This window comes from Endoryza foliicola, assembly GCF_050589245.1.
In the GTDB taxonomy this organism is placed as follows: Bacteria; Bacteroidota; Bacteroidia; order Chitinophagales; family Chitinophagaceae; genus Endoryza; species Endoryza foliicola.
This window is the reverse complement of record NZ_JBOBEW010000002.1, coordinates 1-230,686: the sequence shown is the minus strand read 5'-3', so window position 1 is coordinate 230,686 and position 230,686 is coordinate 1. Positions and strand designations below refer to the sequence as shown.

180 protein-coding genes and 3 tRNA genes (1 of these 183 cut by a window edge) are annotated in these 230,686 nt (G+C 40.0%); 109 read left to right on the top strand and 74 right to left on the bottom strand.

What is annotated here, in order from left to right; genetic code table 11:
* The 15 genes from ACQ2HE_RS04955 to ACQ2HE_RS04885 form a co-directional block, all read left to right on the top strand.
* On the top strand, positions 1 to 57 hold the 3' end of the coding sequence (locus tag ACQ2HE_RS04955) for a SpoIIAA family protein (protein WP_430897794.1). Its footprint begins 336 nt before the window's first position; 57 of the gene's 393 nt are visible here — the last part of the coding sequence; its start codon lies beyond the left edge, outside the window; the stop codon is at positions 55 to 57.
* Between the two features lie 287 nt (positions 58 to 344).
* Positions 345 to 2,552 carry a bifunctional SulP family inorganic anion transporter/carbonic anhydrase gene (locus ACQ2HE_RS04950; protein ID WP_430897796.1) on the top strand — a complete coding sequence of 736 codons (2,208 nt, stop codon included), beginning with the start codon at positions 345 to 347 and terminating at the stop codon, positions 2,550 to 2,552.
* A 10-nt stretch (positions 2,553 to 2,562) separates the two neighbouring features.
* On the top strand, positions 2,563 to 3,030 hold the full coding sequence (locus tag ACQ2HE_RS04945; protein ID WP_430897798.1) for an MgtC/SapB family protein: 468 nt from the start codon (positions 2,563 to 2,565) through the stop codon (positions 3,028 to 3,030).
* A 29-nt stretch (positions 3,031 to 3,059) separates the two neighbouring features.
* Positions 3,060 to 3,959 (top strand): cation diffusion facilitator family transporter, encoded by a 900-nt coding sequence (locus tag ACQ2HE_RS04940; RefSeq protein ID WP_430897800.1) that lies wholly within the window; start codon positions 3,060 to 3,062, stop codon positions 3,957 to 3,959.
* A 65-nt stretch (positions 3,960 to 4,024) separates the two neighbouring features.
* On the top strand, positions 4,025 to 4,261 hold the full coding sequence (locus ACQ2HE_RS04935; protein ID WP_430897802.1) for a hypothetical protein: 237 nt from the start codon (positions 4,025 to 4,027) through the stop codon (positions 4,259 to 4,261).
* 313 nt (positions 4,262 to 4,574) lie between these two features.
* Complete coding sequence (locus ACQ2HE_RS04930) at positions 4,575 to 5,189, top strand: class I SAM-dependent methyltransferase (protein ID WP_430897804.1); 615 nt, start codon at positions 4,575 to 4,577, stop codon at positions 5,187 to 5,189.
* Positions 5,190 to 5,192: 3 nt separating this feature from the next.
* The gene (locus ACQ2HE_RS04925; protein WP_430897806.1) at positions 5,193 to 5,810 is read left to right on the top strand and encodes a hypothetical protein; all 618 of its coding nucleotides are present in this window, start codon (positions 5,193 to 5,195) and stop codon (positions 5,808 to 5,810) included.
* Between the two features lie 10 nt (positions 5,811 to 5,820).
* The gene (locus ACQ2HE_RS04920; RefSeq protein ID WP_430897808.1) at positions 5,821 to 7,821 is read left to right on the top strand and encodes a heavy metal translocating P-type ATPase; all 2,001 of its coding nucleotides are present in this window, start codon (positions 5,821 to 5,823) and stop codon (positions 7,819 to 7,821) included.
* 20 nt (positions 7,822 to 7,841) lie between these two features.
* Positions 7,842 to 8,426 carry an HD domain-containing protein gene (locus tag ACQ2HE_RS04915; protein WP_430897810.1) on the top strand — a complete coding sequence of 195 codons (585 nt, stop codon included), beginning with the start codon at positions 7,842 to 7,844 and terminating at the stop codon, positions 8,424 to 8,426.
* A 434-nt stretch (positions 8,427 to 8,860) separates the two neighbouring features.
* Entirely contained in the window at positions 8,861 to 9,232 is a 372-nt protein-coding gene (locus tag ACQ2HE_RS04910; protein WP_430897812.1) for a hypothetical protein, read from the top strand.
* A gap of 76 nt (positions 9,233 to 9,308) precedes the next feature.
* Positions 9,309 to 9,695, top strand: coding sequence for a DUF302 domain-containing protein (locus ACQ2HE_RS04905; RefSeq protein ID WP_430897814.1), 387 nt, complete (start codon positions 9,309 to 9,311; stop codon positions 9,693 to 9,695).
* Between the two features lie 13 nt (positions 9,696 to 9,708).
* On the top strand, positions 9,709 to 9,936 hold the full coding sequence (locus ACQ2HE_RS04900) for a hypothetical protein (RefSeq protein WP_430897816.1): 228 nt from the start codon (positions 9,709 to 9,711) through the stop codon (positions 9,934 to 9,936).
* 515 nt (positions 9,937 to 10,451) lie between these two features.
* Positions 10,452 to 10,817, top strand: a complete 366-nt coding sequence (locus ACQ2HE_RS04895; RefSeq protein WP_430897818.1) for a hypothetical protein — start codon at positions 10,452 to 10,454, stop codon at positions 10,815 to 10,817.
* A gap of 65 nt (positions 10,818 to 10,882) precedes the next feature.
* Entirely contained in the window at positions 10,883 to 11,386 is a 504-nt protein-coding gene (locus ACQ2HE_RS04890; RefSeq protein WP_430897820.1) for a TlpA family protein disulfide reductase, read from the top strand.
* A gap of 2 nt (positions 11,387 to 11,388) precedes the next feature.
* On the top strand, positions 11,389 to 13,617 hold the full coding sequence (locus ACQ2HE_RS04885; protein ID WP_430897821.1) for a TonB-dependent receptor: 2,229 nt from the start codon (positions 11,389 to 11,391) through the stop codon (positions 13,615 to 13,617).
* A 40-nt stretch (positions 13,618 to 13,657) separates the two neighbouring features.
* Here ACQ2HE_RS04885 and ACQ2HE_RS04880 read toward each other — a convergent pair whose 3' ends face one another.
* Positions 13,658 to 14,317 (bottom strand): metal-dependent transcriptional regulator, encoded by a 660-nt coding sequence (locus ACQ2HE_RS04880; RefSeq protein ID WP_026769517.1) that lies wholly within the window; start codon positions 14,315 to 14,317, stop codon positions 13,658 to 13,660.
* A 153-nt stretch (positions 14,318 to 14,470) separates the two neighbouring features.
* Between ACQ2HE_RS04880 and ACQ2HE_RS04875 the strand changes: the two genes are divergently transcribed.
* From ACQ2HE_RS04875 to ACQ2HE_RS04850, 6 genes are all read left to right on the top strand, one after another.
* Positions 14,471 to 15,625 (top strand): di-heme oxidoredictase family protein, encoded by a 1,155-nt coding sequence (locus ACQ2HE_RS04875; RefSeq protein WP_430902423.1) that lies wholly within the window; start codon positions 14,471 to 14,473, stop codon positions 15,623 to 15,625.
* A gap of 5 nt (positions 15,626 to 15,630) precedes the next feature.
* Positions 15,631 to 16,077: a QcrA and Rieske domain-containing protein gene (locus ACQ2HE_RS04870; RefSeq protein WP_051416582.1), complete on the top strand. Its 447-nt coding sequence runs from the start codon at positions 15,631 to 15,633 to the stop codon at positions 16,075 to 16,077.
* Positions 16,074 to 17,300, top strand: coding sequence for a hypothetical protein (locus tag ACQ2HE_RS04865; RefSeq protein ID WP_051416583.1), 1,227 nt, complete (start codon positions 16,074 to 16,076; stop codon positions 17,298 to 17,300). Before ACQ2HE_RS04870 ends, ACQ2HE_RS04865 begins: the two co-directional genes overlap by 4 nt.
* A 61-nt stretch (positions 17,301 to 17,361) precedes the next feature.
* Entirely contained in the window at positions 17,362 to 17,739 is a 378-nt protein-coding gene (locus ACQ2HE_RS04860; RefSeq protein ID WP_026769520.1) for an ArsR/SmtB family transcription factor, read from the top strand.
* Complete coding sequence (gene merTP, locus ACQ2HE_RS04855) at positions 17,736 to 18,422, top strand: mercuric transport protein MerTP (protein WP_430897822.1); 687 nt, start codon at positions 17,736 to 17,738, stop codon at positions 18,420 to 18,422. Before ACQ2HE_RS04860 ends, merTP begins: the two co-directional genes overlap by 4 nt.
* 5 nt (positions 18,423 to 18,427) lie before the next feature.
* The gene (locus tag ACQ2HE_RS04850) at positions 18,428 to 18,643 is read left to right on the top strand and encodes a GDCCVxC domain-containing (seleno)protein (RefSeq protein WP_084220406.1); all 216 of its coding nucleotides are present in this window, start codon (positions 18,428 to 18,430) and stop codon (positions 18,641 to 18,643) included.
* Positions 18,644 to 18,665: 22 nt separating this feature from the next.
* Here ACQ2HE_RS04850 and ACQ2HE_RS04845 read toward each other — a convergent pair whose 3' ends face one another.
* Together ACQ2HE_RS04845 and ACQ2HE_RS04840 are read right to left on the bottom strand one after the other, a co-directional pair.
* A complete protein-coding gene (locus ACQ2HE_RS04845) occupies positions 18,666 to 19,100 on the bottom strand; it encodes a hypothetical protein (protein WP_430897824.1) in 435 nt (144 codons plus the stop codon).
* Positions 19,101 to 19,152: 52 nt separating this feature from the next.
* Entirely contained in the window at positions 19,153 to 20,850 is a 1,698-nt protein-coding gene (locus tag ACQ2HE_RS04840) for a GmrSD restriction endonuclease domain-containing protein (protein ID WP_430897825.1), read from the bottom strand.
* A 244-nt stretch (positions 20,851 to 21,094) separates the two neighbouring features.
* On the opposite strand from ACQ2HE_RS04840, the gene ACQ2HE_RS04835 reads away from it, so the two are divergent.
* The 11 genes from ACQ2HE_RS04835 (at position 21,095) to ACQ2HE_RS04785 (ending at position 34,107) form a co-directional block, all read left to right on the top strand.
* Entirely contained in the window at positions 21,095 to 21,598 is a 504-nt protein-coding gene (locus tag ACQ2HE_RS04835) for a gamma-glutamylcyclotransferase family protein (RefSeq protein ID WP_430897826.1), read from the top strand.
* A 571-nt stretch (positions 21,599 to 22,169) separates the two neighbouring features.
* Entirely contained in the window at positions 22,170 to 22,568 is a 399-nt protein-coding gene (locus ACQ2HE_RS04830; protein ID WP_430897828.1) for a single-stranded DNA-binding protein, read from the top strand.
* 64 nt (positions 22,569 to 22,632) lie between these two features.
* Positions 22,633 to 23,667, top strand: a complete 1,035-nt coding sequence (locus ACQ2HE_RS04825) for a DUF932 domain-containing protein (RefSeq protein WP_430897830.1) — start codon at positions 22,633 to 22,635, stop codon at positions 23,665 to 23,667.
* A 145-nt stretch (positions 23,668 to 23,812) separates the two neighbouring features.
* Positions 23,813 to 24,376, top strand: coding sequence for a Crp/Fnr family transcriptional regulator (locus ACQ2HE_RS04820; RefSeq protein WP_430897832.1), 564 nt, complete (start codon positions 23,813 to 23,815; stop codon positions 24,374 to 24,376).
* Between the two features lie 65 nt (positions 24,377 to 24,441).
* The gene (locus tag ACQ2HE_RS04815) at positions 24,442 to 25,548 is read left to right on the top strand and encodes an MBL fold metallo-hydrolase (RefSeq protein ID WP_430897834.1); all 1,107 of its coding nucleotides are present in this window, start codon (positions 24,442 to 24,444) and stop codon (positions 25,546 to 25,548) included.
* Positions 25,548 to 26,798 carry an MFS transporter gene (locus tag ACQ2HE_RS04810; RefSeq protein WP_430897836.1) on the top strand — a complete coding sequence of 417 codons (1,251 nt, stop codon included), beginning with the start codon at positions 25,548 to 25,550 and terminating at the stop codon, positions 26,796 to 26,798. The genes ACQ2HE_RS04815 and ACQ2HE_RS04810 overlap by 1 nt, the downstream gene beginning before the upstream one ends.
* 203 nt (positions 26,799 to 27,001) lie before the next feature.
* A complete protein-coding gene (locus ACQ2HE_RS04805) occupies positions 27,002 to 27,475 on the top strand; it encodes a JAB domain-containing protein (RefSeq protein WP_430897838.1) in 474 nt (157 codons plus the stop codon).
* Positions 27,476 to 27,530: 55 nt separating this feature from the next.
* Positions 27,531 to 28,994 carry a DUF3375 domain-containing protein gene (locus ACQ2HE_RS04800; protein WP_430897840.1) on the top strand — a complete coding sequence of 488 codons (1,464 nt, stop codon included), beginning with the start codon at positions 27,531 to 27,533 and terminating at the stop codon, positions 28,992 to 28,994.
* A gap of 1 nt (position 28,995) precedes the next feature.
* A complete protein-coding gene (locus ACQ2HE_RS04795; protein WP_430897842.1) occupies positions 28,996 to 29,592 on the top strand; it encodes a DUF4194 domain-containing protein in 597 nt (198 codons plus the stop codon).
* Positions 29,570 to 32,968 carry an ATP-binding protein gene (locus ACQ2HE_RS04790; protein WP_430897844.1) on the top strand — a complete coding sequence of 1,133 codons (3,399 nt, stop codon included), beginning with the start codon at positions 29,570 to 29,572 and terminating at the stop codon, positions 32,966 to 32,968. Before ACQ2HE_RS04795 ends, ACQ2HE_RS04790 begins: the two co-directional genes overlap by 23 nt.
* Positions 32,965 to 34,107, top strand: coding sequence for a Wadjet anti-phage system protein JetD domain-containing protein (locus tag ACQ2HE_RS04785; RefSeq protein WP_430897846.1), 1,143 nt, complete (start codon positions 32,965 to 32,967; stop codon positions 34,105 to 34,107). Before ACQ2HE_RS04790 ends, ACQ2HE_RS04785 begins: the two co-directional genes overlap by 4 nt.
* A gap of 7 nt (positions 34,108 to 34,114) precedes the next feature.
* On the opposite strand, the gene ACQ2HE_RS04780 is transcribed toward ACQ2HE_RS04785, so the two are convergent.
* Positions 34,115 to 34,384, bottom strand: a complete 270-nt coding sequence (locus tag ACQ2HE_RS04780) for a hypothetical protein (protein WP_430897848.1) — start codon at positions 34,382 to 34,384, stop codon at positions 34,115 to 34,117.
* A 268-nt stretch (positions 34,385 to 34,652) separates the two neighbouring features.
* On the opposite strand from ACQ2HE_RS04780, the gene ACQ2HE_RS04775 reads away from it, so the two are divergent.
* Genes ACQ2HE_RS04775 through ACQ2HE_RS04760 form a run of 4 tightly spaced genes read left to right on the top strand, consistent with a single transcriptional unit; the run spans position 34,653 to position 40,106 of the window.
* Positions 34,653 to 35,048, top strand: coding sequence for a plasmid mobilization protein (locus ACQ2HE_RS04775; RefSeq protein ID WP_430897850.1), 396 nt, complete (start codon positions 34,653 to 34,655; stop codon positions 35,046 to 35,048).
* Entirely contained in the window at positions 35,033 to 36,313 is a 1,281-nt protein-coding gene (locus tag ACQ2HE_RS04770; protein WP_430897852.1) for a relaxase/mobilization nuclease domain-containing protein, read from the top strand. The genes ACQ2HE_RS04775 and ACQ2HE_RS04770 overlap by 16 nt, the downstream gene beginning before the upstream one ends.
* A gap of 16 nt (positions 36,314 to 36,329) precedes the next feature.
* A complete protein-coding gene (mobC, locus tag ACQ2HE_RS04765) occupies positions 36,330 to 38,288 on the top strand; it encodes a conjugal transfer protein MobC (RefSeq protein ID WP_430897854.1) in 1,959 nt (652 codons plus the stop codon).
* Positions 38,289 to 38,336: 48 nt separating this feature from the next.
* Positions 38,337 to 40,106: a hypothetical protein gene (locus tag ACQ2HE_RS04760; protein ID WP_430897856.1), complete on the top strand. Its 1,770-nt coding sequence runs from the start codon at positions 38,337 to 38,339 to the stop codon at positions 40,104 to 40,106.
* Positions 40,107 to 40,146: 40 nt separating this feature from the next.
* Here ACQ2HE_RS04760 and ACQ2HE_RS04755 read toward each other — a convergent pair whose 3' ends face one another.
* A complete protein-coding gene (locus ACQ2HE_RS04755) occupies positions 40,147 to 41,238 on the bottom strand; it encodes a PDDEXK nuclease domain-containing protein (protein WP_430897858.1) in 1,092 nt (363 codons plus the stop codon).
* 97 nt (positions 41,239 to 41,335) lie between these two features.
* Positions 41,336 to 41,830: a hypothetical protein gene (locus ACQ2HE_RS04750; protein WP_430897860.1), complete on the bottom strand. Its 495-nt coding sequence runs from the start codon at positions 41,828 to 41,830 to the stop codon at positions 41,336 to 41,338.
* Positions 41,831 to 42,158: 328 nt separating this feature from the next.
* On the opposite strand from ACQ2HE_RS04750, the gene ACQ2HE_RS04745 reads away from it, so the two are divergent.
* Complete coding sequence (locus tag ACQ2HE_RS04745; RefSeq protein ID WP_430897861.1) at positions 42,159 to 42,557, top strand: DoxX family protein; 399 nt, start codon at positions 42,159 to 42,161, stop codon at positions 42,555 to 42,557.
* Here ACQ2HE_RS04745 and holA read toward each other — a convergent pair.
* Positions 42,541 to 43,539 carry a DNA polymerase III subunit delta gene (gene holA, locus ACQ2HE_RS04740; RefSeq protein ID WP_430897863.1) on the bottom strand — a complete coding sequence of 333 codons (999 nt, stop codon included), beginning with the start codon at positions 43,537 to 43,539 and terminating at the stop codon, positions 42,541 to 42,543. The genes ACQ2HE_RS04745 and holA overlap by 17 nt on opposite strands.
* Positions 43,540 to 43,739: 200 nt before the next feature.
* Here holA and ACQ2HE_RS04735 point away from each other — a divergent pair, with 200 nt between their 5' ends.
* Positions 43,740 to 44,717, top strand: coding sequence for a hypothetical protein (locus ACQ2HE_RS04735; protein WP_430897865.1), 978 nt, complete (start codon positions 43,740 to 43,742; stop codon positions 44,715 to 44,717).
* A 110-nt stretch (positions 44,718 to 44,827) separates the two neighbouring features.
* Here ACQ2HE_RS04735 and ACQ2HE_RS04730 read toward each other — a convergent pair whose 3' ends face one another.
* Positions 44,828 to 48,298 (bottom strand): hypothetical protein, encoded by a 3,471-nt coding sequence (locus ACQ2HE_RS04730; protein ID WP_430897867.1) that lies wholly within the window; start codon positions 48,296 to 48,298, stop codon positions 44,828 to 44,830.
* A 313-nt stretch (positions 48,299 to 48,611) separates the two neighbouring features.
* Here ACQ2HE_RS04730 and ACQ2HE_RS04725 point away from each other — a divergent pair, with 313 nt between their 5' ends.
* Complete coding sequence (locus ACQ2HE_RS04725; protein WP_430897869.1) at positions 48,612 to 49,277, top strand: hypothetical protein; 666 nt, start codon at positions 48,612 to 48,614, stop codon at positions 49,275 to 49,277.
* Here the strand turns inward: ACQ2HE_RS04725 and ACQ2HE_RS04720 are convergent.
* Both ACQ2HE_RS04720 and ACQ2HE_RS04715 read right to left on the bottom strand, forming a co-directional pair.
* Positions 49,272 to 50,888 (bottom strand): ABC-F family ATP-binding cassette domain-containing protein, encoded by a 1,617-nt coding sequence (locus tag ACQ2HE_RS04720; RefSeq protein WP_430897871.1) that lies wholly within the window; start codon positions 50,886 to 50,888, stop codon positions 49,272 to 49,274. The genes ACQ2HE_RS04725 and ACQ2HE_RS04720 overlap by 6 nt on opposite strands.
* 93 nt (positions 50,889 to 50,981) lie before the next feature.
* Positions 50,982 to 53,072, bottom strand: coding sequence for a S9 family peptidase (locus ACQ2HE_RS04715; protein WP_430897873.1), 2,091 nt, complete (start codon positions 53,070 to 53,072; stop codon positions 50,982 to 50,984).
* 203 nt (positions 53,073 to 53,275) lie between these two features.
* Here ACQ2HE_RS04715 and ACQ2HE_RS04710 point away from each other — a divergent pair, with 203 nt between their 5' ends.
* Positions 53,276 to 53,896 carry a hypothetical protein gene (locus ACQ2HE_RS04710; RefSeq protein ID WP_430897875.1) on the top strand — a complete coding sequence of 207 codons (621 nt, stop codon included), beginning with the start codon at positions 53,276 to 53,278 and terminating at the stop codon, positions 53,894 to 53,896.
* Positions 53,897 to 53,965: 69 nt separating this feature from the next.
* Here ACQ2HE_RS04710 and ACQ2HE_RS04705 read toward each other — a convergent pair whose 3' ends face one another.
* The 3 genes from ACQ2HE_RS04705 to ACQ2HE_RS04695 all read right to left on the bottom strand — a co-directional run bounded on the left by ACQ2HE_RS04705 (position 53,966) and on the right by ACQ2HE_RS04695 (position 57,662).
* On the bottom strand, positions 53,966 to 54,727 hold the full coding sequence (locus ACQ2HE_RS04705) for a succinate dehydrogenase/fumarate reductase iron-sulfur subunit (RefSeq protein WP_430897877.1): 762 nt from the start codon (positions 54,725 to 54,727) through the stop codon (positions 53,966 to 53,968).
* A 148-nt stretch (positions 54,728 to 54,875) separates the two neighbouring features.
* Positions 54,876 to 56,852 carry a fumarate reductase/succinate dehydrogenase flavoprotein subunit gene (locus ACQ2HE_RS04700; RefSeq protein WP_430897879.1) on the bottom strand — a complete coding sequence of 659 codons (1,977 nt, stop codon included), beginning with the start codon at positions 56,850 to 56,852 and terminating at the stop codon, positions 54,876 to 54,878.
* A gap of 123 nt (positions 56,853 to 56,975) precedes the next feature.
* Positions 56,976 to 57,662: a succinate dehydrogenase cytochrome b subunit gene (locus ACQ2HE_RS04695; RefSeq protein ID WP_430897881.1), complete on the bottom strand. Its 687-nt coding sequence runs from the start codon at positions 57,660 to 57,662 to the stop codon at positions 56,976 to 56,978.
* A gap of 272 nt (positions 57,663 to 57,934) precedes the next feature.
* Between ACQ2HE_RS04695 and accD the strand changes: the two genes are divergently transcribed.
* The 5 genes from accD to ACQ2HE_RS04670 all read left to right on the top strand — a co-directional run bounded on the left by accD (position 57,935) and on the right by ACQ2HE_RS04670 (position 61,207).
* Complete coding sequence (accD, locus tag ACQ2HE_RS04690; RefSeq protein ID WP_430897883.1) at positions 57,935 to 58,846, top strand: acetyl-CoA carboxylase, carboxyltransferase subunit beta; 912 nt, start codon at positions 57,935 to 57,937, stop codon at positions 58,844 to 58,846.
* Positions 58,846 to 59,241: a hypothetical protein gene (locus ACQ2HE_RS04685; RefSeq protein WP_430897885.1), complete on the top strand. Its 396-nt coding sequence runs from the start codon at positions 58,846 to 58,848 to the stop codon at positions 59,239 to 59,241. Before accD ends, ACQ2HE_RS04685 begins: the two co-directional genes overlap by 1 nt.
* A complete protein-coding gene (locus tag ACQ2HE_RS04680) occupies positions 59,238 to 59,582 on the top strand; it encodes a hypothetical protein (protein ID WP_430897887.1) in 345 nt (114 codons plus the stop codon). The genes ACQ2HE_RS04685 and ACQ2HE_RS04680 overlap by 4 nt, the downstream gene beginning before the upstream one ends.
* A 17-nt stretch (positions 59,583 to 59,599) precedes the next feature.
* On the top strand, positions 59,600 to 60,034 hold the full coding sequence (smpB, locus tag ACQ2HE_RS04675) for an SsrA-binding protein SmpB (protein WP_430897889.1): 435 nt from the start codon (positions 59,600 to 59,602) through the stop codon (positions 60,032 to 60,034).
* 192 nt (positions 60,035 to 60,226) lie between these two features.
* Complete coding sequence (locus ACQ2HE_RS04670; protein WP_430897891.1) at positions 60,227 to 61,207, top strand: hypothetical protein; 981 nt, start codon at positions 60,227 to 60,229, stop codon at positions 61,205 to 61,207.
* Position 61,208: 1 nt separating this feature from the next.
* Here the strand turns inward: ACQ2HE_RS04670 and ACQ2HE_RS04665 are convergent, their stop codons facing one another.
* The 3 genes from ACQ2HE_RS04665 to ACQ2HE_RS04655 are packed head-to-tail and all read right to left on the bottom strand — an operon-like array spanning position 61,209 to position 66,505.
* Positions 61,209 to 63,722 carry a DNA gyrase/topoisomerase IV subunit A gene (locus tag ACQ2HE_RS04665; RefSeq protein WP_430897893.1) on the bottom strand — a complete coding sequence of 838 codons (2,514 nt, stop codon included), beginning with the start codon at positions 63,720 to 63,722 and terminating at the stop codon, positions 61,209 to 61,211.
* A 27-nt stretch (positions 63,723 to 63,749) separates the two neighbouring features.
* Positions 63,750 to 64,586, bottom strand: coding sequence for a DUF1835 domain-containing protein (locus ACQ2HE_RS04660; protein WP_430897894.1), 837 nt, complete (start codon positions 64,584 to 64,586; stop codon positions 63,750 to 63,752).
* Between the two features lie 26 nt (positions 64,587 to 64,612).
* Positions 64,613 to 66,505, bottom strand: a complete 1,893-nt coding sequence (locus tag ACQ2HE_RS04655; RefSeq protein WP_430897896.1) for a DNA topoisomerase IV subunit B — start codon at positions 66,503 to 66,505, stop codon at positions 64,613 to 64,615.
* 611 nt (positions 66,506 to 67,116) lie between these two features.
* Here ACQ2HE_RS04655 and ACQ2HE_RS04650 point away from each other — a divergent pair.
* The 5 genes from ACQ2HE_RS04650 to ACQ2HE_RS04630 all read left to right on the top strand — a co-directional run bounded on the left by ACQ2HE_RS04650 (position 67,117) and on the right by ACQ2HE_RS04630 (position 75,113).
* Positions 67,117 to 68,502 carry a T9SS type A sorting domain-containing protein gene (locus tag ACQ2HE_RS04650; protein ID WP_430897898.1) on the top strand — a complete coding sequence of 462 codons (1,386 nt, stop codon included), beginning with the start codon at positions 67,117 to 67,119 and terminating at the stop codon, positions 68,500 to 68,502.
* A 315-nt stretch (positions 68,503 to 68,817) separates the two neighbouring features.
* Positions 68,818 to 70,212 (top strand): T9SS type A sorting domain-containing protein, encoded by a 1,395-nt coding sequence (locus ACQ2HE_RS04645; protein ID WP_430897900.1) that lies wholly within the window; start codon positions 68,818 to 68,820, stop codon positions 70,210 to 70,212.
* A gap of 311 nt (positions 70,213 to 70,523) precedes the next feature.
* Positions 70,524 to 71,900 carry a T9SS type A sorting domain-containing protein gene (locus ACQ2HE_RS04640; protein WP_430897902.1) on the top strand — a complete coding sequence of 459 codons (1,377 nt, stop codon included), beginning with the start codon at positions 70,524 to 70,526 and terminating at the stop codon, positions 71,898 to 71,900.
* A gap of 350 nt (positions 71,901 to 72,250) precedes the next feature.
* Positions 72,251 to 73,642 carry a T9SS type A sorting domain-containing protein gene (locus tag ACQ2HE_RS04635; RefSeq protein WP_430897904.1) on the top strand — a complete coding sequence of 464 codons (1,392 nt, stop codon included), beginning with the start codon at positions 72,251 to 72,253 and terminating at the stop codon, positions 73,640 to 73,642.
* A gap of 52 nt (positions 73,643 to 73,694) precedes the next feature.
* Entirely contained in the window at positions 73,695 to 75,113 is a 1,419-nt protein-coding gene (locus ACQ2HE_RS04630; protein WP_430897906.1) for an ATP-binding cassette domain-containing protein, read from the top strand.
* A gap of 32 nt (positions 75,114 to 75,145) precedes the next feature.
* Here the strand turns inward: ACQ2HE_RS04630 and ACQ2HE_RS04625 are convergent.
* Positions 75,146 to 75,231 (bottom strand) — tRNA-Phe (locus ACQ2HE_RS04625).
* Positions 75,232 to 75,434: 203 nt separating this feature from the next.
* Positions 75,435 to 75,509: transfer RNA gene (locus ACQ2HE_RS04620), tRNA-Val, on the bottom strand.
* Positions 75,510 to 75,693: 184 nt separating this feature from the next.
* On the opposite strand from ACQ2HE_RS04620, the gene ACQ2HE_RS04615 reads away from it, so the two are divergent.
* Positions 75,694 to 76,002 carry an ATP-dependent Clp protease adaptor ClpS gene (locus ACQ2HE_RS04615; protein WP_430897908.1) on the top strand — a complete coding sequence of 103 codons (309 nt, stop codon included), beginning with the start codon at positions 75,694 to 75,696 and terminating at the stop codon, positions 76,000 to 76,002.
* An 8-nt stretch (positions 76,003 to 76,010) separates the two neighbouring features.
* Positions 76,011 to 76,667 (top strand): leucyl/phenylalanyl-tRNA--protein transferase, encoded by a 657-nt coding sequence (aat, locus tag ACQ2HE_RS04610; protein ID WP_430897910.1) that lies wholly within the window; start codon positions 76,011 to 76,013, stop codon positions 76,665 to 76,667.
* Here the strand turns inward: aat and ACQ2HE_RS04605 are convergent.
* Genes ACQ2HE_RS04605 through ACQ2HE_RS04595 form a run of 3 tightly spaced genes read right to left on the bottom strand, consistent with a single transcriptional unit; the run spans position 76,654 to position 79,311 of the window.
* Positions 76,654 to 77,385, bottom strand: a complete 732-nt coding sequence (locus ACQ2HE_RS04605) for an esterase family protein (RefSeq protein ID WP_430897912.1) — start codon at positions 77,383 to 77,385, stop codon at positions 76,654 to 76,656. The genes aat and ACQ2HE_RS04605 overlap by 14 nt on opposite strands.
* 40 nt (positions 77,386 to 77,425) lie before the next feature.
* The gene (locus tag ACQ2HE_RS04600) at positions 77,426 to 77,935 is read right to left on the bottom strand and encodes a hypothetical protein (protein ID WP_430897914.1); all 510 of its coding nucleotides are present in this window, start codon (positions 77,933 to 77,935) and stop codon (positions 77,426 to 77,428) included.
* Positions 77,932 to 79,311, bottom strand: coding sequence for an exonuclease domain-containing protein (locus tag ACQ2HE_RS04595; RefSeq protein ID WP_430897916.1), 1,380 nt, complete (start codon positions 79,309 to 79,311; stop codon positions 77,932 to 77,934). The genes ACQ2HE_RS04600 and ACQ2HE_RS04595 overlap by 4 nt, the downstream gene beginning before the upstream one ends.
* Before the next feature lie 816 nt (positions 79,312 to 80,127).
* On the opposite strand from ACQ2HE_RS04595, the gene ACQ2HE_RS04590 reads away from it, so the two are divergent.
* Complete coding sequence (locus tag ACQ2HE_RS04590) at positions 80,128 to 82,752, top strand: valine--tRNA ligase (RefSeq protein WP_430897918.1); 2,625 nt, start codon at positions 80,128 to 80,130, stop codon at positions 82,750 to 82,752.
* Between the two features lie 67 nt (positions 82,753 to 82,819).
* Here ACQ2HE_RS04590 and ACQ2HE_RS04585 read toward each other — a convergent pair whose 3' ends face one another.
* Both ACQ2HE_RS04585 and ACQ2HE_RS04580 read right to left on the bottom strand, forming a co-directional pair.
* Positions 82,820 to 85,630: a hypothetical protein gene (locus ACQ2HE_RS04585; RefSeq protein WP_430897920.1), complete on the bottom strand. Its 2,811-nt coding sequence runs from the start codon at positions 85,628 to 85,630 to the stop codon at positions 82,820 to 82,822.
* 5 nt (positions 85,631 to 85,635) lie between these two features.
* A complete protein-coding gene (locus tag ACQ2HE_RS04580) occupies positions 85,636 to 85,941 on the bottom strand; it encodes a hypothetical protein (protein ID WP_430897922.1) in 306 nt (101 codons plus the stop codon).
* Positions 85,942 to 86,072: 131 nt separating this feature from the next.
* Between ACQ2HE_RS04580 and ahcY the strand changes: the two genes are divergently transcribed.
* Entirely contained in the window at positions 86,073 to 87,398 is a 1,326-nt protein-coding gene (gene ahcY, locus ACQ2HE_RS04575; protein ID WP_430897924.1) for an adenosylhomocysteinase, read from the top strand.
* 56 nt (positions 87,399 to 87,454) lie between these two features.
* Here ahcY and ACQ2HE_RS04570 read toward each other — a convergent pair whose 3' ends face one another.
* Positions 87,455 to 90,370, bottom strand: a complete 2,916-nt coding sequence (locus ACQ2HE_RS04570; RefSeq protein ID WP_430897926.1) for an FAD-binding and (Fe-S)-binding domain-containing protein — start codon at positions 90,368 to 90,370, stop codon at positions 87,455 to 87,457.
* Between the two features lie 201 nt (positions 90,371 to 90,571).
* On the opposite strand from ACQ2HE_RS04570, the gene ACQ2HE_RS04565 reads away from it, so the two are divergent.
* The gene (locus ACQ2HE_RS04565) at positions 90,572 to 91,210 is read left to right on the top strand and encodes a hypothetical protein (RefSeq protein WP_430897928.1); all 639 of its coding nucleotides are present in this window, start codon (positions 90,572 to 90,574) and stop codon (positions 91,208 to 91,210) included.
* A gap of 89 nt (positions 91,211 to 91,299) precedes the next feature.
* Here ACQ2HE_RS04565 and ACQ2HE_RS04560 read toward each other — a convergent pair whose 3' ends face one another.
* Positions 91,300 to 92,208 carry a sugar phosphate isomerase/epimerase family protein gene (locus tag ACQ2HE_RS04560; RefSeq protein WP_430897930.1) on the bottom strand — a complete coding sequence of 303 codons (909 nt, stop codon included), beginning with the start codon at positions 92,206 to 92,208 and terminating at the stop codon, positions 91,300 to 91,302.
* Positions 92,209 to 92,498: 290 nt separating this feature from the next.
* On the opposite strand from ACQ2HE_RS04560, the gene ACQ2HE_RS04555 reads away from it, so the two are divergent.
* The gene (locus ACQ2HE_RS04555; RefSeq protein ID WP_430897932.1) at positions 92,499 to 93,698 is read left to right on the top strand and encodes a DUF2130 domain-containing protein; all 1,200 of its coding nucleotides are present in this window, start codon (positions 92,499 to 92,501) and stop codon (positions 93,696 to 93,698) included.
* Positions 93,699 to 93,700: 2 nt separating this feature from the next.
* On the opposite strand, the gene ACQ2HE_RS04550 is transcribed toward ACQ2HE_RS04555, so the two are convergent.
* Positions 93,701 to 94,345, bottom strand: coding sequence for a 4'-phosphopantetheinyl transferase family protein (locus ACQ2HE_RS04550; protein WP_430897934.1), 645 nt, complete (start codon positions 94,343 to 94,345; stop codon positions 93,701 to 93,703).
* A 63-nt stretch (positions 94,346 to 94,408) separates the two neighbouring features.
* On the opposite strand from ACQ2HE_RS04550, the gene dcd reads away from it, so the two are divergent.
* The gene (gene dcd, locus ACQ2HE_RS04545; RefSeq protein WP_430897936.1) at positions 94,409 to 94,945 is read left to right on the top strand and encodes a dCTP deaminase; all 537 of its coding nucleotides are present in this window, start codon (positions 94,409 to 94,411) and stop codon (positions 94,943 to 94,945) included.
* On the opposite strand, the gene ACQ2HE_RS04540 is transcribed toward dcd, so the two are convergent.
* On the bottom strand, positions 94,942 to 96,012 hold the full coding sequence (locus ACQ2HE_RS04540) for a DUF3810 domain-containing protein (protein WP_430897938.1): 1,071 nt from the start codon (positions 96,010 to 96,012) through the stop codon (positions 94,942 to 94,944). The two genes, dcd and ACQ2HE_RS04540, sit on opposite strands and share 4 nt — an antisense overlap.
* A gap of 55 nt (positions 96,013 to 96,067) precedes the next feature.
* On the opposite strand from ACQ2HE_RS04540, the gene ACQ2HE_RS04535 reads away from it, so the two are divergent.
* From ACQ2HE_RS04535 to rnhA, 5 genes are all read left to right on the top strand, one after another.
* Positions 96,068 to 97,693: an acyl-CoA carboxylase subunit beta gene (locus tag ACQ2HE_RS04535; protein ID WP_430897940.1), complete on the top strand. Its 1,626-nt coding sequence runs from the start codon at positions 96,068 to 96,070 to the stop codon at positions 97,691 to 97,693.
* 123 nt (positions 97,694 to 97,816) lie between these two features.
* The gene (locus ACQ2HE_RS04530) at positions 97,817 to 98,623 is read left to right on the top strand and encodes a choice-of-anchor J domain-containing protein (RefSeq protein ID WP_430897942.1); all 807 of its coding nucleotides are present in this window, start codon (positions 97,817 to 97,819) and stop codon (positions 98,621 to 98,623) included.
* A gap of 28 nt (positions 98,624 to 98,651) precedes the next feature.
* Positions 98,652 to 99,362 (top strand): choice-of-anchor J domain-containing protein, encoded by a 711-nt coding sequence (locus ACQ2HE_RS04525; protein ID WP_430897944.1) that lies wholly within the window; start codon positions 98,652 to 98,654, stop codon positions 99,360 to 99,362.
* Between the two features lie 62 nt (positions 99,363 to 99,424).
* Complete coding sequence (locus tag ACQ2HE_RS04520; protein ID WP_430897946.1) at positions 99,425 to 100,147, top strand: YiiX/YebB-like N1pC/P60 family cysteine hydrolase; 723 nt, start codon at positions 99,425 to 99,427, stop codon at positions 100,145 to 100,147.
* Positions 100,148 to 100,154: 7 nt separating this feature from the next.
* Entirely contained in the window at positions 100,155 to 100,628 is a 474-nt protein-coding gene (gene rnhA / locus ACQ2HE_RS04515; protein ID WP_430897948.1) for a ribonuclease HI, read from the top strand.
* A 79-nt stretch (positions 100,629 to 100,707) separates the two neighbouring features.
* On the opposite strand, the gene ACQ2HE_RS04510 is transcribed toward rnhA, so the two are convergent.
* Together ACQ2HE_RS04510 and manA are read right to left on the bottom strand one after the other, a co-directional pair.
* On the bottom strand, positions 100,708 to 101,268 hold the full coding sequence (locus ACQ2HE_RS04510) for a DUF6580 family putative transport protein (protein WP_430897950.1): 561 nt from the start codon (positions 101,266 to 101,268) through the stop codon (positions 100,708 to 100,710).
* Positions 101,269 to 101,333: 65 nt separating this feature from the next.
* Positions 101,334 to 102,554: a mannose-6-phosphate isomerase, class I gene (gene manA / locus ACQ2HE_RS04505; RefSeq protein ID WP_430897952.1), complete on the bottom strand. Its 1,221-nt coding sequence runs from the start codon at positions 102,552 to 102,554 to the stop codon at positions 101,334 to 101,336.
* A 55-nt stretch (positions 102,555 to 102,609) separates the two neighbouring features.
* Between manA and ACQ2HE_RS04500 the strand changes: the two genes are divergently transcribed.
* Positions 102,610 to 102,969 carry a YraN family protein gene (locus ACQ2HE_RS04500; protein ID WP_430897953.1) on the top strand — a complete coding sequence of 120 codons (360 nt, stop codon included), beginning with the start codon at positions 102,610 to 102,612 and terminating at the stop codon, positions 102,967 to 102,969.
* Here the strand turns inward: ACQ2HE_RS04500 and ACQ2HE_RS04495 are convergent.
* On the bottom strand, positions 102,957 to 103,466 hold the full coding sequence (locus ACQ2HE_RS04495) for a YkgJ family cysteine cluster protein (protein ID WP_430897954.1): 510 nt from the start codon (positions 103,464 to 103,466) through the stop codon (positions 102,957 to 102,959). The genes ACQ2HE_RS04500 and ACQ2HE_RS04495 overlap by 13 nt on opposite strands.
* An 84-nt stretch (positions 103,467 to 103,550) precedes the next feature.
* Here ACQ2HE_RS04495 and xerD point away from each other — a divergent pair, with 84 nt between their 5' ends.
* Together xerD and ACQ2HE_RS04485 are read left to right on the top strand one after the other, a co-directional pair.
* Positions 103,551 to 104,453: a site-specific tyrosine recombinase XerD gene (gene xerD / locus ACQ2HE_RS04490; protein WP_430897956.1), complete on the top strand. Its 903-nt coding sequence runs from the start codon at positions 103,551 to 103,553 to the stop codon at positions 104,451 to 104,453.
* A 101-nt stretch (positions 104,454 to 104,554) separates the two neighbouring features.
* Positions 104,555 to 108,775, top strand: coding sequence for a two-component regulator propeller domain-containing protein (locus ACQ2HE_RS04485; protein ID WP_430897958.1), 4,221 nt, complete (start codon positions 104,555 to 104,557; stop codon positions 108,773 to 108,775).
* Here the strand turns inward: ACQ2HE_RS04485 and ACQ2HE_RS04480 are convergent.
* From ACQ2HE_RS04480 to ACQ2HE_RS04470, 3 genes are all read right to left on the bottom strand, one after another.
* Entirely contained in the window at positions 108,772 to 109,488 is a 717-nt protein-coding gene (locus tag ACQ2HE_RS04480) for a creatininase family protein (protein ID WP_430897960.1), read from the bottom strand. The genes ACQ2HE_RS04485 and ACQ2HE_RS04480 overlap by 4 nt on opposite strands.
* A gap of 65 nt (positions 109,489 to 109,553) precedes the next feature.
* On the bottom strand, positions 109,554 to 110,579 hold the full coding sequence (locus tag ACQ2HE_RS04475) for a carboxypeptidase-like regulatory domain-containing protein (protein WP_430897962.1): 1,026 nt from the start codon (positions 110,577 to 110,579) through the stop codon (positions 109,554 to 109,556).
* Between the two features lie 23 nt (positions 110,580 to 110,602).
* Complete coding sequence (locus tag ACQ2HE_RS04470) at positions 110,603 to 112,495, bottom strand: vWA domain-containing protein (RefSeq protein ID WP_430897964.1); 1,893 nt, start codon at positions 112,493 to 112,495, stop codon at positions 110,603 to 110,605.
* Positions 112,496 to 112,583: 88 nt separating this feature from the next.
* On the opposite strand from ACQ2HE_RS04470, the gene ACQ2HE_RS04465 reads away from it, so the two are divergent.
* The 3 genes from ACQ2HE_RS04465 (at position 112,584) to ACQ2HE_RS04455 (ending at position 115,324) form a co-directional block, all read left to right on the top strand.
* Positions 112,584 to 113,186, top strand: a complete 603-nt coding sequence (locus ACQ2HE_RS04465; RefSeq protein ID WP_430897966.1) for an RNA polymerase sigma factor — start codon at positions 112,584 to 112,586, stop codon at positions 113,184 to 113,186.
* Entirely contained in the window at positions 113,179 to 114,411 is a 1,233-nt protein-coding gene (locus tag ACQ2HE_RS04460; protein WP_430897968.1) for an energy transducer TonB, read from the top strand. Before ACQ2HE_RS04465 ends, ACQ2HE_RS04460 begins: the two co-directional genes overlap by 8 nt.
* A gap of 70 nt (positions 114,412 to 114,481) precedes the next feature.
* On the top strand, positions 114,482 to 115,324 hold the full coding sequence (locus ACQ2HE_RS04455; RefSeq protein ID WP_430897970.1) for a DUF2911 domain-containing protein: 843 nt from the start codon (positions 114,482 to 114,484) through the stop codon (positions 115,322 to 115,324).
* Positions 115,325 to 115,369: 45 nt separating this feature from the next.
* Here the strand turns inward: ACQ2HE_RS04455 and ACQ2HE_RS04450 are convergent, their stop codons facing one another.
* The 4 genes from ACQ2HE_RS04450 to ACQ2HE_RS04435 all read right to left on the bottom strand — a co-directional run bounded on the left by ACQ2HE_RS04450 (position 115,370) and on the right by ACQ2HE_RS04435 (position 122,455).
* Positions 115,370 to 117,091 (bottom strand): sodium:solute symporter family protein, encoded by a 1,722-nt coding sequence (locus tag ACQ2HE_RS04450; protein ID WP_430897972.1) that lies wholly within the window; start codon positions 117,089 to 117,091, stop codon positions 115,370 to 115,372.
* Positions 117,092 to 117,196: 105 nt separating this feature from the next.
* Entirely contained in the window at positions 117,197 to 117,367 is a 171-nt protein-coding gene (locus tag ACQ2HE_RS04445; RefSeq protein ID WP_430897974.1) for a hypothetical protein, read from the bottom strand.
* Positions 117,368 to 117,369: 2 nt separating this feature from the next.
* Positions 117,370 to 119,862 (bottom strand): PIG-L family deacetylase, encoded by a 2,493-nt coding sequence (locus tag ACQ2HE_RS04440; protein WP_430897976.1) that lies wholly within the window; start codon positions 119,860 to 119,862, stop codon positions 117,370 to 117,372.
* 91 nt (positions 119,863 to 119,953) lie between these two features.
* Complete coding sequence (locus tag ACQ2HE_RS04435) at positions 119,954 to 122,455, bottom strand: M14 family metallopeptidase (RefSeq protein ID WP_430902422.1); 2,502 nt, start codon at positions 122,453 to 122,455, stop codon at positions 119,954 to 119,956.
* A gap of 106 nt (positions 122,456 to 122,561) precedes the next feature.
* Here ACQ2HE_RS04435 and ACQ2HE_RS04430 point away from each other — a divergent pair, with 106 nt between their 5' ends.
* Complete coding sequence (locus ACQ2HE_RS04430) at positions 122,562 to 123,365, top strand: MBL fold metallo-hydrolase (RefSeq protein ID WP_430897980.1); 804 nt, start codon at positions 122,562 to 122,564, stop codon at positions 123,363 to 123,365.
* Between the two features lie 6 nt (positions 123,366 to 123,371).
* On the opposite strand, the gene ACQ2HE_RS04425 is transcribed toward ACQ2HE_RS04430, so the two are convergent.
* Positions 123,372 to 127,163, bottom strand: a complete 3,792-nt coding sequence (locus tag ACQ2HE_RS04425) for a TonB-dependent receptor domain-containing protein (RefSeq protein WP_430897982.1) — start codon at positions 127,161 to 127,163, stop codon at positions 123,372 to 123,374.
* A 178-nt stretch (positions 127,164 to 127,341) separates the two neighbouring features.
* On the opposite strand from ACQ2HE_RS04425, the gene ggt reads away from it, so the two are divergent.
* Positions 127,342 to 129,057: a gamma-glutamyltransferase gene (gene ggt, locus ACQ2HE_RS04420; RefSeq protein WP_430897984.1), complete on the top strand. Its 1,716-nt coding sequence runs from the start codon at positions 127,342 to 127,344 to the stop codon at positions 129,055 to 129,057.
* Between the two features lie 52 nt (positions 129,058 to 129,109).
* On the opposite strand, the gene ACQ2HE_RS04415 is transcribed toward ggt, so the two are convergent.
* Positions 129,110 to 129,700: a porin family protein gene (locus ACQ2HE_RS04415; protein WP_430897986.1), complete on the bottom strand. Its 591-nt coding sequence runs from the start codon at positions 129,698 to 129,700 to the stop codon at positions 129,110 to 129,112.
* 128 nt (positions 129,701 to 129,828) lie between these two features.
* Between ACQ2HE_RS04415 and ACQ2HE_RS04410 the strand changes: the two genes are divergently transcribed.
* Together ACQ2HE_RS04410 and ACQ2HE_RS04405 are read left to right on the top strand one after the other, a co-directional pair.
* Positions 129,829 to 130,386, top strand: coding sequence for a DUF1572 family protein (locus tag ACQ2HE_RS04410; RefSeq protein ID WP_430897988.1), 558 nt, complete (start codon positions 129,829 to 129,831; stop codon positions 130,384 to 130,386).
* 152 nt (positions 130,387 to 130,538) lie between these two features.
* Positions 130,539 to 135,347: a translocation/assembly module TamB domain-containing protein gene (locus ACQ2HE_RS04405; protein ID WP_430897990.1), complete on the top strand. Its 4,809-nt coding sequence runs from the start codon at positions 130,539 to 130,541 to the stop codon at positions 135,345 to 135,347.
* Here the strand turns inward: ACQ2HE_RS04405 and ACQ2HE_RS04400 are convergent.
* The gene (locus ACQ2HE_RS04400; protein ID WP_430897992.1) at positions 135,344 to 136,537 is read right to left on the bottom strand and encodes a bifunctional 3,4-dihydroxy-2-butanone-4-phosphate synthase/GTP cyclohydrolase II; all 1,194 of its coding nucleotides are present in this window, start codon (positions 136,535 to 136,537) and stop codon (positions 135,344 to 135,346) included. The genes ACQ2HE_RS04405 and ACQ2HE_RS04400 overlap by 4 nt on opposite strands.
* 167 nt (positions 136,538 to 136,704) lie before the next feature.
* On the opposite strand from ACQ2HE_RS04400, the gene ACQ2HE_RS04395 reads away from it, so the two are divergent.
* Positions 136,705 to 139,977 (top strand): TonB-dependent receptor, encoded by a 3,273-nt coding sequence (locus tag ACQ2HE_RS04395; protein WP_430897993.1) that lies wholly within the window; start codon positions 136,705 to 136,707, stop codon positions 139,975 to 139,977.
* Positions 139,978 to 140,250: 273 nt separating this feature from the next.
* Complete coding sequence (locus tag ACQ2HE_RS04390) at positions 140,251 to 143,508, top strand: TonB-dependent receptor (RefSeq protein ID WP_430897995.1); 3,258 nt, start codon at positions 140,251 to 140,253, stop codon at positions 143,506 to 143,508.
* A gap of 902 nt (positions 143,509 to 144,410) precedes the next feature.
* On the opposite strand, the gene ACQ2HE_RS04385 is transcribed toward ACQ2HE_RS04390, so the two are convergent.
* The gene (locus ACQ2HE_RS04385) at positions 144,411 to 145,247 is read right to left on the bottom strand and encodes an alpha/beta hydrolase (protein ID WP_430897997.1); all 837 of its coding nucleotides are present in this window, start codon (positions 145,245 to 145,247) and stop codon (positions 144,411 to 144,413) included.
* A 106-nt stretch (positions 145,248 to 145,353) separates the two neighbouring features.
* Here ACQ2HE_RS04385 and ACQ2HE_RS04380 point away from each other — a divergent pair, with 106 nt between their 5' ends.
* Positions 145,354 to 146,307 carry an ATP-grasp domain-containing protein gene (locus ACQ2HE_RS04380; protein ID WP_430897999.1) on the top strand — a complete coding sequence of 318 codons (954 nt, stop codon included), beginning with the start codon at positions 145,354 to 145,356 and terminating at the stop codon, positions 146,305 to 146,307.
* Positions 146,308 to 146,357: 50 nt separating this feature from the next.
* The gene (locus ACQ2HE_RS04375) at positions 146,358 to 147,473 is read left to right on the top strand and encodes a carboxylate-amine ligase (protein WP_430898001.1); all 1,116 of its coding nucleotides are present in this window, start codon (positions 146,358 to 146,360) and stop codon (positions 147,471 to 147,473) included.
* A 53-nt stretch (positions 147,474 to 147,526) separates the two neighbouring features.
* Here ACQ2HE_RS04375 and ACQ2HE_RS04370 read toward each other — a convergent pair whose 3' ends face one another.
* The 4 genes from ACQ2HE_RS04370 to pafA all read right to left on the bottom strand — a co-directional run bounded on the left by ACQ2HE_RS04370 (position 147,527) and on the right by pafA (position 154,738).
* On the bottom strand, positions 147,527 to 148,849 hold the full coding sequence (locus tag ACQ2HE_RS04370) for an aspartate kinase (RefSeq protein WP_430902421.1): 1,323 nt from the start codon (positions 148,847 to 148,849) through the stop codon (positions 147,527 to 147,529).
* Between the two features lie 132 nt (positions 148,850 to 148,981).
* Positions 148,982 to 150,061 (bottom strand): Ldh family oxidoreductase, encoded by a 1,080-nt coding sequence (locus ACQ2HE_RS04365; RefSeq protein WP_430898005.1) that lies wholly within the window; start codon positions 150,059 to 150,061, stop codon positions 148,982 to 148,984.
* Between the two features lie 84 nt (positions 150,062 to 150,145).
* Entirely contained in the window at positions 150,146 to 152,995 is a 2,850-nt protein-coding gene (locus tag ACQ2HE_RS04360; RefSeq protein WP_430898006.1) for a M16 family metallopeptidase, read from the bottom strand.
* A gap of 108 nt (positions 152,996 to 153,103) precedes the next feature.
* Positions 153,104 to 154,738 (bottom strand): alkaline phosphatase PafA, encoded by a 1,635-nt coding sequence (gene pafA / locus ACQ2HE_RS04355; RefSeq protein WP_430898008.1) that lies wholly within the window; start codon positions 154,736 to 154,738, stop codon positions 153,104 to 153,106.
* 207 nt (positions 154,739 to 154,945) lie between these two features.
* Here pafA and ACQ2HE_RS04350 point away from each other — a divergent pair, with 207 nt between their 5' ends.
* Positions 154,946 to 156,205 (top strand): aminotransferase class I/II-fold pyridoxal phosphate-dependent enzyme, encoded by a 1,260-nt coding sequence (locus ACQ2HE_RS04350; protein WP_430898010.1) that lies wholly within the window; start codon positions 154,946 to 154,948, stop codon positions 156,203 to 156,205.
* Positions 156,206 to 156,678: 473 nt separating this feature from the next.
* Here the strand turns inward: ACQ2HE_RS04350 and ACQ2HE_RS04345 are convergent, their stop codons facing one another.
* The gene (locus tag ACQ2HE_RS04345) at positions 156,679 to 157,212 is read right to left on the bottom strand and encodes a thioredoxin family protein (RefSeq protein WP_430898012.1); all 534 of its coding nucleotides are present in this window, start codon (positions 157,210 to 157,212) and stop codon (positions 156,679 to 156,681) included.
* A gap of 38 nt (positions 157,213 to 157,250) precedes the next feature.
* Between ACQ2HE_RS04345 and ACQ2HE_RS04340 the strand changes: the two genes are divergently transcribed.
* Positions 157,251 to 157,808 carry a UbiX family flavin prenyltransferase gene (locus ACQ2HE_RS04340; protein WP_430898014.1) on the top strand — a complete coding sequence of 186 codons (558 nt, stop codon included), beginning with the start codon at positions 157,251 to 157,253 and terminating at the stop codon, positions 157,806 to 157,808.
* On the opposite strand, the gene lolA1 is transcribed toward ACQ2HE_RS04340, so the two are convergent.
* Together lolA1 and ACQ2HE_RS04330 are read right to left on the bottom strand one after the other, a co-directional pair.
* Positions 157,805 to 158,467: an outer membrane lipoprotein periplasmic chaperone LolA1 gene (gene lolA1, locus ACQ2HE_RS04335; protein WP_430898016.1), complete on the bottom strand. Its 663-nt coding sequence runs from the start codon at positions 158,465 to 158,467 to the stop codon at positions 157,805 to 157,807. The genes ACQ2HE_RS04340 and lolA1 overlap by 4 nt on opposite strands.
* Before the next feature lie 104 nt (positions 158,468 to 158,571).
* Positions 158,572 to 161,166, bottom strand: a complete 2,595-nt coding sequence (locus ACQ2HE_RS04330; protein WP_430898018.1) for a DNA translocase FtsK — start codon at positions 161,164 to 161,166, stop codon at positions 158,572 to 158,574.
* A 114-nt stretch (positions 161,167 to 161,280) separates the two neighbouring features.
* Between ACQ2HE_RS04330 and ACQ2HE_RS04325 the strand changes: the two genes are divergently transcribed.
* Positions 161,281 to 163,239: a sensor histidine kinase gene (locus ACQ2HE_RS04325; protein WP_430898020.1), complete on the top strand. Its 1,959-nt coding sequence runs from the start codon at positions 161,281 to 161,283 to the stop codon at positions 163,237 to 163,239.
* Here ACQ2HE_RS04325 and ACQ2HE_RS04320 read toward each other — a convergent pair.
* Genes ACQ2HE_RS04320 through ACQ2HE_RS04310 form a run of 3 tightly spaced genes read right to left on the bottom strand, consistent with a single transcriptional unit; the run spans position 163,236 to position 165,311 of the window.
* Complete coding sequence (locus ACQ2HE_RS04320; RefSeq protein WP_430898022.1) at positions 163,236 to 163,622, bottom strand: DUF423 domain-containing protein; 387 nt, start codon at positions 163,620 to 163,622, stop codon at positions 163,236 to 163,238. The two genes, ACQ2HE_RS04325 and ACQ2HE_RS04320, sit on opposite strands and share 4 nt — an antisense overlap.
* Positions 163,615 to 164,121, bottom strand: a complete 507-nt coding sequence (locus tag ACQ2HE_RS04315; protein WP_430898024.1) for a shikimate kinase — start codon at positions 164,119 to 164,121, stop codon at positions 163,615 to 163,617. Before ACQ2HE_RS04315 ends, ACQ2HE_RS04320 begins: the two co-directional genes overlap by 8 nt.
* Before the next feature lie 11 nt (positions 164,122 to 164,132).
* Positions 164,133 to 165,311 carry an acyl-CoA dehydrogenase family protein gene (locus ACQ2HE_RS04310; RefSeq protein WP_430898026.1) on the bottom strand — a complete coding sequence of 393 codons (1,179 nt, stop codon included), beginning with the start codon at positions 165,309 to 165,311 and terminating at the stop codon, positions 164,133 to 164,135.
* 177 nt (positions 165,312 to 165,488) lie between these two features.
* Here ACQ2HE_RS04310 and ACQ2HE_RS04305 point away from each other — a divergent pair, with 177 nt between their 5' ends.
* From ACQ2HE_RS04305 to ACQ2HE_RS04295, 3 genes are read left to right on the top strand one after another with little or no spacing between them, the layout of a single operon-like run.
* Complete coding sequence (locus ACQ2HE_RS04305; RefSeq protein WP_430898028.1) at positions 165,489 to 166,046, top strand: RNA polymerase sigma factor; 558 nt, start codon at positions 165,489 to 165,491, stop codon at positions 166,044 to 166,046.
* Entirely contained in the window at positions 166,043 to 166,630 is a 588-nt protein-coding gene (locus tag ACQ2HE_RS04300) for a hypothetical protein (protein ID WP_430898030.1), read from the top strand. The genes ACQ2HE_RS04305 and ACQ2HE_RS04300 overlap by 4 nt, the downstream gene beginning before the upstream one ends.
* Positions 166,605 to 167,588, top strand: coding sequence for a hypothetical protein (locus ACQ2HE_RS04295; protein WP_430898032.1), 984 nt, complete (start codon positions 166,605 to 166,607; stop codon positions 167,586 to 167,588). Before ACQ2HE_RS04300 ends, ACQ2HE_RS04295 begins: the two co-directional genes overlap by 26 nt.
* A 279-nt stretch (positions 167,589 to 167,867) precedes the next feature.
* Here the strand turns inward: ACQ2HE_RS04295 and ACQ2HE_RS04290 are convergent, their stop codons facing one another.
* Genes ACQ2HE_RS04290 through ACQ2HE_RS04260 form a run of 7 tightly spaced genes read right to left on the bottom strand, consistent with a single transcriptional unit; the run spans position 167,868 to position 176,183 of the window.
* Positions 167,868 to 170,363: a S9 family peptidase gene (locus ACQ2HE_RS04290; RefSeq protein ID WP_430898034.1), complete on the bottom strand. Its 2,496-nt coding sequence runs from the start codon at positions 170,361 to 170,363 to the stop codon at positions 167,868 to 167,870.
* A 24-nt stretch (positions 170,364 to 170,387) separates the two neighbouring features.
* A complete protein-coding gene (locus tag ACQ2HE_RS04285; RefSeq protein WP_430898036.1) occupies positions 170,388 to 171,455 on the bottom strand; it encodes an outer membrane beta-barrel protein in 1,068 nt (355 codons plus the stop codon).
* A gap of 37 nt (positions 171,456 to 171,492) precedes the next feature.
* The gene (gene pyrF / locus ACQ2HE_RS04280; RefSeq protein ID WP_430898038.1) at positions 171,493 to 172,299 is read right to left on the bottom strand and encodes an orotidine-5'-phosphate decarboxylase; all 807 of its coding nucleotides are present in this window, start codon (positions 172,297 to 172,299) and stop codon (positions 171,493 to 171,495) included.
* A 38-nt stretch (positions 172,300 to 172,337) separates the two neighbouring features.
* The gene (kynU, locus tag ACQ2HE_RS04275; protein ID WP_430898040.1) at positions 172,338 to 173,609 is read right to left on the bottom strand and encodes a kynureninase; all 1,272 of its coding nucleotides are present in this window, start codon (positions 173,607 to 173,609) and stop codon (positions 172,338 to 172,340) included.
* 10 nt (positions 173,610 to 173,619) lie between these two features.
* On the bottom strand, positions 173,620 to 174,399 hold the full coding sequence (locus ACQ2HE_RS04270) for an SDR family oxidoreductase (protein WP_430898042.1): 780 nt from the start codon (positions 174,397 to 174,399) through the stop codon (positions 173,620 to 173,622).
* A 57-nt stretch (positions 174,400 to 174,456) separates the two neighbouring features.
* Positions 174,457 to 175,077 carry an FMN-binding negative transcriptional regulator gene (locus ACQ2HE_RS04265; RefSeq protein WP_430898044.1) on the bottom strand — a complete coding sequence of 207 codons (621 nt, stop codon included), beginning with the start codon at positions 175,075 to 175,077 and terminating at the stop codon, positions 174,457 to 174,459.
* Between the two features lie 5 nt (positions 175,078 to 175,082).
* Positions 175,083 to 176,183, bottom strand: a complete 1,101-nt coding sequence (locus ACQ2HE_RS04260) for an Mrp/NBP35 family ATP-binding protein (RefSeq protein ID WP_430898046.1) — start codon at positions 176,181 to 176,183, stop codon at positions 175,083 to 175,085.
* Positions 176,184 to 176,287: 104 nt separating this feature from the next.
* Between ACQ2HE_RS04260 and ACQ2HE_RS04255 the strand changes: the two genes are divergently transcribed.
* The 3 genes from ACQ2HE_RS04255 (at position 176,288) to ACQ2HE_RS04245 (ending at position 179,681) form a co-directional block, all read left to right on the top strand.
* The gene (locus ACQ2HE_RS04255; RefSeq protein WP_430898048.1) at positions 176,288 to 176,935 is read left to right on the top strand and encodes a carboxypeptidase-like regulatory domain-containing protein; all 648 of its coding nucleotides are present in this window, start codon (positions 176,288 to 176,290) and stop codon (positions 176,933 to 176,935) included.
* Between the two features lie 101 nt (positions 176,936 to 177,036).
* Positions 177,037 to 177,957 (top strand): ribonuclease Z, encoded by a 921-nt coding sequence (locus tag ACQ2HE_RS04250; protein WP_430898050.1) that lies wholly within the window; start codon positions 177,037 to 177,039, stop codon positions 177,955 to 177,957.
* 122 nt (positions 177,958 to 178,079) lie between these two features.
* A complete protein-coding gene (locus tag ACQ2HE_RS04245) occupies positions 178,080 to 179,681 on the top strand; it encodes a DUF4394 domain-containing protein (RefSeq protein WP_430898052.1) in 1,602 nt (533 codons plus the stop codon).
* 51 nt (positions 179,682 to 179,732) lie between these two features.
* On the opposite strand, the gene ACQ2HE_RS04240 is transcribed toward ACQ2HE_RS04245, so the two are convergent.
* The 5 genes from ACQ2HE_RS04240 to ACQ2HE_RS04220 all read right to left on the bottom strand — a co-directional run bounded on the left by ACQ2HE_RS04240 (position 179,733) and on the right by ACQ2HE_RS04220 (position 186,061).
* Positions 179,733 to 180,740, bottom strand: coding sequence for a zinc-binding alcohol dehydrogenase family protein (locus tag ACQ2HE_RS04240; protein ID WP_430898054.1), 1,008 nt, complete (start codon positions 180,738 to 180,740; stop codon positions 179,733 to 179,735).
* 86 nt (positions 180,741 to 180,826) lie between these two features.
* Entirely contained in the window at positions 180,827 to 181,396 is a 570-nt protein-coding gene (locus ACQ2HE_RS04235; RefSeq protein WP_430898056.1) for a DUF4136 domain-containing protein, read from the bottom strand.
* A gap of 111 nt (positions 181,397 to 181,507) precedes the next feature.
* Positions 181,508 to 182,086, bottom strand: coding sequence for a hypothetical protein (locus tag ACQ2HE_RS04230; RefSeq protein WP_430898058.1), 579 nt, complete (start codon positions 182,084 to 182,086; stop codon positions 181,508 to 181,510).
* Positions 182,087 to 182,221: 135 nt separating this feature from the next.
* A complete protein-coding gene (locus tag ACQ2HE_RS04225; protein WP_430898060.1) occupies positions 182,222 to 185,608 on the bottom strand; it encodes a trifunctional glycoside hydrolase family 18/polysaccharide deacetylase/glycosyltransferase family 2 protein in 3,387 nt (1,128 codons plus the stop codon).
* A gap of 111 nt (positions 185,609 to 185,719) precedes the next feature.
* Positions 185,720 to 186,061, bottom strand: coding sequence for a LytR/AlgR family response regulator transcription factor (locus ACQ2HE_RS04220; protein ID WP_430898062.1), 342 nt, complete (start codon positions 186,059 to 186,061; stop codon positions 185,720 to 185,722).
* Between the two features lie 308 nt (positions 186,062 to 186,369).
* Between ACQ2HE_RS04220 and ACQ2HE_RS04215 the strand changes: the two genes are divergently transcribed.
* On the top strand, positions 186,370 to 187,005 hold the full coding sequence (locus ACQ2HE_RS04215) for a hypothetical protein (protein WP_430898064.1): 636 nt from the start codon (positions 186,370 to 186,372) through the stop codon (positions 187,003 to 187,005).
* A gap of 53 nt (positions 187,006 to 187,058) precedes the next feature.
* Here the strand turns inward: ACQ2HE_RS04215 and dapA are convergent, their stop codons facing one another.
* Together dapA and ACQ2HE_RS04205 are read right to left on the bottom strand one after the other, a co-directional pair.
* Positions 187,059 to 187,937, bottom strand: a complete 879-nt coding sequence (gene dapA, locus ACQ2HE_RS04210; RefSeq protein ID WP_430898066.1) for a 4-hydroxy-tetrahydrodipicolinate synthase — start codon at positions 187,935 to 187,937, stop codon at positions 187,059 to 187,061.
* Between the two features lie 21 nt (positions 187,938 to 187,958).
* Positions 187,959 to 188,939: an acetyl-CoA carboxylase carboxyltransferase subunit alpha gene (locus ACQ2HE_RS04205; protein ID WP_430898068.1), complete on the bottom strand. Its 981-nt coding sequence runs from the start codon at positions 188,937 to 188,939 to the stop codon at positions 187,959 to 187,961.
* A 148-nt stretch (positions 188,940 to 189,087) separates the two neighbouring features.
* Between ACQ2HE_RS04205 and ACQ2HE_RS04200 the strand changes: the two genes are divergently transcribed.
* The 3 genes from ACQ2HE_RS04200 (at position 189,088) to ACQ2HE_RS04190 (ending at position 191,243) form a co-directional block, all read left to right on the top strand.
* A tRNA-Asp gene (locus ACQ2HE_RS04200) sits at positions 189,088 to 189,161 on the top strand.
* A 748-nt stretch (positions 189,162 to 189,909) separates the two neighbouring features.
* Positions 189,910 to 191,001, top strand: coding sequence for a Fic family protein (locus ACQ2HE_RS04195; RefSeq protein WP_430901819.1), 1,092 nt, complete (start codon positions 189,910 to 189,912; stop codon positions 190,999 to 191,001).
* Between the two features lie 65 nt (positions 191,002 to 191,066).
* Entirely contained in the window at positions 191,067 to 191,243 is a 177-nt protein-coding gene (locus ACQ2HE_RS04190; protein WP_430901817.1) for a hypothetical protein, read from the top strand.
* Positions 191,244 to 191,260: 17 nt separating this feature from the next.
* On the opposite strand, the gene ACQ2HE_RS04185 is transcribed toward ACQ2HE_RS04190, so the two are convergent.
* The 5 genes from ACQ2HE_RS04185 to ACQ2HE_RS04165 all read right to left on the bottom strand — a co-directional run bounded on the left by ACQ2HE_RS04185 (position 191,261) and on the right by ACQ2HE_RS04165 (position 198,107).
* Positions 191,261 to 192,634 carry an APC family permease gene (locus tag ACQ2HE_RS04185; RefSeq protein ID WP_430901815.1) on the bottom strand — a complete coding sequence of 458 codons (1,374 nt, stop codon included), beginning with the start codon at positions 192,632 to 192,634 and terminating at the stop codon, positions 191,261 to 191,263.
* A 3-nt stretch (positions 192,635 to 192,637) separates the two neighbouring features.
* The gene (locus tag ACQ2HE_RS04180) at positions 192,638 to 193,702 is read right to left on the bottom strand and encodes a mandelate racemase/muconate lactonizing enzyme family protein (protein WP_430901813.1); all 1,065 of its coding nucleotides are present in this window, start codon (positions 193,700 to 193,702) and stop codon (positions 192,638 to 192,640) included.
* Between the two features lie 2 nt (positions 193,703 to 193,704).
* Positions 193,705 to 194,763 (bottom strand): N-acetyltransferase DgcN family protein, encoded by a 1,059-nt coding sequence (locus ACQ2HE_RS04175; RefSeq protein WP_430901811.1) that lies wholly within the window; start codon positions 194,761 to 194,763, stop codon positions 193,705 to 193,707.
* A 3-nt stretch (positions 194,764 to 194,766) separates the two neighbouring features.
* On the bottom strand, positions 194,767 to 196,278 hold the full coding sequence (locus tag ACQ2HE_RS04170) for an N-acyl-D-amino-acid deacylase family protein (RefSeq protein ID WP_430901809.1): 1,512 nt from the start codon (positions 196,276 to 196,278) through the stop codon (positions 194,767 to 194,769).
* A 131-nt stretch (positions 196,279 to 196,409) separates the two neighbouring features.
* Positions 196,410 to 198,107, bottom strand: a complete 1,698-nt coding sequence (locus tag ACQ2HE_RS04165) for a glycoside hydrolase family 43 protein (RefSeq protein ID WP_430901807.1) — start codon at positions 198,105 to 198,107, stop codon at positions 196,410 to 196,412.
* A 146-nt stretch (positions 198,108 to 198,253) separates the two neighbouring features.
* Between ACQ2HE_RS04165 and ACQ2HE_RS04160 the strand changes: the two genes are divergently transcribed.
* The 13 genes from ACQ2HE_RS04160 to ACQ2HE_RS04100 all read left to right on the top strand — a co-directional run bounded on the left by ACQ2HE_RS04160 (position 198,254) and on the right by ACQ2HE_RS04100 (position 218,245).
* Positions 198,254 to 198,838, top strand: a complete 585-nt coding sequence (locus ACQ2HE_RS04160; protein WP_430901805.1) for an RNA polymerase sigma factor — start codon at positions 198,254 to 198,256, stop codon at positions 198,836 to 198,838.
* A 53-nt stretch (positions 198,839 to 198,891) separates the two neighbouring features.
* Positions 198,892 to 200,064, top strand: coding sequence for a FecR family protein (locus ACQ2HE_RS04155; protein WP_430901803.1), 1,173 nt, complete (start codon positions 198,892 to 198,894; stop codon positions 200,062 to 200,064).
* A gap of 222 nt (positions 200,065 to 200,286) precedes the next feature.
* Positions 200,287 to 203,568 carry a TonB-dependent receptor gene (locus ACQ2HE_RS04150; protein ID WP_430901801.1) on the top strand — a complete coding sequence of 1,094 codons (3,282 nt, stop codon included), beginning with the start codon at positions 200,287 to 200,289 and terminating at the stop codon, positions 203,566 to 203,568.
* Between the two features lie 18 nt (positions 203,569 to 203,586).
* Positions 203,587 to 205,134 carry a RagB/SusD family nutrient uptake outer membrane protein gene (locus tag ACQ2HE_RS04145; RefSeq protein ID WP_430901799.1) on the top strand — a complete coding sequence of 516 codons (1,548 nt, stop codon included), beginning with the start codon at positions 203,587 to 203,589 and terminating at the stop codon, positions 205,132 to 205,134.
* A 22-nt stretch (positions 205,135 to 205,156) separates the two neighbouring features.
* Positions 205,157 to 206,047, top strand: coding sequence for a LamG-like jellyroll fold domain-containing protein (locus tag ACQ2HE_RS04140; RefSeq protein ID WP_430901797.1), 891 nt, complete (start codon positions 205,157 to 205,159; stop codon positions 206,045 to 206,047).
* Between the two features lie 50 nt (positions 206,048 to 206,097).
* On the top strand, positions 206,098 to 206,901 hold the full coding sequence (locus ACQ2HE_RS04135) for a glycerophosphodiester phosphodiesterase (protein WP_430901790.1): 804 nt from the start codon (positions 206,098 to 206,100) through the stop codon (positions 206,899 to 206,901).
* A 628-nt stretch (positions 206,902 to 207,529) separates the two neighbouring features.
* Entirely contained in the window at positions 207,530 to 208,807 is a 1,278-nt protein-coding gene (locus ACQ2HE_RS04130; protein WP_430901788.1) for a chloride channel protein, read from the top strand.
* Between the two features lie 726 nt (positions 208,808 to 209,533).
* The gene (locus ACQ2HE_RS04125) at positions 209,534 to 210,418 is read left to right on the top strand and encodes a murein L,D-transpeptidase catalytic domain family protein (RefSeq protein ID WP_430901786.1); all 885 of its coding nucleotides are present in this window, start codon (positions 209,534 to 209,536) and stop codon (positions 210,416 to 210,418) included.
* 87 nt (positions 210,419 to 210,505) lie between these two features.
* On the top strand, positions 210,506 to 211,486 hold the full coding sequence (locus ACQ2HE_RS04120) for a Gfo/Idh/MocA family protein (protein WP_430901784.1): 981 nt from the start codon (positions 210,506 to 210,508) through the stop codon (positions 211,484 to 211,486).
* Positions 211,487 to 211,493: 7 nt separating this feature from the next.
* Positions 211,494 to 212,909 (top strand): sugar transferase, encoded by a 1,416-nt coding sequence (locus ACQ2HE_RS04115; RefSeq protein WP_430901782.1) that lies wholly within the window; start codon positions 211,494 to 211,496, stop codon positions 212,907 to 212,909.
* A 26-nt stretch (positions 212,910 to 212,935) separates the two neighbouring features.
* Positions 212,936 to 214,504 (top strand): M1 family metallopeptidase, encoded by a 1,569-nt coding sequence (locus ACQ2HE_RS04110; protein WP_430901780.1) that lies wholly within the window; start codon positions 212,936 to 212,938, stop codon positions 214,502 to 214,504.
* Positions 214,504 to 217,317: a M1 family metallopeptidase gene (locus ACQ2HE_RS04105; RefSeq protein ID WP_430901778.1), complete on the top strand. Its 2,814-nt coding sequence runs from the start codon at positions 214,504 to 214,506 to the stop codon at positions 217,315 to 217,317. Before ACQ2HE_RS04110 ends, ACQ2HE_RS04105 begins: the two co-directional genes overlap by 1 nt.
* A 4-nt stretch (positions 217,318 to 217,321) precedes the next feature.
* Positions 217,322 to 218,245 carry a hypothetical protein gene (locus tag ACQ2HE_RS04100; RefSeq protein WP_430901776.1) on the top strand — a complete coding sequence of 308 codons (924 nt, stop codon included), beginning with the start codon at positions 217,322 to 217,324 and terminating at the stop codon, positions 218,243 to 218,245.
* Between the two features lie 371 nt (positions 218,246 to 218,616).
* Here ACQ2HE_RS04100 and ACQ2HE_RS04095 read toward each other — a convergent pair whose 3' ends face one another.
* Positions 218,617 to 219,294: a 2-C-methyl-D-erythritol 4-phosphate cytidylyltransferase gene (locus ACQ2HE_RS04095; protein ID WP_430901774.1), complete on the bottom strand. Its 678-nt coding sequence runs from the start codon at positions 219,292 to 219,294 to the stop codon at positions 218,617 to 218,619.
* A 52-nt stretch (positions 219,295 to 219,346) separates the two neighbouring features.
* On the bottom strand, positions 219,347 to 219,739 hold the full coding sequence (locus ACQ2HE_RS04090; protein ID WP_430901772.1) for an STAS domain-containing protein: 393 nt from the start codon (positions 219,737 to 219,739) through the stop codon (positions 219,347 to 219,349).
* A 98-nt stretch (positions 219,740 to 219,837) separates the two neighbouring features.
* On the opposite strand from ACQ2HE_RS04090, the gene ACQ2HE_RS04085 reads away from it, so the two are divergent.
* From ACQ2HE_RS04085 to ACQ2HE_RS04055, 7 genes are all read left to right on the top strand, one after another.
* Entirely contained in the window at positions 219,838 to 222,363 is a 2,526-nt protein-coding gene (locus tag ACQ2HE_RS04085; RefSeq protein WP_430901770.1) for an ATP-dependent Clp protease ATP-binding subunit, read from the top strand.
* A gap of 691 nt (positions 222,364 to 223,054) precedes the next feature.
* The gene (gene cmk / locus ACQ2HE_RS04080) at positions 223,055 to 223,744 is read left to right on the top strand and encodes a (d)CMP kinase (protein WP_430901768.1); all 690 of its coding nucleotides are present in this window, start codon (positions 223,055 to 223,057) and stop codon (positions 223,742 to 223,744) included.
* Between the two features lie 805 nt (positions 223,745 to 224,549).
* The gene (locus ACQ2HE_RS04075; RefSeq protein WP_430901766.1) at positions 224,550 to 225,041 is read left to right on the top strand and encodes a hypothetical protein; all 492 of its coding nucleotides are present in this window, start codon (positions 224,550 to 224,552) and stop codon (positions 225,039 to 225,041) included.
* 255 nt (positions 225,042 to 225,296) lie between these two features.
* Positions 225,297 to 226,010: a MotA/TolQ/ExbB proton channel family protein gene (locus ACQ2HE_RS04070; RefSeq protein WP_430901764.1), complete on the top strand. Its 714-nt coding sequence runs from the start codon at positions 225,297 to 225,299 to the stop codon at positions 226,008 to 226,010.
* Positions 226,011 to 226,027: 17 nt separating this feature from the next.
* Positions 226,028 to 226,429 carry an ExbD/TolR family protein gene (locus ACQ2HE_RS04065; protein WP_430901762.1) on the top strand — a complete coding sequence of 134 codons (402 nt, stop codon included), beginning with the start codon at positions 226,028 to 226,030 and terminating at the stop codon, positions 226,427 to 226,429.
* A gap of 562 nt (positions 226,430 to 226,991) precedes the next feature.
* Positions 226,992 to 228,029 (top strand): RHS repeat-associated core domain-containing protein, encoded by a 1,038-nt coding sequence (locus ACQ2HE_RS04060; RefSeq protein WP_430901754.1) that lies wholly within the window; start codon positions 226,992 to 226,994, stop codon positions 228,027 to 228,029.
* 12 nt (positions 228,030 to 228,041) lie between these two features.
* Positions 228,042 to 228,494 (top strand): hypothetical protein, encoded by a 453-nt coding sequence (locus ACQ2HE_RS04055; protein WP_430901756.1) that lies wholly within the window; start codon positions 228,042 to 228,044, stop codon positions 228,492 to 228,494.
* Positions 228,495 to 229,168: 674 nt separating this feature from the next.
* On the opposite strand, the gene ACQ2HE_RS04050 is transcribed toward ACQ2HE_RS04055, so the two are convergent.
* Positions 229,169 to 229,603 carry an SMI1/KNR4 family protein gene (locus tag ACQ2HE_RS04050; RefSeq protein WP_430901758.1) on the bottom strand — a complete coding sequence of 145 codons (435 nt, stop codon included), beginning with the start codon at positions 229,601 to 229,603 and terminating at the stop codon, positions 229,169 to 229,171.
* Positions 229,604 to 229,606: 3 nt separating this feature from the next.
* Positions 229,607 to 230,656, bottom strand: a complete 1,050-nt coding sequence (locus tag ACQ2HE_RS04045; RefSeq protein ID WP_430901760.1) for a deaminase domain-containing protein — start codon at positions 230,654 to 230,656, stop codon at positions 229,607 to 229,609.
* Positions 230,657 to 230,686 lie beyond the last annotated feature (30 nt).

The window sequence follows — 230,686 nt, the reverse complement described above, 5'->3', positions numbered from 1 at the left end:
TTGGCCGAAAAAGAACAGGCTATGGAATGGATTATAAATCAGGATGAGGTTGTCTGAAATTATAGGAATTGATAATTCTCATGCCGTTAATAGAATTTATAAATGTTGAATGGATTTATTCAACAAATAAATTGAGAGAGTTATGCAAACCTGAATTATCAGAACGCAATTTTCTTCTCTCATTTTAATTGCATTAATAAGCATTTCGATGTTTATGCTTTTAAGAAAGAAGATTAAGGTAACGCTGCCAGTGGTTCTGGCAGCGTCTCTTAACCAGTTTTAATTAATCTGGTAAAATACTCAGATTAGGTTGTTAATTATAAAATTATTAAACGCATTTTACGATGGTCATTTCAACTTCAAAATTAAAATATGACTTCCCTGCCGGGTTAGTAGTATTTCTGGTGGCACTCCCTTTATGTTTGGGAATAGCATTGGCTTCAGGGGCACCTTTACTATCAGGAATTATTTCCGGCATCATTGGTGGTATAGTGGTAGGTCTTTTAAGTGGGTCGCATACCAGTGTGAGCGGCCCGGCCGCCGGGCTTGCTGCCGTGGTACTGGCTTCTATTACAAAGCTGGGTAGTTTTGAATTGTTTTCGGCTGCACTCATAGTTGCAGGCATATTACAATTGGGAAGTGGTCTTTTAAAAGCCGGGTTTATAGCCAACTATGTTCCCTCGAATGTAATAAAAGGATTGTTAGCAGCCATTGGAATATTACTTATCTTAAAACAAATACCGCAGGCCTTTGGTTATGATAGTAGTCACCAGGATGATTTTGCCTTTGTACAGGCAAATGGGGAAAATACTTTTTCGCATTTGTTCAATACTTTCTTTCATGTTACACCAGGCGTTGTAATTATTAGTTTGGTTTCCATACTTGTGTTAATTTTTTGGAATAAGACACCGCTTCATAAAATTAAATTTTTTCCTGCTTCACTTTTTGTAGTGTTACTGGGTATTGGTTTAAACGAGGCGTTCCGTGTATTTATTCCGGTATTATATCTGCAACCCGTACACCTTGTAAATATTCCTGCAACCAGTTTTTCTGACCTCTCCTCTTTTTTAAAATTTCCTTCGTTGAGTGCCTTTGGAAATTTCACTGTCTGGTTAACGGCACTCACTATTGCCATTGTAGCCTCGCTGGAAACACTGTTAAACCTGGAAGCCGTTGAAAATATAGACCCACATAAACGGCAATCATCTCCTAACCGGGAACTGGTGGCCCAGGGTGTTGGCAATATGATTGCCGGAGTTGTTGGCGGTATTCCGGTAACTTCTGTTATTGTTCGCAGTTCGGTTAACATTAATGCAGGTGCACAATCTAAACTGTCTGCCATTATTCATGGCATATTTTTATTGCTGGCTATTTTGTTCTTAAGCCCTTTTATCAATTTAATACCCTTTGCTTCACTGGCTGCTATATTGATTGTTACAGGTTATAAGCTTGCCAAAATATCCATCTTTAAAGAAATGTATGCAAAAGGATGGAATCAGTTGATTCCATTTGTGGTTACAATTACAGCAATCATATTTACTGACTTGCTTATCGGCATATTAATTGGTTTAGCCTTCAGTTTATTCTATCTCTTAAAAAGCAATTACAAAAATCCATTTACTATCGAAAAAGAACAGCTATATACTGGAGAAACCATACGGATAGAATTACCCAACCAGGTATCCTTTTTAAACAAGGCAAGTATAAAGGATACGCTTTGGTCTGTTCCTGAAAATACAAATGTGATTATTGATGCCAGCTATGCCGATTATATTGATAATGATATTCTGGAAATATTTGTTGATTTCAAAAATGTAATTGCGCCTGAAAAGAACATCAGACTTAATATCATAGGCGTTAAAGAAAAATACCAGCTATCAGACCATGTTCAATTTGTAAATGTACTTAACCGGCACGACCAGGAAAGGCTGACACCACAGCAGATTGTTGAGCTATTAAAAAAGGGAAACGAGCGGTTCAGGCAAGGCAAGTGGACCGAAAAATATTTTCGTCACCAGGTAAATGCTACTTCATCGGGGCAGTTTCCAATGGCTGTTATTGTAAGTTGTATAGATTCCAGAACATCATCCGAAATTCTATTTGATTCCAATCTTGGCGATATAATCTCCATTCGCATTGCGGGCAATATTATTAATAAAGAAATTATTGGAAGTATAGAACTGGCCGTGAAAAAAATGGGGGTAAAACTGATTGTTGTGAAGGGGCATTCCAACTGCGGTGCTGTGGGAGCAGCGATACATTCGGTAACTGGCGGTAATATAGATTCAATTACACAAAAAATAAAACCCGCCGTTGATAAAGCCTGTTTACTGAATGTTCAACTGGCCTTGGAAAACGGAAAGGCTTTTGCTGAAAAAGTGACGCATTTGAATATAGAGAACTCAATCGCCACTATTCTTGACAATAGTGATTATATAAGAGAACAAAAAAGTAAAGGAGATATAGGTCTTGTATCAGCATACTATGATACTGCCTCAGGCGAAGTTTTTTTTACTGAGATGACTAGTATAAATGAAAAAATAAATAATTAAATAGTTACTGATGGATATAAAAATTGAATTAATTATTGTTGCCAAACTCATTGCCTCATTCTTGCTGGGTGCTTTTATCGGTTTTGACAGAGAAAAGCATGGCCGTGATGCCGGTATAAGAACTTATGCCGCCGTTTGTATCGGTGCTACATTATTTACTGCAGTCGCAGCTCATCTTGTTAGCGATGTTGCTGCGGCATCAAGAGTGATAGCTAATATTGTTACAGGTGTGGGTTTTCTTGGGGCTGGTATTATTTATCGCAACAGCAGTGCCGGTACATCACATGGTTTAACAACAGCAGCCACTGTTTGGTGTACTGCCGCAGTTGGTGTAGCAGTAGGTCTCAACATGTTTATTATCGCCATTGTTGGGGCAATTGCTTTGTATTTTTTGCTATCGTTGCATCATCAGCACTGGTATGTAAAATGGAAAAATAAAATGATAAATAAGCACAACGAAAAAGATAGTACCGATTAATTATTTACTAAAATGTTTCTATAAATTTTATGTCATCTTTAAACTTAACTTCAGCCGGTGCCAAACACAACAAATCGTTGAAAATTGTATTTGGTATCACTGCTTCTTACCTGATTGTAGAAGTAATCGTTGGTTTTATTTCTAACAGCCTTGCTTTACTTTCAGATGCTGCCCACATGCTTACCGACGTTGGCGGGCAAGCCCTGGCTTTATTTGCTATCTGGATGGCATCCAAGCCACGGAATAACCGTAAAACCTATGGTTATTACAGAACCGAAATCTTTTCAGCATTAATTAATGCTTTGGTGCTGATATTTATTTCCGGATATATTTTATATGAAGCATGGCAACGGTTTAAAGAACCACCTGCTGTGGCAGGCGTACCTATGCTGATAGTTGCCGTTTGTGGGTTAATTATCAACCTAATTGCAATGAAAATATTAAAGGCTGGTTCCGAAGAAAGCATCAACATAAAAGGTGCATTTTTGGAAGTAGTAAGTGATATGCTGAGTTCAGTAGCAGTTATCATAGCCGGGATTATTATTCTTGCCACCGGCTGGCTGTATATTGACCCCATCATGAGTGCATTGATTGGTTTATTTATTTTACCAAGAACCTATAACCTTTTAAAAGAGTCGGTGGATATACTGCTGGAGGGAGTTCCGAAAGATGTTGACTATGCGGCAGTAGAAAAATTCATTTCCGAAAAACCAGGTGTGCTGTCAGTTCATGATTTGCATATCTGGACACTGACATCGGGGATTAATGCATTAAGTGGTCACATAATAATGAGTGCAGAAACAAATCTTTTAGTCATAAGCGAGGTAACAGCATCCATTAAAAATGAATTATCAACAACATTTAAAATAACGCATACAACCATTGAAGTCCATATAGATAAGGAAGGCTATGTCGCAAATATTATTTAGGCAACTTATAAGTCGGAAACATAAAAGAGCAAAACATAACTCGTTAAAACAGTAAAACTGTAATTATGGACGGATTGAAATTGGATAAATGGCAGAAATCTTTCGAAGCAGAAGTTAAAAGTTTGCAGGTAGAGTATGATGCATTTCTTTTACCTGTAAATTTTGAGGATACCTACCAATTAAGAATTGATGAAACAAACCAGACACTTTCTTTATGGGTAGATACAGAAAATCTTCCAAAAGAAATTGAAGACAGGTTATCTGAATTGTTATTAAAATCGGAGCCGGAAGATTCTGTATAAGTGGTTTTGTGGCTGCTATTTAAAAAGCAGTTTTTTTTATTAAAGGAGATATAGTAGAATTAGCTAAAAAGGGCGAAGATAAAACTCAGCAGTAGCAATTAAATATTAACAAAATTAAGCGCAGAAGCTATGTATTTATACATTCATAAAACACATAAAAATGAACAGACTCAATTGCTGGAAGTGCATAGTGATGCTTGCATCCGTTTTAGGAATGGTTTCAGCGTTTACTGCATAGTAATAAATAAACAATCATTTTGAAAGGTTGCAGATAGAAATATCTGTAACCTTTTTATTTTTAAAACAAACCGTGATGGAAAGCAGAAAGCAACATTGGGAAACAATATTCACCTCTAAAACACCAAATGAAGTAAGCTGGTTTCGGGAATATCCAAAAACTTCCATAGAGTTTATGGAGTTATTCAATTTGCCTTTAACTGCAAACATCATTGACGTTGGCGGTGGAGATAGTAAGTTAGCAGATGCACTTTTATACAAGGGCTATAAAAATATTTGGGTGTTGGATATTTCAGCAGCAGCATTAGAAAGGGCAAAAAACCGGTTGGGCGAAAAAGCTGGTTTGGTGCATTGGATTGTTTCTGATATAACTGAATTTGAACCACCAGTGCAGTTTGATTTTTGGCACGACAGGGCAGCCTTTCATTTTCTTACAAGCGATGAGGCTATCAGTAAATATGTAGCTATTGCTGAAGCAGGTATTCGTAACAAAGGGTATTTAGTGTTAGGTACATTTTCAGAAAACGGACCCGAAAAATGCAGTGGCTTACAAGTTCAACAATACAACGAGGCATCTATGAGTGCAAGATTTGAGATAGCATTTGACAGGATTAAGTGTATTACAGAAGACCATACGACACCTTTTAATACGGTTCAGAATTTTCTTTTTTGCAGCTTTCAAAAGAAGTAACAAATGTACAGCATCATAACAGGCACCATATTATTAGGCATTACTCATGCTCTTATTCCAAACCACTGGTTGCCATTAGTGGCTATTGCCAGGTCGGAAAAATGGGAGAAATATGAATTGATGCTGGTAGCTTCTATTACAGCATCGGCTCATGTGCTGGGCACTGTTATTCTTGGCTTTGCATTGGGAATGATTGGTTCAAAACTGGCGCATCAATATGAAGGATATGTGCATGTAATTGCACCGGTGCTATTGATAATATTCGGATTAATCTATTTTACTGTAAACCTGCCGCACCATCATCATGCTGCCAATAAGGATGTACAGCAATATAAAAAATCGAAAACCAAATGGGTGATGATTTTTGCAGCCACCATGTTTTTATCTCCCTGCCTGGAAGTGGAAAGCCTTTTTTTGGCAGCAGGCGCCTATGGGTGGGATGATATTTTACTGCTGGCTTTGGCGTATGCAGCCATCAGCATCACAGGAATTATCACTCTTGTAATGGTTGCATTTAAAGGAGTGCAGATGATGAACTCACAATTTATTGAGCACAACGAAAAACGTATTACCGGTATGGTATTAATTATAGTAGGCATTGTTACATTTTTTTTACACTAAATAAAGTTTTATGGCACATAAACATGATGAAACAAAAATTGCAGAGCAGGAAGCCTGTTGCAATCTGGATGAAAAATTAAACGATGCAAAAGTGGTATCCATGCATAGTGATGACGACGGGCATAATCATGGTGAAGAGGAAGGCCCGGGAATAAAGCCCTGGTTACCAGCAATAGCCAGTTTTACACTTTTGATGCTGGGCATTGCTATGGATAACTGGATAAAACCAACTCCATCCTGGTTTTCAGGTTGGGCTCGGCTTGCATGGTATATTGTTGCTTATGTTCCTGTTGGTTTACCTGTGGTGATTAAAGGAATAAAAACAGCTATTAAAGGAGATGTATTTACCGAGTTTTTCCTGATGAGTGTGGCTACTATTGGTGCTTTTTATATTGGCCAATATCCGGAAGGTGTAGCGGTAATGCTTTTCTACGCAGTGGGAGAATTATTTCAGGATGCTGCTGTTAACCGTGCTAAGAGAAGCATTAAAGCATTGCTGGATGTAAGACCGGACAGTGCTGAGGTGTTGAGAAATGGCATTTACGTAAATCTACCACCTGAAAATGTAAAGGTTGGTGAAACCATTCAGATAAAAGTTGGTGAAAGAGTGCCGCTGGATGGAGAAATGTTAAGTGACGGAAGTTCATTCAATACATCAGCATTAACCGGAGAAAGTAAACCTTCTACTTTCTCCAAAGGGGAAACAGTACTGGCCGGAATGATTAACCAGGAAAAAGTAGTGGAGCTAAAAGTGATAAAACTTTTTAATGATTCTTCGCTTGCAAGAATATTGACACTTGTACAAGATGCAACCACAAGAAAAGCAAAAACAGAGCAATTCATCAGGAAGTTTGCAAGAATATACACTCCTATTGTTGTGTTTCTTGCAATTGGCATAACAATAATACCATATTTTATTGTTGATAATTATGTTTTCAACACATGGCTCTACCGGGCTTTAATTTTTCTTGTTATCAGTTGCCCTTGTGCATTGGTGATTTCTATTCCATTGGGCTATTTCGGAGGTATTGGTGCCGCATCCCGGGCTGGTATTCTATTCAAAGGCTCTAACTACCTTGATTTAATGACCAAAATAAACCAGGTAGTAATGGATAAAACCGGAACACTTACCAAAGCTGTTTTTAAAGTGCAGGAAGTGGAGAGTTATGACATTCCACAGGACGAATGGTTGCCACTTGCTGCCGCACTGGAAGCAAAATCCACCCATCCTGTTGCCAAAGCTGTTGTGGAGTATGCAAATAAGAGCTTTAGTAAAATACAGGTAGATGCACTGGAAGAAATTAGTGGCCACGGGTTAAAAGGAGAAGTGAATGGAAAGGAAGTGCTGGCTGGTAATGCGAAGTTAATGGATATGATGAAAGTGCCGGTGAATGACGGATTAAGAACGATAGTGGATACAATTGTAATAGTGGCAATTGACAGAAAGCTGGCAGGCTACCTGACTATTGCCGACGAAATAAAAGAGGATAGTAAACAAGCAGTAGATGCGTTGCACAAACTGAATGTAAAAACAACGATGCTGAGCGGAGACAAACAAGCCGTTGTAGATAAAGTTGCAAAGTATTTGGGCATTGACAAAGCCTATGGCGACCTGCTGCCCGAAAATAAAGTACAAAAAGTAGAAGCCCTTAAACAGGATAAGGTGAATGTAGTGGCTTTTGTAGGTGATGGTATTAATGACGCACCTGTACTTGCCTTGAGTGATGTAGGGATTGCAATGGGAGGTTTAGGAAGCGATGCTGCTATTGAAACAGCCGATGTGATTATACAAACTGACCATCCATCCAAAATTGCTACTGCAATACAAATTGGTAAAGCAACCACAAAAATTGTCTGGCAAAATATCGGGTTGGCTTTTGGGGTAAAATTAATTGTATTGATTCTTGGCGCCAGTGGCCTGGCTACTATGTGGGAAGCTGTATTTGCAGATGTGGGTGTGGCGATGCTGGCAATACTAAATGCAGTAAGGATTCAACGTATGAAGTTTTAGCAATTCGAAAATATAATCGAATGGACGCCATTGTCAAACAAGTTTCGCAATATGTGGAGAGATTGTTCCGGGATTATTTTAACCCCAGGCTTTTGTATCACAACGTTGAGCATACCAGAAATATAGTAAGGCGTGCAGATGAAATATGCAAGTACTATCACCTTTCTGCTAAAGATTACCAGATAGTAACGATTGCAGCATGGTTTCATGACGTTGGACATCTTATATCGGGGTCTTATGAACACGAAAGAAAAAGTGTTTCTTCAATGAAGCTATTCTTGATATGTTCAAATATGAGCGAAACGACAATAAATGAAATCGCCGATTGTATTATGAGCACAAAGTTGCCGTCGAACCCTGAAAATTTACTACAGATGATTCTTTGTGATGCAGATACATATCATTTAGGTACGGAGGAGTTTTGGCAATCAGATATTGCAATAAAAAGAGAAGTCGAAATGATGATGGGAGGCACCATTGATGGATGGGACAAGAAAACACTTTTTTTCTTACGGTCGCATCAATTCTTTACCGGCTACTGCAAAGACCTTCTAACAAAGGGGAGACTGGATAACATCATGCTTCTTTCGGAAAAGATTACTTAACAAGTAAGTTCTGTACTGTTTTCTAAAATCGTTCAGAGCTTCGTTTTAGATAAGTTAAAAAGACTGGTTATTAGTAAGGCGGGAATATTGTTAGGCAAAATATCATATTGGCAATTGTGGTTGAGGATATAGTGCTGACCTTGGGGTTGGCCATTTTAAATGCGGTAAGAATTCAAAAAATGAAATTTTAAAACTCTCATATGCACAGTAAACAGTTAAAATTATTTTTTACAGTATTGCTTCTGATAATTTCGTTTACTCTTTTTTCTCAAAAAGAAAGGGTCAGGGGAATTTACAGAACCAGTGAAGACTTCGTAAAAGGAAATCTTTCTTTTGACAATAATTGCAACAATCAGAATTTAAGAATCAGGCTGAATGATTTTTTTTCAAAGAAGTATATTACAGTTAAGAAAGGCGATAGTAGGTTAAAATATTTGAAGAAAGATATTTTCGGATATAGAAATTGCAAGAATGATTTTTTTCGTTTTAAAGGGAAGACTGAACTTTTGTTACTAAATGCGGGGGAACAAATTCTTATCTATAAACATATTGTTTCAAAACCGCCTACGGGCAGAACTAATGTGACGAATTATTATTTCAGTTTGGGTAATAATTCCTCGGTTCAAACGCTTACAATCAAAAATTTGAAGAATGCTTTCCCGTCTAACTTAATCTTCAAAAACTTTATTGATGCGAATTTTACATACAACACCGACTTAGCTGCATTTGACGAAGCAAATAAAATATATAAGATTAACATGTTGTTAAAGGAAAGCCGAGGTGAACTATTCCACGATGAAGAGTAAATAAACAGGGAACCGAACGCTGCTGGAAATTTACCCTATAAATGTGATTTCTTAATTATCATTAAAAACAAATTATATGAACTATTATTTTACAAAAACTGTAGCAGGGAACTTTCAGGATATTATTGAAAGAGTAACCGAACCATTAAAAGCCGAGGGGTTTGGCGTGCTTACTGAAATAGATATAAAAGCAACATTAAAAAAGAAACTGGATGCAGACTTTTATAATTATAAAATTCTTGGTGCTTGCAATCCAACTTTTGCATACAAAGCGTTACAAGCTGAGGATAAAATAGGAACGATGTTACCATGCAATGTGATTGTTCAGGAAAAAGAGTCTGGGAAAATCGAAGTTTCTGCTGTTGACCCTGCCGCTTCCATGCAGGCAATAGAAAACCCCGGTTTGAAAGACATTGCTGAACAGGTACGGGAAAAACTGAAACGGGTTATTGATTTTATTTAATAACTTTTTTACAATGAAAAAGCTTAATGAATTAATGCAGGAAATAATCCTGTTGACGACAAAAATGGAAACCGACTATCCGGAATTATACCGCTACCTTGACGAAACCCCATTAGTAATTTGTGATACTGAAGAAAAGGCAATATGCCTGGCAGATATGGAGAAATATCTTGAATCCCTAAAAGAACAGCTTGAACATCACATATCAACACATACAAGCCGGTCTAACATGCCATCCTAATCAATATTAATCAATAGCCTGGGGAAGACAGGATTGTATTCAATTTCGTGGAAAATTCCAGGAATTTATTACCTTGCATTCCGGATATGAAAATTATTGCATCAATAATGGCTTTTGTGGTTTTGTTCCTTTCAGTGGAACCGGCTTTTGCATTGTTGAAGAAAAAGCAATCAAATGAATGTTGCAGTGGAGGTTGCCACAAAACGGGTAATGAACAGAAACAGGAACCATCTGGCGACAATAATTCCCAAAACAATAATTGCAACCCTTTTCAATCATGTGCAAGCAATATTTGCAGCTTCACAGTAACTTCTTCTTTTTTCAGTATCAAGGAGCCTCACTTTTATTCAAATAACTTTACTCACTTTTCCGAAAACTTCCGCTCACAATTTGCTCCTGATTTCTGGCAACCGCCTAAGATAGCTTAATGAATTTTCTTATCTGGTATTAGATTTTTTGCTTTGATATATTTTATTAAAGCAATTCACTATTCATTAATGCTAAAAATAATTTCAATGAAATCAAAATATTTCAGTGTATCGGTATTGCTGTTGGCAATGTCGTTCACAGTGGCACAGGTTAGCTGTGCACAAACACCTAATCCACAATCAAAAACTTCAAATCCTAACGATACAACTGTTATTGTAAAAGTATCAGGCATTACCTGCGCTGGCGATTTAAAAATGATTGCATCTAATGTAGAAAAAATGAGTGGCGTAAGTAGTTGTAAACAGTTGGGCAAAATGTCAACTTCCACAAGCTTTGAGGTAAAGTATGATACCGCAAAATTGTCTTATGCCGAAGTGGTAAAAGCTATTGAAGGCACGGCAAGTTGCGACCACCCCGACCAGCGGCCATATAAAGTAAAGACAAAAAACTAAAGCAATTAACAAATACTATTGGCACAAGTGTATAAATACTTGTGCCAATATCTAAACTCAATCAAATGAAAAAATTATTCATTTGCTTGTGCTTGTTAATGTTTTACTCATTTACCTATGCACAAGCCGATACACTGCCACATGTACTTATAAAAAAAATTAGTGGTACTAAACTGTATGCTTCGGAATTAACAAACAAAAACAAACCAGTTTTAATAGCTTTCTGGGCTACCTGGTGTAAATTCTGTTTGGCAGAGCTTTCGGCAATTTCATCTCAGTATCAATTGTGGAAAGATTCAACCGGTATAAAACTGGTTGCTATTTCTACAGATGAAGGAATAACTGAAGAATACATTAAAGACTTTACAGAACGCCGCAATTGGCCTTTTGAAATCTATTGGGATTATAAAAAATCTGTCAAAAAATCACTTGGCATAGAAGAAATACCGCACCTGTTATTAGTTGACAGCAGTGGTAGAATCATTTGGCAGAAAGTCGGATTTAACCCCGGTGATGAAACAATCATTTTCACAAAGCTTAAAGAGCTTTTACCTACTAAAAAAAATTAAAAATGAAACTACTGTATATAATAATTGTAATAATACTTGCGATGCCTGGCATCTCAGCTGCACAATCACTCAAAGGAAAAGTTGTATCTGTAAATAATATTCCACTTGCAGGTGCAAGTGTACATTGGTTGGGTTTGCCTCAAGGAGCTATTACCGACAGCCTTGGAATATTTGAATTGCAATTTTCAAAAGGCTCAAGTAAAAAACTGGTCGTTAGTTATGTAGGTTACCGGTCTGACACTATTGCAATCAACAATGAAGAAGCAGTGGAAATCAGGCTTGCGGAGGGTAAGCAATTAGGTGAAGTTATAGTAACTGGAAAACGACCCGGGATTTATATTTCAGAAATCAGCCCCATAAAAACCGAAGTAATAACAAAAGTGGAATTAAAAAAAGCCGCCTGCTGCGATTTGGCCGGTTGTTTTGAAACACAGGCGTCAGTTCAGCCACAAACTACCAATGTAATTACCAACTCTAAAGAATTACGAATACTTGGTTTATCCGGTGTTTACAACCAGGTGCTGATTGACGGGATGCCGATGATACAGGGACTTTCCTATACTTATGGCATCAGTAGCATACCGGGTACACTGGTTGACAATATTTATATTTCTAAAGGAGCAAACTCAGTGATACAAGGTTTTGAAAGCATAAGCGGTCAAATAAACGTAGAAACAAAAGAGCCTGATAACACCGATAAGCTTCTGTTGAATTTGTATGCAAATAGTTTTTTGGAAAAACATCTGAATGCCAACTATTTATTTAAATATAAGAAATGGAGTAGTCTTGCAGCATTTCATACTGTGCAACCTGCCAACAGGATTGACAGGGATAATGATAAGTTTATGGACCTCCCCTTGCTTACCAGGTATGTGATTTCAAACAAATGGAAATACGGAAATGACAGAGATTGGGGTTGGAGTTCCAGAATTGGTATCCGTTATTTGAATGAACAAAGAATTGGCGGGCAAACTAATTTTAATATCAATACAGATAAAGGCACTACAAATGCTTACGGCCAGATTGCAAATATTCAGCAACCTGAGTTATGGACAAAAACCAGTTATCGTTTCAATGATAAACATAAAATAACATTCATTGGATCATCATTTTATCAAAATCAGCACTCGTTTTTTGGTACTACAAAATACGCAGCCAGTCAAACAAATATTTATGCTAACCTGCAGTATGAATTATTGTACAAAGAAAAACACATACTAAGAACAGGTATAAGTTACAGGCATCTTTCTCTGAATGAGGATATTTCTTTTACAGCAAATCCATTAAACAGAACCTTTGCAGGGAGATATCAAAGAATAGAAAATATCCCTGGCATTTTTGCAGAAAACATATTTAACTGGAAGGGTGATAAGTTGGTTTGGATTACCGGCATCCGTGCAGATTTTCATAATCAGTTCGGCACTTATATTACCCCAAGAACTTTGCTTAAATATGAAACAAAAGAAGGTTCAACCTTCAGGGCATCCGTAGGTACCGGATGGAGAACCGTAAATCTGTTTAGTGAAAACATCGGCTTGCTGGTTAGCTCAAGAGATATAGTTTTTACAGAACAATTACGACCGGAAAGAGCCTTAAATTTTGGTGCAAATTTTACTCAGAAGTTTGATGGTAAAAATATTGAAGGATATATCAGCATTGATTATTACCGAACCCAATTTCAAAATCAGATTTTTCCTGATTATGATGCCAACCCATCTAAAGCAATCATTTCTAATTTTACTGGTAAATCAATTTCTGATGGTCTCCAGGTTGAAGCGTATTCAAAGTTTTTCAGTCGTTTTGAAGCCAAAGCTGCTTATGTGTATTTAGATGTATATCGTAAAGTAAATGGAAAAAAAATTAATCTTCCGTTTAATCCTGCACATAAAATTCTCTCAACCCTTTCTTATAAACCATTAACAAATAAATGGCATTTAGATGTAAACATACATTGGTATGGTGTACAGCAATTGCCCAATACATCAGCTAATCCAGCGGAGTATCAACGGCCCCAAAAATCAAAATCGTTTACACTTGTTAATGCACAGTTCACCAAAACATGGAAGCAGTTTGAAATATATGCAGGCTGTGAAAACATTTTTGATTTCCGGCAGCAACAGCCAATCATAAGCTGGCAATATCCTTTCAGTGCTTATTTTGATATATCGTCAGTTTGGGGACCAACAAGAGGTAGAGAGATTTATATAGGTGCAAGATTTAGTATAAAATAAGAGTTCAATTTTACTCACTGGAATTGATATGTAAAAGTGTTTAGGCAATGTTCACCAATATACTATTGGCAACTTTGTAACTTATAACAATTTCTTTTTCAGGTTTTATCTGGAGAGTATAGGTCTGGTCAAATTCTTCAATGGCTTTTACTTTTACAGTGTTACCCAACGAGATGCCTGCTTTATCCAGGTAATTCAAAAATGCTGGTGTATGGTCTGTAACACCAGTAAACGTACCCTTCTCCTCAATTTTAAGAGTAGATAGCAAGACAGCTTTCGATTTAGGAAGAACCCCATTGGCATCTGGTATTGGGTCACCATGGGGGTCGGCTTTGGGGAAGCCCAGGAACTTATCTAATTTGTTAGTTAGGTCTTCGCTGTGTATATGCTCTAATTGTTCGGCAAGGTCATGCACTTCATCCCATTTATACCCCAATTTGTCAACGAGGAACACTTCCCAAAGCCGATGGTTACGAATAATGCCCACAGCTACTTGTTTACCTTTCTCTGTTAGTTTAAAGCCTTTTGATTTTTGATAGGTTACCAGTTTCTTTCCGGCCATCCTTTTAAGCATATCAGTTACAGATGGGGCATGCACCCCCATTACCTGGGCAAGAGAGGAAGTAGCTACTACTTCACCGTTGGTTTCCTGCAATTTATAAATGGCTTTTAGATAGTTTTCTTCTGTAAATGAATGCACGGGTGTAAAATATTTATATGAAGATAATGAAACAAGTATAAAAATATAATTAGATTAGTCTAATTATTGTATTAAATTCGCCTAATTATTTGCCTTTGCCTGCGTAGAATTATGAATAAACTTAAAGTTATATCAGCATTAATTTTAGTAATTATGGGTATTGTTGCCTGCCAAAAACTGTTGCCCAAAGCCCCGACTGATAATGAGCTATTAGATGGCCCTGTTGAAGGGCTCAGCTATGAGGAGAACAGAAGGTTCCTGGCGGGTGATGTGGCCTTTAATGACGAAGTATTCACTTCTCAGAAGGGTTTAGGCTCCATCTTCGTGGCTACCAGTTGCGGTAGTTGCCATGCTGGTGATGGTAAGGGGCATCCTTTTACTACTCTTACGAGGTTTGGGCAGACTGACAGTACAGGTAACCAATTCCTGCATTTGGGTGGCCCGCAATTACAAAACAGAGCATTGCCCGGTTATACACCGGAACAAATACCTGCAGGTGCCACGTTTTCAAAGTTTACACCGCCTGCCAACACCGGTTTAGGGTTTCTTGAATTGGTCTCCGATGCAAATATATTGTCAATAGCTGACCCCAATGATACAAATGGAGATGGTATTAGCGGTGTGCCGAATTATGAGTACCTGCCTTCTTTTATAACCCCGTTTTCGAATGCTATTCCAAGAAATAGTAAATACATTCACCGCTTTGGCAAAAAAGCGGCGGCTTATAATCTGTTGCACCAAACAGTAAATGCCTACAACCAGGACATTGGCATTACTTCAACATTTCAACCAAAAGATGTTTACTCTGGATTGAATATAGACCCCGAAGTTTCTGATGTAACGGTGCATAATGTTGTCTTCTACCTGCAAACATTGAAAGCTCCCATTCAAAGAAATCAAAATGATGCAACCGTTGTTCAGGGCAAAAATGTTTTCATGCAAGCCGGTTGCGAAAGCTGCCATAAGCAAACATTACAAACCGGTTTCTCAAACATAGCTCCATTATCCAACAAAACATTTCATCCTTATACCGATTTGCTATTGCATGATATGGGGCCGGGCTTAGATGATGGCTATACAGAAGGCAGCGCTACAAAATCTGAATGGAGAACGCCGCCACTATGGGGTTTGGGTTTATCTCCCAACTCACAAGGCGGCCAGTATTTTTTACTGCACGATGGAAGGGCAAAAAGCATTGAAGAAGCAATACTCTTACATGGCGGCGAAGCCACAACAAGTAAAAATAAATTCAGCCTGCTTTCGTCAGCCGACAAACAAGCCTTGCTTAAATTTTTAGAATCACTGTAAATACAATGGACAGAAAAGATTTTATAAAAAGCTGTGGCTTTGCCTGCTTAGGCGGTGCAGCTATTACTACCTTGTTGCAAAGCTGTAGTGCTGCAAAAATAATAGGTGGCAAAATTGCTGGCGATGATTTAATTGTACCACTAACCGACTTTGAAACAAAAGCAGGCAATGAAAAGCATTATAAAAAATATGTGGTAGTACAGAATGATATTCTGCAATACCCTATCTGCGTCTATCGTATCAATGAAAATGAATACACCGCCCTCTGGATGCAATGCACACACCAGGGTGCAGAGTTGCAGGTGTTTGGCGATAAACTACAGTGCCCGGCACACGGCAGTGAGTTTACCAACAGTGGCACAGTACAAGGCGGGCCGGCAGATAGAAAACTAAGGACATTTCCTGTAACCATTGAAGCCAATAAATTAAAAATTTCATTGAAAGCGATATGATAAAATTTTTCTCCTTCATAACAGCTTTACTTTTTTCTTTGTGTGCCGCTGCACAGATAGACCCAGCTTTATTAAAGCGAATCCCCAAAGATACTATAAAGCCAACCTTGAATATGGATGCTGTTTATAACCGCCCCTTTGTGACTGTTGGTAAACTGCCGGTATCAGTAGGCGGCTATATGGAAGCCAACTGGCAACAACTGGCAACAGATGGTATTTCAGAAGGCCACCAGTTTCAATTTAGGCGAATGACCTTATTTGTTTCATCAACAATCGGCAAGCGGTTAAAATTTTTAAGCGAAATAGAATTTGAAGACGGCGCAAAAGAAATATCAATAGAGTTTGCAGCATTAGATATTGAACTGCACCCATTGATAAACTTGCGGGGCGGTATAATACTAAACCCCATTGGGGCATTTAATCAAAATCATGATGGCCCCAAGTGGGAATTTACTGACCGGCCAATAGCCGCTACACAAATGTTGCCCGCCACCTGGAGCAACGCAGGCTTTGGCGTATATGGCAAGCATTATAACAAAGACTGGATGTTTGGTTATGAAGCCTATCTGTCCGGTAACTTTGACAATACCATCATTGATAATGCAGAAAACAAAACCTTTTTGCCAGCCGCTAAAAATAATAAAGAAAGGTTTGAAGAAATGAATAGCGGCTTGCCATTACTAACAACAAAGGTTGCTGTAAGAAATAATAAAATTGGTGAACTGGGTATATCATATATGGGTGGAGTGTATAATAAATTTCAGGATGATGGATTGCAATTAGATGATAAACGCAGAGTGGATGTTTTTGCAATTGATTTTAATACCACATTATCTAAACTAAACACTTTTATTACTGCTGAGTGGGCATGGATAAAAGTAAATGTGCCATCTACCTTTACACAACAGTACGGCAACAAGCAACAAGGGGGTTTTGTAGATATTGTGCAGCCATTGATAAAGAAAAAAATGCCGGGCTGGCCAAATGCTACGCTTAACCTTGCCTGTCGTTTTGAATATGTGGATTGGAACAAAGGAACATTTACCAGCACCGGCGGCAATATTGCAGATGATTTGTGGAGCATCCTGCCTGCCATAAGTTTTCGTCCCACTGCACAAACGGTTTTACGATTTAATTACCGTCACCAAAGCCAGAGAGATTTACTCGGCAACCCACCGGCAAAAACGGGGGGATTTAGTTTTGGGATTTCAACTTACTTTTAAATTTGAGCTTTCTTTTTATTTAAGCATTTGCTTAAATAGTTATTTCCACTATCTTTGCCTTATGAAAAACAATACTTGCATCAGACTATTTGCAGACCAGGAGCAAATAATGAATTGTAAAAGCAAGTTGAGGATTGCACAAAAGTCTTTTGCAAGCCTGTCTAATATATTGGCTTTAGCTGGTAATGAAGTAAGGCTGAAGATTATCTATTTGCTCGAAGAAGAAAAAGAATTATGTCCATGCGACCTTGCAGATATTCTGGGCATGAGTATTCCAGCAGTATCACAACATCTAAGAAAATTGAAGGATGGAAGTATTGTTGAAACCTGGAAAGAAGGGCAAACAATTTATTATTCTCTTTCACAGGAAAATCTAAAGATTTTAAAGCCGTTCTTCAAACATATTAATATAGAAACTCAAAAACTGGAAACAGTATGATAAGTATAAAATCATCAGGCACATTTACCGGCGCAGGTGTTCTTTCCGCTATCGCAGCTTCGCTTTGTTGTATCGCCCCTGTTATTGCATTGCTTGCCGGTGGCAGCAGTATTGCCGCTAGCTTTTCATGGATAGAACCAGCAAGACCTTATTTGATAGGATTATCAGTTGCCGTATTAGCCTTTGCATGGTATCTTAAACTAAAAACTGCTAAAGTAAATGATATAGATTGTAATTGCGAAACAACTAAGAAGATTTCATTCTTTCAATCCAAAACTTTTTTGGGAATAGTAACTGTATTCGCTATACTAATAATGACTTTCCCGCTGTATGCAAAACTGTTTTATCCAAAACCAAAAGTACAATCAGCATTTGCTGTAGTTGATAATAAACAACAGGTAAAGTTCACTATACAAGGCATGACCTGCGAGGCATGTGAGGTACATGTAAATAATGAACTGTCTAAAGTAAATGGAGTATTAGCTTATAAAACTTCTTATGCCACCCGGAGCAGTTTAGTCACTTTTGATAAATCAAAAGTTAGTGAAAAGATAATAGAAGTAGCAATTTATAAAACAGGATACAAAGTAAAAAGCTATGAACTGATAAATAGTAGCATTTTTTCTGAAACAGGAATCAATAATACTTGCAGTGATTCGTCATCTTGCTGCGACAAAAAATAAATTTAATGGAGAAATCAACTATACTACAGTCAACAATTACTTGTCCGCAATGCGGCTTTCAAAAAGAAGAAATAATGCCAACAGATGCTTGCCAATACTTTTACAAGTGTACAAACTGCGAAACTGTACTAAAGCCAAAGCAGGGTGATTGTTGTGTATTTTGTAGCTATGGCACTGTTGCTTGCCCACCTATACAAATGAATAAATCTTGTTGTTCATAGTCTTGTTAAAATAGTTTCTTACTTATTTTAAAATTTCGGCCTTAATCATAATAGCAGAACTTTCAAATTCTAAACTCAAAAGTTTCAGAGGAATTTTATCCGGACAATACTTAGTTGTTTCAATTAAGTAAATAACTCTAAGGTTGGTAAGCGGCTTCAGCCATATCAAATATTCCCGAAGATGCTCAGCAATTTGCTTAACTGTTGTATTGGGCTTCTCTTTTATTACCAGTATTAATACACCATTCTTTTCATTGGTTAAATACTTTGATGCTTTCAGCATTGCACCTAAATATCCTTTTCGGCTAGTGCCTGTATCACATTCCATAATGATGTACTCATTCCCCTTTTGCAGAACAGTGTCGGGCTTATATCCTTTAGTGAGCTGCCCACCTGAATTGAGAATTGCATAACCTTCGGCACTGTGCGAAAGATTCTTAAATAATTTGTCTTTCATTGCATCGCTATAAAAAGTAAATTTTATGCATTTTAAAAGTCAATTCTAAAAGCTATTTCAAGTGTGTCAAAATGGAATTCAAAATCAGGTTTGCTCTTGCCTCAGCAAAGTCTTCAAATTTATCTTCCGTCCATAGCGTTTCATCAGCAGGAATTAAATGCCGTTTTACAAAGGCAGCTTTATCATTTACATGATTATTAATCCAATCCCCGAACGGACTTGCATTTTTTAATCCCCGGTTAGTGCTGAAATCTATCAGTTGAAAGTTTTTGATGCTGTTGATTTTTGATGATTCAACTTTTAATGACTCTAATATTGATTTAGGCATGATGTGGTCAATATCATTTATCCTGATAGTCTGTCCCCTGTCGTACATAAGATAATAAACAAATGAATTTTCTAATTCATCGAGATTATATATAGTATATGTTCTCGTAAATGTTATTGGGTGGTCAGTATAAACCTGAAACAATTCATCGGTGGGAAAATCTTTGTTTTTATAGTGCTGCATCTTATCCAATAGTTTACGGATGCCAGTTTTGTAGGGTATCCAGCCTGCACCTTTACTTTTGAAAACTCCGTTTATAAGTGAATGATAAATCCACCTTTCCATTTTGGGATGCTCCGTGTTTTTAGCATCAAAATTTGCAAAGAATTTTTCCAATTCCACAACGCTTATCTGCTTATGAAAAAGGTGATAGGCGATGAAAAACAGTGGGATAAAGGAACGGTTGGCGTCTTTATAATAATAATACAGTTTGGAATTAATAAGAAAATCTTTAAGGCATTTCAGTGTAATTTTTATTCTTTCCCTGTTCTTAATCGCAAACTGTGCATCCGCTGCTTCAATTGCAGCCATCTCTTTTTTGTGATTGTCCTGCAACAAAAATATTAACTTGATAAGATTGTCCTGTGTTAATCCTATTTCTTCATAACTCTTTAATGTTTCTTCCAGAAAGCCTTCCATTTCCCATTCAAAACCTTTGAGTACTGATGCTACTAAATCAAAAGAAGAAAGCTTTGTGCCGCCATCGTTCAACCTTCGGAATAACTCAACGATTCTTTGTTTATTGGTTATTTTATCAAAAGATTTATTCACTGATACTTTTGAAATACCAAGACAATCTGCTGTCAAGGTATTCTTGTAAAACGCTTTTATGTTTTTTTCAACATGTTTTGTTTGAATAGTATCCTGTATATTTTGTGTCTTTATTATTTCTTCAGCAACCTGGTCTTCATCGTTGGTGTCTTTTAATCTTTTTAGCAAGGAACTGGCAAGATACCAGTTATGTTCAGGTATTGTTCTGTCTTCATTTCCCTTTGATTGTTTCGGAAGTCTACTTTCTTCCTTTTCAAACTTAAATTCAAATTCAGTATTATAATCACTGAACAAGTCAAAATATAACACTTTGCCATTAAAACTCCCTTTTAGCCCTATATAAAAGGATTGCAATCGCTGTTGCCCGTCAATAACGAAATCTTGTAATTGGGTTAGAGTATCTACTTGTCTTGAATTTATGATACCACCATCTTTTGTAAATGTCCTGTAATTAAAAAGCGGTTTACTTCCCTTTTCTTCCTCAATCACCATAATGCCGCCAAAAGAGTCACCTTTCAATAGTGTATCAAACAGCAGTTCCATTTTTTCCTCATCCCAAACCAGTCTTCGCTGAATAACGGGGAGAACAAATTTTTCCTCTTCTATTTCGTTGATTACGTCTGATATTTTATATGATTTCCAGATTGCCATAAACAGTTAGTTATTGAATTGCTAATTTAGACTGATTTTCTTAATTATCACGGAGACCCGGCACAGTCCTTCTGTCTTTTCAAACATTCTCCTTTATTATGACAGATGACAGAACCACTGTGCCGGTCAATGAAATTGGGAATTGAGCTTGGCTATTGGCAGATACAACTAAACTGTCCTGCCAAGCACAATTCCAGGTAGTCAAAGAAGCAATATAATTTTGCAATTTAAATCTGAATACTACATGTTGATTTTTGCTTACGGCTCAAATATGAATTTAAACAGGCTTATAAAAAGGGTTCCTTCATCAGTAAAGATTACCAACGCATTTCTTCCGGGATACAGATTAGTTTGTAACAAAGTAAGCAAGGATGGTTCTGCAAAAGCGAATATTATAAAGACTGATAATCTTGCTGAATTGGTTTGGGGAGTGTTGTTCTCTATTAATATTAATGAAAAATCTTTCCTCGATAAAGCAGAAGGTTTAGGCATGGGTTATAATGAAGACAAGTTGACTTTTTTTGATGATGCCGATAATTCTTACAGGGCGCAGGTTTACATTGCCGATAGTAAAGCAATAGACACTAATTTGTTTCCTTATGATTGGTACAAAGAGTTTATAGTGTCCGGTGCCATCCTAAATAAATTACCTGCTGAATATATTTCCCAAATACAATCTATTAGCTCCGTTCGTGACCATGATGAAGAAAGGCGAACTGAAAACTATGCTATTCTTTCAGGCAAGTAGTATTTTGTTGTTACCAGCTTTAAAACGTTGTGCATCTTCTGTTGCGACGCTCCGTTCAACTTTTTGTTCTTCTATCATCAATAGACCCGGCGCAATCCCTTCACCGTTTATTCTATCGTTACCCCTTCGTCATAACGAAACGGCGAAACCATTGCGCCGGATAAGGATAATTGGGAATTGAGATTGGCTTTTCTTCCAGATGCACAAAAACTATCCTGCCAAACACAATTCCAGATATTTAAGTATTCCAGATACTTTAAAGAATGCTTTTCTCATCTCTCAAATAAGAATCTGCAAATATTATTAAGCCGTTTTGTAAGAAAATGGGTAAAAGCGAAAGCGAAGTTATGCGGCTGCTGTAATGATTTATCAAAGAGCAAAAAGACTACGGCATAAACAAATATATCCCACACTACTTAAGATTTTATTTATTCCGTTTCCTTTTTGCTTCCCTGCAGCCGCCTTACTGTAATGCTTTCTTTTTTTCCATTTTTTCTTTTACAAAACATTTTTTTTCATCATCAGAACACAATTAAATAATCATTTTTTTAAACATTTAAAATTTCATGTTATGGAAATCATCGGACGAGTAACAGCAGACGCTACCGTTAGCGAAACAAAAGCAGGGAAAAAAGTAGTGAACTTTTCTATTGCTATTAATGACACTTACAAAACAAAAGGCAGTACCGAGGTACAAAAAATTGTAACCTATGTTAATTGTGCTTACTGGATTAATCCCGGCATAGCACCGTATTTAACCAAAGGCTCATTAGTTGAGTGCAATGGCCGTGTTGGTGCAAACGCCTGGACAAACAAAGAAGGCGAAGTAAAAGCCAGCCTTACTTTCCATGTAAACAGTATCAAGCTGCATGGCAAACCAAATGGCGGGAGTAATACACCTGCACCAGTTGTACCAATGAACACTGCACCAGCAGCCCTTTCAGAAGTAGCAGAAGACTTACCATTTTAATCAATTGGCATCCCGTCGAAAGGCGGGATGCTTTTCATTTTTTATCAAACAAAAATTTACAATTATGGCACACAATATCAATTTTAATGAGCAAACAGGTAAACACAGTTTCTTTTCTGTAAAAGAAAAAGCATGGCACGGTTTAGGGCAGATAGTGCAGGACTATCCCAACAGCGCAGCAGCATTGCAATTTGCAGGGCTTGATTTTGAAGTTTGCAAAAGACCAAATATTCATAGACTGGACAATGGCAATGAGATTATATCTACCAGTTCATTCTACACTTACCGCCCTGATACCAACGCCATATTAGGCGACCGTTTAGGAAAAGATTATGAAGTGGTACAAAATGCAGATGCCTTTAGTTTCTTTGATGCGATTGTAGAGGGTGATGGCATTCAATACGAAACCGCCGGAGCATTGGGCAAGGGTGAAAAGATTTTTATTACTGCTAAATTGCCGGGTTATATCAAAGTAGGTAATGATGATATGATTGAAAAATATTTGTTCCTTACTACTTCGCATGATGGGTTTGGTAGTATCATGGCGGCATTTACTCCTATAAGAATTGTTTGCAACAACACCCTTAATGCTGCTTTAAAAAACTGTAGCAATGCTATTAAAATACGCCATACTGCTAATGTAAAAGAACGGTTGGAAGAAGCCTATAAAGTAATGGGCATATCCAATCAGCTTTCTGTACAATTAGAAGGGATTTTTAATCAATGGGCAAAAGTTCGTATTACAGATAAAGAAGTGCAGAAATTGATACAGCTTGCAATGGTTCCAAACAAAGAAGTATTGCAGAATATTGAAAAAGGAGAACTGGATGAATTGAGTACCTGCTTTAAAAACATGTGTGATGATGTGTATGAATACAACATGACCAGCCCATCGCAACAATATGAAACCACAAAGGGTACAGTGTTTGGCACATACAATGCCATTACCGGCTATTTTCAAAACGTAAGGAATTATAAGGATGATGAAGCCAAAATGAAATCATTATTGTATGGTGGTACAGCACAATTAAGAACACAAAAAGCCTTTCAGCTTTGTGAGAGTTTTGTAAAGTGTGAGTTCGCAGGTAACTGGAGTTAAGTAAAATTTAAGGGGCATTGTAAGATGCCCCTTAAACTTGTAAAAAAGCTGCCCCGCAACATTGTGATAGAGTTTATAAAATGGCGGTGCAGCTTGGTTTTTTTGTTGAATTATACTAAAGTATATTTACGGGGCTAAATAGTGTATGCAAAAACTTTTTCAATATTTCCACAAATTCAATCCTCTTACCAAGGATGCGTTAAATGCTATTGCTGAAATAAGCGATATTATAGAAATTAAAAGAAATAAAGACCTTCAATCAATCGGCCAGACCTGCAAAACAATTTACTTTATCAATAAAGGAGTGGCAAGAATTTATTATTTCAAAGACGGGATAGATATAACAGAAAGTTTCTCTTTTGAAAATAATATCATAGCAAGGGTAGAAAGTCTATTTACAGGCAAACCAAGCCGCAAAGCAATTCAAATATTAGAGGATGCCGAGGTAGTGGCCATTAATGCCAACCAGCTATTTAAACTTTATGATACTTACCCGGAAATTGAAAGGCTGTTTCGTAAAATATTTGAAGCTGCTTATGTAGAAACGGTAAACCGTATTGAAGGGATGCAGTTTCACTCCGCAGAAGAAAGATACAATGCTTTATTGAATGAAGCTCCTAACGTTTTAATGAAAGTTCCGCTAAAGTATGTTGCCTCTTATTTAGGAATCACACAAGTAAGCCTCAGCCGTATCCGGGGGCATCGCTGATTATTTATCTTATGTTAAAAGAATAGCCGTTTATTGCTTTCACCTTTGTGCAATAAATAACACAAATGGCAGAAGCAAAAACAATTGATACAAATACGCTTTGTACCTGGTTAGAAACCGGACAGCCCGTTTCCATACTTGACATTCGGCCATTAGCAGAACGGATGGAATGGTATATACCCGGCAGCATACATATTAATGCCTACGACAAACTAAAGAAAAACGACACCGAAGCATTGAATGGGTTGCATCTTGACAAAGCCATTCCGGTTGTTACTTTTTGTGCAGGCGGCAGAATGAGTTTGGTAGCTGCCAAATTATTGCAGGCACAGGGCTACAATGTTTTTTCTTTAGATGCAGGTATGAAAGGATGGAGCCTTGCATGGAATACGGCTGAACTTGCTTTTGACAAGTTTAAAATAATTCAATTCAGACGCACAGGTAAAGGCTGTTTGTCTTACATGATAATTTCAAAGAATGAAGCAATGGTAATTGATGCTTCATTAAATATAGAAGCCTATGAAAAATATTTATTGTCAGAGAAAGCTGTATTAAAATATTTGGCAGAAACACATATTCATGCCGACCATCTTTCCCGTTCAAAGCAACTGGCTGAATTACATAATGCCCCGTTTTATCTTCCAATACCGAATAAAGCAGCCTTTAAGCATACTGCATTAAAAGATGGTGACAAAATACAACTGGGTAAAATAATTATTGAAATTATCAGTACACCTGGCCACACAGCAGAAAGCACCAGCTACTTAATTGGTAACAAAATATTGCTAACAGGCGATACGCTTTTTATAAATGGCGTTGGCAGGCCAGACCTGAAGGCGAATAATGAAGAAGCAATTCACAAATCAAAACTGCTTTACAACACTTTACAAAAGCTATTAACATTGGATGAAAATATAACTGTGCTGCCAGCACATACAAGTCAGCCTGTAGATTTTGATAACAAACCCATTCAAACAACAATCGGAAGCATCAGGCAAAATGTTGCCATACTTCAACTAAACGAAGAAGAGTTTATCAAAACAATTCAACAGCGTATTCCGCCAACACCTGCCAACTACTTAGCGATAGTTGAAAAAAATATCAAAGGTGATTTCAGCGACATAAACCCTGTTGATTTAGAAGCAGGTGCAAACAGGTGTGCAATTTCGTAATGCAGCAGAAAACAAACATACAATTAGGGCTAAAAGAAAACTGGAAACAATTTTGGTTATTGGTATTCATCAATGCCTTAGTGGGTGGCATGATAGGTTTGGAAAGAACATTGTTACCTGAAATAGCAGAAAAAGAATTTCATCTTACATCTACCTCAATTATTTTATCCTTCATAATTGTATTTGGTTTATTCAAAGCATTCACCAATTACTTTACTGGTGCATTGGCTAACAGGTTTGGCAGAAAGAAGTTATTGTTAGCTGGTTGGTTAACCGGTATTCCTGTTCCTTTTATTCTGATGTTTGCTGATAATTGGAATTGGATAATAGTTGCCAATATTCTCTTAGGAATCAATCAGGGTTTAACATGGAGCAGCACAGTAGTAATGAAAATTGATTTGGTGGGAGAAAAGGAAAGAGGCTTTGCAATGGGTTTAAATGAATTTGCAGGATATGGAATGTTGGGCTTGGTAGCATTTGTTACCAGCAATATTGCAGCCAATTATGGATTAAGACCCTATCCGTTTATAATAGGAATTGTATTTGTTATTGCAGGCACATTATTATCCTGGCTTTTTGTAAAAGACACCAGCGGCCATGTAAAAAAGGAAGCAGAACAAAGCAACAGTGTTCCACTTTTAAAAAATGTATTTGCAGAAACATCATGGCTCAATAAAAATTTAGGCTCCGTAACACAGGCCGGTTTAGTTAACAACCTGAACGATGCCATGATTTGGGGAATAATGCCGGTGCTACTGGCACAGAGAGGATTCGGCATTGAACAAATAGGAATAATAACTGCGGTTTACCCGGCAGTGTGGGGATTGGGGCAGTTAGTAACCGGGAAATTAGCAGACATTTATTGCAAAAGAGATTTATTGTTTTGGGGAATGTTATTGCAAGGCATTGCAATTATACTAATTGTATTTTCAAGCAACATTATTCATTACATTACTATCTCAGTTATTTTGGGAATTGGAACAGCCATTGTTTATCCAACGTTTCTTTCTGCTATTGCAGAAGATACCAACCCACAACAACGAGCAAAGAGTTTAGGTGTTTTTAGATTTTGGAGAGATTTAGGGTATGTGATTGGTGCATTACTTACAGGAATATTCACAGATTATTTCAGTATTGAATTTTCAATAGCATTCATAGGCATCCTTACTTTACTTTCCTCTATTATTATTATCTACCGGATGTATTGCAAAAAGGAAGCAAAAAGTCTCTTAGGGAATCCTACTTCCTGATTCCATAATAATCATAATTTTTTCTTCATTAATTCTCCCACAAAGTCCGCCTTTGGTCTCCGGGGCGGCAATGAAACTCCGGCATAAAGAAAACTGCTCCATCATTGCCACAGATACTATTTATTCCGTTGCTTCATTGCCTTGGTCGCCAAAAGGCAGGTGCGGTTCCATAATTAATTTTTAAATCTTTAAAATGAAATGTTATGGAACAGTTAGCAATGAATTTTCCGGAATGGACAAGAGTAGCTGAAGTAGAATTGGTTTATAAAACAACCGTAAAGCCATCTCAACGGCCAAAGATAAACAGCGTTAAAGATTGCTATGAGTTGCTGAAAGAATTATGGAATGAAAACACCATCGAGATGCAGGAAGAATTTAAAGTGATGTTACTCAACAGAGGCAACAAAGTAATTGGAGTTTATGAAGCATCATCAGGTGGTTTAACAGGCACAGTAGCAGACCCAAGATTGATTCTGGCTGCTGCTATTAAATCTTTGGCTGTATCAATCATTCTTTCTCACAATCATCCTTCAGGTAATTTAAAACCAAGCCGGGCTGATGAAGAATTAACTCAAAAGATAAAAATTGCTGCTTCTTACCACGATATAAGAGTGATAGACCACATCATTATCACCAGCGAAGGATATTACAGTTTTGCAAATGAGGGGCTTTTGTAGCCCCTTTAAATCATTATGCTTCATTTCTTTAGCTTAAATATCTTATTTTAGAGGTATGACCTTTGAGGAAATACTTGTACAGTTTAAAACAGCAAAACCGCTATTGCTGATGAGGGCAAAAAATGCCCCGTTCATTATTTCCTTTTTTCACAAGGTTTTTGCAGATGCCAATATTACCACCATCACAAATAGTGAATTACGGAGCAAACTGGAAGGCTATATGGAAGAGCTTTCTTATGAAGAAAAAGACGAAGAATTGGAGGCCGGGACTCTATTTGACGATTTTTCTGTACGGGCAGCCCAATACATTGATAAGTGGAGTAATAGTGGCTTTCTTAGTAAGTATCCAAACGATGATGGTGAAGACTTACATGAATTGACTCCCGATACAAGAAAAGTATTAAAATGGTTGGGGGATTTAGAAAAGAGAAGTCATGTAGGAACCAACAGCCGCTTTAAAGACATTTTCTTCAAACTTCAGAAAATGATTGAACAAACCAACGAAGATGCAGAAGCAAGAGTTGAAGAACTGCAAAAGAAAAAATGGGAAATAGAAAATGAAATAAACCTGCTGAAATCCGGAAAGAAGCCATCTGTATTTGACGAGACAGAGATTAAAGAACAGTTCTACGACTTAAATAAAATGGCAAGGGAATTACTGTCAGACTTTAGCGAAGTAGAACAAAACTTTGAACAAATTCGTAAAGACATACAACGAAAATACAATGAAAAAGATGTAGCTAAGGGTACATTACTGGTATTTGCCCTTGATGCTCTTGACGAGATAGAACAAAAGCCACAAGGCAAAAGTTTCAAAGCCTTTTGGGAGTTTTTAATGGATGAAAGAAGGCAGCAGGAATTTACACAACTTACAGAAAGGCTGTATCAATTATTGAATGAACAAGGTATTGACTATAATAACGACAGGTTTTTAAAACACCTGAAACGTTACCTGCATGTATCAGGAAGAAAAGTAATTGACTCCAACCGGAAACTGAGTGAAAAAATAAGCAGGGTGCTTTCTGAGAAAAATCTTTTAGAAAGAAGAAGGGCTATGGAGCTTATTGCCGATATACGACAAATGGCATATACACTTATTGAAATGAAAATTAAGGAAGATGATTTTATAGTTATTGAAGATGAGCCATACATTAATCTTTTTGACAGATGGGAACCCGGAGATGAAAAGGATGATGTTTCAGGCATACTGTTTCCGGATGGTACGAATGAGGAAGGCGAAGCCGACTTTAAACTTCTTTTTGACCAGTTTACCATTGACAAAAAGAAATTGCAGCAACGTATTGACAGGATGCTTGAAAACAAAACCCAAGTTACGCTTAAGGAAATTGTTGATGAGTATGGAGTTGAAAATGGGTTAAGCGAAATAGTCGGTTATTTTTCAATAGCCACTTCGGGTTCACATCACTTGATTATTGAAGAAGCAAAAGAGCCGATATTAATAGGCGAAAGAAAAGTAAATGTGCCGATGGTAATATATACAAGGCCACAAATAAATTAATATGGAAACAAAAATTTCAAGAGCCCCATTTGCAGCGGTAATCATTAAGCTGTTACAGGGGCCTGTATATGCAGACGATAAAAATATCTGGCGGGAATTACAAGCCTGGTCATCTGCCATACAGGAGTATTTTGGCAAAATAGGTATGACCCTTGAAATTGCCGAGCAGGATGGCTTTGCAAGGATTATACAACCGGAAGCCGGTGAAAGCGATGAAACTCCTTTGCCCCGGTTAATGAGAAAGCAATCCCTTACTTATGAAGCCACCCTGCTGGCAGTCATTCTCCGGGAAGGGTTGGAAGAATTTGACATCAAAAGTGATGGCACTAAATTCTACCTCACACAAAAAGAAATTAAAGAGCGGATAGAATTGTTTTATAAAGAGCAGCCCAACAAAAGTAAATTATGGAAAGACCTGTCAAGGCCAATTACCAGTTTACTCAATATTGGAATTTTGAAATTAAACCGTGAGGATGCCGCCAATAAGGATAACAACCAATATGAAATCAAAAGGATTATCAAGGCATTTATAAGTAATGATAAATTGGAGGAAATAAAGAATAAGTTAAGCAACTATGTCAACTCTGTTCAGCAATAATCAGTCAGACAATGGCTACCGGTTAAGATACCTGGAAGTATTTAACTGGGGCACATTTAATGGCAAAGTGTATAAACTGCAGCCTGATGGTCGTACATCCCTGCTTACCGGGGCAAACGGCAGTGGCAAAACAACATTGATAGATGCCCTGCTCACCTTACTTGTACCAACTCATAAGCGTTTTTATAATCAGTCATCCGGTGCCGAATCAAAAAAGGAAAGGGACGAAAACTCCTATTTCTGGGGTTATCATGGAAAAATATTTTCTGAAGCAAATCAAAAAGCAGATACTGAACAACTACGTACCAAAGCAGATAATCCTTATTCGGTTTTGCTTGCCTGCTTTCAAAACTCCGGTACACAACATACCATTTCATTGGTACAAGTACGATGGTTTGGTAATGGCGGGTTGCAAAAGATATTTATAGTTTCCCCTTATCCACTTACTATCACAGAACACTTTGGCAAAGACCATTTTGATTTTAAAGGTGATTGGAAGAAGAAATTAGTAAAGCAATATGCCAAAACAGAAATTTATAACAGCTTTAAAGAATATGCAGCAAGGTTTAGTGAACTGTTTGGATTAAGAGACAAAGCATTGTCACTTTTTAGCCAAACGGTAGGCATTAAAGTACTGGGTGATTTAACAAATTTTATTCGCCAGGAAATGCTGGAAGAAGCTGAGGCCGAAGAGCAGTTTAAAAGCCTGCATACTCATTACAGCGATTTATTGATTAGTCATAAAGCCATTCAGAAAGATGAAAAGCAGCTTGAATTACTGGCTCCTGTAATTCAAAACAAACAGAAGTTGGATGATTTACGAATTAAAAAACAAAAGCTGGATTTTGTAGAAGAACAAATGCCTTTCTTTCTTGGCAAAATAGAATATGAGTTATTGGAGAAAGATGTTGACAGGTTGGAACTGGATATTGAAATAGCACAAAAAGATAAAGAATTGATTTCAGCTTCAGTTGATACACTTGATAAAGAAAAAGAACAGTTGATTACGCAAAGGGCAGCATTGAATATTGACAGCCAAATTTCTCTACTAAATAAAGATATTGATACAGAGACAGACAAAAGAAATAGAAAAAGTGCAGAAAGTAGCCGTTACACTGGTTATTGCGAACAGTTAAAATTGGATACTCAAATTGATGAGTCGGTCTTTAGGGTTAATTATGGAAAAATTCAGGAACTAAATACATCTGTTCCGGCGGAAATAGAAAAACTTTCAGAAAAGAAAGTACGATTGAATATTGAACAAGAAAGTAAAGAGATTAAAATAGAAAATTTGCAGCAACAGATTACTTCGCTGTTGGCAAGAAAAAACCGCATACCAGACGACCTGATTAATGCAAGAAAACGACTTATAGACATACTCAAAACCACTGAAGAGGAGCTTCCATTTGTAGGTGAATTAATTAAAGTAAAAACAACAGAACAGCTTTGGGAAGATTCAATTGAAAAATTATTGCACAATTTCTCCATGCAACTGTTAGTTCCTGAAAAATTCAGCAAAGCAGCAAACCAATTCATTTATAATAATGATATGCAGACAAAACTTGTATATCAAAAAATGGAACGAAGACCATCTAATAGTATTGTTCGCTGGCCAGCAGATGATGATGCCCTGGTAAATAAATTGGAACTAAAAGAATCAGCGCATACCAAATGGCTTGAAACTACCCTGCTTGACAGGTTTAATTATTACTGTACAAATGATTTGGAAGTTTTTTATGGTTCGCCAAAAGCCATTACTTCTAATGGGCTGATGAGAAACATAAACCGGCACGAAAAAGATGACCGGCCCGGACGATGGAATAAATCAAAATACAGGCTTGGTTGGGATAATAAAGCAACCATCCAATATCTTCAGCAACAGAAGTACAATGAAGAAAAGTTACATACTAAACTGTCTGACGAAATCAAAGAACTAACACCACTTATTGCTGCTTTGCAGGCAAAGCGTCAAACCATTTCCAGCCTCATACTTATAAAAAACTATGATGAAATAAACTGGGCACAACATGCCGAAAAGATTAATGATTTAAACAAGCAGGTTCAGGATTTAAAAAAATCATCTGATGCGTATGAGCTAATTATAAATCAACTTAAAGAAGTAGAAACGAACTTAAAGCAGGCAAATGATAAAAGGGATAGCCTTATTACTAAACTGAGCAAACTTGACGATGAGTTTAATAAAAAGAATTTACGTAAACTCAGCCTGAACTTTGAAGACTTGCAGGATGCAGGAGAAAAGGAAATTCTCTTCTTTCTTACTGAAGAAGAAATTTCGTCTTCGGACATTAAAACGCTGGCTCAGTTTGAAAACTTGATGACACAGGCTGCTATCAAATTAAAAGCAAGGCAGAAATCAGCCGGGGCTACAGTGAATAAGCTTGAACTGGAGACTACTTCTTTAATTGCTGCATTTAAAAATCCCGGAGAGAAAATTACTAATGAATTTGCTAACTGGAGTGGTGATGTAATGAACATCAGCGGCGACCTTACCGGGCTTGCTGACCTGGAAGAATTATATAAAACAATACAGACCCAAAGATTGGTTGAGCACAAGCGAAGATTTAGAGATTATATGGATAAAAGTATGCTGGATGCATTAACCAGTTACCGGGCATGGCTCAATAATGAATTAAGTAAAATTGAAGACATGATTGAGGAACTGAATGTGCCATTGAAAAAAATAACATTTAACCGCAATCCTGATACTTATTTGCAATTGGAGTGCAGGCAGCTAAGGGGAGAAAATGAAATAAATATATTCAGAGGTCAATTGAACGCAGCCATCCCGAACACACTTGATTTTGCTACTCAGAAAGACGAAAATTACCGGCTTGAAGTATTCAACAAAATAAAAGAATTAATCACAGAATTGCAGACTGAGGAAACATGGCGGCGAAAAGTAACAGATGTTAGAAACTGGCTTTTATTCAGTGCCAGGGAATATTCGGCGGTGGATAATAAGGTAGGTCAATATCATGATAATACCGCCAGCTATTCTGGAGGGCAAAAAGCACAGTTTACCTACGCAATTTTAGGAGCAGCTATTGCACACCAGTTTGGTATTTTTCAACAAGGTAAACAACATAAGAGCCTTCGGTTTATTACGGTAGATGAAGCTTTTAGCAAATTAGACCCTGAAAAAAGCCAGTTCCTGATGGAATTTTGTGCCCAGCTAAATCTTCAAATATTAGTAGTTACTCCTCTGGATAAAATTAATATTGCAGAACCCTACATCAATGCTGTTCATTTTGTAGAAATAAAAAACAAGAAAAATTCTGTGTTATATAACCTTACAATGGAGCAGTATTATGAAAAGAAAGAAAGCTTTAAACAATTAGCTGAAGTTAAAGAATGATTACGCCAAAAGAACTATTTCAAAAGTCAGATAAACAGTTTTTTAAAATTGTAAAAGCCATCCAGAATGGTGAAGAAGTATTTCCAGTATCAATTCCAGCCAATAAAAGTATTTCCGGCACCAATTTCAGTGAGTTGAAAGCTGCCATTGTTCCGTTATACCAGCAATCAAAAGAAGTTAAAGGCAAAGGATATTCCGTAGAATGGACACTGAAAACAATTGACGGTACAAAACAAAAACTGCCAGCTAAAATCTATTTTGATACAATAGATGATTATCTTTTTTATACCAACAGGATAGCCGATTATTCTGATATTGAAAAAGCGTTTCAATTACTGACAGAATCATTTCCGGGATTAACGCAATGGGCAAAAGATAATAGCCCTTTCTTGCTACATCAGGCTAACAATATGCTGGATTTAATAAAAGTCTGTAAATATTTTTATCAGAATAATCCACCGCATAATTTGTATCTAAGAGAACTTCCTATTGAAGTACACTCAAAATTTATTGAGGACAACACTGCAGCTTTGAAGAAGCTATTGGACAATATTCTACCGCAGGATTGGATAAACAAAAGTGAAACAGATTTTTCAGGACGCTACTTGGTAAAAAGGCCCAATGTATATGCACAAATAAGGCTATTAGATGATAGTTTGAAGCATATAATAGGGTTTGATGAATTGGCATTAACGATTGACGATTCTGCTTTGCTAAACTGGCAACCTGAAAAAGTATTTATTATTGAAAACAAAGCCTGCTTTCTGTCTTTTCCTAAAGTAAAAAATGCAGTGGCAATTTTTGGTGAAGGCTTTAAAAGCCGTGTAAGTAAACATATTCCCTGGCTAACCAATACACAACTTTATTGCTGGTTCGACCTCGATGCTGCAGGATTTGAAATGCTGAATATTATCCGCCAGTATTACCCTTCATCCATCAGTTTACTGATGGATGAAAAAGCATATCATCATTTTAGCCAGTTTTCAGTGACTTCCACATATAGAAAGCTATTGTTAGACAAACTAAATGCTGATGAATTAAAACTGTACAATTTTTTGCAAACAAATAATAAAAGATTGGAACAGGAAAGAATAACGAACAGCTATATTTTGGAAACACTTCGTTTAATAAGCCAGTAAACAAGAATTATTGGTTGTCAATTTTTAACTTTAAAGCAAGTAAAATATTCTTAGCAATCCCTGTATTTGCTTCAGGCAAATCATACCAATTACCATACTTCGTCTTATATAATTTGTAGTTTACACCAGCGGTATCTGTAATAGAATGCTCATCTAAAACAGCTACCGAAGTACCTAAAATATTTTTTATTTCTACCTGTTTTATGGTGTAGGTAAAGCGGTTGTTATCGCTTAAAATAATCTCCTTACTTTCTTCAGTTCTTACATCCATTTCCATGTAGTAAAAATAACCATTCTTAAGTAAATAAAACTTTATGGATTGCTTGACTAAAAATCAACCAAGCAACTAGCAATATTGGTACAGATTTTACACTTGTTTTACTGTGAATTTGCAACAGTATAAAATATTTTCACCGGATAGATTTTGTAAAGGTATAATGTGCCAGGTCTTGCACATGGCAAGATGTACAAACGTTATACGTTTGGGGCATCTTGCCCTTCACTCCGGAGTCGTTTCGGGGTATTGAAACAGAAAACTTAAAACCATGAAGAAGTTAGAAAGTGAAGTGAGAAAGAAAATGGTAGTGGTGAGGATGAATGAAAGGGAGATAAATCAGCTTACAAAGCTTCAACAAAAAACTACCGAAAAAGATACCAGTGCTTACCTGCGGAAAGTGGCATTACAAAAACCTGTTACCGTTAAGTACAGAAATGAAAGTGCCGATGATTTTTTGTTGGATATGTTGCACCTGAAAAAAGAACTGAATGCTATTGGCAACAACTTTAACCAGGCCGTACACAAACTGCATATCCTGGATAAGATACCGGAGTTTAGGGTTTGGGTGCAGCAGTATGATGGATTGCAAAAAGTATTAATCAGCAAAGTGGAAGAAATAAAATTACGAATGAATCAACTTTATGAGCAATGGTTGCAAAAATAACAACACCAAAAAGTATTGAAGCTGCACTTAACTACAACGAAAAGAAAGTGCAGAAGGGAAATGCTGTTTGTCTTCATGCCGCCAATTATCTGAAAGATGCAAAGGAGATGAATTTTTATCAAAAGCTTTCTGGTTTTGAGAGACTAAACAGTTTGAATGAAAGGGCGACTACCAAAACCCTGCATGTTTCATTAAACTTTGGCCCATCAGAAAAACTTACTGAAAACAAGCTGTTACAAATTGCATCCGACTACATGCAAAAGATTGGATTTGCCAATCAACCATACTTAGTTTACAAACATGAAGATGCAGGGCATCCGCATATTCACATTGTAAGTACTACCATCAAACAAGATGGCAGCAGAATTAACACCCACAACATCGGCAGAAATCAATCTGAAAAAGCAAGAAAAGAAAGAAAAGAAATTGAGCAAACGTATGGGTTGATAAAAGCAGAAAGACAACAGCAATTAGCGAAGTCTGCAATCAAAGCAGTTGATATTGAGAAAGCCATCTATGGGAAGTCGGAAACCAAAAGAAGTATATCCAATGTGGTGAGTGCAGTTTTCAGTCAGTACAAGTTTACTTCTCTGCCTGAATTTAATGCTGCATTGAAACAGTTTAATGTAATTGCCGACAGAGGCAAAGAAGAAGGCAGGATTTACAAAAATCGTGGATTGGTTTATCGGATATTGGATGCTAATGGAAATAAAGCAGGTGTTCCAATCAAAGCAAGTTCTATTGGTTGCAAACCAATACTTAGTAACCTGGAGAAGAAATTTACAGATAATGAAACAGCAAAAGAATCACTAAAGCCATTTGTAAAAATCAAACTGGATGACTGCCTTTCACAATCGCCTGCAACCATGAAAGAACTGATGGAGCATTTGAAGCAGAAAAATATTTACACCCTGCTTCGCCAAAATGCTGAAGGCAGGTTGTACGGAATAACATTTGTTGACAACCAAAACAAAGTTGTTTTTAATGGAAGCGATTTAGGTAAGGGTTACAGTGCTGCTGCGTTGCAAAGCAGATTGACGGCAGGCACTGAAAAATCGCAGAAACAAGATGAAACAAAAGGCGGCGGTTCCGGTGGTTCCATCCAAAAAGAAATGGTTCAGCAAAAACAACAGGACAAAACAATTCCACTCACAGCGAAAACAGAAAGTCCGTTAGATGTGCTGCTATCCACCAAAGAGCAATACGACAACACACCTAACAGCTTGCTTAAAAAGAAACGAAAAAAAAAGAAACGAAATTTGTAAAAAATAAAACGATGTTATGTCACACACAGGAGAGAATGAACAGGGACTGCGGAAGATAGTTGACCTGACAAGATTTGCCAGCATCTTTATATTGTTGCTACATTTTTATTATTACTGCTATGTGGCGTTTGAGCAGTGGGAAATTACAAGCACCATCACTGACAGGCTGATGAAAAATATTTCCAACACAGGTTTATTTCAAAATCAGCTTACATCAAAGTTTATGGCGTTGGGGCTGCTGATAATTTCTTTGTTTGGTGCACAGGGTAAAAAGGATGAAAAGATAAACTGGAAAAGTATTGCAGCATATTTGGTGATTGGTTTGCTACTATATTTTTCAAGCCAACTATTTTTCAAATTGCAATACGATGTGCAAATAGTGGCCATAGTTTACATGATTGCCACCGGCATTGGCTTTTTATTGATATTGGCAGGCGGCAATTTACTTAGTCGCTTAATCAAATTAAATTTAGGTGATGATGTATTTAATTCACTAAACGAAACCTTTCCACAGGAAGAACGATTAATCAGCAATGAATACTCCATCAATCTGCCTGCCCGTTACAATCTGAAAAGCAGGGTAAGAAAAAGCTGGATAAATATTATTAACCCTTTCAGAGGTTTGTTAGTTATTGGCAGTCCAGGTGCCGGTAAAAGCTGGTTTGTAATTCAGCATGTCATTAAGCAGCATATTGAAAAAGGCTTTGCCTTGTTTGTATATGATTTTAAATACGATGATTTGAGCAGGATTGTTTACAACTGGCTGCAGCAAAACAAACATAATTATTCGGTAAAGCCGTCTTTCTATGTAATTAACTTTGATAACCTTTCTGTATCACACAGATGCAATCCACTTGACCCAAACAGCATGAATGACATTACGGATGCCACAGAAAGTGCCAGAACAATTCTGTTGGGACTGAACAGAGAATGGATAAACAAGCAGGGAGATTTCTTTGTGGAATCACCCATCAATTTTGTTACGGCTGTTATTTGGTTTTTAAGAAAATATGAAGACGGAAAATATTGCACCCTGCCGCATGTAATAGAATTGATGCAGGCAGAGTATGATGAATTGTTTCCGGTATTGAACACACAACCGGAAATTGAGGTGCTGGTGAATCCGTTTATCACTGCTTACCAAAACGATGCTATGGAACAATTGGAGGGTCAGGTAGCTTCTGCTAAAATTGGTATGGCAAGGCTTGCTGCTCCGCAATTGTACTGGGTACTATCCGGCAATGATTTTACATTAGACATCAACAATCCAAAGCATCCGAAAATAGTTTGTGTGGGTAACAACCCGGAGAAGCAACAGATTTATGGAGCTGTGTTATCGCTATATGTTTCCCGGCTGGTGAGGCAGGTAAACAAAAAAGGTATGCAAAAATGCAGTCTGGTATTTGATGAGTTCCCAACTATTTACTTCAACAATATTGACAGCCTGATTGCCACAGCAAGAAGTAATAAGGTTGCTACCACATTAGCCATGCAGGATTTTAGTCAGCTCAAAAAAGATTATGGCCGGGAACAGGCAGATGTAATTGTAAACATCACCGGCAACATCATCAGCGGCCAGGTAATGGGTGAAACTTCTAAACTGCTATCTGAAAGGTTCGGAAAAATAATGCAGGACAGGCAGAGTGTTTCCATCAACCGCATGGATACATCCATTAGTCATTCCAAGCAATTAGACAGTGCCATACCAGCGTCTAAAATTGCAGCCCTTTCTTCCGGTGAGTTTGTAGGTATGGTTGCCGATGACCCATTAGAAAAAATAAAACTCAAAATGTTTCACTCCGAAATTATCAACGACCATGATAAACTAAATGCAGAAGTGAGTAACTACCTGGATATTCCTGCTGTATCCAATGTTACTCAGCAACAGGTGCTGGATAATTACTACCAGGTGAAGATGGATATTAAGCGGTTGATTGGGGAGGAAGTTGGGAGGTTGAAGGCGGAGCAGACTTAGCGTTGTCAGGAGTTATCTTTGCAACCTCAATTCTCCAAAATAAGTTTCATGGCAAAACGAAAAACTATTAATATTCATAAATACAAATTAACAAAGAATCCTATCAGGGCTATGCGGCAAACTGTTTTAGATTTTCTCGGCGACAGGGTTTTTGAGTGTCAATCGATTCAGGGTTTTGCATACGAAAGTTTAATGTGTTTTTACCCAATAAACAGGAACCTGAAAAATGAGATACCTTCTATAGAGAAAGCCTGCAGGCAAATATTTACACTTTTCCCAATCCGAAAAGCAAAAATGTATAGCTTAAATAATGATGGCATCTCTACTGAAATAATTTCAACCAAAAAAGAGCCAACACCTGTGCAACAATTCTTACAAACATACCTTCAATTTGAAACCTCACCCGGCATTACCTTAAAGTATCTTGAAGAACTGGTAAAAAAAGATATGGGTGAACTAAATGCGTTAATTAAAAAATATGAAGCTGAAGAATTTATTAAAGACCATCTTGTTAAAAACAGATTTCCAAAAGGTCATGAAGAAAGAATTTTATACGATTACTATTACAGGTGCATCCGTGAACAAAAAGTAATTACTGAATATTTCCTTGGTGGAATTAAAAAGAGAGTAATAGCAAAAGCCAATTATTGGGGTGGCTCTGCTTTAAAACAAGTATTCCTATGGACGGAAACCTACAGAGACAGACCTTACCACTACGCTACTTATCTTTCGGCTGCTTACTTCGATTGCAATAAAATTGACTTGATTGCCAATAAGGTTTCAAACTATCCAGTTGATGAATCAAACAGGCTTCAAAAAATGTATGAAAGCAATACAGCGGCTTTTTACAGAAAGCTATTTAAAAGAGAGAAGCCAGCACAAATCTGGCAGGAGCTAAAATATTACATTTCCCATTTGCCTCTTAAAAACGACAGGATGCCAATTTTTGAAGAACTTGAAAAACTGTTCAAGCGAAAATACTGGATTGGTTTTTATGCACTTGCTCTTACCCAAATTGAAGGTATTTTTTCGGAGATATATAACATACTTAATCCAAATGCCGAACAAAACAAGAAGGCTCTACCAGATAAAGTTGAATATGCAAGGGCATTCCATGATATGAGCCATTACTATTTTGATTACTATCAATATCATGTTCCCCGGCTGCGGAATAAATTTATGCACTATGGGTTTGATAAAGACTTCAAGTTTAAATCTTTTGACCTGTTGTTTGACTTGCGCCATTTGCTAAAGATGTTCATGGAATTGAATAACCCTTTTGTAAAAATCAAGCAAATTCATATTAAAAGAAAATTTGAAGATTTTATTAATTATTCTGACTTCGCCAATTATTTTGTACTCCTTAATGGTCTCACAAAAAAACAAAAAGAGGAGATTAAAGTGGAGATAGAAAATTTTGAAAAAGATTTTCTCATTGAATACTGTAATGCAGAATATGTTTGCCTTGAAGTGATGCAGGACTTGCCTGGAATAGCAAATTCCTTTTTAGAGGAAGCGGACAAAAATTTGAAAAGTAATTGTAAGCTATTTAATTTTCATGAACGGAATTTCAAATTATTAGAGGCCTCAATCAGTAATGATGTGGAGCTGGCTGAACTTATTGCTGATTGTTTTTTGCATAAGCGAAATGAGTGTGATGCCTTAGAATCATTTTACGGCTTTTTAAGTAATTTCAAAAAATATCTTCCTTCTATAGATAAAGAGTATTCAAAGATATTAAGTACTACAGCGGGAAGCTATAACATATTACTTTCAAATATTCACAAATTGAAATTGTTGATAGCAACGCCTGAATAATAATTGGAGTGTAGTGGTAATAACGATGTTCGTAGTTAACTCATTCTAACAATTTCCCCAGTTCATCAGTATCAGGCAATATCCCTTTCATTTGCACCGGCGTTTGTTTACTGGTTTTGTAAGTAGCCACACCCATCGCTTTATCAAAGCTCTTAATGGCAAACTCAACCACGGTGTTATTTTTCTCTTTGCAAAGCACAATACCAATGCTGCTGTTTTCCTGCTGCAGTTTTATTTTTTCATCCAGCACATTCAGGTAAAAATTAAGTTGCCCTGCATCCGCTGGCTTAAATTTTCCTTTCTTCAGTTCAAAAGCAACTAGGCATTGCAGGTGCCGGTTAAAAAAGAGTAGGTCAATAAAAAACTCATCGCCATCCACTTCAAGCCGGTATTGGTTGCCAATAAAGCAAAAGCCTTTGCCCATTTGCAAAATAAAATTGCGAATGTTTAAAACCACCTGCTGCTCAATATGGCGTTCATCGTCCAGTTCATCACCGGCAATAAAATCCAGCAGATATTCATCTTTAAAAACTTTCAATGCAGATGGTTTTAGAGATTGAGCCAAAGTGCTATCAAAATTATTAGGTAATTTTCCCTGCTTTTTAAACAGGTCGGCATCAATCTGGTGTTCCATAATGGTAACCGACCAGCAATGAGCAGCGGCATTTTCAAGGTAAAAGAACCGCTCCTCAACCACTTTACAGCGATTTAGCAACAGAATGTGGTGGGTAAAACTGATACCGTAAAAGGCATCCAATTGGCCTGTTGGCAACGGCCCAATTAAATCAGGTTCGGTGCCGGGTACTGAAAAATCTGCCAATTCAATTTGGGCCGTTGCTGACGGCCTTATTTCCAGATTCTGGTAGGCCTGATAAAACTGCCGCATTTTCTTCAGGTTCGTAAAAGAAAAGCCTTTAAGGCCGGGCAGGTTGCTTTGTAAGTCAACTGCAATCTGCTCCAGCACTTTGGCACCCCATTTTTGGGCTTGCACCTTTTCTGAAAGCATTTTGCCGGTTTTGTAGTAAAGCAACAGCTGTTCCCTGTTAGCCAGTCTGGCAGCCTGATAGCGGCTCTTAATAATCTCCTGTTTTAATAACTGAATAAACTCAATATAGTTTTTATCTGTTTTCATACCTCTCAATTTTATAGTTTTCAACCGCTCAAAATAATTTAAGAAAACCCTGTATAAGCCGACTCAATTAGTTACCGTACATTCTATCTGCACACGACTAGATTTTTAATCCCTTGCCGCTACTGGTTCTTAATTTGGGCAACAGTGTATCATCTTTAACAGCCTTTAATTTCTTGTCATATTGAATAGCAGTTTTTTTCAAATTTGTTTCATAGTTGCCTAAATCCTCTGATTTTTCCTTTTTGCTAAATTCATTTTTCGCTAAAACTTTCTGTTCTGAATGGGCATTCCCCAAAATCTTCTGAATAATATAACGGGCACTTTCAATAGATTTCCGGACAAATCTTTCAACTCTGTTGGGGAAAGCTATTTTTTCAAGGCGCCGCACTTCCGCCTTTAAAATCTTGCTGGCAATTTTCTCGTCGTCATTTGCAGGTATTTTATATTTGGCATTAATTTCTTTATAGTGCTCCAGCTTTGCCCTAATGAGGTAACGGTAATCCGCCACATGATTACCAAATACACCTTTCAAATTATCTACCTTATTATTCCAGACATTTATTTCGTTCAAAATCCGGTTGTTATTTTTCATTTTGAAGATGTTTTGATTATTGCCAACTCTATTCTTTTATGCCATCCGTTCCAACTTTTTCCCTTGTTTTGTTAACTACTAGTTTGAGTTATCCACTCCCGAAGGCTGCAAAAGCAAAGACTTACAACATCTTATGCAGTCATAAGATTCGCAAGTCTTGTCAAATCCGGTATAAAGTGGTTCGAGAATTGTACAGTTGGGGGCACGAAAAAAGACTTTCTAAAACAGAAAGTCTTTTTTTATGTCGTAAATACCCCGTCTTATTGTCGCTTTTCCGCTCGCTCTTCTATCTTTTTTTGGTGTACTTTTCATATTCAAATAGACACTCATGAAAAACACTAAAACCTGGCGAGCAATAGGATTTACATTAAAAGGACTTTTGGTACTTTTTTTTCTTTTCGATTCAGTAATGAAAATTATGAGGCATCCGGAGTCTATTAAGGGTTCTGTTGCCCTTGGAATTTCAGAAAGCCTTATACAGCCGATAGGTATTATTTTACTATGTTTTACTATCGTATTTACAATACCCAAATTATCAAACATCGGAGCTTTACTGTTAACGGCTTTTTTGGGCGGCGCTTGTTCAATAATGGCAAATGCCAATGTCGCGGGCCATCCCTATTTATTTCCTATCATTATTTGTATTCTGATGTGGGTAAGCCAAGAGCTAATAAGTGGCAAAACCATGAACTTATTTTTGAATAAAAATGTTACTGCATCAACTTAAACAACATTTCCTTCAACAAAGAAGCATCCGATGTTCCTGCATCCTGAATACCAACTGTTCTCAAATTGTATTGATGTAGTAGCAGCAAAGCGCGCTCCACGCCTTCATTTCGGTAATTATTGACCACAGCGAGGTAGTCTTTTACAAAGAAGGGACTTACTCCGATAGCAGCGGCTACCGATTTTTCATCGCGGCTCTTTTCACCTAAAATCATGTAAGCTTTACTAAACATGTTATAGAGCGTAGGCAATACTAACTGGATGGGTGCCGCTTTGGGATTGCTTTCAAAATACTGTACAATTCGAATGGCTTTTTGCAAGTCTCTGTGAGTAACCGCAGCCTGCAATTCGAATGGATTGTATTCTTTACTAATTCCGATGTATTTCTCGATATCGTCTTCCGTAATAGTTTTTCGGTCGGCTAAATTCACCAATAATTTCTCGATCTCATTCACAATTCTGGCAAGGTCATTTCCAATGTGGTCAACGATCAATGCCACGGTTTTAGCACTAGCTTTATAGCCTTTGGAATCGAGCATTTCAGCCGTCCATTGAGGAAGCTGATTGTCGTACATCTTTTTGGTAGTGTACACTTCAGCAGACTTCTTCAGGGTTTTAGCCAATTGTGTTCTGCCGTCTACTTTCTTTTCTTTATAAGAAACCACGAAAATGGTAGAATTCAGCGGATGAGCTATATAGGGTTCTAATTTTTCAATATCCCGCATTTGCTGCGCTTCTTTTAGTAGAACCACTTGTCGTTCTGAAAACATCGGATAGCGTCTGCAGGCGTTTACGATATCAGGCCATTGCGCATCCTTGCCATAAAAAACCGTCAAGTTAAAGCCTTGTTCAGCCTCAGTAAGTATTTGATTTTCAGCATAATTAACGATCTGGTCGATATAGTACGACTCTTCGCCTTCCAACCAATACACAGGTTTGAATTGCTTTTTTTTCCAACTTGAGATGATAGATTCTACCGACATTTTTCACGAAATCAGGTCGCAATATTACATCAAAAACTGCTGTCCTTCCAGAAATTTTACCACCAAAACTAATTGAAACTGAATGCTTTTGAATTATAGATAACTAAATTTACTTATATGAAAAAACGTTTTTGGCATGGTTTTGGAAAAACCATGGTCGTACGAAACAAACTCATTAAACGAATAAATAAACATTAATCATGAGCACTACCAATTATCCATCTGCAACACCTCAAAGTCCAGCTCCTAAAAAGGATTCAAAAAATCTCATTATTGCTTTATTAGCAGTAGGTATTTTAGGTACTTGGGGATATTTTTTATGGGACAAAAACAATTCCGATAAACAAGTTGCACAACTGCAAAAGGAAATCGTAACCATCGATTCTTCAAAGAACGAACTTGATATTAGCTACCGCGCTGCATTAGGTCGTTTGGATTCATTAACCGGACGTAACAACGAGTTGGAAAATCAACTTTCTTCTCGCACCGGTGAAATCAGTTCATTGAAAAAGCGTATCGATGGTTTAATGAAAAAGCAAAAACTCACTGAAGCTGAAAAAATTGAAGCTGAAGAATTGATCAAACAATTGAATGAAAAAATCAATGGTTTGGAAGCAGAAGTTGAGCGTTTGAAAGCTGAGAATGCACAATTGTCAACTGATTTAGGCACAGAAAAACAAAAATCAACTCAACTTACTACCGATCTTCAAACTACTACTACAGCTAAGCAAGAGTTAGAGAAGAAAGTAGACGTAGCTTCTACCCTCAATGCTTCTTCTATCGCTATCACTCCGGTAAACGAGCGCAGAGGCGGTAAAGAGAAAGTAACGAGCACTGCTAAGCGTGTAGATAAGTTAGTGATCTCTTTCGATGTTGATAATCGTATTGCAACTACCGGAAATACAGATGTATTTGTATGCATCACTGGTCCTGATGGCCAACCGGTATCTGTTGAGTCTTTAGGTTCTGGTAAGTTCACTACTCGTGAAGAAGGTGAAAAATCATTTACTTCTAAAGTACCGGTAGCATTTGAAGCAGGTAAGAAAAGCCACGTTGAATTTGCTTGGAAACAAGGCACTGCCTTCAAAACCGGTAAATACAAAATTGAGATCTACCACAATGGTTTCAAAATTGGTGAAGGATACAGTGAGTTGAAGAAAGGTGGCATCTTCGGATAATCGTCAATCCACAGTTTAGAATAGAAAAGGGGTCCCGCTTATGCGGGATTCTTTTTTTGTGGTAATGTTGAAGAATACCAAAACAAAAAATAGATATTGACTTAATACTCCTATAAGATGGCTTTGATTCCTGCCCTACCAATATGCACTACCCTGCCGGTACCCGGTTGCCTTCCCTCATATTGAATATTCATTTCAAGGCTATTCGACAAGCGCTTGGTTAAATCAATCGACCATAAATAGTTCTTACCCGGCGTTAAACCATCTAACATGATATAGGCAGAGGGTGCATTCAAATTCACAGGACTAGCATTGGAACTAAAGTCAATACTATTATAGGTGAATTTTCCTTGAATGGATGTTTTCTGGAGTATCGTGTATTTTATCTCACTTATTATAGCATTGGAAACAGCCCTTTCTTGATCTCCTACTGAATTCTTTTTGTTCGCATACTTGTAACTGGCAGCTATGCGAAGGTTGGATTTTCGAATAATGCTCAGTCTCGGTTCAATACTGTACAAATCGATATTGTAATTTCGGTTGCCAAATTTTGGATTGGAACTCACAAGCCTGTTGTATCCCCAACGGCCGGTTCCATCAATAGTAAAGGTTTTATTGATGATCCAACGCGCTCTTGTAGTCCAATCTTGTACCTCCCTACTTTCATATCCATAGGTAAGAAGACTCTTATTGCTTGTTTTCACACTATTAATATCAAATCCCCATTTGGTACTGAATCTGTTAAACGAAAATGAGTTAGCAAATACTGAATTCAATACAATTAAAGAAGTGTCGTTTAACTTGGCACTAAAGGGATCGAAAGAAAGATCGCCGTTGCTTTTTGCTTTCTTACTCACTTGGTAACTACTTTGCAAATTGATCTTCGATATGAACTTCTTAAAACCTTTAGCATTCAATGGATCAATGGCATTTCGTGGATTCAAACTAAACTGATAATTGAAATTATTGTAATTGGCTTTGATGTATTCATTAGTGGGCGTAAAAATGAGAATGTATTTTCGCTGGTCTGCAAAAGCCGCTTCTTCAAATTCGTTTAATTGCTGAATGCCATCGTTGTTGTAGTCGATCCATGTATAAACCCCTTGTCCGGCCGGTACTTCCAAATAAGCCAAATCACGCTTTTGTTCTTGTCCTGCTCCAATTTCATAGAGAAGATTTCCCGTGATCATTCCTTTGAGAATATTTGCTGCATATTCTGTTCGGCTTAAGAGGCTATTGTCGGCCTTTAACCCGGTTATACCATCTTTAATGATCGACAAACTTCGATAAGTGGCACTCATTCTAAATTGATGTGCTTCGCTTTTTAGAAGTTCTGCATTAAACTGATAGTTTTGACTACGATCGGCACGCAACAAACCTTTGCCAAGAGGATAGGCGTCGGTTCTTGTGAAATAAGAAATGCCCCATTTATTGGCCTTGGAGTCGTCGGAACGAAAACCCAGTTGAATGGTTTCAAATGAAAAACTTTGTACAGAGACTGAATCTGTCTGTTTAGACCGAATATCGTTTCGCTCTAAATTGTAAGAACCACTGATCGTATAGTTGGAGAGCTTTTTAAAAGTTCTGCTGATTTGTAAACTGGGTCTCCAAAAATATCCTTTGTACATCGGCAAATCTACAGAAGCGTAGGAAGCGGTATTGTTTAACCGCCATTCTTTAAGTGACTGTGATTGCTGTAAACTCTGTTTCCATCCTTTGAAGCCATCGCCTCTTGTGTACTGTGTAGATTGAAGCTTAACGGTTCCTGTTTTGTTGTCTTGTATTCCAACTGCGGCGGTAAGAATTTGTTCGTCTACAGGTATTGTTTGCTGTAAAGGCAGGCCCCAGTCACGGGTGAACTCTACATTTCTCAGGCGCTCCAGTGGTTTGAATCGATGAGAAACCCATTCATAGCCAATGTCAGCAGTTAATTTTCGTTGCGTGCCTTTTATTGGAAACTGATTTTTGAGCTGCCATTTGGTAGCGAGTCCGGTATTATCAGATTTGTCTTTTGATGAGAACAAATTCACATCGTATTTACTCATGGCCCCCTCTACAATTAGCTGTGTTGTCTTCGAAAATTGATAATCCCCACCTAGCGAAAGCACCTGAGTTCGTTTTGGCGAAACCAGAAAAACGGCCGGTTCGTACTGACCTTGTTTCACTCCATTTATTGGCTCTATCCATCTATATACTTTCCCGTTGGCACCGTTAAAATCGGGCATGTAATTCCCCTTCCCTTCTCCCACGTTTATGAATGACAAGGTGTATTTTGCACTATCGGCATTGGTGGAGTAAACATATATTGAATCGCGACTTGCACCGCCGTTGTAAACAGTATCTATTTTTTTATAGAATATCCGACCGGAAGCAAAAGTATCGAGTACTGCATTGGGATAAAATGCGTTCTGCACGCTATCGCCCAATTGAGCAAGAAAGTTCTTTTGTGCCGGATCAAGGGTTTGGTTGATGGGCGAATTCTTTGCATCGCTATTGGCAAAGTACCCCATTCTAAATGCACCCTTTTTACCAAAACTGAGTTCATTAGCAAGATAAATATTGGCATTCAAGTAATTTCGATCCGCATATTCAAACTCTACTTGAATCCTTTTATCCTTTGTAATCATGCGCTTGGGCATGAAAGTGATTTCCGCAGTGTTGTAGTTGATTACATAATCTTGGTCTTCCCCTCGTTGCATTAATTCACCGTCAATAAAAACACGTTCTGTATTTGCAAGAACCACGAAATAGAATTCGTTGTTTGCCCCGGTTAATCGATAAGGCCCCTGGTTGCCTTCCAAGCCTTGAAATACATTTCGGGTGAATTTTCCTTTAGCCACCGATCCACTCACAATGGTTTTATTGGTTGTGTTCTTACCCACCGGATTGGTAGTTTCAAATGCAGCACCTTGTAAGCGTTTATAGAAACTCAAAAAATAACTTTGTTGCTGCCTGATATCAATATCGCCTAAACTCAATTGCCATCTCTCCTTTTTGAATTGAAGAAAAATGCGATCAAATTCGTTGAGTTGTTGCGTATTGCCATCGGGTTGAATGGGAATGTTGTTATCGGTAATGGCAGCAGTTATCTCGATACTATCGGCCAAGTACCCGCTCAATTGCAGATTTAAATTGGAGGTAACCACGGCGTCTTGGCTATTACCAAAAGAAAGACCTCTTCCGAAACTACCGTTATAATTGATGTTGCCGAAATTGAAGAACCGACTGTCTTTATCATCGCTTCCAAAATTGGGTACAAAGGGCTGCGCCATGAAATTGTTCATGACTGAATCGTAGTTCATGTGATTGGCAATAGCCGTAAGCTTTCCGGGGAATACTCGGTAACGAATAAGCACTGAATCAAAAAAGGGCAATTGTAAAAACCGAATGGAAGCATTTGCCCAATCCACTTCTAAGGTTGAGTCGGGTATACCCACTACTACAAGTGAACGAGGAACGATGCTAGAACTGTCAATGCTGGTAAACTTGAGAGAGGGCTTAATGTATTTAGTGCGCTGATTAGACAGAATAGACGATCCCTGTTGAGCTTGAATGGTATTTATGCCCAACGATACGATCAAAAGCAGTATTAACTGAGCAGCGCGCAAAAAGTTTCTTTGAGTATAAGCGTTTAAATTTACAATTTATTGCCCTAACACACTGTTTTTCAACCTATTTAGCTTAAAAAAGGTGCCCGAACATTGCAGCGTTTTTCGAATTCTACTTGTCTATTGCTCCATGAACCGCCATGAAATACACCTAATACTAGTGATTACTAGTCTTTTTCTATGTTCTTGTATTGAAAGAGCATTCCTTCAAAACCCTCTCCAATCAAATACAAATACGTATAAATCAATGCCTTTGGTAAGTGATTCGGTAAAATCCGCGAATTATTTGTCAGGCAGCATTTATACCGGTTTAGCCAACTCACGTGTTCGAGACGTGAATTCTGGATTATTCGGCAGTTTTTATAGGACCAATCGCTTCGAAAAGGTTCAAACCTTTTATGGTGCTTCACTCAATATAGGAGCTTATCGAGTAGGCAGATTTTTCCCTTCAAATATTATCACCTACAATCCTGATCCTAACTTCGACTCATTGATCAATGCAAGAGGAGGCCGGAAGTCTTATGGTTCTTATGGGGTGTTTGGTGGAATCAATTTTGTAGACTCTTATAAAGATGGCAGTGAATGGCGTATGTTAGGATTGGAAATGTCGGCGAATAAAGAGTTCGGACAGTACGCCAGTTATCGTAAAAACTTGCCCGATTCTATCTCCAATGTACTCGATCGCAAACAAGACTTTTATACCCTGGCTCTTACAACAGAATATATAGGCCGTAGCGGAACCGATGGTGCCGCAGGTGTGAAGCTCGCTTTGGGGTCAAAGTTAAGTCCGGTCGACTTTTACTATAACGGCACTTACAATCAGTCCAAAGTTCTGCCGATGTTCATGTCTATGGCTTTGCATTATACCCAACGAAAAACAACAGGGTATGGCCAATTTGTGATTGGATACCATACCCTGAGTCTTCATTTCGGAATGAATTTCCGTTTATGATGTTTGGAGTTTTCTGGCTTTTTTATCGGCTAAGTATTCATCGAAACTCATGAGTTTATCGATGGTTCCGGTTGGGGTCAGCTCAATTACACGGTTACAAACGGTTTCCAAGAATGTATGGTCATGCGAACTCATGAGCACCACACCTTTGAAGTTGATCATACTTTCGTTGAAAGATTGAATGGACTCCAGATCGAGGTGGTTCGTAGGTTCATCTAACACTACTACGTTTGGATCTTGCAACATCATTCGGCTCAACATACAACGCACTTTCTCTCCCCCACTCAAAACGCCTGTTTTCTTCAATATTTCATCTCCACTGAACAACATTTTGCCGAGAAAACCACGCAAGAATGGCTCATCTACATCGGTTACATGAGGTGGCACGTACTGACGTAACCAATCCATCAATGGAAGGTCTGTTGTAAAATACTCGGCATTGTCGTTGGGTAAATAGGCTGTGGTAACGGTTGTTCCCCATTCGAAGGAGCCACTATCGGCTTTGATCTTACCATTTATAACTTCGAAGAAAGTTGTAATGGCCATTTGATCATCTGCAACCACGGCAATTTTATCTCCCTTATTAACAGTGAAGGTAATATTGCCGAAGAGTAATTTCCCTTCGTGAGATTTGGTAAGTTTTTCAATATTAAGAATTTGATTCCCAACCTCACGCAATTGTTTGAATATTATACCGGGATATTTACGGTTAGAAGGCGTAATGTCTTCAATTACCAATTTATCCAAAGCCTTCTTACGCGAGGTAGCTTGCTTACTTTTAGAGGCATTGGCGCTGAATCGAGCGATGAAGTCGAGCAAGTCTTTGCGCTTGTCTTCCATCTTCTTGTTCTTATCAGCAATTTGGCGAGCAGCCAATTGGCTACTTTCGTACCAGAAGGAATAGTTACCGGTGTATACTTTGATTTTTTGACGATCCACATCGGCTACGTGAGTACAAACGGCATCAAGGAAGTGACGGTCGTGTGATACTACAATAACGATGTTTTCATATTGGGCTAAGAACTCTTCCAACCATGAAATGGTTTCCACATCGAGGTTATTGGTAGGTTCATCAAGAATCAAGATATCGGGGTTTCCGAAAAGAGCTTGAGCTAATAGAACACGTACTTTTTGTGCGGCATTGATATCTTTCATCAAGCTTCCATGAATGGCTTCAGGGATACCCAATTCACTTAGTAAACTTGCTGCATCACTTTCGGCGGTATAGCCCCCCATTTCACCAAACTCTCCTTCTAACTCACCTGCACGGATACCGTCTTCTTCTGTAAAATCTTCCTTTGCGTAAATGGCATCCCGTTCTTGCATCACCTCCCATAATTTCTTATGGCCCATGAGTACTGTATTCAAAACAGTAATTTCATCGAACTCGAATTGGTTTTGCTTTAATACAGCCATTCGCTCACCTGGGGTGATATCGACTGTACCTTTGTTGGGCTCAATTTCACCCGACAATATTTTTAAGAAAGTAGATTTACCGGCACCATTGGCACCAATAACACCGTAACAGTTTCCTTTTGAAAAACTTATGTTTACTTCATCAAACAGTACTCTTTTCCCAAAGGAAAGAGTGACATTATTCACCGAAATCATGCGTTGGAATTGCGTTTTAAGGCCGCAAAGGTACAAAAAAAACAGCCAATCATCGGAATTCATGATTGGCTGTTGATAATATTCCTAGTTATGTTATTCCACTTTGTTTTCCAAAGCTAAAATGAAAGCGTACTTTAAGGCCGTTTCTTTCAAAGGCTGAAACCTTCCGGAAGCTCCTCCATGGCCTGCATTCATGTTGGTTTTGAACAACAACAAGTTGTTCCCGGTTTTTTTGGCACGCATTCTCGCCACCCATTTAGCCGGTTCGAAGTATTGCACTTGCGAATCGTGCAATCCAGTAGTAACCAGCATATTAGGATAATTTATTGGACCAACATTATCGTAAGGCGAATAGGATTTCATATAAAAATAATCTTCTTTGTTTTTGGGATTCCCCCATTCGTCCCACTCGTTTGAAGTAAGTGGAATGGATTCATCCAACATAGTTGTTACCACGTCTACGAATGGAACGTCGGCAATAACCCCGTGCCAAAGATCAGGACGCTGCGTAACAATGGCGCCCATTAGCAGCCCTCCTGCACTTCCGCCATTCGCATACAAATGGTCTTTACTGGTCCATTTTTCACTGATGAGAAACTCAGCACAATCGATAAAATCGTTAAATGAGTTTTGCTTTTTCTGCATCTTTCCATCTTCATACCAAGTACGACCCATTTCTTGGCCACCTCTAATATGCGCTATTGCATAAGCAAACCCTCGGTCTAACAAACTCAAGGCATTTCTATTAAAAGCAGCATCGGTACTATATCCATAAGAGCCATAGGCATATTCTAACAATGGAGCTTTACCATTCTTTTCAAATCCTTTTTTGTAAACTATTGATATGGGAATTTTCTTTCCGTCTCTTGAAGTTGCAAAGATGCGCTCTGTTACATAGTCTTCTTTTTTGAACCCGCCCAAAACCTCGGTTTGTTTCATCAACTTCTTCACTTTTGAATTCATATCATAATCAAAAACAGAATTCGGAGTAGTGAGAGAAGTGTAATTGTATCGAAGAGTGGTAGAACTATAATCATAGTTAGCACCAACGTAGGCTGTATAAGCAGGTTCACCAAAATCAAGATAATGTTCTTGACCTGTTTTCCAGTTTTTGATGCGCAATTGTAGTAGGCCTTCTTTCCTTTCTGTAACAACCATAAAGTCTTTGAACACTTCCAAACCCTCCAGTAATACATTCGGATTATGAGGAATGAGATCTTTCCAGTTTTCAACACCAGTTTGTGAGACAGGGGTTTCAACCAACTTGAAATTAATGGCATCTTTGTTTGTAACGATCAAGAACTTATCGTTCCAATGATCCACATTGTACAACACATTTTTCATCCTAGGTTGAATGGACTTAAATGCGTCCATTGGCTTGTCGGCATCGAGGTACCACATTTCAGAACTCAAGGTACCTCCGGAATAGATCATGATGTATTTCTCACTTTTTGTTTTGAGAATACCTATATAGTTGGAGTTGTCTTTCTCTTGGTAAACAACAGCGTCGGATGAAGCAGCTGTACCCAAAGTGTGACGTTTGATCTTTTCAGATAACAGTGTTGTTGGGTTGTTCTGCGTGTAGAATACCGTTTTATTATCATTAGCCCATTCCACTCCACCGTCGGTATTGGTGATTAAATCAGCGTATTCAGTGCCGGTTTCCAAGTTCTTGAAATGTATCACATATTGACGACGAGAAACAGTGTCTACACCATATGCTATGATTTTATTGTCCGGGCTCACATCGTATCCTGCTACAGAATAATAACTATGCCCTTCAGCCATTCTATTTACATCCAATAACACTTCTTCCGGAGCATCTAAAGAGCCTTTCTTTCTGCAATAAACCGAATAATCTTTTCCTTCTACAAATCGAGAATAGTAATAGTACCCATTGTTCAAAACAGGTACTGATTCATCTTTTTCTTTTATTCTTCCTTTCAATTCAGAGAAGAGCTTGTCTTCGAACCCTTTAAGTCCCGACGTCATTGAATCGAGATAAGCATTTTCAGCTTCCAAGTACTGAACCACTTTGGTGCTATCGGGTCCTTTTTTAAAGTAATCATTCATCCAATAGTACTCATCATTACGCTTGTCGCCATGCATTCCTACCTCTTTGTCTTTTTTCTCTGCAACGGGTGGGGTAAAGCCGGTGGGCCATTGAAAATTTTTATGGTTCATTGATGTGGGTTCTTTACAGGCTGAAATTAAACATATAGCTACCAGCCCGATGGTGCAAGTTCTAGTCATATTTTTGAAAGTCATTAAGTTAGCAATCGTACTTTAAAATAGGATTTTTTCAATTATTGAACTTACCGCTGAACATTTTCCCCAACTACCTTTGTTCTACATATTTTCTTTATTTTGTAGTCGAAATTCTGCTTATGTATAGAAAAGTAAATATGCTGTTATTATTGTTTGTTATGGTGCAATTTACCAATGTTTATGCACAAGATGCACCAAAACACTTTGCAGCCGATCGAATTCAGAAATCAAAAGAAGTAAGCTTTCAAAAAGACCTCGTTTTTTCACTGGGAGTAAGCGGCGATCTTCCGCAAGGAGATTGGAAAAAATATGCCTCATTTGGTTTTGGGCCAGAAATAGGCATTTGGTATCATATAGACGATCATTGGACGATTACCGGACGCGGGGTGTACAGCTGGTGGCAAGGCAAGAGCTATGTGAATTCTGCGGATCCACGCGCTCGATACGACAATCAGCAACAATTGCTGCTCAATCCCGGAATTCGATACAATTTCAATAAAACATTCTGGGTGAATCCTGAAGCTGGTTACAGGTACAATAGGTTTGGCAGCATTAAAGAAAGCGGTGCAAACGGTGGGCTTACTATTGGAGCTGATATTTACGGTCCGGAGACAGTAATGGGCTTGGGACTTGGTTATCAGGTACTAAATTTCAATGGCATCAGTTACAATCAAATTGGCATCCGTTTCCGAGTTTACATAGGGCTAAAACGAGAGCAATACGATATTACAGAAGAGTAATCAATACTATATCAATAAAAAACCGAGTCCATCAAGAACTCGGTTTTTTTATTTACTTACAAGAAACTCTTATTCGGCAGTTGTGAAACTAGATGAGAGGTATTCTTGGTTCAATCGTGCGATATTGCTGATGGAAATTTCCTTAGGACAAACCGCTTCACAGGCGCCTGTATTTGTACATGCTCCAAAGCCTTCTTTATCCATTTGAGCGATCATATTCATTACACGTGTTTTGCGTTCAGGCGCACCTTGAGGTAGCAAAGAAAGGTGAGAAACCTTTGCAGATACAAAAAGCATTGCAGAAGAGTTCTTACATGCGGCTACGCAAGCTCCACAACCGATACAAGCTGCTGCAGCAAAGGCTGAATCTGCCTTTTGCTTTTCAACTGGAACAGCGTTTGCGTCTACTGCGTTACCGGTGTTAACTGAAATGTATCCACCTGCTTGAATAATGCGGTCGAAAGCAGAGCGGTCAACAACTAAGTCTTTGATAACAGGGAAAGAATTGGCTCTCCAAGGTTCAACCGTGATGGTATCGCCATCTTTATAGGCACGCATGTGCAATTGACAAGTTGTGTTTGCATGCCAAGGACCATGTGGGCGTCCATTGATATACATTGAACACATACCACAGATCCCTTCGCGGCAGTCGTGATCGAATGCAATTGGATCTTTTCCTTCTTTGATCAATTGTTCGTTCAACACATCGATCATTTCAAGGAAAGACATTTCAGTTGATACATTCGAAACCGGATACGATTCGAATTTACCATCCGTATTTGCATTTTTCTGTCTCCAAACGCGAAGTGTGACATTGATTGTCTGTTCCATGTCTTATTAATTGGTTAATTTGAAAGTTTGTCAATTAGCAAATGAGAGAACTACTTCATAAAGCATCAGAATTCATTAGAATGCATATGTGCTTCACTTCACTTACAAGTCTGCCCCCAATTATTAATTATCAATTTTTAATTATTAATTATTTATAGCTTCTCTGACTCGGCTTCGCTACTTCAAAGCTCAACTCTTCCTTATGCAGGTTCCATTCATGGTTGCCTTTGAATTCCCAAGCAGCCACATAAGAATAATTTGCATCATCACGTTTTGCTTCGCCCTCTTCAGTTTGACTTTCCTCGCGGAAGTGTCCACCACAGCTTTCGTTTCTATTCAAAGCATCTAAGCACATCAATTCACCCAATTCGATGAAATCGGCAACACGACCGGCTTTATCCAATTCAGGGTTGTATTCGTTGATGTCTCCGGGGATTCTCACATCGCTCCAGAATTCCTTCTTCAAAGCTTGAATTTCAGCAATGGCTTCTTTCAATCCTTGTTCATTGCGAGCCATACCGCATTTCTCCCACATAATTTTACCCAAGCGTTTGTGGAAGCTTTCTACAGTTTGTGATCCTTTGATATTCATTAAAGTATTGATGCGCTCGTTCACTTCTTTTTCAGCAGCAACGAAGGCTTCATGATCTGTAGAAATTGGTTTTACTGCAATTTCATCGGCGAGGTAGTTACCAATGGTATAAGGAATTACGAAATAGCCATCGGCTAAACCTTGCATCAGTGCAGAAGCTCCTAAACGGTTTGCTCCGTGATCACTGAAATTTGCTTCACCTAATGCATACAATCCTTTCACTGTTGTCATTAGTTCGTAGTCAACCCACAATCCACCCATAGTATAGTGTACGGCCGGATAAATGCGCATTGGCACTTCATATGGGTTTTCGCCGGTGATCTTTTCGTACATATCGAAAAGGTTACCGTACTCTTCTTTTACAACTTCTTTACCCAAGGCCACCAATGTAGCTTCATCGGGATTTTCGATACCGCGCTTGTTTGCTTCCGCTCTACCGTATTTGTTGATCAGGTTAGAACGGAAATCCAAGTATACGGCTTGTTTTGTGGTACCTACACCATAACCTGCATCACAACGCTCTTTTGCAGCACGAGAGGCCACGTCGCGAGGAACGAGGTTACCGAAAGCCGGATAACGACGTTCGAGGTAATAATCTCTTTCTTCTTCAGGAATATCGTTTGGTTTGCGGTTATCATCTTTCTTTTTAGGAACCCAGATACGTCCGTCGTTACGAAGCGACTCAGACATCAAGGTCAATTTAGATTGGTGATCGCCGGAAACAGGAATACAAGTTGGGTGAATTTGAGTAAAGCAAGGGTTGCCAAAGAAAGCTCCTTGTTTGTGTGCTTTCCAAGCTGCTGTAACGTTGCTACCCATGGCGTTTGTACTGAGGTAGAAAACGTTTCCGTATCCGCCGGTACAAAGCAATACAGCATGACCAAAATGGCGCTCTAGTTTACCAGATACCAAGTCGCGTGCAATAATTCCGCGTGCTTTGCCATCAATCTTAACAATTTCAAGCATTTCATGACGCGTATACATTTTCACGTTACCCAGTGCTACCTGGCGCTCTAAAGCTTGGTAGGCACCTATTAGTAGCTGCTGGCCTGTTTGACCTGCAGCGTAGAAAGTACGTTTAACTTGAGTACCGCCGAAAGAACGGTTGTTCAACAAACCACCATATTCGCGTGCAAAGGGAACTCCTTGAGCCACGCATTGGTCGATGATGTTCACACTCACTTCTGCTAAACGGTGTACGTTTGCTTCACGAGCGCGGTAATCGCCTCCTTTAATGGTATCATAGAACAGGCGGAACACGCTATCACCATCGTTTTGATAGTTCTTAGCGGCGTTGATACCACCTTGTGCAGCGATACTGTGAGCACGACGAGGGCTATCTTGGAAGCAAAAAGCTTTCACACGATATCCTAGTTCACCGAGAGATGCGGCAGCAGATGCTCCGGCCAAACCGGTACCTACTACAATCACTTCCAATTTACGCTTGTTTGCAGGGTTAACGAGTTTACAATGACCTTTGTAATCGACCCATTTTTGTTCGAGGGGACCTGCTGGAATTTTTGAATTAAGCATAATTCAATGATGGTTTATGATTAAGTGGATCTTTTTAACAGATGCCAACTTAGATAATTGTTTGTAATAAGAGAACTATTGTTAAAGTTTGGCTGCTCTAGCAGCGGTGCTCATTACTCAATCTTAACTAACCCAACCCAAGTACATGGTTACCGGCATCATGGCGAAGGCCAATGAAATGATCACCGAGTAGCCAATACCTACCGAGTTTAACAAAGAAAGGAAGCGATCGTTGTGAACACCCATTGTTCTAAACGCACTTTGAAATCCGTGAATAAGGTGCCAGCACAAAGAAACGCAAGCCAATACATATACTATAACCACCCACAACTCACTGAATGTAGACTGCATCAAAGCGAACATATTATGTGTAGTAACTCCGTTTGATAAAGTCACTTCTTCTACACCAGTAAAACGACTGGGGATCCAAAAATGTTTCCAGTGAATGATCAAGAAAATTAATAAAATGGTGCCTAAAAGACCCATGCTGCGGCTGTACCACTTGCTTCCTTTGTTTCCTAATTCAACTGCGTAGCCAACTTTTCGTTTAGCACGGTTTTGTAGTTCCAAAGACAATCCTTGGAAAATATGGATCAGGAATCCAATGAAGAGTCCGATTTCCATAATTCTGATAACAACGGTAGCTCCCATAAAATGAGCTGCTTTGTTGAACATTTCACCGCCATCCATTGCCCAAATACAGGCATTGATTCCGGCGTGAACAATCAAGAAACTGATGAGGAAAAGACCGGTGAGCGCCATTACGAGCTTCTTACCTACGGACGAATTGAATACTTCAGACCATTTCATTTGAAAAGCTTTATGTTTTTCTGAGTGAGTACCTGTAGAATGCAAGGTAATCGTCTCTTTGTCAACAAATTTTCTGATAACAATTGCTTAAGAACGCTTTTATAACAGTTTCCTTGCGAATTAGTTATCAAAAACTTTAAAATTTCCACAAAATTAAGGTAGGCCAGCGAAAAATCACAGATGAATTGAAACTTTATATTTCACAAGCTTCCCACCATAATCGTGCTCACTTATTGTAAAATGCGTATCTTAGCTCCCCAAATCTCAACCGCATGAGACACGAAGAGGATTTTGAAGCAAATTTGGCAGGAGAAGATGGTAAATCGGAAGAAACCAAGAACAGTTGGTTCAAGCGTATCAAAAAAGGTATCTTAACCAGCACTGCCGAGAAAAAAGAAACACCCGAAGGACTTTGGAGCAAATGCCCCGAGTGCGGCTACATTTGTACCGTAAACGACTTGCGCGAGCAATTATTCGTTTGTCCGAAATGTAATTACCATCATAGAATCGGAAGTTCCGAGTATTTCGAAATATTATTCGACGACAGTCAATACGAAGTGTTGTTTGAGGAAATTCGAGCAAAAGACTTCTTAGGTTTTACCGATTTGAAATCGTACCAGAAACGATTAGAGGAAACTTGGAAGAAAACGGATATTACCGATTCTATCCGAGTGGGTAAGGGAAAGGTGAAAGGTGAAGACCTAGTGGTGGCTTGTATGGATTTCGAGTTCATCGGAGGTTCCTTGGGAAGCGTAATGGGTGAAAGAATTGCACGAGCTGTGGATCTTTCTATCCAAATAAAAGCTCCACTTATGATCATTTGTAAATCGGGTGGTGCGCGGATGATGGAAAGTGCCTTCTCATTGATGCAGCTGGCAAAAGTGTCGGGAAAACTGTCTCAATTATCCGACGCCAAGATTCCTTATATCTCTTTCTTAACAGATCCGTCTTTTGGTGGTATCTCGGCCTCTTTTGGAATGTTGGGTGATTTGAATATTGCTGAGCCCGGCGCGTTAATCGGTTTTGCAGGCCCACGCGTTATTAAGGAAACTATAAAAAAGGACCTTCCGGAAGGATTCCAAAGAAGTGAGTTCTTGTTAGAGCATGGCTTTTTGGATTTCATTGTACAACGCAAAGAATTAAAAGACAAACTTGCAACCGTTTTCTCATTATTTAAAAACTAATGAACAAAACGAAACTGATAAACTGGCTTCATATTTTGCTCCCGCTTCTAGCGGGAGTTCTTATTTACGTGCTGTTTCGCGTGCCCGTTACCCGATTGCATACGCTATTAGGCATCAAGCATCGCTGGATGGAATTGCCTCCTTTTTGGGGTCGTTACTGGATTCTTTATCATTTCACGGATATGTGCTGGGCGTATTCATTGACATTTACTTTGGCCTTTTTAGGAAAAAACAAAGCTTGGGAAGCAGCAGCAATTTGTACGTTTCTTCTGTCTTTTATCGAATTCGCTCAAGGAAATTATGAGATTGGCCTTATTGATTTGGGTGATTTAATCTACATGGTAGTTTCAGCTTTCCTTGCATTTCTAGTACTTAAAAAAAGAGGGGTTCAATGAAAAGAATCATAGTAATCGCAGTTATTCTGGGGGTTTTCTATTGGATGAATGTAGCGACCTCCATCGAGAAAGAGATGCCTTTCCCTTTGTGTTTCAACAGAACCGAGCAATTCTTGTGGTCGAAGCCCGAATTGCAAGCATTCGTTATGTCGTACTTCAATGATACATTGGTAATCAAAACGAACGTAGACAGTGCTTGGGTTCAAAATATGGACACCATCTGTCAAATATACAGAGATAGCTGTAAAGTAACGAACCTGAAGATTCTTATTGTGGATAGCTCGAGCAGTAATTGGGATACCAGATATGGACATAAGCTATACTTCCGCCAATGTCCTTAACTTTGTAGCCTTCAATTATGGCAATACAAAATAGATCCGTGTATCATGACTATTTCATTGATGACACGTTTGAGGCGGGAATGGTACTGGTTGGTACTGAGGTAAAATCGATTCGGGAAGGAAAGGTGAACTTTGCCGACAGTTTTTGCTTATTCTTCAAAGACGAACTCTGGGTTCGTAATCTTCATATCGCTGAATATCGTTTTGGCACTACCAATAATCACATTGCAGTTCATGATCGCAAGCTCCTTCTTACCAAAAAAGAACTCCGGAAATTGCAAGCCAAAATGAAAGAAAAAGGGTTTACTATTGTTCCGGTTAAGATTTACTTCAATGAAAAAGGACTCGCCAAAATGAGTATTGGCTTGGCAAGAGGAAAGAAAGACTACGACAAACGTGAAACCATCAAGAAAAAAGACGCAGAGCGAGAAATGAAGCGCTTTTTGAAGTAAAAACTCCATAAGTTAAAAGCTCCTTTTACTATCGTAGTTTCCGCAATTTTATTAACAATTCTCCCCTATTTTCCACTAAGGGTTTTTGTTTACAATTGGTTATGAATTATTTATAAATTCCCACAAAAAGAATTCGACGAAACGCTTTGCTGGGCTGCTTCATGGCCTGATTTTTTCTCTACCTTGGTCTAGATGAAGCGTGTTGTATACTTAATCCTATTGTCCCTGTGGGCCTGCCCTATTTCAGCCCAGAGTCTCCAAGGAGCTTGGTATGGGAAAGCCGAAGTAAATTCCGGCAATTCCATCAGCAACTACTTGGTGGAAATGCATTTGGTGCAAAGAGGCGAGTCTGTTACCGGAACCCTGGGCTATTATTTCAAAGACACGTATCAAAGTTTCTTCATTAGAGGGGAATACGACAAAACTACCCGCCAAATTCAATTAGATGAATTCCCCGTGCTTCACTATTCTTCTACCAGTTCAGCCGCCGGTGAATGCGCTATGCGGTTCGTAGGCACCTTGATGGTTTCACAGGTTAATAGTTTAATAAGAGGCTATTTTGTTAGTGATGCGCGCTATAAATACACTTGTCCTGAACTTAAAGTGAAACTGACTTTGAATACCGACGAAAGCCGCGAGCCGGAAGCCGAATGGGCGAGTTCGATTAAGAAAATATGGAAGCCTCAAGATGAGGAAACCGTGGTGAATACGACTCCTACACCTTCAGAAACAACAGCAGTACCTCTAAAAAAACCAGAACAGTCGGAAGAAATAAGAGCTTTGATCTCGAACTTACGTTCTAGAACTAATATCTACAGCAGAGAAATTGAGGTGTATGGCGATTCCGTAAAGATTAGCTTTTATGATAACGGAGATATTGATGGTGATAGCATAACAGTATTCGTAAACCAACAACCGGTTTTGATCAAAAGAGAGATTTCAACCCGCGCATTGAATCTTTACCTTGTTTTCGACGATCGTCATCCGGTACAAGAGATCACGATGATGGCGGAGAATTTAGGCACTAATCCGCCCAATACTGCATTGATGATTATCACGGATGGCTCGTTACGCTATGAAGAATTTCTTTCGAGCAACTTGTCGCAGAATGCTGTAGTAAGAATTAGAAAAAAAATAAGCCGGGAAACGATTTCACCGGCTTTAAGAAAATAAGTTAGAATAACTCGGGCATGTCAGGTTTTTTGCTTTTTTGTTCCCAATTCATTTGAACCGATTTACTGTAATCCAACAGTTTCGCTCCTACAGCCTTCCAACCCATGATTTCAACTACTTTATCAATCTTGAATTTCGATTTGCGAACTTGGTCGCCTCTGCCTTGCTGAACACCTAAAATAGGCTCAGCATCCGTTGTTACAGCTTCGAGTACATTTCCATCACCCTCTTTGATAAAGAAGAATTTATTCTTTAATGTAGTGGTTTCAATTTTGAAACGTTTTACATTGTATTGCAAGTTCTTCTTATCGAGGTAGATGGCTGAAACGATGCAATCGGGATCGAATTTTTCAATGAGAATTACTTTTTCAGCATCAATTTTCTGTGTCAATTCTTGATCAATGATTTCATAGTACCCATCATTGTAGAAAACGAGGATCCGTTCTTCCGGATCGAAGGTCCCGAGGTACTCCCCTTTCGCTTCTGTATTCAACCTTCCGAACTGATCATCGAACCATAATTTTTTGCCACTCAAGGTTGATTTACCTGCTTCCTTGAATTTCACACTTTTGATCGGGTACTTAGTAACCTGGTTTCCAATGGAAGTTCTTCCCTTGATCTCAATTTCTTCGAAATAAAAATCGAATTCCTTATTTCTAGCGGTACAATTTGGGCTCAGCAATACTTTTACAATTTCAGCTTCTCCATTTGGATTCACTGAGAAATAGTTCACTTTGCTTTTTTCCTCTCCTTTTGTAAGATCGTATTCTTTGTCGCGAGTAACTCCCGTAACATTGAATCTTTTCGCAAAGCTAACGCCCGATTTTCCATCTGAATACACCATGTTGTAAGTAGTGCGTTCATCGTTTTTCTGGAAAATGGCTACGTGAATGATGTCTTTTCCGATATAGCTTTTGTCAGAAACCTTTACCACTTTCATAATTCCGCGACGGGTAAATACGATCACATCATCTAAATCGGAGCAGTCTGCTACAAATTCATCTTTCTTCAAGCCGGTTCCAACAAATCCGTCTTCTCTATTCACATACAATTTTGCATTCGCAATGGCCACTTGTTTGGCTTGGATGGCTTCAAAAGCTTTTAATTCTGTTTTACGCTCGCGTCCTTTACCGTATTTGGCTTTCAAATTTTCATAATAAGCCACGGCAAAATCGACCAAGTTTGCAAGATCATGTTTCACTTGTTTGATGGCATCTTCCAAGCCTTTGATTTGGGCGTTTAACTCGTCGATATCAAGCTTATAAATTCTTCTAACGGGCTTTTCTGTCAGTTTTACAATGTCTTCGCGGGTAATATCTCTTTTCAGTTTCTTTCTGAAGGGAACAAAAGCATCGGCAATAGCTTCTAACACTTTGTCCCAGGTTGCATGCTTCTTTTCGAGTTCTTTATAAATCTTTTCTTCGAAGAATATTTTTTCCAAGGAAGTGTAATGCCATTTATCGTTCAGTTCGGCTAGTTTGATCTCCAATTCTTTCTGAAGGAGATCTTTGGTATTGTCAACTGAAATTCTCAAGAGATCGCTTACGCCAAGAAACTGAGGTTTTTGATCTGCAATAACACAGGCATTTGGAGAGATGCTTACTTCGCAATCGGTAAATGCGTAAAGGGCATCAATGGTGATATCAGGTGAAATGCCGGCAGCTAGTTCAATATGAATTTCTATATCGGCGCCGGTATAGTCGGTAACTTTTTTGATCTTGATTTTACCTTGGTCATTTGCTTTTACAATAGACTCCATCAATTGCGTGGTGGTAACACCGTAAGGAACATCACGAATCACCAAGGTCTTCTTATCAAGTTCCTCAATTTTAGCTCTAACTCTCACTTTTCCGCCTCTCTTTCCGTCGTTGTACATACTCACATCGGCCATCCCGCCTGTTTGAAAGTCGGGGTACAATTCAAATCGTTTACCTCGCAAATGTTTGATTGATGCGTCAATGAGTTCGATAAAGTTGTGAGGGAGAAGTTTTGTGGATAAGCCTACTGCAATACCGTCGGCACCTTGTGCTAGTAGCAAAGGAAATTTCATCGGTAAGGTTACCGGTTCATTTTTTCTTCCATCGTAGCTTAATTGCCATTCAGTGGTTTTAGCATTAAACGCAACTTCAAGGGCAAATTTAGACAACCGAGCCTCAATGTAACGAGGCGCTGCAGCATCCATACCGGTGCGAACATCCCCCCAGTTACCTTGAGTTTCTATTAGAAGGTCTTTCTGCCCTAAATTCACCAAAGCATCACCGATACTTGCATCGCCATGCGGGTGGTATTGCATTGCCTGACCAATAATATTGGCCACTTTGTTGAAACGGCCATCGTCCATTTCCTTCATCGCATGCAAGATTCGGCGTTGAACCGGTTTCAATCCATCTTCAACAGCAGGAACTGCACGCTCCAATATTACATAAGAGGCATAATCAAGAAACCAGTTTTTATACTGGCCTGTAACACCTCCGTCTTGTTCAAAAAAACTCTCTTTCTTTTTTGCTCCACTCATAATTTCGAACTTCTAGTTTCAATTAAATTAGGCTGTTGGTATTTCTAACTGGGTTGCGGAAAATAATTTCACTTCAAAATCTTTCCACCCCTTGGAGATGTCGCCATTTACTTCTAAGCGTCCTGCTTCAATGAGCGATTTCAAACGTCCCATCAAAAACACGTCGCCGGTTTTCACTTTCATTCTATTCAGGGTATTGTTCAATAAGCGGGAGGCTTTCTGCCAATCGTTCGTTGCATTTTTTAAAATCTCCGCATCATAGTAGCTTTCTTCCTTGCTTGCAATCTTCTTTCCACCTTCCAGAATACGTACCATTGCATTTTCTTCGGTGAGTCGTTTCCATTCATCCGGATCCACTTCGAATTCACTTAATGTTATAGTACGGTTCAAACGCTTCGCCTTAACAGCTTCTTTTGGTAGAATTTCATGAATGCAAGACGGATAAAACAGTTGACCTTTTTCGTTGATAAAGGGCAGGTTATTGAGGTACAAAACCATTACGCGACCTTGGAAGGCTTTCAACTGAGGCATCAACCAGTAATAGCCGCACACATCGTGTTGATTTTGCCCCATCCAAATCCAAACATCCTCAGCGGCATCTGAGTCTAATTTTTCGATTAATGTTTTCACTGTTTCGCGATCATCGAAACTTCCGGCGGTTTCTACTCCGTAGGGGCTATTTTCGAGAAGGCTTCTCCACCAGTTTACGCGGGCGTCCCACCCTTCTGCTGTGTCTATATTGTTAATGGGGCCAACTGCAAAATCATCTTTTATTTCAATCACTTCGCCTTGCAAACTGGGCTCTAACTCCATTGCTTGTTGCAAGATGGAAACATCGGCTGTTTGAAAAACCACATGTATCATAATTGCGCTGTTTACCTAATTAATAATTAATCTTCTATTAGATCTAATTCTATCTTCAGGTTATCAATGATAAACTCCTGACGCTCTTGGGTATTCTTTCCCATATAATATTCCAAGAGTTGTTGTATGTGTGTTTCGGGAAGCAACATTACCGGCTGCAATCGCATTTGATCGCCAATGAAGCGGGCAAATTCATCTGGGCTAATTTCACCTAATCCTTTGAATCGAGTAATCTCTGGTTTGTTCCCCAGTTTTTTTACGGCTGCCTGTTTTTCAGCTTCGTCGTAACAATAAATGGTTTCTTGTTTGTTCCGAACTCGGAACAAGGGCGTTTCCAAAATATACACGTGCCCGTTCTTCACCAGGTCGGGAAAGAACTGTAAGAAGAAGGTCATGATCAACAAACGAATGTGCATACCGTCTACATCGGCATCAGTTGCAATTACAATATTGTTGTATCGAAGATCTTCATAGCTTTCTTCAATGTTCAGTGCATGCTGCAAAAGGTTGAATTCTTCATTTTCGTACACCACTTTCTTGGTCAACCCATAACAGTTGAGCGGTTTACCTCGCAAGCTGAAAACAGCTTGGGTTTCTACGCTTCTTGCTTTAGTAATGGAACCACTAGCGCTATCCCCCTCAGTAATAAAAATGGTACTATTTTTCGCCTTTTCAGCAATGACTTCTTTGTCTTTACCACTAGGCTCGTCGTTGTAGTGGTATCGGCAATCTCGTAATTTACGGTTGTGCAAATTGGCTTTCTTCGCCCTTTCGTTGGCAAGCTTTTTTATACCAGCCAGTTCTTTTCGCTCTCTTTCGTTTTGTTCGATTCGGCGTTTAAGGGCGTCGGCAACTGAAGGGTTTTTATGAAGAAACAGATCGAGATCTCTTGTTAAGAAATCGTTGAGAAAGTTCTTCATGCTTGGCCCACCTTCATAAACATTGAGAGAACCAAGTTTGGTTTTGGTTTGACTTTCAAACACCGGCTCTTGCACACGCACGCTTACGGCAGCAATGATACTTCCTCTAATATCGGTTGCTTCATAATCTTTTTTGTAGAAGTCGCGTATGGTTTTCACATAGGCTTCACGAAAAGCTTGTAAGTGAGTACCACCTTGAGTGGTAAACTGACCGTTCACGAAAGAGTAGTACTCTTCCCCATATTGATTTTCGTGGGTAATGGCAATTTCAATGTCTTCGCCCTTTAAATGAATGATGGGGTATCTTAACTCGTCTTTATTGGTATTACGCTCTAGAAGGTCTAATAAACCATTTTTTGATACGTATTTCTTGTCATTATAGTTAATAACAAGTCCCGCATTCAAATAACAATAGTTCCAGAACTGCTTATCCAAGTATTCATGGATATAATGGTAGTTTTTAAAGATAGTGGCATCGGGAATAAATGTCACTTTGGTCCCATTTGGTTCGGTGCTTTTTACTTCCTTGGATTCTTTCAGCAAGATCCCTTTCTCGAATTCTGCGGTTTTTTCTTTGCCATCGCGATAGGCCGTAACAATGAATGAAGAACTCAAGGCATTTACGGCCTTAGTACCCACACCATTCAACCCTACGGCTTTCTGGAACACTTTGCTATCGTATTTAGCTCCGGTATTAATTTTACTTACAACATCAACTAGTTTCCCAAGCGGAATACCACGGCCATAGTCGCGAACCGATACCACTCCTTTTTCAATGGAGATGTCTACGGCTTTACCATAACCCATGGTATGTTCGTCGATACAGTTATCGACTACTTCCTTTAATAATACATAGATACCATCGTCGGCGCTGCTACCATCTCCCAACTTACCGATATACATTCCGGGGCGAAGTCGGATATGTTCTTGCCATTCAAGGCTCCGAATACTGTCTTCATTGTATTCGAACATCGTCTTATTTTCTTTCTCTTTAGCCATTATGGAACCTCAATTTTAATTCAACACATTGATAATCAGAGAATGCATTCTTTGGTAGGTACATTATCCAAAATCGGGCAAATATAGGGAAAGGGGCACGGCAGGTGGGGGGGATACTTATTAACCTTTGTGGAAAACAATCAAAACCCTTTAGGTTTTGGCCCCCAAACTAAGGGTGCTCAAAAAACTCTTATATACTTTATTTAGGCATTTGGAGGGAAATCTGGAGTTGGTATTAGGTGCAGAAAATACGGAGTTAAGGGCTAAACAGCACCCGAAAATGGGTAGTTTTTAAAAAATTAAAAAAAATGCTACCGCACAAAATGATGATTATCAACGGAAATTAGTTTTCTTCAGAAAACATCCGGCGTCATCGTAGATTTACTATTGCATTCCGTAATTCCTGTATCTATGTTTGTTGTGCAATCGATCGGAACCCTTTGAGAATAGAGACGCCTTAGTGCAAAGTAAAAACAAACTCTTAGCTCGCCTCCCCTTCCCAAAGATTTCCCCACGCATCAAAATCGAATTGCTCTAGTTGACCCTAGAAATTGCATCGTCCACTCGTATCCCTGAAAAATCAGTTTTTTTTAATCGTAACCTCTTTAAAAATGAAACTGATTTTATCTCGTACCCAAATTGCACTTTTAGTGCTTTTTACAAGCTTAACCGCTAATGTTTTTGGCCAAGCTTGTTTGTCTTCAACAACTATTTATGGTTTGAACAGCAGCGGTAATGTAAGAACAATTGACATTACAACCGGAGCTGTAGGTAGTTCTAACTTGAATTCTTCAAGTGTAGGTGCAAGTGCATCAAACGGTTTAGGCTACAATAACTTCAATGGTCGTTTCTATTATTTCAGAAGAAACCCTAATGGATCTGGCTCCGCTTTCGTGAGCTTCTCTCCAATTGTGTTGTTGAACAGCGAAACAACGCATGCTACCTTCCCCACTTCTGATAGAATTTTAACCGGATGTATAAGCTTTAATGGATTAGGATACTACTGCATTACTACAACCGGAGTATTGTATTATTATAATATTTCTGCAAATACTTGGACAGCAATTACCTCAAGTTTCCGTTTGAGCAACGGAACAGATATCACTTCCACTTTAACATCTTTGAGCGGTGGTGATATTGCGATCGATGGTTATGGTAAACTTTGGATTGTTGCTTCAAGCTCATCAAACTATTGCTTGTATAAGGTTACTAGCTCTTTACCAACCTCTGCAGTTGCGAGTTTAACTGTACAACAAATTATCGCTCCTACAACAACAACTCCTTCAGGTTCTGCTTTCGCCGGAATTTCTTTCAATCAAACCGGTCAAATTTTGCTCGGAACTTTAACTGATAACAGAATCTATAGATTGGAAAATAACTTGACCATGACACTCGTGGCTACCATGAGCTCACCGGGTTATGGCAACGACTTTACATCATGTGCATTTCCTTTGAGTGTATTACCTATTATCTGGAAAAGCTTTACAGTAACTACCAACAATAACACTGCATCGTTGAATTGGGTAATTGATGCTCAATCAAACGAAAAAGAATTCTATGTACAATCTAGCACCGATGGTACAAATTGGGTAGAAATGGGTAAAGTAGTTGCTAAAGCAAAAACAGGTAATGATCTTACTTATAATTTCACAACAGGAAGCATCGTTAATGGCAACAACTACTTTAGAGTGCGTCAAGTAGATATGGATAACAACGTAAGCTACTCTGAAATCAAAGTGGTGAATGTAACAAAAGCAGCGAAGATCAATTTCTGGCCTAATCCTGCTCAAGAATTCATCAACTTACAACACACAAAACAAATTACAACTGCAACAAAAGCACAGATCTTCGATCAAGCAGGACGTTTAGTAAAAGAAGCAACGATCCTTGCTGGTACAACTCAAGTGAACATCTCTAACTTAGTAAGCGGTTCTTACTACATCAGAGTTCAATTTGCAGATGGAGAAGTATTCAAGCAATTGTTTGTAAAGCAATAAAACATTTAAGATTAGAGGTTACAAGCCTGACGGATCAAGGGATCCTCAGGCTTTTTTATTTCCCACAATCACCAGAAAAAATCTCATGAAATTTCATGAGATTTTTTCTTTTTACTAAATCCAACTTGAACCTGTGCACGTATATAAATGCACACAAAATTTCTCATACAGGTTCTTACTTAGATCAATTGCACAAAATCCACTATCTAATTAACCAAGGTTCTCATTTCGATCATTGCATAGGATCCAATACACGTTTCGTATCCAAGTATTCTAGCAGAAAAATCAGTTTGTTTTAATCGTAAACCCAAAAAAATGAAACTGATTTCGTACTCATTTAAAGGAATTCTATTCTCCTTTTTTTCAATTATTTCGAGCTTAAACTTGAATGCACAGGTTTGTAATGGAACAACCGAAATTTATGGACTGACCAACAATGCCAGTGTTAGAAGAATTAATTACACTACCGGAGCTGTTGGAGCTTCAAATTTAAACGCCAACTCGTCTACTACCGCATCTATGTCGAATGGACTCGGTTACAACTCTTTCAATGGAAGGTTCTATTACTTTAGAAGAAATCCTGGCGGCACAACTCCTTCTTTTGTAAGCTTCTCTCCTATCGTTTTGCTGAATGGAGAAACGGTACATGCCAATTGCCCAACCACGAATACTGTTCTCACCGGTTGTGTAAGTTTTAACGGATTGGGATATTATTGTTTAGACAATACCGGCAAACTCTATTATTACAGAATTTCGAACAATACTTGGACATTGATTACATCTAGCCTTCGACTTAGTAATGGAACAGATGTAACTGCTACTATTTCGAATCTAAGTGGTGGGGATATTGCAATAGATGGACTTGGCAGTTTATGGATCGTTGCTTCCAGTGATACAAAGTATTGTTTGTACAAAGTTACTAGCGCCTTACCTACTACAGCTGTAGCAAGCTTAACAGTAAGTCAAATTGTATCGCCCAATACCAATACGCCTTCCGGTAGTGCTTTTGCCGGAATCTGCTTCAACGCTACCGGACAAATCATTCTCGGTACAAGAACAGACAATAGACTTTACCAATTGAACAACAACCTGAGCTTAACATTACTTTCAACCATGTCTATCAGTGGTTATGGAAATGATTTAACTTCTTGTGCATTTCCTTTAAGCGTTTTACCAATTGTTTGGAAAACTTATCAAGTTGTAGCGAACGCTAATGGATCTGCCTCAATCAATTGGCTCATTGCGGCAGAATCAAATGAAAAAGAATTCTATGTAGAAACAAGTACTAATGGAATCAACTGGACTGAACTTGGAAAAGTAAGCGCCAAGCCGAAAACCGGCACCGACTTAAATTACAGTTTCACCACGGCGAATGTGCTTAATGGAATCAATTACTTTAGAATTCGTCAAGTTGATTTGGATAACAATGTCAGCTATTCAGAAATCAAGACCCTGAACATTTCAAAAGAAGTAAAGGTTGAATTTTGGCCCAATCCGGCACAGGAATATGTAAACATTCGATATAACAAGCCAATGGGTATTACAACCAAAGCACAGATATTCGATCAAAGCGGTCGATTGATAAAGGAGTTAACACTTCAACAAGTGAGCACACAAATCAACATTTCGAATTTGGTAAGCGGCACCTATTTTGTAAAAGTGCAATTTTCAGATGGAGACACCTTTAAGCAATCGTTTATAAAACTATAGTAATAAGAGCGTTATACGATGAAGCCTGATCAGTCTTAGGATTGATCGGGTTTCTTCGTTTACAGTATTTTTTTTCAAAACATCGTAAATTTACTATTGCAATCCGTAAAAACTGATGTTACTTTTGTAGTGCAATCGATCGGAACCCTTTGAGAACAGAACACTACTTCACTTTCAGTCAGTAGATTCTACACCCTCCCATTGACTGGTTCCCCCAACATAATCCCATCCAATTTCCCGGTTTAACCAACGCGCACCATTTACCTTATCCCTGAAAAATCAGTTTTTTTTAATCGTAACACCCTTTAAAAATGAAACTGATTCGCATCAGTGCAATTATTGCACTAAACCTTATCAATGTATTTTCAGCAAACGCTCAAGTTTGTCTTACAGCCACAACAATTTTTGGAGTTAGTAGCAATGGTACAGTAAGATCCATCGACTACAACAACGGTTCAGTTGGTTCAACCAATTTAAACACTTCAAGTGGCTCACCATCTTCATCTAACAGTTTAGGCTACAACAATTCAAATGGAAAGTTCTACTATTTCAGAAGAATTCCGGGAACCGGCTCACCTTCAGAGTTTGTTTGTTTTACACCGTCTACACTTGGTGTTGGAAATACAGAAACATTGTTAGCCTCAAACCCAAGTACTGTAGCCATTGTAAGTGGATGTGTAAGTTCTAATGGTGCGGGATACTATTGTATTGATGCCAATGGAGTAATGTATTATTATAGAATTGCTACTAATACTTGGACAACCATCACCGATAAATTTAGATTGAGCAACGGAACGGAGGTCACTTCTGATTTCCAGAACAAAAGTGGTGATATGGTAATTGATGGAAATGGTCGTTTGTGGCTAATTGTGTCAACATCTAGTAGCTTTCAGCTTTATAGAATTGCTGCTTCTTTACCTACTTCAAATGTTAGTTCATTAACCGTAACACAAGTTATGGGCAATACATCTACGCCTAGTGGAAACGCATTTGCAGGGATTTGTTTTAATGGAACCGGCCAAATTATTATGGTAACATCAAATGGCCAGTTGTACCGCTTAGAAAACAACTTGACAGTGACTTATTTGTCTACCCTTACCATATCAAGCTACGCAAATGACTTAACATCTTGCTTATTCCCAATAGCTATTCTTCCTATTATTTGGAAGAATTATACCGTATCTGTTGCGAACAATGTTGCTAATTTGAGTTGGGTAATTGATGCTCAATCGAACGAAAAAGAATTTTATGTTGAAACGAGCACCGATGGTACCCATTGGACTGAATTGGGTAAAGTAGCGGCAAAAGCAAAAACGGGTAACGATTTAACGTACACATTTACTACTGGAAGCATTGTAAACGGCAATAACTATTTCAGAATCCGTCAGGTTGATATGGACAATAACATTGGATATTCAGAAATCAAAGTGGTAAATGTATCTAAAGCAGCGAAAATCAACTTGTGGCCCAACCCTGCTCAAGAATTCATCAACTTACAACACACCAAGCAAATAACAACTGCCACAAAAGCGCAAATCTTCGACCAAGCAGGACGTTTAGTAAAAGAAGCAACGATCTTAGCAGGCACAACTCAAGTGAACATCTCTAGCTTGGTAAGCGGTTCTTACTACATCAGAGTTCAATTTGCAGATGGAGAAGTATTCAAGCAATTGTTTGTAAAACAATAAAAATATAATTAGAGGTTACAAGCCTGATGGATCGAACGATCTTCAGGCTTTTTTTCGTTTCTACACCTTCGTTAATCTTTTGCAGTTCAGTCTACTAGACTAGAAAAATGAACTGGGATACAAGATTTCCTTTACTTGTTTTTAAGTATAAATTGTTTTTCAAGATGTTATTACAAATAATCAATTGAATTACATAGCCTATCAAATTCAATTTTATTAAACTATAAGCTCTAAACACTAAGTATAAACTAGTGTACTTGTATTGACGAATGTTTGACTATACTTTTACGAGTACGTATAAAATTCATCTTAGTTGTACCCGTCAGCTTTGATAATTTAACCCAACCCCTATGAGCCGTTTCTACAAAATATTTATCGGGTTAATTCTGTTGAACCTATTGCTATTGAGCCAATCGATAGCACAAGTTTGTAACAATGCAAACGAAGTGTATGTATTACGCTCATCCGGAAAAGTTCGAACAGCAGATATTAGTACAGGTACTGTAGGAAGTGTTGATTTAAATACCAGCGGTGGAAGTCCCTCTTCAGCAAATGCACTTGGATATAACGCATTTAATAACAAATTCTACTACTTTCGTCGAATACCGGGCACCGGTTCTCCCTCAGAATTTGTATGCTTTACACCGTCTACATCGGGATCTGGAAACAGTGAAACCTTGCTAGCTCAAAACCCCAGCTCTTCGAGTATCGTAAGTGGATGTGTAAGTTCCAACGGTGCAGGATATTATTGCATTGCCGGTGACGGCACTTTGTATTATTATAATATTGCAGCCAATACTTGGACAACGATATCAAATACCTACAAACTCTCCAATGGCACCGACGTAAGCAGCAACTTCCAAAACAAAAGTGGAGATATGGCCATTGATGGAAATGGAAAATTGTGGTTTATTCTTTCTTCAACCTCCGACTATATGCTTTATAAAATACCGGGAACTCTACCTACCTCAGCACAATCGTACATAACAGTATCGGAGGTAGTGGAATCAACTGCTACACCAACGAGCAGTCAATTTGCCGGTATTTGTTTCAATGCAACCGGTCAAATTATCATGATCAATGCTTCCGGGCGACTGTACAGATTGGAAAACAATTTATCATTGACTTTTCTTACTACTATTTCAAATACCAACTATAGTCAAGACTTGACTTCTTGTGCCTACCCAAACAGTGTATTGCCAATATTATGGCGTGAATTCACCGTATCGGTGAATAGCAATAATACAGCCAATTTGAATTGGAAAGTAGATGCCTCTTCAACTGAACGAGAATTTAAGGTTGAATTGAGCAATGATGGATCATCGTGGAGAACAGTTACTACAATACCGCCCTTCACTTCAACAACGGGCATGCGTTCTTACAGCATGAAGTTTGAAAATCTGAGTGAAGGAATCTACTATACTCGTATTCAAGGTTTAGATGAATCGGGCAATACAAGCTATTCTGTTGTTCGCCAGTTTACAATTACCGGCACTTCAAGAGTCCGGATTTGGCCCAACCCTTCGAAGAATCAATTGAATTTATTCATCGAAAACAATATTCCTGCTACAACTCCTGCGTTAATTTTTGATAAAACGGGTCGATTGCTATCTGAACAAAAAGTTCAGCAAGGAAAGAACACCTTGAATATTGACAAATTGCAGCCCGGTACTTATTTTATCAGTATTGAGTCTCCGGGAAATATGACGCCTTTCAAGCAGCTTTTTACCAAAGTGAATTAATAATTGTAAACTCGCATCTTTCTCTATTTTTGCTGTGTTTGAAAGCAGCATTATGATTGGATTTAAGAACATTCAAGTTAAAAAGCAAGGCAAGCTCGTTCTAGACATTGAATCTTGGAGCATTGAGAAAGGCGATCAATGGGCAATTGTAGGTGCTTCCGGTTCCGGAAAGACCACCCTTACAGAAGTAATCATGCACACAGTTCACTTCTCGGGAAGTTTAACATTCGGTAATGATGCTAAAAAAGTACTGGTAAAACAACAGCATCAATTTAAAAACAAATCAAACCTCAACGAGTTTTATTATCAACAACGGTATCAGAGCACCGACAACGAAGATGCTCAAACCGTTCAAGAAACATTAGAACCCTACGCCCATCATCCCCGGTACTCGTTTTATCTAGACTTGTTAAAAGTTGCCCCACTACTTGAAAAACAACTGATTTTACTTTCGAATGGAGAGAACAAGCGTTTACAACTTTTAAAAGCATTGTTGTTAGATCCTGAGTTTCTCATCTTAGACCAACCTTTCATTGGCTTGGACATTGCAACCAGAGCAACCTTGAATGAAACCCTAACCAATATCACTCAAAACGAAATTCAGGTTTTAGTGATCACTACTCCGGAGCATCTCCCCTCTTGCATTACACATGTTGGTGTACTAAACAATGGTAAGTTTGTAGAAAAGGGTGCAAAGGGAGCTATTAAATTCCAATCACCCACGATAAAAGTATCGAATGATCTTTGGGAACATTATTCAGAACTTGTAAAACCGATCGCAACTGAATTCAGCAATGCAATAAAAATGGACCGTGTTACAATTCAATATGGGAATAATACCATTTTAAAAAACGTAAGCTGGACGGTGGAGGCTGGAAGCAAATGGTTGTTGAAAGGAGAAAATGGAGCAGGAAAATCAACGCTACTAAGTTTGATCACAGCTGACAATCCGCAAGCTTATGCGAACCGAATTGAATTGTTTGACAAGAAGAAAGGAAGTGGTGAGAGTATTTGGGATATAAAAAAGAAGATTGGTTATGTATCACCCGAACTTCATTTACATTTTCCGCAGGTGCAAAGCGTTCGAGAGGTAATTGGCAGTGGCCTATTTGATACCATAGGGTTGTTTCGTCCGTTATCCGACGAGCAGGAACTGCTTGTTACAAAATGGATCAAGTTGTTTAATTTACTAGAAAATAGATTGCATTTACTGCAGCGATTGCCATTGGGAAAGCAGCGCCTTACCCTATTAGCTCGAGCTTTGATTAAAAACCCTCCACTTTTGGTTTTAGATGAACCTTGTCAGGGTATGGACCATGAACAAACACAATTCTTTCTCTCTATCATTGATACCATTGCTGCCCATACAAGCACTACTATTATTTATGTGAGTCATGTATTGGAGCAAACGCCGTCATGCATTGAGCGAACGGCTGTTATAGAGAAGGGAGAGTTGATGGTTTTGGACTAAGTAGTCAATGAAATACCTCTAACAAAATCTTGTGATGAGTTGACGGGTTCGAACCGCCGACCCTCCCGGCTCGCTTTAGGCGAGACGGGATGCTCTGAACCAGCTGAACGTAACGCACAACTTTTTCGCATACACACAAAAAAAACCATCAAGATTTTTGATGGGTTTTCTGCTTCGTGGGAGTTGACGGGTTCGAACCGCCGACCCTCCCGGCTCGCTTTAGGCGAGACGGGATGCTCTGAACCAGCTGAACGTAACGCACAACTTTTTCGCATACACACAAAAAAAACCATCAAGATTTTTGATGGGTTTTCTGCTTCGTGGGAGTTGACGGGTTCGAACCGCCGACCCTCTGCTTGTAAGGCAGATGCTCTGAACCAGCTGAGCTAAACTCCCTTTGTTTTTATTGGGAGTGCAAAGATAGGAAATCACGGTTTTACGCCAAATTTTTTTTACTTTTTTTTGTAAAAAACACCGAAAATTTATTGAAAATCAAATCCCACGGCGGTTTTTAGAAAGAAGCATTCTTTTCTTGTGTATGCCCTTTTAAAATGATATTTTTACGAAAATTCCAGGTTAAATGGCTGCAGTCTTTGCTAATACTAGAACACGTGAACAAGAAGATTTTGATGTTGAAACCCTCACTGCCCCACCGGAGAATTGGAGTTTGATTGTATGGAACGATGATGTAAACTCTTTCGAATGGGTTATCGAAACATTGATGGAAGTTTGCGGTCATTCAGCAGAACAAGCAGAACAATGTGCTTTTATCATCCATTTCAAAGGGAAATATGCCGTTAAAAACGGCGATTACGACGACCTTAAACCTCAGTGCGACGCTATCACAGAAAGAGGGATAGGCGCTACCCTGGAAGAAACCGTTTCCTAATTGCTTTTATGCCTATTTATGAATTGGACCACACCAACCGTTTCCCGCCAGTCCATCTCTCCGAGCCTGATGGGTTGTTAGCGATCGGTGGTGATCTCTCTCCCTCTCGACTTTTGAATGCATATCGCAGTGGCATTTTCCCTTGGTACAACGAACCCCCTATTTTATGGTATTGCCCTGACCCAAGATTCGTGCTGTTTCCCGGAGAACTCTATGTGAGCAAAAGCATGCTCCAACTTTTCAAAAAAAAGGCATTTGTTGTAACCATCAATAAATGTTTTACCGAAGTAATGCGCAATTGCAAAACGGTCCCCCGGAAGGATCAAGATGGCACCTGGATCAGTGAAGAAATTATCCAAGCCTACAGTAAACTTCATGAAATGGGACTTGCCCATAGTGTAGAAGTATGGAAAGACAGCGAACTGGTTGGCGGCCTATACGGTGTGCTTTTAGGTAAGGTTTTTTTCGGAGAAAGTATGTTTTCTCGAAGCAGTAATGCCAGCAAATACGGCTTTCTTTCTTACGTTCATTATTTACAAGAACAAGGTGTTGCTATGATCGATTGTCAAATATATTCTGAACATCTAGCAAGCCTCGGTGCGAGAATGATTGAACGCAATTTGTTTATTTCATTGTTAGATGAATTGATCCCTAAAAGCGAGTAGCAATATAGTGGGGTAACATCGCTCTCCAGGTAGGCCAATCATGATTCCAATCGGGTCCCCAATTATCTAATTCATACCAAATACCTTTGTCGTATAGAACCTTTGCAAAACGACCTGCTGATGCAGGATCTTCATGCGCACCGCTTCCGGTAAGAATATGAATATGACCTGATCTACGAATTTGCTCGAGCACATGATGATCCGTTAAATTAGGCATGTAATGCATTGGGCTATTGAAGTAAACATTATCGTCGTAATGTCCTTTGGTATATTCTGTTAAATCGTATACACCACTCATGGCAATCACGCCATTAATTAAATCAGGTCTTTTTAAGAAAAGATTCATACTGTGCAAAGCGCCAAATGAAGCACCACATGTAATGATTGGGGTATCTCCGCTAGTATGTGTTTTTATGAAAGGAATGACTTCATTGTAAACATAGTCGTTCCACTGTTGGTGACGAATTGATTTTTGAAAAGGATCAACATGATTGTTCATCCAGCTTTCATTGTTGATACTATCGATGGAAAACACTTTTACTTTCCCGGATTCAATAAATGGCTTTAAATAATCCATCAACTGAAATCGCTCATACTCCAAATAATCGGCTGCGGCTGTTGGAACCATTAATAAAGCAAATCCGTAGTGCCCATACATTGCAATCGGCATTTCCTTATTCAATGATGGACTGTACCAAGAAGTTAAATATCGATCCATTTGAGTGATTTTTACTAATATAGGAAGAAATCATTTCTACTCAATACAATTCTTTTTTCCATCCTCTTACACGATAGAAATGCAAGGTTTTGACTCTTAAATTTTCGTTTTCTACAAAAACTTTCTTGTAAGGTCTGAATTGCTGTTGTTGATCGAGAAATCCTACAATACATTCCAACCCGGACGCTCCTTTTTCAATTTTCACGTTTGGCCATATATTTAAATAAGGGATTGAAATGGTATCCGAAACTTGCAAGGTTTCATAGGTCATTTTCATCAAAAATCGCTGTGTAAATTTGGTTTCATACAGTTTAACAGAGAAATAAAAATCATTTAGTGGATCGTCTGTCTTCTTGCTGTAAGATGCTACCGCTTCTTTTTTAATTGAAGTGCGTTCTGAGGGAATAGAGTCTACCGAAACTACTGCAGTTTGGCTTTGCGAAGTATTCGATGGTGTAGATTCGTTTTGATTATTTGAAGCATTCGTACCACAGGCCACTAACAGCAGAATTGTGAAAAGTGCGTTAGTTTGAATCAGTGCTTTGCTCATGCTGTAATTTTAAGTTCTCGCTTTTTGTGGGGGCTTTTTTCAATGAAAGAATACACGAGCCCTCTGATATAATCATTCTCAGGATATAAAACAATGTGCTTTTTAATTTCTTCTACATCCAATACTTCTAATTCAGACGGCAAGTATCCCATCCCTATAAACCGTCCTTTTTCAATTAAAATGCAACTCAACTCATTGGCTTGATTACCTTCATCTAACACAGCAAATGTTGGCAGATTTTCATTCATGAACTCCAAAGCCTTCATTACACGCTTATTGTATTTTTCCGAAGACTCTTGTTGAACACAGGCACCTTTACAGGTCTTTTCTTCTAAGCCCACACAATCGATATCACCACTTTGCATAAAGCACAATTTGTTGCAGAGGTGGAACTCCTTGATCAACGATCGCAACAACTGATGTCCTTCCACCATTGTGCTAAAACTGTGAAGTGCCGGAATGTTTTTCTTTTTTTTATCTATCGCAAGTCTATAATACCCATTTCGGTCGTAGTATCCGTAGATCGCATAATTCGCAGTAAATCGTTTTTGGGCATTGTTATAAGGAGGCCATAATCGCTTAATCTCTATGCTTTCTAATATAAATGCCATCAATTCGGTTGGGCAAGATTGGTAGCTAATACTATGAATTGTTCTAAGAAAGTTTTGACGTTGTTTGCCTGCACCATTGTGTGTAAAATGGCTCCGAACTCGATATTTGAGGTTTTTGGCTTTTCCTACGTAAACGATCTTTCCTTTTTGATCGTGGAAATAATAAACTCCCGGTGTATAGGGCAGTTTTTCTACTTCTTCTTTTGGAAGATGTGGAGGTAAGCTTTGCTCTTTTGAGCCTTTTTTGAGCGATTGTTGAATATGAGGCTCCGCTCCGTTCTGAAGTAATAGATTGAAAAGTTGAGCAGTAGCATCAGCATCACCTCCGGCTCGGTGACGACCTTTTATGGGTATGGACAATTCTCTACAAATATTACCGAGACTATATGATGGTAGGTTCGGGAATACTTTTTTAGTTAGGCGTACAGTACACAATTTCGGGCGATTCAAATCGAAACCTGCAGCTTCTAAATGATGTTTTAAAAAAGAATAATCGAAGTTTACATTGTGGGCAACAAAAACAGCTTCTTTTAATAAATCGAAGATTTTGGGAGCTACTTCCTGAAATTCAGGGGCTTGTGCCACCATTTGAGGCGTAATACCGGTAAGGGCCTGAATGTAATGTGGTATGGCCCTAAGTGGTTTTATTAGGGTGGAATAACGCTCCATAATTGATGTTCCGTTGTGTAACACAATAGCAACCTCAGTTATGTCGTTATTAGAGGCATAACCTCCGGTGGTTTCTATGTCGACGATGGCGTACATAATTGAGGTATAAATTTAGGACAACCGGAGTAATCCCGTATATGAAAATTAAGATGCACTATTGGTTGGTTGCAAGCAACTTTTAATGCATTTGAAATATTTAGTCCACCTAGAACAAAGGATCCGTCCCTGTGCATTTTAAAACCATAAATCCATCTTCTATGCAAAAATTAAACTTGCAAAGTGTAGGAAGGAGCATCACGCACACGGCCATTGCTATTCTGTATTTTTCGGCCTTAGCAGTGTTCTCATTCTGGTTCACTAGTTAATTTTCCTTCTTTTACGCAAGGATAAGACAATACCCACGGCATCCGACTGTTGTGGGTATTTTTCTATTTTCTTAAATTCCCAAGGTGGGATTTGCAATTTCCATTCTTATTGCTATTTTTGCTGCAGAACAAGGCATTAGAACACCCTTAGCCTAGTAACAATTGATCGATTCCCTCTCTAAACCGCATTAGAACAGTAAAGTTACCGAATCACATTCCTCTGAAAACCAGTGAGTTAATTTCGTGCCCGGAACTTTTTAAACAAAATGCGTATGAAAAAGTCTAATTCGTTCCATTTGAGTGACACAGCAAGTGTAATCCTTATGGCTATTGGTTTTATGGGATTGGTGATGTTTTTGTCTTACTGCTACTGGTATCTGTAAGCCAATAAAAAGACCACATTACTCTGCAACCATAGAAAATGCGGCTGAATAAGCCCGCATAAAGAACTTTTGCATCCTCCAAAAAGGGGATGCTTTTTTATTTTAGGGCCTTATAGGTCGCTGACTTTCATTAATTTTGCACTCCCGAATAATGCATTCCCACTATGGAGTTAACTAAGAATTTTGAACACCAAACAGCCGAATCCAAATGGTATGAGTTTTGGCTCGAGAAAGGATATTTTAATAGTACCCCCGATGAGCGCCCGGCATATACCGTGGTAATTCCTCCCCCCAATGTAACCGGAGTGTTACACATGGGCCATTGCCTTAATAACACCATTCAAGATATTTTAGTACGAAGAGCGCGCATGCAAGGCAAGAATGCATGTTGGGTTCCTGGTACCGACCATGCTTCCATCGCTACAGAAGCAAAAGTTGTTCAAATGCTCCGCGAAAAAGGCATCCAAAAAGCAAGCTTGTCGAGAGATGAGTTTTTGAAATATGCTTGGGAATGGAAAGAAAAATATGGAGGAATCATTCTACAACAGTTACGCAAACTAGGCTGCTCGCTTGATTGGAATAGGACCTCATTCACCATGGACCCCGATTATTATGAATCGGTGATCAATGTATTCATAGATTTATACAACAAAGGATATATCTACCGTGGCAAAAGAATGATCAATTGGGATGTACGTGCCAAAACAGCTTTAAGTGATGAGGAGGTAATTCGCAAAGAAACCAATCAGAAACTCTATCATTTACAATATGAATTGGTAAATGCTCAAGGTGAATCATTGGGCAAAAAAATCACGATTGCAACAGTGCGTCCGGAAACCATCATGGGCGATACTGCCATCTGTGTACATCCTAAAGATGAACGCTACCTCGACCTACACGGTGCTTTTGCTAAAGTACCGTTGATTGGGCGTAAAATCCCCATTATTACAGATGACTATGTAACGATGGACTTTGGTACCGGCGCATTGAAAGTAACTCCGGCGCATGACGCAAACGACTACCAATTAGGCTTGAAACACCAATTGGAAGTGATCGATATTCTAAATGACGATGGTACGTTAAATGCCGATGCTCAGATTTTAATTGGGGAAGACCGATTTGAAGCAAGAAAGAAAATCATTCCACTTCTGGAAACAGCCGGTAACTTAGTTAAGATCGAAGACTACACCAGTGAAGTAGGCTATAGTGAAAGAACTGATGTTGTAGTAGAACCTCGCTTGAGTTTGCAATGGTGGGTAGATATGAAAAAAATATCAGGACCTGCCTTGGAAGCTGTAGTAAGTGATGATATCAAATTCTATCCGGTTAAATTTAAGAACCTGTATCGCCATTGGATGGAAAACATCAAAGATTGGTGCATCAGTCGCCAATTGTGGTGGGGGCATCGCATTCCTGCTTGGTACGATCAACATGGTAATGTATACGTAGCTGCCAGTTTAGAAGAAGCGAAGAAACAAGCCAGTTCAAAAGGGATCGTAGAAGCAGTATTGAGCCAAGATGAAGACTGTTTGGACACGTGGTTCTCGAGTTGGCTGTGGCCTTTTGAAGTTTTCAAAGGACTAAAGAATCCCGGCAATGCCGACCTGCAATACTACTATCCAACCAATACCTTGGTTACGGCACCTGAAATTATCTTTTTCTGGGTGGCCCGTATGATCATGGCCGGATATGAATATCAGGGCAAAAAGCCTTTCAATGAAGTGTATTTTACAGGTATCGTTCGTGATAAGTTAGGAAGAAAGATGAGTAAGAGTTTGGGGAATTCACCTGATCTCTTAAAACTCATTGACGATTATGGAGCCGATGCTTGTCGCTTTGGTATCATGATCTCCTCTCCTGCCGGAAACGATTTACTGTGGGACGAAAGCAGCAACGAACAAGGAAGAAACTTCAGCAATAAAATATGGAATGCCTTGAAGTTGGTGAAGATGTGGGAATCGAGAGTATCAGAAACAGAAGGCGATGCTTCTACTTTTGCTACCGAATGGTTTGAAAACCGTTTGGAACAAGTAAAACTTCAATTAGAAGAACAGTATACTGAGTTCAAGTTGAGTGAAGCATTAAAAACATTGTATTCACTGATCTGGGATGATTTCTGTAGTTGGTATTTGGAATGGGTAAAGCCCGGTTTCGAACAACCTATTTCAGCAACAGTATATAAGAAAACAGTAGGCTATTTTGAAGAACTATTGTTGTTGTTACACCCCTTCATGCCATTTATTACGGAAGAAATTTATCAGCAACTTGGAAGCAGAAAGGAAGGCGATGCCTTAACGATCAAGCAAATGACTGCGCCAAAATCTTTCAATGCTGGTATCTTAACTCAAGGAGAGCTTCTCAAATCGTATATTTCCGGCATTCGCGACATCCGCAACAAACAACAATTGAAACCGAAAGAAACCATTGAGTTGTCTGTTGAAACAGCTCAAACGGCCAATTTTGAAGGAATCAATGGCGTTCTTTGCAAGCAGGTAAATGCTACCAAGCTCGATTTTGTGAACACAGCTGTATCGGGTTCTTTCACTACTGTAATAGGAAAAGATACTTTCTATATTGTTTCTGAAAAACCTATTGATACTGCCAATCAAAAAGAAGAACTTTTAAAAGAGTTGGAATACCTAAAGGGCTTTCTTGCATCCGTAGAAAAGAAATTAAGCAACGAACGTTTTGTTCAAAATGCAAAACCGGAAGTTGTTGAATTAGAAAGAAGAAAGAAAGAAGATGCAGAAACGAAGATAAAAGTAATTGAAGCAAGCTTAGGCAACTAAAATTACCTAATAATAAAAAGGCCCTCAACGCGCAAGCATTGGGGGCTTTCTTATTGTATTAATTAACTTAACGAGAAATCAAGTTTACTGGCAATACGAATTCAAATTGATGTGGAGACAACCCTTGTAAAGACGCATCCAGCAAATAGCTGTACCGTAGTCCAAAACTTACAGGTTGCTGATTCCACCATTTGGTATCGAAGTAAATCTCCCCACCGGTTGAACGGTATTCCAAATTAACTAATCTGCGTTGCGTATTGTATTCTGCAATTTTGGTATAATCGAAGAAGGCATTTGCGCGAATTCGTTGCACGTATACGATGCTGGCCACTCCTTTGTCGGGATATAAAATTGGAAAATGATAGTTTACTCCTGCTTTCATCATTTGATGGAAATTGCGCGCTACATAACCTCTTGAAAACGGAAACGAATTGCTAAAGAAAATGTCTCGAATGGTATCACGGCGGTGAACAGCTGCATTTATTACCAAGCTATGTGTAGTTGCTAATCCGGGCAAGTACACCGTACCATTGGCTAAGAACTGATAGCCGTTAACACGCGTTGCTGTTTTATAAAATGTAAGCAACAAACTCTTTGCAAAGCGAGGATAGATCTGCATTTTGGCAGTTGGCAGTTGTTGTACATAGCTTAGGTTACTCACAACATAGGTGAAACTGCGTCGGTCAAAGGTATCCTTATACTTACCCAAATAATCGGGCTTATTTAGTACAAAATCGCTGGTCAATCGCAAATTTCGGAAGTACTTCTTACCTGAAAAATTAAGCGGTATTGAAACCCCTACTCTCGATTCAAATTCATTCCAACGAACCAAATCGTTGTTATAGGTGAAAGCTCTATCCTTGTTATAGTTCACACCCATTCGAATCCAGGGAAACCAAGCGGCATAAGTGGCCACATAACCAACCTTTTTTGATTTTTCATTGGTATTGTAGGTAAAGCTCAAATCAGATTGCAATGTATTCAATACGTTCTCACTTATGAAAGTAAGCGTGTATTCCGGATCATTAAAGTCAGGCAACCAACTGTGAAAGTTGAATAAATTGAATGCTTTTGAGAAGTATTTGGTTTTAGAAGGTGTACTGTCGTTCAAAGGCAATCTACCTGATTCAATCGTATTTACACCAAAGTTAAAGCGGGCCGATTTTGAAGGATCAACAGCTTCCCATTTTAACTTGTTCATATCTGTGTTGACGACCTGTTGACCCACAGCCGTAAACTCGGTCCATACAGCCTTTGCACCATTGGCAGCCAATTGATAGGCCCCGGTATTGACCGTTCCCCGATCCATTTTAAAGAATGACTTTCCATCGAAGAGAAACAGATGATCGGCATTGCCCCAGCTCATGGTAAAATAGAGACTATCGTTGTGGGTATTCAAGAATCCGATTACCTGCCATTGAAAAGGCAGCAAAACTGTTTCTTTACCGGTACTAATATCTAGTTTGGTAATACCCATTTGTCCGTCCTGATTTCTTACGGCTACTACTATGGTTTGTGCATTCAAGAATTTGGGACCTGTATAGTAATACTGCTGATTATTTGGGAAGGATTTAATTATTTTGCCTTCAACAGCATCCAATAATTCTACTGAATTTTTACCATCGGTGGTTTGTTGAACTGCTACAATTCGATCACCTTTGGCATTGATATCAGGAGAGAATAATTTGGTGTGTTTGGTGATGGTACGTTGTTCGCCGGTGGTTGCATCCAACAGTCTTATTTCACTATAGTTTCTCCAGCCCCAGCGAAGGTCATAGCCCACCGCGGCATATACAATTTGCTGATTGCGAACTGAAAAATAAGCATCCAGAGAAAGATCTTTCATTCGAATCTTTTTCTCTTCTCCGGTTTTAACGTTCTTACTTACAAAATAAGGAATGCGTTTATACGAGCTGGAAACATACACATAATGATCTTTATCGAGCCATTGCGGATACTCTTCTTCGCTCACAAAATGCTTTTGGGAAGCAGCGAATTGGTGAATGGTATCTGTTTCTGAAACCAATTGATTTTTATAGAACTGTAACGCCTCATTTACAAATTGGGTGTACGATTTACCGGATGCTCTCTTAATACCGGATTGAAAGGGATAGAACAGTCCTTTGAACCGAACGGCATCATTGGTGACCTTGCCCCAAAAATCGGCACCATATTTTTCACGACCGTAGGCTGAGAGCAAGTAGCCAAGATCATAGTGACTGGGAACATAGTCGCGCAGAGAACCATTTCTAAGTTTCATCCATGAATAATTCTTGTTGGCCAGCCAAAGCGATCGATAACTATTGAAAAAATAAGGCAATCGACCTCTACCTTGGTTGGTTTGTTGCGTCTCTTGATACACTGCGTCGCCCTCCCAAAACCAATTTGGAACAGCGGCATTGGCTACTAAGGTAACTGCCAATTGCCCTCCGAATATGTAACTGGCTTTCGTAATGCCTTTATTAAAATTGGCAAATTGTTGCACATGCCTGAATTCGTGGGTAGCTAATTGTTCATACCATGGTAAAGAGCCCAATTCGAAGCTGTTTTGATTCGGCGTCATAAAAAATTCGCTACGCCAAGGCCCTAGTCCTACATACCCATTGGAAACCGTTGTTTGATTTTGGAGAAGTATTGGGATGCGTCGATTCTTTCCACCCAATGTTTGGGCAGTAGGTGCCAAGCTCCCTGTAATAATTGATATTTTTTTTGCAATAGAATCGAGCCCAAATGGATAGACAACTCTGGCTTCTTTCGTTATAATTTGCTTCCAATGAATGGAGGGTGGATTTCCACCGAATTGTTGAGCCTTTAAAACAGATCCAAAACCAAAGACTGAACACAACAGCAAAGTGAAACGCAAGGATGATTTAATCATAACTCTTATTTGCTCAAATGCAAGCTTATTTTTTCTAAAAATGCCGCGTTGGCCTGTTCCATATTGGGTCCATAGTTCACTACCAAGGTGCCTTTTGTACCATCGGAGGCAGCCAATCCTAAAACAATGGCTTCATCTGCAGGGTCTGTATCCCCTTCAAAACGATACCACTCTACAATTTCAAGGTCTTCGGCACTGTAAACCCTGCTATTGGAGCAGGTAATGGCGTGAGCGTCGATTCCAAAATCGTGCTCAAAACCTCTGGAATTTAGGCTGGAAATAGCTTCAGAAACCGTTTCATATACGTACATATAGCTGCTTTTTTACAAGTTACGAAAAATAGCATCGAACCGTTGATATAGCCTTATCCCCATTTGGGAGTTTTTCACCTTTGGGAGAACGCTCTATTAATACTAATTTTGCAAAAAATAAACTAGATAACATGTCAACAACACTTTCTCAAATTGACTTTAGCCTTCAATACAAGGTAAAAGATATCAGCCTTGCTGAGTGGGGACGTAAAGAAATCCGTTTGGCAGAAGCTGAAATGCCGGGTTTGATGGCCCTCCGTGCCGAATATGGTGCAAGCCAACCATTAAAGGGTGCTCGTATCGCAGGATGTTTACATATGACCATCCAAACTGCGGTTTTGATTGAAACTTTGGTGGCTTTAGGTGCTGAAGTAAAATGGAGTTCTTGTAATATTTTCTCTACTCAAGATCATGCTGCTGCTGCTATTGCTGCTGCAGGTATCGGCGTATTTGCATGGAAAGGGCAGACCATTGAAGAAGCTGATTGGTGTATTGAACAAACCTTGTTCTTTGGCGGTGCTGATAAGCCTTTGAACATGATTTTGGATGATGGTGGCGACTTAACCAATATGGTTTTGGATAAATACCCTGAGTTGGTTCCAAATGTGAAAGGTATTTCAGAAGAAACTACTACCGGTGTTCACCGTTTGTATGAGCGCATGGCGAAAGGTACATTACCAATGCCTGCGATCAACGTAAACGATTCTGTAACGAAGTCTAAATTCGATAATAAATACGGTTGTAAAGAAAGCTTGGTTGACGCGATCCGTCGTGCTACCGATGTAATGTTGGCCGGTAAAGTGGCTGTTGTAGGTAGCTATGGTGACGTTGGTAAAGGATCTGCAGCATCTTTACAAGGTTCAGGATGCCGCGTTATTGTAACTGAAATCGATCCTATTTGCGCTTTGCAAGCTGCTATGGACGGTTTTGAAGTGAAGAAAATGGTTGACGCTGTTAAAGAAGCGGATATCATCGTAACTGCTTCAGGTTGCCGCGACTTGATCACTGAAAAGCATTTCCGCTTGATGAAAGATAAGGCGATCGTTTGTAACATCGGTCACTTCGATATTGAAATTGATATGGCTTGGTTGAACAAAAACTACGGTCATACAAAAGATACCATCAAACCTCAGGTTGATATCTATAACATCGACGGTAAAGACATTATCGTATTGGCGGAGGGCCGTTTGGTAAACTTAGGTTGCGCTACCGGTCACCCTTCATTCGTAATGAGTAATTCATTCACTAACCAAACTTTGGCTCAAATTGAATTGTGGACTAACCACAGCAACTATGAAAACAAAGTATACGTTCTCCCTAAACACTTAGATGAGAAAGTTGCTCGTTTGCATTTGGCTAAAATTGGTGTTGAATTGGATGAGTTAACTCAAGAACAGGCCGATTACTTGGGTATTCCTAAGAACGGACCGTTCAAGGCTGAACACTATCGTTATTAATATCAATAACATCGAAATAAAAAAGGAGTTAGTTTCACTAACTCCTTTTTTTATGATCATTTTAATGCATTGTACAACACTTCAACGGGGTGCAAGGCTATTTTGCCGGTTCCGTCTTTTACCTGATGTCGGCAACTAGTGCCCGGAGCAGCAATGATAGTGGCATCTGAGGCTTTTCTGACTGTTGGGAAGAGCACCAACTCTCCTACTTTTACAGATAAGTCGTAATGCTCTTTTTCATATCCGAAACTACCGGCCATTCCGCAACATCCTGAAGGGATAACGGAAACTTTGTATCCTTTTGGAATGGAAAGAATGGAAACCGTAGGTTGAACCGATGAAACGGATTTTTGTTGACAGTGACCATGTAGTAAAATCTCTTGTTCCTTCGTTTCAAACAACGAAGTGTCGATTCTACCTGCTTTCAATTCACGGTCAAGAAATTCTTCAATAGTGAAACTATACTTTGCTAGCTTTTTTGATTGATCGAGCGTTTGATCGGAGGCCAGATCAACGTATTCATCTCGAAAGGTTAAAATTGCGGAAGGTTCCACTCCTACTATAGGCGTTGCTTCAGACACCAGTGGTGCCAGAGCTTTCACATTCGCTTCAACAAAGGTTTTCGCTCGCTTGAGCAATCCTTTCGACAAAGAAGCTCTGCCGCTTTCCGTATGTTTTGGAATCACTACATCATAACCAAGTTTATCAAGTAATAAGATAGCTTTCATTCCAATTTCAGTATCGTTGAAATTGGTGAATTCATCGCAGAAGAAATATACTTTGCTATGATAGTTATTTCGTTTGTTTAGCAAGAACTTTTTGTACCAAGCCTCCAAGGTGAATTTGTGCAAGGTAGGCATGGAACGATCTTTCGCAAAACCTGCAATGGATTTAATCAAATTAGAGGTGGCTGCGTTCTTCACTAAAAAGTTATAAGCCCCCGGCCACACCGACGCTAATTTCGAAGCCGTTCCAAATTGAGAAATCAGTTTGGAGCGGAATGGAACTCCGTTGGCATCATAGTAGTGCTGTAAAAATTCGGCTTTTAGCTTCGCTACATCTACATTGCTCGGACATTCCGACTTACAACCCTTACAGCTCAGGCAAAGATCCATTACTTCATAAATTTCTTTATGATCGAAACGATTCATTTTATCGGAATGGGTGAGAAACTCACGCAAGATATTTGCACGAGCGCGGGTGGTTTCCTTTTCATTTCGAGTAGCCATGTACGATGGGCACATGGTTCCGCCGCTTAAATGGGTTTTCCTACAATCGCCACTACCATTGCACTGTTCAGCATGCTGTAATATATCTTGATTCGGGAATCTAAAATGCGTTTTGAATTCCGGAGTTTGTTGACCGGGAGTATAGCGAAGCATTGCATTCATGGGCGGAGTATCTACAATTTTATTAGGATTGAAGATGTTCTGTGGGTCCCATAAATACTTAATCTTTTTTAGCAATTGATAGTTTTTCTTTCCCACCATTTGCTCAATGAATTCACCTCTTAAGCGACCATCACCGTGTTCACCACTAAGAGAGCCTTGATATTTTTTGACCAAAGTTGCAATCTCGCTGGCGATGTCGTGAAAAAGTTGATTGCCTTCTTTTGTTTTTAGGTTGATAATGGGTCGCAGGTGCAGTTCTCCGGAACCGGCATGCGCGTAGTGAACCGAATAGAGATTGTATTTCTTGAGAATTTCGTTGAATTCCGCGATGTATGCAGGAAGATCTTTCACGTCTACTGCTGTATCCTCAATTACAGGTACTGCTTTTTCGTCGCCCGGCAGGTTACTTAAGAGCCCTAAACCGGCTTTGCGAAGGGTCCATATCTTTTTAGTGTCTGCACCAAACAAAAGAGGGAAATGATAGCCCAATCCCGCGGCACGCATCCTTTCTTCACAAGCTTTGGCATCTCTTTCAATTTCTTCTTTTGTTTCTCGTGCAAATTCAATCACCAAAATAGCACCGGGGTCGCCTTGCACGAAGAAGCGGTTCTTTTGTTGTTCAATATTGTTTTTGGTGCATTCGAGAATATAATGATCAATAAGTTCACTTGCACTAATTTGAAACTCAACAGCAATCAAGTTGGCTTGAAGTGATTCATCGATAGAATTGAAATGCACACAAAGCAGCCCGGTTTCCTTTGGAGGAAGCGGCACCACATTTAGTTTGATTTCAGTAATGAATGCCAATGTTCCTTCACTACCTGCAATAAGAGAACAGAAATTGAACTCAGGTCCACCGGCGTTGAATGGCGCCATTTCTATTAATAAGTCAACAGCGTAACCGGTATTCCGTCGTTCCACCGTTTTCATCGGGAATTCTTTTCTAATTTCAGTTTGTGTATCGTAGTTCGATAAAATTGCCCTGGTTTCTCTATATATGGCAGCTTCCAAACCATCGCCTTCGCATTTGGCATGAAAATCATCTAAGCTTAAAGCTCCAAAAACTGCCTCCGACCCATCACTCAAGATTGCCTTAACTTCTAATAAATGCTCCCTTGTGCTTCTGTACACCACACTATTAGAACCGCAACTGTTGTTTCCCACCATACCACCAATCATGGCGCGATTAGCAGTAGAGGTTTCCGGTCCGAAAAAGAGACCGTGTGGTTTTAGAAAAAGATTCAATTCATCGCGAATAACACCCGGCTGTACACGAACCCAAGATTCTTCTTTATTCAATTCTAAAATAGAGGTGAAGTTTTTTGAAACATCCACAATAATTCCATTGCCTACTACTTGACCGGCAAGGGAGGTTCCGGCGGTTCGTGGTATCAAAGAAGTTTGATGCGTTCGGGCAAAAGCAATCAGTTCTTTCAAGTCCTTTTCTGAGGCAGGAATAGCAACTGCCAGGGGCATTTCTCGATAAGCAGAAGCATCTGTTGCATAGAGTGTTCTCATAGTGCTATCGGTAAACAATTTCCCCTCGAGTCGTTGCGCCAATTTGGCCAAATGTTGTTGCATGATCTTGAAAGCTAATGAGGCACAAATTTACCCCCGAAAACCTGAAAATGGATGCAATCTTTCAGACTTATTCGCATAATTGCCTTCCAATTTGCAAAATACTAACACACGTTTATTTGCGGATTCCCGGTTAATCCGTTATTTTGTTTGCTGAAAGCCAACTCCATCGGCCATTTCACCATCTACTAAAAAAAGAGTCCAATGAGATCCTTTCTTTCATTTGTCCTTATTTGCAGCGCCTTCGTATGTAGCGCACAAGAAGTTCCTGATTTTCCCGACTACCGCAATAAAAAAGAAAGCTTTGCAAAGGTTTCTGAAAAATACATCAAAGCTGATCTCGCCAGTTTCACGATTGGCGGGCTAGATGAAAGTATCGGCAAAACACCCTTGAAGAAAATTTCTCCATTTGCCTATACTAGGAATATGATGAATTTCAAACAGGATGATATCACCGTAACGGTAACCACCGTGCCCTTCAATGCAAGCGGTAAGAAAATTCAGAAAGTTGGTGAACATGTGGTAAAAATTGATGGAAAACCATTTTATGGAAGTTTCGGTCAAATGCCCATAACGGCGATAGAATCTGTAAAAGTACTGTGGGGAAAAGACACCATTGAAATTCCACGAATCGCTTATTTTGATCTGTACAATTTGAATTTCACGTATAAAGATAAGGCCGGTACAGAACGTACGAGCAACGGAGTGTACTTCTCGCCCGATGGAAAACGGATGTACATTTACATGCTCAGTAAAAATGAAGAAGGAAGTTATGAAGTAACTTGGGTGATAGAAGACAAGAAGTATTTCAGAAGGGTGTTGGATTGGGGATTTACGAAGTGAGAAGACAATTAAGAATTAAGAGTTAAGAATTAAAATACAAAAGGCGCCGATGGCGCCTTTTGTATTTTATAGTCTGAGGAGCAGAATTATTAATAGCCCCATTTTTTCATAATAGCCAAATCTTCTTTTACATCATCGAGTGGGCTTCTACCTTGATAGCTCTCTTGCTCAATAATGAAGTGAATGGTACCGCCAGACTTCTTTCCTAAATCAATAACTTCTTTTACGCTAACAATACCTTTACCCAAAATAGTGCTTTCGTATTTTTCATGTCCTTCTTTTGCAAGAATTTCATCTTTAACGTGCATAGATTCGAATCGGCCGGGCCATTTTTTAACAACATCGATGGCTTTTGCGCCACCATTGTAAAGGTTGCCAATATCTAATTGTTGCATTACAAGAGCAGGATCTGTGTTCTTCAAAATGATGTCGTACACCGATTGCCCATTGAGTTGTTGGCTGAATTCAAAATCGTGGTTATGATAGCCAAACTTCATTCCGGAGGCTTTACACAATTCTCCACTCTTATTGAATACTTCCATATAGGACAATATTCCATCGTATGTTTTGCGCAGGCTTTCATCGAGCCATGGGCTGATCACAAACTTTTGGCCGGCAATTGCAGCATCTTCTACGGTGTATTTCCAAGCATCAGTGAATTCCTTTTTGCCGGCATCCCAATGTCCCTTGCCCATTACGGTGTGTCCGCTGGGCATGGTCATTCCCAAATCGTCTAAAATTTTCTTAAACTCTTTTGCTGTGTATCCATAGAATTTTCTGTTGATGTAATTCGCATGCTCAACGTGCTTGTAGCCCATAGCAGCCAATTGTTTTAAAGTTCCCAAAGGATCTTTCATCATTTCATTTCGAACGGAATACAATTGTACTCCGGTTAATTTTACGTCCTTGTTGAACTCAAATAAACCGGACCTCATTACACCGGCGCCGGCTAATAAAACAGAGCCGTTTTTGAGGAAGTTTCTTCTACTTTGTTGCATAGCAATAATTAGTTAGTTGATTAAGAATGGATGCTCTGTAATTTCCTGAATTAATCTTAGAATCTGCAAGTTTTTTTTACAGACGGCTGTCATCATTAGTAGTTTGTTTTTAACTGATTGGGGCGTTAAGCCTTTTTCAGGCGGCTTTATAATTACAATTATTAGTAATTTGAAAGTGGAAGGCTTCGTTCCAGCTAATTCAATAGAATCGGGGAAAATTTTACTAAAAATTTTGGGGTTGGAAACAGGAAGGTCCGATGTGATTTCGTAATCTTGTAAAAAAATACCGGATGTCAGCATCTATAACATGTCCAAATTGTCACACCACATTTGAGCCCAATGAAATCATTCGTGAGGAGGTAGAGAAAGAATTGCGTGTGAAAATGGTTGAGTGGCAAAAGAAGAAACAGCAGGAAATGGATCTGCAATTGCAGGATGAAAAACGAAAAACGCAGCTTGAAATAGAACAACAACTCCGCAAATCGCTCTCAGCCGACTATGATAACAAACTTCGCTTATTGGAAACCACCAATAAAGAGAACGAAGCCCGTTTGAAAGAGGCGCGTATGAAAGAAGTGGAGTTTTTACAGAAAGAACAGCAATTGAAGAACAAAGAAGCGGAATTAGAGCTATCAGTTCAGAAAAGGTTGCAAGAAGAACGTTCGAAGTTGAGTGATGATATTCGAAAGCTGGAAGAACAGAAAACGGCCAATAAAGAATTGGAATACCAAATGCGGATGCGCGAATTGGAAAAGCAATTAGAAGATCAGAAGAAGTTGGCAGATGAGATGAGACGTAAAGCAGAGCAGGGTTCTATGCAATTGCAAGGCGAAATTCAGGAATTGGCTTTGGAAGAATTGTTACGATCGAATTTTCCTTTTGACGCTATCAGTGAAGTTGGGAAAGGCATTCGTGGAGCCGATTGTATTCAAACCGTTCGTAACAATACCGGTCAAAATTGTGGTACGATTATCTATGAAAGTAAACGTACCAAAGATTTCTCCATGGAGTGGATTGAAAAACTAAAAGCCGATAAAAGAAGTTTAAATGCCGATGTTGCCGTGATTGTAACCCAAGCTATGCCTAAAGACATGAAACAGTTTGGAGAAAAAGATGGCGTGTGGATTTGTAGTTTTGATGAGGTATCCGGTGTCACTCATTTGCTACGCGATGGCATCATTCGCATTTACAATGCTACAAAAAATGAGGAAAACAAGGGAGATAAAATGCACATGCTCTACAATTATTTAACCAGTAATGAATTTAGTGAGCAATGGAAAGCTATTAGGGAGGGGTTCATGTCAATGAAACTGTCCATTCAAAAAGAACGCGATGCCATGGAAAAGTTGTGGAAAGCAAGGGAAAAACAATTGGAAAAAGTATTACTCAATGCTGCGCACATAAAAGGAAGTGTAGAAGGTATAGCCGGTCAAGATTCGATCAATTTAAACCTCTTGGGTGATGGCAACGATGAATTGATGTTAGATTAGGCTCAAGGTTCCGATACCACCCAACTAAGAACCAATGGATCAAAAATACGCCCCTGCACTTCTAGTTGCCGGGGTTTTTCTTTTGAAAACTGAAAGGGAAGGTCGATAAAATCATCGTTTTTATAAATCGGTATACCGTTTAGTTGCATGTGCTCTTTGAAGTCGACGCCACCTTTTCCATACCACTTATAAACTGCCTCTTTTGCGCTCCACATTACGGTTGTCAATTGCAAATGCATTTCTTCTAAGTAACGCCAATTCTCCATATAAGCCGCTTCACTTGCATGAAGAAATTTGTGAGCAATAGATTCAAGACGAGGCGAAATGAACTCAACATCTACTCCTACCCGCTTTGTACTACTAGCAATTGCCGCTGCATAATTGCCACAATGTGAAATTGAAAAATGGTATTTCTCATCCGGTAAAAATGGCTTGCGGGTATCTGCAATTTCAATTTCTTCCAAAGGAAAGTCATCAAAAAGCTGGGTCAAAACAAATCGACCTGCGAGGTGCTGTAACATCTTGTAAGGATGTTTTACTTCTTTCTTAAGCGGTACTTTCGCTAGAAAAAACTCCGCATTTTCTTCAATTCTCCAAATGGCTAAATGAGTATGCTGGTCGATATTATGTTGATAAAATAGGGGCATCTTTCGAAAAATCAGGTTTATTTTGCTGAGGCTCGCTGCACCATCAAAATTAGGGAGTAAGTTATGATTTTATCAGATAAAAGAATTTTAGAAGAGATAGAAAAAGGTACGATTAAATTAGACCCATACAATCGATCTTGCCTTGGCAGTAATTCGTACGACGTTCATTTGGGGCAATGGCTAGCCACTTATCGCAACCATATCTTGGATGCTAAGAAGCACAACGAAATTGAATACTTTGAAATTCCGGACGATGGCTTTGTGCTGTACCCGCACGTGTTTTATTTAGGTGCAACATTAGAATATACAGAAACGCACGCACATGTGCCTTTTCTGGAAGGTAAGTCGTCTACCGGCAGATTAGGAATTGATATCCATGCTACTGCAGGAAAAGGAGATGTTGGTTTCTGTGGGTATTGGACACTCGAAATTTCAGTAAAGCAACCCGTTCGCGTTTACAAAGGAATGCCTATTGGACAATTAATTTATTTCCCCGTAGAAGGCGAAATTGAAGTAAAATACAACGAGAAGAAAAACGCTAAATACAGCGGGCAAGCCAGTAAACCGGTAGAAAGTATGATGTGGAAGAACCAGTTTTAATGCTTGTATTTCCGTTCGTATTCTTGCAGCCATAGAATGACCCTACTGTAGGTAATTTTACCATCAGGTTGTTGATTTGCTTTTAGGAATTGGCCGTACCAAAAGTCAATTACCTTTTCTACCGGATTCTCGTACTTCTTATAGAACTGTTGAAGCTCCTTAAAATCATCTTTTACTGCCGGGCTCAAACTACTATCGATTTTTTTCAATTGAATGCTATCGGATCGATACAAATAAGGCCGTCCGTACATATATAAATCAAGATAAACGGAATAGTTAAACAAAGGATCTTTGCTAGCTGCAGCCGCCAAAAAGCCTGAAAAGTTAGCTTCATTTTCTTTTGCATAGCCTAATTGATGTCCTATTTCATGACAAGTTGTAAACGGCAGTACAAATGACGGTACTTTCGTATTCACTTGAGCTTCTCCTGTGAATGGATTGTAGTAACCGGTATATCCGAAATAATTTCCCATCACACCAAACAATGAGGACTTCACACTTGGGTGCTTGTATTCCAAAAAGGGATGTTTGATTTTTATTACGCTATAAGCATCGATGGCACCTGAATAAATGTAGTCCATATTCTTCAGTTGACTTCTATTAGCGTGTGCCGCCGCTTCTGTTTCATTTACCCTATCACGTAGCCAATACATAAGGGAAGAAAGATCTTCTTTTGATATTGCCGTGTCTTTCAATTGAAACTGAAAGGCTACCCCGGCCCTATTATAGTTCAGTCCCCAAAACACATTAAAAACAATGTATATAACCAGTACGTATTTCAAAACACCGGCACCGGTTTCTTTCCAAAAGTCTCGGTTGCTTTTTTGTTGTTTAAGACGTGAAAACCACTTCAGGATCACTCTTGTTAATAAAATAACAGCTAGGGCGTATAACAAATCACCCAAACTAAAGGGAATCCAACCTGTTAGAATTCGAAGTAGGTTGCTAATAAGTGGGTAAAAGGATTGAGAATAGGTGGTTTCAACAAAAACCGGATTTAAAGCCCAGCACTTTATTAACACTATCAGTGCTATTAAAACAATCCAAACATTCATTCGTTTAAACATGGATATAAAAATAAGGCCAAATCGGCTTATAATTGTACTATAATTGCTTGCTTGTATGAACCTTGAATTTAATAAGAACGAAGATGCGATGCGTTTGGCTATAAGTCAAATGAAGCAACGCCTAGAAAAGATCAAAGAAGGCGGAGGGAAGAAATCGATCGAAAAACAGCACGAAAAAAACAAACTCACGGCTCGCGAGCGCATCGAATATTTGCGCGATCCGAATTCCCCATTTATTGAAATAGGTGCATTTACCGGATACGAAATGTATGCCAAACAAGGAGGTTGCCCAGCGGGTGGTACTGTTGGAGGCATCGGATATGTGGCAGGAAAACAGTGTATGATTATCGCGAATGATCAAACAGTAAAAGCCGGAGCTTGGTTTCCCATTACGGGCAAGAAGAATTTACGCTTGCAAGAAATAGCAATGGAGAATCATTTGCCTGTTATTTACTTGGTAGACAGTGCCGGAGTTTTCTTACCGATGCAAGATGAGATCTTTCCCGACAAGGAGCATTTTGGAAGGATCTTCAGAAACAATGCCCGAATGAGTGCTATGGGCATCACCCAAATTTCTGCAGTTATGGGTGCATGCGTTGCCGGGGGTGCGTATTTGCCGATTATGAGTGATGAAACCCTGATGGTATCCAATGCCGGCTCGATATTTCTGGCAGGCCCTTATTTAGTAAAAGCCGCTATTGGTGAAGACATTGACATTGAAACATTGGGGGGAGCTGAAACTCACACCGCAATTAGCGGGATCGCCGACTATAAATTTGACAGCGAACAAGCCTGTTTGGATCATGTAAAAAAGCTAATGAGTTTGTTAGGAGACGCTCCCAAAGCAGGGTTTGATCGAATAAAAGCCATAGCTCCTTCAAGGCCGCCAGACGATATCTTAGGATTGTTTCCGAGCGAAGGAAAACCCTATGATATAAAAGATATTATTGACTGTATTGTAGACGGAGGTAGTTTCCAACCCTATAAAGATGAATTTGGTAAAACCATCGTTTGCGGATATGCGAGAATTGATGGCTGGGCAGTTGGAATTGTAGCGAATCAAAGAAAAATGGTAAAAAGCAAAAAAGGTGAAATGCAAATGGGTGGTGTTATTTATAATGACAGTGCCGACAAAGCTGCGCGTTTTATTATGAATTGCAATCAGAAAAAAATTCCGCTCGTATTCTTACAGGATGTTACCGGATTTATGGTGGGAAGCAGAAGTGAACATTCGGGAATCATCAAAGATGGTGCGAAATTGGTGAATGCTGTAGCCAATTCTGTTGTTCCGAAGTTTACTTTTATAATCGGAAATTCATTTGGAGCAGGAAATTATGCCATGTGTGGAAAAGCATACGATCCTCGTTTGATTTTTGCTTGGCCAACTTCGAAAATTGCTGTTATGGGAGGAGATCAAGCAGCGAAAACCTTGCTTCAAATTCAAGTGGCCTCGCAGAAAGCAGTTGGTAAAACTTTGAGCGCTGAAGAAGAAGCATCAATGCTTGCAACTATTAAACAAAAATACGATACGCAAACAAGTCCATATTATGCCGCGGCTCGGCTGTGGACGGACGGAATTATAGACCCAAGAGATACTCGAGGAATCATTTCTCAAGGAATTACAGCAGCCAACCAAAATCCTGAAATTCAACCATTTAAAACCGGAGTATTTCAAGTTTAACACACAATAAAGACGCAAAAAAAGGGGTCTAGGTAGATTTGAACCGGAGTGCTGTTTAGTTTGGTGTGTATATGAAAAATCAGTATTTTCACCGTACTTAATTACCAAACTAACCAGCGCATTATGAGAAAATCTACTCTGGGCAAGATAGTATTGTCATTAGTGGTAGTGGGAGTATCGTTTGTTTCCTGCGTTAAGGATGATCCTGCATCTTTGATCCCCCCTCCTGTTCCCGATCAATCGTTTACGGAAGAATTTGACACAGTGGCGCAATCATTCAAACGTGGTTGGGTTCCCATCAACAACAGTAATCCCAAAGGTTCCGGCATATGGGCTCAAGGTGGAGGCTTGCTTCCAATTTTTGCACCTTATTCTTCCAAGGGTACTTATCCGGGCTTTATCGGTGCTGATTATACTTCCACTTCAGGAACAGATGATGTAATTTCAAATTGGCTGATATCTCCAGTAGTTACAATGCAAAACGGTGATAAGATTGTATTCTATACAAGAACTCAATTACTACAAAACTTTTCAGTTTCCGGTGACTCAACTGATTACGGAAACAACCTAGAAGTTTGTATCAACACAAAAAATACCGGAACCAATGTAGGGACGGCCTATGATCCAAAATCAGCCTCCTACAACATTTCAACAGATAGAGGAGATTTCAGTTTAGCATTGTCGATCAATCCACCCGTGTACGACAACGCCAATAAATTCTGGACATATAAAGAATCGCATAGCTTACCTAGTTTATTTGATCCTTTGGCATATCCATCACGTTGGACAAGATTTGAAGTAACTATTGGCGGCTTAAATGGCCCTACCAAAGGACGATTTGCATTCAGATACTATACATTGGATGCCGGTTCGAACGGTAATGGTAGCGCTATTGGAATAGACCAAGTAAGCTATATCAGCAAAAAATAATTCAACCTAACTTAAACTAACTGATTATATGGCAAAGAAACTGTTTCTTTCACTCACTGGTTTGTCGCTAGCAATGGTATTGATAGTGGCTTGTGAGAAGGACGCAAAAACAGATGAGAAATTACCTGCTCCACCGGTGGTGTCCAATTCTTTTGTTGAAGAATTCGATACAGTTGGCAATTTATCTGCAAAAGGTTGGGTAATTGTAAACAACAGTGCTCCTTCAGGCCCAATGTCATGGCGCCAGGGCAAATATGAGTTAGGAGGTAAGTTAGGTAATGATATTGTTGGATTTCCCGCCTATTCAGCTGTATACAATCAAAATGAATTTGCGAGCGTAGATTTGAACTGCGGATCGGATGTTGCTACTTTAAGTGCATGGATCATTACAAAAGAAATTATTGTAAAAAATGGAGATGTATTGAGCTTCTATACGCGTTGTAATGGCGATTATGCCGACCGTTTGCAAGTTAGAGCCAATTACACCACTACCAGTACGAATGTTGGTTCAGGCCCCAATGAAGTGGGAGATTTCTCTACACTTCTATTGGATATAAACCCCAACTTAAACTTAGTTGATTATCCGGTTTCTTGGACAAAGTACAGCATTACTGTTTCCGGTGTTACCGGTACCGTAAAAGCACGGTTCGGATTCCGCTATTTCGTAACTGAAGGTGGACCTAGTGGAGCCAATAGTGATATGATTGGTATCGACAAACTTGAGTTCGTTAGTAAATAAGAAATATTGTTCTTAATTGTGGAAATCGGCCTTTACCGGCCGATTTTTTTATTTTTACATTCATGAAGCGTGTTCTCTCTATACTCGTTGTATGTGCAAGCCTATTATCGGCTTGTTCCGATTCTTCAGAAAAAACAAAAACAGAAGATGTTTCACTGATTGCAGATATTCATGCTATTACTGAAGCGAACGATTCGGTTCTCGCCGATATTAAGTCAAAACTAAAAGAAGGCGATCTTATACTCCGTTCGGGTACGGATTACTCGAGTGAGCAGATCAAAGACATGTCGAAAGAAGACAAATCTTATTCTCATGGAGGTATTGCTCATTTTGAAAACAATCAATGGTTGGTGTATCATATTGAACCGGACTATTTTCTAGTAAAAGACAAAGTGCGAAAGGAGCTGATCGATACTTTCCTGAATAAAGCCCACAACAATGGCTTTGCGCTTGCCCGTTATGAATTGAAAGAAAAGGAAACGCATGAATTTATCAACTATTTAGAGCAGCAATATCAAAAGAAAGTAAAATTTGATATGGCATTTAACTTGAAAACAGATTCAGCCATGTACTGCTCTGAAATGATTACAAAAGGGTTGGATCTTGCCACGCAACATAAATTAAAAATCGAGATACAGCGGCTTACAGATAAGTCGAAATTCAAGATAATAAAACAATACTTTCGTGTTCCCGAAAAAGCCTTTGCTAACATGGAAATTATACCGATTGACCGCTTGTATTTAAATCCAAAATGCACCATTATTCAACGATACACTTATCAATAAAGCGCCAGTGAGTACACAAGAACTAGTGATGTATACCGATGGTTCGTCGAGAGGCAACCCGGGCCCCGGAGGGTATGGAACCATCTTATTTTGGGGAAGTAAACGAAAAGAACTTTCAAAAGGTTTCCGAAGAACCACCAATAATCGAATGGAATTAATGGCAGTGATTGCCGGTCTTGAAGCTTTGAATAAAGAAGGTTTGAGAATTGTAGTTTATTCCGACAGCCAGTATGTAGTAAAAGCCGTTCAGGAAGGTTGGCTGCGCAATTGGATTGCCAACAACTTCAAAGGCGGAAAGAAGAACAAAGATCTATGGTTGAAATACCATGAACTGGCACAAAAGCACACTGTTCGTTTTGTTTGGGTGAAAGGTCATGCCGACAATCCTCATAACAATAGATGTGATGAATTGGCTACAGAAGCAGCCGATGGCTCTCACTTAGAAATAGATGAAGTATTCGAAGAAGAAAATCCTCACTAATCTAAAAAAACAAGAGACTATAAAAACAGAAAAGCCATCATATCTGATGGCTTTCTTTATAAAGAGTATGAAACAATCATTACGCTTTTGATACTTCCCAGCTCTTGTTATTCATGTAATACCAAGAACCAAAAAAGAGGGCTCCAAAAACAAAAGTTGATGCAACGCTTGCATAATAAAAAGGTAAGCCCAAGGTATAAGTAGCCATCAAACCCGACATTGTTTTAGGGATAATCGTTCCCTCACTCCCTGCCCAAACAGTGAAATTTGAAATTAAGAAGAACCAAGTAGGTGCAATAAATGAAAATGCTGTAAAACTTCCCAAGCTTACTTTACGCATAAAGAAGCCTACAACAACCACACTGGCAATTTCCAGGTAATTTAACCATTGCCCGCTGTAAAAACCTCTTATCGATGTCAATCCATTCAAATAAAGCGCTTGATAAATGGCATCTGAAATAATCATTGAAAAGATGGGTAATGCAAAAGCCCATTTTTTATCCTTGATCAAAGCACCACCAAACAAGGCCAAACCAATTTGTGGAGCAAATCCGAAGGGGCGGCCGGGAATGATTCGGTACAATGCTGCTACCACAATGGCAATAACCAATGAACCGATGATCGACTTCTGTAATTTCATAAATTAACCGAATTGTAAAGCCCAAAAATAGTGTAAATCGGGCTGGTATGAGCAGTGTTGCGGTATTATTTATTCACGGGCTGTGAGTAAGGGACCGTTGCTTTGAAGAGCAGAGACGGCTCTTTTGCCCTAATGGTAATGCGCTCATTTGCAGCAGTTAAAAAGCATTGCCCCTTGTTTAAATGATTGCTTCCGGTTAACCCTTCTAGTTCAACTAAGCCCTTTATTATGATCCAAATTTCAACTGTATAGGAAATCACATTAGCTTGATCGCCCAACTCTAGTGCCAGAGACCTCAGTTCGAAATCTTCGGCAGGGGTTTCATACACAGTTTCTCCCGATTGTACATCTTTGTGAGTGGACAACACTCTTGGCAGGGTTTCGTCGAAAACAACATGTTTAAGTAGCTCTTCAACATCGATGTGTTTATTGGTAAGGCCACCTCGCAATACATTGTCGGAATTGGCCATCAATTCTATGTTCTGGCCTTCTAAATATGCATGCAACATTCCTTGTCCCTGAAAAATAGCTTCACCTGGATTCAAATGAACAATATTGAAAAGATATATTGAAAACAGTCCGCGATCATACCAATTTGGGGTACAAAAGGTTTTATAGGCTCGAGCAGCCCAGAAAGCTTCCTGATCTTTAGTCAATTGCCCCTGCTCATAAAGTGGCAGTATACGATCTATTAAGGGTTTAAGGATGCTATTTACCTCAGATTGGGGCAGTTGCATGACGTATTCGTACACTGCCTTGAATCCGCCATTTTCCAAATATGGTTGAAGAGAAAACAACTCAACATTATTGGCTATTGAATTTTTGATCTTTTGAATAGATTTAAAACCATGAAGTAGCCAAAACTCACTCAAAGCATACATTAACTCCGGTTTGTGGTTCTTGTCTTTGTAGTTGCGGTGAGGGGCCTCAATGGGAACGCCGGCGCTCTCTTCCGCTTCAAATCCGAGTTTGGCTGCAGTTTTAGATGGGTGTACTTGAATCGACAACATGTCTTTCACGTCCAATACTTTCAACAAATAAGGTAAGCTTCCAAACTGTTGGTACACTTTTTCGCCCAAAATCAAGCTGGGAGCTTCCTCAATCCATTTATCGAGCGTGATAGCAGCGTTATTGCTTTTGACTACAATTGAAGGAGCTTTTGAATGAGCCCCCATCCAATACTCTGCGCAAGGTTTCCCTTCTATATTCTGGAATCCAATTAAACTTGGGATAAAGCTTGATCCGCCCCAATTATAATGTTGTACAACGCCCGAAAGTCTGAACATTTTGAAATTACTTTGAGTGATCTTTCTTATTAAACTACAATGTTACAAACTTGTTATGTTTTGTAATCAAGAAACAGGGAAATTAGGTGAAATGCTGGCAACGAAATGGTTGCGGACTGAGGGGTATTCTATTATTACAACCAACTGGCGTTGGCATCCGTATGAAATTGATATTATTGCAGAACGGCAAGGGAAACTTCACCTGATAGAAGTAAAAACAAGAAAAGGCGATAAATACGGACTTCCGGAAGAAGCCGTTTCCAAAAAGAAAATCAAATCTCTGATGAAAGCGGCAGCGCGGTATAGCGAACTACATCCGGAATACAAGAGAATTCAAATCGATATTCTTGCCATCAATCTCCAAAACATTCAAGATCCGGTCTTCTTTTTAATAGAAGACATTTACTTTTTTTGAGAAAAAAGGTCTTTCATTTTCTCAACCAATTTGTAAGTGGCCGGACAATACTCAATGTTCTGTTGGTGAACATGTATGTATTGTTTCATTCTTTTCTTAGTATGATGGGGAAATCCGGCACAATCGGCAGGTCTTACTTCATAGATCGCGCAATAATTATTCTCCAGGTTCAAGAATTGGCAAGGCTCTGTTTTGTTCATCCAGTCGCCGGTGCTGTCTTTACGAAGCCATTTATCACGAAACGCTTTCGGCGTCATGTTCAAATGCTCAGAAATGCGTTTTACATCCTTGGTAGTATAGGTTGGCGACATTGTTTTGCAACAATTGGCGCAGCTTAAACAATCAACTTCTTCCCATACCTCAGCACTCGTTTTTTCAGCAATGGCATCTAGACCACGAGGGGTATTTTTCTCCAATTTGGTTAAAAAACGTTTGAATACAGATTTGTTGTGACGGACTTTCTGTTTAAACGAGCGAAGATTCACGGTTTTGTTCATGTGAGGAGGAATTGCGTTAGTTTTGGACTGCAAATATGCCGAAAAATAGCAAGAAACCCCTACCAATTGAAAAAAAACTGACCTATGTGGGATATTCACAAGAAAGGCTATAAGGCTTGGCTTCAATTAGAGAAATCCTTGTCCGATCATTCGGTAGAGGCCTACTTGCGCGATATAGAGAAACTCACACAATTTCTCAGTGCTGAAAAGATTGAAAAATCTCCCGCTCAAATTAATTTAAAAGACCTGCAGCAGTTTATAAAATGGATCTCTGAGTTGGGTATGACCGATACCTCGCAGGCCCGCATTATTTCGGGTATTCGTTCTTTTTATAAATTCTGCTTGATAGAGCAGATTTCTCAAGAAGATCCCACTACCCTACTTGAAGCACCAAAACTAAAAAGGAGTTTGCCCGATGTGCTAAGTACAGAAGAAATTGAATCCATTCTATCTCAAATCGATAAAAGCAAACCGGAAGGGCATCGCAATAGTGCTATGCTGGAAACTTTGTATAGTTGCGGATTAAGGGTAAGTGAGCTGGTACAGTTGAAATTATCGCATTTATTCTTGGACGTTGGATTTATTCGGGTAATAGGAAAGGGCGACAAAGAGCGTTTGGTTCCCATTGGGAAACATGCCATAAAAGAAATTCAGTATTATAAACAATACGTTCGGGCTCATGTAGAGCCTAAGCCAGGATTTGCAGATACTGTTTTTTTAAACAACAAAGGCGCCGGTTTAAGCAGAGTAATGGTGTTCCTAATCATTAAAGACCTGGTTAAAAAAGCCGGCATTAAGAAAACTGTTTCTCCGCACAGTTTTCGACATTCATTTGCCACCCATTTGGTTGAGGGTGGTGCTGATTTAAGGGCGGTACAAGAAATGCTTGGGCATGCAAGTATAACCACTACTGAAATTTATACGCATTTGGATCGCGAATTTTTAAGACGAACACTGGAGCATTTTCATCCCGCTTTTACCCGCTAAAAATATTTTATCTATACCTAAGTGTTTATTTGTAGGGCAGAATAAAGAGAACGGTACTACGTTTGCATATATAATAAAGATTTGTATATCATTCTTAGCCCATGGTTTTCAAGCTGTCACCGTCGACAATCCTAACAATAATTGGAATAGCTATTTCCAGATTGAAGTCTCATGCATCTTATCTTGGCGAGATAACAATCCTAGGTTTAATTAGCAGCTTATTTGCCCTTTCAGCAAAGAGCCAAACAGGACATTTACGTTTCGAACATTTTACCAATAATGATGGACTTTCGCATAACAATGTTATCTGTGTATTACAAGATCAGCAAGGATTTATTTGGCTAGGCACTCGAGATGGTTTAAATCGATTTGATGGGTACAACTTTAAAGTATTTCGCAATGAACCTTCTGACCCCAAATCAATCAATGGTAATTTTATTAATTCAATTGTTGAAGATAAGCTCGGAAATATCTGGGTAGCAACCGCAAGTAATGGGCTGAGTAAATTCAATAAGTACAAAGAAGACTTCGAACAATACCATGCAGGTACCGGCCAGAATGATCTCACCAGCAATCGAATCATTAGTTTAGCTGTTGATTCTTCAAATAGGGTTTGGATTGGTACTGAAGATGCAGGAATTTGCATCTTCGACCAAAAGCAAAATAAATTCAGCAATTTTAATCCAATCAAAAATCTCTATCCGGCAAAGAATCGTTATATCCAGACGATCATGTGCGATAACAAGAATAGAATTTGGATGAGTATTTTTGGAGAAGGTCTTGGTTGCTATGACATTAATTCCGGTCAATTTAAATTATATACTCACTCTGCTGCTGACAAAAAATCAATTTCTTCAAACAATATTTTCTCTTTATTTCAAGATAAAAAGGGAAACATCTGGGTTGGAATGGACAAAAGTGCCATCAATCGTTTTAACGAAGAATTGAACGATTTCGTGAAGTATGATTACAAGCCTCCTGTAAATACAATTATCGCTACTTCAATTTATTCTATTGGACAAGACTCCAATGGATACATGTGGTTTGGTACAGAAAATGGCGGATTGAGTATCTATAATCACAATACCGGACAGTTCGTTAATTATATTTACGATGAAATAAACGAGACCAGCCTCAGTAATAATTCAGTTTACACTACTTACTGCGACCGGAAAGGAAACATGTGGGTGGGCACATTCTCAGGAGGAGTAAATTTCTATAACAAGAGTTATAGCAATTTTGTACACTACAAACATAGTCTATCTGAAAACAGTCTCACACACAATACGGTGTTATGCTTTGAAGAAGACCGAAACAAGAATATTTGGATTGGAACTGATGGAGGGGGTGCGGATCTATTTAATCCCAAAACAGGGAATTTCACCCATTTTAAATACGACCCCAAACGGCCTACCAGTGGCATTTCAGGAAACTATGTTCTATGTATTATGGAAGACCATGAAGGCAAGGTTTGGTTTGGAACCTGGGGTGATGGTATTACTGTTTACGACCCAAGAACAAAGAAGTTCAATTATTTTAAGAACGATCCCTCTAATACAAAATCTGTTGGAGGAAATTATGTTTGGACGATTTTCGAAGACAAAGAACACAATATTTGGATCGGCACCCATGGAGAAGGATTGGATAAATATGATGCTAAAGCAAAAACCTTTAAACATTACAGGCCCGATAAAACAAATCCAAACAGTATCGGAACATTAATTATTCATGCAATAGTTGAAGATGAAAATGGCAATTTTTGGATTGGTACCGATGGAGGGGGGATAAATTATTTTGATAAAAAAACAGAGGTCTTTACAAAATATGAGCACACTCAAAAGAAGAACAGCATAAGCGACAATTCCGTCAATTCACTACTACTGGATTCACTGGGAAATCTTTGGGTAACAACCTTGAATGGCTTGAACTATTTTAATACGAAAACAAAGGAGTTCAAGGCCTATACAACAAAAGAAGGGCTTCCCAACAATGTTACATATGGGATAATTGAAGATGAAAAGAACTTCTTATGGATAAGTACAAACAAAGGAATTTCAAGATATGATCTGAAAACAGGAACCATCAAGAACTATCGAAAATCAGATGGCCTTCAGTCGGATGAGTTTAAAGAAAGTGCCTATTTAAGAACCAGTGATGGCACGATCTTTTTTGGAGGAATCAATGGATTTACCGCTTTTCACCCTCAATTACTACGTCTTTACAACTATGAGCCTCAAATTGTATTGACAAACTTTGAAATCTTTAACAAAGAAGTACCGGTTAGTTCCTCAAAAAATGAAACGCCTTTACTACTAGCAATCAACTCTATAGAACACCTCAAAATTCCGTATGAAAGTAATGTAATCTCATTTGAATTTGCTTCATTGGATTATAGCTCCACCGATAATAAACAATATGCCTATAAATTAGATGGCTTCGATAAGGTTTGGAACTATATAGGAACCGAGCGAAAAATCACCTACACCAAACTGGATCCCGGAGTGTACACCTTACAAATCAAAGGAACCAATAATAATGGTAATTGGTCTGCCAATGTGAAGAAAATAGTCATTGAAATTGTTCCTCCTTTTTGGTTGACATGGTGGTTCAAACTACTAATTGCGAGCGCCGTAATTGGTGCTAGTTTAGGATTATACGCATGGCGTATCGAAAGCATTCAAACCCAAAAAGAAACGTTGGCACAGCAAGTTCAAGAGCGGACCTATCAGCTTGGCGTTTCAATGGAAGAAGAAAAACGCTCCCGTCATGAGGCAGAACAAGCGAATAAGGCTAAAAGTATTTTCTTGGCCACCATGAGCCATGAAATTCGGACACCTTTGAATGGTATTATTGGAATGAGTTCTCTACTATCACAGACAAAATTGAGTACTGAACAGCAAGGTTATACAAGCACGATACAGAGTTGCGGAGAAAGCTTATTGGGAGTCATCAATGATATCCTTGACTTCTCGAAAATTGAATCAGGAAAAATGGAATTAGAGAAAAAGGAATTCCATCTTCGCACGGCTATTGAAGAAGTACTGGATATATTTGCTACTAAAGCTGCGCAATCGGGTATCGACTTGATTTACTTCATAGATGCCGATGTGCCGGAGTTCTTAATTGGTGATGTAGTACGAATCAAACAAATATTAATTAACCTGGTAGGTAATGCCGTAAAGTTTACTGAAAAGGGAGAAGTATTTATAAATATTACCAAATTAGGTGACTCGAAAGATTTGGCGATCCTTTTTGAAGTCAAGGATACCGGCATTGGTATTCCTGAAGAAAAGATGAATCGATTGTTCAAAGCGTTCTCACAAGTCGACTCTTCCACTACCCGAAAATATGGTGGAACAGGATTAGGGTTGGTGATATGCGAGAAGCTGGTGCAAATGATGGGAGGAGAAATAAATGCAAGAAGTACGGTTGGCAAAGGATCGACCTTCCAGTTCAGTATTTTAACTACAGAAGGTGTAAGCAAAGCTTTGCCGAATGCTCTAGATCATACTATCATAGAGCACAAAAAGGTATTGGTAATTGACGACAACAGTACTAATAGAACCATTCTTCAATTCCAACTGAAGCAATGGAATATGGAATCGAAGGAAGCGGCTCATGGTGAAGATGCATTGAAAATATTAGAAGCAGGTTATCGACCCGATATCGTAATTACCGACATGCACATGCCGAAAATGGACGGTGTAATGTTAGCAGAACAAATTAAAAAGAACTATCCCGACATACCAGTAATGTTGCTAAGTTCCATTGGAAATGAATCGGACAAGAGCATACAGCATTTGTTTGATAGCATTCTGAGTAAACCGGTAAAACAATATTTACTTAAGCAGCAATTGGTGGCGCTCTTCCACAAAGATGTTGAAGTCATCGAGCCGGAAGTTGAAACCGTTCCATTGGCTAGCCTTAGTGAACAATTCCCACTACAAATATTAATTGCAGAAGATAATCCCATCAACCAGCAATTGGCCTTAATTGTACTAACCAAGCAAGGCTACGATCCTGAAATTGCCAATAACGGTTTAGAGGCAGTTGAAATGATGCAGGCAAAAGCCTACGATCTTATTTTCATGGACGTTCAAATGCCTGAGATGGATGGATTGGAAGCAACACAAAAAATCAGAACCTTACAAATTCAGCAACCCATCATTATTGCCATGACCGCAAATGCCATGCAAGGTGATCGGGATATTTGCTTAAATGCAGGAATGGATGATTATGTAAGCAAACCTGTTAAACCTGAAGAAATTGCGGCCCAAATTAAAAAATGGGGAGCACAAGTGAGCGCCAAAGCCGCCGGCTAAAACTTCAAATTGTTAATCCAGTTTTTTGCGTATTTTTTTGCGCTTATTGAAAGCAATTTTCCCAATTCAGCAGTTGCGAGACTTGGATGCACACCATTTACGCCCAATACGGTAGTGTTCTCATTGTTTGGATATACACTGAGATCAACCAAATTTGGGTAGTAATGCAACATGATGGAAGTCTCGTTTTGAGCTGCATGGTCGTTCATAAAATTCCACACTGGTCTTTGTTCGTCTTTGATCCCGAAAAGTTTTAGTTCAAATTCCTTTTCCCAAGCCTCGCATTTATTCGCCCAAAGTCGACGTGAGGGTCCGTGCCCATCAGCCATAACGGCTTTAAATCCGGCTCGTTTTAATTGCAGGAGTATCGAATACAACAATTGTTCAAACTGTTCATTTGAAATCCAATAAGCGGAACCGGGAAGTTGTTGAGGCGGATTCGTGGAAGCGGCATAGTCCATTCCAATTAATTCAAGCCCATCATCAGTTATCATTTTTCGATCAGGCCCTAAAAAAAGGGGCGGTAAAACCACTCCCCCACATTCCTGTGCCAGTTCTAAAAACAATGCTTCCGATTGCAACGCGTCTGAACCCAGTGGTAAATGAGTGCCATGCCACTCTAATGTACCCAAGGGCAAATACGCTAAAGGCAGTTCAGTGATTCGTTGAAGAAACTGATCAGGTTTGAGTTCGAAGTATTTTACCGTATTCATGAAGTTTGATTTCAGCATTTAAATGTAGGAAAAGCAATTCAAATGCATCGATCTCTTCTCCCCTTTTACGATTGCAGCACTAATTTCGTAGTATAGTTTTTCTTTGTTGCATGATGTGTAATTCGAATCCAATAAACACCCTGCCCCCAGACACTATTGGTGGGCACTGACAGAATGCTGTTCTTGTTCTCTACTACAATCTGTTTACGTTGAACAATTCTGCCTTTATTGTCGATGATTTCGATTACGGCTTCTCCCAATTGAGCAATGTTGACCTCCAATTGAAAACTTGACCCCGGCGCAACAGGATTGGGGTATACTTTTAATGGCTTTTTCGCGAAGAATTGAGTAAGACTATCGATGGTCGGCTTTTTGATAAAGTTGTACCGATAAGTTGAATAACAAACCATCAAACCACCAACCCTACAACTAAGCCTATTTAAGTCATTTGCGAAAACCACAACAGGTGCCAAGTCCTGTGCCTTACGTTCTAAATACAATACTTGGGAATTGTTAGACGGCGATATATTGTACTCCATTTCGGGATATCCTATTGCTGATATCTTCAACACTATCGAATCTTTCGTTTGTAGCTCTATTCTTACCATACCATTTTCATCGGCTGACTGGTACTTTCCCGTACTACTTATTTGAACACTCGCCCTCGGTATTGCTTCTAAAGTTTTGGAATCCTTTACGGTGAATTCCCAAAAAAAGTTGGTTTCAACTTGCACTCCTTTTGCCGGAATATTCTGCTGTATAGCAGGCTTGATGATTGCCTTTCCTTGCGCCTTAACTTCCTGTGATGAAAACAACCCGGCAACCAAGAGTCCCCACAAATAGCGCCACCCCTTGCTTTTGGTAGCTTCATGGGCAATTAAATTTCGATTTTGTTGTTCGGTGTGCAATTGCGCACAAACCTCACCTTCCGCTCGCATAAAGAAGTCTTGAATTTCACGATCCGACATTTGAGTCATGTCCACCACCGTTTTTTGGCAAGCGGCACAATATCTGCCTTTCTCTACCGGAGTCATTTTACTCCAGTCTTCCGAGCAAGGCGTTTCGATTCTTACTTGATAGGTTGCTTTCATACACAGTAGTTTTAGTTGATTGATTAATGTGAAGCGAGTGATTTACTTTCTCTCTTTTTATCATTCGAAGCCATAGAAGAAGCGAGGTACACCAGACTGATCATTTCCTTTTTATAGCCCTCTTTGTCAAAAGTGCTCGAGGTTCTTGCCAATTCCAATACTTGATCATAAGAGCCGGATTGAACGAATTCAGAACCTCTCAACAACATTCCGAACTCAGCCACTGCTGCCGCCCAACGGAGATTCTCTGATACTTGAAGAATGGTTTTATCTGATTGTTTAATTACTTGATCAAACAAGATGCTTTTATCAGATTCGGGATTTTTATACCTGATTTTTACCGTCATCATTTCTTCTCCTGATGTTCTAACTTGTTTTACTTTCTTTTGATATTTTAAGGCATCCACACTGTCTAGTAAATTGGTGCTTACACCCTGAGGAATTACTTCATAGATGGCTGTAACAGAATGGCCGCTGCCCATTTCGCCTGCATCTTTTTTATCGTTATTGAAATCTTCCTTATTTAAAAGTCTGTTTTCATAGCCAATTAGGCGATAACCTTGAACTACGGCGGGATTAAACTCCACCTGCAATTTTACATCCTTCGCAATGGTGAAAAGCGTTCCACCAAATTCATTCACTAATACTTTTTTCGCTTCACTCAATTGATCAATATAAGCATGGTTGCCATTTCCTTTATCGGCCAATTGTTGCATTTTGCTATCCTGATAGTTTCCGGTTCCATAACCTAACACAGTGAGGTACACCCCTGATTCACGTTTTTGTTCGATCATGCGAACCAATTCATCATCACTAGAGGCACCCACATTGAAATCACCATCGGTACACAAAATCACGCGATTGTTTCCTCCTTTAATGAATTGCTCCTGAGCCACGCGATAAGCCAATTGAATTCCTTGTCCACCTGCAGTGGATCCACCGGCTTCTAACCGATCAAGCGATTCGATAATTTTACTTTTGTTTGCCCCTGAAGTTGGAGTCAAAACCAAACCTGCGTTACCCGCATATACCACGATTGAAACCTTGTCTTGCTCGCGTAATTGCTCGGTAAGCATTTTTAGAGACGCTTTAACCAATGGAAGCTTATTTTCATCGCTCATTGAGCCAGAAACATCAATAAGGAAGACGAGGTTTGATGCAGGCAAATTATCTACCGGAATTTCCTTTCCTTGGAGTCCTACCAATACCAATTGGTGATCGGTATTCCAAGGGCAAATGGCTACTTCTGTATTTACACTAAAAGGATGTTCGCCGTTGGGTTTGGAGTAATTGTATTTGAAATAATTGATCATTTCTTCTACACGAACGGCCCCAGCGGGTGGCAATTGATTTTGCTTGATCCATCGGCGGATATTGCTATATGAGGCCGCATCTACATCAATTGAAAAAGTGGAAAGTGGATTATCGGTCACTTTCAAGAATCGGTTTTCAGTGATATAGCCATAGCCTTCTCTATCTAACTTAGGCTCATAGTGCTGATAATTGCCACTAGTAACCTGAACACCTGGAACCGCGCCAGCTAAGTCATAGCTATACCCTAAATTTCCACGTTTTCTCTCAATGCCTAATGCAGTAACAACAACCTCACTAAGTTTTGCCGTACTTTGAATTAATACAATCGAATAGTTCGTTACACCCGGCTTTATGTTGATTTCTTGCATTTCAAAGCCAACACTATTGACCACCAACTTTTGATTGGAATTGTCAATTGTAATAGAAAAGCAACCATTGGCATCCGCCATTGTTCCTCTCTTTGTATTCTTAACTGTAATACTAGCACCTGGAATAGGTTTACCCTTCTCATCTTTTATACAACCTGTAATTACTTCGGTTGCCCACGCAAAGTTCATTACTAATAAACCAAGCATGGTAATCAAAAACATTTTGTACTTCATAGCGTCATTTTTTTAATGGATGATGTGTTTTTGAGAATTACATAAAGCGATTCAAAAAAATTTCTATCTTGTATGTATAACAGCCATTTTGGGATTTCTAAGAAAAATATCAACCAACCTACAAAGCGATCAAGAACTGGTGCAATCGTTCAAAAAAACGGGCGACTTGAATACACTAGCTTCCTTGTTTGAGCGGTATATGGACCTATTGTACGGGGTTTGTTTGAAGTATTTGAAAGACGAGGAGCTTTCTAAAGACGCCGTAATGCAGGTATTCGAGGGGCTGGGTGAAAAAGTAAAAAAACATGAAATCTCTAATTTTAAAAGCTGGCTGCATACGGTTGCTAAAAACCACTGCCTCATGCAGTTACGTACACCTCGCAACCTGAAAACCACCGAATTCGATGGGGAACGTATGCAATTTGAAGAAGATTCGCATCTGGATGAGGTAATAGCCAAAGAAAAGCAATTGAGCCAAATGGAGCGGTGTTTAGAAACCCTCTCCGAAGAGCAAAAATTGACCGTAACAAAGTTCTATTTAGAAAACAAAAGTTATCATGATATTGCTGCAGAAACCGGAATAGAATGGAATAAAATCCGAAGTTTTATTCAGAATGGCAGAAGAAATTTGAAAATTTGCATGGAGAAAAACGCCGGAGCTGAGCAACCAATAAACAAGAGCCATGAGTGATTCACTTCACCATAAAAAAGAATATACGGCATCCGATATCCAACGATATTGGAGTGGAGCCATGAGTTCTGCAGAACGTCATGCAATGGAAAAAGCCGCACTAAGCGATCCTTTCTTAGCAGACGCGATGGAAGGTTTTGAAGCGGTAAAATCAAGTACTGAAAAAACTGCTGCTACACTCGCTGAACTACGTTCAAAAATCCAGTCAAAGTCGACCTCCTCGTTCAATTGGAAAGCTCTCGCAGCGGCTGCGGTTGTTCTAGTGGCAGTGGGTGTTTATTTTTTAAATTCAGGTGCTGAGGAAAAATCAGTTATTGCAAAAAATGAGCAACCTACGGTAAATGCACCTGCGTTGCTTGATACGCAAAAGTTATCAAACTCAATAATCGACACTACGGCAGCAGTAACTGATAATAATAACGCAAGTATTCAACAAGGAAATTCTACATTTCCTTTAGCTGAGCGGGAGACGAAGAGCGGATCGGCATCGAAAGCTCCGCTTGCAGCCCCTATCAGTGATGCACAAGTGAGTATTCCGCCTGCTAACGCTGAAGCCGGTGCAGCACCAATTGCAAAATCATTGCCTGCAAAAGAGGAATACAAGGAATTTACTGTAAAGAATGAGGAAGGGAAAATACTAGACGATGTTACTGTGGTAAACTTGAGAACCAATGAAAAACTTCCCCAAATAAACGGTCGCTACCGATATAACTTGGCAGATAGCAATGCCCCTATTAGCATCACACATCCCAACTACCAAGGATTGACTTCAAGCTTGAGGCCGGATCAAAATGGAATCGTTTTGAACAACAGAGCCGCTGCTCCTTCAGCCAAAAACTTCAGCAATGTAGGTTCTGAACTTTCGAAAAAGAAAACATCAAATCAACCATTGGTGGTAGGTGGCTTTAAGACCACTGTTATTACGAAAAACAAGGTAAACTATCCCAAAGGCTTAATTCAGGAGGCGGAGCCCGCCGATGGGTGGATCGCTTTTGACGAATATGTGATCAACAATCGAAAAATTATTACAGATAACCCTGAGGGCAAGTTATCGGTGGTAGTATCTTTTGTGGTAAATAAAGATGGTGGCTTGTCCAGTTTTCGGATTGAGCAATCGCTCAATGATCAATTCGACGAAGAAGCCATCCGTTTGATCAAGGAAGGGCCATCTTGGCACCTTCTGAAAGGTAAAAAGGCCAGAGTTATGGCCATTATCCCCTTCTAAGGTAATTTATCAACAAGCAATCGGAGTTTTCATAAAAGGCCGCTACCTTTGCGCAAACTCTTTTTTTGCTATGAAACGACTCTTATTTGTATTGCTTGCAGGTGCATTGGTATGCACAACTGTAAACGCTCAAGGAGTAAAAACTCCCGCTCCTTCTCCCACGGTTTCAATGAAACAAGACTTTGGTCTTTCTTCTATTGAACTATCTTATTCTCGTCCGGCTAAAAAAGGCCGTGTTATTTTTGGTGATCTGGTTCCATTTGGAAAAGTATGGAGAACCGGTGCAAACGGTGCTACCACTCTTACTTTCGGCGATGATGTAACTATTGGTGGAACTTCCGTTAAAGCAGGTAAATACGGTTTGCTTTCTATTCCGGGTGCCACTGAATGGACACTCATTATTACCAAGCAAACCAATGTAACCAGCCCTTCTGCGTACAAGCAAGAAGAGGATGTGGTACGTGTAAAAGTGAAACCAATGGCCCTCCCTAAAAGCATTGAAAACTTCACAATTGAAGTTGGCAATATCAAAGCTGCATCGTGTGAACTTTGGTTGATGTGGGATAAAACAGTGGTTGCATTACCGATTGCTACTGAAGTAGATTCAAAAGTTATGGCTCAAATTAATGAGGCGATGAAATCAGACAACCCTCCTTATTTTGCTGCTGCAGCCTATTACTTGGAAAACAACAAAGATCTCAATAAAGCTTTGGAATGGTTTACGATTGCTGCTGATAAAGACCCCAATGCCTATTGGATTAGCTACCAAAAAGCAAAATGCCTTGCAAAACTTGGTAAGAAAGCCGATGCTATTACCACAGCAAAAGCTTCAATGGCAAAAGCAGAAGAGCAAAAAAATCCTGATTACGTAAAGTTGAATGCAGATCTAATCAAATCGTTGGCAGGTAAATAATATCAAATTAGAATAAAAAGGCTGTTGATGATCAACAGCCTTTTTTTATTGAGCAGACTTTTTTGATTTTAAGAAAGGTTGCAAAAGCACACTGAACAACATCACTCCCACAACACCAATTACATTCAACCACAAGAAAGAAACAATTTTCAAGAAATAGACGGCTATTACCAATACCTCAGCTAACAGAGCGGCATAGAATACGGCATTCCCTTTCACCCATTTGAAATAAAATGCAACAACAAAAATCCCCAGAATAGTGCCATAAAACCAGGAGCCCAGCACATTCACCGCCTCAATTAAACTATTGCCTAAATTGTAAGCAAACTGAGCGGCTATTATACAAAACAATCCCCAGCCAATAGTATAGAGTTTGCTCCATTTGTATTCTTGCTCTTCAGTTAATTGCTTCTTTGCAAACTTCTTGTGGAAATCGACCATTGTACATGAGGCCAATGAATTCAATGCAGCTGCTATGCTTCCCCATGAAGCTAGGAATATGATTGCAATGATCAATCCTACTAAACCTTGAGGGAGATAATCGCCCACAAATCGTAGAAAAATATAATTGGTGTCGTTCCCATCGGTACCCGGATTTGCCTTTTTTACTACTTCTTTAACTGCTTTTCGAGCTGTTTCTGAGTCTTGTTGGTTGATCAGAAGTTGCTCCTGAGCAATGTCTATCTTTTCTCTCTCATTCCCTTTTATCGCTACTGTTAAATTATTGACTAATACTTTTCGCTGTGATTGCAATAGTCGATAGGCGCTATCAGCTTCCACATATTCTTCGCTGTATTTTGAGTTAAGGGTAGTTTTTTGTTGAGCCAAATTGAAGTAGGAAGGCGCTTGATAAAACTGATAAAATGTAAAAACAAAAACACCAATCAGCAAAATGAAAAACTGTAAAGGAACTTTCACCAATCCATTCATCAATAAACTGATCTTGCTTTCCCCCTCGTTCTTAGAAGTAAGGTATCGTCCAACTTGACTTTGGTCGGTTCCAAAATAGCTCAGCGACAAAAACAATCCTCCTAACAATCCACTCCATATATTGTAGCGATCGTTCCAGTCAAACCCCTTTTCTGTAACGCCGGTTGTGATCACGTTTAGTTTTCCCGACTTCCCTCCTATTTCCAGAGCTTCTTTCAACCCCACACCATCTGGCAACATTGTGAGTGCATAATAGCCGGCAACAAACATGGCGGCATAAATTACGATGAACTGAAGTTGTTGAGTATACGCAACTGCTTTTGCACCACCCGTAGTGGTATAAATAATCAAAATGCCACCCATGGCAATATTGGTGAGGTAGAAATTCCAACCCAACATACTGTGAAGTACAATTGAAGGAGCAATTACACTTATGCCGGTAGAAAGCCCTCTCGACATTAGAAACAAGAAAGATGTAAAGGTTCTTGTTTTTAAATCGAACCGTTGCTCTAGCATTTCATAAGCTGTGATCACCTTTAGTTTATGAAACAAAGGAACTAATGTGATACAGATAATGACCATGGCAATGGGTAGTCCAAAATAATACTGTACAAACCGCATTCCATCAGTATAGGCTTGACCCGGCGCTGTCAAAAATGTGACGGCACTGGCCTGGGTTCCCATAATACTTAGTAACACCACCCACCATGGCAATTGTCGGTCGCCTAGAAAATATCCTTCTAGGTTTCTTGAGATTTTACTTTTGTATACACCATAAGCTACTACCAGTGCTAAGGTGAACAAAAGAACCAGCCAATCGAGGGTTGTAAAATTCATGAGAACAAGCGGGTAAACAATGAAAATAAAACTATTTCAATAAAAAGAAACCCAAGCACAGCGATGTACCAGAGGTTCCAGCGATTCTTATTCGAGGTGGAAGGTTCATTCGTCATTTGATCGAGATTTTGAAGCCACACTCATGGCATACATCAAACTAAAGAAAATCCCAATCACCAATCCTACTGACATTCGCTTGATCAATTTCCCTATAATCAAGCCACCAATAATCGCAATGGCGAAAGCAATTCTTGGATTGATATTAGATTTACTCATTCTTAAAATCCTTTTTTCTTATTCAATGCAATCAAATTCGCTAACAAACGATATGCTCCCGGAACTCCGGCGGGAAGTTCCCGGAAGAAAACCAATCCAGTGTAAACAAATTTCCCTTTCCCATAATCGGCAATAATAAGCCCACCTTTCTGAGTTGATTCATTGGGATCTGCCATTGATAAAGGGGTTTGATATTGCCCATCAAATGGTTCGGCAAAATAGATTCCTCTTTCCTGTACCCAACCTTCAAAGTCTGCTTCTGTTATCTTATTGGGATAATTTAGAGCGGGATGATCGGGTAATTCGAATTTAACTTTAGCGGTTTCATCGGTAACTCTGTTTCTAGATACGGTAAAGGGATATGGACCAATGGCCGATTTTGTAGTACTGATGAAGTTATTGGTATTGTACTGTACAATCAAGTTTCCTCCATCTTTCACATAATTCATTAGCGTAGCATATTTTTCAAACATGTACTCATTCACATTGTAAGCTCGAACGCCAGTAATAATTGCATCGAATTGCTTCAAGTTTGCAGGAGTAATGTCGGCTGCCTTTAAGATGGTAACTTCATAGCCCATTTGTTGCAATGCGATCACTACTTTATCGCCGGCCCCTTCAATATATCCTACTTTCTTCCCAACCGTTTTAAGGTCGATATTGAGCACTTTAACTGCATCTTGATAGAAATAATGAATATTGGGGATATGGTCGTATTTTATACTCGTTACATTCAAAAAGGCCGGAATTTCTTCTTTCTTGTTGTTTAAGTTGACAAATGCCTGCACATAATCTTGATCTGTTTTTTGCATAAACTCATTGCTGATGGGCAAAGTATAGTCCTTTTTTAAGCCTTTTATCAGAGAGAAACTGCTATCTGTTGCATTCAACGAATTGGTGCTCATTCTCCCCGCCACATTTGCTTGAAAGCCGGACATATTCTTGTAGGCACTAACAGTTACGGTAATATTGGATTTCTGAATTCCTTGATTCTTTCTAAATATAACAATACTTGGATCGGTACTGATTCCTACGGGTGGTACTACTACTAAAGGTTGATACAATTCTCCTTTAACCGGATCTGTATACTTGTACTGTACCGGTAATGCGTAGTTCAAGTCGAGTCCTGCAATTGATATCGCAGCATTTACGTAATAAGATGCGTCATTTTGAGGGGCCCCTACTTGTTCCTGCTTGTCGATCACAAAACTACCTTTGGTCATTTTTTGCACCATCCAGTAAGGTTGACTGATGGGATCTGTAGAAGAAATCGTCAACGTGATCGGAATAGTCACATTTTCATTCTTCTTCAATGGCTTATTGAAGATTGAGTCTATGGGAGCCAATTTCAATGTATTCAATTTGGCTTCTACACCCAATCTATTATTTAAAGAAACGATTAATTTAATCGAATCTCCTTGTACGGCGTAATTACTATTGGTTGCAGCCTCCATAAACAACCCACTGCAAGCCGCGATCAGCTTTTTTGTTTCATTCAACTTTTGATTCTTCCAATACGAAGCTGGCAATTGCTGAATATCTTTATACAAACTTACAAGTGCCGGAACCGAGTTTTCAGGGTGTGCCAATGAATAGGCTGCAAGAATGGCATCGATTGATTTTTCAATTTTATCGGCCCCAAGCTTACTCCAAGAAGTAACTACCCCGTCCATGATATCTTGCTTGGCTCCTTCACCGGCAACTGGTGTAAAATATTCCATTGAAACTCCTCGCTGAGCCGGCACGCCAAAGCCTTGACTCTTGTGTTGGCTTCTGCTTTCAGCAGCTATTTCACCATAACTTTTACCAAGTATTGGATTGAAAGACCCTACATCCAACTTCAATTGATCTTCAGAAGTAGTATTTGCTCCTCCAAAATTGAAGGTATTCCACATGATTCTTTTTGCTTGCCAAACATTTACTCCTAGCTTCAATTGCTCAGGATATTTTGTAGGATCCGCTGCAGCAAAATAGGCCTCATGAGCTAGTACTGCAGAGCCCGAGTGATGGCCGTGACCAGCCCTTGCATCTTCGGGAAATCGAGTAATGATTACATCGGGTTGAAACTTTCGAATGATCCAAACTACATCACCCAACACTTTTTCTTTATCCCAGGTTTTCAAGGCTTCTTCAGTGGTTTTGGTAAACCCAAAATCAAACGCTCTTGTAAAGTATTGTTCAGCGCCGTCTATTCTTCTGGCGGCTAACAATTCCTGCGTGCGTATCAATCCTAAATCAATGCCTTGCTCATCGCCAATGAGGTTTTGCCCCCCATCGCCACGAGTAAGAGAAAGATAGCCGGTTCTATAAAGACGGTCTTTAGCCAACCACGCAAGCAATCGCGTATTCTCATCGTCCGGATGCGCGGCAATGTATAAAACAGAACCAAGGGTTTTTAATTTTTGAAGAGAAACATAGATATCTGCCGAGCTTGGTGTTTGGGCACTAAGACCAAGTGAGATCAGTAAGCTACAGCATAGGAAAAGTTTCTTCATGCAATCGGTATTTTAAAACAATATTCAAGTTAGGTTTAATATAGCAAAAAGCGGAGTATTGCACCCCGCTTTCACGCTATTATAACAGATTTTACTGCCCTACTAAAAACAGGGCGTTACTGAACAATAATTTACCGTTCTCCCAGAAATTTCTAAACAATACATCATCAGCTAAATACACCACAGAACCGCGTCCATATTGCTGTACGCCAAACACCATCCCTTCTTTTAATTTTTCTTTCGCCTTCACTCCAATAAATCCTGAAACATGCGCATCTTTTTTAATGACGCCTACATTCCAGTTTCCGTCTTTCATGTATTCATACAATACATCATCCTGTTTTAAGGTGTAATAGAAATTAGGGAACCCGAATCCTAAAGGATGAGAATTATCGAGTTCTACTTTGTAAATTGAACCCGGGTTGAATCCTTCCAGTGCATCACGCTCTCTATTTTCATATTTATTGATGGTTGTATCTTTTTTCTTGTCGCCAGATGATTCCTCTTTTGCTTTGATCCCCCAATCTGCTTTTGATAATGCATCAACAGCTCCTTCTAGAGCAATTATTTTTCCGCCGTTGCTTACCCACTCTTTCAAAGCATCGTTCATGGTTTTGTCGCTCAAGAAGCGGTAGCGTCCATCAGCTAATATCAGAACATTGGTTTGAGCAAGTATTCCTTTATTCAAATCGTTTACCCAAACTACGTTTACAGGATATTTCAAGGTTTGCTCCATGAAATGCCAAACTTCTCCCATTCGCAGTGATGAAACCCCATCGCCGGCTAGAAGGGTTACTTTGGGCACTTGAATGGTCACAACTTTATCGGAGCCGAGATCATATCCTTTGTCAACAAACCCAGAACGAACGGAATAGTAGTTCTGTCCTACTGAAGCTGCGGCCTCTTTAACTAAAGCTTCCAAGCCGGCTCCGAATTTTTGGTTGCTTGTTTTAGTTACAATCAAAGTTCCTTTTTCGAAACTGTTGCCGTCGATGGCAAAATCTTGTTCGGCATAACGAACTCGAACCCCTTTTTGAAGTAAGGCAGATAATGCTTGTGCGCTGTTTAAACCATTCCATTTGATGGCAAATGCAGTTGCATTGGCATCTACGGCAATGGTTTGTGCAGCTGGTGCAGTTTTACTGATCGCAGAAATATAATTCGACACCCCGTAAGCTTGCACGCCAAATACATACGGCATGGCCCAAGCTGTAATATCATACGTAGCGGAATCTGTCACACGAGTGCTGCGCTCCAATAATACTCTTGCCATATTGGAGTTTGCTTGATTCATATTCACTACCACATCTCCTGCTTCCACTTTGAATAACTCCGGTTTCCCGCTATAATAATTCGTACCTGTATATGTTGCAGCATTTACATAAGACCATTCAATGCCGTTTCTATCAAATAAAGACTTCAATCTGGCCAATCGATCGCCTTGATCTGCTTTCAACACCACCGCCTTAAATTCGCCACCGGGGCTTGTTTTGGCTTTCTCAAAATAAGTTTTGAATTCTTTGAGCAAACGAGCTTTGTTGTTTGCAGCAACTTCAATAGTACTCAAACCGGTTGTGTAGTGATGAATCAACCGATCGTATAAGGTGAGTGTATCTCCATCGGCATTGATCACAGCAGCACCACCTCTGCTATGGCCTCCTTGCTCGAAAGTCATACCAATAGCTCCTTTATAAGTTGGATAAGTATCTCCATAACTAGGATATAACAAGTCAAAGCGTTCTTTGGTAAAGAATAACCAACCGTTGGCATCAAAATACTTTGCGTGATTCTTTCCAATCATCACTTGTAATTCCCTTTGCCAAGGAGTAATTACATCATGGTAAGGTTCAGCAGCAGGTGCAAAGTAATATGGGCTATTGTATCCTTGTTCATGAAAATCAACATGTACTTGAGGATACCATTGATTGTAGCGTTGAATGCGTTGGCGGGTCTCAACCTGTGTTTGCCAAGCCCAATCGCGGTTTAAGTCGAAGTAATAATGATTAGGGCGTCCGCCGGGCCAAGGTTCGCTGTGTTCGCGAACAAAAGGCTGTGGATTGGCTGTTTTGCCAACAACACTGTTGAACCAGTTCACATAACGATCACGCCCATCCGGATTAATACAAGGGTCTATTACAACTACTACATTTTTGAGCCATTCTTTGGTCTTTGAATTATTTGGGTTCACCAATTCCCAAAGAGTCAACATGGCTGCTTCTGAACTCGAAGTTTCATTGCCATGTACATTGTAGCTCAACCAAACAATGGCGGGCGCATTTTCATTTCCTGCTTCTGAACTTTGTCCGGCTAATTTTAGATTGTTCTTGCGAATGGACTCTAATTGGGCGATGTTCTCTGCAGATGAAATAAAAGTGAGAAGCAAAGGTCTTCCTTCATTAGTTTCACCATATTGCTCCAATTTCACTGTAGTAGGATTTTGAGCAGCAACATATTTGAAATAGCTCACTACTTTGTGGTGAGCAGAATACTTGGCTCCAATTGGATAGCCTAAAAATTGTTCAGGAGATTGTTGTTGAGCCGAACCGCTAAAAAATAATGCGGTAAAACCCATTGCAAGAAGTAATCTTTTCATAATCAATGTGAATGAGCAGTGAAAGTAAGGAAAGCAAGGAAAACAAAAAAGGGATGGGGATGATATGTGGATGAGCGGTTTGTGAACAGTTTTGTAATTTTGAGCCATGAATTTGCAATTCGCCTCATTGAACTCGGGAAGTAATGGAAACTGCTACTATGTGGGTAATGAAACCGAAGCAGTGCTGATTGATGCAGGTATTTCGTTGAGGGAAATAGAGCGAAGAATGGGCCGATTAAGACTCCCCATGGAAAGGGTAAAGGCTTTGTTCATTTCTCATGAGCACTCCGACCATGTAACCGGCCTCACTGCCCTTACCCGTAAGTTCAAAATACCGGTTTTTATCACAGAAGGCACCCATTCCGCGCTTTCCCAACCGCTAGATCCGGAGTTTGTTCAAATCATCAAAGCACCTGTTTCAACCCAAATTGGAGGACTTGAAATCCATAGCTTTTCCAAGCATCACGATGCGGCTGAACCTATCAGTTTTGTGGTTTCATACGAAGAATCGTCAATGGGCGTTTTTACCGATATCGGTCACGCTTGCGCCGAAGTGAAAAAGCAGTTTAAGCGTTGCGATGCTGTTTTATTAGAAAGCAATTATTGCGACACAATGCTGGAAGAAGGTCGTTACCCGGATCATCTCAAAAGAAGAATTAGAGGTCGTCAAGGGCACCTTTCGAACGATCAAGCGCTTGAACTCTTTTTAAAACACAAAGGTAAAAATCTGCATACCTTGATCTTGGGACACCTGTCTCAAAACAACAATACTATGGACAAAGTGAGCAAGGTTTTCAACGGGCATTCTAAACGTATAGAAATTGTAGTGGCTTCCCGACATAAAGAGTCCCCGCTCTTTACAATCACTCGTAAAAAAGCGGGGACTCCCAATCAGCTTAGTCTATTCTAATATCGATTATCCTTTCACGCTGAATTCAACGCGACGGTTTTGAGCTTTTCCTGCAGCAGTCTTATTATCTGCAAGTGGTTTCTCTGAACCATATCCTGTAGCTTCCAAACGCTCTTTCTCAATACCCTTCTCAACTAAATACGCTTTTACAGCATCTGCTCTCGCTTGTGATAAGGCCAAGTTTTTCTCAGGCTTACCGGTATTATCGGTATGTCCATCGATCTTAACAGATATACGAGCAAACTTATTCATAATAGTTACCAATTCATCTAGCTCAGCTTTTGCCTGAGTGGTTAATTGAGAACTACCGGTTAAGAAGGTTACGTTTTTGGCATTGAATTTCAAGTCTTCCAAACGTGGACATCCAAAGTTTCCAACCGGACCAGCTTCATCGGGGCAACGATCGATATCATCGGCTACTCCGTCATTGTCTCTGTCAGGAATTGGGCAGCCCTCGTATTGGGCAACACCTGCTACATCTTTACATTTGTCTTTGGCATCTTCAATTCCATCTCCATCTGTGTCGGGGCAACCTCCAAAGATTTTTGCACCTGCAACATCCGGACATTTGTCTTCCGCATCAGTAACGCCATCGCCGTCTTTATCAGGGCAACCCATCATATTTTTAGGTCCTGGAACCGTAGGACATTTGTCTTTATCATCAGTAATGCCATCTCCATCAGTATCTTTTGGTTTTGGTGGAGCCGGAGGCGGTGGTGGTGGAGCAATAACTGGAGCCGGCTTTTTAACCGTTTTGCCCAGTTGGAATACGTCGATGGTTAAACGAGCGAACATGAATCTACCGTTGTAACCAAATTGGTTTCCGGGGAACAAGAATCTACCTCTGTTCGAACCATCACGACCAGCGCTGTAACCACCGGTTGTTTTGTTCACACCCAAGCTATTTGAAACAGGACTTACATAATAAATACTTGGATCATTTCTTGAGTCAACAAAAATGCGATCCGGATAAATATCAAACAAATTATTTGCACCAACTGCGATGCTCACACCCGGACTAGCTTTGTATGTTAACACCAAGTCTGTGGTCCATTTTGCACTGAAGGTTTGATCGGTACCCAATCCAACATCATTCCAATAAGCGCCGGTAGAAGCATTTCTGGAATAAGGATCTGCGGCATTTAAAGAGGTGATTTTACCAAAGCGTACTGAACGCGCCAAGATATTCCATTTACGCAAATCGTAGTTGAAAGTAATATTGATTTTGCTTTGGGGTTGCCCTACTTCAATACGTGAGCGTTGCTGACGATCGAACAAAGCTGTTTTTAGATCGTTTGCAGGGTTCTTTGTAGGATCGCTCAAGCTAGGGTTATTTGTTGCATCATCAATCACAGAGTTACTCTGGATTCCGCCGACTACTGAGTTTTTATTGAAATTTCCGGCAATCGACAAAGATGCATTACCCGCACCTAAACGGAAACGATCGGTCAATACCACATCAATTCCCTTGGTTTCAGTATTTATTGCGTTGGTCCAGAATTGCAATGCATTGATGGTTGGATCCACACCGTTTGCATTCAATATGGTGTTTACAAGGGCATTGCTTCTATTGAACTGAGATGACAACACAATGCGATCGTCAATTCTAATAAAATAGGCATCTAAGGTGAAGGTAATATTCTTTGTAAGATTTCCTACCAAGCCTGCAGTTACACTTTTAGAACGCTCCGGTTTCAATCCATCAATTCCAAATGCATTTTTTACAATTGGATTGTAGTTATTAGCTGTGAGAGCTTGGGAAGGCAATCCGTTTACGAATTGTGTAGAAGTGTTTTGGAAATAACGTTGATGCAAAGAAGGAGCTCTAAATCCAGTGCTTACCGATCCTCTTAAAGCTACCTTATTTGTAATCTCATATCGGCTTGCAATTTTCCCACTTAAATTATCGTAGTTGACTTGGAATTCATCAAAGGTTTCGTAACGCAGTGCGCCACCTAAAGTGAATTTTCGTGTTTTAAGTTCCAAGTCGCCATATGCAGCATAAATGCTTCTTTTTGCTTCCACCTGATCGGCAGGTTGAAATCCGGGGAATACTTGTGATCCGGAAACAGCGGTACCTGGAGAAAAAGTAAACAAAGAAGAAGTACCGGGATAATTCGGAATTGGATCGGGTTGGAATTGGCGTCCACCATTTGTATATGAATTCAATTCACCGGCGGCAATGTTGAAACGCTCTTCGCGGTACTCACCACCGAATGCCATATTCAGAGATTTTCCTGTACCCAACTCAAGGCTACGATTCAAATCCAAATTCAAAGTATTTTGAACAAAACGCAGTGTTCCCGCATAAAACTCAGTTTGAACATTGTTGGTAGCGGGTAAAGAAGAGTTGCCGGAATTCTTTACATCATACCGAAGTCTGTTTTCACCTTGAGTATTGCTAATATCGAAGTTCCACTCTCCCATTTTAGCATTGATACCTGCGGTTACCGTATGATCTTCTAATTCAGTATAAATTTTAGGAAGGAAGCCATCGTAATAGAAACGTTGGCCGTTTGCTAATACAGGTTGTTGGCTCCAACTGTTCGGGTTTCTACTGAAACCACCTGCGTTACCATTTCTAATGGAATAGCCAATGGTTGAATAAAAGTTTACATTAGCTGTAATAGGAATTCCAAAATTGATGAAAACGCCTTTGTTATCATTTGCCGAGTTACCAGCGATGATGTTTCTACGGTCGTATTTTCTAGAAGACACCGTTGACCTGTCTAGATCCATCAACCATCTGTAATAGTCATTGGCATTTACTCCGGAAGGAACGGCAGCAGAACCGGGAAGTGTTCCTCCATTTCCATAATAAATCAATGGAATATTGTCGAAGCCACTTCTATTGGTAGCATCTCTTTTCAAATACTGTGCGCTAACGTTCACGTAAGCACCCGACTTCCAACCCCAACCTCCCGAAATATCAACTTGACGTGTAAGTCCATCCGTAATATTTGTACCTCCGGCATAGGGCATATTGGTAAAGTTTTGACCTACCATGCTGGATACCTGAAGACCTTTGTAGTTTTTCTTGAGTACAATGTTGATTACGCCGGCAATAGCATCTGAGCCATACTGAGCGGCCGCACCGTCGCGAAGAACTTCAATTCTTTCAATGGCAGCAACGGGAATGGTGTTTAAGTCGGTACCTACAGAACCTCTTCCAACAGATCCATTAATATTTACGAGTGCGGTGTTGTGATATCGTTTTCCATTTACCAATACAAGTGTTTGATCGGGGCCTAATGAGCGCAAACCCGCAGGATCGATATGGTCTGTTCCATCTGTAACAGTTTGACGTGCACTTTGAAAAGAAGGCGCCACATACGTTAGCATTTGCGTTACGTCTGCTTGAGCAAAAGCCTTTACTTCTTTGGCGTTGATCACATCCACTGGAACCACGGTATTCAATTTACTCCTAGGTACTCTGGAGCGAGAACCGATAACCACTACATCGGTTAAATCGGAAGAAACGTTTACAGTAACATTTTGATCTACTGTTTGCCCTGCTCTAACACTAACTTGATAGCGCTGTGCAGCGGCACCTACATATGTAATAACTAGCGTGTATGTTCCGGGTTTTACTTTAAGAGAATAAGCTCCGGCAGCATCAGTAAGCGTGCCTCCTTTTTGACCTTCAATGGTCACAGAAGCGCCACTCAATACTGCGCCTTTGGAATCTGTTACAATACCTTTTACGGTACCGGTTGATTGAGCGAAAGAGACCAGACTAATTAATACAGATAAAATAACAATTCCTGCTCTTCGTAACGAGTAGAAGACATTTCTCATAAGCTGACTCAGTTTGGTTAGTTTGTTGTTTGGTCGCTCACAGAAATATTGGAGAATGGGAAGATAAGTTATTTTTCCCTATTTGGGCCTTAAAATTAATCAATTTGAAAAGATATCTTGAAAATGAAAATGGGTAAATTTGGTTGCAAATCAATAGCTTTCAATAAAATTTCCAAGCATGAGATCTTACTTCTTGTTTTTCACGGGTTTTACACTTTTAAGTAGTGCACTTTCAGCGCAAAAAGCGATAACCCCAATCCCTAAAATAGATGCCTTTCATTATACCATCGAAAAACAAATTACTTGTACTCAAGGGGCGGTAGTTTCAGCACACCCGCTTGCCAGCAAAGTAGGCGTACTGATGCTCAAGAAAGGAGGCAATGCTATTGATGCCTCCATTGCTACTCAATTAGCATTGGCGGTAGTTTATCCCGGCGCCGGAAACATCGGTGGTGGTGGATTCATGGTAGCCCGACTGGCCAATGGCAGAAACCTCACACTCGATTACCGTGAAAAAGCGCCCTCAAAAGCACATAAAGATATGTACCTGAACGACCAGGGCAACGCCATCCCAAGTTTGAGCATGGATGGTCATTTGGCTGCGGGGGTTCCCGGAACCATTGCCGGTCTTTTTGCCGCTCACAAATATGCAAAACTACCCTTCAAAACTCTTATTCAACCGGCTATTGATCTAGCCGAGAAAGGGTTTGTGATAACTGCTGCAGAAGCAAGAAGTTTGAACGGTACCAAAAACGATTTCTTACGACTCAACACCCAACCCACAGCCTTCGTAAAAGAAGGAACTTGGAAAGAAGGCGATACCTTGATTCAGAAAGAGCTGGCAGAAACATTGAAACGTATTCGCGACTTCGGTCAAAAAGGATTTTATGAAGGAAAAACGGCCGAGTTAATAGTTGCGGAAATGAACAGAGGCAAGGGTATCATTAGTTTGGAAGATCTGAAATCTTATCAAGCAAAATTCCGTGAGCCTGTAGTTTTTAATTACAAAGGTTTCGAAATATTGACCATGCCGCTTCCGAGTAGTGGCGGCATTTTACTACCTCAAATGATGAAAATGATTGCCGATAAACCTATAAAAGAATATGGCTTTCAAACCCCCGCTTCTGTTCAATTAATGGTTGAGGTTGAACGTAGAGCGTATGCCGACAGAGCGAAATTTTTAGGTGATCCTGATTTTTATAAAGTACCGGTTAAAACGCTTACCAGTGATGCTTATGCAAAAGAAAGAATGAAAGATTTCGAACCCAATAAAGCCGGCAACAGTAAAGATGTTGGAGCAGGCCAAATCAAAGAAAGTGAAGAAACGACGCATTTGAGCATTATCGATAAAGATGGCAATGCAGTAGCTGTTACAACAACGTTGAATGGAGGATACGGAAGCAGAACCGTTGTTGGAGGCGCCGGCTTCCTTCTTAACAATGAAATGGATGATTTCTCAGTTAAACCCGGAGTACCCAATATGTACGGTGCGGTAGGTGCAGAAGCCAATGCAATTACGGCCGGTAAACGAATGCTCAGTTCAATGACTCCTACCATTGTTCTGAAAAACAAAAAGGTTTACTTAGTTGCAGGTACTCCCGGTGGTACAACCATTACTACATCAGTATTTCAGACCCTCGTTAATGTACTCGAATTTGATATGAGTGCTGCTGACGCAGTGAACAAACCAAAGTTCCATCACCAATGGTTACCCGATGTAGTGTTTGTTGAAAATGATTTTAATGTAGAAACAAAGAAAGCATTGGAACAAATGGGCTATAAAATATTAAACAGAGGACAAATTGGTAGAACAGAAGTAATTAAAAGACTTCCGAATGGAAAAATTGAAGCGGTTGGAGATCGCCGGGGCGATGACCATGCTGAAGGATACTAAATAAAAGAACCCGCCTATGTGGCGGGTTCTTCTTAATATGATAACGGTACTCTTAAAACCTAAACCCAAAGCTGGCTTGAACCGAATAGTTCAATAGCCCTGTACCCGCTGGATTCGGATTCTTCACAATATTATTCAGCGCATATTGATAGCGCAATCCAACTACATATGCGCCTTCTTTTCCAAAACTGTAGTCGAATCCGGTAATTCCGGAAAGGTCTACCGATTTCAAGGTACTTTTTATGTCAGACTTGGTATCGGCAGCATCTATTTGTTTGGCGCTTAACAACAAACTCGCTTGTGGACCAACATAGAATCCTAATTTCTTTCCATGAAACTTGAATAAAGCCGGAATAGAAAAATAACTGAGATTCGTTGTAATATCATTTGATTTACCACCCAATCTGCTGTAATAAAGTTCGGGCTGAAATACTACGCGCTCACTCAATGGAATTTCGCGGAATAAGCCTACCACCGCGCCAATTTTGAAATTTGAATAACTAGAGCTGGTAACGCCTTTTATCCTTAAGGCTGAGTAGTTCAATCCTACTTTAAACCCTGTCCTCTTTTTAGATGAATACTGTGCGTTTGCTGTAGAACAAAGAGCAAAAACAATTAGTATAAGCATACTAACTTTTCTCATGTGCGATGTTTTTAGTTTTGGTAATCTGACACCTAAAATAAAGGTTATAGGCTAAAATATGAATTTTTTAAGGAATTAATTGAACCTTACCCACTATCCTTGGATACCTTTGTGAAAACTATTGATAAATGAATTTAACTCCGGGAGAAGCTTTTCTCCAAACTGCTATCAAACGATTGAAATACTATAAAAGCCTGGGAGATAAAACGTTCAGTCAATTAGATCCGAACGACTTTCATTTTACTCCCGATGCTGAGTCCAATAGCATCGCCGTAATTATCCAACATATTTGGGGAAATATGATGAGTAGGTGGACAGATGTTTTGAACTCCGATGGAGAAAAACCATGGCGAGAAAGGGACCTAGAGTTTGTAGAAAGGAAACTACCCTCAGCCGAGCTGCTAAATCTATGGGAAGAGGGTTGGCAATGCTTTCTCGGTGCACTTGAATCTTTCAAGGAAGAAGACCTCGTCAAAACAATTACCATTCGAGAAGAATCGCTCAGTTTGATCGATGCCATCAACCGCCAACTAGCCCACTACCCTTATCATATAGGCCAAATCGTTTTTATAGGCAAAATGATAAAACAAGCTAAATGGAGAAGTCTTTCCATCCCTAAAGGGCAATCTCAACAATACAATCAAAGTCCGGAAATAAAGGATCCGGCAAAGAAATTCGAGAAATAACAGAGAATTTGCCAAAATACTCCAAAATTTGGGTGCCTTTCTTTCGGAATTCGCCCTTGGTATTGTATTTGCACAGCTAGAATATACCTAATTTTGCCAATAATTCCCTGATTCTGAAACGTCTGATTAAAATAGCCCGTACAACCCTGCTGGTGCTTTTAGCACTGGTGATTTTGCTATGGCTATTACTTCAAACAAGTTTTGTTCAAACCTGGTTGGTAAATAAGATCGCTTCCAACCTTTCCAAAGAGCTCAACACTACCATTTCCATTAAAAAAGTTGATTTCAGTTTTTTCGACAATCTTCACCTCCAAGGAGTATTAGTAAACGACCAACAAAAAGACAGCCTCTTATATGCAGGTGAAATTAAAGTATCGTTAACCGATTGGTTTTTTCTTAAAGACAAAATTGTTATCCATCAATTTGCACTAAGCAATGCAAAAATTCACTTGAAGCGTACCGGACCAAAGTGGAATTATCAATTCTTATCCGACTATTTCTCAGGTGGCACCAGCGACTCAACCAAAAAAGCCATTGAACTAGCGGTTGAAAAAGTAGAGCTGGATCAAATTCAGTTTTTCCAAGAAGATAAATGGAGAGGAGAAGATCAACATATTGCGCTCTCCCATTTGCAATTGAATGCCGACCTATTTGATCTAAAAAAGAAAAGCATTCATATAAGCTCAATCAATTTAAAGCAACCCTATTTCGGTATTGAAAATTATGATGGCAACCGCCCCGATTCACTTCGACCAAAAGACATACCGTTTACCGGTAAAAACGATAGCAACCATTTAAGATGGAATCCGGGTAAATGGAGTATAAAAATTGATGGCCTTACCATTCAGGAAGGTCGTTTCACTTCCGATATCAGAGGTTACGAACCATACAGTGAAGGATTTGATCCCAACCACATTGAATTCAAAAAAATTCAAGGTCAATTCAAAAACATTGTGTTGGTCAACGACTCCATCAAGGCAAAAGTTGCCATGAGTACTTACGAAAAAGGGGGGCTCGATGTAAGAACCTTGAATGCGAATATTCGTTTTCATCCGGAAGCGATGGAGTTCCGTCAGCTCGATTTACGCACACCGCAAACAAGGTTACACGATTACTTCGCTATGAAGTACAAAACATTTGACGACCTCGCTTACTTTGTTTCTCGCGTTACTATGGAAGGAGATTTCAACAAATCAGTATTGCATAGTTCAGATATTGCACACTTTGCTCCTGCCTTGAAATCATGGAATACGCATATCACCATTGACGGAAAGATAAAAGGTACTGTAGAAAATTTAAGCGCAAAAAATCTTGTGATAACCGCGGGTAATAACACCTATTTAAATGGCGACATCAAATTAAACGGTTTACCAGACATCAATTCTACATTCATCGATTTTGATGCAAATGAATTTCGAACAACCTATCTCGATGCCGTTACTTTATTGCCTGTTATAAAGACCATTCAGCAACCCCGTTTAGATTTACTTCAATACATTCGATTCAAAGGAAATTTCAGTGGCTTTATCAATAATTTTGTAACCTACGGCGCAATTGAAACAAATCTGGGAACACTGGTAAGTGACTTGAACATGAAGTTCCCGGCAAAAGCCAATACAATTTATAAAGGTACTTTACAAACCTCCAATTTTGACTTAGGAACTTTCATCGATGTTCCGCAACTTTCTTCAATTGCGTTCAAAGGGAAAGTGAATGGATCGGGAATTCAACTTAAAACGATCAATGCAGAATTGGATGGCGAAGTGAGTTCGCTTTCTTTTAATAGTTACGATTACAAAAACATTAAGATCAACGGCACTGTTTCTCAAAAACTTTTCAATGGTCGTTTTTCTTCCGATGATCCCAACTTTAAAGCTAACTTGGATGGATTGATTGATTTCAGCAAGGCAATTCCTCGCTTTGATTTTGAGGCAAGTATTGCAAACATTGATCTACGCAAAACAAATATTACCCCCAACGATATTCAGTTCTCCGGAAATTTCAGATTCGATTTCACCGGCAACAACATCGACAATTTTTTAGGTACGGCTAAAGTGTACGATGCCAGCCTTTATCATAAAGGACTTCGATTGCCTTTCGATTCCTTAGTAATGGAATCGTCAGTAATTGAAAACAATAAAAGCATTACTGTATTAAGCAATGAATTCGATGCTGCATTGGCCGGAGAATTCAGCATCCTCGCGTTGCCGGATGCTTTCCAAACCTTTCTCAATAAATACTATCCAAGCTATATCAAGCCTTCCAAAGCTGCTCTAAAAAATGAAAACTTCAGCTTTGTTATTTCAACTAAGAATGTACAGGATTATTTAAACATCTTCCCCTACGAATTAAAAGGATTCAACTACAGTACTTTTACAGGTCGAATTAATGATAAAGAAAATTTGTTGGACCTCAATGCAGAAGTACCTCAGTTCAGTTATAAAAACATTTCATTTTACGACCTTAATTTGAAAGGGGCAGGTACACTCTCCGACCTTTCGGTAGAAACGAAAATTGGAGACGTTTACATCAACGACAGCTTGCACTTTCCCGGCACTTCATTGAACATCGATTCGAGAAATGATACTTCGCTCGTTAAAATTATCACCAGTGCGAATCAAACTTTGAATGCGGCTAACTTGTCCGCCCAAGTTGTAACCAAACCGCGAGGAGTAAGTATCCTCTTCAATGAATCTAATTTCGATATCAATGGTAAAAGTTGGGTAATCGATAAAAATGGGCTTCTGGTACTCACACCTGACTTGGTAGAAGCAGAAAAGGTTCGAATCTATAATGGACAACAATCTATCTCAATTACCACCGAGCCCTCTGATATAGGCAATACCAATGACATCAAAATCGACCTTCAAAAAATAAATATCGGGGATTTTAGCCCTTATTTTATTAGAAGCAACCGACTCGAAGGATTGCTGAGCGCCAATGTTGCAGTGGCCGATCCATTTGGAAATTTACATGTAGACATGGATGGGGATGTAGAACAGTTTCGCTTAGATGATGACTCTGTTGGTAATATTGTGTTGAGCAGCAACTATAACAAAAAACAAAAGAAAGTAAACTTCAAAGGTATTTCTGACAATCAAAACTATCGATTTGATGTCAGTGGTTTCTATCAAATTGCTGACAGTGCCGGAAAAGACAATCTTGATTTGCTTGCCGATGTAAAGAGAACTAAAGTAGACTTGCTTGAACAATACTTAGTTGATGTATTTTCTAAAGTGCGGGGCAATGCTTATGGTCAACTGCGCATTGTGGGCCCCACCAATGCCCTTAAATACATAGGTGAAGCAACCATGGAAAATGATACACTTACAGTGGGCTATACCAATGTTTCGTACATAGTTCCAAAGGCTAACGTTATTTTCAAAGACGACCGAATTGATTTTGGTAGTTTCTATATCAAAGATAGCTTGGGCAACACCGGACAACTTTCAAAAGGTGTATTGCGCCACGAAAGTTTTGGAGATATGGATTTCGACTTCTCTTTGAATACCGGTAAATTATTAGTGCTCAATACTTCGAAACGAACCGATGAAGCCTATTATGGTAAAGTGATTGCCAAAGCGAACATGACACTCACCGGCCCTGTTGACAATATGGTAATGAACATCAAAGGTCAACCTGCCGATTCTTCTTCCTTTTTTATCAGAAGTGAATACGGCAAAGAGAGTGGACAGGCCGATTTTATCGTTTGGAAAACATATGGTAAGGAAATGCAAGAGCGGGAAACCAGCAGAAAAAGCAAACTCACGATCAACCTCGATATCTCGGCCAACAACTATGCGAAAATGAATGTGATCATGGACGAGTTAACCAATGATATTATGAGCACCATCGGTCATGGGAATTTGAGAATGAGAGCCAGCACCACCGGCGAATTTAGCTTAACCGGTCAATACGATATTGATAGAGGCGATTACAATTTCAACTTCCAAACACTGTTTAGAAAACCATTTAAGCTAGTGCCCGACGCAGGAAGTTATATTCGTTGGAATGGCGATCCTTTTGATGCCGATATGAAAGTGGCTGCCGAATACGAAGCAGACAATGTGAAGTTCAGTGATTTGGGCGACCGTCTGTATTTACAAACAGGTGGTGATATCGACTATATTAAAAAGTACAGAGGGAAAGTAAAAGTACTGGCAAATTTGTCGGGTAAACTGATGGAACCTGCTATTAAGTTCAATTTGGAAATGCCTCAAAACAGTCCGCTTAAAAACGACCCACTAGTAATTAATTTGCTACGTCAAATTCAAAACGATGAAAATGAATTGAACAAGCAAGTAGCCTTCCTGATCATCTTTAATAGCTTTGGTCCGCTTTCCAGTTCATCGCAGAGCGGATTGGGTGGGCAAGCCGTGGAGGGTATCGTTACAGGAAGCATTTCAAGCTTTATATCAGCAGCATTGAACAAGCAATTCTCTTCCATCGTTCAAAAAGTATTCAATGACCCCAGCATAAAAGTAAACTTCAATGCGCAAGTGTACAACGGAGCTTATCTATTGAATAACAATGCCGGAGGTTTCAACCTCGATCGTACCAATTTAAATCTTTCACTTGCTAAGAGTTTGTTCAATGAGCGACTCACGTTCACGTTTGGAAGTGCATTGGACTTTGGAATAACAGCCACCCAAGCTAGAAGCACCACTATGCAATTCCTACCTGATATTGCAGCCGAATGGAAATTACGCCCCGATGGTAAACTGCTTTTAACTTTCTTCTATAGAGATTCTTACAATTATCAATCTGCTAACGGCAAACAAAACCGTTCAGGTGCCGGTATTTCTTACCGCAAAGACTTTGAACAATTCAGCGATCTTTGGAAAGGAGAAAAGAAGAAGAAAAAGAAATCCTCTCCCCCTGCGAACGAAGACAGTACTGTAAACAAAGCAGCACCCGTTACTACAAGAAGAGAGGACGATGAACAGCCTGAGGAATTTTAGAGGTTGTGCCCCATTTTATCCCTCTTGGTATTCAAATATTTTTCGTTGTGAGGATTTGGAGCAATTTTTACAGGCACACAATCTGTTACTTCCAAGCCATAACCCAACAAACCTGCTCTTTTCTTAGGATTGTTACTAATGAGTTTCAATTTAGTGATTCCCAAATAACGTAAGATTTGAGCTCCTACTCCATAATCGCGTTTGTCCATCGGAAAACCCAAGTGTAAATTGGCCTCTACAGTATCGAATCCATTTTCTTGGAGTTTATAAGCTTTCAACTTGTTTAGCAAGCCGATTCCTCTCCCCTCTTGATTCATGTATAGAATCACCCCCTTTCCTTCTTTTTCTACTAATTGCATGGCGGCATGTAGTTGATCGCCACAGTCGCAACGCAGTGAACCTAAGATATCACCCGTAAAGCAGGATGAGTGGACGCGAACTAAAACGGGCTCATCTTTATCCCACTCTCCTTTTATAAGGGCCAAGTGTTCGTTCGAAGTATTTTTCTCTCTAAACGCGATCAATTTGAAATCACCCCAAATAGTAGGCATATCCACCCTCACAACTTCCTCAATTAGAGAGTCGGTTTTGAGTCGGTATTCGATCAAATCTTTGATCGAGATGATTTTGAGATCGAATTTTTTGGCAATTTCCATACACTCAGGAAGGCGGGCCATGGTACCGTCTTCGTTCATAATTTCCACCAAAACTCCGGCGGGCTCATAACCTGCGAGCCGGGCAAGGTCAATTGTTGCCTCAGTGTGACCCGCACGTCTCAAAACACCCCCTTTTTTGGCTCTAAGTGGGAAAATATGTCCGGGACGGCCCAAATCTTCGGGTTTTGTGGCGGGATCGATCAGGGCTTGGATGGTTTTTGCCCGATCATGAGCAGAAATACCGGTGGTACAACCATGTCCTAATAAATCAATGGAAACGGTAAAGGCCGTTTCATGAAGAGCAGTATTATTATTAACCATTAGGTCGAGTTTCAGCTCGTCGCAACGGTCTTCGAGCAAGGGCGCGCAAATTAAACCACGGCCGTATTTGCTCATAAAATTGATCATTTCGGGCGTTACGTGGTGGGCTGCACCAATGAAATCTCCTTCATTTTCACGGTCTTCATCGTCAACCACAATAATCAGCTTCCCCTTTTTAATGTCTTCTATGGCACTTTCAATACTATCGAGCATGTTCAAAATTTTGGCAAAGTTAGCCAATTTCGGGGGTCCATTACACCAATTTCCGTATTCCGAAAACCGGGAGAAAAAGGGGGGAATTAGGGGGGTAACTCTTTTTAATTTAGTTTCCTATATTTATATATAAATTGCTTTCTTTGTATCGCTAAAACAAAACTGATATGCTTAAGAGAATTGTACGCCTTATGCTGGCGTTATTGGTATTCCCTCTTGCCATGTACTCTCAGGAAACCAATAGTAGCATAAGTGGGGTAGTTAAGACATCAAAGGGAGAGCCATTAGTTGGCGCTACGATTACTGCCACTCACGTTCCCACCGGTACCGTTTACCGTGTAGCCACACGCACTGGCGGTCGTTACAACATTTACAATTTACGTCCCGGAGGTCCTTACACTATTGTTGTTAGTTTCGTAGGATTCAATGACGAAAAGAAAGAGGATATTTTCCTTAGCCTTGGAGAAAATTCTAGCCAAGAGTTTTCATTGAAGGATAAGTCAACCAATCTTACCGAGGTAACCGTTGTTCAACGTCGTACAGTTAGCTCCGGCAAAGGAGGTACTGAAACTAGTATCGGCCGCGATAAAATGGCCAATTTGCCCAACGTAGGTCGTGGTTTGAACGACTACTTGAAATACACGCCACAAGTAAAGATCACCGGTGATGGTGGTGTTTCCTTCGTTGGTCAAAACAACCGTTACAACTCCTTCTTCATTGATGGATCGAACAATACCGATATCTTCGGTTTGGCGGCTTCCGGTACAAACGGGGGTCAAGCAGGTGTAGCTCCAATTTCAATTGATGCGATCGACCAGATCCAAGTGATCTTGTCTCCTTTCGATGCACAGTTTGGTAACTTTACCGGAGGTGCTATCAATGCCGTTACAAAGAGTGGTACCAATCAAATTCAAGCATCTGCTTGGACTTTTTATAGAAACCAAAGCATTACAGGTAAATCTCCTGTTCCCGTTGCGAAAGCTGGTTTTCCAAATGTTTATGAAAGAACACGTGTTCCAAACTTTGAAAATAAAACCTACGGTATTCGTGTAGGGGGGCCAATCGTAAAGAATAAGTTGTTCTACTTCTTCTTGGCAGAATGGCAAAGAGACCAACGTCCTCAACCTTTCAACTATGCAGATTACCGTGGCACTACCAGTCAAGCCGGTGTAGAAGCCTTGGGTAGTTATTTGAAAACTACTTACGGATACGATCCCGGTGGTTTCTTGAACAACCCCGAATTGGTAAATGCTGATCGTATCAATACTAAAATTGATTGGAACATCAACGATAACAATCGCTTGTCTGTTTCTTATCGTTATAATAAGGGCCTTCGCTACAATACTTCTACAAGTAGCAGCACAACAATCAACTTCTATAACAACGGTTATATATTCCCGAACAGAACCAGTTCTTTAAGTGCAGAGTTGAAATCAACACTGAAGAACAATACCAATAACCGTTTATTGGTAACTTATACAGATGAGCTAGACGACCGTGGGCCTCTTGGTCAAGCCTTCCCTCGCGTAAGTATTTTCGACGGATCCGGTACCATTGTATTCGGTACAGAAAACTTCTCTGCAGCCAACTTGTTGAAAGCAAAGAACCTTACCATTTTTGATGCCTTGAAATTTTACAGAGGCAATCATGTAATGTCTATAGGTACCGACAATGAGTTCAACGACGCTTTAAATACATTTATCCGCGACAACTTCGGAACATATCAGTTTAACTCGCTTGCCGATTTCTACAGCGGAGCAAGACCAAGAACCTATTCTAGATCTTTCTCTTTGGTAGATGGAGCAACAGGTGACAACACCAATGCTGCGGCTAAATTCAGAACCCTTCGTATGGGCTTCTTCTTTACTGATGAAGTGAAAGTAAACGAGAATTTCTCATTGGTTTTAGGTATCCGTGCTGATAGAACAGAGTTGTTAACTAAGCCATTAACCGATAAGTTCTTTAATGACACGGCTATTGGAAAAATTTCTCAATACTATGATTTGAAAGGAGCTCGTTCCGGTCAAACCATGGATGCCCGTTGGATGATCTCTCCGAGAGTTGGCTTTACTTATCGTATACCTGAAGAAGGAATGGTTATTAGAGGTGGTATGGGTGTGTTTGCCGGTCGTGTTCCTTTAGTATGGCCCGGTGGTATCTACAACAACAACGGAGTATCTGTTGGTGGTGTACAATTTACAACTCAAGCAACCACTCCTGCTTTCAATGCCGATCCTTTCAACCAGCCTACTGCAGCTCAGTTGGGTCAAAATATCAGCAACTCACGTGGTCAAATTGACTTGGTTGCGAAAAACTTCCGCCTTCCAACGGTATTCCGTGCTTCTTTGGCAATGGATAAGCGTTTAGGAAACGGATGGACCTTTACTACAGAAGCGGTATTCACTAAGAACATTTGGGAGATCGAATATACCAACGTGAACATTGTTCCTCCAATTGGTAAATCAAACACGCCTGATTCAAGAAACGTGTACAGCTTAACATCACCTGTACGCATTCCAATGACTGCAACTGGCGCAAACCCTTACCCTGGGAATATCTTCTTGTTGAGCAACAACACTGGAAGAAGAGGTTATTCTTATTCATTAACCTTTACTTTGGATAAGGCATTTAGAAATGGATTCGCATTCAATGCAAACTATACTTTCGGAAGTTCAGTTTCATTGAACGAAGGAACCAGCTCTCAGAACAACTCTCAATGGCGTTTCATGGAAACCGTTAATGGAAGAAACTACATGGAGTTAAGCACTTCTGATTTTGATCTGGGGCATAGAATCAATGCTTTCGTAAGCAAGGAGTTCACATACGCTCATAAATCAATGGCAACTGTTATTTCATTGGTTTACAACGGTCAGAGCGGAAGCCCTTTCAGTTATGTTTACAGAAACAGCCCTGTAGTTGACCAAGCCACAGGTGAAACCAATGATTTGATCTACATCCCTACTGCAACAGAACTTCAAAACATGACTTTCTTGTCTAATACAGTTGGTGGTGTTACTTATACGCCTCAACAGCAAAAAGACATGTATGAAGCCTATATTCAAGGTGACAAATACTTGAAGAAGAACCGTGGCAGATTTGCGGAAAGAAATGGTGCTCGCTTGCCATTTACAAATAACCTCGACATCAAATTGGAGCAAAAATTCTTTGTGAAAATGGCGGGAAGAAAATACACGTTGAGTCTTACTTACGATGTATATAACTTCACAAACATGTTGAACAAAGATTGGGGAAGAACCTGGTTCTTGAGCAACGACCAATTTGCAGTTGTAAACTTTGCAGGTTATGTAAGTGCTGCTAACTTAACCCCTCAATACCGTTTCAGCCCTGTGGTTGGAAAGCCTTGGGGAGTAAGTACTTCACTCACACCCGGTTACACGGCTAGATGGATCAGCCAATTGGGTATCCGCCTAAGCTTCTAATTATCAATTAGTAACAATACGAAAGAACCCCGTCTCACGAAATATGAGACGGGGTTCTTTATTTTATTATTTACTTATGTGAAAAAAAGGTTAAATATGAGGATTTCCCTTACCTTTGCGTCCTGAAATTCAATTTCCCCTGATACTCTCTCTGCCTTGTTCTATTCCTAACGCTTGCGACATTTGAAAAAGTTAATGGTTTGGTAACTTTTGTTACTCTTACCTACGCACTATTCGTTTTTTCTTTGCAAACTAAAATAGCGTGATTTAATTATGAGAAAAATTGTTTCCTTACTATTAGTGATCCTTTCTACAGGGTTTCTGTTCAAAGGATTTGCTCAAGAAACCACGGCCGAAATTCAAGGCCAGGTTAAAGATGAAAAAGGAGCCGGATTATCAGGTGCAACCGTGCAAGCGATTCACACTCCTACCGGAACCAGTTATTACACAACCACTCGTAAAGACGGTCGTTTCAACCTCCCTAACTTACGTGTAGGTGGTCCTTACCAAGTAAAAGTTTCTTATGTTGGCTACAAAGACGATGTACAAAACGATGTATTCTTGACCTTAGGTCAGGTATTCAAAGCAGACGTACAATTGGCTACCACTTCTACTAACTTAAGTGAAGTAGTAGTAGCTGCAAAGAAATCAGACAAAGTATTTAACAAAGGTAGAACCGGTTCTGCGGAGGTAATTAGCCGTACTCAAATCGATCGTTTACCAACTATCAACAGAAGTATCAACGACTTTACTCGTCTTACTCCTACTGCCAACAGTAACTCTGTTTACGGTACAAGTAGTTTTGCGGGTCGTGCCAACTCTTACAACAACCTTACTGTGAACGGTGCTTCTTTCAACAACACCTTCGGTTTGGCTGCAGGTTTGGGTGGACAAACCAACTCTCAACCAATCAGTATCGATGCGCTTGAGCAAATTCAAGTAAACATCGCTCCTTACGATGTTACCTTGGGTAACTTCACTGGTGCAGGTATCAACTCTGTAACAAAGAGTGGTACAAACGAGATCAAAGCAACCATTTACAACTTCAGCAAAGGACCGGATTATACTGGTCGTCGTGTAGGTATCACTGAAATTGCGAAACAACAGTTCGATTTCAAAAACCGTGGTGTATCAATTGGTGGACCTATCGTTAAAAACAAATTGTTCTTCTTCGTTAGTGGTGAGCAAGAGCGCGTAAGCACTCCTGCAACCAGTTTCGTAGCAAGCCGCAATGGTTCTTCAGGTACAGGTATTTCTCAAGCTAAAGCTGAAGACTTAGATGCACTTTCTGATTTCTTGAAACAGAAGTTCAACTACAATACAGGTTCATACGAGAACTACAACTATGAAACGTATAGTGATAAGTTGACTGCTCGTATCGACTGGAACATCAACAAGAAGAATACTTTCAACGTTAACTATTACTACCTAAAATCATACCGCAACGTAGCTCCAAGTAACAGTGGTGCTTCTGCAAACGGTCGTTCTGCGAGCTTAACCGGTATGCCTTTCTTCTCTTCTTCTTATATCATTAATAACAACTTCAATATTTTGATCGCTGAGTTGAACACGCGTTTCTCTAACAGTGTATCAAACAAATTGCAAGTGGGTTACAACCAATTGCGTGACTTCCGTAGCAGCCCGGGTGGTATCTTCCCATTGGTGGATATCGAAAACGGTGCCGGATCTATGTTCACTTCGTTTGGTTACGAGCCTTTCACCGCTTTCAATAAATTGGACACCGACACTTGGCAGTTCAACGACGTGTTAACGGTAAACAAAGGTTCTCACAACATTACCATCGGTACTCAGAACACAGCTAACAAATTCAGAAACGGTTTTGCTCCAAACTACTATGGATTCTATCGTTTCGCTTCATTGGCTGATTTCTACAATAGTGTAAACAACGGAACAGCGAACGCTACTCGTTATGAATTGCGTTACTCTGCTCGTAAGAACGGTGAGTTCCCTTATGCTGAAGTATCAACTTTTACGTTAGGTTTCTTCGCGCAAGACAAATGGACTGTTACACCTAATTTCACTTTAACATACGGTATCCGTATCGACGCTCCTTTCTTCAAGCAAAACTTCATTGCTAACACCAATGCAGATGCGCTTACTTTCCGTTATGGTACGAAAATTCAAACCGGAAAAGCTCCGAAGAATTCTGAGTTGATCAGCCCACGTTTAGGTTTCAACTGGGATGTTAAAGGCGACAAAACTACTCAAGTACGCGGTGGTACAGGTATCTTCGCTGGTGCTCCTCCTTATGTTTGGATCAGCAACCAAGCTAGTAACAATGGTGTTGACTTCGGTTCTTTCGTAAGAACAACCGGTGTTGCTTTCAGTCCTGATATCAATGCTTACCGTCCAACCAACGGTGCAGCAAATACTTCATATAACTTGGCTGTAACTGAGGAAAACTTCAAATTCCCTCAAATCTGGAGAAGTAACTTGGCCATTGACCAAAAACTTCCTTACGACATCGTAGCTACATTGGAAGGTTTGTATACAAAAGACATCAATGCTGTATACCATCAGAACATCAACCTTCCAACAGGTGGAACTCCTTTGGCTGGACCTGATGCTCGTTACCGTTATACTTCTTCTCAAATTTACAGTGGTGCAGGTGGTGCTTCTGCAACCAACCCTAACATCTCTGATGCTATTTTGATGAGAAATACCAACCAAGGATATTCTTACAACCTTACTTTGCAATTGCAACGTAACGTGAAGAATCTTTATACCATGTTGGCTTATACTTATGGAAAGAGCAAGAGTGTAAACGATGGTGGTTCTATTGCACAAAGTATTTGGAGAGACCGTCCTGTTAGTGGTGATCCAAACTTGGATGTAATGTCTTATTCAAACTTCTACCAACCTCACCGTGTAGTAGCTGCTGCTTTCTACCGTTTTGAATACAAGAAATACTTCGGTACTTCTATCGGTTTCACTTTCGAAGCTGCAAACGGTGGTACATCTAGCTATGTTTACAATGGAGATTTGAACAATGATGGTTTAACTGCAAACGATTTGATCTACGTTCCAAAAACTTCATCAGACATCGTATTAGAAGGTGTTAACGGTTCTGATACTCGTACTGCTGCTGTTATTTGGGGACAATTGAACAGCTATATCAACCAAGATCCTTATTTGAGCACAAGAAGAGGTCAGTACGCTGAGCGTAATGGTTTGTTGCTTCCTTTCTACAAGCGTTTGGACTTGAACCTTTCTCAGGACTTCGCAATGAATGTTAAAGGAAAGAAGAACACTCTTCGCTTATCATTGGATATCTTCAACTTTGGTAACTTCTTAAATAAGTACTGGGGAACTTTCAAAATCCCTTACCGTACTGCTTTGTTGAACTTCAAGCGTGTTGAAACAACAGGAGCAAACGCCGGTAAGCCAGTATTCAGCTTCCCTTACTTGGATGCTACCAACCAAATTCCGATGACACAAACGTTCCAAAACTCTACCAGCCAGAACTCAAGATGGCAGATGCAGTTTGGAATCCGCTACATCTTCAACTAATTTAGTTGCAAAGGATAAAGAAAGGGGACTTGCGAGAGCAGGTCCCTTTTTTATTTGGGAGCCACGGGGAACAGCCGAAACGCAAAGGATAATGGTCTTAGGTTGAAGAGGCTGTTATTACTTTAAGTTTTTAGCAGCTTGGAATTCGGAGAGTCGTTTACTTAAGGACGCAAAGGCCGCTGCGCGGGGGAATACAGGAGAGAGCAAGAATTTCTTTTTAAAGAATTCATTTCATTCAGTGCCCACTTTGCGCTGGCCGAAGGCCTCCTTCCGGCGAAGCCCAACTAAACACAGGGTGCTGCACTCGAGACAACTAAAACTTTGCGTTAAAATGTATTGCACTCCCGCGGAGCGGGAACAGCCGAAACGCAAAGGATAATGGTCTTAGGTTGAAGAGGCTGTAATTACTTTAAGTTTTTGGCAGCTTGGAATTCGGAGAGTCGTTTACTGGAGACGCAGAGCCGCTCCGCGGGGGAATACAGGAGAGAGGAAACGAGGATAAGAAGAACGAGGAAATACAGAGAAAGAACAGAGGCGCTGCGAAACCGCCGCGATCGCTGCGCCGCTGCGGTTCAAAAAACTTCGCGACTCCTTCGCGGTCTTGGCGCACTCTGCGGTGAATGTATTTTAACGCAAATGAATGGTGGTTGGAGTGGTTGGGGTTACTTTAAGTTTTGGAGAGATTGATTTTCGAAGAGTCGTTTACTTAAGAACGCAAAGCCGCTCCGCGGGGGGATGCGGAACCACGAAGGCTCGGAGGCTCGGAGGTTTTTCTTGTAAAAGGGATGGTTCAATTGCTGTATTTCATCAACTAATTCTCACCCCCAAAAAAAAATTATTAATTAGAGGCTGTCCCGTCTCCTCTCTTCCTCATTTCCTCACTTCCTCGTCTCCTCTCTTCCTCATCTCCCCCATCCCCATCTCAAAAAAAACGGCAATGACCTTGCCCAAGTAGGTACATCGTGTTTTCCATCGGGTAGTTGGAGATAGCTGAAATCCGGGCCCTCTAGATAGCCCTTTTTCAAAAGTTCACGTAAGAGGTCGATGGTATCGTCAATACTGTCGATCACACCATTATTGTTACGATCTTCTTTTTCATCGAGTTCACCGCATTCGAAAAAGAAGCGGAGCCCTTGTTTTTTTGAGGAATTTCGAATTTGCTGATGCATCATTCGAGAGCTATTTTCATTAAACTCGCGGTCGGTTTTATCTTTTGATCGCCACCAAAGTGAACCGGAAAATACGCCTACTTTTTTGAATAGGTCGGGATTGTTCCATGCTAAATCTAGGGCGTTAAGACCACCTAGAGAGAACCCTCCAATCGCAGTTTCCTTTACAGTGATCCCTTCTAAATAATGGCGATAAATTTCGGGGAGCAATTCCTCCAATAAGAAATGTTGGTACTCGCCTGCTTTCGCCCCCCTTCCTTTAAAATCGGGACCTACAGTCATACCATATTCTTGAATTCTTTCCGGACCGCAATGAACGCCTACGCAAACAAGTGGTTGTAGTTGGAGACGATCGTATAAACCCTCCAAAATCTCTTCAAAATGCATGGTTACTAGATCTTGACCGTCATTAAAAATCACCATACTGGCCAAATTAAGGTCAAATCGGGGCATATAGAGGTCTACCTGAACTTCTCGGTTTAAATGGGTAGAATGAAGCGTAAAAGTCTCCACTTTCACATGGGGTAACTGGGCAACTAACATAGCTGAAACGGGCGATATTTTTGGCAAAGAAACAGGATTCAAACCGAAAACAATCTTTTGTTTTTTAGGCGGCTAAAAGATATATTTGGATAGAGGCAAAAGCCTACTATTCTTATTCTTAAAATTACTGCAGATGAAAAAAATTGGAGTGCTTTTCGGTAAAGAACGCTCATTTCCCAATGCGTTAATTGAGCGAATCAATAGCAAAAAAATTGAAGGAATTTCTGCTGAAGCAGTTAGAATTGATAAAGTAATACAAGGAGATGCCGGAGATTATGCGGTGATCATTGATCGAATTTCACAAGACGTTCCTTTCTATCGTGCATTTTTAAAGGATGCGGCTATCTGCGGTACTGCAGTCATCAACAATCCATTTTGGTGGAGTGCCGATGAAAAATTCTTCAATAACTGTTTAGCCGTAAAAATTGGCGTACCGGTTCCTAAAACAGTGATCCTTCCTTCTAGAGATTTACCCGACGATACCTCTGAAGAGTCGTTTAGCAATCTCTCTTACCCGCTCGATTGGGAAGGCATCTTCAACTATGTAGGATTTCCTGCTTACATGAAACCATTTGCCGGAGGCGGATGGAAGAACGTTTATAAGTTAACGAACATGGAAGACTTCTTCCAAAAGCACGGCGAAACCGGACAATTGGTAATGTTGCTTCAAGAAGAAATCATATTCGACGAGTATTACCGTTGTTACTGCATTGGTGGCAAACATGTTCGGATCATGCCCTATGAACCCAGAAATCCGCATCATTTGCGTTATGTGAGTGATTTCACACCAAGCCCAGAACGCTTGAAACTGATGGAAGATATTGTACTTCGAATCAACAAATACCTAGGATACGATTTCAATACAGTGGAATTGGCTATAAGAGACGGCGTTCCCTATGCCATCGATTTCTGTAACCCTGCACCGGATGCCGACCGCAACAGTGTGGGTGAAGAAAATTTCAATTGGGTGGTTGAAACAGCCGCAAACTATGCCATTGAAAGAGCGCAACACCAGGAACCCGGAAGAGACAATCTTACTTGGGGAGAATACATTAAGCGTGGTGCCGCCAAACAACCATTAATTTAAATACCAATACTTATCCTGTGAATGCGCAAGCATTCACCTACTTGCACTATATGGGAAGCATAAACTACAAACATTTCACGCTAGGTGTAGAAGAAGAGTACATGGTACTCGATCCTACCACACGTGAATTGAAAAGTCACGAACAAAGAATTGTAACGGAAGGGCAGAAAGTAATCAAAGACAAAGTGAAAGCTGAAATGCACCAAGCCGTTGTAGAAGTGGGTACTGATATTTGTCAGAACATTGATGAAGCCTATAAAGATGTTTCTACACTTCGTAAAACCATTTCTCACATTGCAGGAGATCTTGGCCTATGGGTAGGCGCTTCAGGAACACACCCTTTCAGTCATTGGGAAAGCCAACTCATTACCGACCACGTTCGTTACAATGAAATTGTAAACGAGCTACAAGAAGCCGCCAGAAGCAATTTGATTTTTGGATTGCATGTACACGTGGGAATGGAAAATAGAGAAATGGCCAATCATATTGCGAATAGCACGCGCTATTTTCTACCCCATATCTATGCATTGAGCACCAATTCTCCTTTTTGGGAAGGCAGAAAAACCGGTTACAAATCTTTTCGTACAAAAGTATTTGACAAGTTCCCGAGAACCGGTATTCCTGAATCATTTGAAAGCATTGAAGCGTACGATAACTATATTAAGCTTTTGGTAAAGACCAATTGTATCGACAATGCGAAGAAAATTTGGTGGGATTTGCGGGTACATCCTTTCTTTAACACTGTTGAATTCAGAATCTGCGATGTTCCAATGACGGTGCCTGAAACCATTGCTATTGCAGCCTTGTTTCAGGGTGTGTGTGCCAAAATTTACAAATTACGCCAACAAAACCTCAATTTCATTCAGTACTCTCGCGCACTAATCAACGAAAACAAATGGCGGGCAAGTAGATATGGAATCGATGGCAGAATGATTGATTTTGGTAAAGAAGAAGAAGCCAATACAAGAGTGTTGATTTATGAACTCCTCGACTTCATTGATGATGTAGTAGATCCTTTGGGTAGCCGACATGCTGTTCAATACGTTCAAAAAATGCTGGAGAACGGTACCGGCGCCGATCGACAAATGAAAGTTTTTGAACAAACCGGCCAACTACCTTCTGTGGTCGACTATATTCACAATCAATTTTTAGAAGGAACGATATAAACGAAAAAGAGTGGAGTTGAACTCCACTCTTTTTTTATCTATGCTTTCAATAGTTATTCTAACCCAAACAATCCTTTATTCAATAATTGTAAAGTTTGCGTTTTATTAGCAGAAGGCACCAAAATGGTTACGTTGTGTTTACTGCCACCATAGCTCACCATACTCACAGGTACTTCTTTCAGTGAATCGAAAAGCTTACTTAAAATGTTCTGTGTTTGAGCGATTTCATTTCCAACAACTGAAACCAAGGTTTGATTTTCTTCTACTGTAATGGTTCCAAATGGCTCTAATTCTTTCACGATTTGCTGTAAGAACTGGCCGTTATCGATGGTAACTGATACAGCTACTTCTGAGGTAGTTACCATGTCAATGGAAGTCTTGTATTTTTCGAACACTTCGAATACCTTTCTCAAGAACCCGTAAGCAAGTAGCATTCGGCTGCTCTTGATATTGATGGCATAAATGCCATCTTTGGCAGCAATAGCTTTTACTCCAACGCTGCTGGCTTCTTTGCGGATGGTTGTTCCTGCTGCGTCGGGCTGCATTGTATTCAAAAGCTTCACAGGCACGTTTTCTTGTTGTGCGGGCCAGATACAAGTAGGATGCAAAATTTTTGCTCCGAAATAGGCCAACTCGGCGGCTTCTTCAAAACTGAGCACTTCAATAGGCATGGTTTTTTTCACAACACGAGGATCGTTGTTGTGCATGCCATCTATGTCTGTCCAAATTTCACAAACCGATGCATTCACCGCTGCTGCAACAAGTGAGGCTGTATAGTCACTTCCACCGCGCTTCAAATTATCTACTTCACCTCTAACATTCTTACAAATGTAACCTTGAGTTACAAACAAATTGATTCCTGCATGTTGTGCCAATGTTTGAGCCAATTTGGTTTTAATAACACTTAATTGAGGTTCATCATTCGCATCAATGCTCATGAAATCCAATGCACTCAAATAAGCATGGCTCACTCCTTTTTCTTCGAGATAAACGCAAAAAAGTTTGGTACTCAGTAATTCACCTTGCGCAAGGATGTCCTTACTTAGCGCATCGCTGAAAGATATTTTTAGAATGATGGTTAAAAACTCGAAATGCTCGGCTACAATTTTACGTGCTTTTTGGTAAGCGGCATCTGTAGTAACTAACTGTTTGATAAATTCTTGGTAATGGGCTTCCAAGGTATCGATGTGCTGTTTTGCAGCGTCACGATTTCCGGCGGCTAAAGCATCACCGATGGCTACGAGGGTATTGGTTGTGCCGCTCAATGCGCTCAACACTACAATTTTAGGCTCTTGGTCTTTCGTGATCAACTGAGCCACTGAATGCATACGTTCGGGTTTACCAACACTGGTACCGCCGAATTTCATGATTTTCATGTACAATTCCTCTACTCCTGATGACAGGACTATTTTTGATTAACAATGAAAGAAAAGGAGGATTCCTTTAAATTGTCCGCAAAGATAGGACGACTACGTAAAATACGGTCTAAATTTTCGGTCATTAATTTGCTAAAAATTCAATAGAAACTTCTCTGCAAGGAATTTTAGGTCTTCTTCCACTACAGGTAACAGCGGAATCCCGGTTCTCATCCTTTCTGTTTCCATTTCTTTTTCGGGTTCTCCGGGGATGATAACGCGTTCTTCGCCGGCAATTGGAGTAGCCGCTTTAAAGCGTTGAATCCATTTGTCCATATGTAGTTTGAAGTCGTCTGCAGGTCTGAAAGCATCGATTCTCATGGCACCAAGGAAATGGCCAATTCCTTTACCGGGCTGTTCTTCCGGCATGGGTACATAAGCGGGGAAGGGAGGCACCCACGGACCGTAATTAGCTCCACTGAGTACGGCAGAGAAGATGTCAACAATTGCTCCTAAAGCGTACCCTTTGTGGCTTCCATGTTCACGATCTCCACCTAAAGGAAGCAAGGCTCCGCCCGATTTCAATTCGTGAGGATTTACAGAGGCATTGCCATATTTATCTTGAACCCAACCCAAGGGGGCTTTTTCATTTTTACGTTGGAGAATTTCCAATTTTCCATTCGCTGCGGTTGTGGTGGCCATATCGGCCACAAAAGGCGCTTCCTCTCCTGCAGGCACTGCTACACATATTGGATTGGTTCCAAGTAAACGTTCTGTTGAAAAGGTAGGCGCTACCAAGGGGCTCGCATTGGTCATGGCCCAACCAATCATATCCTGTTCTACTGCCATTAATGCATGGTACCCGGCAATTCCAAAATGGTTGCTGTTCTGAACACTCACCCACCCCGTTCCGGCGTTTTTCGCTTTTTCGATAGCCACTTTCATTGCAAATGGCGCCACTACTAAACCTAATCCACCGTCGCCATCAATTACTGCAGTGGATGGAGTTTCATGAATGATCTTGATGTTGGGATTGGCATTCACACGCTTTACTTCCCACAAACGAACATATCCACTTAAACGAGCTACCCCATGAGAATCGATGCCTCTTAAATCGGCACTCAGTAACACTTTAGCAGCCAATTCAGCATCAGTAGGGTTGCATCCGATTTTCTCAAAAACACTGGTTGTAAATCTCAATAACTGTAGGTAGGGAAATCTGTTTTCTGCCATGCCACAAAATAACAAATAAAATGAACAGGATGCTATGAAAAAAGGCCATGCTGCTGCATGGCCTCCAAACAAATTCGATTAAAATTAGAATCCTTTTTTCTGTTCTTTGTGTTCACCTCCGGCCGCTTCCGGCATTAACACCGCTGTGAATTGATTGGGACCACCCAAAAAGATCTTTGCAGCTTGTTGAATGTCTTTAGTTGTGAGCTTATTGATCTTTGCTTCAAAATCAGTAAAGAAAGATGGATCCGCTTTTCTCAACGCGCTGTTAAGTAAAGTCTGGCCCCATTGACCATTTTCTTTCAAAACTACTTTTTGTTGTTCTATCAATTGCTTTTTTACTTTATCTAAATAAGATTGATCGGGCCCTTTCTCTATGATCAAAGCAAATTCCTTTTGAACCGCCTTGATAAGAGTGTCTACTTTTTCAGGTCCACAAGGCAATTGCAGAATAAAACTATAATTGCTGTATGGCTCCTTTTCAAGTTGAGCAAAAGTTCCACCACCATAAATACCTTGAATTTTTTCTCTCAATTCTTCAATGATACGAATGTTCAATACTTCACTTAATACGGTCGCTTTCAATTCTAAGTCTTGTGAATAAGGAACTTCACCGGAATAAATTCCAAGAATCAAACTTTTTTGCTCTTTCCCTTTCGCGATGTTCAATTGTTTCTTCCCACTTAATGGTCGAACTTTATCGTCAACGAAATTGGTCTTCTTACCTGAAGCAGGTAAGCTTGCAATGTATTTTTCAATAAAGGGAATCATCTCTTCCACTTTAAAGCTTCCGGTAAAAACGTAGTTCATTCCGGTTACATCACCGAGGCGCTCTTTGTAAATAGCAACTGATCGATCAATGTTTATTTTATCGAAATAAGAACTGTTTGGAACTACAATGGGTGCTTTGGGATTGTTGTTGAAGAGAACTTTATACAGCGTATCTACAAAGGCTGCCTGTGGATTGGATCCTAACATAGCATATTGCGATTTATTACGCTGTGTGAAAGAGCGGAACAAAGCCGTGTCTTTGCGTGGAGCTGTAACGTAGAGGTAATTCAATTGGAAAAATGTTTCCAAATCTTTTATAGTAGAGTTTCCTGAAAATCCTTCAGTAGTTCCAGTGATGTAGGGTGCTACATTGAGTGATTTTCCGGCAAGTGCTTTTCGGAGATCCACCGGTACGAAATTTCCAACACCCATGGCGCTTACAATTTGAGTAGCATATTCGGCGCTAAATTTATCAGCTACAGCATAAGCATTCTTTCCACCAAATCGACCTGCATTCATGATCACTTGATCATTTTTGAAATCAGTGGGTTTTAAAATTACTTTAACGCCGTTGCTAAGTACTAGTTCAGTTGTTCCAAGTTTTGCATTGGCAGTTTTTGTTACAACTTTTCCGGCCTTAGGAAGCGTTGTTAACAATGATGAACTCACTGCCTTCTCTTCATAAGGTTTGAGTGTGGCCTTCTCTTTTTCATTGAGAACATTCAATACCGTTTGATTATCGGGCAATGGGTCATTTGCTTTCTTTTCCGGGCCGGTAACATAAACGAATCGATTGGTATTCTCTTTTAAGAGTTTTGTAAGGCCATTTAAGTCTTCAATGGTGATGGTAGGCAATAATTGCTTTACCAGTTCGAATTCTTTTTCAATTCCCGGACTAGGTTCTCCGGCTAAAAAATAAGAAACGTATTCTTCAACATAATTACCGGATTCGTTTTTGTCACGGTTGTTATACGCCCTTTCATAAGTAGCCAATAAATTCTTTTTTGCTCTTTCCAATTCAGAAGTAGTAAATCCAAATCGCTTTGCTCTTTCAACTTCTTCACTTAAAGCCGCGATGCCTTTTTTAACATCACCGGTACCCATATCTACATAAGCTGAAAACCCATTATAATTGCGTGCATAAGATCCAAAGCTAACTCCGGCTCTTACATAAGGTGGATTCGATTGCTGTGTTAGTTCTTGCAATCGCTGGTTCAAGAGCGTTGCAAACATGCGCTCAATAAGATCATTCTTATAATCGCCCACGGTGCTGCTTGCAGCTTGGTAGAAATAGGGATAATTGATTACCGCACTGTAGTCTGTTGCTTCCTTGTCGGTCACAATTTCTACATCAGTTTGCTTATAGGGGTATACGGCAGCCACTTCTCTTTTGCGTTCGTTTGCGGGGTTCACCAATCCTGCAAAATGCTTTTTGATCATAGCTTCTGCAGCAGCAGGTTCAATGTCTCCTACAACAATTACAGCCATTAAATTCGGGCGGTACCAATCTTTATAAAAGCGACGAATGGCATCGGACGGGAAGTTTTTAATGATGCTGTCGATACCAATTGGTAAACGTTTCGCATATTTAGATCCTTCAAATAATTTAGGGTAAATTTTTCTGAACATGCGATCATCAGCTCCTTTCCCCAATCTGCTTTCTTCAAGAATAATGGCACGTTCTCCTTCAATGTCTTCAGTTATGTAGGTTACGTTGTGTGCCCAATCTTCCAACACTTGAAATCCTTTTTCAAGATTTCCGGGTTTATCGGTTGGAATAGGAAGGATATAAACGGTTTCATCAAATGAAGTGTATGCATTCAAGTCGTTGCCGAACCCAACACCGATATCTTGTAAGAAAGAAACGATATCGTTCTTCTTGAAATTCTTTGTACCGTTAAAGGCCATGTGCTCGGCCATATGTGCCAAACCTTGTTGGTCATCGTCTTCATTAATAGCTCCTGCGTTAACCACCAATCGCAGTTCTACACGTTGTTCAGGCTTTTTGTTTTGACGAATGAAATAGGTAAGGCCATTATCGAGCTTACCCATTTTTACTTTAGGATCGAAGGGTAATTTTTGCGAGAGGTCAACACTGGATTGACCCATAGAAATTGCCACACATAGGATAAGGGCAATTGTAGTAACACTTTTTTTGATCATATTTAGGCTATTTGGTGTAAAAATAAGAACGGAAATACCTGAAAGTATTTCCGTTCGTCATGTATTAAGAAAATAATGAACTTCTTTCGTCAATTTACCCAGAAGCCATTATTGCAGTACTTCAGGAATAACATGGCCAACTGCTCCACTTGGCATTTGTACTTTCAACAATGAAGCAAGTGTAACAGCAATATCAGTCATGTACACTTCTCTTGTTAAGCTTCCTTTCTTGATCCCCCATCCCATAAACAACAATGGAATGTGAGCATCATAGGGATTAAAACTACCGTGGGTAGTTCCTGTTTTACCTCCATAGAAATACCCCGCTTTTAAAACAATTTGAATATCGCCCCCTCTTTTGGTATTGAACCCGTTCGCAAATTGTTCTCTCACCGATTGCGGCAAAGGCGCTGTAACACTGTTTGCAGTTTCAAATGCTACCAATACATCGGGGAGCTGATTCAGATATTGAACAATATATTTCTTGATAGCTGATTTATCAAGTGCGGCACTGTCAATGATTCGATCATTCAAATACAATTGATAGTTGGCAGAAGAACGAACAATGCCTTTCACTTTAAATACTTCTTCCAGTTTAGCATTCAGTTCAGTAGTGCTAGAAGCAATGGCTTTACCGGGCAGTTTATGCGCTTTATTGTAATCAGGCACATGTGCTACGGCGTGGTCTGCAGTTAAGAAAACGGTATAATTCCCCGCGCCTACTTTCTTATCTAAGAAGGTAAAAAATGCCGCTAAATCACGATCCAAACGCAAGTAGGTGTCTTCAATTTCGATACTGTTTGGTCCAAATTGATGGCCAACATAATCGGTTGAAGAAAGACTCATGGCCAAAAAATCTGTAATATCATCGGCTCCCATTCCTTCCTGTACCAACGCTTCTTGAGCGAATTGAATGGTGAAACTATTACCAAAAGGAGTGTTTCTGATGGTACCATAGTCTTTGCCTACTCTTGAAACCAAATCGTGTGGGAAAACTGGCGCTTTTTCATGTGCAAATTTGCCTTCGTAAGGCACCTCGTCGGCATCACTTTGAGTATAGGAGTCAATCGGGAAAAGGGTGTTCCAATTCAACTTATAAAAACTATCAACAAGCTTTTTATCATTAAACTTGTTCACCCATTGTGGCAAGCTATTCATGTAATATGTGCTGGTTATCCATTTCCCATAAGTGCCATCGTACCAATAGGCAGCATCAGCCGAATGTCCTGCCGGTAGGATGCCCCCTCTATCTTTAATAGCTATTCCGAGTACTTTACTTTTGAAATTAGTGGCGAGTTTCAGTTCGTCGCAAATTGTGGTGGTCCACATATTTGCAGGGCTCATGGGCTCGCCTTTTTCTACACCTACGAGTGAAACGGTTTTGTCTTCTGCACAATAGATCTCGCGATTCTGGCTTTTATCAAACCACTCATTTCCCATAATACCGTGAATTGCAGGGACAGAGCCAGTATAAACACAGGTATGCCCAGCGGCTGTAACAGTTTGAGCATAGGGAATCATTGTATTCTGACAATTCATTCCTTCTCGCATTAAACGGTTGAACCCTCCGTCAACATATCGATTTTTGAAGCGGTATAAATAATCCCATCTCATTTGGTCAACCATAATACCTACCACCAATTTAGGGCGCGGTACAGCAGCTGTTTTCGTTTGCTGTTTGAGTTGAGCAAAACCTTGTAAAAAACCGATCGTTGCGGCTGCAAGTAGGAAAGATCTGATCATTAGTAGCTTTTTTGCAAATATAAGTTCATTCGAAACTGTTTCATGTAAATTTTCTGTGAACGGATAAATATATAACTAAATGATTTACAATACAGTTGCAAATAAAATCAGTCAACTGTTGTTCGATTGGTAACGTCGGCGCAATTTGTTACCTTTGCGGCATTCAAAAACCATCCTGAAAGCCCCATCAGGTAAAAAAAATTTGATATGGCAGATTTGTTTGAAAGACTACTCAAGAACTATGGTCCCTTAGGTCAGCACCGCGAGCGTGCACACGGATATTTTGCATTCCCTAAGCTGGAGGGTGAAATTGGAACGAGAATGAAGTTCAGAGGCAAGGATATGATTGTATGGAGCTTGAATAATTATTTAGGCTTGGCGAATCACCCGGAAGTTAGAAAAGCAGATGCAGACGCAGCAGCTGAATTTGGATTGGCACTTCCGATGGGAGCGCGCATGATGAGTGGTAATAGCAACTATCACGAACAACTGGAAAGAGAGTTGGCAGCATTCGAAGGAAAAGAAGACGCCATTCTCCTGAACTTTGGATACCAAGGTATGGTGAGTTTGATTGATGTGTTGGTGAGTCGTCATGATGTAATTGTGTACGATGCTGAAAGCCATGCTTGTATCATTGACGGTGTGCGATTGCACCCCGGCCATCGTTTTGTATTTAAACACAACGATGTGGCAGATTGCGAAAAGCAATTGCAAAGAGCAACAGCTTTGGTTGAAAAGCAAGGTCAAGGAGGTATTTTAGTAATAACTGAAGGAGTGTTTGGAATGGCCGGCGACCAAGGCTTGTTGAAGGAAATTGTAGCATTAAAATCGAAGTTTCAATTCCGTTTGTTAGTAGATGATGCCCACGGTTTCGGGACGCTCGGTAAAACGGGTGCCGGTGCAGGCGAAGAGCAAGGTGTACAAGATCAAATTGATTTGTACTTCTCTACGTTTGCCAAATCAATGGCGTCTATTGGTGCATTCATTGCCGGCGACAAGGCCATCATCGACTACGTTCGTTACAATATTCGTTCTCAAATTTTTGCCAAAAGTTTACCGATGCCTCTTGTAATTGGTAACCTCAAAAGATTGGAGCTATTAAAAACTCAACCTTCATTAAAGGCAAAACTTTGGGAAAATGCCCTGAAGCTTCAAAATGGTTTGAAAGAAAGAGGATTTGATATTGGTAAAACAGATTCTGTTGTTACTCCCGTTTACATGAAAGGAGGCGTAGAAGAAGCTACCGCCATGGTAATGGATCTTCGTGAAAACTATAATATTTTCTGTTCTATTGTGGTATATCCCGTAATTCCAAAAGGGCATATCATTTACCGCTTGATACCTACTGCAGTACATACTGATGCTGATATCGAAGCTACACTGGTTGCATTTGAAGAAACCAAGAAGAAATTGGATGCCGGTGCTTACAAAGTTGAAGCAATTCCCGATATGGCTGAGTCAAAATAAGTGATTTTTAAATCGCCCAAAAAGCCCGTCTCATTCATAACGAGACGGGCTTTCTTTTTAATATTTTTTTTATTTCTGTGATTGACGCGAAGAAAGTAAAGCCTCGAATTAAGAAGCGATGTTTCCTTTTTAAAAATATTCTTGCATACCAGCAAAAAAAGAGTCCCGCAATAACGCGGGACTGCACTAATCAAATACCATTAACCATTAAACCTTATCCTATGAAAAGTCAAATATAGGGCTTGCTAAGGTCTACTTTCATTCTTTGACAAAGGGTTTTTAGTCAACTTATATTAAATTGACTGAAATCAATATAGAAATAAAGTAAATACACAAAATATTAGTCTGCAAACGTTTGCGGTTACTCTTGCAGTTCAGGAGTGTTGAGTTGGCCTAAACTGATAGAACAACCGAATAAGTGGAGTTTTAGTTTTTACTTGATGTAAATCAACTTGATTTCGATCAACTGTTTGCTATTTCCAAGAGGATTTGAATTGCTGTTGATACTGCTGAAAAGGAATTTTACCATAGTGCCCTTCCCCGAAGTAAGTAAGAATTAGTTCAAAGTCTTTGGTTTCAAGATAACCGGGGATCGCTTGAGGTTCACTACCATCAGTAGGAATGATAACGGTAGTTGGATAGGAAAGTTGACCTTGTGTTAGAAACATTGCAAAGTCATTGGTTCTGTATCTTTCATTGTAGTTGTACGATTTGCCCATCCAAGTAAAAGCGGTTCGGCTTTCTGCGTTCACTTTTACTGCGTAAAATTTGCTGGCAATATAAGCCGCCACATTCTTGTTGGAATAGGTTTTCTTATCCATCACTTTACACCAACCACACCAATCGGTATAGAGGTCAATTAATACGGGTCTTTTGGCTACTTTCAAACTGTCTTCCGCCATAGCAAGTGTCATCCATTGTGTACCCGATGGCGCTTTGTCTTTCTTCATTGACAAAAGGAACACACTGAAAATGGTCAACAAAAATCCCAGTTTAACTGTTTGCATCTTTAGTTAATATTGCTTATTAAAATAACTCAAAAATCATGCATAAAATTGTGTTGGCGATCACGGGTGCAAGTGGCTCCATTTACGCAAAACAACTCATTGAGAAACTCTTAACAGTTAAGAATCAATGGACTGACTTAGCGGTGGTGATGACTGAGAATGCCAAAACAGTGTGGGCTACCGAGCTTGGGAATAAAGATTATGAGTCCTACCCTATCCACTATTATGGCACAAATGACTTTATGGCGCCTTTCGCGTCCGGTTCCGGTCAGTACAATACGATGATTGTGGCTCCTTGTTCCATGGGAACTTTGGGGAGAATTGCCACCGGAATCTCCAATGATCTAATAACCAGAGCAGCGGATGTGGTATTAAAGGAACGAAGAAAGCTGATCTTAATGGTTCGTGACACCCCTTACAATCTCATCCACATCAGAAATATGGAAACAGTTACTTTGGCAGGGGGCATTATATGTCCGGCAACACCATCCTTTTACAGCGTTCCCAAAACTCTTGAAGAAGCTGCTGCAACTGTAACCGACAGAATCCTCGATTTGGCCGGAATTGATATCAAAACGTATCGTTGGGGAAATTAGCGCAGGTCTACTACTTCTACTCCCGGAAACTTAGCTTTATCGAAAACAAACATGGCATCTGCTACAACTGCTTTGCCATTGAAACTATTGATTGTATAGCTGAACTTATTTCCCCCTTTCTCTAAGATCCGAGTGCTGTAAATATTTTTAGTTGCTTTATCTACCAAAACATACACTTTGTGGAAGTTTTTGGTTTTATCGGTGGGAGTCAATTCTATTTCCTGAAGGGTTTTATTGCCTTCTTTTTGTTCCCCATTCAGTTTATACAGAAAATCTTTATCGTAGAAATTAGTGAACAGCTTTTGAGGTGTAATAGAAGATGCTGAATTATCAACTGCTGTGATGGTTACTTCATTGGTTGATTTATCGTAGGTCCAAATGGTTTTTCCGTCGCAAAAAATCTCTTGACCAGTGATTGACACACGGTACTTTTGGCCTTTCAAATACACCGTGCCTTTTTTAATTCCTTGCACTTTTCCTTTTGCATCTTCCACCTTCAATGTAAAAACAGCTTGAATGGCTTTGTAAGTTTTAAACTGCGCACTCACACCGTCCAATATTTTTTTGGCCGCCGGATCATTGTTTCCAATACTATTGTTTTGAGCAGAAACGGTAAGGGCAATTAAGCTGCAAGCAATAAAGGAGTAAAATGATTTCATGATAACGGTTAAAGATTTTAATGTAAATATATTGGAATTTATCAATACGTTAGACGTTGTTTGATGTTGAAACGTTCGCAACCAAGAGGAAACTTAACATATTTCTAACCGAGGCTGCTTAGGTGCTGTTCCAGATCCATTTCGGTTTTAATAAGCACATCTCGAGCCTTAGATCCTTGATTTTGGCCTACAATTCCGGCAGATTCCAGCTGGTCCATAAGACGCCCCGCGCGGTTATATCCCAATTTCATTCTTCTTTGAATGAGAGAGGTAGACCCAACTTGATGTTGAACAATCAAGCGTGCTGCGTCTTCAAACAAGGGATCTCTATCGCTCAGATCGAAATCTTTGGCATCCATGTCTTTCTCATCTACATACTCCGGAAGCAAGAAAGCTTGTGGGTAGCCACGTTGGTCACCGATATAATCACACACACTTTCCACTTCCGGGGTATCAACGAAAACGCACTGTAATCGGGAAACCTCGCCATTATAGGAGATCAACATATCGCCTTTCCCGATCAATTGTTCGGCCCCACCGGTGTCTAAAATGGTTCTTGAATCCACTTTTGACGACACTTTAAACGCGATTCGAGCCGGGAAGTTCGCTTTGATGGTACCGGTGATAATATTTACTGAAGGGCGTTGGGTAGCGATGATCAAATGGATACCAATAGCACGTGCCAATTGGGCTAAACGGGCAATGGGCATTTCTACTTCCTTACCCGCCGTCATGATCAAATCGGCAAATTCATCAATAACCAATACGATGAAGGGCAGGAATTGATGCCCTTTCTGCGGGTTTAATTTGCGTTTGATGAACTTTTCGTTGTATTCTCGGATGTTTCTGGCACCGGCTTCTTTGAGAAGATCGTACCGATTGTCCATCTCTATACAAAGTGCATTCAAGGTATTTACCACTTTCTTTGTGTCGGTGATAATAGCCTCTTCTTCTCCCGGCAATTTCGCCAAGAAATGTTTTTCGATGGTTCGATACAAACTTAATTCTACCTTCTTTGGATCCACTAAAACAAACTTCAATTGAGAGGGATGTTTTTTATAGAGTAATGATACAAGTATCGCATTCACCCCTACCGATTTACCTTGTCCGGTAGCCCCTGCCATCAGCAAGTGGGGCATTGTAGCCAAATCAACAATGAAATTTTCGTTATCGATTTTTTTACCAACGGCAATGGGTAAGCTAAAATTATTGTGTTGGAATTTTTCTGATGCCAACACCGTTTTCATGCTTACAATGGTTTTCTTCACATTGGGTACTTCAATACCAATGGTGCCTTTACCTGGAATCGGGGCAATGATACGAATTCCGAGTGCGGCCAAACTAAGTGCGATATCATCTTCCAAGTTTTTAATCCTTGAAATTCTCACCCCCGGCGCCGGTACAATTTCATAAAGTGTTACTGTTGGACCAACGGTGGCACTAATTTTTTGAATGGCAATATCGTAGTGTTTGAGGGTATTGATGATCTGGTTTTTATTAGACTCCAATTCTGTTGGATCTTGAATGATCTTTTCACTTCCATGGGTCTCCAACAAATCGAGCGGTGGATATTTATAATCGCGAAGATCCAAGGTTGGCTCGTAAGGCTCCATTTCCACGGGTTTTGCAGCCGGAGCTTCTTCTTCTTGCTCTTCTTCAGCTTCGGTTGCTACTTTGATTTCAAGTGGAATTTCAGAAAGGGGCACTTTTGGTGTAACTACCGTAGGTTCTACAATGGGCGGTGCTACCGGAGGAACCGGAGTTTCCACTGGCATTATCACTGGCGCCTCAGCTTCTTCTTCCAATGCTGCATTTTCTTCGGTGGTTTCCAGCATTCCTTTGCGAATGTCATCGGCAGCTGGAGCTTCTTTCTCAATAATGTCGAACGGTATGGAATCTGTATTTTTTGAGGGAGGTATTACTACAACACCCTTCTTTCCTTTCAACTTATTTCCTTTTGCGGGAGTTTCTACCGTATTGTTTTCGTCCTCACCAATGGGCGCTATTGCAGGAGCTGCCTCCTCCGATTCAATTGCACTTTCAGTGTTGGCAGTACTTGTTTCTTTCTTTGGTAATTTGGGAACATTGAAAACAGGATTGAAACGCCAGATAAAATAGGCCAACCCAACAACCAATAAGACCGCCGCTGTGCCGATAAAACCGATCATTTTAACCAACCAATCGCTTAACATATCTCCAAAAGCACCACCCCAAGCAAAATGATTGCGTGCCGTAAGGAACGAAAGCAACACGCTGAAGAATACTACCCCAACAATGAGGTACCGAATGTTCCTGGCTATTGAAAACAGTTTCTTAGAAAAAAGTGCATTTGCTCCTACCACAAAGAAGAAGGAACAGAAAAAATAAGATGCAAGTCCAAATCCATTGAAAAAGAACTGATGTGAGATATACGCACCAATATTACCTAATAAATTAAGTGATTTTACATCTGCCGAAGGAAGTAAAATGGAGGCGCCTTGATTCAAAACTTTGTCTTGATCTTCTCTCCAGGTAAACAAATAGGAAGTAAAGGCTACAAATAAAAACACTGCAGCCAATAAAGAGAGGGTACCAGCAATTTTTCGGGTTCTTTCATCCCTTACCAGTTGTTGAACAGATACTTTGATATCTTCTTCGGGCTTTAATTGGTCAGCCGTAGGTTTGGATGTTTTCTTCCCCGTCTTCAATCGATTCGCCATAGTGCAAAGATAAGTACTAGCCGCCATTGGCAGCGATCTGTGGGCAATTTACCTGTTTTTGGGCTGCTGACTTAAAAAATGTATTTTTCAGGTACCAAAACCAAGAAATTGCACATGAACCGAATCCGAGAAAGCAACCTTCAACGCATGCTAAAAAAGCTCCTTTTAGCCCTGTTCTTGCTTTCATCGGTTAAATCTTTGACTGCTCAACAACTGCCGGTCGACTCAGTTCGCGATGTTGCCACCATTCGACTCTACGATAATATCAACCGCCTCGCGGTATTCAATTCTAAAAACATTGACCAAGTAGAGGCTTCTGAACTCCAAAATTTGGAGTACCAACACATCCCTTATACAGCGATGAACCCGAGCATGCCGGATCGCTTTTTGGAGCACAAGCTGATCATGTGTTTTGCTGTTACCAATACCCTGCCTATTGAGAAGGAAGTGTATTTCTCACCAGGCTACTACCATCGAAATTTTGAACTTTACTATACTGATAAAAAGGCCGGCGTTAACAGTCCCATTCCTGTTCCAGAACAAGCAGAGGATGACAAATATTTCAAAGGAAGCCGCTTGCTGACCATACAGCCCGGTGATACAATTGTTTATTTCGCCGAGATGAATTTCATTCGTACCAATGCCAACCATTTCAATCCCTGTATTATAGAGAAGGACTTTATAAAAAGTTGGGCTCACCAGTTGAAGTTTAGAGATACAGGGATGGACATGATGACCTATATTTTTGCCGGAATGATGCTTCTCATGGTGTTTTATTCTCTATCGCTCTTCTCGCAAAACAGAAATAACGAATTTCTCTATTATGCCATCTACGCTACATGCTCCACTTTTGTGTTTTTCTTTAAAACCTCGGCTATTGGACTAAACGTGGAATGGAATTTCCTCTATGAGGAGTATTATGACTTTCTTGGGTTAGTTGTGGGAGTTATTTTCTATCTGATTTTCATGAGCAAATTTCTCAACACCAAAACAGATCATCCTTTTCTTTATAAGTTTTTCAAAGTTACGATGGTGATTTTGGGATTAATGTTTTTAGTGTTCACCTGTGTTTACTTTTTCACTACTCAGTACGTGTTACTTTATATCATTGAAAATTATGTAACAAAAGTCTTCATGTTTGTTACAGGAATTGTATTCATCGTATATGGTTTGAGAAAGAAAGATGCGCTCATTAAGTATCTAGCAGCCGGAAACATCGCATTATTGGTATTTTCAGTGCTTTCGCTAATGACCATTTTCAAAATAAAATTCTCTGCTGATAAATTCTCATTGTTCAATCGAGGTCTGTTTTATTATGAAGCCGGTGTAGCGCTTGAGTTGTTAGCGTTCTTATTGGGATTGTCTTACAAAAACAGAGTCGAAATTTCTGAAAGAGCCCGTGAAAAAGAACGTTTATTATTGGAAAAAGAAAGAAATGAGTTTGAAAAACAATTGGCGATCGCAACCACAAGACAAGAAGAGCGTGATCGAATTTCTGCCGACATGCACGATGAGTTAGGGTCGGGAATGACCGCAATCCGTTTGATGAGTGAAATTATGCGTACCAAAATTAAGGATGATAAATTTCCTGAATTGGAACGCATCTCCAATGCATCGAATGACCTATTGGGAAAAATGAACAGTATTATTTGGACCATGAAAAGTTCGAATGATAGTTTAGAAAGTCTGATTGCTTACGTACGTTCGCACACCCTTGAGTATTTCGACAATACAGAGATCAATTGCCGCGTGGCACTTCCCAATAGCATTCCAAATGTGGAGATGAGTGGAGAGAAAAGAAGAAACATCTTTTTGAGTATAAAAGAATCGCTCAATAATATTCTGAAGCATGCACATGCTACAGAAGTATCCATGGGAATCGAGATCAATACCGACAAGAAGACTTTGGCCATTCGGGTTACCGATAATGGGGTTGGAATTGATCAAGAGAAACTCAAACGATTTGGAAACGGATTAAGCAATATGAAAAGAAGAATGGAAATGGTTGAAGGAAGCTTAGAAGTAAATTCCAGCGATCAAGGCACCACTATCTTGTTTGTCGCACCGTTTTAAGACTTCCAGAACGCTTTTGCCATTAGCAACCAACCAACTATAAATGCCACTCCTCCCAATGGAGTAATAATTCCAATTCCGCTCAAACCAACGGTATCGGTAGCTTTCAAAGCTGTGAGCGCGTAGAGTGATCCACTAAAAAGTAAGATTCCAATTTGAAAAAAGAGTGCTGCTTGTAAAAGTGCTTTGGATGGAACTTGTGCATACACCACACCGATAATTAATAAAGCAAATACGTGGTAGAATTGATACTTTACACCTGTTTCAAAAGTTGTAACTGTTTCAGGAGGCACCAATTGCTTCAATCCATGCGCACCAAAAGCACCAAGCGCTACGGCAAGGGCACCAAGAATGGAGGCTGTAATCAGGGTTTTCTTATGCATGTACTATTTGTTCGATAAGTGATGCTGGAGTTGCTTTATCTTCTTCTACATGAACATGTGCTTGCTCATAATAGATTCTTCTGTCGTTCATTTTCTTTAAGATGAATGAATGCAAGGCCTCATCGGACACTTCATTCAACAAAGGCCTTTTCTCTTTCTCTTTAACCAGCCTTTTCACCAAGGCTTCTACAGCCGGATTGAGCCATACTACGGTTCCCGACTGTTTCATTAAATCAATATTCTTAAAGAAACAAGGAGTGCCACCACCGCAGGAAAGAATCATCTCAGGATGCTCTTGAATCATTGCATCCAAGGTTTCATGTTCTAATCTACGAAAATACTCCTCCCCCTTGGATTCAAAGATTTGAGCAATGGTTTGGTTTTCCTTTTCTTCAATCACTGAGTCTAAATCATAGAAGTTTATTTTCAACGCATCTTGTAGGATGCGTCCCCAATGGCTCTTACCACTGCCCATAAACCCAATTAGGAAAACTCTCATGTTTCGTTTCTTTATTTAAAAGCATTCAGCCCGGTAACATCCATACCTGTGATAAGCAGGTGAATGTCGTGGGTGCCTTCATATGTAATTACACTTTCTAAATTCATCATGTGGCGCATGATGCTGTACTCCCCGGTGATACCCATTCCTCCTAGCATTTGACGTGCATCACGGGCAATTTGAGTGGCTATTTCACAACCGTTGCGCTTGGCCATACTCACTTGTTGAGGAGTAACGCGGTGTTCGTTCATAAGAACACCCATTCTCCAATTCAACAATTGGGCTTTCGTGATTTCCGTTACCATTTCTGCCAATTTCTTTTGTTGAAGTTGGAATCCGGCTATGGGTCGATCGAATTGAACACGTTCTTTTGCGTAACGCAAGGCTGTATCATAACAATCCATTGCTGCTCCTACCGTTCCCCAAGCAATTCCATAACGCGCTTTTGTTAAACAACCCAATGGACCTTTCAACCCTTTTACGTTGGGTAATATATTCTCTTTAGGAACTTTCACATTATCGAACACCAATTCACCGGTTGCACTCGCACGAAGGCTCCATTTACCATGTGTTGTAGGAGTTGAGAAGCCTTCCATACCACGTTCTACTATTAAACCTCTGATGTCACCGGCTTCGTCTCTAGCCCAAACTACTGCCACTTGTGCATAGGGAGCATTGCTGATCCACATTTTTGCACCGTTCAAAATTACATGATCTCCCGCGTCTTTTATATTGGTAAGCATACCGGCCGGGTTACTACCATGGTTGGGTTCGGTTAGTCCAAAACATCCAAGCCACTCGCCGCTCGCCAGTTTAGGTAAATACTTCATGCGTTGTTCCTCGCTGCCGTATTCATAAATCGGGAACATTACTAAAGAACCTTGAACGGAAGCCGTTGACCGAACGCCACTGTCTCCCCTTTCCAATTCCTGCATCATTAAACCATAGCTAATATAGTCGAGTCCACCTCCTCCGTATTGCTCAGGAATAGTAGGACCAAAGCATCCCAACTCGCCCAATTGTTTTACAATATGCTGCGGGAATTCTGCCCTTTGCGCATAGTCTTCAATAATGGGAGAAATTTCCTTCTTAACATAAGCACGAACCGTATCCCGAATCATTTTATGCTCTTCGGTCAACAAATCATCTACGTTAAAATAGTCGGGCGACTGAAATAGATCCTGGGCCATAAACAAGCAATTTTTTATAAAGATACGTCTGAAAAAGCAAAAAGTAAATGAAAACCTAACAATTGGAAGTCTGTGTAACGTGTTGGTTTTAGTGGTTTTAAAAAAATATAAAGGATTCGTGCAACATTGATTCCAAGGTGGTGTACTTATATTTGAACTTGATTAAAAACACCCAATTTGGAGCTGACTGCCACCATAGCCCGGGATGAACTAGTAGAGCGTTGTAAATCGGGGCATGCACCGAGTTACGAGACCCTTTACCAGAAGTACGCAAAAGCCATGTACAATACCAGTCTTCGGATTGTTAATAATTCCGACGACGCTGAAGATGTGCTGCAAGAAGCTTTTGTAGATGCATTCCGAAGTTTACGCGATTTCAATTACCGCTCCACTTTTGGAGCTTGGTTGAAGAGGATCGTTATCAATAAATCGATCAATGTACTCCGCAAGCGTCGGGTTCAGTTGGTAGAAGTGACCGAATTTCATGAAGATGCAGTTGCAGAGCCAGAACCTGTTAATGAAACAGAACAAGCCTGGCAAGTTGCGCTAGTAAAAAGAGCGATTGAAAAGCTACCCGATGGGTACAGAACAGTGGTAACCTTGTATTTACTGGAGGGCTACGATCATGAGGAAATAGCAGAAATATTGGGTATCACACACAATACCGTACGAACTCAATATGTACGGGGTAAACAGAAGTTATTAACGATCATAAAAGAAGGAGGCGTATTATGAGTACTCGTTTGGACGATTTTATTAGTAACCACAGAGATGATTTTGATTCAGAGGTTCCGGGATCAGAAGTGTGGAATAAAATTGCACAGCGCGTGGTGCCGGCAAAAAAATCCGCAAAAGTGTTCAGTTTCTCTGCATGGAAAATCAGTGCTGCGGCCGCAGTATTGGTGATAATGGGAATGCTAGCTGCCCGTTATTTCATCCCGGAAACAAACACCCATTCAATGGCACAGGTTGAAAAATCTGTTGATACAGTAGGCTTGAATGAGATCAATCCGGCCTATGCACAACAGGTGTATCAATTTACAAAACTGGTGGAACTAAAACAGGAAGAACTGAAGTCTTTCGAAAAAGAACAACCGGAATTGTATAAACAATTTGTTTCAGACATTCATCAGCTCGATAGTAACTACCATGTTTTGAAATTAGAGTTGCCGGCCAACCCTAATAGAGAACAACTACTGGAAGCGATGTTACAAAACTTGAAAATGCAAATGGATTTGATCAATCGTCAATTGTTGATCATCGATCAAATCAAATCATCAAAAAATTCAAATCATGAATCGAATTCAAAAAATCTATAGCACTTTATTTCTTGTATGCCTTCAAATTTCCGCATTCGCAGGAACAGGAGGCGATACAGATCCTTGGGTTGAAAAAACAAAAACCTATTCTAAGTCTTACACACTTTCCGGCTCTGATGCCGTTTCCATTTCCAACCAATTTGGCGATATCAAATATGTGAACTGGGATAAATCGGAAGTGAAAGTTGATGTAACAATGGTAGGAAAAGCAAAAACCGAAGATGTAGCGGAAGAATTACTGGATCGTTTAAGCATTGAAGACGGCAAATCGGGTTCCACTGTGAATTTCAAAACGAAAATGAAAGACAGTTGGGGCAAAGGTTCTCGCTACAACAATACCAGCTTTAGCATTAATTATGTGGTATATATCCCATCTACGGCTACGTTGAACTCTACCAATCAATTCGGAAAAACATTCATTGGTGACTATAAAGGTGCTATTAGCATCGAGCAAAAGTTTGGAGTGTTAACAGCCGGAAAACTTTCAAATGTAAAATCCATTGAAATTGAATTCAGCGGAGGAAGTAGTATTGAAAGTATCAATGGCGGTACTGTATCCATCAAATTTTCCAAAACATTGATCTCTAAAGTGGAAGGTACAGTGAAGATGAATCTTGAGCACAATGGCTCAATTAAATTGGGTTTAGATAACGCATTGAAATCACTTACCATTAAAAATAATTTCAACGAATTGTTACTGGATGTTTCAAAAGATTTTTCGGCCAATTGCTCTTTCCATACAAACTTCTCAGAATTGAAAAACAAGACCGGTTTCGATATTGATGAAGACAAAGAAGATAACGACAGAAGAGGGCCTAAATTTGACCACGACTATAATGGCAAATGTGGAAATGGAGGCGCCACTTTAAAAGTAAACTCTGAATTTGGAGATGTTATAATGGGACATCAATTGAATTTCAATTTGAACGAAGGGAAGAAGAAAGAAAGAGAAATTTAAACAAGGATAACTGAAAAGAAGCAGTCAGCTGAGTCTTAACAATGCCTCAGCTTCCTTTTAAAAAGAACTGAGGTCTATTAAAGAGACTCACAAATTCGGCCCCGTCTTCTGGCGGGGCTTTTTTGTAAAACGAATGTTAACGGGCATTTTCTTTGCTCATTCCAACTCATTATTAGTATTTTCCATTTGTGGTTGCAAAGCCGAAATAATAGTTACATTAGCCATTAGCCTTGATCAAATGAAAAGCCCCTTCTTATTGGAAGGGGCTTTTGTTGTTGTTTACTTCTTTGTTTTTGTTCCCGATTGTTCAACTTCTTTCTGCATTTCTACTAAATCTACCGGTTGAGAAAAATCGCCCAATAAATATTTAGCATAATAATCGGCCATCAGCCAGAAGAAATATTCGGTCATATCACCGTATCCATGCCTTTGTCCGGGAAAGAGCATGAAATCAAAACGCTTGTTGGCTTTGATGAGCGCATTGGCCATGCGAATCGTAAGAGCCGGGTGAACGTTGTTGTCAACATCACCTGTAGTGAGCATCAAGTGTCCTTTCAAGTTCTTAGCAAGCTCACTGTTCTTTTCAATTGCATAAACGAAACTGGTATCACCTTTGTCGTTGATTTGCTCTTTTACGCCATGATGTTTTTCGCTCCACCAGCGATTGTAAATATTGTTCTCATGATTTCCGGAAGAGGATACTGCTACTTTAAAGAAATCGGGATACACTAGCATGGCAGCGGTGCTCATAAATCCACCCCCACTATGTCCGTGAATTCCCACTCTGCTTAAATCAATAAATTTGTAGCGATCTGCCAATTGTTCTGCGGCGGCTTTCTTATCGGCAAGTCCGTAATCACGTAAATTTCCATACCCATAATTGTGATACCATTTGCTTCTGCTGGGGTGACCACCGCGGTTTCCAATTGTAATTACAATAAAGCCCATTTGCGCCAAACGATCAGTACGATCCATTCCGCGGCTAAAAGCTTTGTTTACAGCTTCTGTTTGCGGACCCGGATATACGTATTCAATCAATGGATAGGACTTTGTAGAATCGAAATCAAAGGGTTTGTACATCACGCCATAAAGGTCAGTGATGCCGTCATCGGCCTTTACTTTGAATGGTTCAGGGAACTTGTACCCAGCTTCCAACAAGCGACTGAGATCGGCCGTCTCCAAATCCATGATCTTCTTACCTGTTGCATCGTATAAAACCGTCTTAGGCACCGTATTCACTCTGCTGAAATTATTCACGAAGAAACTATTGGCATCGTCCATACTTGGATTGTGATCAAAATTACCAGGGTTCAACAATTTCAAATTCGACCCATCAAAATTCACTCGGTACAAATGCAAATAATATGGATCTTCACCTTCTTCTTTTCCATTGGCTGTGAAATAGAGCACTCTGTTCTTTTCATCTATCTGAACAATGTCTTCACAATGGTAGGCACCTGAAGTAATGGCATTCTTGAATTTACCATCACCATCGTACAAGTAAAAGTGGCCCCAACCATCGCGTTCGCTCCATTCAATCAATTCTTTTCCATCGTTCACTAATCCCAACCGGCGTGTTTCTACATAAGTATTCAAACGTTCTTCAATAAGAACTTTGAATTCACCTGTAGCAACATCTACTGCACAGATATCGATGCGTTTCAAATCTCTGCTGGTGCGTGTTACATAGAAGCGAGCAGGTGTTCCTGCCCAAATTGCAGCACGAAAATCATCGTCTCTTTCTTTTTGTAAGAACGGCTTACCATTGAGACCTAACTCTTGATCTTTGAAAAGAGCTGCATTGATCTTTTTCAAACTTTTAGATCCCATATCGAACAGAATCAATTCACGAACGGGCGCTTCTGCTTCACCGGGCATGTGATACTTGTAGGTTTCTAAAGTTGGACGACCGTCGGCCACATTATTTAATACCCAGAGATCTTTTACTTTTCGATTGTCGGAACGAATCATCGTGAAATACTTTGAATCGGGCGACCAAAGTATAAATGCAGACTTTCGTTTGTTCTTATTCTTTTCCTTTTCAACATTACTTTCTCCAAATGAATCGCCGCCATATGCATAGTTTTCGATACCGTCTTTCGTTAATTGTGTTTCTACAATTGAAGAGTCGTCTTCATTTTTCTGTGCTTTGGCATAGTTGGCACTGTCCATCACAAACAAATTGTAGTTACGAACAAATACAATTTGCTTTTTATCGGGTGAAATAGAGGCCCAAGAAGCTCTTGGCTTTGGCTTCTGGTAATCTGTTAACTCAACCAAATTACCGGTCGTTAAATTGTATTCGAGGTAAAACGTTTTCTTTTCTTTTGTAACGGCTACCGGCTTTTTGGTACTATCACGTTTCTCTATTTCTACACTACTTTTTATTTCGAATTGCAATGCAGTTTCATCTTTCACAAATTTCAGGTTCTCAATGCCTAGGTGTTGCGCATCGAATGGGTCCTTCACCAAACTGGTAATTTGTGAGGCCAATTTTGCATTGTCAAATAACTCAGTTTTCAATGCTTTCGCAGGGTCTACGATGTACCATTTTTTTCCGTTGCTGGTTTCAAATACATACCAAAAACGGTTGGTTTTTTTGAGCCAATGCGGATCTACCGAAGTACTGAAAACCAGTTTCTCAAGTTTTTTGGGAGAAAAACGTGCAGCTAAATTGTAGTTTGCTTTAGACGGTGGCGTTTGTTGAGCCGATACAGCCATGCAAACCATTAGGCATAGCGAGGCCGCTATCGCCCTAAGGGTGAAATTTCTCATAACAATTAATTTGGTAATAGTTGACTAGAACTTGTAGCTGAGTCCTACCACTGGTAAATGCATCAGTAAGTCGTAGCGCCAATCGGCTCTAAAGAACAAGCTTTTCGAGAGTTTCGCCTCAATACCGGCGCCCCCCAATAAGCTGAAGCCATAGCCTCGGTCTACTTCAATTTTTTGAGTGGTGTAGCTGAAATAGTCCTCCGCCGAATACGCCAAGCCAACCCCTGCATAAACATATGGTTGAATTCTGCCTTTCGTAAAGTTATATTGTAAAGCAACAGGAAGTAATACCACTCCTGTAACACCGGAAAATTTTTGTGTAGTGCTATTGAGTGTATAGGTTTTATCAGAAGTATTTCGCATGTACGAAAGGAAAATATTGAGGCTAAGTTTCTCAGATTTTGAAGGGAAATAGGTTCGAACGCCTAATTGGACCCCAATTTCAGATTGCGAGCCGGTAGCCATTGCTCCTGCCGATAAGATGTATTCTGACTTAGGCGCAGGTCGATGGTAAGTCAATTGTTTTACGCTAAAACTACCTTTACAGCGCTCTACATCTACCATGAACTGCAGCATATCGCGGTCGGTGTACCTCATTCTATCCAAATCGGGAATAGGCTTTGAACAACTTGAGGCTAGAAAAAAGACTTGCGCTCTGAAATTTCCGGCTTTCAACACTTCTCCATTGGCAGAGGTTTGATCGTCGTAAAGCAGGTAAGAAGTGTCTTTATATGAAAGGATGTAATAACTTTTTTCTTTTAGGTCAATTCCATAAAGCTTATTGGAACCGTCGAACATTACTTTTACAAAGGCAGTGGTTGCTTCATTGTTGTTCAATCCATTTACAAATGAATTGGTTCTGTAGATGTTACCCCCGTCGAACCCAAATCCTTTTATTTCACTCGGTTGGTAATCACGGGTGCTATTATCAGTACCGGAAGTTACCGTCACCTTTTGAGACAATTGTTCATCAGTTTTGAAGGCAATTTTTGCTTTCACTGTATCGCCGCTCGTTTTAATGTAGTAACCGCTGCGCAAGTCTTGTCCGAAGGCAGTTGCCGACACAAAAATTAAGAAAATCAGGAATCTCATCGGATAAAATTTGGATTGGATGTATTGAATTTTGGTTTTACTTGATATATAACGCCATTTCCTGTTGATATTTTATGGCTTCTTCACGGGCTTTCTCTGCAAAATCTGTACCCGACGAGGCGTAAATCACGCCCCTACTCACATTCACGAGTAATCCTACATCACCGGGAATCATTGCTTTTTCTGAAATTTCTTTCAAACTACCCCCTTGAGCCCCCACTCCGGGTACCAAATAGAAGTGACTGGGGGTCAATTTTCGAATGGCTGTGAACGAATCTGCTTGAGTGGCTCCTACTACAAACATCAATTGATCAGGACTTCCCCAGGTAGCAGTAGTAGTCAACACTTTTTCAAATAATTTCTGCTCACCCATTTGCTGCAATTCAAAATCTTTCGACCCTGAATTTGAGGTCAACCCAAGCACGATGGTCCATTTATTCTGATACTCTAGAAAGGGTTTTACGCTGTCTTCTCCCATATACGGCGCTACAGTTATTGCGTCGAAGGGCAGGGCTTCGTAAAAAGCCTTGGCATATTGAGTAGACGTATTGCCAATATCCCCCCTTTTTGCATCTGCAATGGTGAGATGGCTTTTGCCAATGTATTGAACCGTTTTTTCCATCGCCAGCCAACCTTTAATTCCAAGTGCCTCATAGAAAGCCGTGTTGATTTTATAGCTAACGCAAAAATCGGCTGTAGCATCTATTATGGCTTTGTTAAAAGCAAAAACGGGGTCTTCTTCCTGCAATAAATGTGAAGGAATTTTGGTTATATCGGTGTCTAATCCTACACACAAATACGACTTCTTTTGCTGAATCTGTTGTACGAGTTCCTGGCGTGTCATAATGTGGCAAAGATAGGCGATTTTAAGTGCCTCTTTTCTTAAAAAGACTGCGCGATTTCGTAAAAAGCATTGCCGAATTTAGCGATATCTTCAAAGCTGTTGTATAAAGGAACAGGCGCCAATCGAATTACATCAGGTTCTCGCCAATCTACGATCAGTCCTCTTTCCATCAATGCATCGTACATGTTGCGGCCGTTCTTTAACATCAGAATGGATACCTGACATCCCCTTTGATTGGGGTCAGTAGGTGTTAGATAACGCACTAATCCCTTGGTATTATTATCAATAGTAGCAAGCACTTCCCACAAATAATTGTTGAGTGCCTTTCTTTTCAAGTGGAGTTGTTCAATTCCGGCTTCTTCAAATAATTCCAAAGAAGCCAAATGACAGGCGTATAACAACATTGCAGGGGTGCTCAACTGCCAACCTTTGGCGCCGGAATCGGGAACGAAGCCCTTTTCCATTTTAAATCGGGTCGATTCATCGTATCCCCACCAGCCTGCTAAGCGCGGTGTATTGTGATGATGATGTCTTTCATGAATGAATACACCTCCAACTGCTCCGGGCCCGGAATTCAGGTATTTGTAGGAACACCAACAGGCGAAATCTACATTCCAATTGTGTAGATGCAGTTCAATATTTCCTGCAGCGTGGGCCAAATCGAATCCAACCAACGCTCCCACTTCCTGTGCAGCTTTGGTGATGGCCTTCATATCAAACACCTGCCCTGTATAGTAATTGATACCGCTGAACAGTACTAACGCCAATTCATCACCAAGCGATGATATGGTATTCAGGATATCTTCTGTGGAAATCAAGTCTGATCCTGTTCTAGGCATCACTTCCACAATAGTAGTTTCCGGGTTCAAGCCAAGATGCTCACAGTAGGTTTCAAACATGTACTGGTCGCTTGGAAAAGCTTTGGCTTCGCATAAAATTTTTACTCGCTTTCCTTGCGGACGGTAGAAACTAGCCATCATTAAATGCAAGTTCACAGTTAGTTGATTCATCACTGTTACTTCATGTGGATTCGCTCCAACGATCTTTGATAGCATGGGAGTCATCAAATCATGCATTTGCATCCAAGGGCGTTCTCCCATAAAAAAACCTTCCACACCGTAGTTGCCCCATTGACTTAACACCTCATTTATTGCAGATGCAGTTTTGATTGGCTGCAATCCCAAAGAATTACCGAGAAAGTAAATCTGTTTCTTCCCTTCAATTGTTGGGTGAACAAAGTTCTGTCTAAATGAATGTAAAGGATCCTGTGCATCCAATGCTGCGGCCTGATCAAGCGAAAACAACGACATGTCAAAAAAATTAAATGGTTCCTGTTTTTCCTCCGTCAACCGGAATGCTTACTCCGTTTATATAAGAAGCCAATGGCGATGCCAGAAATACAACCACATTTCCGATTTCTTCAGCTGTTCCAAATCTTTTGGCCGGAATCGATAATTTCATCGTATTCGCCAACTCCTCTTCACTTATACCTGATTGTTGTGAATTCGAATGAATCAGCGATTTCAATCGTTGCGTATCTGTAAATCCTGGAAGCACACTGTTCACCGTTATGCCCCAAGCGCCAATTTCATTGGACAAGGTTTTGGCCCAAGAAGCAACAGCTGCTCTTATCGTATTGCTTACCCCTAAATTTGCGATAGGGATGCGAACCGAAGTACTTACGATATTAATGATCCGCCCATACCCTTGTTCTTTCATTCCCGGAACTAGAGCCGTGGCGAGTAGATGGTTACAAATAAGATGCTGTTGAAAAGCGGCCAGAAACTGATCGGGTTGGGCGTCTAAAGCAGTGCCCGCTTTAGGGCCACCGGTATTATTGATCAAAATATGGATGGGTGCCTTGTCTTTCAGTCGTGAAATCATGGCTTCTACTTCGTTTGTTTTGCTGAAATCAGCCAATTCAAAAGAATGAGATCCGCTGCCAGACAATTGAGGAAGGAGCCCTTTCAAAGCTGCTTCATTTCTGCCCACCAAAATGCAATTTGCTCCGGCAGTAGAAAGCAATTTAGCAGTTGCCCAGCCTATACCTTGCGTACTTCCACAAATCAAAGCCGTTTTACCTCTTAGATCAATTTGCATGTAACAAGTATTTAGAAAGGTTGATTTTTTTGATAGCCCACTTGATCGAAAGTGAAATCAATTTCCGTGTCTTTCTGCTTTCATGAAGGCAGCCAATTTCACTTCTTCTTCACTTCCGGCTTCTAGTCGCTCTACAATTGCATTAAAAGTTTGTTCGTCTTTATTCTGACTCAGTTTAAAAACGTGTTGAAGGTCATCTACTTTCATTTCAAAAGCAATGATCGCCTTTAACAAGGGTAGCTTGTAAGTATCAGAAAGATTGTTGTAAACAGTGGCCTGTGAGGAATCCGATTCAAAATGAAGCGATAGTTTTTGCAGAACTTCCATCAATCCGTTCTCGTCTAGAAATTTCATTTCACCTCTGGCATGTACCGTCAAATAATTCCAAGTACTCGCTTGAGCAGGCTGGGGATACCAACTTGCGCTTATGTAAGCATGTGGGCCACTGAACAAAAAAAGAGCCTTTGGGTTTTCAAGGAAAGCGAGATGATGATCTTGCTTTCGCATGATGTGTCCTGTAAGATACAGTCCATCCGCTCGTTCTTCAACCAATACCGGTACTTGAGTAGCAACGGGGGTTCCGTTGTGGGCTCCTATTAAAGTGGCAAACGGATACGACTTCATTAGTTGAATGAGGGCGGATCCGTTTGACGATTTGAAATATGATAGATGATACATAGGCTTTAAGAAACCACTTCAAGTACTTTTGTGGGTCCAAAATTGGCGTTCCGCATTGCAATGCTTCTAACTGCTGCTCCGGCAAAAGCAGCAAAAGCTGCTTGTGAAATTGGATCGCTTCCAACCATGGCAGGAACACCATCGTCTCCCCCTTCTCGAATGCTTTGCACCAATGGAATTTCACCTAAAAATGGCAATTCGTATTCAGTAGCGAGGTTTTTGCCCCCTTCCTTTCCGAATATATAGTATTTGTTATTTGGCAATTCGGCCGGAGTGAAATAACTCATGTTTTCCACCAAGCCAATGATCGGAACTTTTATTTGGGCCTGGCCAAACATGGCGATGGCTTTTTTAGCATCTGCCAATGCCACATCTTGAGGTGTGGTTACCACAACAACTCCGGTAACCGGAACCGTTTGTACCAAGGTTAAATGGATATCGCTGGTACCGGGAGGCATGTCAATCACTAAATAGTCTAAATCATCCCAGAATACTTCGGTAACAAACTGACGGATGGCACTACTAGCCATCGGGCCTCTCCATACAATTGCATTTTTTTCATCAACCAACAACCCGATACTCATCAATTTGATACCATATTTTTCAAGCGGAACAATCATTCCTTTCTCACCCGGAGCTCCTTCCATCATTAAGGGGCGTTCGCCTCTTACACCAAACATAATGGGTACACTAGGCCCGTGTATGTCGGCGTCCATTAATCCCACTTTTGCCCCTCCTTGCGCCAAGGCCAAGGCTAGATTGGCAGAAACAGTGCTTTTCCCTACTCCACCCTTTCCGCTCACTACGGCAATGATGTTTTTTACATTTGGTAGAATGGATTGTCCATCTTTTCGATTGGAGCTTGTATTGGCAGTAAAGTTCACTTTTACTTCTGCCTCCTTATTCACCAAGAGCTTGATGGCATTGATACAAGCGTTGCGCATCATGTCTTTCATAGGACATGCGGGTGTAGTGAGTACTACTGTAAAGGACACATTGTTTTGATCGATCTGAATGTCTTTCACCATGTTAAGTGTTACCAGGTCTTTTCCCAGATCCGGTTCTTGAACATTTTTCAATGCTTCCACTATTTGATCTACTGTCATTCTTGTAACTATTTTGTTAAAAACCTCTATGAAAATGCAAAATTAACTAATGAAGCGGGTATTTTCGGGAAACAATTTTAAACGGTTGCTTATATTTGAGCCTGATGAGAAAAAAACTACTTTATACCCTCTTACTGGCCTTTCTACTCCCTACTGTGGCAAGTGCCCAATTCGAGAAATTGAAAGATTCTGTGATCCAGATTTATGGGGTAGTAATGACCGCCGATAGCTTGATGGGCATCCCCTATGTTACCGTTCAGGTAAAGGGAAGAAATCAAGGTACCTATACCAATGATCAAGGGGTGTTCTCGATTGTTGTATTGAAGGGCGACATGTTGGAGTTCTCCTCCATTGGTTTTAAACCAAAACTCATTGAAATTCCAAGAAGTTTAGATGGAAATCAGCATAGCTTGATTCAATTGATGGTGAAGGATACTGTTTACCTTCCCGCCACTATTATTCGACCACGCCCCACTCGCGAGCAATTTGAACGCGATTTTGTGAATGTACCCGTTGACGATGATGAGTACGAGATAGCTCGTAAAAATACAGAAGCCGGGAAAAGACGCATTTTGGCCCGCTCCCTTCCTACCGATGGAAGAGAAACAGGCAATATGATGCTACGAAACAATGCCAGCAAATACTATTACTACGGTCAAGCGCCGCCTCAAAATATCTTCAATCCATTCGCTTGGAATGAGTTCATAAAAGCATGGAAAAGAGGTGACTTCAAAAACAAAAGCGATCAATAATCGTTTTTCTGACCATTTGACTCCTAACTCTTTATTGTTATCTTGCAATAAATGCAGCGGTTTTTACGCTGTATAAGTCTTGCTAGTTTCAACACTCATTTATGTTAGGGGTTACCATTTTAGGCAATAATTCAGCACTACCGGCATTCGATCGGCATCCTACCGCACAGGTGGTGACGCTCGATGACCAGGTATTTCTGGTTGATTGCGGGGAAGGTACCCAAATGCAGTTGGCAAAATACAAGATTCGTTGGGGCAGAATCAACCACATCTTCATTTCTCACTTACATGGCGACCACTATTTCGGACTGCCCGGTTTGTTGAATAGCATGAGTTTATTGAACCGCGACAGTGAACTCCACCTGTATGCTCCTCCAATGGTAGATGAAATTTTAGACCTACAATTCAAAGCCGGCCATTCGGCATTGAGCTATAAACTCATTTTTCATCCGCTAACCCGATCAGAAGAACTGATAAAAACCGATCGCTTCAAAGTGTCGTGTTTTGAAACTAAGCATCGTATTCCATGCTTTGGATTCAAATTTGAGCAAATAAAACCTCCAAGAAAGCTCAATCCGGAAAAAGCCATTTCGTTCGAAATACCCGCTTCTTTCTACGATCGCTTGAAATGGGGGGAAGATTATACCAACAAAAAAGGAGAACTGGTGCGCAATGAATGGGTAACTGAAGCCGGGGTTAGCCCTCACCGTTATGCCTATTGCGCAGATACTATATTTGATGAAAATTTGATTGAACTGGTAAACGATGTTGACCTTCTCTACCACGAAACCACTTACCTAAAAGATCTGGAAGACAGAGCGGCAATGCGATTTCATTCAACAACACATCAGGCAGCTACCATTGCTTTAAAAGCAAAAGTCAAACATTTACTGATTGGACATTTCAGCAGCAAATACGAAAAATTAGATCAATTCCTACTGGAAGCAAAAGAACTGTTTCCCAATACCTCACTAGCGTTAGAAGGCACAACATTCATCACTCCTCCTCGTATTCAGATGTAACTCCAAAAACTTGATCCCAAACAAGTTTTCTAAAAATCCAACGTAACCAAATGCTGTTTCTTAGTCTCACGCAATCTAATTAACATCCGTTATCGTAACTGAGTCCACTAAAACTAATCTGTATGCAAAAGAATTTATCTCGCGTTTGGGGTATTCTGTTGGGCTTCAGTGTATTAACAGCCTGTCAGAAAGATGCACCCTATGTAAGTCCGGATCAAACTACTGAATTCCACAAAAATGAGTGGTACAAATCGAATTTCGAATTTTATGCCCTCACCGATGCAAATCAATTGATTCGGTATTCGGGAGGAAGAAAGATTGAGAAAAAGCAAACCATCACATTAACAGGTCTCGCAACCGGCGAAATGATTAAAGCCATCGATTTTCGTCCTGCAACCGGTCAATTGTACGGCGTAAGTACAGCTAACAAAATTTACACCATCAATCAATACAACGGAGTTGTATATGCGATTGGAGTAGCCTTTACACCTGCTTTAAACAGTTCCAACATTGGGATGGATTTCAACCCAACTGTTGATAGAATTCGTTTGGTAACAGATGCCGGACAAAACCTCCGTGCCAATCCTGAAACCGGTGCTATTGTGGCAACGGATGGCAACCTAAACCCGGGAACGCCAATGGTTGGTGCCGTAGCTTACACGAATAATTTTGCAGGAACAACCACCACCACCTTGTATGATATTGACGCTGCAACCGATAAACTTTACATGCAAAATCCACCAAACAATGGTACACTTGCCTTGGTAGGCAGTTTGGGAGTAGACGTAAAAGGCGAAGCAGGATTCGATATTAATTCAAACAACACCATTGCTTTGGCAGTTCTAGAAACTGTGGGTGATGACGACAAAGACGATGATGAGAAAGACGGTGATGTAGATGAAGACAGCTATGGAAAAGACTATCCAAAAACAAAAAGATACTTCTATTCTATCAATCTTAGCACCGGAAAAGCAACAAAAATTGCGAAGGCAGAGAGAAATATCATTGGATTGGCAATTCCAACAGATATGGTAGCTTATGGTGTAGATGAAATGAATCAACTTTTGATCTTTAACCCAATGAATCCTGGAACCATGATCACTAAAGCAATCACTGTTCCAATGGGTGAAAAAATAGTTGGCATTGATTTTCGTCCTGCTACTGCACAACTTTATGCAGTAAGTAGCGCCAGCAAAATCTATGCACTTAATCTTAGCAGTGGTGCTGCAACCTTGGTAGGAACTGGATTCGCGGCTTCATTGACTGCTTCTAACTATGCAATGGACTTTAACCCTACCGTAGATCGTATCCGCTTGATAGGTGATAACGGTCAGAATCTTCGATTGAATCCTATTACAGGAGCATTGGCAGCCACTGACGCGAATTTGAATCCGGGAATGCCAAAAGTAGACGCGGTGGCTTATACGAACAATATCCCGGGCGCTACTACAACTACCTTATATGATATTGACTATGGAACTGATTCCCTTTACATTCAAAACCCGCCGAATAATGGAACACTTGTAGGTGTAGGTAGTTTAGGTGTAAAAATTGATGGCGGCAATGGTTTTGACATTGGTTCTACCAGTGGAAAAGCATATGCTGTGCTCAACACAGGAAGTAGATCAGGAATTTATCAAATCAATTTAATGACAGGAAGAGCAAGTAAAATTGCAGACTTATCAAAGAAGTTTGGCTCCTTTACAATTGGCTTAGGATTCTAAACAAACCTTGACACAAAAAGGAAAGACCCGATTGTTCGGGTCTTTCCTTTTTCATGAAATATCAATCAAAGTTTTGATACCACTAATCTTGGTAAATTGATCCGGCACTTGGGCAAACAACATCTCACCTGTTACATAATTTTCCGGCTTAATGGTGCCATTTGCTAAGCTCTGTAATACCCAATCAAAATCTTCTTGGGTTGCGTTTCGGCTACTCATAAGCGTAGTTTCTCTCTTATGAAATTCAGGATGTGAGTACGACAACGATTCCTTTTGAAGTCCAATCAGCACAATTCTTCCTCCATGTCCTAAATAACCAACTGCAGCTTCCATTGCCTTTTTATTACCTGTCGCATCAATTACCACTTCCATCATATCACCACCGGTCAAGTTTGTAATACTTGCAACAACGTCTTCCGTTGAAGGGTTGATAATCGCATCTACCTTCAACGACTCTAGGCAAAAATGAAGGCGTTCTTCATTGAAATCAATTACAGCAATTTTTGCTCCTGCTATTTTTGCAAATTCAATCGCTGCGATACCGATAGGTCCGGCACCCATCACCAATACCCACTCTCCTTCCTTAACGTTTGCTCTTCTTACACCATGTGCTCCAATAGCTAAGGGTTCCACCAAAGCTAATTGGGTCGTATTCAGCCCGGAAGCTTTCAGTAAAGCTTTTGAAGGAACGATCAAATGTGTGGCAAATGCTCCATCACTGTGCACTCCAATTACATTGATCGAAGAGCAACAATTAGGTTTACCCGTTCTGCAGGCCAAACAGGTACCACAGTTTAAGTAGGGAATTACCGTTACTAAATCACCTTTTTCAATTGAATCATGTCCGGAAACTTCAAGTACTTCAGCAGCAATTTCATGCCCTAAAATTCGCGGGTAGTTAAAATAAGGTTGTGTACCTCCAAAAGCATGAATATCGGTTCCACAAATCCCTACTTTTTTAATTTTCAACAAAGCTTCTCCTTGTTTTAAAGAAGGCAAGTCTTCTTCGTAAAATTTCCACTCTCCCGGCTGAATACAAGATAGGACGGTTCTTTTCATGCTCGAATATAAAAGTTTTAGCGCAAAAAAGAGCCCCCATTAGAAAATGAGGGCTTCACCTTATAACCAAAACCACTATGAAAATATCATCCTGAATAATCAAATTTTTTGAATATGGCTTTTATTTGAGTGAGTGCATCTTTCGATGTCATTGTATTGCCATTCAACTCACTGTTGGCCCATCCTTGCCAAATCATCTTATTTGTCTTTGCATCATAGAGTTGAATTCGAATGGTTCCCTCTTTCACTTTCGTTTGATACGTTCGAGAACCCATATACATGGAAGGATACCAAATAGGAACTACCCCTCTCCTTGTATAGATATATTGTGTATATGGATACGAATACACAGGATCCGAACTTCTTCTCACAGAAGACTCAACCGAAACAGAATAATCAATGTACAAATCCGGATTGCTATGCTGTTCTCTCAAGCCCTTCATCGTCATCTCCTTCCTTGTCGCACTCCGAATGTTCTGATCTAAAATTGAATTACTCGAATGTAATCCTGTTGATCGGGCACTATCAATCCAGGCGAACGATTGATACTTAGAGAAGTCAACATCCAATACCTTGTCGGTGTGACTTGTTACGGTACATGAACTGAACATACCGAAGCCCATGATCAGGACTAACGCCTGTACTACATGTTTCATAAAGAATCGATTTTGCTTCAAGTATAGTTCGCTTCATATACTGTCTTTCTTATTAGACAAATAAGAAAGTAGGGAGTTTAATACCAATTATTAAACTCCCGTTAAAACCCCCTAATCAATATTTAACACTTTAAATACATGAACTCCTCCTGCTATATCAACTCTCAACACTATTTCTTGATCGCCCTTTTTTAATGAGATAAAATAGTTGTCTTCATCTTGTGTCATTTGATCGTACACATTCATGGAAGAGCTGCTGTATTCATTGTCATCAAAATAAATGACTTCCATTATGTCGCTATCGCCATATTTTTTAGCGATATAAGCTCTTGCTTTTTCGGGAAGATCACCAAATTGTTTATTTTCCACCGTTCCAACAAACTGCCCTTCAACATCAAAAAATGCCTTTATTTCACGTCCTTCATAATTGAATCTTGCTACATCCATTGCTCCATCTGCCGACCACATTACCGGATCTATAGTACCGAAATTGGCATATAGATTATCTTCCGCTCTTAACGATGGCTTATACTCTGTGGCAACTTTTTTTATATGAGCTTTTGTCGCAGCTTTCTTGCTGCCAAAAAGAACACCGGTCAAGTTTTCTCCTGGATTTGCTTTTGCCGCATAAGAAACCATAAATAGTGTCATCGCTGCGAATGCTCCTGTAGTTAAGAATCTTGCTTTCATGCTATTAAAATTTTAAGTGAGGAATCAATTACAATTCAAAGCTACTATCCTTTACTTTCTGTATGGTTCAACATTCGATACAATCAACAAATCGTTAGACGAACTCAAGTATTTAACAGACTGCTAAGATTTACATCAATTTGTTTTAGTACTTGTAAATGCATTTACAGATCCCGTTCTCTTCAACACACCCCAAGAAGCAGACTCTCCTTTCAAGGCTTTTCTAATAGAACGATATAACACTACATACATCAATTGACGATATGCAAACCGCTGAGGAATCAACCAAATCAATTTTGACAACTTTTCTTTCTCGAAACGAAAAGCAATTACACTCACCAATACATCTACTAGTAGAAATGCTAAATAAAACCATCCAATCTTCGACATGGTGGATGAATCATGCCTATTCCAGAACAAACTAATGATCAGCATTAAGTCGGCAAATGGCGCCAGTATAGGCAACAAAATCTGATAAATGAGTACATTGGGCAATGCCATCATTCCAAGGCCCTTGTATTTCAATCTAAAACAGGCATCTCTGTTTTTCCAAAAAGCTTGTATGATTCCATAACTCCATCTAAACCGTTGTTTCATGAACTGTTTCAATGTTTCTGGCGCTTCAGTTACGGCGATGGCTTCGGTACAATTCACAACTTTATAACCCGCTCTAAGAATACGAATGGTGAGATCGCAATCCTCTGCCAACGTATCAGATGTAAATCCCCCTGCTTCTACAAGTGCTTTTTTGGAGAATGCTCCTATTGCACCTGGAACTACCGTAATTCCATTGATAAGATCAAAAGCGCGTCTATCAAAGTTTTGAGCCGTAGTATATTCAATACTTTGCCATTTGGTAATCAAATTGTGTTCATTACCCACTTTTACATTTCCGGCAACTGCCCCGATATTAGTATCTGATTTTTGAAGCATTGATTGCATCAATAAATACAATGCATCTTCCTTGAGTTGCGTATCGGCATCAATACAAAGCAAGTAATCAAATTGACTCTTTTCGATTCCAAAATTCAATGCAGAAGCTTTACCGCCATTGGGTTTTGTGTATACCCGAACGCGCTCATTATCTTGAAAGGCTTTCTTAACAATTTCAAATGTTTGGTCTTTAGAACCATCGTCTACAAAGAGGATCTCAAAATTGGGATACTGTAAGTTCAACAAATCATTGACTGTTTTAACAGCATTGATTTCTTCATTATAAGCAGGCACAATGATGCTTACCCCGGGAAGATCCGTAACCGGCAATAATGGTAGCGCATTCATTCTACGTTTTTGCGTCCACGCCATGATTGCCATCGCTAATATTCTTACAAAACCCAAAACGATAGCAACCCAAAACGCATAGTATAAGAATTGTTGCAGTACATAGTACCCTGTTACAATACCATTGTCAACTGCCAAAATATTCTGATGCACTACAGGCATGATCACATCTTTTGGGATATTCAGCAATTTGCTCACACTTACAAATTCAATGCCTTTACTTTTAAAGTAGTGAATGATTCGAGGCAATGCTTCTACGGTTGCAGCGCGATTACCACCTGCATCATGCAATAAAATGATTCCTTTATCGGGATGTGCTTCGTATTGTTCAATAGCACGTTGGTAAATTTCATCTGCTGTTACGCCGAGCTCCCAATCATTTGGGTCAATACTTTCGCCTACGGTATAATAATTCTTTTCCTTCGAAAGTGCCACAGGCCTTAACTCCACATCGGTGCTGGGTTCGGAGTCGGCATTGTAAGGTGCTCTGAACAGAACGGTGCTATGACCTGTTACCGACTCAATCAACAATCGAGTGGTTTCCATTTCTGTTAAGGCTCGCTCTTTGCTGACTGCCGCAATATTGGGATGCGTAAACGTATGGTTACCTATTTCATGGCCTTCATCATAAATGCGGCGAAGCAAGGGCAGATTGTTCTCCGCTTCCACTCCCACAACAAAAAAAGCTGCCGGTACTTTTTCTCTCTTTAAGATATCCAAAATCTGGGGCGTATAAAGTGGGTCCGGACCATCATCGAAAGTGAGCACCACCTCCTTTTTCACCTTACCAAATTTTTGAATGACGTATTTAGTAGGGAGCTTGTGATAGTATTCTTCAGAAATAATATCCTCTGCAGTATCATGTTCTAATTGAATGGAACCTTTATCAGGAGTGGCTACTACATTCAGTACTTCTCCCTCACCAATATAGTCGGGCTTTTCAAAGCTCAGATCCAAATTTGAGAGTTTCGAATAATCGAATGGCTTGGCTTTCAAACTGGAATCAGTCAAGCTTCTTCCGTAAAATTTCCAGATACGTTCGTCTTCGCTTCCCAGTCTCCATAGGGCTGCACCTGCCGTTCCATATTCATCTGCAAATCGAATGGTATTGTAGTTCGTTGCTGCATCTGCAAAATAAACCTGATGCTTTAACCCGTTCGATTCAGTGTATTGATAGTTGTTGTTATAAGTATCGTTATTGAAATCAATAGGGGCGTTGGCAATTTTAGCCTTTGAAATTGCTTGCTGATAGGTTACAGTTTCAGCCTCTTCTCCTTCCGGCCAATCGTACCCGTATCCTGCAATACCCAAGATGATCTTTGAAGGATCAACTTTTGAAGCGGCATCATCCAGAATTTTCTCAATCCATTTTTGACTCGACACAGCACCGGGTACACTGGTACTATAGTGCTCATCGTAGGCCATCAAAATCAAGTAATCATTGTATTTGCCTAGTTCTTTCAAATTAAAATCTTCGTTGGATGGCATAATATCTTGAGTAACGATCAAATGCTTTGCATGCAATGTTTCAGCAAGTTTTTGTTGGAATTGAATCAATTGTTCATCAGATTGTTCTTTCAATTCTTCAAAGTCGATATTAATACCCTGCAAATGATTTTGCTCCAAAATTGAAACAATGTCATAGATAAGCTGATCTTGCTTTTTGGGATCACGCAAAATTCGATGCAACAATTCTCCATCGAATTCCCCTTCGCCTTTTTGTAGATTGATGTTATTGATCAATGGCACTATTGCAACTCCATGCTGCTTCATTAAATTGAGCGCCGCTGTATCTATTTGTGGAGCCAAGCGAAGTGATTTCGGGTCTATAAAAAACCATTCAGGAAACACCATGTTCATTTTATCAATATTCGCTTGAAGCGAATAGAAGGATTGAGGATCCCAGTCTACATAGAAACCCGCCCGAATTTGAGTAGCTGTTTTATGTTTTTTCTGACTTAAATGTTGAATTCGTGTTTTGGAATTCAAGTATGCCTGAAAACCCGGAAGCTTTTTCAAGGCTGCAGCACTCAAAGAATCAGGAATCAACTGCTGGATCTTTTTCTCCTTGAGTGTTCCATTTACCAACAGCGGCAAAGCAGGCGCTTGAACTTTTTTATATGTGATGTACAAAACAGGTACAGAGAAAACGGCCAAGAAAATAAAGGTTCTAAAGAACCATTTAACAGTCAGCCATCTGGCCTTCGAATTGGTTTGGAAAACCTGGGATGAAGTGCTCATAGTTTGATATTTCAATACGAAATTAACAAACGTAAACGAGCGGAATGGCTTGATAACAGGCCGTTTGCGAATGCTAAAGCTTTTTAGCACTTGCAAATGATTGGTTAATGGTTACACTACATTTAGAACTGAAAAAACGCTTTGTTTGTAAGATTCTGCCAACGGAATACTCGTATTTGCCACACCAATGCATCCATCCTGGATGTGTTCAATTTTCGAAACTTGTACAAGGTAAGATCGATGCACTTTCACGAAGTCAAACTCAGCCAATCGATCTTCCCAATATTTGAGAGTGCTGTGCAGCGTGAAAGATTTGCAAGCGGTAACGATCTTCACATAATCGCCCATTGCTTCGATATAAAGAATGTCGGCAATTACAACCTTTCGTACGGTATAAGAATCTTTAATAAACAAAAAATTGCGTGCGGGTGATTGAATGAATGAAGTGTACATAAAATAAGATTTTAATAGTAGAAATGGTTGGTGGCAACTTACAAGTTCAATTCAAAATTAGAAGGCAATTGCAATGCAACATAGATGTGGGTGCTGATTAACAGAGGCTTTAGATAGCTTAATAGAGTTAACAAAAAAACAACCGTTCATCCTTGTTATATGCAATTAAACAATTCAAGAAGTGGTCGGTTAAACTTTTAAAGAAATGAGAAGTCGGCACTGAAAATTAAGAGTTCTATAGGCTTATCTTAACAGTGATTTAAGGGCAGCATTCTACTTTGACCTTTAAATTCGTAAAAAATAAATCCATGATTAAAAAATTACTCTTCACCGCATTTGTAACATTCATTGCAGCATCCGCGTCAGCGCAGTTTAAAGCCGGTGACCAGTTTATTGGACCAACGCTTAGCTTTGGTTCGTCAAAAACTGAAAACGGTTCTACACAATCAAAAGCGAACAACTTCAATGCGAGTATTGATTTTGTAAGTTTCACCACTGCCCGAAAGGCATGGGGTGCGAGAATTGGCTATTCGGGTTCAAAAATTGAATACATACAACCAAGTTCAGAGCAGAAGACCAATGGAATGATGGCGAATGTTTTCTTGAAAAACTATGTCGGTTTCTTCCAGAAGTTCTATGCAGCAGTAGAGTATGGAGTAGGTTATCGCCAATCATTCAATAAAACTACCTCTCTTGGTTTCGAATCCAAATCAACTACCAACGGAGCGATGGTTTACCTGAGCCCTTCAATAGGAGCTCGTTTGAACAAGCGCTTATTATTGGAGGCGTCGTTGGCGAATTTTGCAGCCCTATCGTATGAAAAAACGAAGCCCTCGGGCTCTAATGCCGGGTCAACAACAGAAACATTTGGCTTTTATTCTTCTAATAGTTTGGGTAACTTTTTCTCCAATGTTGGGTTAGGATTAAAGATTCAATTAAACTAAAATAAAAAAGGGCGATTCGGTTGAATCGCCCTTTTGGATTTCTCTCATATTTGTTATTTCGACAAATACTTTTTTACTTTCTCGTGAATGGGAGCACTCAAAGGCAACATGGGCATACGAAGATGATTCTTCAATAGGCCTTGTTCAGCCATGAATGCTTTTACACCGGCAGGATTGTTTTCTGCAAACATCAAATCATAAGCTTCAATAAGTGGATCATTCTGAAGTTTCGCTGATTTCATATCTCCTTTTAAGGCTGTACGAACCATATCAGAGAATTCTTTCGGAAAGGCATTTCCGGCTACACTGATCACGCCTTCCATACCTGTACAAATTTGTGGAAACGCGAGGGCATCGTCGCCACTAACAACAAGAAAGCCTTCAGGACGATCACGCAAAATTTGCATGCATTGTCCCATATCGCCACTTGCTTCTTTAATACCCGCAATATTGGGCAGTTGAGCAAGGCGCAACGTGGTTTCTGCTGTCATGTTTCTTCCGGTTCTTCCCGGAACATTGTATAATAAGATTGGCTTTGGTGATTTCTCAGCCAACATTTTATAATGCTGATAAATACCTTCTTGAGAAGGTTTATTGTAATAGGGACTTGCACTCAACACCGCCACCGCTTTGTCGAGCGGGAAGATTTCTAAATCGTGCAGCAGACTTTGGGTATCATTTCCACCAATACCTACAACTACGGGAACGCGTCCTGCTACTTTTTCGTAAGTATATTGAATGATGGCAATTTTCTCTTCCTTACTAAGTGTGGGAGTTTCGCCGGTTGTACCTAAGGTAACAACGTATTCTACGCCACCTTTGATCACGTGTTCAATAACGTTACCCAAGGCTTCTAAATCAACATCCGAGTTGGCTTTGAATGGTGTAACCAATGCTACCCCTGTACCCCTTAACACAGAAACTAATGACATTTACTTTATCTTTTTAATCAATTACGATTTTGTTTCATCCCAGAAGCCCATCTTGTTGAACTTCTCGATGCGCTGTTGAATTCTTGTTTCAGGATCCAACGTTTCCAAGTATTCAATGGTATTTTTTAAGAAAGGCTTCAAATTGTTAGCCGACTCTTGATAGTCCCAATGTGCACCTCCCGCCGGTTCAGGTACAATTCCGTCAATAAGACCGAACTCATGCATATAACCTGCGGTCAATTTCAATTGTTCGGCGGCTTTTTCTTTCTGATCCCAGCTTCTCCATAAAATTGAAGAACAGTTTTCAGGAGAGATCACGGTGTACCATGAGTTTTCCATCATGAAAACACGATCGCCCACACCAATTCCCAGAGCTCCACCGGAAGCTCCTTCGCCAATGATCACACAGATCACCGGAACTTTTAAGCGCATCATTTCATAAATGTTGCGAGCGATGGCTTCTCCTTGACCACGTTCTTCGGCTTCCATTCCGGGATAGGCCCCGGGAGTATCGATAAACGTAACAATTGGTTTATTGAATTTCTCAGCCAATCGAAACAGGCGGAGTGCTTTTCTATAACCTTCGGGGTTTGCCATACCGAAATTGCGGTATTGGCGCATTTTGGTATTGATCCCTTTTTGGTGGCCTACTACCATTACGGTTTTACCGTCGAGAGAGGCGAAACCACCCACCATAGCCTTGTCGTCTTTTACATTTCTATCGCCGTACAGTTCTACAAAATCGGTAAAAACTTTGTCGATGTATTTCAGGGTGTATGGACGATCGGGGTGGCGGCTTAGTTGAACACGCTGCCAGGGGGTGAGGTTTTGGGTAATTTCTGTCCTTTTTTGGAGAACGGATTGTTGTAATTGATTGATAGTTACGCTATAATCAATTTTGGGGTTCTTTTGCGCATTGTGCAATTGAACCTCAATTTCTTCAAAAAGGTCTTTGATAGGCTTTTCAAACTCTAAGTACTGTCGGTTTTTATCCTGCGGCATAAGTGAGTTTTAAGAGGGTGTAAAATTAAGGGAACGGAGGATGGAAATTTCATATTTTTTTCTCGAAAAATTTGTTGGTTAATATGCAGATTCCCTTATCTTTGCACTCCCAAAACAACAAAATATGTTGTTAGGGAAAACAACCGAAGGATCGGTAGTTCAGTTGGTTAGAATGCCGCCCTGTCACGGCGGAGGTCGCGGGTTCGAGTCCCGTCCGGTCCGCAGAAAAAGAGTCGAAACTAAAGAGAAAAGTTTCGACTTTTTTATTTTACCCCCATCAAAAGAATTGCCGCCCTGTCACGTCTCGTCTGAGACGAGAGGGTTCGAGAAACGTCCGTACCGCAAAATCAAATGCGAAACCAATGAAAAAGGTTTCGGCGTTCAATTTTACCCCCATCAAAAGGATTGCCGCCCTGTCACGTCTCGTCTGAGACGAGAGGGTTCGAGAAACGTCCGTACCGCAAAATCAAATGCGAAACCAATGAAAAAGGTTTCGGTGTTCAATTTTACCCCCATCAAAAGAATTGCCGCCCTGTCACGTCTCGTCTGAGACGAGAGGGTTCGAGAAACGTCCGTACCGCAAAATCAAATGCGAAACCAATGAAAAAGGTTTCGGCGTTCAATTTTACCCCCACCAAAAAAATTGCCGCCCTGTCACGTCTCGTCTGAGACGAGAGGGTTCGAGCTAACAGTTCAACGGTTATTGATGCTTCAACTAGCAAATAGAGGACTGCTGGCGACTACCAATTGAAATATCTGTGATTTTCTTCCTTAAAATCAGTAGCATAAAGTATTAATGTCGAAAATTTGACAATTTTTCACCATTTAAACCTGATGATATATTTTGAATTGACATTAAATATCATTTATGTCGAAAATAATAATTAAATTCACCATTAAACAAGAGAAATGTCGAACAAATCGACTTCATCTTTCGATTATGTAGAAAAAGTACACAAATTTCAACATCATGGCCTACAATAAGAATACTCCCTTCAACGACTTGCCGGCCTTGCCGCCTCAGGACTTCATTGAGTCGCCAGAAATTTTAAGGCGCCTCGCCAAGGCTGCTAGGCATTTGGGGGAATTAAATGGCCTTTGCACCTCTCTGCCCGACCCACAGCTATTGATCAATACAATTATCCTTCAGGAAAGTAAGGACAGTTCGGCTATTGAAAACATTGTGACTACTCAAGATGAACTTTATAAGGCTGCCAGTGAAGAGAATACAGCCAGTCATGCTGCCAAAGAGGTTCTAAGTTACCGGGAAGCCCTGTATGTAGGGTTGGAGAAAATGAACAGCCAAAAGAACCTGCTGCTCACTAATACAATGATTGAAATTGTACAAACAATCAAACGGAATAAATCGGGCATACGAACGGCTCCCGGAACAGCCTTGAAAAATGCAATAAACGGGGAAGTGATTTACACACCACCCTGCTGTGAAGAGGTTTTGAGGGAAAAGCTTACTTCGTTGGAACAATTTATCAATAATCCGGATAGCTCGCCTCTAGACCCCTTGATCAAAATGGCTTTTATCCATTATCAGTTTGAGGCTATCCATCCTTTTGCAGATGGCAATGGCAGAACTGGCAGAATTGTAAATGCGCTATACTTGGTGCAACAAGAGCTGTTAACGCAACCGGTACTATACCTCAGTTCCTACATTGTAAAATATAAAACAGAGTACTATCAATTATTACGTAGCGTAACAGAACAGCAAAACTGGCACGATTGGGTAATGTATATCCTGACAGCTTTAATTGAAACGGCACAGCTTACAACTAAGAAAATAAGGGCTATGCTTTTACTTAAAGAACAATATGAAAAGCAAATGAAGCAAACGTTAGGATCATCCTTTAGTTACGAACTGCTTCAGTTGATGTTTACATTGCCCTACTTAAAAATTGAGCTGCTCGAAAAAAGAGCACTTGCTCACAGGCAAACCGCTTCCGTATGGTTGAAGAAATTGACGGATGCCAATATTTTAAAACCACAAAAAATTGGAAGAACAACTTATTATGTCAATTACAGATTGATGGAGTTGCTTGCTGAGAATTAATCAAGGTTGTAAAGAAATGTACAAAGAATGATGATGAATAAATTGAAGATAACAACTACAAAGCAATGCTGTACTCCTTAGCGGGAAAAGAGAAAATTCTTTCAACTGCAACACTGAAGCTTTCAAAAACCAACTACAAAACACAGGAATTAATTAGCTACTTTAAGATCCAAAATAAAGATAAAATTCCCTTAACAGAAAAGAAGGATAGCATTACCGGAATCAAAATTATTGATCGATAAATAGAAGATGTTTAGAATCAAGATGTCTTCCTTTTAAACCACCAATAAAACGGAGCCCCGCTGCCCATTAACAACAATCCCCAAACCGCTTCGCCCGGTTTGGCAATAATAGTATTTATGAAAAGTACGGCACAAAAAACGCAGAACAGTATGGGAAGAATGGGATAGGCCGGCACTTTGTAGTTGCGCTCTAGCTCCGGATGCTTGATACGCATAATGATAACACCTAGTGCAGAACTACCGTAAAAGAAGAAAGCAGCAAAAATCAACATGTCGGTAAGTTGATCAAAACTTCCACTAAACAACAAAGCGATAGCCCAAAAGCCTTGAATAAACAAAGCCCAATCAGGTGTATTATACTTAGGGTGAACAGAAGATGCATTCTTGAAAAACAACTGGTCGCGCGACATGGCGTACACCATTCGGCCCGACATCATTATGGAACTATTCGTTGCATTCAAGGTACTTACTAGAATTAAACAGGCCACAAGGCTCATCCCTACAGTACCACCCAATGTTGCTGCTACTTCAACAGCAGCAATTTTGTTAGGTGTTGTGCTCAATTGAACAAAGAAATCAATGGGCTGCACATACAAATAAACAATGTTCAACAGCACATATGCAGCAATTACAATCAACGTACCTGTCATTAATGCCAACGGTAAATTGCGCTTTGGGTTCTTGATTTCCTCGCCGATATAGGCAATATTGTTCCATCCCTCATAGCCCCAAAACGCGCCCAAACTGGCTAAAAACATGGCTTTGAATAAATCCATACCCGACAAAGGATTTCCATGTTGCGTATTGAAATGCGCACTGTCGCCTTTTGATGAGCTTAGTCCGAAAATGATGAACAATAAGATTCCCGCTAACAACAAATAAGTGAGATAACCACTCAATTTCTCCGCAAAATGCAAGCCTCGATAGTTCAAATAGGTCAACACAATGATCAATACCGATGCTACTAACTTAACACTTAAATTCTCAAACAATCGAATTCCTAAAAACGCGCTTGAATTTCCCCATGTAGGGAAGTGCAACATGCTATCGAGAGATTGAGCGAAAATATAGGCCAATGCTGAAATGGCAGCCGTTTTCACAATCGTAAAACTCGACCAACCATAAATGTAGGCAAAGAACTTTCCGTAAATTTTCTGGAAATAATAATATTCACCACCTGAATTCGGAAACATACTCACCAATTCAGCGGTAGACAATGCACCGGCCAAACTGATGATACCTGCAATGATCCAACAAAGAATCACCCACCAAGGTGAACCCAAAGCATCCGACATCGGCGCAATTTTCTTAAATACGCCGGAGCCAATAATGACAGCCACTACTAAAAAACTGGCTGACCGAAGTCCAACTTTGGGTTTTAATTGATCCATCTCTTATAATTTATCAAACCCAAATCCGGGTTGCTGATTGATGTACATCTTGCCATTTTTCAATTCAAATCCGCCCTTTACCAAATCTTCCGCCAAATCAAAAGAACCATCCAGATCGAGGTACTTTGTATTCGGACAGGTATAAGCAACGTGCAACGCTGCAGTAATACTAATAATGCTTTCATCATTACACCCCCAGAACAATTCGATATCGGCCTGTTCTGCAATCGTTGCAATTTGACGTGCACCAATCAGTCCACCGCATTTCATCAATTTGATATTGTAGATGCCGAAGGTTTTGTTCCCTGCAAATTTTAAAGCAGCAGCAGGGTTCTTTAAGCTCTCGTCTCCTACCAACAAAGCTCTTTCCTCTGCCGCCAATTCTAGTAGAACCTTCTCCTCTCCTACTTTTACAGGTTGCTCCATTAGTTCCAACTCGTATTTTTTGGTTGCATCAAGAAACTGCTTGGTTTCTTTCAAACCATACCCCTGATTCGCATCCACCCGAACCGTGAAATAAGAGCCATAGGTCTCTTTCAATTTCACTACACGTTCTATGTCTTCCTCAACATTCAATCCGGTTTTCACTTTCAAAACGGTGAATCCAGCTTCCTTAATTTCTTTGGCATCCTCCAAGGTTTTAGCAACCGATTTAATTCCAATGGTGTAAGAGGTAGGAAGCATCGGGGTTTTAATACCATAAAATTCGGCTACTGATATGCCGATATATTTTGTGAATGCATCGTGTAAAGCAAGATCAATAGCGGCCAATGTGCCGGGATACTTTGCATATTCAATTGTAGCTTCATAAATGATCTGCTGAAATTCGCGAATATCCCTTCCCTTTAGTTTTGCTACAAAATCAGACTCCAGATTCCCGAGTGTTTGCTCGGTCGTTTCTCCAACTACATCTTCTGCAGGACTGCCGGAACCAATTCCAACTATTCCATTCGACAATTCAATTTCCAAAAAAGCAATGTGTACATCGCTAAAAGTATTGTAGGCGATGGTATATGGCTTCTTCAAAGCCATTTTCTTTCCGTAAGAACGAATTGCAACAATATTCATCTCTATTTTTTTTGAGCGATCAGCTCTTTTAATTGTGGTAAAATGGGTTCTACGCCTTCTTGCATGGGCAACAATACCGGTATTCCCAGCTTTTCTTGATACTCTTTTTGATACGCAAACGCTTCTTCGGGAGTACAATCTTCGGTGTTAATGGCAACGGCAATTACTTTTGATCCAAAGGCGTGGATCAGTGCGATCTCTGACTCCACCGATGGAATACGTCCCCAATGCTCATCATTGTCGAAGTATTTTCGCTTCGGTGCAAAAAGCAAGATCACATGCTTGGCATCTCCTGATATCAGCAATTCTGAACCGCAGGGGCCGCTTGGATTTCTCAAACTGCTTTGACCCTCAATAAAAATGATTTCGGCACCACTTTCTTTCCAGGCACTTACAATGGCATGCTCCAATTCACCCGACACAAAATCATTCAGCGTAGAGTCGAATACAAATCCATATTTTCCTCCTTGCAACCATCCGGTTTGTCCGGTGTATACCATCTCACTCTTGATACCGTTTTTATCGCAGGCCTGTCGCAACATTCTAGCTGTGGTTCTTTTACCCATAGCGCAATCCATTCCAATTACGGCAATGATCGGCGCTTTTACTTTGAATACTTCTCCGGTCCAGAAATGCAATTGCTCTCTTGTTTTTGGCTTTCGAACATCAATCAACTGTACACCGTGTTGTTGCGCCAAAGCTACCACCTCGGGCTTTTCATTCAAATACTCGTGTAAGCCGTTCACGATCGACAAGCCGGAAGCAATCGCCGTCTTTACAACTTCCAGCATATTGCCAGGCAATCGACCTCCCACCGTGGCCACTCCAATGACCAAATATTGAATATCCGTTAATGAAGCAAGAGCTTCTGAAAGATTTGAAAATACCGGTATGTTGCGGTGTTTGCCATCGAGCAATTCGCCGGCATCCTTTCCCTTGGTTTGTTCTCCATCGATAATTCCTTTAACGGTAAAACGTTCCGTTCCCCGAATCAACCCGTGAGCAGTTTTAGCATCGGGTTGCACCAATAATCCATTGGTGAGTACAAGTGCATTGTTCATGTGCTATGATCCTCTTTTAATAAGTGTTCCTGATAATTTTCCGGTTGCTTTCTGTTGTTGAAATACCAATTCTCCATTCACCCAAACCATTTCAATGCCGCTTGAAAGTGCTTTGCTGTTTTGTATGGTAGCATTGTCTTTTACAATGAACGGGTCGAACAACACCAGATCAGCAAAGTAGCCCGGTGCAATAATTCCCCGATTCTTAATTCCTAAATTTTCTGCAGTTAAACCGGTCATTTTAAATATAGCATGTTCTAAACTCAGTACTTTTTCCTCACGAACATATTTCCCCAATACTCTGGGAAAAGATCCATACCCACGGGGATGGCCACCCGTATTTCCATCGGAACACAGGCAACTGTGTGGCCATGCTATGAAGTTGGCGACATCTTTATCATTCATACCTTTTGCGGCAATGGCTTCCACTGTTCCTTTAAAATCGGGATGTTGCGCTTTGAAGTCGGAAGCAATTTGAATGAGATTGATCAAAGTTTGGGCAGGTCTTTCTTTTCGCAAGGAGGCAATTTGTTCAATTGTTTTTCCTTTGTATTCCGGTATGGGGGCGTATTGTACTAGATAAGATTCATTTGCATTGAAGGTTTCTCGAACAGCAAATTCAGCGCTCTCAATACTGGTGTAGTCTCTTCGAGGAAACAAAACTCGCAAAGTTGAATTCCAAAAATTATATGGATATACGTCGGCAGTGATGTTCACTCCCTCGCCACGAGCTTTCTCCAGAAGAGCAAGAAACTCATTTGAGCGACCCCATTTAGATACCATGCTGATCTTTAGATGTGAGATTTGAACCGGCATTTTGGTAATGCGTCCAATTTCGATGATCTCATCTAATGCATCTTCTATGGTGATGTCTTCACTTCGAATGTGACTAATGTATCGACCATTCTGAGAGGCGGTTGTTTTGGCCAATTCAATTACTTCTTCGCGTGCAGAGAAAAAAGCTTCTTCGTATTCCAATCCGGTTGAAAGTCCTAGTGATCCCTTAGCCAAATCTTCCAGCAACAGCGTTTTCATCTTTTCAACCTCAGCATTCGTTGCTTTTCTGAAAACATCTTTTTCGCCCATCACTTTCTCACGCAAACTGGAATGACCGGTATAGGTAGCTACATTTACTGCAATAGGATGAGCTTTTATTTGAGCCTCTAATTCATCAACGGGTTCGCTTCCACCATCTTGACCAATTACGATCGTTGTTACACCTTGATTGGTGACCGGTACTCCCGTTGGTTGCGTTCTTAAGCTTTCAAAATGGTGACTGTGCGCATCGATGAAACCCGGTGCCAACACTTTTCCTTTTCCATCGATAACCTTTTCTCCTATACGAGGTTTGAGCGTGCCTACTTCTTTGATCTTATTCCCCTCTAAACGAACGGCCCCCTTATATCTCACTGCACCTGTACCATCTACAATGGTGACGTTTGTGATCAATTGCGCATTGATTGATATCGTAAAGCTTAGAAGAAATAATAGTAAAGAAAGGAGTTTTGGTTGCATACGAAACGAGTGGGTTAAAATATTTCGTAATATACCAAAAACCCTGTTTTAGCGCCTAAGATTCTAATTGAAGTGATTAAAAGAACACCCAAAATTCCAACACAAACGATTGAGTTAATTGCAAGAACTGGTTATTCAACCCGAAACCAGTCCACATCAATATAACCCCCATTTTTAGTTCCGGGCTTACCTGTACAATACAATCCCATTTTAGCGCCAATCCATGTATCAGGTTTAGCATTAAAAGCATTGCCAATTCCCATATAGTTAACACCATCGATACTATAGGTGAATTTACACAAAGCGGCAGGTCCTACAACGGTTAACCTGATCCAAACAGAATCGGATGGAAAAGGAATCGGTTCTTGCAATTGCTCGGCTGTATTCTTCTTTGCATTCAAACAACTTGCAAACTGCAAGGCATAGCCGCTTGCAGTTCGAACCAGCGATACATGCGCATAATCGTCTCCCATTACAATAAATCCGCCTCTTTTTCCTACGCTATTATCAGCATCAAATCCTGCTTTCAGCTTAGCAGTTGCAGTAAAGCTTTCTGCAGGAAATTTTTGAAGATATAAATTAGGTAGGTTCCAAAAATTAACATTCGCATCGGTTGGAGCGGCAAACAATCGCAAAATTCCTGAACCGGCAACTTGTGCAGACCAAGTGATCTGTGGATTCGCATGCCATTGCCAAGGCAGGCCCATCGAACTCGAATTAAATTCATCAGATTCGGCCGGATTGTGACGAGCAGCTAAACTAATTGGCTTTTTATAACTGAGCACCGGTGTTCCCTTTCCATCACCATCTTCATCTGTTCCAATGACCGGCCAATTATTGACCCAATCCATTGGCTGCAAATGCACTACTCGGCCATAAGCTCCCTTGTCTTGAAAATGCAAAAACCAATAACTGTTTCCTACAGTAACCATGGCTCCTTGATGGGGACCATTGATAACACTGTTTCCTTGATCCATCACCACTTTTCTCTCGTAAGGACCGAAAATGTTTTTAGAACGAAGGACTAGCTGCCATCCTGTTTTTACACCACCCGCAGGAGCGAATATATAGTAGTAGCCATTCAATTTATAAAGTTTAGGTCCTTCAATAGTTGGATCAATTCCATGCCCGTCGTATACATGCTTACCTGCATCAATAACCGAATCTCCTGCTTTATTCAACTGATAAACAGTGATCAAACTGTTCACGCCGGCCCTACTTCCGGCCCAAGCTACGGCCATGTACACTTTTCCATCGCTATCGCGCAAGGTAGTTGGATCTATGATTCCTTTTCCGGGCAAAACGAGAATGGGCTTGCTCCAGGCTTTCGAGGGATCCTTTGTTTTCACCATATAGATTCCGTAATCAGGGTCCGGGTAATAAATAAAAAATTCTCCATTATGGTAGTTCCAAGAAGGAGCCCACACACCGGCGCCGTGCATTGGTTGTTGGAAAACCGTTTCCGGCACTAGCCTTGGCAAAGCATAGTTGATTATTTGCCAATTCACCAGATCTTTCGAATGTAAAATAGGTAAACCCGGAACACAGTTGAAGCTTGAGGCAGTGAGATAATAATCATCTCCCACTTTAATGACGTCCGGATCTGAATAATCGGCATTGATCACCGGATTTTTATAACGGCCATCGCCTAAATCGGGATTCCAAGCCTTTGAGTTTGATTGAGAAAATGATTTCAAACTCATCAACAATAAGAGCGTCAAACATATTTTGTTGGCAAACATAAAGTCAGTATTCTGAGTTGGAAAGTACTGGTATTCTTTTCGAAACGAATCAATTAACGGTAAGTATTTCTCCGCAATCGTTGCCATACGAAGTATCCCATTGCCAAAATTTGAAATTAGTATTTTTTGGGCCAGCAAATCACATATTAAAAAGTTATCATTTTTGAATCGCATTTAATAAAATCATTAAAAATTCGCTTAATACATCGGTACACTGTTAATTTTGTAGTGTAATGGAGGAGAAAGAACTACATAGCGATCTTGAATTGGTGGGCAGAATTCAATCCGGTGATAAATCGGCTTTCAACGAGTTGTATTATAAATATCACTTGTCTCTTTACAAAAACGCTTTGAAGTTTACCAAGAATACAGTTGTTTCAGAAGACATTGTACAGGAAACATTTGTAACCCTATGGCAAAAAAAAGATCATCTTGTTATTGATCAGCCGGTATCAGGATGGCTGTTTGTTATCTGTTATAACAAGTCTATTAATTGGCTCAAAAAGCAAGCGTTGGAACAGCGATCTAAAACTGAACTTTCATCCTTACTTAAGGAAGAGCACGATACACAAAGCCAATACGAATACCACCTTTCGCTTTTGAACAAAGCCATGGACCAACTATCACCTCAAAAAAGAGCTGTGTTTGAGCGCTGCAAGCTACAAGGTAAAACCTACAAAGAAACAGCTGCAGAATTGCAAATCTCACCCCATACTGTAAAAGAATATTTGACAGGTGCCATGAATGCCATTCGTGCTTTTATCCATCAACACCCCGAAACGGCCTTTTACATTGTTTTTTTTGGAGGAATCCTTTAACCCTCCCCCCATTTACGAAACTTCATTGTATTTAAACTATAAAACGATTGCTTTTGAAAAAAGACCTTCAAAGAGTAGTTCAATTGCTCGAATCGGCCTCCTTGTCGGAATCCGACAAACAGTTCCTTATTAACTATCTGAATGACCCCCAGTCCGACGAATTAAAAATTTCTCTATACCTCGATTTCTTAGAAAACGCTGAACAAGAACAGCTTTCCAATCCTGAATTTTCAGAACGTTTACTCGAAAAAATACATGCAGAAATAGGAACAGAAAGGAAAAAAGCTCCTGTTTTCAGATTAAATTGGAAATGGACTGCAGCTGCTGTTCTGTTAGGAATACTGGGAATCATTGCTGTTCAACTGTTGCAGCCCAAGCCGGTTCCTCCAATAGTAAAGCTTGAACCTGCTGCACCCAACGAAGTGCCGGCACCCACTATTTCAAAAGCCTATATCACCCTCAGTACCGGAGAAAACTTGGTGATCGATTCTTCCAAATCGGGTCAATTGGCTATAGACGCCAATGTTCAAATCACTAAAAACAACGATGGTTCTATCGCCTATTCCGGTTCTTCCACTGCGGTTACTTTCAATACACTTACCAATCCGAGAGGTAGCAAGCCCGTTAGCATTATTTTAAACGATGGCACCAAAGTATGGCTGAATACAGCCAGCAGCCTCACTTACCCCACAGCATTCACCGGCACTACCCGTGAAGTATCGATCATTGGAGAAGCCTATTTTGAAGTAAGTAAAAATGAAGCGCATCCTTTCAAGGTTAAACTCGGAGAAAAAGGAACCGTTACGGTATTAGGAACGCATTTCAATATCAACCGATATGATGACGAACAGTTCACTGCGGTTACTCTTTTGGAAGGAAGCGTCCGTTATGAAACGAGTCCCCAGCAATCAGTACAACTTAGCCCGGGACAGCAAGCCAATTTCAACAATGGCGCTGCTATTTCTGTCGATAAAAACGTCAATATAGAAGCCGTGATGGCATGGAAAAATGGTCTGTTCTATTTCAATCAAGCTGATCTTGGAAACGTGATGCGCCAAATTGCGAGATGGTACGATATGGACCTTGAATTCAAAGGTGCGATTCCAAAAAGAAGATTCGGTGGAGAAATGCAACGCGATTTGAAGTTGAATGAGGTATTGAAACTATTAGAAACCAATAAAGTGAAATTTAAAATCGAAGGAAAACAAATCACTGTATTTCCATAAAAAGCAAAAACCGCTTCAACGGCAATTGAAGCGGCGAACGCTGGATTTGATAAATAAAGCTTAGGAGAATTATTTATTGTTAAACCCAAACATTGCAAAAGTATGAAATTAAACCACTGCAGTGAGGGAAGCTATCCCCCTGTACCGAAGTCAACAACATGGACTTCCGTCCGAAAGCTTGCCGGACGCGTGATTCGTCAAAATCAAACATTTTATCGGGTTATGAAATTAACGACCCTGTTACTCACGATTGCGCTTGTTCAAGTTCATGCTGCCTCCAATGCTCAGGCAGTTTCCCTTTCAGTGAAACAAGCCCCCTTGCTAAAAGTATTCGAGTCTATCAAAACTCAAACAGGCTATGTCTTTTTCTATGACGCACAATTGCTGGAAAAAGGTAAACCCGTTTCTATTAATGTAAAAAATCAACCCCTAGATCAGGTTCTGAAACAGGTATTTGCAGATCAACCCTTTACTTGGACAATTGTAAACAAAACCATCGCCATTGTTCCAAAGGTTCAAATAACAGAAGCTGTAGCAGTTGATACCAGTTCTGAGGAGCCGGCTTATGCAAAAATTAGTGGCAAGGTTGTCGACGAAAAAGGAAGCCCTCTTTCCGGAGCAACTGTATTAATTAAAGGTAGTTCTGTTGGTACAAAAACAGATGCCGACGGTAGTTTTAGCATTGAAGCCGAACCCAATTCAGTGTTGGTAGTTTCTTTTGTTGGTTACGAATCGCAGGAGGTTTCAATTGCCAACAAAACCATTGTCTCAATTAAACTGAAACCCTCCATTACTGTAAATGAACAAGTAGTGGTAATTGGTTATGGAACACAAAGAAAAAGAGACCTCACGGGTAGTATTTCCTCTGTGAAAGGTGAAACGGTGGCCAAACAACCTGCTACCAACCCCATCGCTTCATTACAAGGTAAAGTAGCCGGATTAACCATTTCAAACTCGGGTCGCGCCGGGGCAAGTCCGGTGGTTCGCATTCGCGGTATCAATAGTACCAATAGTGCCAGTCCGGTTTATGTTGTAGATGGAATTCTGCAAGACAATATCGACTTCTTAAACCCCGCCGATATCGAAACCATAGATATCCTGCGTGATCCATCTTCCATCGCTGTGTACGGTTTGAGAGGTGCCAATGGTGTAATTGCCGTTACCACCAAAAAAGCGGCTCGTGGTGAAACACGCATCAACTTTCAAAGTAACGTGGGCGTACAAAAAGTGCAAGACCGCATTAGAGTAGTTGATGCAGCCGGATTCAAGAAATTGTATACAGCGCAGTTGGCTAATTTGAACGCAGCTCCCTTTGATTATACGAACTACACAGCCAATACGAATTGGCAAGACCAGATTTTGAGAGATGCCGTTATTGCTAGCGGTAATTTAAGTATCGCCAACAGCAGTGAAAAAAGTACAACGTATATCAATATTGGATACACGAATCAAGAGGGCGTACTTAAAAATGATACGTATAAAAGATACATGGCAAGGGTAAACGAGGAAATTCGTTTTAACAATAACATTAAAGTTGGTGCCGATATCACAGCGTACCACTATAATTCGAATCCTCCAGGGGCCTCTATCACCAATGCATTGTGGGCTGCTCCAATTGTTCCTATCCAATTAGACGCTAAAACCTACTACGCAATGCCTTCATTCCAAAGAGCGCAAGTGGGTAACCCGGTTGCAGCACTAAAAAGAAACGACGGAGCAAACATCGATTATGGCTACCGACTAATTGGAAGTCTTTTTGCTGAAATTAAATTCGCAAAATACTTTACTTGGAAATCGATCGGCTATACTGATTTATCAGTTAACATTGGTAGAAGTTATAGCCGTCTGCCATTCTCCTTTATTAATTTAGGCGAAGGCGCAGCACCTACAACCACTACTTTTGATAATTCAGTTAGAACATCTGTTTCACAAAGTCAAAGTGAATCAAAACGCTTCCAACAAGATCATACCTTAACTTTCAATAAGAAGTTTGGAAATCACAGTGTGAATGCACTCGCCGGTTTCACCACTATTTACAATTACAGTTCGTATGTAAACGGTACACGTCGCGACACATCAGTAAACATCAACGACAATCCAGACTTCTGGTACATTGGTGTTGCCAACCAAAACAATCCGGGTAATTTTGATGGTGGTGGCGGTGAAAGTGCCATTTCCGGTGCTTTTGGTAGAATTTCCTATTCATACAATGGAAAATATTTATTGAATGCAACAGTAAGAAGAGACGGTAGCTCAAAATTTGCACCTCAAAACAGATGGGGTACTTTCGGAAGTGTGGGTGCAGGTTGGGTACTAAGTGATGAGAAATTCTTTGACCGTCTTTCATTCATCAACTACTTTAAATTGAGAGGTGCTTGGGGCTTGACCGGTAATGCAAATGGATTTGCCGACAATCTCTACAAACCGGGTATCTCTAACGCGTCTACCGCTATTTTCGGCGACAATATTTACACTTCTATACAAGCTGCCTACATTCCTGATCCAAATTTACATTGGGAAACAGTACGTGGTATCGATGTAGGTTTTGATGCCAGAACATTAGGGAATCGTTTGGGTATTGAATTTACCTTGTACGATCGTACTACTACCGATATCTTAACCGCAGTAACCCTTCCAAATGAAAGCAGAAGTTATTTTACCAACCTCGGTAAAATCACCAACAAGGGTATAGAATTGGCTTTGAACTGGAACGATCAAATTGGTAAAGACTGGGCTTACAGTGTTTCCGCTAATTTCAGCTACAATAAAAACAAAGTAAACTCTATTGGTGATAATTTCAACTTCTCGATCATCGGAAACGGTGGCGCGAACTTAACAACCACAGGTCAATCCATCGGCTATTTTTACGGATACGTTCAAACCGGTATCTATCAATCTACCGCCGATTTAGCCAAACAACCGGCTTTTGTAAACTCTCTACCAGGTGACATCTCTTACTTGGATGTGAACGGTGATGGTGCCATTACGCCCGCCGACAGAACTTATATCGGTACGCCCTTCCCTCCCTACAGCTTTGGTGGTAGCGCCTCCGTATCATACAAAGGAGTTGATTTGGAAGTAGATGTTCAAGGTATGGCGGGACATAAAATTTACACTCAGCGCCGTACTTCAACATTCGCAGTGTTGAACTATGAAAGCAACCGTTTGAATGCATTCACAACGGCCGGTTCTACCAACATTGAACCCATTCTCGACAATACACGTGGTAATAACTTCCTCATGAGTACTTACTATTTGGAACCAGGCGATTATTTCAGACTTCGCAACATTCAAATTGGATACAATTTCACGAGCACTTCACTTACCAAAGTGGGAATTAAGAAAGCCCGTGCTTACGTGAACGGTCAGAATGTTAAAACCTGGAGTCAAGTTACCGGCTATTCTCCCGAACCTTTGATCGGAAGTATCCTTGGTGGTGGAGCCGATAACGGAGCCTATCCTGTTCCTGCTATTTACTCATTTGGATTAAACCTCACTTTTTAATTGAAACGATTCAAACATATGTTAACGAAATTATTTTCAAATCGATTCATCTTTTCAAGTCTTGCAATAGCCCTACTATTGGGAGCAAGCTCTTGTAAAAAAGATTTTCTTGACACCAACCGTCAAGGTGGATACGATGCCGATAATTACCCGTATCCCGGTGGTTCAGGCCCCTACGATCAATACATTTTTGGAGCTTACAATGAGCTCAGAAGCTTCAACGTTCATAGTCAGAGTTTTATAACAGCAACAAGTATCCGTAGTGACGATGCCGATAAAGGTAGTACACCGGCCGATGGTGGTGCTAATGCAATAGATATGGACAATTTCCCTGTGTTGCCTAGTAATGGATTTGCGAACACCTTGTGGGTAGGCTACTATGGCCTCATCAACAAGTGCAACGTAACCATCAAGGAAGTAAACACGAATCCTAATATTGAAGCCACTACTCAAATCAAAAATCAAACCATTGCAGAGGCAAAATTCATGCGTGCCTATGGCTATTTCATGTTGGTTCGATTGTTTGGCAATGTTCCTAAAATTGATACCGTTTTTGCTAATACCACTTCTCAAAACAATGTGCCCCAAAGCACAGCAGCCGAAATCTATGGTTTTATTGAATCGGATCTGAACTTCGCCGCTGCTAACCTGCCTTTGTCTTGGGATGCAAAATTTGTTGGGCGAGCCACTCGTGGTGCTGCCAATGGATTGTTAGCGAAAGTTTACCTCACGCAAGGAAAATGGGGTATGGCGATGACAACGGCGGCGGCTGTAATGAGCAGCGGTCAATATGATCTGTCAACTACCTACGATAAAATTTTCCGTGAAGAAGGAGAAAATAGTAAGGAAAGTGTATTTGAAGTTCAAGCAACAGCATCTGCGTCTATTACCACATCAAACGGAGTACAATATGCGCAAATACAAGGTATTCGTGGATCAGGCGTTTGGGATTTGGGATGGGGATGGAATTCTCCAAGTACTTATTTGGAAGCTGCCTACGAGGCCAATGACCCACGTAAAAACCGTACTATATTATACACCAGTACAGCCACAACAACCTATCAAACCATTTATGGAGAGAACATCCCGGTAGGATTGCCTAACCCACGTTACAATAATAAAGTGTATACCAATCCATCACTTCGTTCTTCTATTGGAAATAGATTTGGTTACTGGATGAATTTACGAGTGTTGCGCTATTCTGATGTTGTGTTGATGTTTGCCGAAGCAGCCAACGAAGTGGGTGGAACTGATAATATTACAGCAGCAAGAGCAGCTCTCAACAGTGTTAGAGCACGCGCAAGAAACGGTAATGCTGCTATCCTACCCGATGTAACCACTACCGATCAAGCCGAATTGAGAGAAGCCATTCGTAAAGAAAGAAGAGTGGAACTGGCCATGGAACATGAACGCTTCTTCGACATCGTTCGTTGGGGTATTGCGCAAACCGTTCTCAATGCATCCGGCAAACCGAATTTTAGCAATAGCCGCGATGTATTGTTGCCCATTCCTCAAACGCAAATCGACTTGAGTGCCGGCGTTTTGAAACAAAACCCCGGTTATTAATCAACCTCAAAATTGAATTCTAATGAAACGTTCGATTCAAAAAATATCAACCCTTTCTTTTATACTGGCAGGCCTACTACTCACAGGAAGCGCCTGTAAAAAAGATGGCAATCCTAATAACTTACCTAGCGTAAGTGCAGATCAATATGCAGGAAAAATTGACGGCTACTCCAGCAGTGATGAAGTGTTTCCTGAAAACTTAGTAGCCTACTGGAGTTTCGACGATACCAAATCGGAGCAGAAATCGGGCACTGCCCCAACTCAAACCGCCAACGATGCTTTTGTAGCAGGAGGAGTTAGAGGAAAAGCCATCAGCTTAACGGCAGGCTATCTTTATTACGCCAATCAATTTTCGGCCTTCAAAACTGATTCGCTCAAAAGTTTTACCATCAGCACATGGGTGAAAATATTGAACAATGGCTCGAAAAGAACCATGCTATTGCAATTGGCGCGTCCGGGATTATTCACTGGAAACATTAATTTTCATTTGAATACCCAATCATTTCCTGCATCTAATACGTCCACGCTGAGAATTCAACCAACCTTCGCTACTGTTGGAGGTGGAACTCAAGATAACTTGAACAGCAGTTTGAGTCCAACTATTGGAGCCGACAAATGGACCCACATTCTTCTTACCTATAATGGAACAACAGGGGTATTTGATATTTGGGCAGATGCGGTTAAAGTGGGAGCCTTCCCCAATCGTGGAGTTGGCAACAACTTGTTCAAAAGCAATGAACCTAGTGAATTCATCATTGGATCGAATTACAACGGAATTCCCGGTAAATCAGTAAGTGCCGATGTTTCCATCGCACCCATGACCGGCCAAATTGATGAAATCCGAATTTATAATAAAGCGCTACCCGATGCTTTTATAAGAGCGCTTTTCAATTTAGGAAAAGCAAATAAATAATGATTTGGTAAAAAGGTACTACTGCAAAACAGTAGTACCTTTCTAGTATTATGAAAAAGTTGATCCTTCCCATCGCCTTTTTGGCTAGCTTGCTATCCTGTAAACCTAGCGGAAAATTAACCCGATCGGTTATGAACAGTCCGGTTATTGCACATAGAGGTGCTTTCAAAGCCAATCATTTTCCTGAGAATTCCATAGCGTCGCTCAAACATGCCATTCAACTCAACTGCTTTGGCTCTGAATTCGATGTGTGGATGACAGCCGATGATTCTTTGGTAGTGAACCACGATCCGAAGTTTCACAATTTGGAAATCGAAAAAACCGACTTTAAGACCCTTCAACAGTTTCAACTCTCCAATGGAGAACCACTTCCAACGTTGAGAAATTACTTAAGAGCCGGATTAGACAACAATCCCTCTACCCAATTAATTCTCGAAATCAAACCCAGCAATATCAGCAAGGAGAGAGGACAGATCGTAGCCGTTAAAGTGGTTGAACTCGTATTGGCTGAAAAAGCCAGCCATCGAACCGCTTATATCAGTTTCGATTTTGATATGTTGGTGAAAATTCGATCACTTCTCAAGAAAGCTCATTTACAATATTTGAATGGAGATAAATCACCTGCAGAAGTGAGAGCGGCGGGATTGGACGGTCTTGATTATCATTTCTCTGTTTTTCAGAAAAATCCGGACTGGATCGATCAAGCGAAAAATTTGGGGTTGAAATTAAATGCTTGGACGGTAAACGATATTGGTATCATGAATTGGTTATTGGATAAGAAATTCGACTACATCACTACCAACGAACCCGAGCAATTACAGGCATTGGTGAACGAAAGATCTGTAAAAAAATAACGTCTAATTAATTTTATTCTTTTGGGTTAGAGAGGGCGATTGAATGAAGGTTGTGTGATATTCAAATTGGTCCTTTTCTAACCCTTTTTTTCAATTCTTTCTTTACAACTGCTACTATTTGTATCAGGTTTTAAGTTTTTGAGTTTTGTGTTTTAGGCTTTGGGCTTTAGGCTTTTTTTGACCACAGATTCGCACAGATTTGAACGGATTTACCACAGATTGGCCTCCAATATTCAACTTGTCCGATTTTTTATTTTTGAACCGCGGCGGCGCAGCGTCCTTCGACTGTGCCTTCGGCCCGCTCAGGACAAGCCCGCAGCGTTTTCGCAGCGCTGGCAGTTTTTCTGTATTTCCTCGTTTCCCGCAACGGCTATCGCCTGTCCCGTATCGTTCCTCACGGGATAGACTCGACTGCTTTTGCTACGCAAAGCCAGCCTACTCCTTTGTCTGCCTCCCCCCTGTTCTTCTTCCTGTTCATTCTTGATCTCACCGGCTGTTCCATTATTAATTATTACTTATTAATTATTAATTAGCTCGGCTGTTCCATTATTAATTATTACTTATTAATTATTAATTAGCCCCCCTGTTCTTTCACAACTCTCCTTCCCATTTCCCCTATCTTTACCCCGTGAAACCCATCTCTCTTCGTCTTTTTGGAAGCTTGTTGGCAGTGGCCGGAATCACGGGATCTTTGGTTGCATTTTTCCTTTGGTCGCTAGACAAGGTGACTCAGTTTCGCTGGCACCACAATTGGCTGCTTTTTTTACTGCCACTAGGTGGATTGCTCATTTATTACCTCTATCAAAAATTTGATCCCGAGGCTGAGAAAGGGAACAATTTGATTATCGACGAAATTCATCATTCCCCGAACGAATTAAAACCTTCGATTACACCACTGATTTTATTCAGTACCCTGATCACCCATCTTTTTGGAGGTTCAGCGGGAAGAGAAGGCACGGCTGTACAAATGGGAGGAGGTATCAGTAAATGGTTCATCGATCGAATCAGCTTTACGGAAGAAGAAAAAAAGCTGCTCTTCCTTTGCGGCATGTCGGCAGGTTTTGCCGCCATTTTCAACACTCCAGTAACCGGAGCTGTTTTTGCCATCGAAGTGTTGGCCATCGGTTCACTGCATCGAGAGGGGTTCTTGCCCTGTTTATTAGCAGCATTTGTAGGTCAGTTGGTGACCAATGCATTCCCCATTTCACACACCCATTATTCGATTCACCTCACCAAGCCTTCACTTTTTTCATCCCCCTTGCATCTCAATTTGAAACTGCTAGGGTACGTCTTGATTGCCGGAGTCTTGTTCGGACTTGTGGCCAAGTTGTTTGTGTTGATCTTGGAAAATATCAAGAAATACAGCCAAAAAACATTTTCAAAAAAATATCAATCAATCATATTAGGTGGACTGTTAATCATTGCATTAGGGCAAATTAATTCCATTCAACCTTATCTTGGATTAGGAGTAAGCAATCTAAACCCTAAGGACCCCTCCTTGATCAATGCATTCAACTCAAGCATCAACACTCCTCACAGTGCCTGGTTTTTAAAACTGATGCTGACAGCTATTACGCTCGGATTCGGTTACAAGGGCGGAGAAGTTACCCCGCTATTCTTTATTGGAGCCACCTTCGGCAATGCCCTTGCTGGAACATTCGGCCTACCCGTCGACTTATTTGCCGGACTCGGATTTATAGCAGTTTTCTGCGGAGCCACCAACACGCCTATTGCCTGCACCCTTATGGGCATCGAATTGTTTGGATGGGAATACGGACTCTACTATGCCACAGTGTGCCTATTCGCATATTACGTCTCAGGGCAAAAAGGCATCTACCATGCTCAAAAAAACAACCAACCCAAAGGCTACCGAACCAAAAACCTATTAAGGCTCGGGAAAAGATAACGGCACATTGCATGACAATTCTTAAACCGCCTCCAGCCTCCGAAGCCAATATCCTCAAAACACCAGCACGGACCCATTCACCAAAACCAAAGCTTCAACAAAACCTCATAAAAAATTTAAAATCAGATATTTAAAACACAAAATTCAAAACCACTTCACAGGCTTCTCCCCACCAGAACTCAACTTTTTTGAATTAAACATGTTTTATACATATAATATAATGATTTTAATTTATTTACAACTTAAATATTTTAAATATACATAACTGAATCATGACTTTTCCGCTATTTTGACCTCAAATTCCGTCGATTCAATAGATTTAGAAAAACAAACTAAAAAATTGATTAATAAATACTTATACGGCTCTTCGAGACTAAGAATCAGCTCAAAAAGTCTTCATTTCCCAAAAATGTTCCACGGCTGATCACCAATTCCGGCTCCAAAACCTTAAAACAAGGCTTTTAAGCCCCCTTTTGTTTGTTAATTAGATGCTAAAAGATCATTTGTGGAAAACTTGAATTCTACTCCACTATTTTTCGATCAATATTCTCATTGATAATTGATTACAGCATTTATTTTTAATTATAAATCAATAAAAATTGATTGTTTTTGTACGAGTTTATAGAAATAATAACCTATCTTGCTGACTTCCGATAAAGATCGGGCAATTTTGCCCCGTTTCTCCCGTTACCCTAACTGTTGACTTTAAAACCACTTGATCGAACCATGCAACAGTTGAGCACAAAAAGAAATACTTGGTTATGGACACTGGTAGTAGGGCTTCTCAGCTTCACTACCCTCAACTCTTTTAGTCCGGCTAAAAAGGCCAAGCCAACAAAATCATCCGTAAAAAAATCGGCTACTAAGAACCCTACCCCAAAGAAAAAGGCAGGTATCGCCCAAAAATCGACGGGCAAGAAGAAGGTCGTTTACGCTAAAAAATCATCAAAGAAATCAAGTCGCGCAACCAGTGTTGCTCCTAAATACATTCCCGAACCAATTGATCCAAACTCGCTCTATGCAGTGAAGAGATCCTTGTTCGATAGTCTTCATTTGGAAGAATTAGGCCTTTCACGATTGGCTTATGACCTTGGATTAAAAGGAATGGACAAGCTTCAGCGTCAAGGCAAAGTTCAACATACCATTTTATCAATTGTTGATTTCAGCAAATCAAGTTTAGATAAACGCTTGTTTGTAATTGACTTAGCCAATGATATTTTACTTTTTAATACATATGTAGCGCATGGCAGAAACTCCGGTAAAGAAAACGCCATGTCTTTTTCTAATAAACCTAAGTCGAACAAAAGCAGTTTAGGTTTCTACGTTACCGCCAACACCTACTATGGTAGCAACGGATACTCTTTGAAGCTTGTGGGATTGGAAAAAAACTTCAATTCAAATGCTTTCAAGAGAGCGATTGTAATTCACGGTGCTGAATATGCAACAGAAGATTATGGTTTCAATCAGGGTTATTTGGGAAGAAGTCAGGGTTGCCCGGCTGTTCCTTCTGAAATTTCAGAGCCGCTGATCGACAGTATCAAAGACGGAAGTTGCTTGTTCATTTACCATCCATCGGCCAATTATTTGAAACTTTCGTCTTTAGCGCGTTAGTTTATTCACATTCTACAATCTTCTGGTAATAAATTTCTTACAGGCCTTTTTGAGGCCTGTTTATATTTGTAGCTATAACACGTTACCATGCTTAAAATAGGAATTCTGGGTGTAGGCCATCTTGGAAAGTTTCATTTAAATAACTGGAAAGAAATCAGTGGCGTTGAGGTAGTTGGATTTTTCGATCCAAACGATGAAAATGCTAAGCTTGTGGAAGCGACTTACCAAATTCCCAGGTACCTGAATGCGGAAGAGTTGATCGAGCTTTGTGATGCCGTAGATATTGTGGCCCCCACCAATTTCCACCACCAACTTTGTGTAGCCGCCATCAAAAGAGGAAAACATGTTTTTGTAGAGAAGCCCCTAGCCGATACCATGGAGGAAGCGCGCGACCTCGTGAAACTGGTGAAAGAGTCGAACGTGAAATTACAAGTTGGGCATGTGGAGCGTTTCAACCCAGCCTTCCTAGCCTTACAGAATCATAAGCTCAATCCCCTTTTTATGGAAGTGCACCGCTTGGCACAGTTCAATCCAAGAGGTACTGAAGTGAGCGTTATTTTGGATTTAATGATCCATGATATCGACATTATTCTAAGCATTGTAAAAAGCGAGGTGAAGAATATTTCTGCCAGCGGTGTGGCGGTGATGACAGAAACGCCTGATATTGCCAACGTTCGCATCGAATTCAACAACGGCTGTGTAGCTAACCTTACTTCAAGTAGAATTTCAATGAAGAAGATGCGCAAAATGCGCCTCTTCCAAAAAGACGCTTATATCGGCATCGACTTTCTCAATAAGAAAACGGAGATCATCAAACAAAAAACGGAGGACGATACCGACGAGGCATTCACCTTCGATTTAGAAACGCCGAACGGTGGAAAGAAGACCGTAGCCGTTGCGAATCCTCAGATTCCCGAAGTGAATGCCATCAAAATGGAATTGGAACGCTTCCGTGATGCCATTGTAAACAATACCCCTACCCCAGTAGACGAAGTTGCCGGTTTTAGAGCAATGGACATTGCCCATCAAATTCTGGCAAAAATCAAACAAAACAGTTTACTCGCGTAGCCGTGGTATGGAGCATAAAAAACAATTACATATCAGTTGGTACGTGCTGGGCGATTATATCGCCGCCATACTCGCATGGTTTGTATTGTATGTATCTCGCCGCTATTTACTTCAAGAGCCCATTTTCTTAAAACACAATCTATTCTTAAACAATCGATTTTGGATGGGTATTGCAACCATTCCTATCGGTTGGATCATGTTTCATGCGATACTGGGAGCTTATCGGTCGCTTTACAACAAATCAAGGCTCACCGAATTCGGTATGAGCCTGTTGAGTAGTATAATTGGCGGCACTATCATCTTCTTTTTAATTGTAATCAACGACCCCCAACACAATTATACCTACTATTATAAAGCATATACCATCTACCTCTTTGCTCAATTTCTTTTCACCTGGTGGGTGCGTAGATTGATTCTCAATAGAACTAAAAATCAACTGGAGACAGGCGCGGTTCAATTCAATACATTGATCCTTGGCAGTGATGCACTTGCTACCAAAGTTTACCACGAATCGGTTTTAGACCTCAGAAAAACCGGACACCGTTTTGTTGGCTTTCTCTCAGGACCCGGTCCTATCAATGGCATCCAAGACTTTTTACCCAATTTGGGTAGTCTCGACGAACTGGAATCCATAGTTGCCAGTCAGAAAATAAAACTAGTGGTGATTGCACTTGAGAAAACAGATAAGGATCTTGTTCTTGCCCTCATCAATCGCCTGAATGATTTGGATGTTGACATCAAAATTCTTCCCGACTTTCTCGACATCCTCTCCGGCTCGGTAAAGACCAGTAATGTATTGGGTGCGGTGTTGATGGACATTCAACTGGGCTTAATGCCCAACTGGCAGCAAAACATTAAGCAAGTGATTGATGTGGTGATAGCCCTACTTGGTTTGATTCTTTTAAGTCCGCTGCTGCTGTATACCGCCATCCGCGTGCGTCTATCGTCAGCGGGACCCATTCTTTATTCACAGGAACGCATCGGCTACAAAGGCAAGCCTTTTTATATCTACAAGTTTCGGTCGATGGTAAAAGAAGCAGAACCGAATGGTCCTCGGTTGAGCAGTGATGGAGATCAACGCATCACCACCTGGGGCAAAACCATGCGAAAATGGCGCCTCGATGAATTGCCCCAATTATGGAATGTTTTAAAAGGAGAAATGAGTTTAGTGGGCCCTAGACCCGAACGTGCCTATTACATTGAACAGATTCAGCAAAAATCACCCTACTTCAAATATTTATTGAAAGTAAAACCCGGCATCACCTCTTGGGGAATGGTTCAATTTGGCTATGCCGAAAACGTGGAAGAAATGATTGAGCGAATGAAATTCGACCTAATTTATATCGACAATATCTCACTCGCCCTCGACCTAAAAATCATGATCTACACCCTTCGAATCATCTTCCTAGGTAAGGGCAAATAGTATATTTTAATAGCTGAAACAGTGCCATGAAGCAGTACCTAATAATTATACTTGCCTGCATTTTGCCTTTTGCTGCTTGGAGCCAATCCAATTACTGGCAACAAGAAGTCAATAGCACCATATCTGCTCGATTGGATGAAGTAAAAAAACAAATCACCGGTTTTGAATCAATTGAATACATCAATAACTCTCCGGACACCCTAAATCAAATTTATATCCATATTTGGCCCAATGCCTACCGAGATCAAAACACCGCTTTAGCCCGCCAACTAAAAGAACAAACGACTTCAGAAGAAAATATTACTATCAACTTAAAAGGTTGGATTGATGACTTGGACTTTAAACAAGATGGAGAAAAAATCAAAACCGTCCGTCAACCGAATATAGACATCCTTTTACTCAAGTTAAATAGTCCATTATTGCCGGGGATGAAAACAGTTCTTTCAACCCCATTTACCGTTCAGCTCCCACCCTATTTTTCTAGATCCGGATATACCAAAGATCAAATAATAGCATGCCAATGGTATCCCAAACCGGCGGTATACGATAAAAAAGGATGGCATCAATTTCCTTATTTAGACCAAGGAGAATTTTATGGTGAGTTTGGATCTTTCGATGTTACCTTGGATCTGCCACAAGAGTATGTGGTTGGGGCTACAGGCATGCTTCAAAACCAAGAAGAGCTAGATCGCTACCGAATCATTGGAGATTCCAATTTCAAATACCTTAATTCACCAGTCTTCCTTCCCTACCCTTCGTTGCAAGGCAGGAAGCAGCTTCAATTCAAGGCCGATTCGGTCCACGATTTTGCTTGGTTTGCAGGTAAAAACATAGTAATTGAGCACGATACTGCTGTCATCAATAATCGTACAATCGATCTCTTTGTTTTCAAAAGAAATAAACAAGATAAGTCCTGGAGCAGGGCTATTGAGTTTGGAAAAGGTGCGATTCATTATTACAGCGATAGAATTGGACCTTACCCCTATCCGGTAATTCAAATAGTAGAGGGCCCGTCCAATTATTCTAGCGGGGGAATGGAATATCCGATGATTACCCTGATCACAAGCCCCGAGTCAACAATTCCGTTTTTGGATGGCGTAATTACCCATGAAGTGGGGCACAATTGGTTTTATGGGATTTTGGCAACCAACGAACGTACCCATCCATGGATGGATGAAGGGCTGAATAGCTATTTTCAATTTTGGTACGAAGCCAATAAATACCGCTATAATAGCTATATTGGAAGCCTATTGCCAACTAATATCACTGACTTGCAGTTAGATGATTTTTTAGACCGAATCTACGGTGCTCTAAACCGATTGGTCGCCAAACAAGCCATTGAAACTTCTTCTGAAAACTTTTCCAATAAAGACGCCTATGGAACCGTTATTTATGTGAAAACAGCAGTGTGGTGCTATTTGCTGGAAAAGTCACTGGGAAAATCCGTTTTGGACCGCGCTTTTAAGGCCTATTTCGAACGTTGGAAATTCAAACACCCTTATCCCGACGACTTTAAAGCAATTGTAGAAGAAGTAAGTGGCAAAAATGTAGATGAGCTGTTTAAATTATTAAAAAAACGTGGAAATTTTCGATAGTGCAAGAAGCCACCCAAAAGAACTTGAAATTGAAAAACCCCATTCTTACCTGCTTACTCTTGCTATCATTGGGTGTTGCCAAGGCTCAGTCCTATTGGCAGCAACAACTTCATTATATCATTGATGTAAGTTTGAATGACCAAGACAAATCATTGAACGGATTTCTTAAACTTACCTATAAAAATCAATCGCCCGACACGCTCAGCTTTATCTGGTTCCACCTATGGCCCAATGCCTATAAAAACGACCGCACTGCCTTTAGCGAGCAAATGCTCAGAACAGGAAGAACCGACTTCTATTTTTCAGACAAAGACAAACGAGGTTATATCAATCAGCTCGATTTCAGATCGAACAATCAAACGTTGAAAGTAGCCGACCATCCGTTGTACATTGATGTGGTGAAGGTACTTCTTAACGAACCACTCCTACCGGGTGCATCTGTACAAATTACGACCCCCTTTCATGTGAAACTTCCGGCGGGGTTTTCAAGAAGTGGATACAAAGATGAAACCTTTGCCATTACACAATGGTACCCAAAACCGGCAGTGTACGATTCAAAGGGATGGCATCCCATGCCTTATCTGGAATTGGGGGAATATTACAGTGATTTCGCCGACTATGATGTAAAGATCAGTCTTCCCAAGAACTATGTTGTTGCCGCAACCGGACTACTACAGAATGAAGAAGAAAAAGCATGGTTGAATGCTCGTGCTCAATTCAAAATGCCGGCACCTACCCTCGTTCGAAAAAAACCCGGAGCACCGGCTGTAAAAATGGTGGTGATACCAAGTGCTAAAGAATCCAAAACACTGGAATACAAACAAACTCAAGTTCACGATTTCGCATGGTTTGCCAGTAAGAAATGGGTGGTGCAGTCAGATACCTGTATGCTACAGTCCAAAGAAGTAGTAGTATCCAGTTTCTATGAACCTTCAGAGGCAGAAGGTTGGAACAGCAGTGTTGAGTTGATGAAAAATAGTCTCCGCAAGCATTCCGAACTTATTGGCGAATATCCATATCAGGTAGTTTCAGCCGTGTCTATTCCTTTTGGAGAAGAAGGCGGCATGGAATATCCAACCATTACTTCCATTCGCACCGATCGCCCGAAAACAGATTTGAATGAACTTTTGATTCATGAAACCGGACACAATTGGTTCCAATCGGCACTTGCCTCCAACGAACGCGATTACCCCTGGTTAGATGAAGGACTCAACAGCTATTTCGATCGTATGATTCTAAATGAATCTAAAAAAGCAGGTACTTCTAGAACTGATTTCGAAAAAATGATCTTGAATTATACCAGTCTTATTGGAAGATCTCAACCAATAAACACGGTTACCGATTCTCTCACCCCCTTCAACTATTTGGTACTATCGTATAGTAAAACAAGTTTGTGGCTCCAATCCATTGAAGCAAAGATGGGCAAGGAAAAATTGATGGAAGTCTTCAAAGAATACTTTCAAAAATGGCAGCACAAACATCCACAACCGGAAGATTTTCTACGCATACTAGAGGCCAAAGGAGGTCCAACAGTAGCTGCAAGCTGGAGCTATCTGAATGGAACGGCGGCGCCCGATAGCATATCAACACATCGCCCACTAAAATTCGGGCTGTTCAAGAACATCAACAATTTACCTCGATACAATATTTGGTCTGCTAGTCCTGCTTTTGGTTTCAACAATTACGACGGTGTACAACTCGGGTTGTTGCTACACAATTACAACCCGTTACCAACGAAATTCAACTGGTTGATTGCGCCACTGTATGGATTCAAATCAAAATCACTCAATGGTGCGGTTCGGCTTTCTTATACCAACTATGAAGGATCGGGGAATAAGAAAATATGGAGTTTATCGGGTATGAAGTTTAGCACCAATAGTGGTGTCGATAGTTTGAATAATGCGATTTCCAGCAATGTGATTCGAATTGTACCGGGCTTTAAATGGTATTTCGGCAATAGTTTGAACAAAGATACCAGGGAACAATGGATCGAATTCAAAGCATTCATTTTGGGTAATACGGGCTTCAAATATGTGCTGAGAAAATCGGATACCACTTATCACCCCGAACTCACGAAACGTAGCTTCACTTCGATTCAACAATTAACCTATTCTCTCAGTGATAGCAGAGCATTGTACCCTTACGACTTAAAATTACAAGTTCAACAAGGAAAGGACTTCTACCGACTCAACGCCACCGGAAACTACTTTTTCAATTATAAGAAATATGGTGGTATGAATGTGCGCGTATTTGCTGCCGGTTTTGGATTTATTGGGAAACGTACTAGCACCAAGGCTTTCAACACATTAGCCTTCCAACCGAAATTAACGGCAGTAAGAGGCTATGAAGATTATACCTACAGTAATTACTTTTTTGGCAGAGAAGAAACCACCGGGTTTGCATCCCAGCAAATAATGATGCGCGACGGTGGATTGAAATTAAGAACCGACCTTTTCCAAGGACTTCAAGGTCGCAGTGAAAAATGGATCGCTTCTATCAACTTTACAACAAGCCTACCCCCGGCCTTGATACCCAAATTCATTCCCCTCAAACTCTTTTTGGATGCCGGAACTTACGCAGAAGCTTGGGACAAAAACAACAATACTACGCGCTTTCTATACGTAGGTGGTTTGCAACTATCGCTGTTCAAAGGCGCGATCAATGTGTATGCCCCCTTGGTATACAGCAAACTCTTCTCCGATAATCTGAAATCAGTTCCGGAAGAAAACAAATTCTTGAAAAAATTGAGTTTTAGTATCGACATTCAACACTGGACCCTTAAAAAGTTTTTAGGCAAATCGCTACCTTTATAATTGTATGAGTCGCGTTAAATTCATTTCCAGAGATCGGTTAGATGTGAAAAAATGGGATCAATGTATCGACAATGCTACTAACGGTGTTATATATGCGTATTCGTTCTATTTGGATCGTATGTCGAAACACTGGGATGCATTGGTATACGGCGATTATGAATACGTAATGCCACTTACTTGGAACCGCAAATTTGGGATTCACTATCTCTACCAACCCCCATTCACAGCGGCTTTGGGCGCTTTTGGAACAGATTTCCCACCCACCCTTATTCAGCAATTCTACAACGCAATACCGGATGATTTCAAACTCATTGAAATTGATTTAAATCCGGGCAACGGCGTTCCGCATACCAGCGGTCAATCACTTTTACGCAACAATTTTGTTCTAGACTTAAGCAAATCTTACCAGGAAATTCAACAGGGGTACAAAGACAATGTGAAACGTAATATCAAGAAAGCAGTACAACTCAATTGTACATATAATAACGATATCTCGGTTGATCAAGTAATTGAACTATCAAGAATTCAAAACGAAATTAGAAAGGAATATACAGAACACGATTACTATCGTTTTCGAAAATTATTCATGAAACTTTATCAGGAGAAAAAGGCAAAAGCTTGTGGCGTGTTTGGTCCGAATAAAGACTTAGTAGCTTCATGTGTATACCTCTTTTCGCATAACCGTGCCTATTATATTTTGGTGGGTAACCATCCCAATAGTAAAACCATGGGGGCTTCTCATTTTTTGATTGACCGATTTATTGAAGAACACTCAGAACAAGGGCTCACACTGGATTTCGAAGGATCGGATCAAAGAAATGTTGCATTTTTCTACAGTAGCTTCGGCGCACATCCTGAAACCTATCCGGCGATTCGGGTGAATAATTTACCGTTCTGGGCGAAGTTGTTGAAAAGGTTTAAGAAGTAGAAAGAGGGGGTTTGAGTAATTGAGTTTTAAGTTATTAAGTTTTGCGCAGCTTCGCCGCTTGGGGTGTTCACCGCGAAGCCCGCAAAGATCGCGAAGGAGTCGCTTGGTTTTCGTTGCGGAACTTTGCGTTCTTCGTTTCTTTGCGGTAAAGTAAACTGATTGAAAATTTTGATGGTTAAATATAAAATTGAGAATTCGGATTTTTTTGACCACAGATTCGCACAGATTTGAACGGATTTACACAGATTATCCTCCGAATTTCAATCAACCTGACTGCCGGCTGTTTCATTATTACTTATTAATTATTAATTAGCTCGGCTGTTCAATTCTTAATTCTTACTTCTTAATTCTTACTTCTTAATTCTTAATTCCTACTCCATTTCCCTCTCCTCCAAAATCTTCTCCGCAATCAAAATATCCAAGGGTCTGGTGATTTTCAGGTTGGTGCTTTCGCCTTCTACTAGATGGATCTTCACACCCAATCTTTCTACTACACTTGCTTCATCGGTGAAATCAGAATCATAGTCTTGTTCAAAAGCAGCCTTGATGATATCGCTGTAAAACGTTTGAGGCGTTTGAATGATGCGCACTTTATTGCGGTCAACCATTTCATTGCCGCTTACGGTTTCAATGCGAATGGTATCAACAGCAGCTATTGCCGGAGTGGCATTTCCTTTTTCCAAAGCAGCTTCGTAGCATTTACGAATCAACTCAGGAGTCACCAAACAACGCACCCCATCGTGCACAAATACGACCGAATGATGGTGGATATGATCGAGACCATTTTTCACCGAATGAAATCGTGTTTCACCGCCTGTGGTGATCCAAATTCGTTGAGGATCGTAGGTGGAATGAATGATGTCTAAACCGGTTTCTACATGCGCCTGCGGCAACACTAAAATGATCTCTAAGTCTGGAAATGCATCGAGAAAACTGGTAAGTGTATGCCACAAAACAGGCTTGCCTTGCAAGTCAAGGAATTGCTTGGGTACAGCGGTGCCCATTCTCAATCCGGAACCTCCGGCTACTATTACAGCGTATTTCTTCATGACTAATTCGGCCAACTTGTCGTACTAGAATAAATTACGGATTTTTTCGGTCTCAGGATTCCAATCCATCAGGATCTTCGCTCAAGAATTCTCGTTCAATCTCTTCCATTTGAACGATGTCCCATGCCTCACTTTCAGTAGGGGTAACATTCATGAGTTCTAATAAGTTCTCCTTATCTAAAGCAGCCTCCACAGGGGCTTGCAGGTTGCAGATGACAAAAGAATGACCGTTTTCGTAAAATCGTTGTTGCAGTTGAACGAGGCTTTCACCGATCTCAGTATCCACAGCACCAACGGACTCCAAATTCAGCACCACATTTTTAACGTCTTTTTCCAAATTCGAAACTAAACAATTCTCTAGCTCCGCTGTCATATTAGCAGCAAGGTGAGCTTCTTGGATTGTTATGACATGGAATTTCTCCTTGGTATCAATTTTGAACAGCATAACACACTTTTAGTTGTTCACAGCCGTTAATAATAAGGCGGCCGGGCAAGTCAAAAATATTCGTTATTATTGTATCAATCACAATTAATTATAAAAAAATGGATAACAATTTTTCAGCCCAGGTAAAGGAGATCATCTCTTTCAGCAGGGAAGAAGCTTTGCGGCTGGGAAATGATTTTATCGGAACGGAACACTTACTGTTAGGTTTGATAAGAGAGGGAGAAAACACAGCAGTACGCATTCTCAAAAGCTTCAATGTTGATTTGTATGAATTGCGTAAAGAAGTGGAACTGGCGGTTAAAGATAAAACCGGTAAAAACATTGCCAACATCAACAGTTTACCCCTAACAAGACAAGCGGAGAAAGTTATCAGGGTTACCGTTCTGGAAGCAAAAGCACTCAAAAGTCCAACGGTAGAAACCGAACACCTCATGCTTTCCATCTTGAAGAATAAAGAAAATGTGGCAACTCAAATCTTAAATCAATTTGACGTGGATTACGATTTATTTAGAAATGAACTCGGTGTTGTAAAAAGCAACGACGTGCGTAGCGAATACGCCGACGAGAATGAAGACGAATTCGATGAAGAGAAAAAATATTCTCAACAAAAAGCACGCGGTGGTGCTGCTGCAAAAAGCAAAACACCCGTACTCGATAATTTCGGTAGAGATATCACTCGATTGGCAGAAAGCGGTTCCCTCGACCCCATCGTAGGGCGTGAAGCTGAAATTGAACGTGTGTCTCAAATTCTTTCAAGAAGAAAGAAAAACAACCCCATCCTCATCGGTGAACCCGGTGTAGGTAAAACAGCCATCGTAGAAGGATTGGCATTGCGCATCGTTCAGAGAAAAGTATCACGTGTGTTGTTCGACAAACGTGTAATCTCTCTCGACCTTGCCGCACTTGTTGCCGGTACCAAATACAGAGGTCAGTTCGAAGAAAGAATGAAAGCCATCATGAATGAATTGGAAAAGAACAGAGATGTGATCCTTTTCATTGATGAGATCCATACCATTGTTGGTGCCGGTGGTGCCAGCGGTTCATTGGATGCTTCCAACATCTTCAAACCGGCTTTGGCAAGAGGTGAACTCCAATGCATTGGTGCCTCTACCCTCGACGAATACCGCATGTACATCGAAAAAGATGGTGCCCTCGATCGTCGTTTCCAAAAAGTAATGGTAGATCCACCAAGTGTAGACGAAACCATTCAAATTCTCACCAATATTCAAAGTAAATACGAAGACTATCATAACGTAACGTACTCTCCAGAGGCCATCGACGCCTGTGTGAAATTGAGTGATCGTTACATCACCGATCGTTTATTACCCGATAAAGCCATCGACGTAATGGATGAAGTGGGTGCTCGTGTTCACTTGAAAAACATCAATGTTCCCAAGGAAATCCTTGATCTTGAAAAGAAGATCGAAGATGTGAAAGTGGAAAAGAACAAAGTGGTGAAGAGCCAGAAATTCGAAGAAGCAGCTTCCTTGCGCGATACTGAAAAGAAATTGCAGGAAGAACTAGAAGCTGCTAAAGCGAAATGGGAAGAAGAAAGCAAACACAAACGCTACCCCATCGACGATGAAGCCATTGCAGAAGTAGTGAGCATGATGACCGGCATCCCTGTTAGAAAGATGGTGCAGGCTGAAACAGAGAAGCTTCGCAAAATGGCCGACGATATGAAACAAATGGTGATCGGACAAGACGATGCCATTGTGAAAGTGGTAAAAGCCATCCAAAGAAACCGTGTGGGATTGAAAGATCCTAAAAAGCCAATCGGAACCTTTATCTTCCTCGGACCTACCGGTGTGGGTAAAACCGAATTGGCACGTTCTCTCGCAAAATACATGTTCGACTCTGAAGATGCTTTGATTCGCATCGACATGAGTGAATACATGGAGAAGTTCACCGTGAGCCGTTTGGTGGGTGCTCCTCCGGGGTATGTGGGTTATGAAGAAGGTGGTCAGCTAACTGAAAAGGTTAGACGCAAGCCTTACTCTGTAATCTTGTTGGATGAAATTGAAAAAGCTCACCCCGATATTTACAATATCCTGCTCCAAGTATTGGACGATGGACAATTGACCGACGGATTGGGTCGTAAAGTAGACTTTAAGAATACTACGATTATCATGACTTCGAATATTGGTGTGCGTCAATTGAAAGATTTCGGAGACGGTGTTGGTTTCGCTACCAGCGCACGTACGCAGAATTTGGAAGAAAACAACAAAGCAGTAATTGAAAAAGCGCTGAAGAAAACCTTCTCTCCTGAATTCTTGAACCGTATCGACGATGTGATCATCTTCAATTCTTTGTCGCAAGAAAACATCTTCAGTATCATCGACATCTTGATGAAAGGTGTAATGAAACGTTTGGAAAGCTTAGGCTTTACCTTAGAGTTGACTGAAGAAGCGAAGAAATTCATTGCTGAGAAAGGATACGATCAACAGTTTGGTGCGCGTCCGCTCCACAGAGCCATTCAGAAATACCTCGAAGATCCTTTAGCAGAGGAAATTCTGAACATGACCATCAAACCGGGAGATGTGATGCTGGCAGATTTGGACAAAGAAAATTCCAAATTGCGCTTCACTCTCAAAAGTTCGAATAAAGAAACATCAAATGCTTAGATAGGTCAGCCCCCAAAAATAAAAGCTGCTTCGTAAGAGGCGGCTTTTTTTGTAGGTGAGTCTGCCGGAGTGTTCACCGCTACGAGCGCAAAGAGCGCGGAGATGTCGCGAAGGGTTTTTGAAACCACAGATAACTCAGATTTTAAATACGGATACCACAGATTAGAGTCCAATATTCGTAGAGTATAACAGAATACTCAGCCCCTAATCTGTGTAAATCTGTTATAATTTGTGCGAATCCGTGGTCAAAAAAATATCCACCGCAGCGGCGCGGCGGCCGCAGCGACAGCGCAACGTTGACTCAACCCCTGTATTTCATTATCATATTCTCAAACCCTCACATTATCCAATTGTTACTTCCTCTCACTTCGCCTCCTCTTATCCTCGTTCCTGTATTCCCCCTGTTCCTCCCCCTGTTCTTTCTCAAATCCCCTACCCTTAATTTTTAATGCCTAACTCATACTATCCCCCACCCCTTCTTCGTTATAAACCCAGTCCCTGCGTTAGCATGGAATTTCGTGGCCGTTTTCTCTTCGCGAGGATGATCCCCACCGAATTCTGGAATAAAATCCAATAGATATGAAAACCAGGTGACTGACCGTAGTGCGTCACGTTACCGTCTACCACTACATTATTTTTGCCGCAATTTCATTTTGAAACTAAAATGGATTGCGGCATTTTTGTGTTCTCTATGGCGAACAAGAAAATCATCATCACCATCGACGGATGGAGCAGTTGTGGGAAAAGCACTTTGGCCAAGCAATTGGCGAGAGAATTGGGCTATGTGTACATCGATTCAGGCGCTATGTACCGAGCCATCACCCTCTATTTCTTACGCAACCATACCAATTGGAACAATCACGATGATGTAATTGACGCCCTACAGCACATCAAATTAGAGTTCCAGGCCAACCATAAAAACGGTTCCAGTGAAATGTATTTGAATGGCGAGAACGTGGAATACGTTATACGAGATTTAGTAGTAGCTGAAAAAGTATCTGAAATTGCTGCCATCAAAGAAGTGCGTGAATTCGCCGTAAAACAACAACAAGCGATGGGTGCCGGCAAAGGCATTGTAATGGATGGCAGAGATATTGGCACCGTAGTGTTCCCTAACGCCGAATTGAAACTGTTCATGACGGCCGATAATGAAGTGCGCGTAAAACGCCGCTACCACGAACTCTACGAAAAGAACCCAAACGTAACCATGGATGAAGTGCGTCAAAATTTGGAGCACCGCGATTATATCGATTCTCACCGTGAAGTAAGTCCACTCCGCAAAGCAGAAGACGCCATTGTGCTCGATAATACCACCCTCACGCCGAAAGAGCAGTTGGCATTGGCGTTGAGTTGGGTGAGTGAGAAGCCAGGAGAGTTGTGAGTTTTTGAATTTTTAAGTTTTTGAGTTTTGCGCAGCTTCGCTGCTTGGGATTCGCAAAGTTTATAGAAGAGAAAGAAGTTACACAAAGAAAGTGTGTAGCAAACTACCTGTTTTTTTACTACTGATAACCTTTAGATCAAATTTTGAGTTATTAAGTTCATAGTTAATGGGGGTTGCGCAGCTTCGCTGCTTGGGGTTCGCAAAGTTTATAGAAGAGAAAGAAGTTACACAAAGAGCGGGTGTTTCAAACTACCTGTTTTTTTACTACTGATAACCTTTAGATCAAATTTTGAGTTATTAAGTTCATAGTTAATGGGGGTTGCGCAGCTTCGCTGCTTGGGGTTCGCAAAGTTTATAGAAGAGAAAGAAGTTACACAAAGAGCGGGTGTTTCAAACTACCTGTTTTTTTACTACTGATAACCTTTAGATCAAATTTTGAGTTATTAAGTTCATAGTTAATGGGGATTGCGCAGCTTCGCTGCTTGGGATTCGCAAAGTTTATGGAAGAGAAAGAAGTTACACAAAGAGTGGGTGTAGCAAACTACTTGTCTTTTTTACCTCTGATAACCGAACTAAAACAGATTGGCACAAATTAGAGGCTGATTGGAATGCGACCACTAATCTGTGCTATCTTGTATTGAAAATCTTCTGAATCTGTGGTCAAAAAAAGATATATCACACTGATAACCAACCACTTCAGATAAACTTATCCCCACCCACTTGCATATTTTAACATCGCTTTGTATTTTGTTGCTGTTCAACGGATCTTTAGTCGGAACCGAGAACTTAATTAACAGTACCCTTTATGAAAAACTCATTTGCGATCTACGCACTTTTGTGCTGTACCACCCTAGTGCTATCATGTACAAAAAACAGTGCACATTACTACTTGGCACCCGATGAAGTTGAACCCAGTCTTGATGCCAGCATCTATCCTGTAGTAACTACTCCATCAAAAGTTTCCATTGGCGCAGAAAACACCGTTGTTAATTTAGGTGAAACCGTTACCTTCTTTGTTCCTTACAAAGTAGTGGGCGATGATGTGCAAACTGCTACCTTAACGCTTAAGAACAATCTTACCGGTGAAGTACTGCAAGAGGCACCGATGACCTTATACAACGATTTATCGATCCTCAACGTAACCGTTCCGGAAGAAATTCAAGGAACACAGTTCTTCTTTGTATCGGTAACGCTCGATAATCCGTATGCAGGTCGTACTGTTGCCTTAAGCACTGAAGTAGTAGCCAACCGAGGCCGCTCGAAAGACGAGCTCGTACATGCCTTCTCTGTTCAATAGTCAGTTCTATCTCTTGATATTCCTAAAAAGCGATGAATAGCATTCGTCGCTTTTTTATTTTCAGTTGACTTCTCCAAAATCGCCGATCCAACAGAACGCAGTCTGGCAAAGCCTTTGCGACACCTCTGCGCCCTTTGCGCACGTTGCGGTGAAATTCACGAATTCATTTGTAACAAAGTTTTAGGAAAAAAAAACGACCTAAAATCGAATTAGGCACACATTTGAGTACTTTTACAGTACTAAATACTATACCGGATGAATTGGTTTTTTCTTCAAATCCCTACGAGCCAAGGAAGCTCTTTAGCCGACTCTCTAAGACAAACGATGAATGCCGCTCCTGCCCAAGCCCCCACCATGAACTTAATGGACATGTTGGTGAATGGTGGACCGATCATGATTCCTCTCGGACTCTTATTCGTAGTATCTGTGTTCTTCTTTTTTGAGCGTTTGATCGCCATCAGAAAAGCCAGCAATATTGATCCGAATTTCATGAATATTATTCGCGACAATATCTTCACCGGTAATATCTCTGCTGCACGTTCGCTGGCAAAGAACACGCCCAATCCGGTTGCAAAAATGATCGACAAAGGTTTGCAGCGCATTGGGAAGCCTATTGAAAGCATTGAGAAAAGCATGGAAAATGTGGGCAAGCTGGAAGTGTATAAAATGGAACGCAACCTGTCGATACTTTCTTTGATCTACGGTATTGCTCCCATGTTTGGATTCTTAGGAACCATCATTGGTATGTTGCAATTGTTCTACAATATCAACTCATCGGGTGAGTTTACACCGGCACAAATTGCGGGTGGTATCTACACCAAGATGATCACATCGGCCAGTGGTTTGATCATTGGTTTGTTGGCTTATGTAGGACATAATTTCCTAACAGCGCAGATAGACAAGACGGTGAACAAGATGGAAGCCTCTAGTGCGGAATTCCTCGATATTTTACAAGAACCCACTCGTTAATACGAAAAACAAAAAGCATGAACCTGAAAAAAAAGCTCAAAGGCGGACAGGAGATGCACGCAGGTGCATTGAATGATATCCTGTTCATCTTGTTGTTCTTCTTTTTGATCGTATCCACCCTCGCGAATCCGAACGTCATCAAGCTATCGGTTCCCAAGGCAAAGAGTGATACCAAGGCCAAGCAATCGGTGATTGTAAACATCAAACCCGGCGGTGCCTATATCATCAATGGAAAGCAGATCACCCTTGCTGAAATGAAAGCCTTCATTCAGCCCTATATCGCCAAAGACAGTCTCCAAGCCACCATTGCCATCAACGCCGACAAAACTGTTCCCCTCGACGATGTAGTAGCCGTAATGCGCATCGCCCGCGAAATGGGCGCCCGAACAACGTTGTTAGTGGACAATAAGGTGCAATAAAGAATTAAAAAGAGAATATATAAAAATGGAAAGTGGCTGAGAGGCCACTTTTTTTGTTTGCATTAAAAATAGTTAATGAAAAGTTTATTCAAAATTTAAAAATCCAATACTTACAACCGACTTGTGAAAATCTCAGCCCCGCCTCGGTGGGGCTACTTTTTATATCAGCAAGCTTTAATAACAACTTTTCATAATTGAAATTAACTCATTTAGTTAATCGCACATATACCACTAACAGGTATAAATAAGCCGTTTATACAGTGAATCTGAACCAGCTCATCTTTATTAGCTTATACAAATAATTCAAAGAATATACCTCTAGTCTACAGTTTGTTAAGTTATAGAATATTCTCACTGAAATTGTAGGTATTTATACGGGGCATGTGTTAATACTTGAATAATTAGAGTATTAACAAGTCACATTATTCAATAGTGTGTAAACACTGTACCAGAACACATGACAGAATTTCCGATACCTCTACAATCAACTTTTCCAGAATTTCAATAAATAATTCTTACATTTAGTGTAGTTCTTTGAGTTAGCCAACAACCTCCGTTCGGGATGTTGATGCCCAATCGCTCTTATACCGCCGGAAGCCAGTTTAGGTATGGGTTTAATGGGAAAGAGAATGATAATGATGTAAAAGGAACCGGAAACCAACAAGACTACGGCATGCGGATTTATGATCCGAGAATTGGGAAGTTTTTGAGTGTAGATCCATTGACTATAGAATATCCTTGGAATACTCCTTTTTCCTATGCAGAAAATGAACCAATATCTAATGTTGATCTAGATGGATTAGAACAAAAGAAAAGTACTAGTTCAATTTCGCTTATTTGTAAGGGCATAAAAAAAGGTGTAAAAGAGTCATCTTCTTCAGTAAAAACAATGGTTTCATCGCAAACTTATAAATCAGCTTTTCAAAATGTAAAGTCCTTTACGATTTTAGCATTAAAAAATCCAAATTATGCAGTGAGAGCTTTTAGTGCTGGAGCTTTAAATTTCTCATTGGGTATCTCCAAGTCAATTCAATCAGTTACAACAGAACCTGTTATCTGGACTTTAGGTATCCCCAATAGAACAAAGGAAGAGAACTTGATTGGAATAGGCTATGGTACTTGGAGAATAACAGAGTTTTATCTTCTTTTTCGTTTTCCTGAAGCATTTGAAGATAACTTACCAAAAGTTAAAGTTGATTTGATGGGCGGTCCAACATCCAGATATGGCAAAGGTTGGATAAACTTTGATCTAGCAAATGTTTCAAAAACAGGAATTACAACAAATGTAGAATCATTCGGAAAATATTTTCCAAACGGTTCAGTTGCTGAAATAATTTGTGACAACCCAAGAGCGGATTTTATTAAATATGTTAAAGATCAGATAAAAGAAGGAGGAACAATTATCGTTAGAGGAACAAAATCAAATTCATATTTTAACAAGATCTATAATGGTAAAGCTGAAGGCTTGGAAGATTTTGAAATAATTGAGACCAATCCAAACTATTCTAATGAGGGGCATAAAACTACGGATGGGGATCCTATTAAAGGACAAATGATTGAACTTAAATTGACAAAAAAAACAAATTCTAAAACACGATAAAATCACCTCAAGATGAATACTTTTTATGAACTAGGAGATATAGACTCTTTCGAGTCTAGTTATAAAAATGTAATATTAAAAAACAATAGTTTAATAGTACCGTATGTAAATTTAGGCCTTGTACATCATGATTTAAATAAGTCAGCTAAAATTCGCTATTTAAATTTTGCGTATGTAGTTATGGAGAAGATTTTTTTCCTTGACGTATTCATTGAAGGTAAGAGGTATGAAGTTTTAAATTTTTCAAAGCCTCAAACACTATATCATTTGGGTGGAGATTATTTAGATTACGGCGACAAGATATATAATGATATGTCAGTTTCATCTGAAAAATCGTATATAATACCAATAGAAATTACAAAGACTTCAGATTCATTATGGAGAAGTAAAGAATTGATTGGGAATAGCGATTTTTTCGATTATAGATTTTTCCCAAATGAAATTTTTGAATCAGTTGGGTCATAAATATTAGTTGTATTTAGCAATAAATTATATTGCAGTTTATTTAGCTTAGAAGGCTGGTTTACTATGCCTTTATTGAATCGAAAAATGGATTGTAGACGTGCCCTTTTTGACCCCTCAAAGTTTTTTTCATATAATAACACTGATTTAAAAGTTTAGAATCTAAGTTTATGCATTGTTCATCTTTATAAAATTTATTCAAATCAGAGCCAAAAAATGGACAGTTTTAAATGAAAGTGTATGAAACACTTTTATTCACTTGTAAGAAACTAAAAATAGTTACAAATCATACTCCCAAAACTGTGCAGTATAATGGTTATCATTTAATTCATTGCTTTTCTCCTGTTCGTTAAACCCATACCTAAACTGAGTTCCGGCGGCATAAGAGCGGTTTGGCATCAATCACGAACGAACGCTGAACTCAAAGAACTACAATGAAAGTAGGAAGTTTTGGAGTTTGGTTGGTGCGAGAGTTGAATAATCTACTTGGGGAAGAATTTCTGAATTCAGGTCCACGTAGCCGCGACCTGAAGGCTAATTTTCTAGAATCCTAGTATGCGCCGGTCTCGGCCTATTGAACTAGCAAGTTGAAGTTCAATAGATCATTCTGGAACCAACGTTGGGTACTACTATTACGATCTGATATTCATTAAATCATAAAAAGTTATACCTTTAATTTATAAACCTGAAGCTTCAGTCTGCAATACTAGAAAATCAGTGAAAGATGGTGTGAGCTCAATAAATTCGCTTTGTTGACTTCCTTCTGAAAAATAATAAACAGGAGGATCCTCAGAGCCTTGGACATAAAAGAAAGCAAATTGATACCCTTGATGCATAAAAAACACAAATGAATTTTCTGGCAATCCTCGCCCAAAGCTCTTTTCTACAAGTTCAATACTCTCTTCTCTTAAGTCAAATATCTCATTATAGAATGCTGATGACCCTCGCATAAAATTCCCTGCCCCTTTACCCATAATTTCTAAAAAGCGTTTATAAGCTTTAGGAAGTGCAACATTGTAAACCTCTTCTATTTTGTAAATCTCTTTTTTTGTACATCCCTTTAATTTGCATCCCTTTTGGATTAAATAATCTTTTAATTGTTCTATATCCATAACTTATTTTTTAATTCCATGTACAATTTCAACTTTAATATTCGGAAACATTTTTTGGAATTGGCTGATTACATCATCACAAGAGTCGCAAATAATTCGTTCTGAAATTAATCTTAATGTTCCAGATATTTGTTTATTATTTTGATTTAATTCCGCGAAATTTTCTAATAATTTCACTTCTGAGTCAAACGCACGATTAAATCCTTTAACAACTTTTGTTTTAAAAAATCTCTTTGAAGGCATACCTACTGTTCCAATTGCATTCTCTCCGCTTACTCCGATATCGAATATTTTAGTGTTCCCTATTTGACCTTCTAAAATTGCGATATTTTGTGTTTTTTTAACTCCGAGCACATCTCTAAAAAAGTTTATTTTTGTTGAAGCAGACCCCAATTTAAAACTTTCTGATAAACGTGTAAATGGACTAACGGCTGTCTTAAGGAAGTTTGGAACGTTTATTTTCGGAAGAGCTTTGAAAATACCACCAATTGCGAAATTTCCAACAATATTTTCCCATGTTCTAGGATCAGATGCAAGTTGTTTAAATAAGGTTAACTGCTGATCAGGACTCATCATTTGAAACTGAATAAATGCATTGACGGCTGGTTCTACTGTTTCTCTCATAATCTTGTCTCTACCTTTTCCTGAAAACATGTTGACACCTGTTTCTGACAGGTCAACTAATCCATTCCATGCACTAACTCCTGCGTTTGCTCCAAATTCCTTACCGTTTCCAAGAATATTTATTAATGTACCCTGCTTGTAGTCAGTGTATTCTACCCGTTGAACCTTGGCATTACTGAAATTCGCCTCCAAGCCGTCTAAGTCAGTGGCCCAAATAGGTGTGTTGCTTGCAAATTGATAAGGTGTCAATGATGGATAGTCACTGGTAATCGGGTCCACACTCAAAAACCTCCCCAACCTTACATCATAAATCCTCATCCCATAATCCTGCTGATTTCCGGTTCCTTTAACATCATTATCATTTTCCTTCCCATTAAACCCATATCTAAACTGGCTTCCGGCGGTATAAGAGCGGTTGGGCATCAACATCCCGAACGGAGGGCTGCTTCTAACTCAAAG

Excerpts from the sequence above, each read along its gene's own strand:
- ACQ2HE_RS04950 (WP_430897796.1), top strand. The coding sequence starts at position 345 with ATGGTCATTTCAACTTCAAAATTAAAATATGACTTCCCTGCCGGGTTA.
- ACQ2HE_RS04945 (WP_430897798.1), top strand. The coding sequence starts at position 2,563 with ATGGATATAAAAATTGAATTAATTATTGTTGCCAAACTCATTGCCTCA.
- ACQ2HE_RS04940 (WP_430897800.1), top strand. The coding sequence starts at position 3,060 with ATGTCATCTTTAAACTTAACTTCAGCCGGTGCCAAACACAACAAATCG.
- ACQ2HE_RS04935 (WP_430897802.1), top strand. The coding sequence starts at position 4,025 with ATGGACGGATTGAAATTGGATAAATGGCAGAAATCTTTCGAAGCAGAA.
- ACQ2HE_RS04930 (WP_430897804.1), top strand. The coding sequence starts at position 4,575 with ATGGAAAGCAGAAAGCAACATTGGGAAACAATATTCACCTCTAAAACA.
- ACQ2HE_RS04925 (WP_430897806.1), top strand. The coding sequence starts at position 5,193 with ATGTACAGCATCATAACAGGCACCATATTATTAGGCATTACTCATGCT.
- ACQ2HE_RS04920 (WP_430897808.1), top strand. The coding sequence starts at position 5,821 with ATGGCACATAAACATGATGAAACAAAAATTGCAGAGCAGGAAGCCTGT.
- ACQ2HE_RS04915 (WP_430897810.1), top strand. The coding sequence starts at position 7,842 with ATGGACGCCATTGTCAAACAAGTTTCGCAATATGTGGAGAGATTGTTC.
- ACQ2HE_RS04905 (WP_430897814.1), top strand. The coding sequence starts at position 9,309 with ATGAACTATTATTTTACAAAAACTGTAGCAGGGAACTTTCAGGATATT.
- ACQ2HE_RS04900 (WP_430897816.1), top strand. The coding sequence starts at position 9,709 with ATGAAAAAGCTTAATGAATTAATGCAGGAAATAATCCTGTTGACGACA.
- ACQ2HE_RS04895 (WP_430897818.1), top strand. The coding sequence starts at position 10,452 with ATGAAATCAAAATATTTCAGTGTATCGGTATTGCTGTTGGCAATGTCG.
- ACQ2HE_RS04890 (WP_430897820.1), top strand. The coding sequence starts at position 10,883 with ATGAAAAAATTATTCATTTGCTTGTGCTTGTTAATGTTTTACTCATTT.
- ACQ2HE_RS04885 (WP_430897821.1), top strand. The coding sequence starts at position 11,389 with ATGAAACTACTGTATATAATAATTGTAATAATACTTGCGATGCCTGGC.
- ACQ2HE_RS04875 (WP_430902423.1), top strand. The coding sequence starts at position 14,471 with ATGGGTATTGTTGCCTGCCAAAAACTGTTGCCCAAAGCCCCGACTGAT.
- ACQ2HE_RS04870 (WP_051416582.1), top strand. The coding sequence starts at position 15,631 with ATGGACAGAAAAGATTTTATAAAAAGCTGTGGCTTTGCCTGCTTAGGC.
- ACQ2HE_RS04865 (WP_051416583.1), top strand. The coding sequence starts at position 16,074 with ATGATAAAATTTTTCTCCTTCATAACAGCTTTACTTTTTTCTTTGTGT.
- ACQ2HE_RS04860 (WP_026769520.1), top strand. The coding sequence starts at position 17,362 with ATGAAAAACAATACTTGCATCAGACTATTTGCAGACCAGGAGCAAATA.
- merTP (WP_430897822.1), top strand. The coding sequence starts at position 17,736 with ATGATAAGTATAAAATCATCAGGCACATTTACCGGCGCAGGTGTTCTT.
- ACQ2HE_RS04850 (WP_084220406.1), top strand. The coding sequence starts at position 18,428 with ATGGAGAAATCAACTATACTACAGTCAACAATTACTTGTCCGCAATGC.
- ACQ2HE_RS04845 (WP_430897824.1), bottom strand. The coding sequence starts at position 19,100 with ATGAAAGACAAATTATTTAAGAATCTTTCGCACAGTGCCGAAGGTTAT.
- ACQ2HE_RS04840 (WP_430897825.1), bottom strand. The coding sequence starts at position 20,850 with ATGGCAATCTGGAAATCATATAAAATATCAGACGTAATCAACGAAATA.
- ACQ2HE_RS04835 (WP_430897826.1), top strand. The coding sequence starts at position 21,095 with ATGTTGATTTTTGCTTACGGCTCAAATATGAATTTAAACAGGCTTATA.
- ACQ2HE_RS04830 (WP_430897828.1), top strand. The coding sequence starts at position 22,170 with ATGGAAATCATCGGACGAGTAACAGCAGACGCTACCGTTAGCGAAACA.
- ACQ2HE_RS04825 (WP_430897830.1), top strand. The coding sequence starts at position 22,633 with ATGGCACACAATATCAATTTTAATGAGCAAACAGGTAAACACAGTTTC.
- ACQ2HE_RS04820 (WP_430897832.1), top strand. The coding sequence starts at position 23,813 with ATGCAAAAACTTTTTCAATATTTCCACAAATTCAATCCTCTTACCAAG.
- ACQ2HE_RS04815 (WP_430897834.1), top strand. The coding sequence starts at position 24,442 with ATGGCAGAAGCAAAAACAATTGATACAAATACGCTTTGTACCTGGTTA.
- ACQ2HE_RS04810 (WP_430897836.1), top strand. The coding sequence starts at position 25,548 with ATGCAGCAGAAAACAAACATACAATTAGGGCTAAAAGAAAACTGGAAA.
- ACQ2HE_RS04805 (WP_430897838.1), top strand. The coding sequence starts at position 27,002 with ATGGAACAGTTAGCAATGAATTTTCCGGAATGGACAAGAGTAGCTGAA.
- ACQ2HE_RS04800 (WP_430897840.1), top strand. The coding sequence starts at position 27,531 with ATGACCTTTGAGGAAATACTTGTACAGTTTAAAACAGCAAAACCGCTA.
- ACQ2HE_RS04795 (WP_430897842.1), top strand. The coding sequence starts at position 28,996 with ATGGAAACAAAAATTTCAAGAGCCCCATTTGCAGCGGTAATCATTAAG.
- ACQ2HE_RS04790 (WP_430897844.1), top strand. The coding sequence starts at position 29,570 with ATGTCAACTCTGTTCAGCAATAATCAGTCAGACAATGGCTACCGGTTA.
- ACQ2HE_RS04785 (WP_430897846.1), top strand. The coding sequence starts at position 32,965 with ATGATTACGCCAAAAGAACTATTTCAAAAGTCAGATAAACAGTTTTTT.
- ACQ2HE_RS04780 (WP_430897848.1), bottom strand. The coding sequence starts at position 34,384 with ATGGAAATGGATGTAAGAACTGAAGAAAGTAAGGAGATTATTTTAAGC.
- ACQ2HE_RS04775 (WP_430897850.1), top strand. The coding sequence starts at position 34,653 with ATGAAGAAGTTAGAAAGTGAAGTGAGAAAGAAAATGGTAGTGGTGAGG.
- ACQ2HE_RS04770 (WP_430897852.1), top strand. The coding sequence starts at position 35,033 with ATGGTTGCAAAAATAACAACACCAAAAAGTATTGAAGCTGCACTTAAC.
- mobC (WP_430897854.1), top strand. The coding sequence starts at position 36,330 with ATGTCACACACAGGAGAGAATGAACAGGGACTGCGGAAGATAGTTGAC.
- ACQ2HE_RS04760 (WP_430897856.1), top strand. The coding sequence starts at position 38,337 with ATGGCAAAACGAAAAACTATTAATATTCATAAATACAAATTAACAAAG.
- ACQ2HE_RS04755 (WP_430897858.1), bottom strand. The coding sequence starts at position 41,238 with ATGAAAACAGATAAAAACTATATTGAGTTTATTCAGTTATTAAAACAG.
- ACQ2HE_RS04750 (WP_430897860.1), bottom strand. The coding sequence starts at position 41,830 with ATGAAAAATAACAACCGGATTTTGAACGAAATAAATGTCTGGAATAAT.
- ACQ2HE_RS04745 (WP_430897861.1), top strand. The coding sequence starts at position 42,159 with ATGAAAAACACTAAAACCTGGCGAGCAATAGGATTTACATTAAAAGGA.
- holA (WP_430897863.1), bottom strand. The coding sequence starts at position 43,539 with ATGTCGGTAGAATCTATCATCTCAAGTTGGAAAAAAAAGCAATTCAAA.
- ACQ2HE_RS04735 (WP_430897865.1), top strand. The coding sequence starts at position 43,740 with ATGAGCACTACCAATTATCCATCTGCAACACCTCAAAGTCCAGCTCCT.
- ACQ2HE_RS04720 (WP_430897871.1), bottom strand. The coding sequence starts at position 50,888 with ATGATTTCGGTGAATAATGTCACTCTTTCCTTTGGGAAAAGAGTACTG.
- ACQ2HE_RS04715 (WP_430897873.1), bottom strand. The coding sequence starts at position 53,072 with ATGAACCATAAAAATTTTCAATGGCCCACCGGCTTTACCCCACCCGTT.
- ACQ2HE_RS04710 (WP_430897875.1), top strand. The coding sequence starts at position 53,276 with ATGTATAGAAAAGTAAATATGCTGTTATTATTGTTTGTTATGGTGCAA.
- ACQ2HE_RS04705 (WP_430897877.1), bottom strand. The coding sequence starts at position 54,727 with ATGGAACAGACAATCAATGTCACACTTCGCGTTTGGAGACAGAAAAAT.
- ACQ2HE_RS04700 (WP_430897879.1), bottom strand. The coding sequence starts at position 56,852 with ATGCTTAATTCAAAAATTCCAGCAGGTCCCCTCGAACAAAAATGGGTC.
- ACQ2HE_RS04695 (WP_430897881.1), bottom strand. The coding sequence starts at position 57,662 with ATGAAATGGTCTGAAGTATTCAATTCGTCCGTAGGTAAGAAGCTCGTA.
- accD (WP_430897883.1), top strand. The coding sequence starts at position 57,935 with ATGAGACACGAAGAGGATTTTGAAGCAAATTTGGCAGGAGAAGATGGT.
- ACQ2HE_RS04685 (WP_430897885.1), top strand. The coding sequence starts at position 58,846 with ATGAACAAAACGAAACTGATAAACTGGCTTCATATTTTGCTCCCGCTT.
- ACQ2HE_RS04680 (WP_430897887.1), top strand. The coding sequence starts at position 59,238 with ATGAAAAGAATCATAGTAATCGCAGTTATTCTGGGGGTTTTCTATTGG.
- smpB (WP_430897889.1), top strand. The coding sequence starts at position 59,600 with ATGGCAATACAAAATAGATCCGTGTATCATGACTATTTCATTGATGAC.
- ACQ2HE_RS04670 (WP_430897891.1), top strand. The coding sequence starts at position 60,227 with ATGAAGCGTGTTGTATACTTAATCCTATTGTCCCTGTGGGCCTGCCCT.
- ACQ2HE_RS04665 (WP_430897893.1), bottom strand. The coding sequence starts at position 63,722 with ATGAGTGGAGCAAAAAAGAAAGAGAGTTTTTTTGAACAAGACGGAGGT.
- ACQ2HE_RS04660 (WP_430897894.1), bottom strand. The coding sequence starts at position 64,586 with ATGATACATGTGGTTTTTCAAACAGCCGATGTTTCCATCTTGCAACAA.
- ACQ2HE_RS04655 (WP_430897896.1), bottom strand. The coding sequence starts at position 66,505 with ATGGCTAAAGAGAAAGAAAATAAGACGATGTTCGAATACAATGAAGAC.
- ACQ2HE_RS04650 (WP_430897898.1), top strand. The coding sequence starts at position 67,117 with ATGAAACTGATTTTATCTCGTACCCAAATTGCACTTTTAGTGCTTTTT.
- ACQ2HE_RS04645 (WP_430897900.1), top strand. The coding sequence starts at position 68,818 with ATGAAACTGATTTCGTACTCATTTAAAGGAATTCTATTCTCCTTTTTT.
- ACQ2HE_RS04640 (WP_430897902.1), top strand. The coding sequence starts at position 70,524 with ATGAAACTGATTCGCATCAGTGCAATTATTGCACTAAACCTTATCAAT.
- ACQ2HE_RS04635 (WP_430897904.1), top strand. The coding sequence starts at position 72,251 with ATGAGCCGTTTCTACAAAATATTTATCGGGTTAATTCTGTTGAACCTA.
- ACQ2HE_RS04630 (WP_430897906.1), top strand. The coding sequence starts at position 73,695 with ATGATTGGATTTAAGAACATTCAAGTTAAAAAGCAAGGCAAGCTCGTT.
- ACQ2HE_RS04615 (WP_430897908.1), top strand. The coding sequence starts at position 75,694 with ATGGCTGCAGTCTTTGCTAATACTAGAACACGTGAACAAGAAGATTTT.
- aat (WP_430897910.1), top strand. The coding sequence starts at position 76,011 with ATGCCTATTTATGAATTGGACCACACCAACCGTTTCCCGCCAGTCCAT.
- ACQ2HE_RS04605 (WP_430897912.1), bottom strand. The coding sequence starts at position 77,385 with ATGGATCGATATTTAACTTCTTGGTACAGTCCATCATTGAATAAGGAA.
- ACQ2HE_RS04600 (WP_430897914.1), bottom strand. The coding sequence starts at position 77,935 with ATGAGCAAAGCACTGATTCAAACTAACGCACTTTTCACAATTCTGCTG.
- ACQ2HE_RS04595 (WP_430897916.1), bottom strand. The coding sequence starts at position 79,311 with ATGTACGCCATCGTCGACATAGAAACCACCGGAGGTTATGCCTCTAAT.
- ACQ2HE_RS04590 (WP_430897918.1), top strand. The coding sequence starts at position 80,128 with ATGGAGTTAACTAAGAATTTTGAACACCAAACAGCCGAATCCAAATGG.
- ACQ2HE_RS04585 (WP_430897920.1), bottom strand. The coding sequence starts at position 85,630 with ATGATTAAATCATCCTTGCGTTTCACTTTGCTGTTGTGTTCAGTCTTT.
- ACQ2HE_RS04580 (WP_430897922.1), bottom strand. The coding sequence starts at position 85,941 with ATGTACGTATATGAAACGGTTTCTGAAGCTATTTCCAGCCTAAATTCC.
- ahcY (WP_430897924.1), top strand. The coding sequence starts at position 86,073 with ATGTCAACAACACTTTCTCAAATTGACTTTAGCCTTCAATACAAGGTA.
- ACQ2HE_RS04570 (WP_430897926.1), bottom strand. The coding sequence starts at position 90,370 with ATGCAACAACATTTGGCCAAATTGGCGCAACGACTCGAGGGGAAATTG.
- ACQ2HE_RS04565 (WP_430897928.1), top strand. The coding sequence starts at position 90,572 with ATGAGATCCTTTCTTTCATTTGTCCTTATTTGCAGCGCCTTCGTATGT.
- ACQ2HE_RS04560 (WP_430897930.1), bottom strand. The coding sequence starts at position 92,208 with ATGCAACAAAGTAGAAGAAACTTCCTCAAAAACGGCTCTGTTTTATTA.
- ACQ2HE_RS04555 (WP_430897932.1), top strand. The coding sequence starts at position 92,499 with ATGTCAGCATCTATAACATGTCCAAATTGTCACACCACATTTGAGCCC.
- ACQ2HE_RS04550 (WP_430897934.1), bottom strand. The coding sequence starts at position 94,345 with ATGCCCCTATTTTATCAACATAATATCGACCAGCATACTCATTTAGCC.
- dcd (WP_430897936.1), top strand. The coding sequence starts at position 94,409 with ATGATTTTATCAGATAAAAGAATTTTAGAAGAGATAGAAAAAGGTACG.
- ACQ2HE_RS04540 (WP_430897938.1), bottom strand. The coding sequence starts at position 96,012 with ATGTTTAAACGAATGAATGTTTGGATTGTTTTAATAGCACTGATAGTG.
- ACQ2HE_RS04535 (WP_430897940.1), top strand. The coding sequence starts at position 96,068 with ATGAACCTTGAATTTAATAAGAACGAAGATGCGATGCGTTTGGCTATA.
- ACQ2HE_RS04530 (WP_430897942.1), top strand. The coding sequence starts at position 97,817 with ATGAGAAAATCTACTCTGGGCAAGATAGTATTGTCATTAGTGGTAGTG.
- ACQ2HE_RS04525 (WP_430897944.1), top strand. The coding sequence starts at position 98,652 with ATGGCAAAGAAACTGTTTCTTTCACTCACTGGTTTGTCGCTAGCAATG.
- ACQ2HE_RS04520 (WP_430897946.1), top strand. The coding sequence starts at position 99,425 with ATGAAGCGTGTTCTCTCTATACTCGTTGTATGTGCAAGCCTATTATCG.
- ACQ2HE_RS04510 (WP_430897950.1), bottom strand. The coding sequence starts at position 101,268 with ATGAAATTACAGAAGTCGATCATCGGTTCATTGGTTATTGCCATTGTG.
- manA (WP_430897952.1), bottom strand. The coding sequence starts at position 102,554 with ATGTTCAGACTTTCGGGCGTTGTACAACATTATAATTGGGGCGGATCA.
- ACQ2HE_RS04500 (WP_430897953.1), top strand. The coding sequence starts at position 102,610 with ATGTTTTGTAATCAAGAAACAGGGAAATTAGGTGAAATGCTGGCAACG.
- ACQ2HE_RS04495 (WP_430897954.1), bottom strand. The coding sequence starts at position 103,466 with ATGAACAAAACCGTGAATCTTCGCTCGTTTAAACAGAAAGTCCGTCAC.
- xerD (WP_430897956.1), top strand. The coding sequence starts at position 103,551 with ATGTGGGATATTCACAAGAAAGGCTATAAGGCTTGGCTTCAATTAGAG.
- ACQ2HE_RS04485 (WP_430897958.1), top strand. The coding sequence starts at position 104,555 with ATGGTTTTCAAGCTGTCACCGTCGACAATCCTAACAATAATTGGAATA.
- ACQ2HE_RS04480 (WP_430897960.1), bottom strand. The coding sequence starts at position 109,488 with ATGAATACGGTAAAATACTTCGAACTCAAACCTGATCAGTTTCTTCAA.
- ACQ2HE_RS04475 (WP_430897962.1), bottom strand. The coding sequence starts at position 110,579 with ATGAAAGCAACCTATCAAGTAAGAATCGAAACGCCTTGCTCGGAAGAC.
- ACQ2HE_RS04470 (WP_430897964.1), bottom strand. The coding sequence starts at position 112,495 with ATGAAGTACAAAATGTTTTTGATTACCATGCTTGGTTTATTAGTAATG.
- ACQ2HE_RS04460 (WP_430897968.1), top strand. The coding sequence starts at position 113,179 with ATGAGTGATTCACTTCACCATAAAAAAGAATATACGGCATCCGATATC.
- ACQ2HE_RS04455 (WP_430897970.1), top strand. The coding sequence starts at position 114,482 with ATGAAACGACTCTTATTTGTATTGCTTGCAGGTGCATTGGTATGCACA.
- ACQ2HE_RS04450 (WP_430897972.1), bottom strand. The coding sequence starts at position 117,091 with ATGAATTTTACAACCCTCGATTGGCTGGTTCTTTTGTTCACCTTAGCA.
- ACQ2HE_RS04445 (WP_430897974.1), bottom strand. The coding sequence starts at position 117,367 with ATGAGTAAATCTAATATCAATCCAAGAATTGCTTTCGCCATTGCGATT.
- ACQ2HE_RS04440 (WP_430897976.1), bottom strand. The coding sequence starts at position 119,862 with ATGAAGAAACTTTTCCTATGCTGTAGCTTACTGATCTCACTTGGTCTT.
- ACQ2HE_RS04435 (WP_430902422.1), bottom strand. The coding sequence starts at position 122,455 with ATGAAAAGATTACTTCTTGCAATGGGTTTTACCGCATTATTTTTTAGC.
- ACQ2HE_RS04430 (WP_430897980.1), top strand. The coding sequence starts at position 122,562 with ATGAATTTGCAATTCGCCTCATTGAACTCGGGAAGTAATGGAAACTGC.
- ACQ2HE_RS04425 (WP_430897982.1), bottom strand. The coding sequence starts at position 127,163 with ATGAGAAATGTCTTCTACTCGTTACGAAGAGCAGGAATTGTTATTTTA.
- ggt (WP_430897984.1), top strand. The coding sequence starts at position 127,342 with ATGAGATCTTACTTCTTGTTTTTCACGGGTTTTACACTTTTAAGTAGT.
- ACQ2HE_RS04415 (WP_430897986.1), bottom strand. The coding sequence starts at position 129,700 with ATGAGAAAAGTTAGTATGCTTATACTAATTGTTTTTGCTCTTTGTTCT.
- ACQ2HE_RS04410 (WP_430897988.1), top strand. The coding sequence starts at position 129,829 with ATGAATTTAACTCCGGGAGAAGCTTTTCTCCAAACTGCTATCAAACGA.
- ACQ2HE_RS04400 (WP_430897992.1), bottom strand. The coding sequence starts at position 136,537 with ATGCTCGATAGTATTGAAAGTGCCATAGAAGACATTAAAAAGGGGAAG.
- ACQ2HE_RS04395 (WP_430897993.1), top strand. The coding sequence starts at position 136,705 with ATGCTTAAGAGAATTGTACGCCTTATGCTGGCGTTATTGGTATTCCCT.
- ACQ2HE_RS04390 (WP_430897995.1), top strand. The coding sequence starts at position 140,251 with ATGAGAAAAATTGTTTCCTTACTATTAGTGATCCTTTCTACAGGGTTT.
- ACQ2HE_RS04380 (WP_430897999.1), top strand. The coding sequence starts at position 145,354 with ATGAAAAAAATTGGAGTGCTTTTCGGTAAAGAACGCTCATTTCCCAAT.
- ACQ2HE_RS04375 (WP_430898001.1), top strand. The coding sequence starts at position 146,358 with ATGGGAAGCATAAACTACAAACATTTCACGCTAGGTGTAGAAGAAGAG.
- ACQ2HE_RS04370 (WP_430902421.1), bottom strand. The coding sequence starts at position 148,849 with ATGAAAATCATGAAATTCGGCGGTACCAGTGTTGGTAAACCCGAACGT.
- ACQ2HE_RS04365 (WP_430898005.1), bottom strand. The coding sequence starts at position 150,061 with ATGGCAGAAAACAGATTTCCCTACCTACAGTTATTGAGATTTACAACC.
- ACQ2HE_RS04360 (WP_430898006.1), bottom strand. The coding sequence starts at position 152,995 with ATGATCAAAAAAAGTGTTACTACAATTGCCCTTATCCTATGTGTGGCA.
- pafA (WP_430898008.1), bottom strand. The coding sequence starts at position 154,738 with ATGATCAGATCTTTCCTACTTGCAGCCGCAACGATCGGTTTTTTACAA.
- ACQ2HE_RS04350 (WP_430898010.1), top strand. The coding sequence starts at position 154,946 with ATGGCAGATTTGTTTGAAAGACTACTCAAGAACTATGGTCCCTTAGGT.
- ACQ2HE_RS04345 (WP_430898012.1), bottom strand. The coding sequence starts at position 157,212 with ATGCAAACAGTTAAACTGGGATTTTTGTTGACCATTTTCAGTGTGTTC.
- ACQ2HE_RS04340 (WP_430898014.1), top strand. The coding sequence starts at position 157,251 with ATGCATAAAATTGTGTTGGCGATCACGGGTGCAAGTGGCTCCATTTAC.
- lolA1 (WP_430898016.1), bottom strand. The coding sequence starts at position 158,467 with ATGAAATCATTTTACTCCTTTATTGCTTGCAGCTTAATTGCCCTTACC.
- ACQ2HE_RS04330 (WP_430898018.1), bottom strand. The coding sequence starts at position 161,166 with ATGGCGAATCGATTGAAGACGGGGAAGAAAACATCCAAACCTACGGCT.
- ACQ2HE_RS04325 (WP_430898020.1), top strand. The coding sequence starts at position 161,281 with ATGAACCGAATCCGAGAAAGCAACCTTCAACGCATGCTAAAAAAGCTC.
- ACQ2HE_RS04320 (WP_430898022.1), bottom strand. The coding sequence starts at position 163,622 with ATGCATAAGAAAACCCTGATTACAGCCTCCATTCTTGGTGCCCTTGCC.
- ACQ2HE_RS04315 (WP_430898024.1), bottom strand. The coding sequence starts at position 164,121 with ATGAGAGTTTTCCTAATTGGGTTTATGGGCAGTGGTAAGAGCCATTGG.
- ACQ2HE_RS04310 (WP_430898026.1), bottom strand. The coding sequence starts at position 165,311 with ATGGCCCAGGATCTATTTCAGTCGCCCGACTATTTTAACGTAGATGAT.
- ACQ2HE_RS04300 (WP_430898030.1), top strand. The coding sequence starts at position 166,043 with ATGAGTACTCGTTTGGACGATTTTATTAGTAACCACAGAGATGATTTT.
- ACQ2HE_RS04295 (WP_430898032.1), top strand. The coding sequence starts at position 166,605 with ATGAATCGAATTCAAAAAATCTATAGCACTTTATTTCTTGTATGCCTT.
- ACQ2HE_RS04290 (WP_430898034.1), bottom strand. The coding sequence starts at position 170,363 with ATGAGAAATTTCACCCTTAGGGCGATAGCGGCCTCGCTATGCCTAATG.
- ACQ2HE_RS04285 (WP_430898036.1), bottom strand. The coding sequence starts at position 171,455 with ATGAGATTCCTGATTTTCTTAATTTTTGTGTCGGCAACTGCCTTCGGA.
- pyrF (WP_430898038.1), bottom strand. The coding sequence starts at position 172,299 with ATGACACGCCAGGAACTCGTACAACAGATTCAGCAAAAGAAGTCGTAT.
- kynU (WP_430898040.1), bottom strand. The coding sequence starts at position 173,609 with ATGTCGTTGTTTTCGCTTGATCAGGCCGCAGCATTGGATGCACAGGAT.
- ACQ2HE_RS04270 (WP_430898042.1), bottom strand. The coding sequence starts at position 174,399 with ATGCAAATTGATCTAAGAGGTAAAACGGCTTTGATTTGTGGAAGTACG.
- ACQ2HE_RS04265 (WP_430898044.1), bottom strand. The coding sequence starts at position 175,077 with ATGTATCATCTATCATATTTCAAATCGTCAAACGGATCCGCCCTCATT.
- ACQ2HE_RS04260 (WP_430898046.1), bottom strand. The coding sequence starts at position 176,183 with ATGACAGTAGATCAAATAGTGGAAGCATTGAAAAATGTTCAAGAACCG.
- ACQ2HE_RS04255 (WP_430898048.1), top strand. The coding sequence starts at position 176,288 with ATGAGAAAAAAACTACTTTATACCCTCTTACTGGCCTTTCTACTCCCT.
- ACQ2HE_RS04250 (WP_430898050.1), top strand. The coding sequence starts at position 177,037 with ATGTTAGGGGTTACCATTTTAGGCAATAATTCAGCACTACCGGCATTC.
- ACQ2HE_RS04245 (WP_430898052.1), top strand. The coding sequence starts at position 178,080 with ATGCAAAAGAATTTATCTCGCGTTTGGGGTATTCTGTTGGGCTTCAGT.
- ACQ2HE_RS04240 (WP_430898054.1), bottom strand. The coding sequence starts at position 180,740 with ATGAAAAGAACCGTCCTATCTTGTATTCAGCCGGGAGAGTGGAAATTT.
- ACQ2HE_RS04235 (WP_430898056.1), bottom strand. The coding sequence starts at position 181,396 with ATGAAACATGTAGTACAGGCGTTAGTCCTGATCATGGGCTTCGGTATG.
- ACQ2HE_RS04230 (WP_430898058.1), bottom strand. The coding sequence starts at position 182,086 with ATGAAAGCAAGATTCTTAACTACAGGAGCATTCGCAGCGATGACACTA.
- ACQ2HE_RS04225 (WP_430898060.1), bottom strand. The coding sequence starts at position 185,608 with ATGAGCACTTCATCCCAGGTTTTCCAAACCAATTCGAAGGCCAGATGG.
- ACQ2HE_RS04220 (WP_430898062.1), bottom strand. The coding sequence starts at position 186,061 with ATGTACACTTCATTCATTCAATCACCCGCACGCAATTTTTTGTTTATT.
- ACQ2HE_RS04215 (WP_430898064.1), top strand. The coding sequence starts at position 186,370 with ATGATTAAAAAATTACTCTTCACCGCATTTGTAACATTCATTGCAGCA.
- dapA (WP_430898066.1), bottom strand. The coding sequence starts at position 187,937 with ATGTCATTAGTTTCTGTGTTAAGGGGTACAGGGGTAGCATTGGTTACA.
- ACQ2HE_RS04205 (WP_430898068.1), bottom strand. The coding sequence starts at position 188,939 with ATGCCGCAGGATAAAAACCGACAGTACTTAGAGTTTGAAAAGCCTATC.
- ACQ2HE_RS04195 (WP_430901819.1), top strand. The coding sequence starts at position 189,910 with ATGGCCTACAATAAGAATACTCCCTTCAACGACTTGCCGGCCTTGCCG.
- ACQ2HE_RS04190 (WP_430901817.1), top strand. The coding sequence starts at position 191,067 with ATGCTGTACTCCTTAGCGGGAAAAGAGAAAATTCTTTCAACTGCAACA.
- ACQ2HE_RS04185 (WP_430901815.1), bottom strand. The coding sequence starts at position 192,634 with ATGGATCAATTAAAACCCAAAGTTGGACTTCGGTCAGCCAGTTTTTTA.
- ACQ2HE_RS04180 (WP_430901813.1), bottom strand. The coding sequence starts at position 193,702 with ATGAATATTGTTGCAATTCGTTCTTACGGAAAGAAAATGGCTTTGAAG.
- ACQ2HE_RS04175 (WP_430901811.1), bottom strand. The coding sequence starts at position 194,763 with ATGAACAATGCACTTGTACTCACCAATGGATTATTGGTGCAACCCGAT.
- ACQ2HE_RS04170 (WP_430901809.1), bottom strand. The coding sequence starts at position 196,278 with ATGCAACCAAAACTCCTTTCTTTACTATTATTTCTTCTAAGCTTTACG.
- ACQ2HE_RS04165 (WP_430901807.1), bottom strand. The coding sequence starts at position 198,107 with ATGGCAACGATTGCGGAGAAATACTTACCGTTAATTGATTCGTTTCGA.
- ACQ2HE_RS04160 (WP_430901805.1), top strand. The coding sequence starts at position 198,254 with ATGGAGGAGAAAGAACTACATAGCGATCTTGAATTGGTGGGCAGAATT.
- ACQ2HE_RS04150 (WP_430901801.1), top strand. The coding sequence starts at position 200,287 with ATGAAATTAACGACCCTGTTACTCACGATTGCGCTTGTTCAAGTTCAT.
- ACQ2HE_RS04145 (WP_430901799.1), top strand. The coding sequence starts at position 203,587 with ATGTTAACGAAATTATTTTCAAATCGATTCATCTTTTCAAGTCTTGCA.
- ACQ2HE_RS04140 (WP_430901797.1), top strand. The coding sequence starts at position 205,157 with ATGAAACGTTCGATTCAAAAAATATCAACCCTTTCTTTTATACTGGCA.
- ACQ2HE_RS04135 (WP_430901790.1), top strand. The coding sequence starts at position 206,098 with ATGAAAAAGTTGATCCTTCCCATCGCCTTTTTGGCTAGCTTGCTATCC.
- ACQ2HE_RS04125 (WP_430901786.1), top strand. The coding sequence starts at position 209,534 with ATGCAACAGTTGAGCACAAAAAGAAATACTTGGTTATGGACACTGGTA.
- ACQ2HE_RS04120 (WP_430901784.1), top strand. The coding sequence starts at position 210,506 with ATGCTTAAAATAGGAATTCTGGGTGTAGGCCATCTTGGAAAGTTTCAT.
- ACQ2HE_RS04115 (WP_430901782.1), top strand. The coding sequence starts at position 211,494 with ATGGAGCATAAAAAACAATTACATATCAGTTGGTACGTGCTGGGCGAT.
- ACQ2HE_RS04110 (WP_430901780.1), top strand. The coding sequence starts at position 212,936 with ATGAAGCAGTACCTAATAATTATACTTGCCTGCATTTTGCCTTTTGCT.
- ACQ2HE_RS04100 (WP_430901776.1), top strand. The coding sequence starts at position 217,322 with ATGAGTCGCGTTAAATTCATTTCCAGAGATCGGTTAGATGTGAAAAAA.
- ACQ2HE_RS04095 (WP_430901774.1), bottom strand. The coding sequence starts at position 219,294 with ATGAAGAAATACGCTGTAATAGTAGCCGGAGGTTCCGGATTGAGAATG.
- ACQ2HE_RS04090 (WP_430901772.1), bottom strand. The coding sequence starts at position 219,739 with ATGCTGTTCAAAATTGATACCAAGGAGAAATTCCATGTCATAACAATC.
- ACQ2HE_RS04085 (WP_430901770.1), top strand. The coding sequence starts at position 219,838 with ATGGATAACAATTTTTCAGCCCAGGTAAAGGAGATCATCTCTTTCAGC.
- cmk (WP_430901768.1), top strand. The coding sequence starts at position 223,055 with ATGGCGAACAAGAAAATCATCATCACCATCGACGGATGGAGCAGTTGT.
- ACQ2HE_RS04075 (WP_430901766.1), top strand. The coding sequence starts at position 224,550 with ATGAAAAACTCATTTGCGATCTACGCACTTTTGTGCTGTACCACCCTA.
- ACQ2HE_RS04070 (WP_430901764.1), top strand. The coding sequence starts at position 225,297 with ATGAATTGGTTTTTTCTTCAAATCCCTACGAGCCAAGGAAGCTCTTTA.
- ACQ2HE_RS04065 (WP_430901762.1), top strand. The coding sequence starts at position 226,028 with ATGAACCTGAAAAAAAAGCTCAAAGGCGGACAGGAGATGCACGCAGGT.
- ACQ2HE_RS04060 (WP_430901754.1), top strand. The coding sequence starts at position 226,992 with ATGTTGATGCCCAATCGCTCTTATACCGCCGGAAGCCAGTTTAGGTAT.
- ACQ2HE_RS04055 (WP_430901756.1), top strand. The coding sequence starts at position 228,042 with ATGAATACTTTTTATGAACTAGGAGATATAGACTCTTTCGAGTCTAGT.
- ACQ2HE_RS04050 (WP_430901758.1), bottom strand. The coding sequence starts at position 229,603 with ATGGATATAGAACAATTAAAAGATTATTTAATCCAAAAGGGATGCAAA.
- ACQ2HE_RS04045 (WP_430901760.1), bottom strand. The coding sequence starts at position 230,656 with ATGTTGATGCCCAACCGCTCTTATACCGCCGGAAGCCAGTTTAGATAT.